Origin of the sequence: Aeromonas sp. s11 (assembly GCF_040907945.1) — a bacterium.
GTDB classification, from domain to species: Bacteria; Pseudomonadota; Gammaproteobacteria; order Enterobacterales; family Aeromonadaceae; genus Aeromonas; species Aeromonas veronii.
In genome coordinates, this window is sequence record NZ_JBFOCU010000062.1 from 281,758 (window position 1) to 486,756 (window position 204,999).

179 protein-coding genes, 4 tRNA genes and 2 riboswitches (1 of these 185 only partly in view) are annotated in these 204,999 nt (G+C 59.2%); of the genes, 94 read left to right on the forward strand and 89 right to left on the reverse strand.

What is annotated here, in order from left to right:
* A protein-coding gene (locus tag AB5Y84_RS19900) for a methyl-accepting chemotaxis protein (protein ID WP_368177604.1) crosses the window boundary here: on the forward strand, window positions 1–1,565 show its 3' portion. 523 nt of this gene lie to the left of the window's left edge; 1,565 of the gene's 2,088 nt are visible here — the last part of the coding sequence; the start codon falls outside the window, past its left edge; the stop codon is at window positions 1,563–1,565.
* A gap of 272 nt (window positions 1,566–1,837) precedes the next feature.
* Window positions 1,838–3,493, forward strand: coding sequence for a methyl-accepting chemotaxis protein (locus AB5Y84_RS19905; protein WP_342401463.1), 1,656 nt, complete (start codon window positions 1,838–1,840; stop codon window positions 3,491–3,493).
* 71 nt (window positions 3,494–3,564) lie between these two features.
* Here the strand turns inward: AB5Y84_RS19905 and AB5Y84_RS19910 are convergent, their stop codons facing one another.
* Window positions 3,565–5,295: a formate--tetrahydrofolate ligase gene (locus AB5Y84_RS19910; protein ID WP_368177605.1), complete on the reverse strand. Its 1,731-nt coding sequence runs from the start codon at window positions 5,293–5,295 to the stop codon at window positions 3,565–3,567.
* Between the two features lie 67 nt (window positions 5,296–5,362).
* Here AB5Y84_RS19910 and AB5Y84_RS19915 point away from each other — a divergent pair, with 67 nt between their 5' ends.
* Complete coding sequence (locus tag AB5Y84_RS19915) at window positions 5,363–5,791, forward strand: hypothetical protein (RefSeq protein WP_136501294.1); 429 nt, start codon at window positions 5,363–5,365, stop codon at window positions 5,789–5,791.
* 42 nt (window positions 5,792–5,833) lie between these two features.
* Here the strand turns inward: AB5Y84_RS19915 and AB5Y84_RS19920 are convergent, their stop codons facing one another.
* A complete protein-coding gene (locus tag AB5Y84_RS19920) occupies window positions 5,834–6,736 on the reverse strand; it encodes a LysR family transcriptional regulator (protein ID WP_136501293.1) in 903 nt (300 codons plus the stop codon).
* 109 nt (window positions 6,737–6,845) lie between these two features.
* On the opposite strand from AB5Y84_RS19920, the gene AB5Y84_RS19925 reads away from it, so the two are divergent.
* The 4 genes from AB5Y84_RS19925 (at window position 6,846) to AB5Y84_RS19940 (ending at window position 9,835) form a co-directional block, all read left to right on the forward strand.
* Window positions 6,846–7,406 carry a YceI family protein gene (locus tag AB5Y84_RS19925; RefSeq protein ID WP_005334411.1) on the forward strand — a complete coding sequence of 187 codons (561 nt, stop codon included), beginning with the start codon at window positions 6,846–6,848 and terminating at the stop codon, window positions 7,404–7,406.
* Window positions 7,406–8,143, forward strand: a complete 738-nt coding sequence (locus tag AB5Y84_RS19930; RefSeq protein WP_368177606.1) for a hypothetical protein — start codon at window positions 7,406–7,408, stop codon at window positions 8,141–8,143. Before AB5Y84_RS19925 ends, AB5Y84_RS19930 begins: the two co-directional genes overlap by 1 nt.
* Window positions 8,144–8,325: 182 nt before the next feature.
* The gene (locus tag AB5Y84_RS19935; protein ID WP_257725631.1) at window positions 8,326–9,450 is read left to right on the forward strand and encodes an adenosylhomocysteinase; all 1,125 of its coding nucleotides are present in this window, start codon (window positions 8,326–8,328) and stop codon (window positions 9,448–9,450) included.
* A gap of 76 nt (window positions 9,451–9,526) precedes the next feature.
* Window positions 9,527–9,835, forward strand: a complete 309-nt coding sequence (locus AB5Y84_RS19940; RefSeq protein WP_043821170.1) for a SelT/SelW/SelH family protein — start codon at window positions 9,527–9,529, stop codon at window positions 9,833–9,835.
* A gap of 114 nt (window positions 9,836–9,949) precedes the next feature.
* Here the strand turns inward: AB5Y84_RS19940 and AB5Y84_RS19945 are convergent, their stop codons facing one another.
* The gene (locus AB5Y84_RS19945; RefSeq protein ID WP_257725630.1) at window positions 9,950–11,659 is read right to left on the reverse strand and encodes a lysophospholipid acyltransferase family protein; all 1,710 of its coding nucleotides are present in this window, start codon (window positions 11,657–11,659) and stop codon (window positions 9,950–9,952) included.
* A gap of 212 nt (window positions 11,660–11,871) precedes the next feature.
* On the reverse strand, window positions 11,872–13,095 hold the full coding sequence (pepT, locus tag AB5Y84_RS19950) for a peptidase T (protein ID WP_257725629.1): 1,224 nt from the start codon (window positions 13,093–13,095) through the stop codon (window positions 11,872–11,874).
* A 1,008-nt stretch (window positions 13,096–14,103) separates the two neighbouring features.
* On the opposite strand from pepT, the gene speA reads away from it, so the two are divergent.
* Window positions 14,104–16,005 (forward strand): biosynthetic arginine decarboxylase, encoded by a 1,902-nt coding sequence (speA, locus tag AB5Y84_RS19955; protein ID WP_005344160.1) that lies wholly within the window; start codon window positions 14,104–14,106, stop codon window positions 16,003–16,005.
* A 284-nt stretch (window positions 16,006–16,289) separates the two neighbouring features.
* Window positions 16,290–16,478, forward strand: a complete 189-nt coding sequence (locus AB5Y84_RS19960) for a hypothetical protein (RefSeq protein ID WP_005334402.1) — start codon at window positions 16,290–16,292, stop codon at window positions 16,476–16,478.
* 74 nt (window positions 16,479–16,552) lie between these two features.
* Here AB5Y84_RS19960 and AB5Y84_RS19965 read toward each other — a convergent pair whose 3' ends face one another.
* From AB5Y84_RS19965 to AB5Y84_RS19975, 3 genes are all read right to left on the reverse strand, one after another.
* A complete protein-coding gene (locus AB5Y84_RS19965; protein ID WP_088869480.1) occupies window positions 16,553–16,846 on the reverse strand; it encodes a hypothetical protein in 294 nt (97 codons plus the stop codon).
* Window positions 16,847–17,114: 268 nt separating this feature from the next.
* Window positions 17,115–19,121, reverse strand: coding sequence for a methyl-accepting chemotaxis protein (locus AB5Y84_RS19970; protein ID WP_368177607.1), 2,007 nt, complete (start codon window positions 19,119–19,121; stop codon window positions 17,115–17,117).
* A gap of 193 nt (window positions 19,122–19,314) precedes the next feature.
* On the reverse strand, window positions 19,315–20,610 hold the full coding sequence (locus AB5Y84_RS19975) for a hypothetical protein (protein WP_368177608.1): 1,296 nt from the start codon (window positions 20,608–20,610) through the stop codon (window positions 19,315–19,317).
* A gap of 251 nt (window positions 20,611–20,861) precedes the next feature.
* Between AB5Y84_RS19975 and AB5Y84_RS19980 the strand changes: the two genes are divergently transcribed.
* From AB5Y84_RS19980 to AB5Y84_RS20005, 6 genes are all read left to right on the forward strand, one after another.
* Window positions 20,862–21,245: a Rid family detoxifying hydrolase gene (locus tag AB5Y84_RS19980; RefSeq protein WP_368177609.1), complete on the forward strand. Its 384-nt coding sequence runs from the start codon at window positions 20,862–20,864 to the stop codon at window positions 21,243–21,245.
* Between the two features lie 22 nt (window positions 21,246–21,267).
* Entirely contained in the window at window positions 21,268–22,557 is a 1,290-nt protein-coding gene (locus AB5Y84_RS19985) for a serine dehydratase subunit alpha family protein (protein ID WP_368177610.1), read from the forward strand.
* Window positions 22,558–22,621: 64 nt separating this feature from the next.
* Complete coding sequence (locus tag AB5Y84_RS19990) at window positions 22,622–23,275, forward strand: transcriptional regulator (RefSeq protein ID WP_005334376.1); 654 nt, start codon at window positions 22,622–22,624, stop codon at window positions 23,273–23,275.
* Window positions 23,276–23,429: 154 nt separating this feature from the next.
* The gene (locus tag AB5Y84_RS19995) at window positions 23,430–24,017 is read left to right on the forward strand and encodes a histidine phosphatase family protein (RefSeq protein ID WP_257725624.1); all 588 of its coding nucleotides are present in this window, start codon (window positions 23,430–23,432) and stop codon (window positions 24,015–24,017) included.
* A 150-nt stretch (window positions 24,018–24,167) separates the two neighbouring features.
* Window positions 24,168–25,361 carry an enoyl-ACP reductase FabV gene (gene fabV, locus AB5Y84_RS20000; RefSeq protein ID WP_368177611.1) on the forward strand — a complete coding sequence of 398 codons (1,194 nt, stop codon included), beginning with the start codon at window positions 24,168–24,170 and terminating at the stop codon, window positions 25,359–25,361.
* A gap of 162 nt (window positions 25,362–25,523) precedes the next feature.
* On the forward strand, window positions 25,524–26,999 hold the full coding sequence (locus tag AB5Y84_RS20005; protein ID WP_139410581.1) for a YfcC family protein: 1,476 nt from the start codon (window positions 25,524–25,526) through the stop codon (window positions 26,997–26,999).
* Window positions 27,000–27,062: 63 nt separating this feature from the next.
* Here the strand turns inward: AB5Y84_RS20005 and AB5Y84_RS20010 are convergent, their stop codons facing one another.
* A complete protein-coding gene (locus tag AB5Y84_RS20010) occupies window positions 27,063–28,277 on the reverse strand; it encodes a pyridoxal phosphate-dependent aminotransferase (protein WP_005334367.1) in 1,215 nt (404 codons plus the stop codon).
* A 381-nt stretch (window positions 28,278–28,658) separates the two neighbouring features.
* On the opposite strand from AB5Y84_RS20010, the gene AB5Y84_RS20015 reads away from it, so the two are divergent.
* Together AB5Y84_RS20015 and aqpZ are read left to right on the forward strand one after the other, a co-directional pair.
* The gene (locus AB5Y84_RS20015; protein WP_005334366.1) at window positions 28,659–28,871 is read left to right on the forward strand and encodes a DUF1653 domain-containing protein; all 213 of its coding nucleotides are present in this window, start codon (window positions 28,659–28,661) and stop codon (window positions 28,869–28,871) included.
* Between the two features lie 270 nt (window positions 28,872–29,141).
* A complete protein-coding gene (aqpZ, locus tag AB5Y84_RS20020) occupies window positions 29,142–29,831 on the forward strand; it encodes an aquaporin Z (RefSeq protein WP_019445956.1) in 690 nt (229 codons plus the stop codon).
* A gap of 92 nt (window positions 29,832–29,923) precedes the next feature.
* On the opposite strand, the gene AB5Y84_RS20025 is transcribed toward aqpZ, so the two are convergent.
* Window positions 29,924–30,661, reverse strand: a complete 738-nt coding sequence (locus AB5Y84_RS20025) for a lytic transglycosylase domain-containing protein (protein ID WP_058055841.1) — start codon at window positions 30,659–30,661, stop codon at window positions 29,924–29,926.
* A gap of 340 nt (window positions 30,662–31,001) precedes the next feature.
* Here AB5Y84_RS20025 and AB5Y84_RS20030 point away from each other — a divergent pair, with 340 nt between their 5' ends.
* Window positions 31,002–31,442 (forward strand): GNAT family N-acetyltransferase, encoded by a 441-nt coding sequence (locus AB5Y84_RS20030; RefSeq protein ID WP_041980377.1) that lies wholly within the window; start codon window positions 31,002–31,004, stop codon window positions 31,440–31,442.
* Window positions 31,443–31,447: 5 nt separating this feature from the next.
* On the opposite strand, the gene AB5Y84_RS20035 is transcribed toward AB5Y84_RS20030, so the two are convergent.
* Entirely contained in the window at window positions 31,448–31,990 is a 543-nt protein-coding gene (locus AB5Y84_RS20035; protein WP_257725621.1) for a DUF1439 domain-containing protein, read from the reverse strand.
* Between the two features lie 97 nt (window positions 31,991–32,087).
* On the opposite strand from AB5Y84_RS20035, the gene cls reads away from it, so the two are divergent.
* Entirely contained in the window at window positions 32,088–33,569 is a 1,482-nt protein-coding gene (gene cls, locus AB5Y84_RS20040) for a cardiolipin synthase (protein WP_005361740.1), read from the forward strand.
* Window positions 33,570–33,676: 107 nt separating this feature from the next.
* Window positions 33,677–34,939, forward strand: a complete 1,263-nt coding sequence (locus AB5Y84_RS20045) for a YdgA family protein (RefSeq protein WP_257725620.1) — start codon at window positions 33,677–33,679, stop codon at window positions 34,937–34,939.
* A gap of 79 nt (window positions 34,940–35,018) precedes the next feature.
* Here AB5Y84_RS20045 and purU read toward each other — a convergent pair whose 3' ends face one another.
* Complete coding sequence (gene purU, locus AB5Y84_RS20050) at window positions 35,019–35,855, reverse strand: formyltetrahydrofolate deformylase (protein WP_005344188.1); 837 nt, start codon at window positions 35,853–35,855, stop codon at window positions 35,019–35,021.
* Between the two features lie 259 nt (window positions 35,856–36,114).
* A riboswitch (FMN riboswitch) is annotated at window positions 36,115–36,271 on the forward strand.
* Between the two features lie 104 nt (window positions 36,272–36,375).
* Between purU and ribB the strand changes: the two genes are divergently transcribed.
* Both ribB and AB5Y84_RS20060 read left to right on the forward strand, forming a co-directional pair.
* Window positions 36,376–37,029: a 3,4-dihydroxy-2-butanone-4-phosphate synthase gene (gene ribB / locus AB5Y84_RS20055; RefSeq protein ID WP_005334344.1), complete on the forward strand. Its 654-nt coding sequence runs from the start codon at window positions 36,376–36,378 to the stop codon at window positions 37,027–37,029.
* A gap of 225 nt (window positions 37,030–37,254) precedes the next feature.
* On the forward strand, window positions 37,255–37,497 hold the full coding sequence (locus tag AB5Y84_RS20060; protein WP_005334342.1) for an Lpp/OprI family alanine-zipper lipoprotein: 243 nt from the start codon (window positions 37,255–37,257) through the stop codon (window positions 37,495–37,497).
* Between the two features lie 172 nt (window positions 37,498–37,669).
* On the opposite strand, the gene AB5Y84_RS20065 is transcribed toward AB5Y84_RS20060, so the two are convergent.
* Both AB5Y84_RS20065 and AB5Y84_RS20070 read right to left on the reverse strand, forming a co-directional pair.
* Window positions 37,670–38,518, reverse strand: a complete 849-nt coding sequence (locus AB5Y84_RS20065; RefSeq protein ID WP_257725618.1) for a tetratricopeptide repeat protein — start codon at window positions 38,516–38,518, stop codon at window positions 37,670–37,672.
* Entirely contained in the window at window positions 38,515–39,237 is a 723-nt protein-coding gene (locus tag AB5Y84_RS20070) for a 4'-phosphopantetheinyl transferase superfamily protein (RefSeq protein WP_368177612.1), read from the reverse strand. Before AB5Y84_RS20070 ends, AB5Y84_RS20065 begins: the two co-directional genes overlap by 4 nt.
* Window positions 39,238–39,512: 275 nt before the next feature.
* Here AB5Y84_RS20070 and AB5Y84_RS20075 point away from each other — a divergent pair, with 275 nt between their 5' ends.
* The 4 genes from AB5Y84_RS20075 (at window position 39,513) to AB5Y84_RS20090 (ending at window position 43,754) form a co-directional block, all read left to right on the forward strand.
* Window positions 39,513–40,001, forward strand: a complete 489-nt coding sequence (locus tag AB5Y84_RS20075) for a C40 family peptidase (RefSeq protein WP_005334331.1) — start codon at window positions 39,513–39,515, stop codon at window positions 39,999–40,001.
* Between the two features lie 148 nt (window positions 40,002–40,149).
* Window positions 40,150–41,121, forward strand: coding sequence for a 23S rRNA (adenine(1618)-N(6))-methyltransferase RlmF (gene rlmF / locus AB5Y84_RS20080; RefSeq protein ID WP_257725617.1), 972 nt, complete (start codon window positions 40,150–40,152; stop codon window positions 41,119–41,121).
* A gap of 246 nt (window positions 41,122–41,367) precedes the next feature.
* Window positions 41,368–42,093 (forward strand): MaoC family dehydratase, encoded by a 726-nt coding sequence (locus AB5Y84_RS20085; RefSeq protein ID WP_019445964.1) that lies wholly within the window; start codon window positions 41,368–41,370, stop codon window positions 42,091–42,093.
* Window positions 42,094–42,338: 245 nt separating this feature from the next.
* Window positions 42,339–43,754 (forward strand): DASS family sodium-coupled anion symporter, encoded by a 1,416-nt coding sequence (locus tag AB5Y84_RS20090; protein WP_076495096.1) that lies wholly within the window; start codon window positions 42,339–42,341, stop codon window positions 43,752–43,754.
* A 66-nt stretch (window positions 43,755–43,820) separates the two neighbouring features.
* Here the strand turns inward: AB5Y84_RS20090 and AB5Y84_RS20095 are convergent, their stop codons facing one another.
* Both AB5Y84_RS20095 and AB5Y84_RS20100 read right to left on the reverse strand, forming a co-directional pair.
* Window positions 43,821–44,810: a DUF481 domain-containing protein gene (locus AB5Y84_RS20095; protein WP_042055473.1), complete on the reverse strand. Its 990-nt coding sequence runs from the start codon at window positions 44,808–44,810 to the stop codon at window positions 43,821–43,823.
* 39 nt (window positions 44,811–44,849) lie between these two features.
* Window positions 44,850–45,758, reverse strand: a complete 909-nt coding sequence (locus tag AB5Y84_RS20100; protein WP_041202124.1) for a L,D-transpeptidase family protein — start codon at window positions 45,756–45,758, stop codon at window positions 44,850–44,852.
* A 438-nt stretch (window positions 45,759–46,196) separates the two neighbouring features.
* On the opposite strand from AB5Y84_RS20100, the gene AB5Y84_RS20105 reads away from it, so the two are divergent.
* Window positions 46,197–46,286 (forward strand) — tRNA-Ser (locus tag AB5Y84_RS20105).
* A gap of 182 nt (window positions 46,287–46,468) precedes the next feature.
* On the opposite strand, the gene AB5Y84_RS20110 is transcribed toward AB5Y84_RS20105, so the two are convergent.
* The 4 genes from AB5Y84_RS20110 to nagB form a co-directional block, all read right to left on the reverse strand.
* A complete protein-coding gene (locus AB5Y84_RS20110; RefSeq protein WP_201903736.1) occupies window positions 46,469–47,509 on the reverse strand; it encodes an IS481 family transposase in 1,041 nt (346 codons plus the stop codon).
* Between the two features lie 110 nt (window positions 47,510–47,619).
* Entirely contained in the window at window positions 47,620–48,834 is a 1,215-nt protein-coding gene (locus tag AB5Y84_RS20115) for an ROK family protein (RefSeq protein WP_005334312.1), read from the reverse strand.
* Between the two features lie 4 nt (window positions 48,835–48,838).
* The gene (gene nagA / locus AB5Y84_RS20120; RefSeq protein WP_236361103.1) at window positions 48,839–49,984 is read right to left on the reverse strand and encodes an N-acetylglucosamine-6-phosphate deacetylase; all 1,146 of its coding nucleotides are present in this window, start codon (window positions 49,982–49,984) and stop codon (window positions 48,839–48,841) included.
* Window positions 49,985–49,993: 9 nt separating this feature from the next.
* A complete protein-coding gene (gene nagB, locus AB5Y84_RS20125) occupies window positions 49,994–50,794 on the reverse strand; it encodes a glucosamine-6-phosphate deaminase (RefSeq protein ID WP_005334308.1) in 801 nt (266 codons plus the stop codon).
* A gap of 273 nt (window positions 50,795–51,067) precedes the next feature.
* Here nagB and nagE point away from each other — a divergent pair, with 273 nt between their 5' ends.
* The 3 genes from nagE to glnS all read left to right on the forward strand — a co-directional run bounded on the left by nagE (window position 51,068) and on the right by glnS (window position 57,348).
* Complete coding sequence (gene nagE, locus AB5Y84_RS20130; RefSeq protein WP_088869457.1) at window positions 51,068–52,546, forward strand: N-acetylglucosamine-specific PTS transporter subunit IIBC; 1,479 nt, start codon at window positions 51,068–51,070, stop codon at window positions 52,544–52,546.
* A 121-nt stretch (window positions 52,547–52,667) separates the two neighbouring features.
* Window positions 52,668–55,331, forward strand: a complete 2,664-nt coding sequence (locus tag AB5Y84_RS20135) for a beta-N-acetylhexosaminidase (RefSeq protein ID WP_021231105.1) — start codon at window positions 52,668–52,670, stop codon at window positions 55,329–55,331.
* A 355-nt stretch (window positions 55,332–55,686) separates the two neighbouring features.
* On the forward strand, window positions 55,687–57,348 hold the full coding sequence (gene glnS / locus AB5Y84_RS20140) for a glutamine--tRNA ligase (protein WP_257725616.1): 1,662 nt from the start codon (window positions 55,687–55,689) through the stop codon (window positions 57,346–57,348).
* Between the two features lie 116 nt (window positions 57,349–57,464).
* Here the strand turns inward: glnS and fur are convergent, their stop codons facing one another.
* Window positions 57,465–57,893 (reverse strand): ferric iron uptake transcriptional regulator, encoded by a 429-nt coding sequence (fur, locus tag AB5Y84_RS20145; protein WP_005334301.1) that lies wholly within the window; start codon window positions 57,891–57,893, stop codon window positions 57,465–57,467.
* 241 nt (window positions 57,894–58,134) lie between these two features.
* Here fur and AB5Y84_RS20150 point away from each other — a divergent pair, with 241 nt between their 5' ends.
* Entirely contained in the window at window positions 58,135–58,608 is a 474-nt protein-coding gene (locus AB5Y84_RS20150; protein ID WP_005334300.1) for a DUF4442 domain-containing protein, read from the forward strand.
* Between the two features lie 90 nt (window positions 58,609–58,698).
* Here AB5Y84_RS20150 and fldA read toward each other — a convergent pair whose 3' ends face one another.
* The 4 genes from fldA to AB5Y84_RS20170 are packed head-to-tail and all read right to left on the reverse strand — an operon-like array spanning window position 58,699 to window position 60,639.
* Window positions 58,699–59,223, reverse strand: a complete 525-nt coding sequence (gene fldA / locus AB5Y84_RS20155) for a flavodoxin FldA (protein WP_005334298.1) — start codon at window positions 59,221–59,223, stop codon at window positions 58,699–58,701.
* Between the two features lie 39 nt (window positions 59,224–59,262).
* On the reverse strand, window positions 59,263–59,559 hold the full coding sequence (ybfE, locus tag AB5Y84_RS20160; protein ID WP_005334297.1) for a LexA regulated protein: 297 nt from the start codon (window positions 59,557–59,559) through the stop codon (window positions 59,263–59,265).
* A gap of 20 nt (window positions 59,560–59,579) precedes the next feature.
* Window positions 59,580–59,801, reverse strand: coding sequence for a DUF2788 domain-containing protein (locus AB5Y84_RS20165; protein WP_005334296.1), 222 nt, complete (start codon window positions 59,799–59,801; stop codon window positions 59,580–59,582).
* Between the two features lie 55 nt (window positions 59,802–59,856).
* Entirely contained in the window at window positions 59,857–60,639 is a 783-nt protein-coding gene (locus AB5Y84_RS20170) for an alpha/beta fold hydrolase (protein ID WP_257725643.1), read from the reverse strand.
* A 274-nt stretch (window positions 60,640–60,913) separates the two neighbouring features.
* Between AB5Y84_RS20170 and seqA the strand changes: the two genes are divergently transcribed.
* Window positions 60,914–61,423, forward strand: a complete 510-nt coding sequence (gene seqA, locus AB5Y84_RS20175) for a replication initiation negative regulator SeqA (protein ID WP_058056013.1) — start codon at window positions 60,914–60,916, stop codon at window positions 61,421–61,423.
* A 58-nt stretch (window positions 61,424–61,481) separates the two neighbouring features.
* Window positions 61,482–63,146, forward strand: a complete 1,665-nt coding sequence (gene pgm / locus AB5Y84_RS20180) for a phosphoglucomutase (alpha-D-glucose-1,6-bisphosphate-dependent) (protein WP_005334291.1) — start codon at window positions 61,482–61,484, stop codon at window positions 63,144–63,146.
* A gap of 86 nt (window positions 63,147–63,232) precedes the next feature.
* Here the strand turns inward: pgm and AB5Y84_RS20185 are convergent, their stop codons facing one another.
* Complete coding sequence (locus AB5Y84_RS20185) at window positions 63,233–64,114, reverse strand: DMT family transporter (protein WP_257725644.1); 882 nt, start codon at window positions 64,112–64,114, stop codon at window positions 63,233–63,235.
* A gap of 95 nt (window positions 64,115–64,209) precedes the next feature.
* On the opposite strand from AB5Y84_RS20185, the gene AB5Y84_RS20190 reads away from it, so the two are divergent.
* Window positions 64,210–64,692, forward strand: a complete 483-nt coding sequence (locus tag AB5Y84_RS20190; RefSeq protein ID WP_005334289.1) for a MarR family winged helix-turn-helix transcriptional regulator — start codon at window positions 64,210–64,212, stop codon at window positions 64,690–64,692.
* 48 nt (window positions 64,693–64,740) lie between these two features.
* Here AB5Y84_RS20190 and mltB read toward each other — a convergent pair whose 3' ends face one another.
* The 10 genes from mltB to AB5Y84_RS20240 all read right to left on the reverse strand — a co-directional run bounded on the left by mltB (window position 64,741) and on the right by AB5Y84_RS20240 (window position 74,599).
* Window positions 64,741–65,832, reverse strand: a complete 1,092-nt coding sequence (gene mltB / locus AB5Y84_RS20195; protein ID WP_257725645.1) for a lytic murein transglycosylase B — start codon at window positions 65,830–65,832, stop codon at window positions 64,741–64,743.
* A gap of 105 nt (window positions 65,833–65,937) precedes the next feature.
* Window positions 65,938–66,579 carry a CDP-alcohol phosphatidyltransferase family protein gene (locus AB5Y84_RS20200; protein ID WP_257725646.1) on the reverse strand — a complete coding sequence of 214 codons (642 nt, stop codon included), beginning with the start codon at window positions 66,577–66,579 and terminating at the stop codon, window positions 65,938–65,940.
* Between the two features lie 16 nt (window positions 66,580–66,595).
* Window positions 66,596–67,246 (reverse strand): ATP-binding cassette domain-containing protein, encoded by a 651-nt coding sequence (locus tag AB5Y84_RS20205; RefSeq protein WP_257725647.1) that lies wholly within the window; start codon window positions 67,244–67,246, stop codon window positions 66,596–66,598.
* A gap of 23 nt (window positions 67,247–67,269) precedes the next feature.
* The gene (locus tag AB5Y84_RS20210) at window positions 67,270–68,904 is read right to left on the reverse strand and encodes an ABC transporter permease (protein WP_257725648.1); all 1,635 of its coding nucleotides are present in this window, start codon (window positions 68,902–68,904) and stop codon (window positions 67,270–67,272) included.
* Window positions 68,905–68,981: 77 nt separating this feature from the next.
* Complete coding sequence (locus AB5Y84_RS20215; protein ID WP_257725649.1) at window positions 68,982–70,181, reverse strand: ABC transporter substrate-binding protein; 1,200 nt, start codon at window positions 70,179–70,181, stop codon at window positions 68,982–68,984.
* A 17-nt stretch (window positions 70,182–70,198) separates the two neighbouring features.
* Window positions 70,199–72,352, reverse strand: coding sequence for an FAD-dependent oxidoreductase (locus AB5Y84_RS20220; RefSeq protein ID WP_257725650.1), 2,154 nt, complete (start codon window positions 72,350–72,352; stop codon window positions 70,199–70,201).
* The gene (locus tag AB5Y84_RS20225) at window positions 72,352–72,933 is read right to left on the reverse strand and encodes a carboxymuconolactone decarboxylase family protein (protein WP_257725651.1); all 582 of its coding nucleotides are present in this window, start codon (window positions 72,931–72,933) and stop codon (window positions 72,352–72,354) included. Before AB5Y84_RS20225 ends, AB5Y84_RS20220 begins: the two co-directional genes overlap by 1 nt.
* Before the next feature lie 25 nt (window positions 72,934–72,958).
* On the reverse strand, window positions 72,959–73,633 hold the full coding sequence (locus AB5Y84_RS20230; protein WP_257725652.1) for a DUF1499 domain-containing protein: 675 nt from the start codon (window positions 73,631–73,633) through the stop codon (window positions 72,959–72,961).
* A gap of 179 nt (window positions 73,634–73,812) precedes the next feature.
* A complete protein-coding gene (locus AB5Y84_RS20235; RefSeq protein ID WP_040066119.1) occupies window positions 73,813–74,091 on the reverse strand; it encodes a peptidylprolyl isomerase in 279 nt (92 codons plus the stop codon).
* Between the two features lie 133 nt (window positions 74,092–74,224).
* Window positions 74,225–74,599, reverse strand: a complete 375-nt coding sequence (locus AB5Y84_RS20240) for a hypothetical protein (RefSeq protein WP_005350568.1) — start codon at window positions 74,597–74,599, stop codon at window positions 74,225–74,227.
* A 514-nt stretch (window positions 74,600–75,113) separates the two neighbouring features.
* Between AB5Y84_RS20240 and AB5Y84_RS20245 the strand changes: the two genes are divergently transcribed.
* On the forward strand, window positions 75,114–76,889 hold the full coding sequence (locus tag AB5Y84_RS20245) for an autotransporter assembly complex family protein (protein WP_005334265.1): 1,776 nt from the start codon (window positions 75,114–75,116) through the stop codon (window positions 76,887–76,889).
* Window positions 76,890–76,950: 61 nt separating this feature from the next.
* The gene (locus AB5Y84_RS20250) at window positions 76,951–80,751 is read left to right on the forward strand and encodes a translocation/assembly module TamB domain-containing protein (RefSeq protein ID WP_368177613.1); all 3,801 of its coding nucleotides are present in this window, start codon (window positions 76,951–76,953) and stop codon (window positions 80,749–80,751) included.
* Between the two features lie 175 nt (window positions 80,752–80,926).
* Here AB5Y84_RS20250 and AB5Y84_RS20255 read toward each other — a convergent pair.
* Window positions 80,927–81,011, reverse strand: a tRNA-Tyr gene (locus AB5Y84_RS20255).
* 34 nt (window positions 81,012–81,045) lie between these two features.
* Window positions 81,046–81,130, reverse strand: a tRNA-Tyr gene (locus AB5Y84_RS20260).
* 124 nt (window positions 81,131–81,254) lie between these two features.
* Here AB5Y84_RS20260 and AB5Y84_RS20265 point away from each other — a divergent pair.
* A complete protein-coding gene (locus AB5Y84_RS20265) occupies window positions 81,255–81,764 on the forward strand; it encodes a VC2046/SO_2500 family protein (protein ID WP_201903705.1) in 510 nt (169 codons plus the stop codon).
* Window positions 81,765–81,875: 111 nt separating this feature from the next.
* Here AB5Y84_RS20265 and raiA read toward each other — a convergent pair whose 3' ends face one another.
* The gene (gene raiA, locus AB5Y84_RS20270; RefSeq protein WP_005334257.1) at window positions 81,876–82,214 is read right to left on the reverse strand and encodes a ribosome-associated translation inhibitor RaiA; all 339 of its coding nucleotides are present in this window, start codon (window positions 82,212–82,214) and stop codon (window positions 81,876–81,878) included.
* A gap of 368 nt (window positions 82,215–82,582) precedes the next feature.
* Between raiA and AB5Y84_RS20275 the strand changes: the two genes are divergently transcribed.
* The 3 genes from AB5Y84_RS20275 to AB5Y84_RS20285 all read left to right on the forward strand — a co-directional run bounded on the left by AB5Y84_RS20275 (window position 82,583) and on the right by AB5Y84_RS20285 (window position 88,264).
* Window positions 82,583–85,087 carry a putative bifunctional diguanylate cyclase/phosphodiesterase gene (locus AB5Y84_RS20275; protein WP_368177614.1) on the forward strand — a complete coding sequence of 835 codons (2,505 nt, stop codon included), beginning with the start codon at window positions 82,583–82,585 and terminating at the stop codon, window positions 85,085–85,087.
* 99 nt (window positions 85,088–85,186) lie between these two features.
* Window positions 85,187–87,088 (forward strand): transglycosylase SLT domain-containing protein, encoded by a 1,902-nt coding sequence (locus AB5Y84_RS20280; protein ID WP_368177615.1) that lies wholly within the window; start codon window positions 85,187–85,189, stop codon window positions 87,086–87,088.
* A 177-nt stretch (window positions 87,089–87,265) separates the two neighbouring features.
* A complete protein-coding gene (locus tag AB5Y84_RS20285) occupies window positions 87,266–88,264 on the forward strand; it encodes a LacI family DNA-binding transcriptional regulator (protein ID WP_040066127.1) in 999 nt (332 codons plus the stop codon).
* Window positions 88,265–88,341: 77 nt separating this feature from the next.
* Here the strand turns inward: AB5Y84_RS20285 and AB5Y84_RS20290 are convergent, their stop codons facing one another.
* Window positions 88,342–89,406, reverse strand: a complete 1,065-nt coding sequence (locus AB5Y84_RS20290) for a 3-deoxy-7-phosphoheptulonate synthase (RefSeq protein ID WP_368177616.1) — start codon at window positions 89,404–89,406, stop codon at window positions 88,342–88,344.
* 126 nt (window positions 89,407–89,532) lie between these two features.
* Window positions 89,533–91,485: a TonB-dependent receptor gene (locus AB5Y84_RS20295; RefSeq protein ID WP_150388806.1), complete on the reverse strand. Its 1,953-nt coding sequence runs from the start codon at window positions 91,483–91,485 to the stop codon at window positions 89,533–89,535.
* A gap of 283 nt (window positions 91,486–91,768) precedes the next feature.
* On the opposite strand from AB5Y84_RS20295, the gene AB5Y84_RS20300 reads away from it, so the two are divergent.
* From AB5Y84_RS20300 to AB5Y84_RS20350, 11 genes are all read left to right on the forward strand, one after another.
* Window positions 91,769–92,917, forward strand: coding sequence for an isochorismate synthase MenF (locus tag AB5Y84_RS20300; RefSeq protein WP_257725658.1), 1,149 nt, complete (start codon window positions 91,769–91,771; stop codon window positions 92,915–92,917).
* Window positions 92,914–94,560, forward strand: a complete 1,647-nt coding sequence (locus AB5Y84_RS20305; RefSeq protein WP_160881810.1) for a (2,3-dihydroxybenzoyl)adenylate synthase — start codon at window positions 92,914–92,916, stop codon at window positions 94,558–94,560. The genes AB5Y84_RS20300 and AB5Y84_RS20305 overlap by 4 nt, the downstream gene beginning before the upstream one ends.
* Window positions 94,557–95,489, forward strand: a complete 933-nt coding sequence (locus AB5Y84_RS20310; RefSeq protein ID WP_257725659.1) for an isochorismatase family protein — start codon at window positions 94,557–94,559, stop codon at window positions 95,487–95,489. The genes AB5Y84_RS20305 and AB5Y84_RS20310 overlap by 4 nt, the downstream gene beginning before the upstream one ends.
* The gene (gene dhbA, locus AB5Y84_RS20315; protein ID WP_257725660.1) at window positions 95,486–96,247 is read left to right on the forward strand and encodes a 2,3-dihydro-2,3-dihydroxybenzoate dehydrogenase; all 762 of its coding nucleotides are present in this window, start codon (window positions 95,486–95,488) and stop codon (window positions 96,245–96,247) included. Before AB5Y84_RS20310 ends, dhbA begins: the two co-directional genes overlap by 4 nt.
* A gap of 125 nt (window positions 96,248–96,372) precedes the next feature.
* Window positions 96,373–100,362, forward strand: a complete 3,990-nt coding sequence (locus AB5Y84_RS20320) for an amino acid adenylation domain-containing protein (RefSeq protein ID WP_368177617.1) — start codon at window positions 96,373–96,375, stop codon at window positions 100,360–100,362.
* Window positions 100,359–101,228 carry a hypothetical protein gene (locus tag AB5Y84_RS20325; RefSeq protein WP_368177618.1) on the forward strand — a complete coding sequence of 290 codons (870 nt, stop codon included), beginning with the start codon at window positions 100,359–100,361 and terminating at the stop codon, window positions 101,226–101,228. Before AB5Y84_RS20320 ends, AB5Y84_RS20325 begins: the two co-directional genes overlap by 4 nt.
* Before the next feature lie 286 nt (window positions 101,229–101,514).
* Complete coding sequence (pdhA, locus tag AB5Y84_RS20330; RefSeq protein ID WP_021231078.1) at window positions 101,515–102,603, forward strand: pyruvate dehydrogenase (acetyl-transferring) E1 component subunit alpha; 1,089 nt, start codon at window positions 101,515–101,517, stop codon at window positions 102,601–102,603.
* The gene (locus tag AB5Y84_RS20335) at window positions 102,596–103,582 is read left to right on the forward strand and encodes an alpha-ketoacid dehydrogenase subunit beta (RefSeq protein WP_257725664.1); all 987 of its coding nucleotides are present in this window, start codon (window positions 102,596–102,598) and stop codon (window positions 103,580–103,582) included. The genes pdhA and AB5Y84_RS20335 overlap by 8 nt, the downstream gene beginning before the upstream one ends.
* Window positions 103,579–104,679 carry a dihydrolipoamide acetyltransferase family protein gene (locus AB5Y84_RS20340; protein WP_257725665.1) on the forward strand — a complete coding sequence of 367 codons (1,101 nt, stop codon included), beginning with the start codon at window positions 103,579–103,581 and terminating at the stop codon, window positions 104,677–104,679. The genes AB5Y84_RS20335 and AB5Y84_RS20340 overlap by 4 nt, the downstream gene beginning before the upstream one ends.
* A gap of 208 nt (window positions 104,680–104,887) precedes the next feature.
* Entirely contained in the window at window positions 104,888–105,097 is a 210-nt protein-coding gene (locus AB5Y84_RS20345) for a cold-shock protein (protein WP_005302803.1), read from the forward strand.
* 90 nt (window positions 105,098–105,187) lie between these two features.
* The gene (locus AB5Y84_RS20350) at window positions 105,188–105,493 is read left to right on the forward strand and encodes a hypothetical protein (protein ID WP_108540234.1); all 306 of its coding nucleotides are present in this window, start codon (window positions 105,188–105,190) and stop codon (window positions 105,491–105,493) included.
* On the opposite strand, the gene AB5Y84_RS20355 is transcribed toward AB5Y84_RS20350, so the two are convergent.
* Window positions 105,480–105,728, reverse strand: a complete 249-nt coding sequence (locus tag AB5Y84_RS20355) for a TIGR02647 family protein (RefSeq protein ID WP_005334209.1) — start codon at window positions 105,726–105,728, stop codon at window positions 105,480–105,482. The two genes, AB5Y84_RS20350 and AB5Y84_RS20355, sit on opposite strands and share 14 nt — an antisense overlap.
* A 245-nt stretch (window positions 105,729–105,973) precedes the next feature.
* On the opposite strand from AB5Y84_RS20355, the gene AB5Y84_RS20360 reads away from it, so the two are divergent.
* On the forward strand, window positions 105,974–106,522 hold the full coding sequence (locus AB5Y84_RS20360; RefSeq protein WP_257725666.1) for a hypothetical protein: 549 nt from the start codon (window positions 105,974–105,976) through the stop codon (window positions 106,520–106,522).
* Between the two features lie 159 nt (window positions 106,523–106,681).
* Complete coding sequence (locus tag AB5Y84_RS20365) at window positions 106,682–107,074, forward strand: DUF2750 domain-containing protein (protein WP_005334204.1); 393 nt, start codon at window positions 106,682–106,684, stop codon at window positions 107,072–107,074.
* A 94-nt stretch (window positions 107,075–107,168) separates the two neighbouring features.
* Here AB5Y84_RS20365 and AB5Y84_RS20370 read toward each other — a convergent pair whose 3' ends face one another.
* From AB5Y84_RS20370 to AB5Y84_RS20390, 5 genes are all read right to left on the reverse strand, one after another.
* Window positions 107,169–109,019, reverse strand: a complete 1,851-nt coding sequence (locus AB5Y84_RS20370; protein ID WP_368177619.1) for an extracellular solute-binding protein — start codon at window positions 109,017–109,019, stop codon at window positions 107,169–107,171.
* A gap of 129 nt (window positions 109,020–109,148) precedes the next feature.
* Complete coding sequence (locus AB5Y84_RS20375) at window positions 109,149–110,042, reverse strand: EamA family transporter (RefSeq protein WP_257725668.1); 894 nt, start codon at window positions 110,040–110,042, stop codon at window positions 109,149–109,151.
* A 164-nt stretch (window positions 110,043–110,206) separates the two neighbouring features.
* On the reverse strand, window positions 110,207–110,953 hold the full coding sequence (locus tag AB5Y84_RS20380; protein WP_005350628.1) for a DNA-binding transcriptional regulator YciT: 747 nt from the start codon (window positions 110,951–110,953) through the stop codon (window positions 110,207–110,209).
* Window positions 110,954–111,047: 94 nt separating this feature from the next.
* The gene (locus AB5Y84_RS20385; RefSeq protein WP_257725669.1) at window positions 111,048–113,480 is read right to left on the reverse strand and encodes a formate C-acetyltransferase/glycerol dehydratase family glycyl radical enzyme; all 2,433 of its coding nucleotides are present in this window, start codon (window positions 113,478–113,480) and stop codon (window positions 111,048–111,050) included.
* A 4-nt stretch (window positions 113,481–113,484) separates the two neighbouring features.
* A complete protein-coding gene (locus AB5Y84_RS20390) occupies window positions 113,485–114,381 on the reverse strand; it encodes a glycyl-radical enzyme activating protein (protein ID WP_257725670.1) in 897 nt (298 codons plus the stop codon).
* A gap of 128 nt (window positions 114,382–114,509) precedes the next feature.
* Here AB5Y84_RS20390 and fsa point away from each other — a divergent pair, with 128 nt between their 5' ends.
* Window positions 114,510–115,163, forward strand: coding sequence for a fructose-6-phosphate aldolase (fsa, locus tag AB5Y84_RS20395; protein ID WP_040066153.1), 654 nt, complete (start codon window positions 114,510–114,512; stop codon window positions 115,161–115,163).
* A 132-nt stretch (window positions 115,164–115,295) separates the two neighbouring features.
* Window positions 115,296–115,475 (forward strand): hypothetical protein, encoded by a 180-nt coding sequence (locus AB5Y84_RS20400; protein WP_069555269.1) that lies wholly within the window; start codon window positions 115,296–115,298, stop codon window positions 115,473–115,475.
* An 18-nt stretch (window positions 115,476–115,493) separates the two neighbouring features.
* Here the strand turns inward: AB5Y84_RS20400 and AB5Y84_RS20405 are convergent, their stop codons facing one another.
* A complete protein-coding gene (locus tag AB5Y84_RS20405; protein WP_129504312.1) occupies window positions 115,494–116,693 on the reverse strand; it encodes an HD-GYP domain-containing protein in 1,200 nt (399 codons plus the stop codon).
* A gap of 168 nt (window positions 116,694–116,861) precedes the next feature.
* Between AB5Y84_RS20405 and rsuA the strand changes: the two genes are divergently transcribed.
* Window positions 116,862–117,554 (forward strand): 16S rRNA pseudouridine(516) synthase RsuA, encoded by a 693-nt coding sequence (gene rsuA / locus AB5Y84_RS20410; RefSeq protein WP_064336826.1) that lies wholly within the window; start codon window positions 116,862–116,864, stop codon window positions 117,552–117,554.
* 19 nt (window positions 117,555–117,573) lie between these two features.
* Here the strand turns inward: rsuA and AB5Y84_RS20415 are convergent, their stop codons facing one another.
* A complete protein-coding gene (locus AB5Y84_RS20415) occupies window positions 117,574–118,473 on the reverse strand; it encodes a DMT family transporter (RefSeq protein WP_257725671.1) in 900 nt (299 codons plus the stop codon).
* Between the two features lie 156 nt (window positions 118,474–118,629).
* Here AB5Y84_RS20415 and AB5Y84_RS20420 point away from each other — a divergent pair, with 156 nt between their 5' ends.
* Both AB5Y84_RS20420 and yfcE read left to right on the forward strand, forming a co-directional pair.
* The gene (locus AB5Y84_RS20420; protein WP_338711382.1) at window positions 118,630–120,267 is read left to right on the forward strand and encodes a peptide ABC transporter substrate-binding protein; all 1,638 of its coding nucleotides are present in this window, start codon (window positions 118,630–118,632) and stop codon (window positions 120,265–120,267) included.
* 10 nt (window positions 120,268–120,277) lie between these two features.
* A complete protein-coding gene (gene yfcE / locus AB5Y84_RS20425) occupies window positions 120,278–120,820 on the forward strand; it encodes a phosphodiesterase (RefSeq protein WP_088869427.1) in 543 nt (180 codons plus the stop codon).
* 36 nt (window positions 120,821–120,856) lie between these two features.
* On the opposite strand, the gene AB5Y84_RS20430 is transcribed toward yfcE, so the two are convergent.
* The 3 genes from AB5Y84_RS20430 to flgA all read right to left on the reverse strand — a co-directional run bounded on the left by AB5Y84_RS20430 (window position 120,857) and on the right by flgA (window position 122,365).
* Window positions 120,857–121,273 carry a flagella synthesis protein FlgN gene (locus tag AB5Y84_RS20430; protein ID WP_040066163.1) on the reverse strand — a complete coding sequence of 139 codons (417 nt, stop codon included), beginning with the start codon at window positions 121,271–121,273 and terminating at the stop codon, window positions 120,857–120,859.
* Window positions 121,270–121,590 carry a flagellar biosynthesis anti-sigma factor FlgM gene (gene flgM, locus AB5Y84_RS20435; protein ID WP_005334177.1) on the reverse strand — a complete coding sequence of 107 codons (321 nt, stop codon included), beginning with the start codon at window positions 121,588–121,590 and terminating at the stop codon, window positions 121,270–121,272. Before flgM ends, AB5Y84_RS20430 begins: the two co-directional genes overlap by 4 nt.
* Before the next feature lie 91 nt (window positions 121,591–121,681).
* Window positions 121,682–122,365 (reverse strand): flagellar basal body P-ring formation chaperone FlgA, encoded by a 684-nt coding sequence (flgA, locus tag AB5Y84_RS20440; protein WP_338711712.1) that lies wholly within the window; start codon window positions 122,363–122,365, stop codon window positions 121,682–121,684.
* Window positions 122,366–122,509: 144 nt separating this feature from the next.
* Between flgA and AB5Y84_RS20445 the strand changes: the two genes are divergently transcribed.
* From AB5Y84_RS20445 to mgtE, 14 genes are all read left to right on the forward strand, one after another.
* A complete protein-coding gene (locus AB5Y84_RS20445) occupies window positions 122,510–123,421 on the forward strand; it encodes a chemotaxis protein CheV (protein WP_005334174.1) in 912 nt (303 codons plus the stop codon).
* Between the two features lie 17 nt (window positions 123,422–123,438).
* Entirely contained in the window at window positions 123,439–124,263 is an 825-nt protein-coding gene (locus tag AB5Y84_RS20450) for a protein-glutamate O-methyltransferase CheR (RefSeq protein WP_005334171.1), read from the forward strand.
* A 295-nt stretch (window positions 124,264–124,558) separates the two neighbouring features.
* Window positions 124,559–124,957: a flagellar basal body rod protein FlgB gene (flgB, locus tag AB5Y84_RS20455; RefSeq protein ID WP_005334169.1), complete on the forward strand. Its 399-nt coding sequence runs from the start codon at window positions 124,559–124,561 to the stop codon at window positions 124,955–124,957.
* Entirely contained in the window at window positions 124,957–125,376 is a 420-nt protein-coding gene (flgC, locus tag AB5Y84_RS20460; protein ID WP_005334167.1) for a flagellar basal body rod protein FlgC, read from the forward strand. Before flgB ends, flgC begins: the two co-directional genes overlap by 1 nt.
* 16 nt (window positions 125,377–125,392) lie before the next feature.
* Window positions 125,393–126,172 carry a flagellar hook assembly protein FlgD gene (locus AB5Y84_RS20465; protein WP_005334165.1) on the forward strand — a complete coding sequence of 260 codons (780 nt, stop codon included), beginning with the start codon at window positions 125,393–125,395 and terminating at the stop codon, window positions 126,170–126,172.
* A gap of 10 nt (window positions 126,173–126,182) precedes the next feature.
* Window positions 126,183–127,568, forward strand: a complete 1,386-nt coding sequence (gene flgE, locus AB5Y84_RS20470) for a flagellar hook protein FlgE (RefSeq protein WP_257726100.1) — start codon at window positions 126,183–126,185, stop codon at window positions 127,566–127,568.
* Between the two features lie 147 nt (window positions 127,569–127,715).
* Entirely contained in the window at window positions 127,716–128,462 is a 747-nt protein-coding gene (gene flgF / locus AB5Y84_RS20475; protein WP_005334159.1) for a flagellar basal-body rod protein FlgF, read from the forward strand.
* A 14-nt stretch (window positions 128,463–128,476) separates the two neighbouring features.
* A complete protein-coding gene (gene flgG, locus AB5Y84_RS20480; protein WP_368177620.1) occupies window positions 128,477–129,265 on the forward strand; it encodes a flagellar basal-body rod protein FlgG in 789 nt (262 codons plus the stop codon).
* A gap of 14 nt (window positions 129,266–129,279) precedes the next feature.
* Window positions 129,280–129,951 carry a flagellar basal body L-ring protein FlgH gene (gene flgH / locus AB5Y84_RS20485; protein WP_257726102.1) on the forward strand — a complete coding sequence of 224 codons (672 nt, stop codon included), beginning with the start codon at window positions 129,280–129,282 and terminating at the stop codon, window positions 129,949–129,951.
* An 8-nt stretch (window positions 129,952–129,959) separates the two neighbouring features.
* Window positions 129,960–131,057 (forward strand): flagellar basal body P-ring protein FlgI, encoded by a 1,098-nt coding sequence (locus AB5Y84_RS20490; RefSeq protein ID WP_005350664.1) that lies wholly within the window; start codon window positions 129,960–129,962, stop codon window positions 131,055–131,057.
* Between the two features lie 43 nt (window positions 131,058–131,100).
* The gene (gene flgJ / locus AB5Y84_RS20495) at window positions 131,101–132,174 is read left to right on the forward strand and encodes a flagellar assembly peptidoglycan hydrolase FlgJ (protein WP_167572156.1); all 1,074 of its coding nucleotides are present in this window, start codon (window positions 131,101–131,103) and stop codon (window positions 132,172–132,174) included.
* Window positions 132,175–132,177: 3 nt separating this feature from the next.
* Window positions 132,178–134,181, forward strand: coding sequence for a flagellar basal body rod C-terminal domain-containing protein (locus AB5Y84_RS20500; protein WP_167572155.1), 2,004 nt, complete (start codon window positions 132,178–132,180; stop codon window positions 134,179–134,181).
* Between the two features lie 4 nt (window positions 134,182–134,185).
* Window positions 134,186–135,394: a flagellar hook-associated protein FlgL gene (gene flgL, locus AB5Y84_RS20505; protein ID WP_167572154.1), complete on the forward strand. Its 1,209-nt coding sequence runs from the start codon at window positions 134,186–134,188 to the stop codon at window positions 135,392–135,394.
* Between the two features lie 182 nt (window positions 135,395–135,576).
* Window positions 135,577–135,746: riboswitch (M-box (ykoK) riboswitch) on the forward strand.
* Window positions 135,747–135,868: 122 nt separating this feature from the next.
* Window positions 135,869–137,212 carry a magnesium transporter gene (gene mgtE, locus AB5Y84_RS20510; RefSeq protein ID WP_257724921.1) on the forward strand — a complete coding sequence of 448 codons (1,344 nt, stop codon included), beginning with the start codon at window positions 135,869–135,871 and terminating at the stop codon, window positions 137,210–137,212.
* Window positions 137,213–137,272: 60 nt separating this feature from the next.
* Here the strand turns inward: mgtE and ppx are convergent, their stop codons facing one another.
* From ppx to AB5Y84_RS20525, 3 genes are all read right to left on the reverse strand, one after another.
* Window positions 137,273–138,763 carry an exopolyphosphatase gene (ppx, locus tag AB5Y84_RS20515; RefSeq protein WP_160881800.1) on the reverse strand — a complete coding sequence of 497 codons (1,491 nt, stop codon included), beginning with the start codon at window positions 138,761–138,763 and terminating at the stop codon, window positions 137,273–137,275.
* Window positions 138,753–140,822, reverse strand: a complete 2,070-nt coding sequence (ppk1, locus tag AB5Y84_RS20520; RefSeq protein ID WP_005350671.1) for a polyphosphate kinase 1 — start codon at window positions 140,820–140,822, stop codon at window positions 138,753–138,755. Before ppk1 ends, ppx begins: the two co-directional genes overlap by 11 nt.
* A 74-nt stretch (window positions 140,823–140,896) precedes the next feature.
* On the reverse strand, window positions 140,897–141,412 hold the full coding sequence (locus AB5Y84_RS20525; protein WP_047437655.1) for a glycine cleavage system protein R: 516 nt from the start codon (window positions 141,410–141,412) through the stop codon (window positions 140,897–140,899).
* A 196-nt stretch (window positions 141,413–141,608) separates the two neighbouring features.
* On the opposite strand from AB5Y84_RS20525, the gene AB5Y84_RS20530 reads away from it, so the two are divergent.
* The 5 genes from AB5Y84_RS20530 (at window position 141,609) to AB5Y84_RS20550 (ending at window position 147,561) form a co-directional block, all read left to right on the forward strand.
* Window positions 141,609–142,487 carry a DUF2726 domain-containing protein gene (locus AB5Y84_RS20530; RefSeq protein WP_368177621.1) on the forward strand — a complete coding sequence of 293 codons (879 nt, stop codon included), beginning with the start codon at window positions 141,609–141,611 and terminating at the stop codon, window positions 142,485–142,487.
* A 268-nt stretch (window positions 142,488–142,755) separates the two neighbouring features.
* On the forward strand, window positions 142,756–144,177 hold the full coding sequence (locus AB5Y84_RS20535) for a sigma-54 dependent transcriptional regulator (RefSeq protein WP_162895325.1): 1,422 nt from the start codon (window positions 142,756–142,758) through the stop codon (window positions 144,175–144,177).
* A 106-nt stretch (window positions 144,178–144,283) separates the two neighbouring features.
* Window positions 144,284–145,318, forward strand: coding sequence for a PAS domain-containing sensor histidine kinase (locus AB5Y84_RS20540; RefSeq protein WP_257724917.1), 1,035 nt, complete (start codon window positions 144,284–144,286; stop codon window positions 145,316–145,318).
* Window positions 145,315–146,658 carry a sigma-54 dependent transcriptional regulator gene (locus tag AB5Y84_RS20545; RefSeq protein ID WP_257724916.1) on the forward strand — a complete coding sequence of 448 codons (1,344 nt, stop codon included), beginning with the start codon at window positions 145,315–145,317 and terminating at the stop codon, window positions 146,656–146,658. Before AB5Y84_RS20540 ends, AB5Y84_RS20545 begins: the two co-directional genes overlap by 4 nt.
* Before the next feature lie 141 nt (window positions 146,659–146,799).
* A complete protein-coding gene (locus AB5Y84_RS20550; RefSeq protein ID WP_106843152.1) occupies window positions 146,800–147,561 on the forward strand; it encodes a Nif3-like dinuclear metal center hexameric protein in 762 nt (253 codons plus the stop codon).
* 117 nt (window positions 147,562–147,678) lie between these two features.
* Here the strand turns inward: AB5Y84_RS20550 and purN are convergent, their stop codons facing one another.
* Window positions 147,679–148,317, reverse strand: a complete 639-nt coding sequence (gene purN, locus AB5Y84_RS20555; RefSeq protein ID WP_257724915.1) for a phosphoribosylglycinamide formyltransferase — start codon at window positions 148,315–148,317, stop codon at window positions 147,679–147,681.
* A complete protein-coding gene (purM, locus tag AB5Y84_RS20560) occupies window positions 148,314–149,351 on the reverse strand; it encodes a phosphoribosylformylglycinamidine cyclo-ligase (protein WP_042080181.1) in 1,038 nt (345 codons plus the stop codon). The genes purN and purM overlap by 4 nt, the downstream gene beginning before the upstream one ends.
* 176 nt (window positions 149,352–149,527) lie before the next feature.
* Between purM and upp the strand changes: the two genes are divergently transcribed.
* The 3 genes from upp to hda all read left to right on the forward strand — a co-directional run bounded on the left by upp (window position 149,528) and on the right by hda (window position 152,128).
* Window positions 149,528–150,154 (forward strand): uracil phosphoribosyltransferase, encoded by a 627-nt coding sequence (gene upp, locus AB5Y84_RS20565; protein ID WP_257724914.1) that lies wholly within the window; start codon window positions 149,528–149,530, stop codon window positions 150,152–150,154.
* A gap of 150 nt (window positions 150,155–150,304) precedes the next feature.
* Window positions 150,305–151,324, forward strand: a complete 1,020-nt coding sequence (locus tag AB5Y84_RS20570) for a DUF2066 domain-containing protein (protein WP_236340885.1) — start codon at window positions 150,305–150,307, stop codon at window positions 151,322–151,324.
* Window positions 151,325–151,426: 102 nt separating this feature from the next.
* Window positions 151,427–152,128, forward strand: coding sequence for a DnaA inactivator Hda (gene hda / locus AB5Y84_RS20575; RefSeq protein WP_013723920.1), 702 nt, complete (start codon window positions 151,427–151,429; stop codon window positions 152,126–152,128).
* A gap of 105 nt (window positions 152,129–152,233) precedes the next feature.
* On the opposite strand, the gene aceA is transcribed toward hda, so the two are convergent.
* The 4 genes from aceA to AB5Y84_RS20595 form a co-directional block, all read right to left on the reverse strand.
* Window positions 152,234–153,547: an isocitrate lyase gene (gene aceA / locus AB5Y84_RS20580; protein ID WP_005344572.1), complete on the reverse strand. Its 1,314-nt coding sequence runs from the start codon at window positions 153,545–153,547 to the stop codon at window positions 152,234–152,236.
* Window positions 153,548–153,620: 73 nt separating this feature from the next.
* Window positions 153,621–155,228 (reverse strand): malate synthase A, encoded by a 1,608-nt coding sequence (aceB, locus tag AB5Y84_RS20585; protein ID WP_257724913.1) that lies wholly within the window; start codon window positions 155,226–155,228, stop codon window positions 153,621–153,623.
* Between the two features lie 687 nt (window positions 155,229–155,915).
* Window positions 155,916–156,056, reverse strand: a complete 141-nt coding sequence (locus AB5Y84_RS20590; protein ID WP_257724912.1) for a hypothetical protein — start codon at window positions 156,054–156,056, stop codon at window positions 155,916–155,918.
* Window positions 156,057–156,279: 223 nt separating this feature from the next.
* Window positions 156,280–156,356 (reverse strand) — tRNA-Pro (locus tag AB5Y84_RS20595).
* A 311-nt stretch (window positions 156,357–156,667) separates the two neighbouring features.
* Here AB5Y84_RS20595 and tadA point away from each other — a divergent pair.
* The 9 genes from tadA (at window position 156,668) to AB5Y84_RS20640 (ending at window position 167,698) form a co-directional block, all read left to right on the forward strand.
* A complete protein-coding gene (gene tadA / locus AB5Y84_RS20600; protein ID WP_257724924.1) occupies window positions 156,668–157,150 on the forward strand; it encodes a tRNA adenosine(34) deaminase TadA in 483 nt (160 codons plus the stop codon).
* A 203-nt stretch (window positions 157,151–157,353) separates the two neighbouring features.
* Window positions 157,354–159,591, forward strand: a complete 2,238-nt coding sequence (locus AB5Y84_RS20605; protein ID WP_069555288.1) for an ABC transporter permease subunit — start codon at window positions 157,354–157,356, stop codon at window positions 159,589–159,591.
* Window positions 159,592–159,608: 17 nt separating this feature from the next.
* A complete protein-coding gene (pstA, locus tag AB5Y84_RS20610; protein ID WP_201908322.1) occupies window positions 159,609–161,258 on the forward strand; it encodes a phosphate ABC transporter permease PstA in 1,650 nt (549 codons plus the stop codon).
* A 133-nt stretch (window positions 161,259–161,391) separates the two neighbouring features.
* Window positions 161,392–162,210, forward strand: coding sequence for a phosphate ABC transporter ATP-binding protein PstB (gene pstB, locus AB5Y84_RS20615; protein ID WP_005334102.1), 819 nt, complete (start codon window positions 161,392–161,394; stop codon window positions 162,208–162,210).
* Window positions 162,211–162,295: 85 nt separating this feature from the next.
* Window positions 162,296–163,006 carry a phosphate signaling complex protein PhoU gene (phoU, locus tag AB5Y84_RS20620; protein ID WP_005334097.1) on the forward strand — a complete coding sequence of 237 codons (711 nt, stop codon included), beginning with the start codon at window positions 162,296–162,298 and terminating at the stop codon, window positions 163,004–163,006.
* Between the two features lie 189 nt (window positions 163,007–163,195).
* A complete protein-coding gene (locus tag AB5Y84_RS20625; RefSeq protein WP_005334094.1) occupies window positions 163,196–164,515 on the forward strand; it encodes a hemolysin family protein in 1,320 nt (439 codons plus the stop codon).
* Window positions 164,516–164,534: 19 nt separating this feature from the next.
* A complete protein-coding gene (locus AB5Y84_RS20630; protein WP_219594069.1) occupies window positions 164,535–165,077 on the forward strand; it encodes a hypothetical protein in 543 nt (180 codons plus the stop codon).
* Window positions 165,078–165,370: 293 nt separating this feature from the next.
* Window positions 165,371–166,273, forward strand: a complete 903-nt coding sequence (locus AB5Y84_RS20635; RefSeq protein ID WP_368177622.1) for a homocysteine S-methyltransferase family protein — start codon at window positions 165,371–165,373, stop codon at window positions 166,271–166,273.
* 9 nt (window positions 166,274–166,282) lie between these two features.
* On the forward strand, window positions 166,283–167,698 hold the full coding sequence (locus tag AB5Y84_RS20640; RefSeq protein WP_257724910.1) for a basic amino acid/polyamine antiporter: 1,416 nt from the start codon (window positions 166,283–166,285) through the stop codon (window positions 167,696–167,698).
* A 111-nt stretch (window positions 167,699–167,809) separates the two neighbouring features.
* Here AB5Y84_RS20640 and AB5Y84_RS20645 read toward each other — a convergent pair whose 3' ends face one another.
* Complete coding sequence (locus AB5Y84_RS20645) at window positions 167,810–168,649, reverse strand: sterol desaturase family protein (protein ID WP_257724908.1); 840 nt, start codon at window positions 168,647–168,649, stop codon at window positions 167,810–167,812.
* Window positions 168,650–168,817: 168 nt separating this feature from the next.
* On the opposite strand from AB5Y84_RS20645, the gene AB5Y84_RS20650 reads away from it, so the two are divergent.
* The gene (locus AB5Y84_RS20650; protein WP_368177623.1) at window positions 168,818–169,609 is read left to right on the forward strand and encodes a substrate-binding periplasmic protein; all 792 of its coding nucleotides are present in this window, start codon (window positions 168,818–168,820) and stop codon (window positions 169,607–169,609) included.
* Between the two features lie 107 nt (window positions 169,610–169,716).
* Here AB5Y84_RS20650 and AB5Y84_RS20655 read toward each other — a convergent pair whose 3' ends face one another.
* The 5 genes from AB5Y84_RS20655 to AB5Y84_RS20675 form a co-directional block, all read right to left on the reverse strand.
* A complete protein-coding gene (locus AB5Y84_RS20655) occupies window positions 169,717–170,460 on the reverse strand; it encodes an amino acid ABC transporter ATP-binding protein (RefSeq protein WP_120414562.1) in 744 nt (247 codons plus the stop codon).
* Window positions 170,444–170,566: a hypothetical protein gene (locus AB5Y84_RS20660; protein ID WP_368177624.1), complete on the reverse strand. Its 123-nt coding sequence runs from the start codon at window positions 170,564–170,566 to the stop codon at window positions 170,444–170,446. Before AB5Y84_RS20660 ends, AB5Y84_RS20655 begins: the two co-directional genes overlap by 17 nt.
* Entirely contained in the window at window positions 170,550–170,672 is a 123-nt protein-coding gene (locus tag AB5Y84_RS20665) for a hypothetical protein (RefSeq protein ID WP_005350727.1), read from the reverse strand. Before AB5Y84_RS20665 ends, AB5Y84_RS20660 begins: the two co-directional genes overlap by 17 nt.
* Complete coding sequence (locus tag AB5Y84_RS20670; RefSeq protein ID WP_368177625.1) at window positions 170,656–171,615, reverse strand: amino acid ABC transporter permease; 960 nt, start codon at window positions 171,613–171,615, stop codon at window positions 170,656–170,658. The genes AB5Y84_RS20665 and AB5Y84_RS20670 overlap by 17 nt, the downstream gene beginning before the upstream one ends.
* A gap of 97 nt (window positions 171,616–171,712) precedes the next feature.
* Entirely contained in the window at window positions 171,713–172,513 is an 801-nt protein-coding gene (locus AB5Y84_RS20675; protein ID WP_005344600.1) for a transporter substrate-binding domain-containing protein, read from the reverse strand.
* 520 nt (window positions 172,514–173,033) lie between these two features.
* On the opposite strand from AB5Y84_RS20675, the gene AB5Y84_RS20680 reads away from it, so the two are divergent.
* Window positions 173,034–174,167 (forward strand): GGDEF domain-containing protein, encoded by a 1,134-nt coding sequence (locus AB5Y84_RS20680; protein ID WP_368177626.1) that lies wholly within the window; start codon window positions 173,034–173,036, stop codon window positions 174,165–174,167.
* Window positions 174,168–174,259: 92 nt separating this feature from the next.
* Here AB5Y84_RS20680 and AB5Y84_RS20685 read toward each other — a convergent pair whose 3' ends face one another.
* The 8 genes from AB5Y84_RS20685 to AB5Y84_RS20720 all read right to left on the reverse strand — a co-directional run bounded on the left by AB5Y84_RS20685 (window position 174,260) and on the right by AB5Y84_RS20720 (window position 182,936).
* On the reverse strand, window positions 174,260–175,594 hold the full coding sequence (locus AB5Y84_RS20685; protein WP_368177627.1) for an MFS transporter: 1,335 nt from the start codon (window positions 175,592–175,594) through the stop codon (window positions 174,260–174,262).
* A 21-nt stretch (window positions 175,595–175,615) separates the two neighbouring features.
* Entirely contained in the window at window positions 175,616–177,136 is a 1,521-nt protein-coding gene (gene uhpB, locus AB5Y84_RS20690; RefSeq protein WP_019445271.1) for a signal transduction histidine-protein kinase/phosphatase UhpB, read from the reverse strand.
* Window positions 177,133–177,723 (reverse strand): transcriptional regulator UhpA, encoded by a 591-nt coding sequence (uhpA, locus tag AB5Y84_RS20695; protein ID WP_005334071.1) that lies wholly within the window; start codon window positions 177,721–177,723, stop codon window positions 177,133–177,135. The genes uhpB and uhpA overlap by 4 nt, the downstream gene beginning before the upstream one ends.
* A gap of 192 nt (window positions 177,724–177,915) precedes the next feature.
* Window positions 177,916–178,311, reverse strand: coding sequence for a nucleoside diphosphate kinase regulator (gene rnk / locus AB5Y84_RS20700; RefSeq protein ID WP_005334070.1), 396 nt, complete (start codon window positions 178,309–178,311; stop codon window positions 177,916–177,918).
* A 245-nt stretch (window positions 178,312–178,556) separates the two neighbouring features.
* Window positions 178,557–179,294, reverse strand: a complete 738-nt coding sequence (locus tag AB5Y84_RS20705; RefSeq protein ID WP_043823459.1) for an ABC transporter substrate-binding protein — start codon at window positions 179,292–179,294, stop codon at window positions 178,557–178,559.
* A gap of 82 nt (window positions 179,295–179,376) precedes the next feature.
* Entirely contained in the window at window positions 179,377–180,063 is a 687-nt protein-coding gene (locus tag AB5Y84_RS20710; protein ID WP_252412394.1) for a hypothetical protein, read from the reverse strand.
* A gap of 72 nt (window positions 180,064–180,135) precedes the next feature.
* A complete protein-coding gene (locus AB5Y84_RS20715) occupies window positions 180,136–181,527 on the reverse strand; it encodes an alkaline phosphatase (RefSeq protein WP_204478924.1) in 1,392 nt (463 codons plus the stop codon).
* An 11-nt stretch (window positions 181,528–181,538) separates the two neighbouring features.
* Window positions 181,539–182,936 carry an alkaline phosphatase gene (locus AB5Y84_RS20720; protein ID WP_005334065.1) on the reverse strand — a complete coding sequence of 466 codons (1,398 nt, stop codon included), beginning with the start codon at window positions 182,934–182,936 and terminating at the stop codon, window positions 181,539–181,541.
* 323 nt (window positions 182,937–183,259) lie between these two features.
* Between AB5Y84_RS20720 and ylqF the strand changes: the two genes are divergently transcribed.
* Window positions 183,260–184,210 carry a ribosome biogenesis GTPase YlqF gene (gene ylqF / locus AB5Y84_RS20725; RefSeq protein ID WP_304519978.1) on the forward strand — a complete coding sequence of 317 codons (951 nt, stop codon included), beginning with the start codon at window positions 183,260–183,262 and terminating at the stop codon, window positions 184,208–184,210.
* A gap of 157 nt (window positions 184,211–184,367) precedes the next feature.
* On the opposite strand, the gene AB5Y84_RS20730 is transcribed toward ylqF, so the two are convergent.
* The 3 genes from AB5Y84_RS20730 to dinG all read right to left on the reverse strand — a co-directional run bounded on the left by AB5Y84_RS20730 (window position 184,368) and on the right by dinG (window position 188,320).
* Window positions 184,368–185,264 (reverse strand): histone deacetylase, encoded by an 897-nt coding sequence (locus AB5Y84_RS20730; protein WP_368177628.1) that lies wholly within the window; start codon window positions 185,262–185,264, stop codon window positions 184,368–184,370.
* A gap of 181 nt (window positions 185,265–185,445) precedes the next feature.
* Window positions 185,446–186,105: a DUF2057 domain-containing protein gene (locus AB5Y84_RS20735; RefSeq protein WP_139742871.1), complete on the reverse strand. Its 660-nt coding sequence runs from the start codon at window positions 186,103–186,105 to the stop codon at window positions 185,446–185,448.
* 142 nt (window positions 186,106–186,247) lie between these two features.
* The gene (gene dinG, locus AB5Y84_RS20740; RefSeq protein ID WP_368177629.1) at window positions 186,248–188,320 is read right to left on the reverse strand and encodes an ATP-dependent DNA helicase DinG; all 2,073 of its coding nucleotides are present in this window, start codon (window positions 188,318–188,320) and stop codon (window positions 186,248–186,250) included.
* Between the two features lie 395 nt (window positions 188,321–188,715).
* On the opposite strand from dinG, the gene AB5Y84_RS20745 reads away from it, so the two are divergent.
* Complete coding sequence (locus AB5Y84_RS20745) at window positions 188,716–189,741, forward strand: porin (RefSeq protein WP_005334057.1); 1,026 nt, start codon at window positions 188,716–188,718, stop codon at window positions 189,739–189,741.
* A 508-nt stretch (window positions 189,742–190,249) separates the two neighbouring features.
* Here the strand turns inward: AB5Y84_RS20745 and tyrA are convergent.
* The 12 genes from tyrA to hinT all read right to left on the reverse strand — a co-directional run bounded on the left by tyrA (window position 190,250) and on the right by hinT (window position 202,695).
* Complete coding sequence (gene tyrA, locus AB5Y84_RS20750) at window positions 190,250–191,377, reverse strand: bifunctional chorismate mutase/prephenate dehydrogenase (RefSeq protein ID WP_368177630.1); 1,128 nt, start codon at window positions 191,375–191,377, stop codon at window positions 190,250–190,252.
* A 135-nt stretch (window positions 191,378–191,512) separates the two neighbouring features.
* On the reverse strand, window positions 191,513–192,586 hold the full coding sequence (locus tag AB5Y84_RS20755; protein WP_368177631.1) for a 3-deoxy-7-phosphoheptulonate synthase: 1,074 nt from the start codon (window positions 192,584–192,586) through the stop codon (window positions 191,513–191,515).
* A 406-nt stretch (window positions 192,587–192,992) separates the two neighbouring features.
* Window positions 192,993–194,294, reverse strand: coding sequence for a glucose-1-phosphate adenylyltransferase (gene glgC, locus AB5Y84_RS20760; protein ID WP_019445281.1), 1,302 nt, complete (start codon window positions 194,292–194,294; stop codon window positions 192,993–192,995).
* Window positions 194,295–194,574: 280 nt separating this feature from the next.
* A complete protein-coding gene (gene secF, locus AB5Y84_RS20765) occupies window positions 194,575–195,492 on the reverse strand; it encodes a protein translocase subunit SecF (RefSeq protein WP_005334046.1) in 918 nt (305 codons plus the stop codon).
* Between the two features lie 150 nt (window positions 195,493–195,642).
* Window positions 195,643–197,445: a protein translocase subunit SecD gene (gene secD, locus AB5Y84_RS20770; RefSeq protein WP_368177632.1), complete on the reverse strand. Its 1,803-nt coding sequence runs from the start codon at window positions 197,443–197,445 to the stop codon at window positions 195,643–195,645.
* Window positions 197,446–197,603: 158 nt separating this feature from the next.
* Window positions 197,604–198,038, reverse strand: coding sequence for a hypothetical protein (locus tag AB5Y84_RS20775; RefSeq protein WP_005334044.1), 435 nt, complete (start codon window positions 198,036–198,038; stop codon window positions 197,604–197,606).
* A gap of 96 nt (window positions 198,039–198,134) precedes the next feature.
* Entirely contained in the window at window positions 198,135–198,992 is an 858-nt protein-coding gene (locus AB5Y84_RS20780; RefSeq protein WP_005361577.1) for a DUF6279 family lipoprotein, read from the reverse strand.
* A gap of 3 nt (window positions 198,993–198,995) precedes the next feature.
* On the reverse strand, window positions 198,996–199,820 hold the full coding sequence (locus AB5Y84_RS20785) for a phosphotransferase (RefSeq protein ID WP_368177633.1): 825 nt from the start codon (window positions 199,818–199,820) through the stop codon (window positions 198,996–198,998).
* A 10-nt stretch (window positions 199,821–199,830) separates the two neighbouring features.
* A complete protein-coding gene (gene lpoB / locus AB5Y84_RS20790; protein WP_005334041.1) occupies window positions 199,831–200,427 on the reverse strand; it encodes a penicillin-binding protein activator LpoB in 597 nt (198 codons plus the stop codon).
* Window positions 200,427–200,825 carry a YcfL family protein gene (locus AB5Y84_RS20795; RefSeq protein WP_368177634.1) on the reverse strand — a complete coding sequence of 133 codons (399 nt, stop codon included), beginning with the start codon at window positions 200,823–200,825 and terminating at the stop codon, window positions 200,427–200,429. The genes lpoB and AB5Y84_RS20795 overlap by 1 nt, the downstream gene beginning before the upstream one ends.
* Before the next feature lie 83 nt (window positions 200,826–200,908).
* Window positions 200,909–202,345 (reverse strand): COG3014 family protein, encoded by a 1,437-nt coding sequence (locus AB5Y84_RS20800; protein WP_368177635.1) that lies wholly within the window; start codon window positions 202,343–202,345, stop codon window positions 200,909–200,911.
* On the reverse strand, window positions 202,345–202,695 hold the full coding sequence (gene hinT, locus AB5Y84_RS20805; protein ID WP_005334033.1) for a purine nucleoside phosphoramidase: 351 nt from the start codon (window positions 202,693–202,695) through the stop codon (window positions 202,345–202,347). Before hinT ends, AB5Y84_RS20800 begins: the two co-directional genes overlap by 1 nt.
* 252 nt (window positions 202,696–202,947) lie before the next feature.
* Here hinT and AB5Y84_RS20810 point away from each other — a divergent pair, with 252 nt between their 5' ends.
* A complete protein-coding gene (locus AB5Y84_RS20810) occupies window positions 202,948–204,960 on the forward strand; it encodes a methyl-accepting chemotaxis protein (RefSeq protein ID WP_100646263.1) in 2,013 nt (670 codons plus the stop codon).
* Window positions 204,961–204,999 lie beyond the last annotated feature (39 nt).

Below are 204,999 nucleotides of genomic sequence, written 5' to 3' on the forward strand. Positions count from 1 at the left end.
GGGCATCGGAATGGTATCTCTGTCCGATGGAAAGCAAGGCAGCCTGTGCTGTCGACCCTTCCGTTTATACCGTGAATGGCCAACCGACGCTCTTGACCTCTTTTGTTGTGCCCGTTCTGGATCAGGGCCGCTATCTGGGGATGGTCGGGGTCGACTATTCCCTCAACTACCTGCAACAGTTGGCCAAGCAGGTAAGTGGCCAGGTGTTCTCTGGCCAGAGCCGGGTCAGGATCATCAGTCCACACGGCATCATCGCCGCGGATTCGGCGCAACCTGATGTGATCGGGGGGCGGCTTGAAGAGTCTGGCTTGATGGATCTGCTCAACAAGGGAGAGGCCAGTAGTCAGCAAGTTTCGGGTCAGTTGCGCGTGCTGGTGCCAATCCATCTTAAAGGGGTCACTAAAGCCTGGGGGATCATCATTGAGGTGGCTGATACGGCGCTGTTTGCAGATGCTGATCAGGCTGAACAGGCGAGAGCCGCTGATTTCAGCGAGAGTTTGTGGATGCAACTGCTGGTTGGGATCGTGGTGGCATGCCTTGGTCTTGTCGGCTTGGCCTGGGCTGCCGGATCCATCTCGGGCCCGGTACAACAGACCGCCAGCATGGTCAGACGTCTTTCTGCCGCTGGAGGGGACTTGACCCAACGCCTCAATGTGATGCGTAAAGATGAGACTGGCGAGTTGGCTGAGGGGATCAACCGGTTTGTCAGCACTATTCATCATATTGTGAGTGATACGGCACAAAGTGGCCGCGACTTGCAGCTAGCTGCCCACCAATCTGCCGAGCTGGCTCAGCAAGGATTGTCCAATAGCCATCGGCAATTGGAAGAGATTGAACTGGTTGCAGCAGCCATCCACGAAATGGCCTCGACGGCGGACTCCGTCTCCAGCAGTGCACAGATTACCGCTGATGCTGTAGATGAGACCCGCAAAGCGGTGCATAGAGGTCAGCATGTGGTGAGTAATTCCGCTAGTGGTATCCGTGAGCTGAGTGTGCAAGTAGATGTGGTGGCACAGCGGATTGCCGAGTTGCAGCAACAGGGTCAACAGATCGGTTCGATTCTCGATGTGATCCGTACCATTTCGGAACAGACCAATTTGTTGGCTCTGAATGCAGCGATTGAGGCCGCTCGTGCCGGGGAACATGGTCGGGGGTTTGCGGTGGTTGCGGATGAGGTCAGGGGATTGGCGTCCAAAACCCAGGCTTCAACCAAAGAGATCCAGGGCATGATCGAGCGCCTTCGTCAGACCACGGCAGAAGCTGTGAGTACCATGGGAGAGGGAAAAAACTTGAGTGAGCTGGCATTGCAGGATGCAGAGCTTGCCGTGACCGAGCTTGCGACGATAGTTATGTCGGCAGACCGGATCCAGGATATGGCGACTCAGATCGCCAGTGCGGCAGAGGAGCAGTCCAAGGTCACCGATGATATCAGTCGAAATGTCAGCAACATTCATGACGCGGCAACCGCATCGACCCGTTTGGCTAACCAGCAGGATGAACAAAGTCAGCAGATGCATAAGTTAGCCAGCGATGTAATGGACAAGATTGGGCGCTTCCGCTATTAAGTTTTTACCCCCTTATAGTTGATCTTTCATCCAAATGACCCCTATTTTGAACGGGGTCATTTGAGTTGCTTTAATTTTAATCACAAGACTCTTTCCGAACCGCAATAATCCGGCTATTCTACCGCCCCTCTCGGCTCTCGCTGCCGCTCATGGAATTCAGAGATATTCATCAAGGTTGGATGGTGCGCCACTGAACAGGTGGCCAGATAGTTCATGCCAGGAGGGCGTGAACCGGACGAGTGCTACGAATTTAACGACCACCAGGATATCCCATGAATACCAGTTCCATGACCATAGGCAAAAAACTTACCGCCGGCTTTGCCGTGCTCGGTTTGATGGTCGCCTTTATCGGCGGTTTTTCCCTTGTCCAGTTTGGCAACATGAATGATGTTGCTATCCGGTTTACCGACAGCATCTTGCCAGCGGTCAATCGCACCAGCGCGATCGGGGATTCTCTCGGTGAGTTGCGTCGTTATGAGCTGGGTTATTTCGTGGTGGCTGCCGAGCCGCTGAAAAGGGCTGAATATCGGAATATTGCCAGTCAACAGCTTAACTCGATCGCGCAGCAGCTGATTGCCCATGACAAGACGATCTGGCCTGAGGATGTGGCGGAGCGCCGTACCTTCGATACGGTGAAATCTGACTGGGATCGTTACGTCGCCCTGCACCAGCGAGTCAAACAGCTGCAAGACAGCGATCAGCTTGCCGAAGCCCAACGCATCTTCCTTGAGGAGGGGGTTCCCCTTTATACCGCGCTGAGCAAGTCAGTGGCCTCCCTTATCCAGATTAACCATGGTTATGCGTCTGAATCCCGCAGTGACATTGTCGACTCTTATCAATCCGCCAATCTGAGTGTCACCATCGCGCTGGTGATCGGTTTGATCCTTGTGGTGGTGCTCTCCGTGGTACTGACCCGCCAGATCCGCGATCCGCTGATCATGCTGGCCCGTCAGGCCCAGCGTATTGCCAATGGCGATCTGGGTCAGGGCGAACTGCAGCAGTGGATCCGTGACAGCCGCTTCAACCGCGATGAACTGGGTCAGCTGGGCTCCGCCATCAACCGGATGCAGGGCTCCCTCTCCGATCTGGTGAGCGAGATCGCCGGCTCCGTGAGCCAACTCAGCAGCGCAGTGGAGGAGGTGAGCGCCATCTCCAGCCAGTCTGCCAGCGGCATGGCCATCCAGCAGAACGAAGTCTCCCAGGTGGCGACCGCCATGAACGAGATGCAGTCCACCGTCAACGAAGTGGCCCGCAACACCACGGATGCCATGAGCGCCGCCAAGGATGCCTCCCGCACCTCCGCTGCCGGCAGCGAAGTGGTACGCAGCTCGATTACCAGCATCGAAGAGGTGTCGGTCAAGATTGAACAGGCAGGCACAGTGGTGCAGCAGCTGGAGGCCGACAGCGCCAACATCAGCGTGGTGCTGGATGTGATCCGCGATATCGCCGGTCAGACCAACCTGCTGGCCCTTAACGCCGCCATCGAAGCAGCCCGTGCCGGTGAGCAGGGTCGTGGTTTTGCGGTCGTTGCGGATGAAGTGCGTTCATTGGCCCAGCGTACCCAGGACTCCACCGCCGAGATCAGCAAGATGATCGAGCTCTTGCAGAGCCGCGCCGCCGAGGCGGGCAACGCCATGCAGCTGAGTCGTCACCAGATGCAGGAGAGCGTCGGTCTGGCGCGGGATGCCGGTACCAGTATCGAGACCATCAACGGTGCCGTGGTGCGCATCACCGACATGAATACCCTGATCGCCACCGCTACCGAAGAGCAGAACGCGGTGACCGAAGAGCTCAACCGCAGCATCGTCAACATCCACAATGCCGCTGACGAGAATGCCCAGGGCGCTCATCAGATCGCCCAGGCTTGCGTCGAGCTGAGCAAGCTGGCTAACACCCTGCACCATATGACCCAGCGCTTCACCCTCTAAGGGTTGATGCATGGATAACAGAAGGCCCCGCAATTGGCGGGGCCTTGTTGTTTCTGGCGTTGTGGAAGGGCTCAGCTCAGGCCGACTATCTCGCCGTTCTCATCGATATCGATATGGCGATAGGCAGGCAAACTGCCCAGCCCCGGCATGGTCATGATGGGGCCCGCCAGCGCATAGACGAAGCCTGCACCGGCGCAGAGCTTCACCTCGTGGATGGGCACCTCGAAATCGGTCGGCACCCCTTTGAGGGCCGGGTCGTGGCTGATGGAGAGCGGCGTCTTGGCCACGCAGATGGGCAAGTGATCCCACCCTTCGGCGGAGAGCTGGGCCAGCTGCTGGCGCGCTCTGTCGGAGAGCTGCACTCCGCGGCCGCCGTAGCCGCACTCCACCAGGGTCGCCAGCTTGGCGTCGAGGCTCGCCTCGTCGGGGTAGAGCAGTTTCACCTTGCTAGGTTGCTCGCAGGCGGCGACCACGGCGCGGGCCAGCTCGCTGGCACCGGCACCACCCAGGGTGAAGGCGTTGGAGATGGCTGCGCCACAGGCACCGGCTTGCTGCGCTTCATGGGCCAGCAGCGCCAGTTCGGCCTCGCTGTCGGTGGGGAAGCGGTTGATGGCGACCACCACCGGCACCCCGTAGCGGCGGGCGTTCCGGATATGCCAGGCGAGGTTGTCGCAGCCCTGCTTGAGGGTCGGCAGATCTTCCCCCTGCAGGCTGGCTGGTAGCGGTTGGCCCGGGCGGATATCCAGCAGACCGCTGTTGGCCTTGAGGCCGCGCACCGTGGCCACCAGTACCACGCAGGCAGGGGTAATGCCGGATTGGCGGCTCTTGATGTTGAAGAACTTCTCCAGCCCCATGTCGGAGCCAAAACCTGCCTCGGTCACCACATAGTCGGTCAGACCAAGAGCGATGCGATCGGCGATCACCGAGGAGTTGCCGTGGGCGATATTGGCAAAGGGGCCGGCGTGCACCAGCACCGGCGTCTGCTCGGTGGTCTGCATCAGGGTCGGTTGCAGCGCATCTTTCAGCAGCACCGTCATAGCGCCTGCTACTTCCAACTGTTCGGCGGTAATGGGCTTGCCGTGAATATCGCGGGCCAGCTGGATGCGGCCGATGCGCTGGCGCAGGTCTTTCAGATCGCTTGCCAGCGCCAGAATGGCCATCAGCTCGGAGGCGGCGGTGATGACGAAGCGATCGCTGCGCTCCACACCATCGGCTGCGCCCCCCTGTCCAATCGTGAGGTGGCGCAGGGCGCGGTCATTCATGTCGAGGGTGCGTGGCCAGAGGATGTTGTCAGCATCGATATCGAGCCGCGGCAGGCCGGTTTTGGCGGTGAACTCTGCACCCAGTTTCTGTTCGTGGAACAGGCGGGCATCGAGGGCTGCAGCCGCCAGATTGTGGGCTGCAGTCAGGGCGTGAAAATCGCCGGTGAGGTGGAGGTTCATCTCCTCCATCGGCACCACCTGGGCGTGGCCGCCACCAGCGGCCCCTCCCTTGACCCCGAATACCGGCCCGAGGCTCGGCTGGCGGATAGTGGCGATGCTGGGCTGGCCGATATGGTTGAGCCCCATGGAGAGGCCAAGGGTGGTCACCGTTTTCCCTTCACCGAGCGGGGTCGGGGTGATAGCGCTCACCAGTACCAGCTTGCCGCTCTGTGTGGGCTGAGACGTGAGCAGGTCGAGGCTGAGCTTGCCTTTGTAGTGGCCATGGGGGCTGAGCAGGTGCTGGGGGATGGCGAGGCGTTCGGCCAGCGCGTGGATTGAGAGACGGGGGGACTGGCGGGAGATCTCGATATCGCTTAGCATCAGCACCTCGTTGGCATATCGGGGTAAAATATGCGGCGCAGTCTAGTGGAATATAGCGGGTAATCCAATGACGAAAACGATTTTATTTGGTGGTGGTGAGGTTCGTCAGAATCCTGTTCTGCTGGATCTCAACGCACTCTATCATCCCCCCAAGCAGCCGATGACGGCGCTGGGGATTGTCAGCGCGCTGGTGCCGTTGTTCGGTTTCGGCTGGCAGGCAATGACCCAGGACCCCGAAACCCAGCTGCGCCACGAGATCCGCAAACGGGTCAACAAGCACAAGACCGACGAGGCAAACCTCATTTTGATCCTGCAGCTGGCCGCCATGTTTGACTGCCCCGAGATTGAAGTGGCGCTCCCCTATGCCCTGAGTGAGCAGCAGTTGTCGGTTGTCCGCACCCGGCTGCCACGCTGGCAGTTAAGCCTCGAGCAGGAGCGTCTGCTAGCCAAACTCACCCCTGTTGCCGCATCCACCACCGCACCCGACCAGCATTAGGTTTCAAGCCGGACTAGCAGGCCGTACCCTCTGCTCTGGCAATCAGGTCGGCGCATCCCACTGTTGCGGGGCGAGATAGCGCTCCTGCACGAACTCGATAAAGCAGCGCACCTTGGCCGAGACGAAGCGGCGGTGCGGATAGACCGCATAAAGTCCCACCTCTCCCTTGCCCCACTCTGGCAGCAGGCTGACCAGCTGTCCTGACCGCAGGGCCTCCCCCACGATAAAGGTGGGCTGCAATATGATGCCCTGATCATCACAAGCGGCGCGGGTCAGCGCCACCCCGTTGTTGGCCCGCAGCGGCCCCTGTGGCCGGATGCTCTGCTGCTCGCTTCCCCGTTTGAAGTGCCACTCCTGCTGGGTCAGGGTGTAGATCAGACAGTCGTGCTGCTTGAGATCCTCGGGCTTTTCCGGTCTGCCCTTACGTGCCAGATAGGCGGGGCTGGCGCAGAGTTCGACCCGAATGGTGGCAAGTTGGCGCGCCACCAGCGAGGAGTCGCTGAGGTGGCCGATCCGCAGCGCCAGATCGAACCCCTCTTCCACCAGCGCTACCCGCCGGTCGCTGTACTCGATATCGAGCTTGAGATCGGGAAAGCGCTGGCGAAACAGCGGCAGGGCGGGGGAGAGGTGCAGATAGCCAAAATCCATCGGCACCGAGAGCTTGAGGGTGCCGTTCGGCTGCTGGTTGTGGTGGGTCAGCTGGCTGTGAGTCTCTTCCAGCTCAGCCAGCAGGGCGAGGGAGCGCTGATAGTAGAACTGCCCCGCTTCGGTGGGATTGACCTGGCGGGTGGTGCGCGAGAGCAGCCGGGTGGCGAGGGACTCCTCCAGCTGTTGCATTAGTTTGGAGGCCATGGCGACCGAGATGCCGAGCTGGTTGGCGGCCTTGGTAAAGCTCTGGCACTCCACCACCTTGATAAAGGTACGCATGGCGGCGATCTGGTCCATTTTCCATCCTCAGTAAATAATTAATTTAATAAATCACTGATTATTCATCTTCAGAACGAGGTTAGCATTTTAACCACTGATGTGAACCCCAAGATGAAGGAACGAACGGATGAAAATGACCAAGGCTCTGCTGGCCTCCTGCCTGTTTATGGCTACCCCTCTGATGGCGGCGGATTACGATGTGGATGCGGCGCATACCACAGTGCAGTTCAAGGTGGGTCACCTGGGCTTCTCCGAGCTGGTGGGTCGCTTCAACACCTTCAGCGGCACCTTCAGCATGGATGACGCCAACCCGGCGGCCGCCAAGGCGAGCTTCGAAGTGGATGCCGCCAGCGTCGACTCCAATCACGAAGCCCGCGACAAGCACCTGCGCAGCCCTGATTTCCTCGACGTGAAACAATATCCCAAGATGACCTTCGTCAGCTCCGCTTACGAGGGCACCAAGGATAAAGGCGTGCTGAAAGGGACCCTGACTCTGCACGGCGTCTCCAAGGAAGTGGCCTTCGATCTGGTCAAGATCGGTGAGGGCAAGGATCCCTGGGGCGGCTACCGCAGCGGCTTCAACGCCTCCACCACCATCAAGCGCAGTGACTTTGGCGTGAGCTACATGCTGCCCGGCATCCCGGACGAGATGAACATCAACCTGTTTGTCGAAGGCGTGCGCAAGTAATGGGCGCGGAACTTCTGCTGCAAACCCTGGCGGCTCCTCTGGGAGCCGCTTTGCTATCGTGGCGCTGGCAGCGACTGGGGTATCTGTGGGGCGCGCTGGCGCTCTGGTTGGTGGGATCCTGGCTCGGCGGCCTCTATGGCATGCCGGAAAAGGCGTGGCAGTGGTTGCCGCTGACCCTGCTGGTCCCCGCCATTGCGGCTCAGGTGAACGATCTGCGCGGCTCGCTGCTGCTCTTTGCTGTGTTCAGTGCGCTGGTGTGGTGGCAGGGATTGGCTTCGGTATTGGCGAGCGAATCCCGGATCTGGCTGGCGCTGCTGCCCGCCATCGGCTGGTTTGGCTGGAGCACCTTGCGCTGTGATAGCCGCGAGGGGCTCGGGTTTGCCCTCGGCTTTATCTGGCTGGCGCTGGTGATCGGCATCGATGGTAGCCTGCTGATTGCCCAGCTGGCCGGTGCGCTGGCCGCTTTCGCCGGCTTTCGTGCCCTGCTCGCCACCTTTATTGGCATCAATGTAGCCCCAGCCGGTCTGGCGCTGGCCCTCGCCTTTGTCCAGATGCTCGCCTGGCAATATGTGGAGGTGCCGCTGGTGGTGTTGCTGCCGGTCTGGTTGCTGCCGCTGCTGGAGTGGGCGTTGCGTGACAAACCCTGGCCAGTGCGTTGGGGGGGGCTGATCTTGCTCGCCGCGGCAGGAACCGGGCTTAGCCTGTGGTGGGTGTGGCCTGCTGCATCTTTGTACTGATTTTTGCATGTAAAACAGGCAATTACAGTCATTTTTGCATACCCGCTCATACTCTTGACAGATAATGATTGAGCCACCTATGTGTTTCAGATAAAAAGGTTTTTCATTTTATTTGGACACACACAGAACCCGGCCGCGCCGGGTTCTGTTTGCCTGCTTTGCGGCACATAAGGAGGCCACAGTTGCGCAGTCAAGGATCTGAGCATCTGTTTTTTCGCCATTTCACCGGACAGGGACGTATAGATGGTCTCTGCATTTTGCTGGTCACTCACCTGCTTCCCGATCGCCCCCGTTTTATCGAAGCGCTTTCCCGGATTGGGCGGATAGGCGCCATTTTACCCAAACCGAAATCGGTACACGGCCCGACCCTGGAGTGGGTATCCCAGCACTATCCGGTGCTGCACCTCAACCGGCGCTGGACCAATGATCCCGACAGCCTTATCCAGCAGATTGCACCGCTGGTGGCCCCCCACGAGCGGTTGCTGATCCTCGATATTGGCGGTTACTTTGCCAAAACCCAGGTGATCTTGAGTGAATACTTTGGCCCCCGTTTCCTCGGGGTGGTGGAGATGACCGAGAACGGCCACCAGCGCTATGAGCAGGAGGTGCTGGCGACCCCCGTGGTGTCGGTGGCACGCAGTCCCCTCAAGCAGGCCGAGGATATCCAGATTGGTTTGAGCGTGGTCTACTCCGCGGAGTCGTTGGCCCGCAACCTCAACCGTACCTTCAACGTCTGCGAAGCCGTGCTGTTTGGCTATGGCAAGGTGGGGCGCAGCATCGCCCGCGACCTGCGTTGTCGCAACCTCCATCTCGGGCTGGTGGAGACCGATGTGCTGCGACAGGTCGAAGCGCTCTCTCACGGTTTTCGCTTGATCACCAAGGCTGAAGCCTTGAGCCGCGCCGAGCTGGTGATCTGCTCTACCGGCAACGGCTCGCTGGATTTGGCGGATCTGCAGGCACTGCGCCCCGGCACCATGGTCGCTTCGGTCACCTCGGCCGACGACGAGTTTGCCTTCTCGCTGGCCCAGTTGCCGTGGCCAAGCGAAGAGGTGTGCCCCCATGTGCTGGCCCTCAACCGGCCGGATGGTACCCAGGTCTACCTGCTCAACCGGGGTGAGGCGGTCAACTTCGTCCATGGCGCCGTGATTGGTGAATATGTCTATCTGGTGCTGGCGGAGATCATGGAAGGGATCCGGATGCTGGCGGCAGGCCCTCTTGCTCCCGGCCTGTTCGAGCTGCCAGAATCGGCGATGCGTACCATTGCCCGCCATTGGCTGGCCGATTTTCATGGGGTTGATCAGCACTGATTTGACCAAACCGGGATCGGCCATTGGGCGGCGGTACGCCACTTCCCGCTATTGTCGCTTTTTTATGGAGTCACTCATGACCGAGTCTGAAACCCTGATCAGCAAACCCCGCATCGAAATCCGCTACTGCACCCTCTGTCGCTGGATGCTGCGCGCCGCCTGGCTGGCGCAGGAGCTGCTATCCACCTTCGACAGCGATCTGGGGGAGGTGGCGCTGGTGCCGGCCAGCAAGGGGGAGTTCCGCATTCTGGTGAGCGGGGTGCAGGTGTGGGATCGGGTGGTCGATGACGGCTTCCCCGAGGCCAAGGAGATCAAGCAGAGGGTGCGTGACGTCATCGCCCCTGAGCGGGATCTCGGCCACTCGGATCGCAAGGCGGCCGAGTAACGCCAGATGGGCCGAGCGCCTCGAAAAGGTGCTGAGCATGAGAGCGAAAGGAGAGGGAGGCGATGGCCTCTCTCTCCTTTTTTGCCTTTGGCTGTTTGCCTGGCGCCTGCAGGGTTATAAGCGCGGCTCGGCTAGATGACTGCCGATATAGCGGGCCCGCTTGTGGGACTTGATGCGGCTCACATCGACCCACACCAGCCCGTCGATGCAGTGGTTGAAGTCGGGGTCGATGCCAAAATCCATAAACTGCACCCCGCCCGGCTCGCACAGCTCGGAATACTGCTTGTAGAGGGTAGGGATGGCGCAGCCCAGATTGTCGAGACGGGCCTTGAGTGCTTTGAGATCGGCGCCGTAATCCAACCCCTCGAACAGAGGTTGCGTCTCGGGGTAGGGACGGCGGGAGGGGGCCAGCGCCAGCTCGGGGGCAAAGTGCTGGCGGTAGAAGCTCACCAGCAGATCCTTGGCCGCCGGCGGCAGGCTGCCGGAGAGCGACACCGGGCCAAACAGGTAGCGGTAGCGGGGATAGCGGGCCAGATAGGCACCGATGCCGAACCAGAGATAATCGAGCCCCCGCTTGCCCCAGTAGGCGGGCTGGATAAAGCTGCGGCCAAGCTCGATGGCCTGCTCCAGCCGGGGCAGCAGCTTATCCTCAAAGCCGAACAGGGTGTGGCTGTAGAGGCCATCCTTCCCCTTGCTGGCCAGCAGCTCGGCCACCGGGGCGAACCGGTAGGCACCGATAATATCGAGCCGGGCCGGATCCCAGAGGATCAGGTGGTGATAGTCGTTGTCAAAGCCATCGAGATCCCGCCGCTTGCCGGAGCCTTCCCCCACCGCGCGAAAGGCGATCTCCCGCAGTCGCCCCAGCTCGCGCAGGATCACCGAGTGGCTCAGTTCGTGGCGGCGGTAGAGGTAGATCCCCTGACCATCCGGGGTGGTGCCGAGCTGTTCGCAGCTTTCGATGGCCTGTTTGAGCTGGCGGCGATCCTCCGGCAGGGCGATGGGAGCCTCGGTCTGCAGGCGCCCTGCCTTGCCACGGCCAATCCGGTAGAGGTGGTTGCGCACCAGCCGCGCCGCCGTCTTGGCGGGCAGCTCCTGAAAACTGCCGAGCGGAATGCGCGCCCCTATGGTCACCGGCAGGGTTTGCCCCTGCTGGCGAAACAGCTGACGCACCAGCAACAGGGCGGAGGCGGGCTTGTTGAGCCAGGAGGCGAGATAGAACCAGAGGCTGTTGCGCCCCCCCAGATGGATGGGCACCAGCGGGGTGCGGGTGCGCTGGGCCAGTTTGATAAAGCCTGCCTGCCAGGGGCCATCTTTTACCCCCTTGAGGCCAAGCCGCGAGACTTCACCTGCGGGGAAGATCACCAGCGCACCTTCATGGGCGAGGTGTTCGTTCATGGCGAGGATGGCCTGTCGATCGGTCTTGCCCTCCATGTTGTCCACCGGCAATAGCAAAGGGCGCAGCGGCGCGAGTTGTGCCAGCAGCTGGTTGGCGACGATCTTCACATCGGGGCGGATGCGACCGAGCAGTTGCAGCAGCGCCAGTCCATCCAGCGAGCCGATGGGGTGGTTGGCAACAAGAATGACCCGGCCGCTGGCGGGAATATGCTCCAGCTGCGCCTCGCTGACCCGATAGTCGAAATCGAGCTGGGTCAGCGCCTGCTCGACAAAGTCGAGGCCGCGCAGGTGCGGGTAGCGGGCGGCAAAGTCGGCAAAGACACGTTCGTTGAGCAGCCAGCCCAACAGCCGCTTTAACAGCGGGGTGAGCAGGGGGTAGCCAAGCAGGCGGGGGAAGTGCTGGGTCAGCAGGGTATCGATAGTGAACATCTGGGGGGCTCCGACGATCCGTTGCTCCCAGCATGATGTGACACTGTTCCCGCGACATGTCAGCGGGATGACAGTTTGATGGCAGCGGCAGCCAGTTGCTCCTGAGTGACCCTCCCCGGTTTCCCTTTCCTGATGGGTGATGGCCAGATAGCAAGGGGGGGGCCGGTTGACCGGCTCCCCCCTTGGTTGTCGCGGTAAAGATAGCGACCCGATTAACCGCGCCAGGCTGTGGTGAGGCGCACCAGCTCCACCAGAGTGGCGACCGATTTCTCCATCGATTGCAGCGGGATGAACTCGTGCTTGCCGTGGAAGTTGTGGCCACCGGTGAAGAGGTTGGGGCAGGGCAGACCCATAAAGGAGAGGCGGGCGCCATCGGTACCGCCGCGAATGGGCTTGATTTTCGGCACCACGTCGGCGGCCTCCATGGCGGCCTTGGCCAGCTCGACGATATGCATGTGCGGCTCGATCTGGCTGCGCATGTTGCGATAGCTGTCGGTCAGGGTCAGCTCGATGCGGGCCTTGGGATACTCGGCCTGCAGGGCGGCCACCCGGCTTTGCATCTCGGCCTTGCGTGCGGCGAAGTGCTCGTCGTCGAAGTCACGGATGATGTAGTGCAGGGTGCTCTCCTCCACGGTGCCGCTCATCTGGGCCAGATGGAAGAAGCCCTCATACCCGTCGGTGCACTCCGGGGTCTGCTCGGCAGGCATGGCGGCGTGGAAGCGGGCGGCCAGGGTCTGGCTGTTGATCATGCTGCCCTTGGCGGTGCCGGGGTGGACGTTATTGCCGATAAAACGCACCGTGGCGCTGGCGGCGTTGAAGTTTTCATACTCCAGCTCGCCCAGTTCGCCGCCATCCACGGTATAGGCCCATTTGGCCGGGAATCTCTCCAGCGGGAACAGGTTGGCGCCACGGCCGATCTCTTCATCCGGGGTAAAGCCGACCCAGATATCGCCACGTGGGATCTCGGGGTGGGCCTGCAGGTGGTCGATGGTGGTGAGGATCTCGGCGATACCCGCCTTGTCGTCGGCGCCAAGCAAGGTGGTGCCGTCGGTGGTGATGAGGTCCTGACCCAGATAGTTTTTCAGGAAGCGGTAGTCACGGATGGCGAGCACCTCGTCACCCTTGCCAAGGCAGATGTCGCCGCCCTGATAGTTTTCGATGATTTGCGGTACTACGTGCTCCGCCTCGTAGTCGGCGGTATCCATGTGGGCAATCAGGCCGATGGCGGGGGCGTCCGGCTGGTTGCCCGGCAGGCAGCCGGTGAGGTAGCCGTGCTCATCCAGAGTGACCCGGGTCAGCCCCAGCGCCTTCATCTCTTCTTGCAGGGCGTGGGCAAAGATCAGTTGGCCTTCGCTGCTGGGGCAGGCTGGATTGGTCTCATCGGAGCGGGTATGAAAAGTTACGTAACGCAGAAAACGCTCAAGCAGGGTATCCATTAGTCAGCCTCTAACCGATTGTGAGCGGTCATTGTGGCCAATCCGTGCGGGGCACTCATTGCGTCAGCGCAGGTTTTTCCCATTTTTTGACGCAAGGGGAGAGCGGCGAATGTGCGGCACGCGGGGCAACTTCGGCGAGGGGAGGCGCATAAATTTTGCATTTATTGCGATATTTAGGCGCTGGCGGCCAAATTCCCCTCAGCGACCGCACAGCAAGGCGTCAGCCCAATCATGGCGTTTTCACACACTTTTCAAGGGGAAACCGGGCTGTCGCATAACCTGCGCCATCCCAGAGCCCGCCTGCCCGCCAGCAAGATTTGATCGACTTATTAAAAGGGGATTTTGAACACTATTTTTTATTGTCACTGCCCGCGGTAAGTGTGTACACTCCGCGCCGATCCAAGGGCAACCCTGAAGCAGGCAGAGCCGCCAGAAACCCGACCGATCATACGCCTATAGGGCGAGGCACGCAGAAACGACAGACACTGCTGGGGAATGGTTTCTTTAATACCGGTTAGGCTCCGGTATCAGGGAGAACAACAGACTCTCATCCTTCATTTGACCGAGTGGGCCACCGGCTCATCATCTTCCCTTGTCATGGGCGGTCACTGACGGTGAGGTGGGCTGTGGTTGTTGTCGTCTATCAACACGCATGCGTGCTGGCGCCTTCGCTTCTCTTCCTTGGAACCCTCTCCTTCTGTCGGGATCGCTGCCGAATGATGAACTGACGGCGTGGCTGATGTCGTCTGTCATCAAAGTACCGCGGCGCCACGGCATAGTGGCACCGCATACCGTTGAGCTTGATGTAAAGCCACCAGCCCCACATCAAGACTCGTTACTTCCCCAAGATCCACCAGGCAGCCTCTGGCTTGCCGCGATGTGCAAAGGGTTGGTTTGGGTGGCTGCGTCTCGTGATGGCAGCGCTCGCCGTACTCTGCACTAGATGGTCTGGATGTGATTGAGGGTAACGAAGGCGACTTTGGGTCGCTCATTTGCGAGGCATAGCCCATGACTAACTGGTCCAGCAAGGACTCCTTGAAGGTCTACAACGTTCCCTACTGGGGTGCGGGTTTTTTCAATATCAATGACGCCGGTCATGTGACCGTCGCCCCCGACAAATCACGCCCTGACGCGCATATCGTGCTCTCTGACGCCATCGAACAGTTGCGTCAGTCCGGACTGACCACCCCCGTGTTGCTGCGCTTCCCCGACATCCTCAAGAGTCGGGTCGATGCGCTGTTCAACGCCTTTGGTCAGGCCATCGAGAAGTCAGGCTATGAAGGGGACTACCTCTGCGTTTACCCGATCAAGGTAAACCAGCAGCGTCGTGTCATCGAGACCATCAGCCAGTCCTACAGCGACAAGCCCCGGCTTGGCCTGGAAGCTGGTTCCAAACCGGAACTGCTGGCCGTGCTGTCCCATCACCATGAGCAAGGCTCGGTGATCGTCTGCAACGGTTACAAAGACCGCGAATATATCCGCCACGCCCTCTTGGGCAATCTGATGGGCCACAAGGTCTACATCGTGGTGGAGAAGCCCTCCGAACTGGAAATGGTGCTGGACGAGTCAGCTCGTCTCAATATCAAGCCCAACATTGGGGTGCGTGCCAAGCTCGCTTCCACCGGCTCCGGCATGTGGGAATCGAGCGGCGGCTCCATGTCCAAATTTGGTCTCTCCGCCTCCCAGATCCTGGCGCTGATCGAACGTCTGCGCGGGCTGGGCAAGCTGGATTGCCTGCAGTTGCTGCACTTCCATCTGGGCTCCCAGATCGCCAATATCCGCGACATTCAGGGCGGCATCCGCGAGTGCGGCCGTTTCTATGCTGAACTGCGTCGCCTCGGTGCCAACATCGAAGTCGTTGACGTCGGTGGCGGCCTGGGCGTGGATTACGAGGGAACCCGTTCCCAGAGCCACTGCTCCGCCAACTACAGCCTCTCCGAGTACGCCAACAACGTGGTATGGGGCATCGGCGATGTCTGCCGCGAGTTCGATCTGCCGCACCCGACCATCATCAGCGAGTCTGGCCGTGCCCTGACCGCTCACCACGCCGTGCTGGTTACAAATATCATTGGTGCCGAAGGGGTGGAGATGAACGACATCAGCGCGCCGGACGAAGATGCACCTACCATTCTGCAGAACATGTGGAAAGGCTGGCTGGATCTGCGCAGCGAAGATCCCTCCCTGCTGGAGATCTTCCATGACTCGGTGGCAGATTTGGGTGACGTGAATACCCAGTACACCATGGGCCTCTTGAACCTTGAACAGCGTGCCTGGGCCGAGATGCTGCACCAGAACACCTGTCTGGCGCTCAAAGAGATGCTCAACCCGGTCAACCGCAACCACCGTGCGCTGGCTGACGAACTGAGTGAAAAGCTGGCGGACAAGTGCTTTGCCAACTTCTCCCTGTTCCAGTCTCTGCCGGATGCCTGGGGTATCGGTCAGGTATTCCCGGTGATGCCGCTGGCTGGTCTCGATCGTCCGCTTAGCCGTCGCGGTATCCTGATGGATATCACCTGTGACTCCGACGGTCAGGTCGAGCACTATGTCGACGGTCTGGGGGTCGAGAGCACCCTGCCAATGCCGGTCTACGGCGAGAACGAAGAGTGCCACGTCGGCTTCTTCCTGGTCGGTGCCTATCAGGAGATCCTCGGCGATCTGCACAACCTGTTCGGTGACACCCACTGCGCGGAAGTGTGGCTGGACGAAGAGGGCAAGATGGACATTCGCAACGTGGTGCGTGGCGACACCGTCGACCAGCTGCTGCGTTACGTCAACATCGACCCGTCCGTGATCCGCGAGAACTACCAGCGGATCGCCGCTCACCCGGCGCTGGACGATGCCACTCGCAAAGCCCTGCTCGACGAGCTGGAGCTGGGCCTGCAAGGCTACGCCTATCTGGAAGACGAATAAGCCTCTTGCTTGTTTACCCCGTCGGTGGAAATAACATGACGGGAATGAAAAAACGGCGCCTGCGGGCGCCGTTTTTGTTACCGGGGGCCATCCGGCGATATGACAGGGCACTCGGCCCGTCTTCATTCGGATAATCTATGGTGGCTCGGGGCATCCGCAGGCCACAGATCTGGCTGATATCTGTCCCTTTCAGCCGCTTCCCTTGATCTGCATCAAGCGTGAACCTCGGTGGTTATTTTACGGTCAGGAGTGATGTTGATGGGATGCAACAAAAGGATGTGCATATGGAACTGAAAAGGGACCCGAGATGCTATACCGACGTCTGTATCGACGGTAAGTGGTATCACTACGACCACTGCAGCACCAACGTCTACATGCTGATGGGGGGCGCTGCGCCGAGCCTTCAGCTAGCCTATGAGCCGAGCAGCGAAGAGGAGCTGATCGAGATGCTCCAGCAGCTGGGACGCTTCTGACTTACCGAATTGATGTCTTGCCATATGGCCATCGGGCGCGTTGCCACGATGGCCACCACTCTTTACCGCTGCACCTAATCTCGGCGGGTTTTATTGCCAAATAACCCCTTGCCAATCTCCAGCATGGCGACGGCCGCGGCGTAGCTGCTATCGGACTTGCCTATCTCATCCGCCACATAGAGAAAATTGGATTGGTACTTCTCGACGGCCTCTCGCGGGCTGGTTGCGTCAATAAAGTCCTCCTCCACCTCGAATCCTTGGGTCAGCAGTGCCGCCTTTTCACTCAGAAAAGTCGGAGATGCCATGTCGATAAAGGTGTATTGCTGCCGATTGGACGCCGGAATGGTAAAAAACTGGTATCTGGCCATGGGTAAATCCTCGCTTGAAGCGGGTGATAGATGACGTGACGCTGGTTTTAATCTGTGGCTCGCAGGTGGCTTGGTTTCCCTCGACATCATCGAGAGTGCGTGTCGGGAACGCCGCACTTTGTTTTCGTTCGAGACTACTTTGTTGGCATCTGCCCGGCAAGTGGGTCGCAGAGATTTTCTGGATGATCCGAGCAACCGAGATGTTGTGGGCAGGGGCGAGACCGGGATAATGCCGGGCTCACGTTGAGCCCGGCTTGTCAGCGCTCTGTTACAGCACGAAGCTCTGTACCATGGTGCGCAGCTGTTCGGTGAGCTGGTGGATCTGGCGGGCGGCATCGCGGGCGGCGTTGGCCACTTGCAGCGCCTCGTCACTGCCATCGGAGATGTGCACCACGTTGCGTTCGATCTCGTTGACCACTGCGCCCTGCTGCTCGATGGCGCTGGCGATGATGGCGTTGGTATCGACCATTCGATCCACCTTCTCGGTGATGGCGCCAAAAGCCTGCTTTGCCTCCTGCGCCAGCCCGACCCCCTCCTGCGCTTCATGGCTGGCCGCCGACATGGCGGTGACCGAGGCGCGGGCACCGGATTGCAGCTGTTCAATCATCTGCTGGATCTCGACGGTGGCCCCCTGGGTGCGGTTGGCAAGAGACCGCACCTCGTCGGCCACCACCGCAAAGCCGCGACCCTGCTCACCGGCCCGGGCCGCTTCGATGGCAGCGTTGAGGGCCAGCAGGTTGGTCTGTTCAGCGATGCCACGGATCACGCTGATGACGCCGCCAATCTGACTGCACTGCTGCTCCAGTTGGCCGATGGTGTCGGCGGTGCGCAGCACCTCGCGGTTGATATGGTCGATCGCCTTGATGGTGCGCTCCACCACATCCTCGCCCTGACCGACCACGTTCTGCGCCTCCTGGGTCATGCGGGCGGCTTGCAGGGCGTTGCCCGCCATGTCTTGTGAGGTGGCGGCCAGCTCCTTGATGGCGGTGGCGACCTGATGGGTCTCCCCTTGCTGATCGGCAATGACCTCCTGCGAGCGGCAGGTGCGCGCTTCGATCTCGGTGGCGCTCTCCACTACTGTGACGCCATTTTCCCGCACTCGCAGCATCAGGGTACGCAGGGTCTCCAGGGTCACGTTGTAATCCCGGCTGATGGCGGCCAGCTCGTCCTGACCGACGATCTCGATATGCTGGCTGAGATCCTGGGCGTTGACCCGGGCGGCAATATCACGCACCCGCCCTACGGTGTCGCGCAGGGAGAGATAGGCACCGATCATCAGGTAGAGGTAGAGCAGCAAGCTGACGGTCAGCGGCGCGGTGACCCACCAGAAGTGGCGTTGGTTGGCGGCCAGCCGCTGATGCAGGTCGGCCTCCAGCCGCTGGCGTACCTGGCCTGCCAGCGCGGTGATGGCCTCGTCCATTTTATCCCCCAGCGCTTGCACCTCCTTGGTGGAGAGTTGCACCAGCTGATCTTTCATCATCTTGTTTTCCATGGTCTCGACCCCCTGACGCACCAGCTGTATCAGAGCATCGGTCTGCTGACCTAGCTCGGCGCGGTAGGCGGGTTCGATCTGGTAGAGCAGGGTCAGATCGGCCTCCAACTCCTGCAGAGTGGCGCTGATCAGGTCAAGACGAAAACGCAGGCCGCTATAGCCCTCGGCCTGAAACAGGCCGAAATCGGCGATGGTGGCGGCGCGATCCCGCACCTGAGCCAGCAGGTCGCGCAGTTGCGGCAACCGCTCACTGGCGAGGATCACCATGTAGTAGGTACCGAGCGCCGGATCCTGGATCAGGCTGCTACTGGCGGTAATGTGCTTGTAGAGGTGGCGCACCTCGGTCAGCAGCTTGTCGTGGCGCAAGTTGCTCCGCTCCACTTCCAGCTTGCCCGCTTCACTCTGCAGGGCGGCCCAGCCCTGCTGGATCACCTCAAAGGAGGGGTTGTTCTGGCGGGTGTCGGCAAAGGCTTGCAGGCTCTGATCAACTGCTTGTGCGGCTGCCTTGACCTGATCATCACCGACCGGATCCACCTCATAGGCGTGACGGGTCACCAGATTGCGATGGGTGAGCAGGGCTTGCTCGATAGCGGGCACGGGGGCGAGATTGACCACTCCCGCCAGCTCGCGGTTGGCCTGCGCGTTGTCATCCTGCAGCCGCTCCAGCAGATTGGTCATGCTGTACGCCAGTGGCAGCAGCATCAGGCAGGACCAGAGCAGGAATTTGTATTTGAAGGAGAGCTGATTGCCCAGCCGGATGGCGGGGTTGAAAATCCATTTCATGTTAAGCCTCGATACCTGAGTGCGGGCGTGATTCGTGTTGCCTGAATAGTACTCCGAGCGGCCTCCCTTGGGTGATGGCCGGTTGCAAGTTGTGATCCCCTTGGCTTTTTACTTCCGGGCGGGGGCGCGGTCAGCCGAGCCAATAGAAAACGGGCCACCCGAAGGTGACCCGTGGTCGATAAGGGGAAACCGATCAGTTGAACGCCAGGAAGGGCGAGACGCAGAGCAGTAGGCCGGTGACGATGATGATGTAGAGGGAGGTGCCCTTGTACTTGTGCAGCGTCGGTACCTGATAGACCAGATAAGCCGGGATGAGGCAACCCACCATGCCGAAGATGGGGCTGCAGATGGAGGTGAAGCTCAGCACCGGGGCGTTGAGCACGATGGCACCCCAGGAGAGCATGACGGTGAACACCATGATCCCTTTGCCCACCAATCCTTTGTTGATGCGGTTTTCCGGCAGCACCCGGCGCAGCAGGTTCATTGCCAGCCCCTGACAGGCTTCACGGAAACCGAGGTAAACGCCGAAGTAGGCGGTCATTACCGCAAAGATGTTGAGGGTGAGGCTCAGGAGCTTGAGGGTCTGGCCGGGCATCCCCTGGGCTACCATGGCCAGTGCGGAGATGTTCTCTTCAGAGGCTTTGACCGCCTGATCGTGACCCATGGCCAGAGTGAAGGAGACCGCGTAGAAGAACACCACCACGAACAGGATGCCGAAGGCGATATTCATGGCGCGCATCGCCTTGAAGCGGGCCACTTCCAGCGACTTTTCCCGCGAGCGGTAGGAGATCACCATGGGGCTCAGGCTCTGGATAAAGAGGATGGAGGTGAGGGTAAAGGGCAGCATGATGATGGCATCCTTCATCCAGTCACCGGCGGCGGGCATGGCGGTGATGTTGGCCGCATCCCACTTGTCCACCATCATCAGGCCGAGCACCGCCACCACGCTGATCTTGGTCAGCACCATAAAGGTGGAGATCTTGAACAGCAGGTTCTCGCCGCGCGAGGCCAGTGCCACCAGACCGCAGATCAGCACCAGACCGTAGAGCGGGTTTTCGGAGAGCAGGCCGTCGGTGACGCCGAAGCTCTGCAGGAAGGAGGCGCTGTCATTGGTGATGGCGGTGGAGTAGACGAAGACCCAGATCACCAGCATCACGAAGTAGAGCGCGCCGAGCAGCACACCCCAGTTCTTGCCGAGGTAGCCGGTGATGACGCTGGGGTAATCCTTGCACTCCGGCGAAGTGGCCAGGGTGTTGATAAAGAGGCGTTGGAACATGTACATGGCGGGGTAGCCGATCACCGCCGAGAGTAGAAAGACCCACAAGCCCATCAGACCCACCTGTACCGGCAGGAAGACGATCCCCGCGCCGATGGCCATGCCGATGCTCATGATGATCCAGCCCCAGTCGGTGCTGTCGAAGCGAACCGCTTCTTTCCATTCCAGCGTGCCTATCACGGGGCTGGCGAGTGTAGTGCTATGCGCGTCCATTAAAACCTTCTTTTTTGTAGGGATGTGGGAAAGCGGCGCAAATATAGTTGAATGAAACTGTCATAAACAATGCCCATAAGAGTACTTTTGTTCAAATCAGGATGATGATCACGGTTTATATTGAGGCCGAAAGGTGCCTTTAAACGCCATTTTTGTATCTTTTTGTTGAATGGATAAAATAAAAAGCAAATAATGTTGAACGGAATGAGATTCATGATTGCAAAAAAAATTGCACAAACAGGAGTGGCTATATGAAACGCATCATCACAGCAGCAGCGGCACCTGACGCTATCGGTCCCTACAGCCACGGCACTGCCTATGGCGAACTCATCTTTACCTCCGGTCAGTTGCCGGTCTGCAAGCAGCAGGGTGGTGTGGTGGAAGGGGGCATTGCCGCCCAGACCCGCCAGTCACTGGAAAACCTGAAATCCGTGCTGGAAGCCGCTGGCGGCTCGCTGGATACCGTGCTCAAAACCACCTGCTACCTCGCCGAGATCAGCGATTTTGCCGCGTTCAACGAGGTCTATAAAGCCTATTTCCAGAAAGATTGTCCGGCGCGCAGCTGCTTCGCAGTGAAGGATCTGCCGATGGGCGTCAAGGTTGAAGTGGAAGCGATCGCCCATATCGCTCGTTAATGCTGATAAAAAGGTTCAAGTGATGAAACAAGCGTGGCAGCAGTATCTGCAGATTATTCAACAGGTTGTCAAACCAGCGCTGGGTTGTACCGAGCCAATCGCCGCCGCCTATGCCGCAGCGGTCGCCACCCGGCAACTGGGCTGTGAGCCCGGTCGCCTCGAGGTTGCAGTGTCGGACAATCTCTATAAAAACTCGATGGGTGTCTATGTGCCGGGCACCGGCAAGATCGGTCTGGCCATTGCGGCCGCGGCCGGTGCCATCGGCGGTAACGCCGACGCCGGGCTGGAGGTGCTGGCCGCGATCCAGCCAGAACAGGTGGATCGTGCCCAGCAGCTGATTGATGCTGGCAAGGTGCAGGTGAGCCGCACCGCCGCCCCCGAGTTTATCTTCTGCCGCGTGACCGTTTATGGCAATGATGACAAGGGTGAAGAGCACAGCGCCGAAGTGACCCTCTGCGGCGGTCATACCCGCATCGTCGAGCAGCGCCGCGATAGCGAGGTGACCTTCACCGCCGATCAGAGTCAGGGCGGTGCCACCGGTTCCATTTGCGATGGGGTGGATATCAGCATCGCCGCCATCTACGAGTTCGCCACCCAGGTGGAGTTCGAGCAGATCAGGTTCATCCTCAAAGCTTCCGAGCTCAACGGCAAGCTCTCCGCCGAGGGGATGAACAACCCCTATGGCCTGGAGATTGGCCGCACCATGCAGCAGAACATCGATGCCGGTCTTATCGGCGAGGATGTGATGAACCGCATCGTGATGATGACGGCGGCTGCCTCCGATGCCCGCATGGGGGGCGCGACCCTGCCAGCCATGAGCAACTTTGGCAGCGGCAACCAGGGCATTGCCGCCACCATTCCGGTGATGGTGATTGCCGAGCGTTTTGCGGCCAGCGAAGAGCAGCTGGCTCGCGCCCTCATCATGAGCCATCTGGGCGCCATCTATATCAAGTCCCACTATCCGCCGCTGTCGGCCTTCTGTGGCAATACCGTGACCAGCGCGGCCGCCTCCATGGCCATGGTTTATTTGGCGGGCGGCAGCTTCGAGCAATCCTGCTTCGCCATCCAGAACGTACTGAGCGACAGTGCCGGTATGGTATGTGACGGGGCGAAAGCCTCCTGCGCCATGAAGGTGAGTACCTCCTCCGGCGCGGCGGTGCGCGGCTTCCTGATGGCCCTCAACAGCCACTCGGTGTCGGGGCAGGGGATCGTCGCAGGTGACGTGGATCAGACCATCCGCAACGTCGGCCAGATGGTGAAGGAGGGCATGTCTGCCACAGACAGCACCATTATTGATATCATGTCCGCCTGATGTCCCTGTCGGTTGCTGCCCGGTGTCCATTGTCCGGCAGCAACCCTTGCAAGAAGGTCCCATTGTGAAGCTGCAAGAGTTGAGTCCGAGCGATTTTGAGATCCTCAAGTCGATGGAGAACATTGTGGACGGCATCGCCGCCATGTATGGTCAGCACACCGAAGTGCTGCTCCACAGTCTGGATGCGCGCAATCCCTCGATCGTCAAGATTGCCAACGGCCATATCACCGGCCGCAGTGTCGGCGCCCCCATCACCAACCTGGCGATGATGAAGCTCAAGAGCGGGCAGGATATCTCCAGCCCCTACATGACCAAGTGTGCCACCGGCAAGACCCTGCGCTCCATCACCACCGTGATCCGCAACGGGGAGCACAGGGCCATCGGGTTGCTCTGCATCAACAGCGACATGGATGCCCCGCTGCAATCCGTGCTACGGACCATGATGCCGGAGTGCATGCATCCCCACGAGAGCCATGCCACCCCGGAGGTGTTCGCCCGCAACATCGACGAAGCGCTCAACAGCACCATCGACACCGTCAGTGCCGAGGTGCGTGGCAACGAGGCGGTGCCTCCGTCCCAGAAGACTCGGGTTATCGTCAACCAGCTGCACGACATGGGGATCTTCGAGTTAAAAGACAGTGCCCAGATTGCGGCGCGCCAGCTCGGGATCTCGGTCCACTCCATCTACCGCTATCTGCGGGAGATCAAGAAGGGCTGAGCCGACACACTCTGGCCAAATTGGCAGCAAACGGGTCAACCCTGACCCGTTTTTTACGCCCGTTTTAGCCTCTCTGTTTGGGCCATCCTTCGGGCTCATCTGCTATCATCTTCCCCCTTTATTTTTCTATCTCTTTGAACGTGCTGGAGAAATCATGTCTCGACTCATCTATCTGCTGCGCCATGGCCAGACTCGCTTCAATGCCGAGCAGCGTCTGCAGGGGCGTTGTAACTCCGATCTGACCGACAAGGGCGAGGCGCAAGCCATCGCCATGGGGCGGCGCCTTGCCGCAAAACTGGCGGATCCCAACGACTGGATCGTCTATGCCAGCCCGCTCGGGCGTGCCCGTCAGACTGCACTGCTGGTGTGCGAGCAACTGGGGCTGACGGCAGATCGCATCGTCTGGGACGATCGGTTGATGGAGCTCGGTATGGGAGAGTGGGAGAGCTGCCAGATCCCGGCGCTGCGGCTCGCTCATCCCGAGCTCGATACCGGCAAGGGGGACTGGTATCTGCAGGCTCCGGGGGCCGAGAGCTTCGAGAGCATTCAGCGCCGGGCACACCAGTGGTTGCAGGATCCTGCCATCGCCGAGCGGGCCATTGTTATCTCCCACGGTCTGCTCGGTGCCATGTTGCGAGGCGTCTATGCCGATCTCGACTATAAGGCGACCTGGTCACAGGAGTTGCCCCAAGATGCCTTCTATAAGCTGCAGGATGGCCACATCACCCGCATTGCCTGCTAATTGCCGTGAGGTGGCACCATGGCATGGACCATGATTGCCACCTTCGGATGCCCATTTTTGCCGCAGTTCAACACATCAGAGCACCTTATCGCGGCAAGATGAGGTATCTTATGCCCCGATTTCATCCATTAAACGGATCCGAGACCCCATATGATCATCAAACCCAAGGTTCGCGGCTTTATCTGCACCACCACTCATCCGGTCGGTTGTGAAGCCAATGTTCGTCGCCAGATCGCTTATACCAAGGCCAAGGGCACCATCGAGAATGGTCCCAAGAAGGTGCTGGTGATCGGCGCTTCCACCGGTTATGGCCTGGCCTCCCGGATTGCGGCTGCCTTCGGTAGCGGCGCCGCCACCCTCGGCGTCTTCTTTGAAAAAGCGGGCACCGAGTCCAAGACCGGTACCGCTGGCTGGTACAACTCTGCCGCCTTCGACAAGGTTGCCAAAGAGGCGGGCCTCTACGCCAAGAGCGTCAACGGTGATGCCTTCTCCAACGAGTGCCGCGCCAAGGTGATTGAACTTATCAAGCAGGATCTGGGTCAGATTGATCTGGTGGTCTACTCCCTGGCCTCTCCGGTGCGCAAGATGCCGGAAACCGGCGAAGTGGTGCGCTCTGCCCTCAAACCGATCGGTGAGGTCTACACCACCACCGCCATCGATACCAACAAGGATCAGATCATCACAGCCACCGTCGAGCCGGCGAATGAGGAAGAGATCCAGAACACCATCACCGTCATGGGCGGTCAGGATTGGGAGCTGTGGATGGCAGCCCTGCGCGATGCCGGCGTGCTGGCTGACGGCGCCAAGTCCGTGGCCTACTCCTACATCGGTACCGATCTGACCTGGCCAATCTACTGGCATGGCACTCTGGGCCGCGCCAAGGAAGATCTGGATCGCGCCGCCGCCGCCATCCGTGGCGATCTGGCAGCCAAGGGCGGCACCGCTCACGTGGCTGTGCTCAAATCCGTGGTGACTCAAGCCTCCTCTGCCATTCCGGTGATGCCGCTCTATATCTCCATGGCCTTCAAGATCATGAAGGAGAAGGGCATTCACGAGGGCTGCATGGAGCAGGTGGATCGCATGATGCGCACCCGTCTCTACGCGTCCGACATGGCGCTGGACGATCAGGCTCGCATCCGCATGGATGACTGGGAACTGCGCGAAGATGTGCAGCAGACCTGCCGTGATCTGTGGCCATCCATCACCAGCGAAAACCTCTCCGAATTGACCGATTACACCGGCTACAAGCAGGAGTTCCTGCGCCTGTTCGGTTTCGGTCTGGATGAGGTCGATTACGATGCGGATGTGAATCCGGACGTGAAATTCGACGTGGTCGAGCTCTGAGTCTGACTCAAGTGAAAACGGGGCCCCGCGGGGCCCTGTTTTTTTGGCAAACATTCCGCTAATTTGCGGAATTTTATTATCAGCGATCACCTTTTTCCCATATCAAACCCGCTAGTCTTGCGCAGATCGGATCACAGACGGCATTGCCGAGGTACGGAAGCTATGACCACTCCAAACGAGGCGCCCAAGAAGCGCCAACTTCCCACTGTCTATACCCTGCTTTTTATCATCATCGCCCTGATGGCCGCCCTCACCTGGGTGCTGCCAGCGGGCAAATATGACTATGTCACCGCCAAGACCCAGCAGCCGGTGGCGGCAGCTGCCGTGGCCGATTACAGCGGCGACGAGCGGCTGTTGCCGGTGCCCGGCAGCTACACCGAGTTACCCGCCCACCCGCAAGGAGTGTTCGAGGTGCTCAAGGCCCCCATTCAGGGCTTTCACAAGGCGGCCGATGTGGCGCTGTTCGTGCTCATCATCGGTGGTTTTCTCGCGGTGACCATGCAAAGCGGGGCGCTGGATGCCGGGGTGGGGGCCATTGTGCGAGCCTTTGCTGGCCGTGAGCGGCTGCTGATCCCGGTGCTGATCGCCCTGTTTGCCCTCGGCGGCTCCACGTTCGGCATGGCAGAGGAGACGGTAGCCTTCTGGGCACTGATCGTGCCGGTGATGATGGCGGCGGGCTTCGATCGCATGGTGGCGGCGGGGATTATCCTGCTTGGCTCCGGGGTCGGGGTGCTTGCCTCCACCGTCAACCCGTTTGCTACCGGCATTGCCTCCGGTTTTGCCGGTATCCCCATCGGTGAGGGGATTGGCCTGCGGGTCATCCAGTGGTTGCTGCTGGTTATCTTCGCCTCCTGGTTCGTGATGCGCTATGCCAAGCAGGTGCAGCAGGACAAATCCCGCTCCGTGCTGGCCGACATCACCTATGACGACGAGTTCTCCCAGATGAAGAGCGGCAACCTTGCCTTCACCGGCAAGCAGAAGCTCACCATGCTGGTCTTCTTCGGCACCTTCCTGCTGATGATTTATGCGGTGGTGCCTTGGTCGGACTTGGGGATCGACGTGCTACCCACCTTTGGCTGGTGGTTTGACGAGCTATCCACCCTGTTCTTTAGCGCCTCCATCCTGATTGCGCTGATCAACCGGATGCCGGAGTCCAACTATGTGGCGACTTTCCTGAGCGGCGCTCGGGATCTCATCGGGGTAGCGCTGGTGGTGGCGGTGGCGCGCGGCATCTATGTGGTGATGGAGCAGGGCGTCATCATCGACACCATTTTGCACTGGGCTGAAGGGCTGGTGACCGGGCTCTCCTCGTCGGTCTTCATCCTGATGGCCTATCTGGTGCACATCATCCTGAGCTTCTTCATCCCCTCCACCTCGGGGCTGGCGACCGTCTCCATGCCGCTGATGGGGCCGCTGGCTGATTTCTCCGGCATCTCGCGGGATCTGGTGATCACGGCCTATCAGTCCGCCTCCGGCTGGATCAATCTGTTTGCCCCCACCGCCGCCCATCTGGTGGCTGGTCTGGCGCTCGCCAAGATCCCCTACGATCGCTTCGTGCGCTGGGTGCTGCCCTTTATCATCGGCGTAGCCCTCATCACCATGGCGGTGCTGGTAGCCGGTGCCCTGCTGCACGGCTGATGGCACGGATAAAACCACAGATAACAAAAAGGCTCCCGCGGGAGCCTTTTTCATGAGCTTTGCTTACTGCTTGTAGCCCTTGAGGAAGCGGGCGAGGCGGCCGATGGCATCTTCCAGCTCCTCTTCGCGGGGCAGGAACACCAGCCGGAAGTGATCCGGCGCCGGCCAGTTGAAGCCGGTGCCCTGTACCAGCAGCAGCTTCTCTTGCTGCAGCAGGTCGAACACCATCTTCTGATCGTCGCGGATGTCATACACCTTGGGGTCGAGGCGCGGGAACATGTAGAGCGCCCCCTTGGGTTTGACGCAGGAGACCCCGGGGATCTCGTTCAAGAGCTCCCACGCCTTGTCCCGCTGCTTGCGCAGGCGGCCGCCCGGCAGGATCAGCTCGTTGATGCTCTGGTAGCCGCCAAGCGCAGTCTGGATGGCGTGCTGCATCGGCACGTTGGCGCACAGCCGCATGGAGGCCAGCATCTCCAGCCCTTCAATGTAACCGCGGGCACGGCCTTTTGGACCGGTGATGACCATCCAGCCCTGACGGAAGCCGCAGGCGCGGTAGGCCTTGGAGAGGCCGTTGAAGGTCACCACCATCACATCGTCACACAGGGTGCAGACGCTGGTGTGGGAGATATCGTCGTAGAGGATCTTGTCGTAGATCTCGTCGGCGAAGATGATGAGGTTGTGCTGGCGGGCAATCTCGATCACCTCCAGCAGGAACTCGCTGCCGTAGACGGCTCCGGTCGGATTGTTGGGGTTGATCAGCACCAGGCCGCGAGTGCGCGGGGTGATGCGAGCGCGGATGTCGTCGAGATCCGGGTACCAGTCTGCCCCTTCGTCGCAGCGATAGTGCACCGCATGGCCACCGGAGAGAGTGACGGCGGCGGTCCAGAGCGGGTAGTCGGGGGAGGGTACCAGCATCTCGTCGCCATTGTTGAGCAGCGCCTGCATCGCCATCACGATCAGCTCGCTGGCGCCATTGCCAATGTAGATGTCGTCGATATCGACCTTGCGCATCCCTTTTTGCTGGTAGTACTGCATCACCGCTTTACGGGCAGAGAAGAGCCCCTTGGAGTCGCAGTAGCCCTGGCTCAGCGGCATGTTGAGGATGACATCCTTGATAATCTCTTCCGGCGCATCAAAGCCGAACGGGGCCGGGTTGCCGATGTTGAGCTTGAGAATGCGGTGGCCTTCGTCTTCGAGACGGCGAGCCTCTTTATGCACCGGGCCGCGGATGTCATAGCAGACATCGTCGAGCTTGTGCGACTTGTCGATTGTGAACATGGTGAGTGTGATTCCTTCCCCACAGGGACGCGTTGGCGAAAAAGGCGATTTTTAGTATCAAATTTCTTTTCCCCTATTCTTCACAGAATTGAATGCTAGAACAATCCTCTTTTTAGAAGAATTCCCTGATTTTTAGCCCTGAAACAGGGTTGCTAGAACGTTAAATTCAGCACGATCTTTGGTGCTAACCAAGGTTAACTAGTGAAACATGGGGAACGAATTAACAATGCTGCCTGACTGTGTTGCAATATCCGGATCCTGTGGCACGATTGGCTTGTGTAAAAAATCGTCTTCGTCCCCCTTTTCGATGAGTTGAATGGTACCCATGGTGTCATCTTTATGTGGTTCGCTCATCGGTGTTCACTTCTACGAGGTTTTCCCATGCAAGCACCCGTTCCAGGCCGCTATCGCCACTTCAAGGGGGGTTACTATCAAGTGCTTGCCTTGGCTCTGCATACCGAAACCCAGGAGCAGCTGGTCATTTATCAATCCGAGCAGGATGGTCAGGTTTATGCCCGACCCGTCGCCATGTTTATGGAATGGATTGAGCATCAGGGGCAGGTTGTCAGCCGTTTTGCCCCTGCAGGAGACTGACCACGCCTCCGTTTTTATCGTTCAAGGGATGAGCACTCGAGCTAAACGGTGTCACAAGTTGTCGTATGACACCCTTGGGTATGAGATGTGCAGCCAGCTGTCTTAATGATAAATCCCTTATCTAATCAACTGATTGTGACGAACATCACATTCAGTGAGCTCTGCCTGCAGGGTTCGCAATCTGGACTCACACTCCCATAATGCTGCGCTTGTTCAAGCATGGGCCCTTCTCGGGTCTTGTTCTGTGTTATCTCAAATGGGAGAAATAATGTGAAACCTGTTGCTGCTGAGTTTATGGGCACTTTCTGGCTGGTATTGGGCGGGTGCGGCAGTGCCGTGCTGGCTGCAGCTTTCCCTCACGTCGGGATTGGTCTGTTGGGGGTCTCGCTGGCTTTCGGTCTGACCGTGCTGACCATGGCGTTTGCCATCGGCCATATCTCCGGTTGCCACCTCAATCCGGCCGTGACTGTCGGCTTGTGGGCGGGTGGTCGTTTTCCGGCATCCGGTGTACTGCCTTATATCGTGGCGCAAGTGCTGGGTGGCATTGCCGCTGCTGCCGTGCTTTACGTGATTGCCAGCGGTCAGGCCGGGTTTGATCTCTCTGCCGGTTTTGCTTCCAACGGCTACGGTGAGCACTCTCCGGGTGGTTACAGTCTGACTGCCGCACTGGTGTGCGAAATGGTGATGACCGGTTTCTTCCTGTTTGTCATCATGGGGGCCACCGATAGCCGTGCGCCTGCCGGTTTCGCGCCGATCGCCATCGGTCTGTGCCTGACCCTGATCCACCTCATCAGCATTCCGGTGACCAATACCTCGGTCAACCCGGCTCGCAGTACCGGTGTTGCGCTGTTTGTCGGTGACTGGGCTATCAGCCAGCTGTGGCTGTTCTGGGTTGCCCCGATTGTCGGTGCCATTCTGGGTGCGCTGGCTTATCGCCTGGTGGCGACTGAGCAGAAGTAATCATTTGCGAAACAAAGTGTGGTATCGACACGCCTGCGGGCGTGTTTTTTGTTTCTGGAGGGGCGAGAAAAGAGCATTAACCGAGGCTAACCTCAGAGCCCTTTGGCCTGCAGCATCTCTTTGTAGCGCAGGTGGAGGAGCTGGACGCGCTCCACATAGGCACGGGTTTCCGCATAGGGCGGGATACCGCCATGTTTTTGTACGGCGCCCGCGCCGGCGTTGTAGGCCGCGGTCGCCAGCGCCACGTTGCCGTCATACTGCTTGAGCAGTCCCGCCAGGTATTTCACCCCGCCGAAGATATTCTGCTCCGCCAGCAAGGCATTGCCGACCCCCAACTCCCGCGCCGTGGCGGGCATCAGCTGGGTCAGCCCCATCGCCCCCTTGCGGGAGACCGCCAGCGGATTAAAAGCGGATTCAGCATGGATCAGCGCCCGGATCAGCGCAGGCTCAACCTGATAGGTTTTGGCGGCCGCCTTGATGGTGCTGGCATAGTCATAGAGAAACAGCCCTGTGGTCTGCCAGTTGACGCTGGATTTGGGGTCGCAGGCGAAGCAGTCGTTGAACAGCAGCAGCTCGTAATGGCCTTGTTCGGGCGCCATGTCGGAGTAGCGAACCACTCCGTTTTGTTGCACCGATTTATAGACCTGGATCTGCTTCTTGCCGTTGGTGGCGACTGCCGCTGTTTGAGCGGTGTCGGGTTGTGAGGCGGGAGTGGCATCTTTGCTCGGACGCAAGGGGGAGGGAGCTGCGGTCAGGAAGATCACCTCCGCGGGGGGGGGAGTCTGGCTCCATCCGCTCAGGGGGATCAACAACATATGGCCTGCCAGCATCCATGCTTTCAACCCTGATACTCCTTCTTGTGATGACCATGTTGAGTAAAGCATCATGACGAGGGCAGAACAAGCGGCCAACAGGGGGCAAATGATCCGATTCGGTGACCGGGATCAAAGTATCCGCCGCAATAAAGGATTGTCATCATAAAGCACGGTTTTAGCCGTCAGGCGGTGGGTCATGGCCTCTTCCACCGGGTAAGCAAGCTGCCCATGACGTCCGCTTTTTTGTTGACGAAAGGCATGCTATCGTGCTGGCGTCATGTGGTCGGATTAGCGCACCGTATCTGGCACTAATAACTGATTATCAAAGGATTTGTCTGTGACAAGCAAGCTGGTGATGGAACTCACTTTCGAAGAGTACTGCGACGCCGACCTCTCCCTTATCAGGGACTATTACGAGACGACGTTTTCCCACTATGTGCCGGATCTGGCCGAGCGGATCTTTGTCGTGCGTGATGCTCACTGGCTGGTGGGGGCGGTACGGTTGCGGGACGAGGAGGAGTTTTACCATCTGTGCGGCTTTCGCCTGTTGCCCCACTACCAGTCGCTGGGATTGGGATCTCGGCTGTTGCAGCACGCCTGTCACGGTCTGTTGGACAAACCTGTGGTCTGTCAGGCGCTACCCTTCGAGAAGCCTTTCTATCTCAAGGCCGGGTTTGCCGATATGCCCCTCAATCAATTGAGCGGGTCGCTCTTCTCCCTCTACGAGCGGCAGCAGCAGCAGGGTTATCAGGTGGAACTGCTGGTACGGGATACCACCCAGCCCCTCCTGAATTGAGCGGTTTAGCGGGGTTTGGTCAGCAGGTGGATCTTGCCCGGTGACAGCTCCAGCCCCAGCAGATTCTCCTTCAGCCAGGCCTGATCCGGATCCTTGTCATTGAGTTTGTAGACCGGTTTGGTCTCGAGCCGCTTCTCCATACTCTGCAGCAGCATGTTGAGCATCAGTCCGAACTTCTTCTCGGCCGCCTCCGGCTCCAGCTTGTACTCCACCAGCTTCATGTTATCGAGAAACAGCGCGCTCTGGCTCTTGTCATAGCGGGGTCTCGCCTCATAGGTCATCTGCAGGCGGGCGTCATATTGGGTATTGTCTGGCAGGGCGATTTTGAGCTTGCCCTTGCCATAGACCCGGGCGGTATCGGGGCGTTGGCGACCGATCTGGACATCGCTCTGCTCAAGCGTCACATGGGCCTTGATGATGCCCGGCAGCTCCAGCTGTTTGTCGACTTGCACCTGAGATTGCAGGTACTGGTTTATCTGTTGCTCATTGATGTCATATGAGCCTTGGCCTAGCATGGCCAGGCTGAGCAGCATAGATTGCAGGATCATGCGTGCGACCTGATAGAATGGATTTGCCTTACAGCATACCATCCCGGCCGGTTGGGGTCTGCCCACCGCGCTGTTTGTCGATTAGAAGGAGTCCCCGTTGTTTAACGGTCTGGAACACGATCTTCAACTGCTGTTTTCCCGTTTTCTGGGTTGGCTGCTACTGCTTTTTCATACCGTGATTGTCACCGGGGTGTCGTTTCGGGTGGTGATGAAACGCCGTCCCATCGGGGTGTCGCTGGCTTGGCTGGCGCTGATCTATGCCATTCCGTTTGCCGGGGTGGGTTTCTATGTGCTGTTTGGTGAAATAAAGCTGGGGCGCCGCCGTGCCGAGCGCGCCCAGGCCATGTATCGCCCTTATGCCATCTGGATCCGGCAACTGGCCCGTCTGTTCCCGCAGCACTGCTGCGAAGTGGGCGCCAAGGCACAGCCGCTGCACGATCTCATCCAGGGACGGCTCGCCATGCCGATGCTCTCCGGCAACCGCATGACCTTGCTCAACAAGCCGGACTGGATCTTGCGCGAGATTGCCCAGGATATCCGTCGCTCGACCCTCTCATGCTATCTGGAGTTCTACATCTGGCATCCGGGCGGCGATGCCGACGAGGTGTGCGAGGCGCTCATTGAAGTGGCGCAACGCGGCGTGGATTGTCGCTTGCTGCTCGATTCGGTGGGCAGCAAGCAGTTCTTCCGCTCCCACTGGCCCAAAAAGCTGCGCAAGGCGGGGGTCAAGCTGGTGGAGGTGCTGCCGGTCGGCGCCTGGCGCATTCTGTTCCAGCGTCAGGATCTGCGGATGCACCGCAAGCTGGTGGTGATCGATGACAGGGTGGGTTACACCGGCTCCATGAACATGGTGGATCCCCGTTTCTTCAAGCAGGATGCCGGGGTCGGCCAGTGGGTCGACATTATGATCCGGGTGCAGGGGCCCATGGTGCCGCTGATGTGGTCGATCTTCGTCTGGGATTGGGAGATGGAGACCGGCGAGCGGCTGCTCGACAGTCTGCAGCATGAGCCGGAAGCCTGGCCCCAGACCAACTACCGCGCCCAGCTGATCCCGTCCGGTCCCTTCGTCGGCGGCGACTGCATCCAGCAGAGCCTGCTGCTGGCCATCTATCAGGCGCGCAGCCATCTGGTGCTGACGACCCCTTACTTTGTACCCGACGATCCGCTGGCGGCCGCACTCAGTTCGGCAGCGGCGCGCGGAGTGCAGGTGCAGCTGGTGTTGCCGGCACGCAACGACTCCATCATGGCCAATTACGCCTGCAACGCCTTTATGGAGGAACTGCTGGCGGCCGGGGTGGAGATCTACCGCTACGATGCCGGTCTGCTCCATACCAAGAGCGTGCTGGTGGATGATGACTTCGCTCTGGTGGGGACGGTCAATCTGGATCGGCGCAGCCTCTGGCTCAACTTCGAGGTGACCCTGTTGGTGGATAACCCCTCGTTTGTGGCCCAGATGACCCGGCTGGTACAGGGCTATATGGCAGAAGCCACCCCGATGACCCTGGCCCAATGGCAGGCCCGCCCCTGGTATAAGAAGGCGATGGAGAACATCTTCTATCTCTTCAGCCCCTTGTTGTGATGTTGTGGCGAGCCGCAAGAAAGTGGACTCGCCATCTGATTGGACTTGCCTAGCCCCGAGTCCGCCCCGTAGAGTGCAGTGACAACTCCCTGGAGACACATGGATATATGAAAAAGATAGTGGCCCTCGCCGTGGGTGCGGCACTGGTAGGTGGTGGTCTGGCTGCGTGCTGGTACACTGGCAACAGCTTCGACAACATCATGGCGGAGCAGATTGCCAAGGTAGAGCAAGAGACCGGTATCGACATGCAGTGGCAGCCGGGTAGCAGCAACCTCTTCACCCGTGACGGGATCCTGAAGGTCGTGGTGACGCCGGAGGAGCTGGCTGCCATCGACAGCGAGCTGGAGGGCAGTCAGCCCATCGAGTTGCAGCTGGTGGTCAAGAGCCAGATCCTGCCGCTCTACATCAAGAGCCACTTCCTGCTCGATACCCATAATGGCACGCTAGCGCCGGTTTTCACCGCACTGGGCATGGAGCAGTGGGAACTCGGTCTGGAGTCGGTCACCAGTCTCTGGACCCAGGGTAACAGCAGCCGTTTCTGGGCCAATGAATTCAAGATCCAACAGGGGCTGGACGAGTTCAGCTTCCTGCCGCTGAGCGGCGAGTTCCACGGCAATCTGGAGGGGAATGGTCACCTCACCATGACCTGGCAGGGGATGACGGTTCACGAAGAGCAGAGCAAGATGGACTTGGTGCTGGCCGATCTGAAAGGGAGTGCCGACATTGCCGAGATCAGCGGTGTGCTCCTCTCGCCCCAGAGCGAGATGACCCTTTCGGCCCTCACGGTGCAACTGCCTGACAGCGTCAAGGTCGCCCTGCAGGGGATGACCACCGAGACTCAGCTGACCGGTGATGATGCCCAGACCCTCTCCAGCAGCTATCAGATGAAAATTGCCAAGCTGGATCTGGAGAACGAGACCGACACCCTGGCGGTGACCGACAGCAAGTTGGCGCTCAACCTCAACGGTCTGGATCTGGAAGGGTATCAGGGGCTGCAGGCCGCCGGTGGCAAGGGGGTTGAAGATGCCGCCATCCAGCAGGCGCTGGACAAGATGCTCAAACGTGGCGCGACCCTTGAACTGGCCGATCTCAGCGCCAAGCTCAACGGTGAGGCGGTGACCATGAAGGGGGACGTGAAGCTGGCCTCCACCTCGCTGGAGCAGCTGTTCAACAGCGACGCGGGGATGCAGGCCCTCTCCGGCGTGCTGCATGCCAGCCTCAGCGACAAGTTGGGCAAGGCGGTGCCGCAACTGGCCCCCATGCTCGATCAGCTGACCCTGATGGGTTATCTGAAGGCCGACAAGCAAGCGCTGACCTCCGAGCTGAAGCTGGAGAAGGGCGCGGTGATGGTAAACGATCTGCCGCTCTGATATTTTGCGCAAAAACAACAACGGCTCCCGCGGGAGCCGTTGTTGTTTCTGGCGTTTGCATACGAGCCATGTGGGCGGATTACTTGAAGACCACCGTCTTGTTGCCGTAGACGAACACCCGCTCGTTCAGTACCAGCTCCAGCGCGCGGCTCAGCACCGATTTCTCCACATCCCGACCCGCCTTGGCCATGTCGTCCGCACTGAAGGCGTGACCGACGTGGATCACGTCCTGTTCGACAATGGGGCCTTCATCCAGATCGTCGGTCACGAAGTGGGCGGTGGCACCGATCAGTTTGACGCCGCGATCAAACGCCTGCCGGTAGGGGCGGGCACCGATGAAGGCGGGCAGGAAGGAGTGGTGGATGTTGAGGATCTTGCGCGGATAGGCCTCGACGAAGCTCGGGGTCAGCACCCGCATGTACTTGGCCAGGATCACATAGTCAGGCTCATAGCTGTCGATGATGGCGCGAACCTGCTCCTCATGCTCTGTCCGGCTCAGACCCTCGTGACTGACGGTGTGGAACGGGATATCGAACTTGCCGGTGAGCTCGGCCAGGGTGTCGTAGTTGCCGATCACCGCGACGATATCCATATCCAGCGCGCCCGCGTAGTTCTTCATCAGAATATCGCCGAGGCAGTGGGTCTCCTTAGTAACCAGGATGACGATGCGCTTCTTGCCCGCCTTGACCAGACGGCGTTGGGCACCGGTGGGCAGGGCATCATCGAGGTCGGCCAGCAGGGTCTCGTCGTTGAAGCGCCCCTCCAGCTCGGTACGCATGAAGAAGCGGCCATTCTCGTGATCCACAAACTCATCGTTCTTGATGATGTTGAGCTGGTGCTTGTAGCAGATGTTGGTGATCTTGGCGATGAGCCCTTTGGCATCCGGGCAATCCGTGAGCAGTATTTTCTTTTCCATCTCTGTCATTTTCCGTTTGTGGTGTTGGCGCTGCTGTCTGCGCCGGCAGCGTTGTTCAGGCTCTCTTTTCGGGCCCTATTTTTTTGTTTCGGGAACTATGCCATAAACCGATCCGCGCCATAAAGAAATTCGCCAGTCATGGCCTCGCACGCTGGCGAGCAGGCCGCAGAGCGGGATCCCGGGCGCAATGTTGAAACGCTTTTCAGCCTGCGGGGGATTTTGGCTGGTATCTGCAACCGTTTTTCTTTAGGCTGTCTGCGCTTATTCTCAGGGCGGGGTGCAATTCCCCACCGGCGGTATCCCGATTGACTCGGGGAGCCCGCGAGCGCCCGACTTGGCTGATTGCCGGGTCGGGGTCAGCAGATCCGGTGAGATGCCGGAGCCGACGGTCATAGTCCGGATGAAAGAGGATAAGACAGACCTTGCCGTGTTGGCCCTTGTGGGCTGGCCGCTGCATGCCCGTCTCTGTCTGCCTTTCCATGCCCTGATTCTGGTCCTTGTTTTGTTTAGGAGTTTTACCATGAATCAGTCTCTACTCAGTGAATTCGGTGATCCCGTTGCCCGTGTCGAAGCGGCGCTGTCTGCCTTGCGTGCTGGAGGCGGCGTGCTGGTGGCCGACGATGAAGATCGGGAGAACGAGGGCGACCTCATTTTCGCCGCTGAATCCATGACCAATGAACAGATGGCGCTGATGATCCGCGAGTGCTCCGGCATCGTCTGCCTCTGCCTGCCCGACGAGCGGGTTCGCCAGCTCGAACTGCCAATGATGGTGGAGGCCAACTCCAGTCACTACCAGACCGCCTTTACCGTGACCATCGAAGCGGCGCAGGGGGTCACGACCGGTGTCTCGGCGGCTGATCGCATCACCACCATCCGTGCAGCCATCGCAGACGGCGCCAAACCGGGCGATCTGCACCGCCCGGGTCATGTTTTCCCGCTGCGGGCGCGAACCGGTGGGGTGCTTACCCGCCGGGGTCATACCGAAGCGACGGTCGATCTGATGCAGCTGGCTGGTCTCAAACCGTTTGGTGTGTTGTGTGAATTGACCAAAGAAGATGGCTCGATGGCGCGTCTGCCAGACCTGGTTGCGTTCGGTCGCAAGCACCAGATGCCGGTGCTGACCATCGAGGATCTGGTGCAATATCGTCAATTGTTGTCAGAACGTACAGCCTGAGCCTCATACGAAATTGTAATAAGGCAAAAATTTGGTTAACCTTTGTCCGTGCCCCCACCACACGGCACTCATTTTTTAGACGAATCTGGACAAAAACTGTTCATTCAAAAAAAAATGAGGGTTTTAATGCATTTATCTATGGTGGGGACTATGCAAAGTAGGATTTTTTTGTGCCATAATCACGCCGCTTGCTAAACGTCTGGCGAGTTCAAGGGAGCTTTAAAAATGAAAAAATTGTTGTTGGTAGGTGTTGTTGGTCTGTCCGCTCTGCTGGGCGGTTGTGCAAACACCAGCGAACTGGAAACTTCCGTTCAGAATCTGTCTAACAAAGTTGACCAACTGGCTCAAGATGTTAGCGCAGTTCGTGCTGATCAGTCCAAAATCGCTGCTGATGTTGCCGAAGCCAAGCAAGAAGCTATGCGTGCTAACCAGCGCATCGACAACATGGCTACTTCCTACAAGAAGTAATCCATGCGAAAAAAATGGCGCAGTTTTGCGCCATTTTTTTTTGCCTGAAATTCACCGTATCTCCACTATTCCCACAGCAACTTATTTCCACAATACCTTCTTCGTACTTGACCCATGAGGTCATGCCGGTCTCCTGGCACTCCCCCATCATTACCAGCCAGTTCGATTCCGATCAGTAGAGCAGACTATAGAGTTTGCGACGGTAGCTCTGTGCCGCCGGTGTGCTGCCCATGGTCGCCAGAATATCGAGATAGGTCTTTCTGGCATCGCCGAATGCCAAATCCCGTTTGAGGATCTCCAGCAGCAGTCCCAACGCCTCTTCCTGACGACCAGCCTGGTTGTATTGCACCGCCAGCTCCTGAGTCAGGGCAAAATCATCAGGCTGTTCTGCATGACGGGCTTCCAGCGCGCGCAGCTCCGGGCTGTCTGCCGCTTGCAGGGCCAGCGCCAGCCGTGAGCTCAGGGTATGGAAGTGGCCATCCTGCGCCGCCATCGGGATGGTGCCGAGGCGCTCCTGTGCTTCCTCCAGCAGGTTGAGGTTGAGCGCAGCCTGGATCAGCCACAGGCTGATGTCGTGACGTTCAGGGGCCAGCTGGTGTGCCTTGGTCAGATGTGCATAGGCGATGCTGGGCTGCTCGTCAGCCAGCGCCTGTTGTCCCTTGGCCAGCAACTCTTCCTCTTCTTTGGGGGCGAAGGCGGCGAAATACTGGCGCAGGGTGGCTTCATCCTGCGGCCCTTCGATGATCCCCTGTTCGTCAGGGCGACCCTGATGGAACAGCACCAGCGCCGGCAGGGCGCGCAGGCCGAGCTGGCTGGCCAGCGGTTGCAGCTGGGGATCGTTCATATCCACCTTGGCCAGGGTGACCTGCTCATTGGCGGGCCCAACCAGTGATTCGATCAGCGGTGTCATCCCCTGGCACTCCGGCATCTGCGGAGCATGGAAATAGATGACGACCGGCTTCTTCATGGACGCATCGATAAGTTCAGCGTGAAAATTCTGGGGAGTAATGTCGACGATCATGAGTTGGACTCTTCAGAAGGGGTGTTAAGTAACATGGGGTTAAGCGAGTGGCAATTCAAGCGCTCATCCAGCCGGTAAAAGGCCACGGGGGTTGCCGCCGCCGCGAGGCTGAGCCAGCCGCTGGCAAAGGGCCAATCCTGTACCTGATAAGGGGTGTCATCGAGCCGGTTGTCGAGTCGCCACCCTTCCTCCGGGAGAAACCGCACCTTCTCCAGTCCCGCCGCTATGCCGCCACCGTGGGCTTTCAGTACCGCCTCCTTGCGTGACCAGAGCCGGTAGAAGGCGCTCTCCTGCTCTTGAGCAGGCTGTGCGCAGAGCCACTCATATTCACTCTGTGCATAAAACCGGCGGGCCAGCGGGAGGGGATGATGCCGCCGTTTGCCCAGTTCGATATCCACCCCAAGCGGCCCCAGCGGGCAGAGCGCCAACACCAGCCAGCTGCCACTGTGGCTCAGATTGAACTGCCAAGCATCATCATGCAGTCGGGGCTTGCCGTGGGGGCCGTTGCAAAATTGCAGACTGGCGACAGGTTGTTGCAGCCGCTCGGCCAATAGCTGGCGCAGCAGGGCGCGGCTCACCAGATATTCCTGGCGCCGTTCAGGATGGGTCATGACTTGCCAGATATGTTGCTCATCGGTTGACAGCCATTCAGGCAATTGAGCAAGCAGTTCCTGGCATACCCTGGCCGGTTTTAACAAAAAAAGATCGGTTTCGATCATGATTTTTCACTTTAAAAAGGTGCTGAAGCAGGGATAAAAGCCAGTTATCTATGAGGCCCAAGGCTCTTTTTGCGATTGTATATTGTTTGGTCATGATCACATTAATTATGAAAAATCGTGCATTTCCTTGCAAAAATGTGAGCTTGATAGGGATTTTCACTTGCCTCGATAGAATTCTTGGATATAGTCGGGTGCTGTTGCCTTATAAATTGCCCTTTGGGGCCGTATTTTAACAAGATTTACTATTTAGCGGGGATAAAGGATTGCGCCACCTGATGCTACTGCTGGTCGCGCTCGGAATGGTGGGTTGTGCCTCGGCACCCCAACCCGAGGTCGCGAGCAAGATCGAAGTTTCCATGGTTGAACCTGTCATCGAACCGGAAGCTTCCCAGACACCCGATGTGAATGAAATCCTGACTGTATATAAAGAGTGGCGTGGTGTTCCGTACCGGATGGGTGGCAGCAGCCAGCGCGGTATCGACTGTTCCGCCTTTGCCCGTGAAGTGTTCCGCAATGCCGTCGGTATCGAATTACCCCGCGATACCCGCTCCCAAGTCCATGAAGGGACGCGCGTTTCCAAGCAGGATCTGGTCGAGGGTGACCTGGTCTTCTTCAAAATCAATCGTCGTCTCAACCACGTTGGCATCTATGTCGGCAATGGCGAATTCATCCATGCCTCGACCCGAGCCGGTGTGACGCGCTCCAAGCTGGATAGCCAATATTGGCGCAACAAGTTCTGGCAAGCTCGCCGGATCGATATCTGAGTCAGGCTGGACAAACGGCTCGCAGTACGGACTGTTTTTCCAACCTCACTTGAACCGGGCTCGATAGCCCGGTTTTTTATTGCCCTCGTTTAGACTTTCCCGAGTCAAATCACTATAGTGTGGGCCCGTTTTCTTCGGCAGGCTCAGCATGAAACCCCGCATCCTATCAGCCGGTGGCCCCAAGTCGGGCGACCGCAAATCCGGACTTCACTCCCGTAATCGCCATCAGGCGGGTTACAACTTTGAGGCGCTCTGCCTGCGAACTCCCGAATTGGCCGCTCATGTCTTTATCAATGACTACGGCACCCGCACCATCGATTTTGCCAATCCCGATGCAGTGAAGACCCTCAATCGCGCCCTGCTGGCCCATCACTACGGGATTGCCCACTGGGACTTGCCTGCCGGTTACCTCTGCCCGCCTATCCCGGGACGGGTGGACTACCTGCACTGGGCGGCCGACCTGCTGGCCGAGAGCGCAGGCCAGCTCCCTACCGGCAAGGGGGTGAGAGTGCTGGATATCGGGGTGGGGGCAAACTGCATCTATCCGCTGCTCGGCTGCCGCGAATATGGCTGGCGTTTTGTGGGATCGGATATCGATCCGGTCTCGGTCAAGGCGGCCACCCTGCTGGCCAAGAGCAACGGACTCGGCAACCAGATTGAGTGTCGTTTGCAGGGTAACCCCAACCATGTGTTTCGCGGCATTATAGGGCCGAAGGAGCGCTTCGCTCTGACGCTGTGCAATCCGCCGTTCCATGCGTCGCTGGAAGAGGCGAGTAAGGGGACGGAGCGCAAGCTGCGCAATCTGGGCAAGGAGGTGACAGGCGCCCCTGTGCTCAACTTCGGCGGCCAGAAGGCCGAGCTCTGGTGCGAAGGCGGCGAGGCGGCGTTTCTGGCCAACATGATTGCCCAGAGCAAGGAGTTTGCCACTCAGTGCCTCTGGTTCAGCTCGCTGGTGTCGAAAAAGGAGAACCTGCCGGGGGCGAAAAAGGCGTTGAGCCGGGTGGGGGCGCGTCAGGTACGGGTGATCGACATGGCACAGGGCAACAAGGTGAGCCGGATCCTCGCCTGGTCCTTTCTGGATGAGGAGGGATTGCGTCGCGGCTGGCCGAGCGCGCGCTGAGTCCCCACCACAAGGCCCGATGAGGGCCTTTTTTCATGATGAATCCCGCGAGTTTCCCCTGCCGGCGGCATCTTTGGCAATCGATTTCCTAATTGGCAGATCGTGCTGGTTTACATGGTATAAGTAGTTACTTCCGCCTTGGTACAGGTGTACGCCGAGATTTTTTTTGCACTTACAGCTGAAACTTTAATAAAATAGGACTGGTTAGACCTCTTTACAGGCATTGAATCAAATAGGGATCGGTAGATGAAAGTTGTCGATTTTCTGAAGCGCAAGCGCGAAATTCTGGCGCAGCACCCCTTTGAGCTCAAGGATTGGCTCTCTCCGGCGATCCGCGACTACTGGCGTGAGTTTCAGCAAAAGGCACATCTTCACCCTTTGCTGGGGCGTGTGCTGGACTTGCAAGCCGAGTCCCAGAGCGAGCAGCAACAGGATGCAGCAACCGTGGCACAAGTGGCCAACGGTCAGCCTGCCGTGGCTCAGGAACCCGCAGTTGAGCTGGGGGCCGAGGCGGCCGAGCTCTATGCCGCCCTGCAGGCCCGCATCGGTGAAGAGACCCATGTCGGCGAGTGGCTGCACGTCAGCCAGCAGATGATCGATCAGTTTGCTGCCGTGACCGGGGATCACCAGTGGATCCACACCGATCCGGAGCGTGCGGCCGCCGAGTCGCCTTTCAAGACCACCATCGCCCACGGATTCCTGACCCTGGCGCTGCTGCCGCAGTTGACCGGCTCGGTCGATGAGGCCACCCCCGAGTTCCCGACCGCCCGCATGGTGGTGAACTTCGGGCTGGATCAGGTACGTTTCCCGTACCCCATCAAGGTGGACAGCAACATCCGTGCCCGCACCAAGCTGGCCCGGGTCACCCCCATCAAGGGTGGGCTGGAGCTGCTCAAAGAGATCAAGGTGGAGATCGAAGGGATCCGCCGCCCGGGTTGCGTCATCGAGTCGGTGACCCGCATCTACTTCTGAGCCCCCTCATCGGCATGAATGGTGAAACGGGCCCGCTGTCGTGTGCAACGAACAGCGGGCCCGTTTTTTTGCCTGTTTGTTGCAAGGGTTGAGGCGTCAGCCATCGCGCGCCGACCCCAGCTTGATATGACTCACAAAACGGTGCGCCGTGCAGTTAGCCAGCTCTCATTTTGGCGAGATAGCCGCGTGAGGCGATAGCATGTTATGCCACTATTGGCTTCTTACTCCCGATCCTGGAGACAATAGTGCCCATCAATAACAAGATTATTCTGCCACTGCTGCTGAGCCTCGCCATCCTGCTGATCCCGACCCACTGGATCCCGCTGGAGGGGATCACCGTCATCGAGCAGCGGGTCGTGGCTATTTTCGTGCTGGCCGCCCTCTGCTGGATCCTGGAGCCCATCCCTATCTTCGCCACCTCGGTGCTGATCATCGTGCTGGAGCTGCTGCTGCTCTCCGACAAGGGGCTCTGGTTCATGACTGCCGACAAGGCCGAGCCGGGGTTTGGTGAGCTGCTCAAGTCCACCGAGGTGATGGCGACCTTTGCCTCGCCGGTTATCATGCTGTTTCTCGGTGGTTTTTTCCTCGCCATTGCGGCGACCAAGTACCATCTGGACGTCAATCTGGCGCGGGTGCTGCTGCGCCCGTTCGGTCAGGACCCCCGGATCGTCATGCTGGGGCTGATGTTGATCACCGCCACCTTCTCCATGTTTATGAGCAATACCGCCACCACCGCCATGATGCTGGCCATCCTTACCCCTGTGCTGGCGGCGTTTCCCGACAAGGACCCGGCCAAAATCGGCTTTGTGCTGGCCATTCCGCTGGCGGCCAACCTCGGCGGGATCGGCACTCCCATCGGCACTCCGCCCAACGCAGTGGCCCTCAAATACCTGACCGGCGAGCATGCCATCTCGTTCGGTCAGTGGATGGGATTTGCGGTGCCCTTTGTGGTATTGCTGTTGCTGCTTGGCTGGTTTCTGCTGGGGCGCTTCTTCCCGAGCACCCTCAAGCGGATGGATCTCAAGATTGAGGGGCGCTTTATGCAGACCCCTCGCGCCTGGGTGGTCTACCTCACCTTTATCACCACCATAGTGCTCTGGCTGCTGGGGGATCTGCACGGCATGAGCTCCTACGTGGTCGCCATGATCCCGGTGGCAGTGTTCCTGACCACCGGCATCATCACCAAGGACGATTTGCACAAGATCTCCCTCGATGTGCTCTGGCTGGTGTCGGGCGGTATCGCGCTGGGGCTGGCGCTGGAGGACTCCGGGTTGGCCGAGCGGCTCATCACCCATATTCCGTTCCACGAATACTCCACGCTGGCGGTGCTGGTCGGCGCCTGTCTGCTGGCGGTGGTGATGGCCAACTTTATGTCCAACACCGCAACCGCCAACCTGCTGCTGCCACTGGTGGCGGCACTGGCGGTCAGCATGCCGGAGCTGGCCGAGTGGGGCGGCAGCCACACCCTGATCCTGGCGGTTACCATTTCGGTCTCGCTCGGGATGTCGCTGCCCATCAGTACCCCACCCAATGCGCTGGCCCATGCCACCGGTCTGGTGGAGAGTCACCAGATGGTGCGCATCGGCGTCATCATGGGGTTGGTCGGTACCCTGTTGGCGATGGTATGGATCTACCAGATTGCCGCTTGGGGACTGATCTAGCGAGCCTGTCTGCCTGAAGCAAAGAGGAGCCGATATGGCTCCTCTTTGCGTGTTGGGGATCCGAGGCTAGAAACTGGCACCAAGGCTGAGCAGGTGTCTTAGTTCGCTCTCTCGGGGTTCCGGGCTGCCTGTGTCGACAAGGATGTCAGCATCTTCCCAATCCAGCTCACTCGACCAGGAGAGGCGCAGATGGTCGTTGAAGTAGTAGCGTAACCCTATGCTGCCTTTCAGATCCTGATTACGGGTGAAATAGGGGGAAGCTTGTGCCAGATATTTCAGATAGCGCCCCTGGCTGAACAGCTCCATTTTCTCCTGCCAGAGGGAGAAAGGTTGGCGATAATCCCAGTTAAAACCGGCGAAGGGGTAGTCAATGACCCGTTCACCCAGAAAAATCTTGGGAACCTCGCTATCTTCACGGAAGTAGAGTCGGCTTAATCCCCCTTGGGCCATCAGCTCCAGTCGGCGGCGTTTGTCGTTCCAGAAGCGGTAGCCAGGCCCCGAGCCATAGTCCATGTAGAGATAGCGATCTTTATCCAGCATGTCATATTCGGCATCGAGTGAGGTGCGCAAGAACCACTGCTGGTTGAAGAAGTAGTCCAGCGTAGGGTTGAGCTGATAATCATGGCTGTCGGTGACGTTGTCAGCGGTCTCATAGGTATATTCACCGGAGAAGCTGTAACGCCAGTCCAGATTGGCCAGCTCGCTTTTCCACTTGAGGTTGACGTTGTTGGTCTGCTTGTCATTCTGTTTGAGTTTGACATTGAGATCGCCGCTGCCGGTCCAGAGCCAGGCGTTGCGTTCATCCTGGTCATCCTCGAACAGCTTGAGCCCACCCTTTGCCGTTGCCTTGGGTTTGTCCTCTTTATCGATGCGCCAGCGTTTGATGGCCTCCCGCTGGACGGTGACTGCGCCGCTGTAGGGCAGGGCGATGCGCACCGACTGTTCGGTCACCTCCTCGATGTTGCCGGTCAGACGGTCGCCATTGCTCATCCAGAGGATGTCCTTGGCCCACAAGGAGTGACAGGCCAACAGGAGTAGGAGGGGCAGGAATTTCATGAGGTAAGGTGACTCCGGTGCGACTCGGGCGCTGGTGACTTAGCCACTGACAAGTTGGCTGCTGATGGGGCGGGGCAGGCCGTTTTTGCTCTCCAGCGCCGCCGTCACCTCATCTTGCATCACGTCAGGTGCACTGATAAAGCTCTCTATGGCCGGAGATAGCACCAGCGGGGCGCCATTTTCAAGCTCCTCTTCGGTGCGGGAGAGCGGGGAGTGTACCTCCAGCCAGCGGCGACCATCCGGTTCGATGGCCACCTTGACCGGTTGGTTGATGACCCGCACCGGCGTGCCAATCGGCACAATCTTGAACAGGGCCTCGATATCGTCAGGTCGCAGCCGGATGCAGCCAGCGCTCACCCGCAGGCCAACGCCAAAATCCTTGTTGGTGCCGTGGATCAGGTAGTCGCGCTTGCCATAGCCAAGGCGCATGGCGAACTTGCCGAGGGGATTCTCCGGGCCGGGGGGCACTACGGCGGGCAGGGTGATCCCTTTTTGCTCCAGCCAGGATTTGCGCACCATGGGGCCGGGTACCCAGGTCGGGTCGGGATTCTTCTCGATGACGGTGGTGGTCATCTCGGGTGTTTCGCGGCCGATATCGCCAATCCCGATGGGCAGCACGATGACCTCGCTCTTCCCTTTGGGGAAGTAGTAGAGGCGCAGTTCTGGCAGATTGATGACGATCCCCTCGCGCGGCACATCGGGCAGCAGCATCTGGGTGGGCAGTGTCAAACGGGTGCCAGGCTTGGGTAAATAGGGATCTACACCCGGATTTGCCTCAAGCAGCGCCAAAAATCCAATTTGCGTATTTTTGCCAACCAGCTCCAGATGTTCATTCTGCTGGATGATGTAATCCTCCAGCTCACCGATGAGGCGACTCCCGGCAGGTGGCAGCGGGTAGCGTTTGGCCTCTGCCGGCGCCGCACAGAGCAGGATCGCAGCCAGCAGCATGGAAAGGGCGGGCGTTAAGGGTAGGGGCTTGAGTTTCGGCAATCGCATAAGAAGATCCATCAGTTCAATCGGGGCGGGACATCATCAACATAGCCGCCAGGATGGCGCGATTGTTCCTCAATCAGCCCATGATTACCAGCTTGCCGCGCACTCGCAATGATGTGGGGATACATAGGAAACCTGCGAAAATCGGCATCACCCATAAATTTGAGCGCCAAGCAGGAAAAAGAGACGTCTCATGGCAATGGGTGAATATCACGATATGGATAATGGCCGGGTGTGCGAGCGGGTGGATACAGGGCTATACAGGGTGGCCTCGCAACGCGAACATCACGCGCCGCATTGTGAGCCTGCTCCCAGATATCTGATTCAGCCATTTGATATCTAAGAAATTTTTATTGCATCCTCGGCCCAGCTTGGGTAAAACTCTCTCCCCACGGAGAGATGCCGGAGTGGCCGAACGGGATTGACTCGAAATCAATTGTGGCAGCAATGCCACCCAGGGTTCGAATCCCTGTCTCTCCGCCATATAAAAAGCTCAACCTTTTGATTGGGTTGGGCTTTTTCATTTTTTTCTTTTTCTAGTATGCCATTTGGTGTCGGCTGACATACTACCAGGGTGGATTGCATTGGACATCGATCCAGTCATGTGTCCACGTATTTTTACAGATCTAGTTATCGCTTGACTCCGCCTCAAACCGGTGTTTTGTTTACGCTACTTTAATGCGCACTTCCTTCGGCATCAATTTCAGACCCTTCCTGAACATGCAGTAGGGGGTTTGCCCCTCCATCATCCTGCCCTGATGTGGTCGTTGGGTGTTGTAGTGCTCCAGGTAGCTATCCAGGTCTGTCTGCATCTGCTCTACCGACTCATACCAGGTCGTTCTCCCCTTGATACGGAAGTGTTCATCCAGCAAGGTTCGATGCAGTCGCTCGATAAAGCCGTTGCTCTGCGGCCTGCGCACCTTGGTGGTTCGGTGCTCAATCCCCTCCAGTTGCAGGAACAGCTCGTAGGGATGGTGGTCAGGTCGTCCACAGAACTCGCGCCCGTTGTCCGACAGGATGGTATAGACCCGTGCCTCGTGGGCCTCGAAAAACGGCAGCACCGTTTCATTGAGTACATGAACCGAGGTCACCGGCAGCTTGCTGGTGTAGAGCCGTCCCCAGGCGTGGCGGCTATAGCAGTCCAGCACGGTTTGTAGATACACCTTGCCAACCCCCTTGGGCGCGCCAACGAAAAAGGTGTCGACCGCCACCAGTTCTCCGGTGTAGTGAACCTCAATCTGGCGTTCGCGAAACTCGGGGCTGAAGCGTTCTAACAGGCGAATTTGCTCGTCATTAAGCTCAATGGTCTGCTCCCGGTGGGTTTTCTCAAGGCGCAACAAGCGGTCGTGTTTGGAGAGCAAGTAGTGCCGTTGCCACACGCCACGCACACCGCCCGCACTGACATTGATGCCTTGCAGAGCCAGTTCTTGGGCGACCCGCAGCGGGCCATGAGTTGGTCTGGTGAGGGAGTAATCAAGGATGGCCTGTTCAATCTCGGGAGCGACCCGATTGGGATGAGCACCTTTACAGCCGGGCAGTTTATCGAGTAATCCCTCGGCGCCATAGGTCTGGTAATTACGGCGAATTTCGTAGAACTGCTGGCGGCTATAGCCAATGAGCTTGCAGGCTTTGCTGACGTTATTAAGCTCTTTGGCGAGCTCTAGCAGGCTGAGTTTTCGACGTGCTACTTTCTCGTTGGTGGTCATACGGTGACTCCGGATAACACGGTAGGGGTACCGTTTTGTTATCCGGTTTGAAGCCGTATGACCACTCCCTTTTGTGGGCAACTGTTAGGCGAATACCATCTCCATACACATTATTTCTGCTCCATGATGATCTGCAACAGATCCCCCTCCAGCAGGGCGCGCTTGACCAGCGCAAAGCCGCCATAGGTCGGCTGGTTCTGGAAGCGGGCTTTCACGATGGGCAGGCCACGGTGGAAGCTCGGCAGGGATTGATGCTCGACGCAGCGACGGATAGCCGGGAAGAGGATCTCTTCGGCGGCGGTGATTTCGCCGGCGATCAGCACCTTCTGCGGGTTGAACAGGTTGACCGTGATGGCCACGGCTCGTCCCAGATGCTCACCCACGTTCTCGATCACGCTGCGGGCCAGTTCATCGCCTGCCAGCGCCGCCTTGCACACCTCCTGAATGGTGATGTGCTTCTCCTGCAGCGCGCTCTGGTGGCCGCGGCTGATGAGCTCCTTCACCTTGTCGATGATCGCTTCGTTGGAGGCGATGGTTTCGAGGCAGCCGAAGTTGCCACAGTGGCAGCGCTTGCCGAGCGGCTCGACCTGAATATGGCCGATCTCGCCGACGTTGCGGTTCTGACCGAGGAACACCTGACCCTTGGTGATGATCCCGGAGCCCGTCCCCTGGTGAACACTCACCAGAATGGAGTCCATGCAGTCGCGGGACTCGCCGAAGAAGTGTTCGGCCAGTGCCAGCGAGCGGGTGTCGTTGCCCACGTAGCAGGGGAGGTTGAAGTGGTTCTCAAGCAGCTTCGCCAGTCCCAGATTGCGGATCTGGTACTTGGGGGTGTAGATGACCATGCCGGATTCCGGGTTGACCAGACCCGGCATGGTCAGCGCGATGCTGATGAGGTTGCGACAGCGTTCGCGGTTGGCATCGATAAAGGCGCCAATCTCCCGCAGCAGCATGTCGACCACGGGTTGCTGGTCGATCTCGGTCACCTGAATGACGTGCTGGTCGAGCTCCTTGCCATCGAGGTCATAGAGACTCAGTTGCAGGTAGCCGCGGCCCAGCTTGGCAGAGACAAACTGAAAGCGATGTTTGATGGTGGTCAGGGAGATGGCACGCCGTCCGCCGGTTGAGGCTTGCGGAGAGGTCTCCTTGATCAGGCCATGCTCGATCAGTTGCCGGGTTATTTTGGTCACGCTGGCCGGGGCCAGCTGACTCAACTCGGCAATCTTGACCCGGGAGATGGGGCCTTGCAGGTCGATGAGCCGATACACGGCTGCACTGTTGACCTGCTTGATAAGATCTACGTTTGCTATTTGTCCGCCAGTCATGATGTCACTGTTGTGTGTAGTGTCCGTTAACCACGGTCCCACGGACCGTGAAGTCCTGATCGAAGACAGTGAGGTTGGCTACTTTACCGACCTGGATACTACCGAGACGTGAGTCCCATCCAATGGCGCGAGCGGGGTAGAGGCTGGCCATTCTCAGTGCTTCATCGAGCGGTAATCCGACCTGCTTGACCAGATTTTCCACCCCCTCAATCATGGTGAGGGAGGAGCCGCCGAGTGTACCATTCTCGTCGACACACTGACCATCGCGTAAAAAGACGGTGGTGCCACAAAAATCAAATTTCTCAAAGCCTTCCGGCGCTCCGGCTGCTGCGGTGGCATCGGTGACCAGCACCAGTCGCTCCCCCAGCGCCTTGTGAGCCAGACGCACGTTGGCCCAGTGCACATGGTGGCCATCGACGATGATGCCCGCGTAGACATCTTTGCGATCGTAGATGGCGCCCACGACGCCCGGCTCGCGACCGTTGAGGGTCGGAGTCATGGCGTTGTAGAGGTGGGTCGCAAAGCGAATACCGTTATCAAACCCGGCCATGGCCTGATCGTAACTGGCGGCAGTGTGACCGGCCGAGACCAGAATGCCCGCTTCCACCAGACGGCGGATATGGGCCGGATCGTTGCGTTCCGGTGCCAGGGTGATTTTGGTGATGGCATCCGCGTTGGCGCAGAAGAAGTCGATCATCTCGTCCGCTGGTTGGCGGATTTGCGCGGCAGGGTGGATCCCCTTGCGCTTGAGGTTGGTGTAAGGCCCTTCCAGATGGACGCCCAGCACCTCGTTGGGGTGTGCCGCCATGTAGTCACGGGTCACCGCAACGGCCTGCTTCATATCCGCATCCGGACTGGTGATCAGGGTCGGCAGGAAGCTGGTGGTACCGGATTTGAGGTTGGCCGCCTGCATGGTTGCCAGGGTCTCGACCGTGATGTCGGTGTTGAACATCACCCCGCCACAGCCGTTGAGCTGCACGTCGATAAAACCGGCGGTCAGGTTGGCGCCTTTGAGGTCAATCTGCTCGATGCCCGCAGGCAGTTCAGCCAGGTGAGAGATGGCGACAATCTTGTCGCCCTCGATAAGCACCCCGTAGCCGGTCAGCACGCAGCTGCCGGTGTAGAGGGTGCAGTTGGTCAATGCGTACATGACGACTCCTTACAGACGGCCGATGTTGGCGGCTTCCAGTTGCTGGAAGTAGCGAACGGTCTTGACCTTGAGCTCCATGGTCGAGGGCTCGTCGCACACCATCATTCCCTTCGGATGCAGTTGCAGGGTGGAGATGGTCCACATGTGGTTGACGCTGCCTTCCACGGCGGCCTGCAGAGCCAGTGCTTTGCCGTGACCGGTGACCAGGATCATGATCTCTTCCGCATCCATCAGGGTGCCGACACCCACGGTCAGGGCCAGTTTGGGCACCTGCTCCATGTCGCCACCGAAGAAGCGGGAGTTGGCGATGCGGGTGTCTTCGGTCAGGGTCTTGACCCGGGTGCGGGAGGAGAGGGAAGAAGCCGGCTCGTTGAATGCGATGTGGCCGTCATTACCCACGCCACCCATGAACAGGTGGATCTTGCCGTAGGACTTGATCTTGTCTTCGTAGCGCTTGCATTCGGCCACCAGATCCTCGGCATTGCCGTTGAGGATGTTGATGTTTTCGGGACGAATGTCGATGTGGCTGAAGAAGTTGTTGTGCATGAAGCTGTGGTAGCTCTCCGGGTGATCTTCCGGCAGGCCGACGTACTCGTCCATGTTGAAGGTGACCACGTTCTGGAAGCTCACTTCACCGGCTTTGTGCAACTCGATCAGGCGCTTGTAGGTGTTGAGCGGGGTGCCACCGGTGGGCAGGCCCAGTACGAAAGGGCGATCGCTGGTCGGCTTGAACGCGTTGATGCGGTCAACGATGTAACGAGCAGACCACAGGCCTACTTGGCTGGCAGATTTCAACGGGATCAGGCGCATATGGGATACCTCTGTGTCGGGTTGCGACCGGTTTGGCGGTGGCAATTGGCTAAGACGGATTCAAGTTGTTTTATAGCGTAAATAAAGATTGCGAACTAAGCCACATCTATCCACCACCTTTATCTTGTTTGGGTGATAACGATCACGATTATCGGTTTATTAATTTGCGCAGCGAAATAAAAGCCCTAGACTGCCAATCAAGCCTTGATGGCTTATGCGTCAAACGTGATAAGCACTTAATTTCTAGAAAAACATTAACTAAGGAGAGGAACCGTGAACATTCTCGGTTATTTGCAAAAGATCGGCCGTGCCCTGATGGTGCCGGTAGCGGTATTGCCTGCCGCAGCGATCCTGATGGGGGTTGGCTACTGGATTGACCCGAATGGTTGGGGTGGTGACAGTGCGCTGGCTGCATTCCTGATCAAAGCGGGCGCAGCCATTATCGATAACATGTCCGTACTGTTCGCAGTCGGTGTCGCTTACGGTATGTCCAAGGATAAAGACGGTTCTGCTGCGCTGGCAGGTCTGGTCGGCTTCCTGGTCGTTACCACCCTGCTGAGCCCGGGCGCTGTGGCCCAGATCAAGAGCATCCCGGTGGAGCAGGTTCCTGCCGCGTTTGCCAAGATCAGCAACCAGTTCGTGGGTATCCTGTGTGGTGTTATCGCCGCTGAGCTGTACAACCGCTTCAGCAGCGTCGAGCTGCACAAGGCACTCTCCTTCTTCTCCGGTCGTCGTCTGGTACCGATCGTAACCTCCGTGGTGATGATCGTCGTATCCTTCATCCTGATGGCCGTATGGCCGGCAATCTACGGTGGTCTGGTCTCCTTCGGTGAGTCCATCGTGAGCCTGGGCTCTACCGGTGCCGGTATCTACGCCTTCTTCAACCGTCTGCTGATCCCGATCGGTCTGCACCACGCCCTGAACTCCGTGTTCTGGTTCAACGTGGCCGGTATCAACGACATTCCGAACTTCCTGGGTGGTCAGGCTACCATCGATGCCGCTCTGGCCGCTGGCAAGAGCCTGGAGCAGGTGAAAGGCGTGGTCGGTATGTACCAGGCTGGCTTCTTCCCCATCATGATGTTCGGTCTGCCGGGTGCCGCTCTGGCCATCTACCACTCCGCCAAGAAAGAGAACAAAGAGAAAGTTGCTTCCATCATGATCGCAGCTGCCTTTGCCTCCTTCTTCACCGGTGTAACCGAGCCGCTCGAGTTCTCCTTCATGTTCGTGGCGCCGGTACTGTATGTCATCCACGCCGTACTGACCGGTATCTCCGTGTTCATCGCTGCCTCCATGCAGTGGATGGCCGGTTTCGGCTTCAGTGCCGGTCTGGTGGATATGGTGCTTTCCAGCCGTAACCCGCTGGCGACCAACTGGTACATGCTGATCCCTCAGGGTCTGGTCTTCTTCGGCCTCTACTACACCGTGTTCCGCGTAGTGATTGCCAAGCTGAACCTGAAAACCCCGGGTCGTGAAGATGACGAAGAGACTGCTCCGGCTGCCGCTCAATCTACCAACCGTACCGAGCTGGCCAAGCAATACCTGGAAGTGCTGGGTGGTCAAGAGAACCTGGTTTCCATCGATGCCTGCATCACCCGTCTGCGTCTGACTCTGAAAGACCGCAGCATCGTCGATGAGCGCAAGCTGAAAGCCCTGGGTGCGGCCGGTGTGGTCAAGCTCGGTGAGCAGAACCTGCAGGTGATTCTGGGCCCATTGGCCGAAATCATCGCCGGTGAGATGAAAGCCCTGCGTTAATCGAGCGACTCGCTCACCTCAAGTCTAAGTCCATTGTTGACATAACTAAGGGCCCCGCTCAGGGGCCCCATATAAAAAAGCCAAGAAAATCCAACCTTTACTTCAAATGAGAGCAGCAGTTATGAACTTGAAACATTCTCTGTTAGCCATTGCCATGTCTACCGTTTTTGTCAGCCAGGTCCAGGCAGCCGATGCCGCCAAGCAGGCCGTGGTCGACTCCCTCGCCAACAACCTGGTGGTCAAGTATGAAGTGGTCACCAATGACGGAGCCGGTGCCGGCCTCGATTGCCAGGCGCTGGGTTCCGAGTGGGCGAGCTGTGGCGTTGCCAAGCTGCACCTGACCAATACCGGTGCGGACGTCACCTCCAAAGACTGGAGCATCTACGTCTCCTCCATCCGTCGTATCCAGCGTGTGGATAACGACCAGTTCACCATCACTCACCTGACCGGCGATCTCTATCGTTTGACGCCAACCGAGAAGTTCCAGGGCTTTGCCAAGGATGCCACGGTCGAAGTGCCGCTGGTGGTGGAATACTGGGTACTGTTCGAATCTGACATCATGCCGAACTGGTATGTCGCCAGCGAAGGTGCCGAGCCGAAAGTACTGGCCAGCATGAGCAACATCAATGATGCCAGCACCTACGAGAAGCCGATGCCGGCCGATGGCTGGAAGCGCACCAAGGATGACAAGAACATCCTGATGAACAGCGAAACCCGTTTCGCGGCCAACCAGACCAGCACCCTGCTGCCGGCTGGCAAGATTGACAACCAGATCCTGCCGACCCCGATGAAGCAGGTAGTCAAGGCTGGTCCGCAAATCGACTTCTCTACCATCAAGCTCAATGCCCTGGACTTGCCGAGCGATCGCGCCGAGGCCCTGAAGGCTCAACTGACCAAGCTGGGTGTTACCCTCTCCGACACCGGCTACCCGGTGACCATCAAGCTCGGCAGCAAGCTCAAGCAGGCTGAAGGTTATGACATGACCATCGGTCAGAAGGGCACAGTGATCCAGGGTCGCGACATCGACGGGGCATTCTGGGGTGCACAATCCCTGATCTCCCTGCTGGGTGTTGATGACAAGCTGGTGAGCCCGATGACCGTCGAGGATGCGCCGCGCTTTGAATACCGTGGCATGCAGACCGATGTGGCCCGTCACTTCCGCAGTCTGGATACCATGAAGAAGCTGGTTGACCAGATGTCTGCCATGAAGCTCAACGTGCTGCACCTTGGCCTGACCAACGATGAAGGCTGGCGTCTGGAGATCCCGGGTCTGCCGGAGCTGACTCAGGTCGGTAGCCAGCGTTGCCACGACGAGTCCGAAACCAAGTGCCTGATGCCGCAACTGGGTTCCGGCCCGACCAGCGACAACCAGGGTTCCGGTTTCTACAGCAAGTCTGACTACGTGGATCTGGTGCGTTATGCCAAGGCCCGCGGTGTGACCGTGATCCCCGAGATCAACATGCCGGCCCACGCCCGTGCTGCCGTGGTCTCCATGGAAGCGCGTTACAAGCGTCTGATGGCGGAAGGCAAAGAAGCGGAAGCTAACCAGTTCCGTCTGACTGACCCGGCTGACACCTCCAACGTCACCTCCGTCCAGTTCTACGACAAGATGTCCTTCATCAACCCTTGCCAGCCGGGTGCTGCCACCTTCGTGGCCAAGGTAATGGATGAAGTTGCCCAGATGCACCAGGCCGCCGGTCAGCCGCTGACCGCATGGCACTACGGTGGTGATGAGGCGAAGAACATCATGCAGGGCGGTGGCTATCAGGATCCGGCCGTCACCAAGAAAGAAGAGCTGGTCGCCTGGAAAGGCAACGTCGACTCCAGCAAGCAGGACAAGCCGTTTGGCAAGTCCCCGATGTGCCAGAAGATGATCGACGAAGGCAAGATCAAGGAAGTGGGCGAGCTGCCGGTTTACTTCGCCAAGGAAGTGGGCCAGATGGTCAAAGACCGCGGTTTCTCTACCCTGCAGGCGTGGGAAGACGGTCTGAAGTATGCCAGCGGTGCCAAGGACTTCGCCACCGACAACACCCGTGTCAACTTCTGGGAAACCCTCTACTGGGGTGGCTTCAACGAAGCGATGAAGTGGGCCCACAAGGGTTACCAAGTGGTGCTGTCCAACCCGGATTACCTCTACTTCGACTTCCCGAACGAAGTACACCCGGCTGAGCGTGGCTACTACTGGGCAACTCGTTTCAACGACACTCGCAAGGTGTTTGCCTTCGCCCCGGAAAACCTGCCGCAGAACGCCGAGACCTCGGTTGACCGCGATGGCAACGCCTTCGTGGCCAAGGGTGACCAGGATCCGGTCAAGTTCAAGGGGATCTCCGGTCAGCAGTGGAGTGAAACCGTGCGTACCGATGCTCAGTACGAGTACATGGTCTACCCGCGTATCTTCTCCGTGGCCGAGCGTGCCTGGCACAAAGGTGGCTTCGAGCTGGATTACGTGAAGAACCGCGAGTTCTCCGGCGAGACCAAGTTCGTCAACAAGGCCACCCTCAACAAAGAGTGGAACCAGTTTGCCAACGTACTGGGTCAGCGCGTGCTGCCGAAACTGGATCAGGCCGGTGTTGAATACCGCCTCTCCGTACCGGGCGCCAAGGTAGTGAATGGTGTGCTGGAAGCGAACGTGGATCTGCCGGGTCTGCCCATCCAGTACAGCCTGGACGGTACCAACTGGAGTGCCTATGACGCCGCGGCCAAGCCGAGCGTGAATGGCAAGGTCTACCTGCGTACCACCAGCTTCGATGGCAAGCGCACCAGCCGCGTCACCGAACTGAACTGATAGCAGTCAACCGTTAACATGAGGTGGGTCGCAAGACCCGCCTTTCCCAAGGGCGATGGCGTATCGGGTTTGGGAAAGGTTGACTGTGCGTGTGAGCCTTTGTTGTGTGTAATTGTCTGTTTTGTGTTTTTCATCACTTTCAGCCCCGCCCAGTGCGGGGCTTTTTTATGCATTTGGTGTGCAATGTGGCAAGCCACGCCGTTTTTAGCGGCGCAATGGCCGGGAAATGGCCCGGAAGTGCCAAATTCAGGTTGAGACAGCGCCCGTAATAAGGGATCATACCCGGCTTGACGGCGGGGGGATGAGGGTGCCAGCCGGCACAACTTCCGCCAGTGACGCTTTTTTGAGGTGAGCCATGAGTCAGGCGAACAGCCCAACTAACTTTATTCGTCAGATCATTGATGAAGATCTGGCCAGCGGTAAGCACAGCAGCGTGCATACCCGTTTTCCGCCCGAGCCGAACGGTTATCTCCATATCGGCCACGCCAAGTCCATCTGCCTGAACTTCGGCATCGCCCGCGACTATCAGGGCCAGTGCAACCTGCGTTTCGATGACACCAACCCGGTGAAGGAAGATATCGAGTACGTAGAGTCCATCAAGCAGGATGTACAGTGGCTCGGCTTCCAGTGGAATGGCGAGATCTGCTACTCCTCCGACTATTTCGACAAGCTGCACGGCTACGCCATCGAGCTGATTGAAAAGGGTCTGGCCTATGTGGACGAGCTGACGCCCGAGCAGATGCGCGAGTACCGTGGCACCCTGACTGAAGCTGGCAAGAACAGCCCGTTCCGCGATCGCAGCGTGGAAGAAAACCTGGCGCTGTTTGCCAAGATGAAGAATGGCGAGTTCGCCGAAGGCACCGCCTGCCTGCGCGCCAAGATCGACATGGCATCTCCCTTCATGGTGATGCGTGATCCGGTTATCTACCGCATCAAGTTTGCCCACCACCACCAGACCGGTGACAAGTGGTGCATCTACCCGATGTATGACTTCACCCACTGCATCTCGGACGCGCTGGAAGGGATCACCCATTCTATCTGTACCCTGGAGTTCCAGGACAACCGTCGTCTGTACGACTGGGTGCTGGACAACATCACCATCGACTGCCATCCGCGTCAGTACGAGTTCTCTCGTCTGAACCTCGAATACACCGTCATGTCCAAGCGCAAGCTGAACCTGCTGGTGACCGAGAAGCATGTCGATGGTTGGGACGACCCGCGCATGCTGACCGTCTCCGGTCTGCGTCGTCGTGGTTACACCCCGGCTTCCATCCGCGAGTTCTGCAAGCGCATCGGCGTCACCAAGCAGGACAACATCGTCGAGATGAGCATGCTGGAAGCCTGCATCCGCGAAGACCTCAACGAGCATGCACCGCGCGCCATGGCCGTGCTGCATCCGGTGAAAGTGTTCATCGAGAACCTGGCCGCCGACGAAGTGTTGACTGCCCCGGCCCACCCGAGCAATGCCGAGATGGGTACCCGCGAGCTGAACTTCACCCGCGAGATCTTCATCGACGAAGCGGACTTCAAAGAAGAGGCGAACAAGCAGTTCAAGCGTCTGGTGCTGGGCAAGGAAGTGCGTCTGCGCAATGCCTATGTGATCAAGGCCGAGCGCATCGAGAAAGATGCCGATGGCAAAGTCACCTGCATCTACTGCTCCTACGATCCCGAGACCCTGGGCAAGGATCCGGCCGATGGCCGCAAGGTGAAAGGGGTGATCCACTGGGTCAGCGCCACTCACTCCCTGCCAGCCGAAGTGCGTCTCTACGACCGTCTGTTCAAGGTACCGAACCCGGGCGCCGAGGATGACTTCGAAGCTGCCCTGAATCCGGAATCCCTGGTGATCATCGAGGGGGCTCGTGTCGAGGCTTCCCTGAAGGACGCCAAGCCGGAGCAGGCTTACCAGTTCGAGCGTGAAGGTTACTTCTGCGCCGACAACAAGCTCTCCAGCCCGGAGCATCTGGTGTTCAACCGCACCGTTGCCCTGCGCGACTCCTGGGGCAAGGTAGAAGGCTAAGCCGATGGGGCAGGGGAGACCCTGCCCTGTGTGCTGCCAACGGCCTGCGCCGGACAATAAAAAAGCCAGCTAATGCTGGCTTTTTTATTGTCCGTTATCTGCAAGTCGCGGGCGACTTATTCGTCGTGCTTGCACTCACCGGTAGCACAATGACCGTAGAGGTAGAGGCTGTGGTTGGTGAGACGGATATTGAATTTCTTGGCGATCTCGCGCTGACGCTGTTCGATCACTTCGTCGGAGAACTCGATCACCTTGCCGCAGTCGAGGCAAACCAGGTGGTCGTGGTGCTCCTGAGTGGCCAGCTCGAATACCGACTTGCCACCTTCGAAGTGGTGACGGGTAACGATACCGGCATCATCAAACTGGTTGAGAACGCGATAGACGGTAGCGAGACCAATCTCTTCACCCAGGTCGATCAGTCGTTTATAGAGATCTTCGGCGCTGGTGTGCTGGCAGTCCGGCTGTTGCAGGATTTCCAGGATTTTGACCCGGGGCAAGGTGATCTTGAGCCCGGCCTTTTTTAACGCTTGGTTGTTGTCTGCCATATTCTACTTATTCGCATTCTCGAAGGTGGGGTTATTCTGATGGACTGCCGCAGGAATGGCAACCTTGAACTCGCTTGGCCTGTCATTATAGGTCGTAGCCTCCCTAAAAATAAACCCAGCAATTCAAGGGGTTTAGCCATAAATGGCCGGTTGGATTGAAATAATCAATCGTGTCGTCCGACTTGCTGGCATGGCAGATGTTGATAAGATGTAACTTTCATATTCTGGTCGGATGAGATCCATGGATTGGCTTTTTGACAATGCGGCCTGGGTGCGCCGCGCACTCAACGCCTGGCCCCCTTTCTGGGGCGCCGGTATCAAGATAGAGACCCTGAGCGATGACTTTCGCTACTGCCGGGTGACCCTCAAATCCCGCTGGTGGAACAAGAACGCCAACCGCACCCAGTTTGGCGGCAGCATGTTTGCCATGACGGACCCCATCTATCCACTGATGCTGATGGGCTACTTCAAGAATCGCTACTACGTCTGGGACAAGGCGGGCAGCATCAACTACATCAAGCCCGGCAAGGGCAAGCTGGTGGCCGAGTTCAACCTGACCGAGGGCAAGTTGGCCGAAATCGTGGCGGCGACCGAAGGTGGCAACAAACACTTCCCCGAATTCGAGGTCACGGTACAGGACAAGAGCGGCGAGCTGGTGGCGCAGGTCAAGCGCACCCTCTATGTGCGAGCCAAACCGGAGCACAGAGGTGAATAACAGGGGAGAATGAAGGCAGGCATCGCCACTTGCAGATACAACAAGGGCCCCGTCGGGGCCCTTGTTGTCAGAGGTATGAGGGGAGGCGGATTACTCCAGCTCGCCCAGGCACATCTCTTCGTGCAGCTGCTTGCACCAGCCCTTGACGCGCTCGGCAGTCAGCTCCGGCTGGCGATCTTCATCGATACCCAGACCGACAAAGTGCTTGTCATCGACCAGTGCCTTGGAGGCTTCAAACTCGTAGCCGGCAGTCGGCCAGTGACCGATGATGATGGCGCCTTTGGCTTCGACGATGTCACGCAGGGTGCCCATGGCGTCGAGGAAGTACTCGGAATAGTCTTCCTGATCACCGCAACCGAAGATGGCGACCAGCTTGTTGGTGAAGTCGATTTCGCCCAGATCGGGGAAGAAGTCGTCCCAGTCGGCCTGGGCTTCGCCATAGTACCAAGTCGGGATGCCGAACATCAGCAGATCAAAGCTCTCGATGTCTGCCTTGCTGCTCTTGGCGATGTCACGGACTTCAATCAGGTTTTTGCCCAGCTCTTTCTGGATCATCTTGGCGACAGCTTCGGTGTTACCGGTATCGCTGCCAAAAAACAGACCTACACTTGCCATAGTGTTTAGTTACCCGTATTTGGTGTTAATGCTCAACGCTCAGACTGCAATGTCCACCGCAAAGGCGGACTCAATCTGTTGTTTCAGGATAGATTGGATCAGCTCGGCTCGGCTGATGTTCTGTTGTAACGCAAGTTGGTTCAGGCGCTCCAGCAACTCGGCCTCCACCTTTAACTCTACCCGCTTCAGCCCATTTTCCCGATCGCGCTTAAGCTGGTTACGCTTGTTGATCTTGAGCTGGGTCTCGCGGGGGAGTGGATTGGTCTTTGGCCTGCCGGGGCGCTTCTCATTTGCGAACAGATCCAGTGTTGTTCGATCAGTTTGCTGTTTGGCCATACATCACAGATGAAAATAAGTTAGCCGAGTCCTGAGCCTTCCCAGCCCAGTTCGATCAGCCCCTTGGCGACAAAACCCGCACAACCCAGAAACAGTACCAACCAGACGATAAAACGACCGAAACGGGGCACGTTGCCGCGTTTGAGCACGTCCTGAATGGCCAGGCCAATCAATATGAAAATGGCCACAAAGAATAACTTGAGGCCCAAACTTTCGATCAGGTCGATATGTTCACTTAGCATGGATTGCGCACACTCCTTATGACCGGCGCACTATATCACAAAGGATCTGAAACTGTTAACCGCCTGTCGACAGGAAATCCACAACCAATTTGTTGAACAGAGCCGGTTTTTCCGCATGCAGCCAGTGGCCGGTACCCGCGATGACACGCACCTTTGCCGCTGGGAATTGAGCCAGTGCCGTCTCGCTGTATTGGGGCTGCATATAGTCAGAATCCCCCCCTTTGATAAAGAGCACCGGCCCCTCGAAGCGGTGTTCATCCTCTGGCCAGCCCATGATGTTGGCGTAGTTTTGCTCAAGGGCGGGCACATTGAAGCGCCAACCCCAGCCATGCTCGCCTCTGGCGAAGGATTTGAGCAGGAACTGGCGCACCCCGGCGATCTCGATGTGCTGTGCTAGCATGGCTTCCGCTTCACTGCGGCTTTGCGGCAGCGTGCGAAGTGTGGCGTTGAGTCCGGCGAACACATTCTGGTGGCGGGAGTGGGGATAGGCGACCGGCGCCATGTCGGCCACCACCAGCTTGGTCACCCGCTCTGGCGCCAGCTTGGCAAGCTGCATCGCCACCTTGCCACCCATCGAGTGGCCAATCAGGGTCGCTTCGGCAATCTCCAGCCGATCCATCAGGGTCAGGATGTCGGCCGCTTGCGCCGGATAGCTCATCTCGCTGCTATGAAAGGAGGCTCCGTGGTTGCGCAGATCGACGCTGACCACCCGATAGTGTTCGCAGAGGGCACGGGCCAGCAGGCCGAGGTTGTCGAGGCTGCCAAACAGGCCGTGGATCAGAATGACCGCCGGGCCCTGACCCTGCTCCTTGAAGTTCAATATGCTGTTTTGTTGCAAAATGACACCTTGTCGGTCGTGGGTGCGTATCGCTGTTTTATTTAACGCACTGGAAAGAAAAGGATTTCGTCCAATGGATTGGAATTTTATGTGGTTTTTTTTCTAAAAAATCCCGTCCGGATCGGCTATCAGTGCGGCTGATCACACACTTGGCCCGCTATTATGCCGTATTCTCGATGAGATTCATGTACATCTGCCAGCCCCTTGCTTGGGCTGTCGGGTTTGCCTATGTATAATCGCCGCATCCGAATTTCGACGAGTCCAGCGCATCCCTATGAAAACCATCGAGCTTGATGACGATCTCTACTTCTATATCGCCAGCCAGACCCGGCACATTGGTGAGAGTGCCTCCGATATCCTGCGCCGTCTGCTGGAACAGCCTGCTCACCAAGGTGTGCCGGTTGCCGAGCCCGTTGCCGTCGCGCAGCCCAGTGCGGTAGCCACCCAACAAGGGCTGCAAGCCCTGCTCGATTCCGGTGAGCTGCAAAAGGAAGAGAAGTCCATCAACCGCTTCATGCAGGTGCTCAGTACCCTCTACCGTGACGATCCGGTCGGGTTTACCCAAGCCACCGAAATCAAGGGGCGCAAGCGCGTCTATTTCTCGCAGGATCCCGAGGCTCTGCGCGCCAGTGGCAGCACCACCAAGCCCAAGCCGGTACCGGAGACCCCGTTCTGGGTGATCACCAACACCAACACCAGCCGCAAGCAGAACATGGTGGCCCAGCTGATGGCCAGCATGGGCTATGGCGAAGAGGTGATCGCGCAAGTGTGTGGCGCAATTTAACGATTCTTCAAGACTCAGGCCTTGCCCGGCAAGGCCGCCATTACGCAAGGAAAACGCCATGGCTCAGCATTCCCACGCCGGTCAACCGGCCCGTTTAAGCGATCTGACCAACATTCCCCGTTTGGTCAGCGCCTACTACCTCAACAAGCCGGACATGAGCCGCCCCGAGCAGCGGGTTGCCTTCGGTACCTCCGGCCACCGTGGCAGCGCCCTGCACAGCGCCTTTACCGAATCCCATATTCTGGCGGTGACCCAGGCCCTGGTGGAGTATCGCCAGCAGGCTGGCATCACTGGCCCGCTGTTTGTCGGTATGGATACCCACGCCCTGTCCGAATCCGCCTTTGCCAGCGCCGTCGAAGTGCTGGCGGCCAACGGTGTTGAAACCCGCATTCAGGCTGGCCTCGGCTTTACCCCGACCCCGGTCATCTCTCACGCCATCCTGCGCTACAACTCTGGCAAAGAAGGGGCCAGCAAGCCTGCAGCGCGCGCCGACGGCGTGGTGATCACTCCGTCCCACAACCCGCCGGAAGATGGTGGCTTCAAGTACAACCCGCCCCACGGTGGCCCCGCCGAAGGGGAGATCACCAAGTGGGTGGAGGACCGTGCCAACGCGATCCTGGAAGCGGGTCTGGCCGGCGTGAAGCGCATGCCGTTCGCTGAGGCGCTCAAGAGCCCGTTCGTGGTTGAGCACGACTATGTCACCCCCTATGTGGATGATCTGAAGAACGTGCTGGACATGGACGCCATCAAGAATGCGGGCATCAAGATCGGTGTCGATCCGCTGGGCGGCTCCGGCGTCGCCTACTGGGACGTTATCGCCAAGACCTACGGCCTGAACATCGAGGTGGTGAACTACAAGGTCGACCCGACCTTCTCCTTCATGACTCTGGATAAAGACGGCAAGATCCGGATGGACTGCTCCAGCCCGTTCGCCATGGCGAGCCTGATCGCCCTTAAAGACAAGTTCGACATCGCCCTTGGCAACGACCCTGACTACGATCGTCACGGCATCGTCACCAAGTCCGGTCTGATGAACCCGAACCACTATCTGGCGGTGGCGATCCAGTATCTGTTTACCCATCGCACCGGCTGGTCTGCCGATGCGGCCGTTGGCAAGACGCTGGTCTCCTCGTCCATGATCGACCGGGTTGCCGGCGAGATTGGCCGTACCCTGAAAGAGGTGCCGGTTGGCTTCAAGTGGTTCGTGGATGGCCTCTACAGCGGCGAGTTCGGTTTTGGTGGCGAGGAGAGCGCTGGCGCCTCCTTCCTGCGCAAAGATGGCACCGTCTGGACCACCGACAAGGATGGCTTCATTCTGGCGCTGCTGGCGGCGGAAATTCTGGCGGTCACCGGCAAGGATCCGCAGGCCCACTACGACGCACTGGAAGCCAAATTTGGCCGCTCCAGCTATCGCCGTATCGACGCTCCGGCCAACAGTGCCCAGAAAGCGGTGCTCTCCAAGCTGGATCCGGCGCTGGTGGAAGCCTCCACTCTGGCCGGTGAGCCCATCATCGCCAAGCTGACCAAGGCGCCGGGCAACGATGCCGCCATCGGCGGCCTCAAGGTAGTGACCGAGAACGGCTGGTTCGCGGCGCGCCCCTCCGGTACCGAGTCCATCTACAAGATCTACATGGAGAGCTTCAAGGGCGACGCGCACCTCGACCTCATCCAGCAGGAAGCCCAGCAGATCGTCTCTGCGGCGCTGGCCAAGGCCGGCGTATAAGCCACCTTCCAGTCGCTGACCGCTGACTAAAAAGAGGAGCCGCAATGGCTCCTCTTGTTTATGCATGGGTTGAGGTGGTCTGGTGTTTACACCTCGTTACAGATCCCTGTACTCGCTCGGCGGGCTTGCCAACGTTTGAAGAAGGAGCGTGCTGGCAGTTTCATCAGGAAGAGGGAGAGCAGGATCACCCCGATGCCGATCCACTGGCTGACATCCAGAGTTTCACCCACCATCAATACCCCAAGCGACACAGCCATCATGGGATTGGTGAGGGCCAGCATGCCCATCACCTCCGGGCCGTGGTGCTTTAATCCCCACAACCAGGCCCAGTAGCCCAGTGCGGTGTTGAGCAGGATCAACCAGAGCAATCCCGGCGCACTGGCCGGATCCGGTAACGGCATTGGGCCAGCTAGCCACCAGGCGAGCGGGATCAGCATCAAGCCCCCAAGCAGCAATTGCCAGGCGGTCAGCGCCAGCAGATCGTTTACCGGCCAGTGGCGCATCCAGCGGCTGGATTGGCCGATCAGCACGGTGGCCAGCATGGCGCATGCAACTCCGACAGGATCCAGATTGGCAGAGGGGTTGAGCAACAGTAATACCCCAGCCAACCCCATCAATCCCAGCAGTAGCCATTTCAGGCTCGGTCGTGTGCCATCTTGCAACCAGGCCAGTAGCATCAGCACCAGCGGCAGGGTGGCACCAAGTGTACCTGCTACTGCCCCCGGCAGCCGGAAGGCCGCCAGAAACAGCAAAGCGAAGAAGGCGGCAATGTTGCAAAACGCCAACAGGAACTGCTTGCCCCAGGGCAGAGGCGGCATGCGCGGATGCAACAGTAACAAGAGCAGCCCGGCAGGCAGTGCCCGCCATACGGCAACCCAGTAGGGTGAGTAGTCAGTCAGGTAGAGGCTGACGACAGCATAGGTGCTGCCCCACAGCAGTGGAGCCAGCAAGGCGATCAGCATTGGCATTATTTATCTCTTCATAAAGTATCTTCAAGTGAAGATAAATTAGTGCCGAATTGATTTATCATCAAGTATCTCGATATAAAGATAAGTAGTTGGCGATGGAATCAGATCATGTAGACCTGCTGCTGGCTCAGTGGGCTCGGCAGCGACCGGATCTCGACTGTTCTCCTATGGGGGTGCTGGGTCGGGTAGCCCGGATGGCGGCAATTGCCGGTCGTGAGGTGAGTGAAGAGCTCAAAGAGTGCGGCTTGCTTGGCACGGACTTCGACATTTTGGCGACCCTGCGTCGGTCGGGTGAGCCACTGACGCCGACAGTGCTCTACCAATCGGCCATGTTGAGTTCGGGTGCCATGACGGCCCGGCTCGACAAGCTGGCCGAGCGGGGACTGATAGAGCGGCAAGCGGCGCCCAGCGATCGGCGCAGCCTGCTGGTCTGTCTCACCGAATCGGGCAAAGCGCTTATCGACCGAGCGGTTGAGCTGCACGTGGCCAACGAGCGTCGCCTGCTGGCGCCACTGACCGAGGCGGAGCAGGCTCAGTTAGCGGCACTGCTCAAACGCTGGTTGCTGGAAAACGAATAACAAAAACGGGCCAGCAGGCCCGTTTTTGTTGGCAAATCAGTACCTGACTCAGTAACCGCCTTTGGCCTCTTTAACCGCCAGCCCCAGCTGCCATACCGCCATGGCATAGTGGGTACTGTGGTTGTAACGGGTGATGGTGTAGAAGTTGGGCAGACCGTACCAGTATTGGTAGCCGGTGCCGACATCGAGGCGCAGCAGGCTCGACTCGCTGTGGTTGCCCAGGCTACTGGTTGGCGTCAGCCCCGCACGGCGCAGGGTGGCGACCGGGTAGCGGGTCTGAAAGCCATGCTCATAGCCGGGCAGTTGGCCCTGACCGCGCACCGCAACCGGTTGGCCTTTCTCCCAGCCGTGGGCCTTGAAGTAGTTGGCGACGCTGCCGATGGCATCCACCGGATCCCACAGGTTGGTGTGGCCGTTGCCGTCAAAGTCCACCGCATAGCGCTGGAAGCTGGAGGGCATAAACTGGCCGTAGCCCATGGCGCCTGCATAGGAGCCCTTGGGTTCGGTGGGATCCATCCCCTCGTCGCGGGTCATCACCAGAAAGGCTTCCAGCTCGCTGGTGAAGAACTCGGCACGACGCGGATAATCAAACGCCAGGGTGGCCAGCGCATCCAGAATGCGGGTCTTGCCCATCACTCGGCCCCAGCGGGTCTCGACCCCGATAATGCCGACGATGATCTCAGGCGGCACCCCGTAGACCTGCTCCGCCCGGTTCAGCTCGCTTGCGTATTCACGCCAGAAGTTGACGCCGTTCTGTACGTTGTCGGGGGTGATGAACTTGGCGCGATAGCGGTTCCAGGCACCGGTCGGGCCGGTGGGCTTGGCGGTGGTCGGCGCCTGGGCATCCATCAGGCGGATGATCCAGTCGTAACGCTCTGCCTGTGCCAGCACCTGATGCAGCTGGGCGTTGTCAAAACCGTGCTTCTCGACCATCTTCTGGACGAATCTGTCCACGTTTGGGCGATTGGCGAAGTCCCCCTTGCTAACCCCTTGTGTATAAACGGGTTTGCTCGATGGCGTCTGATTGATAAAGGCGCTCTTGGGCTGGGGGACGACTACGGGCTTTGGCGCTGGGGCGCTGCTGCAGCCACCGAGCAGGGGGAATAACGACAGAGTGAGAAGAGAGGCAAGGCGACGCATAGGGTTCTCAAAGAGACTGATAAAAGTGCCGTCATGGTAAAACATTGTCATCCCCGTGCAAGTGTTCCGTGTGCCTTGTTTGCCGCCAATTCATCGTGCGATGGATTAGCCCTTCTGTGAGGGCTGTGCTGTTTCGCGCTGGGGGTGACGCAGGGTGTGGTAACCGCTCCAGAGCCGGGTCAGGGTGGTGATGGCGCAGAGCATTGCAAAGCCGTAGGCGAACGGGGCGAAGGCGGTGGGCCACAGGCACATCAGCACAAAGAGGGCGATGGTTTCGCTCCCCTCGGTGAGGCCGCCCAGATAGTAGAGGGATTTGTGGTGGTAGACCGGATTGTCGATCCCCCGCTTGCCCGCCATGATGGCAAACGCCAGAAAGCTCGACCCTGTGCCCATAAAGGCAAACAGCAGGGTGGCGGCGGGTAGCGCATTGGCGGGGGCGGCGAGGGCAAAGCCCAGCACCACGGCGGCGTAGAAAATAAAGTCGAGCGTGATGTCGAGAAAGCCGCCGCAATCGGTGATGCCGGTTTCCCGCGCCACGGCGCCATCGAGTCCGTCCAGCAGCCGGTTGAGCAGGATGGCCGCGAGCGCCCACTGATAGTAGCCAAAGGCCAGCAGCGGCAGCGCCAGCATGCCGATGGCAAATCCGGTGAGGCTCACCTGATTGGCACTGATCCCGGCGCGGCAGAGCGGTTTGGCAAGCTGGGTGAGGGGGCTGCGGATCACGGGGATCAGATGGCGATCAAACAAGGTGAACACTCCTCGGTTAACAGTGGCATTCGGTGAGGTTGAGTATGGTGCCCGGCGCGTCTTCCGCATCGTGGGTCACCAGGATGGCGGGGATAGCCAGCGCCTTGATCTGCGCGAACACCAGCTCGCGAAAGGCGGCCCGCAGCGGCTTGTCGAGGCGGGAGAAGGGCTCGTCCAGCAGCAGGGCGTCGGGTTCCGCCAACAGTGCCCGCAGCAGACTGACCCGCGCCCGCTGACCCCCTGATAGCAACTGCGGCAGCTTGTCAGCCTGATCCGCCAGCGCGACCTGTGCCAATGCGGCCAACGCCTTTTCTCGCCGCGCCCGTTTTCCCTTGATGATCGCAGGCATGCCGAACATTAGGTTCTCCGTCACCGTCAGATGGTCGAACAGCAGGTCATCCTGAAACAGCATGCCGATGCGCCGCGCCTGCGCAGGCAAGGTGTTGAGTGGCCGCTCGCCGAGCCTTACCTCCCCCTCCAGCCGGATCGGGCCGCTATCTGTCTGCGCGCCGGGCAGTACCCCGGCCAGCCCCGCCAGCAGGGAGCTTTTACCGCAGCCGCTTGGGCCCATCAGGGTCAATACCTCGCCGGGGGCCACCTGCAGGGGGGGCAGCGAAAGCAGCAGATTTTCATCAAGGTAAAGCCGAAGAGGCGTGGTGCTCAGCATATGGCTATTTCCATCATGAGAGTTCATCGTGAGCCGCCCCCCTTGAGCGCCGGATTGATCCGCGCCGGCAGCCAGAGCGCCAGCAGATAGATAACGAGCGGCAGCAGCAGTTGCAGCAGACCGTAGAGCCCCGCCAGTCGCCGGTTGAGGCCGCTGCCGATGGCCACCGCTTCCGTGGTGATGGTGACCACTCTGCCTGCCCCAAACAGCAGGGTCGGCAGGTATTGGGCCAAACTCACCGCCGCCCCGACGCCGAAGGCAAACAGCAGTGGGCGCGCCAGCAGCGGCGCTTTGACCTGCCACCAGGCTCGCCACGGCGTGGCCCCCAGCAGCAGGGCGCTCTGGGTGATCCGCGGATCGAACTGGCGATAGGGGCCGTGCAGGCACAAATAGACATAGGGAAAGACAAACAGCAGCTGGCTCCAGAGCACCCAGCCCCAGCCAATGCCGCTGCTTATCGAGTCATGCGCAAGCCAGTCCAACCCGAGCCGGATGCCAAACAGCAGGCTTGCCTGCGGCAGCAACAGCGGCAGGCAGATAAGCCAGAGCGGCCAGGGGCGGCGGCTGGCTTGTGCCTCCAGACTGCACACCGCCATCATCAGTGCCAACAAGCCGCTCACCAGCGCCAGCAGTGCGCTGGTTACCAGCAGTGGCAGCAGGGTTGGCAGCAGATCCAGCCAGTAATGACTGCTCCACTGGCTGGGCCAGAGGGCGGGAAAGGGCCAGCGGCGCGCCAGCGACCAGAGCAGCAGCGCCGCCAGCACCGCCAGATTGAGGGTGATCAGGGTGAAGGCAAAGCCCGCTGCGAGCCGGTTGGCAAAGAAGTGGGGCGCCGCCCGTTTGCCATCGAGCCAGCAGCCTTTGCCCATCTCTTTATGAAGCCACTCCAGTAATCTGAGCAGAGCGATGAGCAACGCCGTGATGGCGAGCAAAAGCAGGGCGCCGCTGGCGGTGGCTCCGCGCCAGAGCAGATCCGGGTCCTGATACCAGAGCCACAACCGCACCGCCAGCGGGGCGGGGGCATCGGGCCCGAGCAGCTGGGCGAGATCCACCACCGCCACTCCGTAGGCCGCCACCGCATAGATGGGCAGGCGCAGGGCAGGCCACAGCGCTGGCAGCAGCAGGCGCCACCAGATCTGGGGGGCGCTGAAACCGAGGCTCGCCCCCAGCCACTGCTGGCGTGCCAGCAGGATGGGTTGCTGCGCGGCCATCGCCATCAGCAGCAGAAAGGGGGTCTCCTTGAAAACGAGCAGTGCAATCAGCCCGAGCCCCCAAGGGTCGCGAATGGTCTGCCAATCGGGGGGAAGATCAAGCCCGGTCAGCGCTGGCGAGACGAGCCGCAGCAGCCAGCCGGAGGGGGCGAGCAGAAAGGCAAAACCGATGGCAAAGGCGACGTGGGGCATGGCCAGCATGGGCGAGAGCAGACGACGGAGCAGCCCGAAAGCCCGGCTGTCGCTGTGGGCCAGCAGCAAGGCGGTCATCAGCAGGCTGCCGAGGGTGGAGGCGGCGCCAATCCACAGGCTCAGCGCAGCGGAGTGCCACAGGCCTGGCTGGGCCAGCAGCAAGGCGAGATGAGAGGCGGTCATCCCTTCCGCCAGCAGTTGCCACAGCCCCGCCAGCAATGGGATGACGAAGAGCGCCAGATAAATGACCGCCATCCCCGTACTCATACTGGGGGGGCGTGTCAACCGGCGCCACGGTCGGGAGCGGGAAAGCGGGTGACCAGCGGCACTCATCAGTGACCGTAACGCTCGGCCCAGGCCGCTTCCAGCTTGAGCTGCCAGCTGGGGTGAGGCTCGGCCACCGCTTTGAAGCGCAGTGCCGGTTGCTCTTTGGCGGAGTCAGGCAGGGCATCGGCCCGCAGCACGCTGGGATCACCCCAGAAGGCCGGATTGGCTTTTCGTGCCTGCGCCGTCGGGCTTAACAGAAAGTTGGCCACCACTTTAGCTCCCGCACGGGCGCTGGCATTGAAGGGAATGGCGAGAAAATGGCTGTTGGTGAGCGCCCCTTTCTCCATGGCAATCGCTTCGACGCTGGGGGGCAGGGCGCCAATCTGGGTGGCGCTCTGCGCCTCCTGCGGGTTGAAGCTGATGGCCATCGCCAGCTCGCCATCATCGAGCAGCTGGCGGGTTTCGGCGGCGCTGCTGGGGAACAGTTTGCCCTTGCGCCAGAGTGCCGGATGCAGCTCATCGAGCCAGGCCCAGAGCGGGGCGGTCACGTTGGCAAAGTCGCTCTCGGTCGCCTCCCGATAGAGGGGGGCGGGGTTTGGCGTCAATTCCAGCAGGATCTGCTTGAGAAAACTGGAGCCATGGAACTGGGGCGGCTTGGGATAGGTGAAGCGACCGGGATGGGCCTTGGCCCACGCCAGCAGGGCTGCAGCCGAGGTGGGCGCTCTGGCGACCTCTTCGGTATCGACCATCAGATTGAGCTGGCCGATGCCCCAGGGGGCTTCCAGCCCTTCCACCGGCAGGGTGAAGTCCTCACTCACCGGCAGGGTGCTGTCTACCAGCGCCATGTTGGGTAGCTCGGTGGTAAAGGGAGCGCCGAGCAGCCCCTGCTCCTTGAGCGCCTTGAAGTTCTCGCCGTTGACCCAGAGCAGGTCGATGGGCCCGCCAGCTTGCTTGCCCGCCTGCTTGTTGGCCAGCAACTGGTTGACGCTCTGGGCGATGTCATCCACCTTCACCTGCACCAGCTTGACCTGATAGTCGCGTGCCAGCTCCTGCCCGGCCCACACCAGATAGGCGTTGATCTCCGGGCTGCCGCCCCAGGCGTTGAAGTAGACGGTCTGTCCCTTCGCCTCCTCAAGGGTCCGTTGCCAGTTATCGTCTGGGTTGGCCGCCAACAGCGGGCCGCTGGCCAGCAGTGGCAGGGCGCACAGCAGGGCGTTTAGCCGCTGTTTGAGCTGTGAGTTGAGTTGTGAGAATGGCTTGCGCATAAACGTTTCCCTGATTGTCAGGCGCCACGGCGCCAGTGGTGATAACGGGCCAGCAACGCCAGCACCCGGGTGGGCTGGTGGGCCCGTTTCCATTCACCCGCCACATATTTGTTCCCCTCCATCAGGGTGGGATAGGCGTGAATGGTGCCGAGGATCTTGCCTAGGCCGAGGCGGTGACGCATGGCGAGCACGAACTCGGCAATCCGCTCACCGGCGTGAGTGCCCACTATGGTGGCGCCAAGGATAGTATCCTTGCCCGGGACGGTGAGCACCTCGACAAAGCCGTGGCGCTCGCCATCGGCAATGGCACGATCCAGCTCGGCCAGCTCGAAGCGGGTCGCCTCGAAGGAAATCCCCTGCGCCTCGGCCTCCTTGCGATTGAGGCCGACCCGGGCAATCTCCGGCGTGGTGTAGGTGGCTGCCGGAATGACCCGATAGTCGGCCCGAAAGCGCTTGAACTGGCCAAACAGGGCATTGACCGCCGCATACCAGGCCTGATGGGCGGCGAAGTGGGTGAACTGGTAAGGGCCCGCTACGTCTCCCACCGCCAGTATGCTGGGGAAGTTGGTGGCAAGGAAGCCATCGACCGCTAGGGTGCCGCGGGGGGCAAGCTCGACCCCCAACGCTTCGAGCCCGAAGCCGCTGACGTTGGCGATCCGACCCAGTGCCAGCAGCAGTTGATCCCCTTCCACCACCTGTGTCTCATCGCCACGGCGCAGTTGCAGCCGGATGGGGAGATCCCCATCGGCTGCGGGCAGATAGTCGGCTCGTTCGGCGCGCCAGCCGGTGAGCACCCGCACGCCGTCGTGGGCCAGCTGTTCCGCCAGCAGCTCGGCCACCTCCCGCTCTTCGCGGGGCAGCAGTTGCTCCGAGAGTTCCACCAAGGTCACGGGAATGCCGAGCAGGGCGAAGCTCTGGGCCAGCTCGCAGCCGATAGGGCCACCGCCCAGCACCAGCAGGCGGCGCGGTGGGGTGCGTAGCTGCCAGAGGCTATCCGAGGTGAGGTAAGGCACCTGATCCAGCCCCGGCAGCTTGGGCACCAGCGGCCGAGCGCCGGTGGCGATAACGATATGGCGGCTGGCAAGGCGCTTGCCGTTAACCTCCACCTCCCAAGGGGAGACCAGCCGCGCCTCTCCTTCGATGCACTCCACTCCAAGCCCCTGATAGCGCTCGATGGAGTCGTGGGGCTCGACCTCCTTGATAACCTCAGCCACCCGCGCCATCACCGCCGCAAAATCGGCGCGGGAGTGGCTTGGGCTAAAGCCCAGCTCGTCGGCTTTACGCTGCTCTGCGGCAAAGCGGGCGCTTCGGATCAGCGCCTTGGAGGGGACGCAACCGCTGTTGAGGCAATCGCCCCCCATCTTGTGCTTCTCGATGAGCGCCACCTTGGCCTTCACCGCTGCCGCGATATAGCTGGTAACCAGCCCACCGGCGCCCGCACCGATCACCAGCAGGTTGTAGTCATAGCGAGCGGGTTTGCGATAGGGGGCGAGCAGGCGCCGCTGGGCGAGCTTGGCGGTCAACTTCTTGACCAGCCAGGGCATCAGCCCCAGCAGGGTCAGCGCCACCATCAGGCCGGGGGAGAGGATATTGCCGGTGCTGGTTAACTGGCCAAGCTCGCTGCCCGCCAGTACATAGACGAAGGTGCCGGGCAGCATGCCAAGCTGGCTGACCCAGTAGTAGGTGCTGACTCTGATGGGGGTGAGCCCCATCAGCAGATTGACCAGAAAGAAGGGGAAGATGGGGATGAGGCGCAGGCTCAGCAGATAGAAGGCCCCCTCCTTCGCCATGCCGGACTGAAAGGTGGCCAGCTTGTCACCAAAGCGGGCGGTGACCCAGTCGCGCAGCAGAAAACGGGCGCTGAGAAAGGCCAGGGTTGCGCCTAGGGTGCTGGCGAAGGAGACCAGCAGCAGCCCCCAGGCGACGCCGAACACCGCGCTGCCACCCAGGGTGAGCAGGCTGGCGCCGGGCAGGGAGAGAGCGGTGCTCAGCACATAGATAAGCACGAACAGCAGGCTGGCCGAGACAAAGTGGCTGTCGACCCATTGCGCCACTGCCGCCTGCTGGGCCTGCAAGGCGTCCAGAGTGAGGTAACGACCGAGATCGAGGGCAAAAAAGGCGCCGATAAGGCCCCCCATTACCAGTGCAAGCAGCAGGCGGGTCCGGTTCATCAGGCGTCCTTGCTGTCGGGCTTGGCGGAGCGTTCCGGTTGCACCGGCAGCTGGCAGAAGCCCTGCGGCGCGATATCGAGGGCGGCGTTGAACTTGGCTGACATGTTCTGGAATGCGATAAGGCCGGTCAGCTCCACCATGGCATCGTCATCGAACCAGGGTTTGAGGCGGGCCGTCTGCTCATCGCTCACCCCATCGAGGCCAGTCATCGCTTCTGTGTAGTCGAGCACCGCTTTTTCCCGCTCGTCAAACAAGGGGCTTTCGCGCCAGTTGGCCAGTGCCTCCACCTTCTCGCTGGAGCCGGCTCTCTTTATCAGGGTCATGGCGTTGATGTCGACGCAAAAACGACACCAGTTGAGCTGGGAGACCCGCACCGTCACCAGCGAGCGCAACACGGGGTCGATGGGGGAGTGCTTGCGGTTGATGACCCCGTAGAGGGTGGCGACGGCGGCAAAGAGACGCGGCGAGCGGCCCCAGCACTTGCCCGGAATAAGTACCTGACCATAGTTGCGCTTTTGCAGCCAGAAAAAGGGGCGGATAAACCAGGCATATTCCCGGTCGGGTTTGACCTCAACGCGCATCAGTTACCTTCTTGTTGTTTCACACTTATGGTTTCAAATTGGGTTTGTAGGCTTGGCCCAACCGCTCATTCAGGCGGGTCAGGAAATCCTCGATCCGCGCCCGGTTGGTGCCCAGATCGCTTTGCCCCTGACGGGAGGCCGATCGCATATCGATGCGGGTCTCTTTGGGGCCAGCAAAGACCCGCAGCGCCACATCATCCTGAAAGCCGAACCAGCCGGTGGTAACCACTGCATCCAGGCCATCCGGGCTCGGTCGTACCTGCCAGCCCAGCTCCTGCATCAGCTCCTCAGCCTCAATAACCACCTCTTCGGGGGCGGTATGGGTAAAGAGAGGACCGGGATTTCTTTCAAATGCTTTCAGCGGGGCGCTATTTATTGGCAGATCCTGCGCGGTTCTGAGCTCTGCTGCCCAGCGTAGCTGGGGGGGATTGTAGGGATCTGTGCTCACATCGTTGATCAGCGGCATGCGCAGCGCCTGTGCCACAAATGTCAGGGGCAGCAGTAGCGGCAAGGCGCCAAGGCCGCTGGCGTAGCGGTTGCGGCTCCAGGGCAGGCGTACCAGCAAGATCAGGGAGAGAAGGGCTCCGATGAGACAGATCGCAAAACCGATCCACCAGGGCCAGAGATGAAAGCGGCTGCCGAGGGCGCCAGCGAGCGGGAGTAACCAGGCCAGCAGGGGCCACAAGCAAGAGCGGGGCATAGCACGGGATCCATCGTCGAATGTGGACAATGCAGAGAAGGATAAACTTAATTGCCTGATAACGTTAGTAAATTGATGAGAGTTTGGCGTGGTTTTGGTCAGTTTTACGAGGGGAATGCAGAGGGAGGTGAAGCCCGCCTGACGGGAGCTTCACCGAGAAGATGGTCAGTTGTGATGACTTAGTTGCGATAGAGCACTTTGATCAGATGGAAGCCGAACTTGGTGCGCACCGGCCCCAACACCTTGAGCAGTTCGCCCTTGAAGACCGCATCGTCAAATGCTTTCACCATATCTCCCTTTGAAAATTCTCCCAAATCGCCAAAACGCTTGCCTGAGGGACAGGTAGAGAAACGCTTGGCCATCTGGCCGAAGTCGGCTCCCTTCTCGATCTTCTCCTTGATCTCCAGACACTGTTTTTCGGTCTTGACCAGAATGTGCTGGGCACAGGCTTTTTTCATCGGGGCGCTCCTGGGAGTGATGGCGAAGGTTGTTAACGCCAAGAGTGGTGGCAAATCGGGGCGCAAGAGTACCCCAATTTGCCACTGGCGTCAGCCATCACAGCCCGCCATTTACCGGCGTTCGTCAGCCCTGTTACTGGCGAGCACGGGTGGCCAGCACGGCGCGGGGGCGCGCTTGCCAGATGATCTCCAGCCCGAGCAGGGCGTAGAGGCTCCAGATGGCCAGCGGATTGAGCCACTCACCCCCCAGTTGCAGGGTCATCAGGGCGCAACCTGCCAGCAGCAAGGTGATCCCCGGCAGCCGCCAGTGGACGGGCAGGGGGGCCAGCATCGCCATCGCCAGCAGAATGCCGAGGCCAAACGGCAGGTTAAGGGCGGTAAAGGCCAGTGCCTGTTGGCCACTCATGCCAGTCAGCAGGGCCAGCAGGGCGCTGCAACAGGCGAGAAAGGTGATGAACTCGAGACGATCGGCAATATAGTCAGCCATCTGTTCGCTACGTGCATGCATGATGTGTCTCCTTCAGTTGATGGTTCAAGTGTGAGGGAGGGACGCTTGCAAAGGCAGCGGGATAATTCGATTGCGCTGAACGAGCAATTCTTAATCACCCGCTACGGCGGGCTTTGGCGTGTGCCGGGCCTGTTAAACGGTGAGGGTGGGGCGATGCCGACAAACTCTGTCGTGGTGGGTTTCTGGTGTTAATGAGAGGGGGAGAGGTGACAAAGGCGGCCTGACGACGAAGTGAACCTTGTTCAGAGCGGGTAAGCTCGCCCCCATCGGGAAAGCGGGCGGCGTCATTGTCAGCAAAATGTGTGATTTGTGGTCAACCTCTTAAAAGATATGGCGAATTTGCCAATGGCGCCGCGCTGTCGCTGGCCGATGCCTATGTTAGGATAAGGTTCGCCATTTTTCTGGCGCGCATTTTTGTTTCACGGCCATGCACGGCATGGCGTGCTGCGCCGCATTCGGGGTTGGCCCGAAAGGGCGCTGGTTTCCTTCACCACAGATTCAGGAATATTGACCTTTGACAGGATGCATTTCATCCCTGCTGGCAGGGCGTTCACTGTCCGGCCCTGCGTTTCGCCGCGGCCTGCGGGTACTGGGGGTTGGCCTGTTGCTGTCGCTGCTGGCTTCGCCCGCGTTTGCCGCCAAGCTCACTTATCAGGTCAAGGGGTTGAAAGGCGAGAACAAGGATAACGTTGAAGCCTATCTCAATGCCCTGCCGGTCTATCAGGAGCGGCAATACCGCCCGGCCCGCGCCAAAATCACCGAGAGCGTGCAAAAGGCGCTGCAGGTTTATGGCTATTACCAGCCGAAGATCACCCTGAGTCGCGACAAGAAGACTCCGTCCAAAGTGGTGATTGAGGTAGACAAAGGGGAGCCGGTCATCGTCTCCCGCCTCGATATTCTGCTGGAGGGGGATGCGGGCAGCGACGAGCTTTACAGCGCCCTGCTGGACAAGTTGCCCCTCAAAGAGGGCGAGCCCCTCAATCACGCCAAATATGAATCCATCAAGGCCGACCTCGGCAGCCTCGGGCTGGCCCGCGGTTACTTTGATGCCAAGCTGAGCAAGAGTCAGGTCAAGGTGTTCCCGGACAAGGGGACGGCGGAGATCTTTATTCTGTTCGAATCGGGCCATCGCTACCGTTTTGGCGAGATCCGCTACGATGCCACTCCCGAAGCGCTTCACCTTATTCGCCCGCTTATCAACATCAAGAGTGGCGACCCCTATCTCGCCATCCGTCTGGCCGAGATGTCGCAGGATGTCTCCTCAACCAAGCTGTTCCGTCAGGTCGATATCAAGCCGGTATTGAGCGAGGCGAGCAACTATCGGGTGCCCATCGCGGTGACGCTGGATAACCGGGTCGATCACGAAATCGAGACCGGTATCGGTTATGCCACCGACGTAGGGCCGCGGATGAGTGCCACCTGGGAGAAGCCCTGGGTCAACCGCTACGGCCACCGTCTCTTTGCCACCGCCAAGGTGTCGGCGCCGGAGGCCGAGCTCAGCTTCGACTACCAGATCCCGGTGGGTAACCCGCTGCGGGACTACTACTCCATCCAGACCGGCTACCAGTACAAGGACAACAACGATACCCGCTCCGATCTCACTACCATCGGTGTACACCGCTGGACGCGACGGCCGGAGAGCTGGGATCGGGACGTCTTTATCCGGCTGGAGAACGAGATCTATACCCAGGGCGCCGACGAGGGGAACAGCTTGCTGCTGATCCCCGGGGTCTCCTGGTCCCGACTGCGGGTGCGCGGCACTCTGGTGCCCGATTGGGGGGATCGCCAGCAGCTGACGCTGGAGTTCTCCGACCCCAGATGGGGTTCCGACATCAGCTTTATGCGGGTGTGGGGGCGCAGCAAGTGGCTGCGAACTCTTGGCGATAACCACAGATTCCTGATGCGGGCCGAGCAGGGGGCCATCATAGGTGACAGCTTCTCGTTGGTGCCGCCGTCTTTGCGCTTCTTTACCGGTGGCGATCAGACGGTGCGCGGCTTTGGTTACGAGAGCATCTCCCCCACCGGGCCGGATGGCAAGCTGACCGGTGGTCGTTACACCAGCGTGGCCAGTCTGGAATACAACTACCGCTTCAGCGAGAAGTGGCTGGGGGCCATGTTTGTGGATGGCGGCACCTCCACCACCGATTACAGCGAGCCTTGGAAAATAGGTACCGGCGTCGGTGTGCGCTGGGTCACCCCCATCGGTCAGGTCAGACTGGATCTGGCGGTCGGGGTATCGGAAGAGGACAAGCCCTTGCGGCTGCATTTCGCATTGGGGCCTGAATTATGATGTTGTCTAAACGCTTTTTTCTTTGGCCGCTGCGGCTGTATCTTGCGCGGGGGTCTGCATTGTGATCTGGCTAAAACGCATCTTTCTCTGGCTGATGGGGCTGGTGTTCCTGCTGCTCATCGGCGTCAGCCTGTTGGGATTCACCCATCAGGGCAACAAGTGGCTGTGGCAACAGGCTAGGGCGGCGTTGCCCTCCCTCAAGGGGGAGCTGGTGGCGGGCCAGCTTGGCTATGGCTGGACCCTGGAAGAGGTCGGCTGGCAGGATGAGCTGGTGGATGTCACTGTGGATCGCGCCGTGCTCGACTGGGATCTCGGCAAGTTGCTGCAGGGCAAGCTCTGGATAAAATCCCTGGCGGTGACCCATCCGGTGGTCAAGGTAGCCGACTCGGAGCCTGCACCGGAAGAACCGTCGGAGCCTTTTGTCTGGCGCCCGCTGCCACTCAAAATTCAGGTCGACAGCCTCAAGGTCGCGGATCTCGATCTGGCGGTGCCCGGCGTGGCCGTGACCCTGGGGTCCCTCGATATCGGCGCCACCCTCAACCGCAAGGGGCTGATTGTACGCGGCCCGGTGCTCGATAACCTGACGGTGACGCTGGATGATGCGGCACCCGCCAGCGCAGCCAAATCCGCCAAGCAGCCGGCCGCTAACGAGAAGCAAGCCGGTGCTGCGGTGGCGCGTAACGACAAGGCCAGCGCCAAGACCGTCAAACAGGGCAAAGGGACGCCAGCTGCGAACACGGCAAAGGCAGCCCCCATTCTCCTGCCCGCCATTCATCTTCCTTTCCCCATCCAGCTGGAAGGGGTCAGCGCGACCCGGGTGCAATATAAGCAGGGCGAGCTGATTGAAGGGCTCGACAAGTTGCTGCTGTCGGCCACTGCTGCCGACGATCGCATCGAGGTGCGCGAGTTCTCGCTGCGCCACGCCATGGCCGATCTGGCGCTCAAGGGCCATATCCAGCTCAGTGACGACTACCCGCTGGCAGTGACGCTGGATGCCAAGGCCCGCAAGGGGCTGCTGGATGGCGAGCTGCAGGGTGAGCAGGCCACGCTGGCGCTGAGTGGTTCGGTCGGCAAGCTGGGGTTGGCGTTGTCGGCCAAGGGGCCGGTCGCCGCCAATCTTAAGGGCTCGCTGGCAGCCCTCGACCCGGATCTCCCTTTTGATTTGACCCTCGACTGGAAGAGCCTCGGTTGGCCTCTTCACAAGCCTGCCAAAGATGAGCCGAGCTATCTGCTGGATAAAGGGAGCCTGACTGCCAAGGGCAAGCTCTCCGGCTATCAGTTTGCCCTCAATACCTCCGGCAAGGGGACCGATGTCCCACCCTTCAAGCTTACGCTGGACGGCAAGGGGGATCTGGAGCGGCTCAGCAAGATCGCCTTGCAGCTCAATGCCCTCAAGGGGGAGCTGAAGCTCGATGGCAAGCTCGCCTGGAACAAGGGGATCGAGTGGCAGGGAACCACCCTGTTCAAGGGGATCAATCCGGCCGAGCTGCTGCCCGAGCTGAAAGGGACGCTGGCCGGTGAGCTGGAGAGCCGTTTCGTGATGAACGAAGCGGGCCACTGGGAGCTGAAACTGCCCAAGCTCAAGGTGGATGGCAAACTCAACCAGTACCCGCTGGCCCTCAAGGGGGAGCTTAGCGGCAACGACAAGATGGAGTGGCAGATCCCGGCGCTCTCGTTGCAAAGTGGCCCCAACCAGTTGCAGGCCAAGGGCAGTATCAGCAGCGCCCAGTGGAGGCTTGATGCCAACCTGCAGGCTCCCCAGCTGGGGGGCATCTATCCCGGCCTGAAAGGGGATATCAAGGGACAGGTGAAGGTCAGTGGCAATCAGCAGACGCCAAAAATCGATGCGGATCTCGCCTCCGACCGGCTCTACTATGCCGGCACCGACCTGAAGGGCATTAGTCTCAAGGGCAATGCGGTGATTGGCGCCAAACCGGCCGGTGAGCTCGCGTTGTTGGTGGCGCAGCTGAAACAGGGCGAAACCAAGCTCAGCCAGCTGGCCCTGAACCTCAGCGGCGATATCAGTCAGCATCTGTTGACCCTGACCATGAAGGGTGACCCTGTTGCGGCCAACCTCAAGCTCGGTGGCGGCGTGCGGGGGGATCACTGGCGCGGGGCGCTCTCCGAGTTGCAGTTGAAAACCCCGCTGCGCCGTTGGGACTTGAGCTCCCCGTGGGCACTGGATCTCGATCTGCCGCGTCAGCGGCTGGCGATGGGGGATCTCTGCCTCGGCTCCCAAGGGGCCAGCCTCTGCGTCAAGGGGAGTCAGGTCTCCGCTGCCCAGGGTACCCTGGAGTTTGCCCTGAGCGAGTTTGAGCTCAAACGGCTACGCCCCTGGTTGCCGGACAACTTCCGCTGGCAGGCGATGCTCTCCGCCGATGGCCGCGCCAGCTGGCGTGGCAATCAGCCGACCCTGCATGCGGTGGTGCGCACCACGCCGGGCACTTTTGTGGCTGATGGTCTCAAGACTGATTATCAGCAGTTGGCCCTGGCCCTGGATTTCGAGCGGCAGCAGGCGGCCATTCGCCTCGATTTTGCCTCCAAACAGATCGGCAATATCGATACCGATCTGCTGATCAGGGAGCCCGCCGGTCGCGGTCTGCTCGGCGGTCAGCTCAAGTTTGACGATCTCAAGCTCAATACCTTTGCGCCACTGATCCCTGAGGTGCGCTCCCTGCAAGGGATCATCTCCGCCGAAGCCCGTTTCGACGGCACCCTGGCGGCGCCCCTGCTGTTTGGTCAGCTCAACCTGCGTGACGGTGAAGTGCAGACCCACTCTGACATGGTGACCCTGACCAAGCTGGTGACCCGCCTCAAGATCGAAGGCAACCGCGCCGAGCTCGATGGCTCCATGCTGGTGGGCAAGGGGCCGCTGGCGTTGGGCGGCTGGCTCAGCTGGGCCAAGATGCCGGTCAGCGGCAGCCTCACCATTCAGGGTAAGGATCTGGAGGCACAATATCCGGGCATGGGCCGGGTCAGAGTCTCGCCCGATATCGCGGTGTCGCTGGGGGAGGAGACCCGCATTACCGGTCAGGTGGATATTCCCTGGGCGCGCATTCTGGTCAAGAGTCTGCCGGATTCGGCAGTGGCGGTCTCCGACGATGTGACTGTGGTCTATGACGATCTGCCCCCTGCTCCCAAGCAGGCAAGTCTGCCGCTGGCGATGAAGGTAGCGATCCGCCTTGGCAACGATGTGAAACTTGATGCCATGGGACTGAAGACCGATGTCTCCGGCGGTCTCAATATCCGTCAGGATCCCGAGAAGCCGCTGGCAGGCAACGGTCAGCTGGTGCTGACCAACGGCCGCTTCAAGGCCTATGGTCAGAACCTCATCATCAAGGAGGGGCGGATCCTCTTCTCCGGTCCGCTGGATCGGCCGTTCCTCAACATCGAGGCCAACCGGGATCCCGATACCATCGAAGGTCAGGTGACGGTCGGGGTGCGGGTGACTGGCCCTGCCAGCAAGCCGGAGATAACTGTCTACTCCGAGCCGCAGATGGCGCAGTCGGAACAGCTCTCCTATCTGCTGCGCGGCAAAGGGCTGCAAACCAACGGAGAAGATGGCGGTTTCAACGGTCTGCTGGTGGCCGGTGCGGTCAATCAGGCCAATGGCGTGGTGTCGAGCATCGGCGAGTCGCTCGGGATGAGCGATGTCTCCCTCGATACCGCGGGCAGTGGTGACAACACCCAGGTGACGCTGTCTGCATATCTGCTGCCGGGCTTGCAGTTCCAGTACGGGGTCGGGGTCTTCAGCCCCATCGCCGAATTCAAGCTGCGCTACGAGGTATTGCCACGACTCTATCTGCAGGCGATGAGCGGGGTGGCTCAGGCGGTCGATATCTTCTATCGCTTTACTCTGTAACGCATCATCCCGTAACAGGGCTGATATGAACGTAAACGGGAGGCACAGACCTCCCGTTTTTTATTGCACGATCGGCTGCAGGCAAACAGCGATAAGGGGCTGGAGGGTAGAGGAATAACGGATTGGGCAGACCAGAAATGCGAAAACCCGGCGCTAGGCCGGGTTTTCTGAATGATGGTGGAGGGAGAAGGATTCGAACCTTCGAAGGCAGAGCCGTCAGATTTACAGTCTGATCCCTTTGGCCGCTCGGGAACCCCTCCACGGGGTATTGCTTTCAAATTGTCGCACTTGAAATGGTGGAGGGAGAAGGATTCGAACCTTCGAAGGCAGAGCCGTCAGATTTACAGTCTGATCCCTTTGGCCGCTCGGGAACCCCTCCACAAGTGCGAGGCGCATACTAACAGATCTTCCGGTTTTGTGAACCCCCAAGCAGGATTTTTCCATTAAAAGAATTGGATTTGTGGCCGATAACCAGTGAAATCGCCATTTTCGAGAGTTATCTCATGCTGCCCAGTTCAATCCGTAATCACCTGCTCGTTGATGAGGGCCAGTTGGGGCAGCGCCTCAACCGTGACCTGCAGCATGGCGATCGCGCTGATTTCCGGTTGCATCTGGCCCTGCTGACCGATGCGGTGGAGGAGCAGCCCTGGTTTGATGCCAAACCGGCGGCCACTCCCCAGAGCCGTGACTGGCGTCTGCACTTTGCGCTGAGACCGGCAGAGGTGCTGGTGGCTGAAGGGGCGGGGAGTGACTGTAGTGCCATCAATGAGCGGTTGCAGCAAGGGGGAAGCATGGTGGATGTGCGGCTCTGGCTGGCGCTGCAAACACCGCCGCTGGCGGTCAAACAGCCGCTGCTGGATGAGGCTGTCTACGACAACCTGTCGCCGCTGGCGCGGGAGCGGTTGCAAGGAAAGCTGGCCGATATGCCACGCCAGGAGGATCCGCTGGTATTGCTGCCGATCCTCGACCGTTTGCAACAGGGGGTGGATACCCGGTTGCACTGGCTCAGTTGATGGCGCCTGTTCACTGGTGTAACGCGATGCTTGTCGGCAAATCACAGGCAACAAAAAGGCGGGTGACCCCGCCTTTATGCTCTTTGGAATTTTTAGCCGTGCGGCATGCTATCAAGCGTCAGCTTCATCCGGTTGCGGCTGCTCTTTGAGCGCGGCATTGGCGCGACGGGCAATCGGCTTTTCGGTGTGACGGTTGAGTTGGCGCTCCAGTTTTTGCCCCAGTTCGTTGATGGCGGCGTAGAGATCCTCATGCTCTGCCTGGGCAAACAGTTTGCCGTTGGGGATGCCAGCACTGGCTTCGACAGTGAACATCAGACGCTCTTTGGAAACAATCACATGGGGTGTGATGAGAGGCACCTGAAGACGTTCGAGCTTTTCAAAACGGGATTCGATGCGCTCGCGGATAGCCGGGGTGATGTCGATGATTTTGCTGGTAATTTCGATTTTCATATTGGCCCCCTTCGGGTCGTCTTGCTTGTGTCTTCACCTTCAGATTACTCATTGGTAAAGATTGAAATGTGATCTATGTCACATAACCTTCCCTTGGCTATTCAGCAACTTATAAATTGTGATCTTTTCCGGTTTCGTGCCAAAAACAGCTTGAGCTCCATGAAACTGGCAGGCAGTATGACGGGAATAGGATCGTTTCTGTCCCTTCTTGGCAGCACTTCGTGTCGACCTCATGTCCGGTTTCCACTGCTTGATATCGCATGTTTGTACTCTTCCCTCGCAACCTCTGATCTGATGAGTGGATGCAGGGGGCGTTGCTATGCCTGATTGGACATCAAACGTGGTTGGTTGTTGTGTTGGAGTGGTAAATGAAGCAGCAGGCCACGCAAGTCATGTGGTTTTTCGATCGGCAACATGATCAGTGGAGTCTCTCTGATCAGGGGGCCTACCAGCAGTGGCAAGGGGAGGGCAATCATCCTTGGGCCGCTCGCCTGTTACCGGAAGATGAGGCAGGCTTTGCCGACTTTCTCGTCCGGCTTCATGAATCACATCTGCCTGAACAGTTCATCGGTCATCTGAAAGATGATCAGGGGCAGCTCAACCATGTGCTCTGGAGCGGCCAGTTTGTGCCCACCCAGCAGATCTGCTGTGGCTGGCTGGCCCCTCTTGATACCGCCAACAGTGCGGTCTCCTCTCTCAATCTCTCTTTGCCGTTGCTGCAAACCACCCTGCTCACCCAGTTGGCGCAGGCGCTCTCTGCCCGCACCGGGCTCGATTTTTTCAATACCCTGGTCAGCCAGCTGGCCCATATCCTCAAGGTGGATGCGGTCTGGGTGGGTGAGTTGTGCGGTGCCGACCGGGTCAAAGTGCTGGCCGCCGACGGGCTGGCGCAGAAGGACTATCCGCTGGCGGGCTCCCCCTGTCAGGAGCTCTACAAGCAAGGTGCCATCTGTTTCGAGGTGATCGACGAGTCGCAGGAGTATCAACCCTGGCTGGCGGCCGGGCAGACTTATTATGGTCAGCCGCTGTTTGATGCCAGAGGCCAACTTCTGGGCCATCTGGCGCTGCTCTATTCGGCCCCTGCAGATACCAGCAATCTCACCTCGGTGCTCAATACTTTCTCGGTACGGATGGTGGCCGAGCTGGAGCGCCTGCAATCCGATGCCCAGATGCGCCTCTCTGCCGTTGCATTCGAGACCCACGAAGGGATCATCATCACGGATCCGGGGTTCAAGATCTTGCGGGTCAACAACGCCTTCAGCCAGATCACCGGCTTTGACAGCCAATCGGTGCTGGGCCTGCATCTGGAAGAGGATCTCTGGCCCAATCTGGGTGGGCTGGGTTACGAGCTCAACCCTCTCAACCGCTGGCAGGGGGAGACCCAGCGTCGCCATGTTGATGGTCACACCTATCCCCAGTGGGAGATAGTGACGCCGGTGCAGGATGAGAAAGGGGTGATCAGCCACTTTGTCATCTGTTTTGAGGATATCTCCGAGCGCAAGGCGGCCGAGCGGCGCATCCAGGATCTCGCCTATTACGACGAGCTGACCGGATTGCCCAATCGCCGTCAACTCCACGAGACCCTGGTGCAGACCTTCAACGAGGCGACCCGCGACGGTCTGATTGGCGCCCTGCTCTTTATCGATCTCGATCACTTCAAGACCATCAACGACTCCCTCGGCCACGCCACCGGTGACTGGCTGCTCGAGGAGGTCGCCGCCCGTCTCAAACGGTTGGTGCGGCAAGGAGATTGCCTGGCCCGCCTCGGCGGTGACGAGTTTGTGTTGCTGCTGCCATCGCTCTCGGCCAGCCCGCCCCAGGCGGAGATGCAGGCAGATATCATTGCCGAGCGGCTCATCACCGAGATTGCCGCTCCTTATACCTATGTGGGGCAAGTGCTGCACATCGGCGCCAGTGTCGGCATTACCCTGTTTCCGGATCGGGAGCAGGGGGTCGATGATCTGCTCAAGCAGGCGGATACCGCCATGTATCAGGCCAAGTCCGCTGGCCGCAAGACCCGTCGCTTCTTCGATGCCTCGATGCAGCAGCAGGCGGATCGCCGTCTGCTCATTCACAACGAATTGCGCAACGCCCTCAGCCAGCAAGAGCTGACCCTCTACTATCAGCCCCAGCATATGGTCGATGGCGGCGATATCATTGGTGTCGAGGCGCTCATTCGCTGGCAGCCGGCCGGTCGCTCGCTGGTCTCGCCGGCAGAATTTATTCCCATTGCCGAGGAGACCGATCTGATTGTCGATATCGGCAACTGGGTGCTGCACGAGGCGTGCGCCCAGTATGTGCTGTGGGAGGAGAACGGCATCCATATTCCGCAGATCTCGGTCAACGTCAGTGCCAAACAGTTCCATGCCACCGATTTTGTCGAGCGGATCCACGATGTGTTGGCACAAACCGGCATGGATCCGGCATGCCTCAATCTGGAGATCACCGAATCCGTGGTGCTGGGCCATGCCGAGGACACCATCAGCAAGATGACCGAGCTCAAGGAGCTCGGCATCAGCTTTGCCATCGACGATTTTGGCGCCGGTTACTCCTCCCTGAGCTACCTCAAGCGGCTGCCTGCCGATGAGCTCAAGATCGACCGCTCCTTCATTCAGGACATCCCGAAAGATGGCGACAACATGGCCATCGTCGAGGCGGTGATCGCCATGGCGCGACATATGGGCTTTAACGTCACGGCGGAAGGGGTGGAATCCCGTCAGCAACTGGAGTTTCTCAAGGCGCAGGGGTGCAGTTTCTATCAGGGCTATCTCGCCTCCAAGCCGCTGCCGGTGCCCTATCTGGAGAAATATGTACAGCGGCTGACCAGACCGGAGCAACTGCGTGAAATGCAGCTGAGCGAGTCAGAAAAATAGTCCCTGCTCCCCGCTGTAGCGCTGCTCGGCAACGGGTAGAATGAGAGGCAGTAGACCCACCGCCACCGGGCGGTGTATTGCCTTCAATGGAGATGTTCAGTGAAAGCTGTATGGGGAATTGTTTTGTCGGCGCTGTTTGTGCCGACCCTGATGGCGCAGACTGCCGACCAGACGCTCTACCGTCAGGCGTATGACGCCGTACGGGCCAATGATCAGGCCCGTTTCCAGCAAATTCGTGCCCGTTTGACCCATTACCCCCTGCTCCCTTACCTCGATTACTATCAGCTCGCCTTTCGTCCGGGGGCAGCCGATTACAACGATGTGACCCGCTTTATCCGCCAGCATGGAGATACCCCCCAGTCCAACAGGCTGGAGCGCAGCTATCTGACCTATCTGGCCCAGAGCCAGCAGTGGTCGCAGTTCCTGCGCTTCTATCCAGCCAAGCCGAGCTCCACCGACCTGCTCTGCATGCACTATCAGGCGCTCTATTACACCGGCAACCCGAAAGAGGCGTTGCAGGGGGCGGGCAAGATCTGGATGAGCGGTCAATCGCGTCCCGATGCCTGCTCCCCGCTGTTCCAGCTGTGGCAGGCATCCGGTCAGCGAACCCAGGAGAAGATCTGGCAGCGGATGACGCTGGCGTTCGAGGCGGAAAACCCCAATCTGATCCGCCACCTTGGCGCGACCCTGGGTAGCGGCTTGCAGAGCTATGGCGATCAGATGGTGACCCTGTTCGAGCAGCCCGCCAAGGCGATGAACCCGGCCTATTTCAGCAGCAATCCCTATTCCCGCAAGCTGCTCTCCCTCGGCTTGACCCGCTATGCCAATCAGGAGCCGGAGTCGGTGCTGCGCCAGCTTGCGCTGTTGCGCAGCCGTTTCGGCCTGACCCAGGCCGAGGTGAAACCGGTTGAGCGTGCCATTGCCCGCCGCCTGCTGCTGGATCGCTCCATAGCCCAGCGCAGCTGGGTCGACAGCACGGTGAAAAAGCTGGCGGATCCCGATATCACCGAGCTGCGGGCGCGACTGGCCATCTGGGAGCAGGATTGGCGTGGCCTCTCCGGCTGGGTGAAGATGATGCCTATGGCCCGTCAGAAAGAGGATCGCTGGCGCTACTGGATGGCGCGCTCCCTTGAAGTGCAGGGGCAGCAAAAACCGGCGCGGGATCTCTATCTGGAGACCGCCAACCTGCGCGGTTTCTACGGCTTTATGGCCGCCCAGCGCACCGGCGTGCCCTATCGCATCAAGAACCAGAGCGTCAAGCATGTACCGGACTGGCGCACGGCCAGCCAGCGCTGGCCCTTCTTGTTGCGGGTGCGCGAATTGCTCTCGATGAACGAGATTGCGGCGGCCCGCTCGGAGTGGATCCACAACATGGATCGCAATCCGGTGGCCCAGCGTATCGAGTTTGGTCATATCGCCCTCAATCAGGGGTGGCACGAGCTGGCCATTCTCGCCAGCATTCGCGCCGAAGCGTGGGATGCCCTCGACCTGCGCTTCCCGCTGCCGCTCAAGCGCACCTTCTCCCAGATGGCGCAAGAGCGCACCATGAACACCAGTTTGCTCTATGCCATCTCCCGTCAGGAGAGTGCCCTCTATCCGCTGGCCCAGTCGCCGGTGGGGGCGCGCGGTCTGATGCAACTGATGCCTGCTACTGCCAAAGAGACTGCCGGCAAGCTGGGGGTGCCCTATCGCAACGAGCAGCAGCTGTTTGATCCGACGATGAATATTCGTCTGGGGAGCGCCTATCTCAAGCGCTTGCTGGATGTCTATGACGGCAACCGGATCCTGGCTGCTGCTGCCTACAACGCCGGGCCGGGACGGGTAAAACGCTGGCGAGAGCAGAGTGACAACAAGCCGATGGACGTGTGGGTCGAGAGTATCCCCTACAAGGAGACCCGCAACTACGTACAAAACGTCTTGTCGTTCGATCTCATTTATCAGCACAAGCTGCAGCAGCCGCTGCGCTTCATGTCGGAGCGGGAGCTCAATCACGCCTATTGAGTCGGGGGCCGCCAGCCGGCCCCTGTTTTCAAATTTCCCTGCTGCCGGGTATCATCGGGTAAGGTTTTGTTACCAAAGGAAACATGCCTGGTGACCTGGCTCCGGGAATTGCATCAGGCCGCAGGGTATACTCAGGCGTCGGCACCGACAGGTTCCCCCACAATAAAGGAATGGATAGTGGCAACGATTAAAGACGTTTCTCAGCTGGCAAATGTGTCTATCTCCACCGTGTCGCGGGTTATCAACAACACGGCACAGGTAGCACCGGAAAAGCGTGAGGCCGTACTGGCGGCCATGAAGGAACTGAATTTTCGACCCAACAGTTTTGCCCAGGCACTGGTCAGCAAGCGTTCCAACTGCATTGGCGTGCTGGTTGGCGACCTCTGCGGCGGCCCCTTCTTTGCCCAGATGATGCGTGGCATCGAAACCATGGTCGATCAGGCCAACAAGTTCACCATCGTCATGTCTGGCAACCACGATATCGCGCGCGAGCGTCATGCCATTCAGGCGCTGCTGCAGCGCCAGTGCGATGCGCTGATCCTCCACAGCAAGGCGCTCCCGGATGAGGAGCTGAGCGAGCTGGCGGCAGGCTCTACCCCCATCGTGTTTATCAACCGTCAGGTGCCGGGCTTTGAGGATCGCTGCGTCTGGCTCGATAACCAGGCGGGGATCACCACCGCGTGCCAGCACTTGTTGGATGCCGGTCATCGCAACATCGCCTTTATCACCTCCGATGATGAAGAGTTTGTAGATGGTCAGCAGCGGATGGCCGGTTACACCCAGACCCTGGCCAGAGCCGGGATCGCCTTTGATCCTGCACTCGTCAGCCGCGCCTTTGCCGACGAAAATGGCGGCTATGTGGCGATGAGTGAACTGCTGGCCCGTGGTGTCGAGTTCACGGCCGTGCTCGGTTTCAACGACGGCATGGTGGCGGGGGCGATCTCTTGCCTGCTGGAGCGGGGTTACAAGATCCCGCAGCAGGTGTCGGTGGTGGGGTTCGACGATATCCCCTACGCCCGCTACATCTATCCCAAGCTCACCACAGTGCGCTACCCCATCGAGGAGATGGGCAGCCGCGCTGCTGAACTGGCGCTGCGCCTGCTCGATCACAAGCCGGTGGACGGCCTGGCGCTCAAGTTTGAAGCCCAGCTGGTGGAGCGTGAGTCAGTCGCCTGACGTGCGTCAGACAGTGAACAACAAGGTGGCCCCATCGGGGCCACACTCTTTTCTGCGTTATCTCTCTAATCCGCCATTTATCCCGCCAGAGCGACCCGCTGCTGGCGGCGCACCTCCACCCCTTCTGCCACCATATCGAGCAGTTGCCTTGTCTGTTCCCAGCCGATGCAGCTATCGGTGATCGACTGGCCGTAGCACAGCGGTTTGCTGCCAATCTCCTGACGCCCTTCGCAGATAAAACTTTCCACCATGATGGCGGCGATGGCATGGCTACCTGCCCCCAGCTGGTTGGCAATGTCACGGGCAACCAGCAGCTGGCGGGCATGCTGCTTCTGGCTGTTGCCGTGGCTGCAATCGATCATCAGCCGGGGTGACAGATGATGCTGGCGCAGCAGCTCGCCAGCCTCTGCCACATGAAAGCTCTGATAGTTGGGCAGGCGGCCACCGCGCAGGATCAGGTGGCAGTCGGGGTTGCCATGGCTGCGCACCAGTGCCAGCTGGCCATCACCGGAAGGTTGGGTATAGAGGTGGGCCGCTCGGCTGGCGAGGATCGCCTCTACCGCGATCCGGATATTGCCGTCGGTACCGTTTTTAAAACCGATGGGGCAGGGAAGGGCCGAGGCCAGCTGGCGGTGGAGCTGGGATTCGGTGGTGCGAGCGCCAATGGCACCCCAGCTGATGAGATCCCCCAGATAGAGCATGCTGGTGAGATCGAGAAATTCGGTGGCACAGGCGAGCCCTTCCTGTCCAAGTGCCAACAGTAACTCCCGAGCCTGGGTTAGTCCCTTTTCCAGTCGATCGCTGCCATCGAGGTCGGGATCGAAGATAAATCCTTTCCAGCCGAGCGTCGTGCGCGGCTTTTCGAAATAGGTGCGCATTACCAGTTGCAGTTGCTCCCCGTATTGGCCCTGCAGTTCAGCGAGCCGGCCACCATAGTCGCGGGCGGCTGCCGGATCGTGAATGGAGCAGGGGCCGATCACCAGTAGCAGGCGATCATCCTCTCCCTGCAGAATATGGCGGGCTTGCTGGCGGCTGCGTGCGATCTGGCGAGCGAGCCGTGCCGGACAGGGTCTGGCCTTTAACATCTCGTCAGGGGTGGGCAGGGTGGCAAGGGGTGAAGCATTCAGAAGTGAGGTGAACATGAGCGATCCTGATGACAAATGGAAATCTGCATGCTCTTTGCTGTCCAGTGGGGATCTTCCCCTTATTCTCTTGGTTAACAGAGCGCGGGCATGGGCCCGCGCTCTGTTATATCGGCCTTGGCTACCTTAGAAGCGGGCTGAGCCGCTGACGTAGTAGCTGCGACCCGGTTCGACGTTCTGGAAGACGGTGTCTTTCTCTTGCAGGCGCACGTCGGTCAGGTTGTTGATCCCCAGTCGCAGGTCAAAGTTCTCGGTGACCTTGAAGCCGGTGCCGAGATCGAAGGTCTGATAGCTGGGCAGCTTGTGCAGTACGACAACCTTGTTGACGGTCTGCTCGGCAAACTGGGTGCCGGTGTAGGTGGTGCCGACAAAGGCATTAACCCGCTCGGTGGCCTGCCAGGTGATCTTGGCGTTGGCCTTGTGCTCAGGCCGCTCGGGCAGAGCCTGGCCCTGATCGCCTTCAGCCTTGAGGTAGGTGTAGTTGGCACCAAGGTTGATATTGTCAGTGAGATCGAGCTTGCCGGTCAGCTCGAGCCCCTTGGTGGTGGCTTTCTCCAGGTTGTACCAGGTGCGGTCAGTGGAGTTCGGCAACTGCTTGAAGGTGAGCATGTCGTCGATGTCGGAGTAGAAGAGGGTGGCGCTGGTTTCCCAGATCCCTTCTCCTGCGATGACACCCAGCTCGTAGTTGGTGCTGGTTTCTGGCTTGACCTTGTCGCTGCCATAGATGCGGCAGCTGCCGCCGCAGCTCTCGATGCTGTAACCGTTGGAGTACTGGTGTGGTGCCGGTGCCTTGAAGGCCTGGCTGACCCCGCCCTTGACGGTCACCACATCGTTCATTTCATAGACCAGATAGCCGCGCGGGGTGAAGTGGCTGCCGTAGATCTCGTGGTGATCGTAACGGCCGCCCAGCGTGAAGGTTAGGCTGTCGGTCAGGCCAATTTCATCCTGGGCGAACAGCGCCTCCTGAGAGTGACTCTCCTTGCCGCCGATATCCTTGTAGCTCACCGCATCCACCAGCTCCCGGTCCAGATATTCACCACCCAGGGTCAGGTAGTGGTTGGCCAGCGCTAGGTTGGTATAGCCCTTGAGGGTCAAGGTGTTCTCTTCCAGCTCCCGCTGCTGTGGGGCAGAGTAGCTGGTGTTGAAGTCGTCGATCTGGGAGCTCTCGTAGTTGGCCATGACGGTGGTGTCACCCCAGCTCCAGTTCCCCTTGTGAGTCAGACCAAACAGGTTGCGATCGTTTTGCTGCTGGCGGCTGTGCACCTTGTTGCCGGTTTTGCGGAAGATATCGAGAGGCCGCTCATCCTGGTTGTAGAGGTAATCCAGCTCGAAGCGCTGCTGCTCATCCACCAGCCAGCTGAGGGTGGAGGCGAAGTTGCGGGTCTGTTTGGCTTCGATAAGGGGGATGCCGTCAGCAGCTTCGGTGGGGGTCCAGGCTTGACGGTCATACACCTCGCCGTTCATCCGGATCAGCAGGTTGTCGGTCAGCGGGCCGGTAAAGCCCAGGTTGGTTCTGTGCTGATCGCCGCCATCCTTGCCCTCGATGGCTTTGAAGTCGGCATCGGCCGCCCCTTGCCAGGTTTTGCCCGGCTGCTTGGTGATGATGTTGATGACACCACCGATGGCATCGGAGCCGTAAAGTGCCGACATGGGGCCACGGATCACCTCGACCCGCTGGATCATGCCAAGGGGAACCGGAGTGTTGTCGAAGTTGCCGCCGCGCCACAGAGCATTGGAGGAGGAGAGGCGTTTGCCATCCACCAGCACCAGGGTGTATTTGCCGGACATGCCGCGAATGCCGATATCGCTGCGGCCATTAGTGTCAGCTTCAGCCTGAATGCCCACTTCGTGGCGCAGCAGGTCGGCAAGGTCATTGACCGGTGCGGCGGCGATCTGTTCTGCCGTGATGACAGAGATAGAGGCCGGTGCCGAGCGGGTATTGTGCGCCGTGGTGGTGACGGTGATCACCTCGTCGGCTTGAGGGGCGTTGCTGGCAGCGATCGCTTGCTGGGTCAGCAGAGTGACGATGGTGGTGGCCAGCAGACTGGGAGCAATAAAACGGGAGGTTGAGGATTTCATTATTTACATCTTCCATAATATACAAATGATAAGCGTTATCATTATCAAGTTGAATTTGCTCCGATCGCAACTCTTTTTTATCGGCGAAGTTCAGTTTCGTTCGTCACCTGCTTTTGACTAAAAAGAAGTTAATGAAATTGATTCTCATTTGTATTGATCGTTTTTTCGCTCCTTGTTAGGATGCCGTTCACCCTGATATCTGGTGAGTCAAATGACTCACTTTGTCAAATGACTCACTTTAAGTCGTGTCAGGCAGTGATTCATTCCAAGGAGTAGCACCGTCATGTGTGACCATGCACTGGAAGGAGAGTGGCCCGCCACAGCGGTCGGGCTGGATAAAGTGTGCTGTTTTGCAAGCGGTGACAGGGTACTGGTCGCCTCCGGTATCCACGACAGTTTTACCGGCATCCCGCCGGAGAAGCTGCTCGCCCATCTGCGTCAGTTGCGCCAGCAGGGGATGGTCAATCCCATCGCCATCGGCGCCATTCCGTTTGACACCCAATCCCCCTGGCATCTGGTGATCCCGGCGCAATCGCAGTGGGTCGCAAGGGATGCGATGTTGCCCGCCAGCTGTTGCCAGCTCCATGGCGAGGTGAGCGAAGTGACCGGCTCAGCCCACTATCAGGGGGCGGTGCGGGCAGCGTTGCAGCAGTTTAGCGAGGGGCAACTCGAGAAGGTGGTGTTGTCGCGCGCCATCGATGTGCAGAGCGCAGAGCAGACCTCCCCCGCACACGCCTATGGCTCTCTGCTGGCCCAGAATCCGGGGGCCTATGTGTTCCAGATCCCGCTGCCGGAGGGGGAGACCCTGCTTGGTGCCAGCCCCGAGCTGCTGGTGTCACGCAGTGAGATGGAAGTGGTGAGCAATCCGCTGGCGGGCTCCCGTCCGCGCCACGCGTTTTCCGATCAACAGGCGGCCAGTGCCGAACTGCTGGGGGCCCAGAAGGATCGCTATGAACATGCGCTGGTGGCCGATGCAGTCGCTGCGGCCCTCGCTCCCTTCTGCCGCGAGCTGGACGTCCCCCTGGAGCCGCAGGTGATCGCCACTCCTACCATGTGGCACCTCTCGACCCGCATCGCCGGACGGCTCCATGAGCCCTCTCCCGTGCTGGCTCTGGCGCTGGCGCTGCACCCGACGCCAGCGGTATGCGGCACGCCGCTCTCGGCAGCACGTCAGGCCATCGCCCGGCTCGAGGGGTACGATCGCCGCTTCTACTGCGGCGCCGTCGGCTGGATGGATGCCGATGGTAATGGCGAGTGGGTAGTCACCATTCGCTGTGGCGTGCTGGCTGGCAGGCAACTGCGGCTTTATGCTGGCGCCGGGGTCGTGGTGGGCTCCTCGCCGGAAGCGGAGTGGCAGGAGACCGCCGCCAAGCTTGGCACCATGCTGCGGGCGTTTGGCCTCGAGAGCCGGGAGCCGGAGGTAACTGCATGAAGCCGCTGGTACCCTTTACCCCCTGGCCCGCCGAGCTGGCTGCCCACTACCGGGCACAAGGTTGGTGGCGCGGACAACCGCTCACCGCCCTGCTCGATGACTCCGCCGAACGTTATCCCGAGCGCACGGCCCTGATCTGCGGCGAGCGCACCCTCAGTTATGGCCAGTTAAAGCGTGAGGTCGATGCGCTGGCGGCGGGGCTGGCAGCGCGCGGGCTGGGCCATGGCGATACCGCTCTGGTGCAGTTGCCCAACTGCGCCGAGTTCTATATCTGCTGGTTTGCCCTGATCCGCTGCGGCGTAGTGGCTGTGCACGCCCTCTACAGCCATCAGCGGCGCGAGCTGGTAGCCTTTGCCCGCCAGATTGAGCCTGCCTTGCTGGTACTCAGCCCCTCTCACCCCGGCTATGCCGGTGAAACGGGAAGCCTTGTGGCCCTTGACGAACTGGTGGCGCCTTCTTGTCAGATACTGCTGTTCGAGCAGGCAGAAGGCTCCGATCTTCAGTCAGGATTTGCATGGTGTCAGCCTGACCCCATAGCCCGTGCTGATGGTTCGCCGCTGACGGCCATCGCGCCAACTCCTACCCCAGCCGATCAGGTCGCCTTTTTCCAGCTCTCCGGCGGCAGCACCGGCACTCCCAAACTGATCCCCCGTACCCACGATGACTATGGCTACAGCGTGCGCCAGAGCGTGGCGGTGTGTGGTTGGGATGAGCGGGTGATCTATCTCTGCGCCCTGCCGGCGCCCCACAACTTTCCCCTGAGCTCCCCCGGGGCACTCGGAGTGTTTTATGGCGGTGGCTGCGTGGTGCTGGCAAAGGATCCTTCCGCAGCAACCTGTCTGCCGCTGGTGCAGCGCCATCAGGTCAACTGGGCGGCACTGGTGCCACCGGCTCTGGCGCTTTGGCTGGAGGCGGCCAGCCACTATCCGCAGACCTCTCTGGAGTGTGTGCAGGTGGGCGGTGCGCGCCTCAGCCCGGCTCATGCCGAGGCGGTGGCGAGCCGCCTTGGTTGCCGTTTGCAGCAGGTGTTTGGCATGGCAGAGGGGCTGGTCAACTACACCCGCATCGAGGATGACCAGTGGCACATCGTCAATACCCAGGGCCGTCCGATGAGCCCGGGCGACGAGGTGGAGGTGCGAGACAGCGACGGGCACCCCTTGCCTGATGGCGAGTGCGGCGAGCTCTGGACGCGTGGCCCCTACACCTTTCGCGGTTACTTCAAGGCCGATGCCCACAATCAGCGTGCCTTCGACCGGGACGGTTTCTACTGCACCGGCGATCTGGTCTGCCGCTTGCCCGGCGGTCATCTGATAGTGGTGGGGCGCAACAAGGATCAGATCAACCGGGGTGGGGAGAAGATCGACGCCCTCGAGATTGAAGAGCTGTTGCTGACCCACCCGGAGGTGCGGCAGGCGGCGCTGGTCGCCATGCCGGATCCCATGCTCGGGGAGCGCAGCTGCGCCTTTTTGATGTGCCGCGAGCCCCTCAATCTGCCCCGCTTGCGCCGTTTCCTGCGCGAGCAGGGGGTGGCCGATTACAAACTGCCCGATCGCCTGGTGCTGGTGGAGCAACTGCCCCACACCCCGGTCGGCAAGATAGACAAACAGACGCTGCGCGAGCAGCTCGCCAAGGAGTGTGCATGACCATTCAATCCCTCGCCGCCTACCCGCTGCCTACCGCTGAGGAGCTGCCAACCGGGCGGGTGAACTGGCCCTTCGAACCGGGCCGCGCCGCCTTGCTGGTCCACGATATGCAGCACTATTTCGTCGACTTCTACGGGGCGGACAATCCGCTGATCAATCAGGTCATCGACCATATCGCCACCCTGATCCGTCAGGCGCGTATTCTTGGCATGCCGGTGGTCTATACCGCCCAGCCCGCCGAGCAGAGTCAGGCCGATCGGGCGCTGCTCAATGACATGTGGGGGCCGGGGTTGACCCGAGCGCCGGAGCGCCAACCAATCGTTCCGGCGCTGGCACCCGGGCCGCAGGATACGGTGCTGACCAAGTGGCGCTACAGCGCTTTTTGCCGTTCACCGCTGGCCGAGCTGATGGCCGGATGGGGGCGGGATCAGCTGGTGATCTGCGGCATCTACGGCCATATCGGGGTGATGCAGACGGCGGTCGATGCCTTTATGCGCGATATCCGCCCCTTCCTGGTGGCAGATGCCATCGCCGACTTCTCCCGCGAGGATCATCTGCTGGCGCTCTCCTACGTCAGCCGCAATGCAGGTCGGGTGATTACCGTGGCCGAGGTGATGGCGGCCAGCAAACGCCCCCTGACTCGCGAGTCGCTGCGTGCTCAGGTGTTGGCACGGCTGCCCGCCGAGATGCAGCATGAGCAGCCCACCGAGGATGACAACCTGCTCGACTACGGTCTCGACTCGCTGGCGGTGATGGGGCTGGTGGAAGAGTGGCGTCAGCAGGAGCTGGTGGTGGAGCTGGCCGAGCTGGCCCGCACGCCGACCCTGGCCCATTGGTGGGCGCTCCTCTCCCGTCAGCTTCACGTCAGTCAGGCCACGGCTTATCAGGTCAACGAAGAGCACGTCAGCGAACCGGAGTGCACCCCATGAGCGAGTGGCAAGGCAGAACCGTCTGGGTAACCGGTGCAGCGCAGGGAATTGGCCATGCGGTTGCGCGTACCTTTGCCGAGGCGGGGGCCAGCGTGGTGGCGTTCGATCTGCAACTGGCCGAGGCACTGCCCGGCAACGTGAAGGGAGTGGTAATCGATGTGAGCAACAGTGAGGCCGTGACCCGCTGCTGCGAACAGCTGCTGGACGAGGGGCTGGGGCCCGATGTGCTGGTCAATGTCGCTGGCGTACTGGCGACCGGCAGGATCGATGAGGTGGATGACGCCCTCTTGCAGCGCACCTTCGCCATCAACACTTTCGCCCCCTTCTATCTGATGCGGGCCCTGACCCCCTGGTTTCAGGGACGGCGCAGGGGCGCCATCGTCAATGTCTCCTCCAATGCCGGTCGGGTGCCACGAGTGGGGATGGGCATCTATGGCGCCTCCAAGGCGGCGCTGAGCAGTCTCACCCAAACGGCAGGGCTGGAACTTGCTCCCTACGGCGTGCGCTGCAATCTGGTGTCACCGGGCTCGACCCGTACCCCGATGCTGTACGGCATGTGGCAGGAGGGGGAACAGCGCGAAGGGGAACTGCGAACCATCGCGGGCCTGCCCGGGCAGTTCAAGCTGGGGATCCCCCTTGGCAAATTGGGAACACCCGACGAGGTGGCTGCCTGCGTGCTGTTTCTCGCCTCCGATGCGGCCAGCCATATCACCCTGCAGGATCTGGTGGTCGATGGCGGTGCCACCCTAGGGGTCTAGCCCACGTGCTGCCGATCTGGCAGGCGTGACACTCTCTTTATGGAGGAGGCCTTGTCTCCTCGCTTTTCAGCCATGCGGGCAGGGGCAAGCCGCTGCCCGCTCGATGTTTGCGCAAGGACATTCCCATGGAACAGACAATGGCGATGCGCGCCACCCACCAGCGCGGTGAGCACCCGCGCTGGCCGCTAACCACAGCTCAGGCTGGCATCTGGTTTGCCCAGCAAAAATACCCGCAGAGCCCCGCCTGCAATACCGGCGAGTACTGGCTGCTGGAGGGGGCGCTGGCACCCCATCACTTCACCCGCGCGGTGCGCCAGACCATCGACGAGATCCCCGGTCTGCACTGCGCCTTTGTGGCTACTGCCGATGGCCCGCAGATGGTGGCCAACCCCGCCTGCTGGCAGCTGGCAGAGCGGGATCTGCGCAGCGAAGCCGACCCGCTCGCCGCTGCGCAGGCCGAGATGCGTGCGCAGTTGGCCGTCCCCTTCAATCTGGCCGGGGGGCCGCTGTTTGCCACCACCCTCTATCGCCTTGGCGAGGGGCGGTGGGCTTGGTTTATCGCCGTGCACCATATCGCCATTGACGGCTTTGGCCTGAGCCTGCTCTGCCAGAGGGTGGTGAGCTGGTATGAGGGGCTTTGCGCCGGCGAGCTGCCAGCCCCCTGCCGCTATGCATCCCAGCTGGAGGTACTGGCAGAGGAGGCGGCCTATCAGGATTCGCCACGCGCCGCGCGGGATCGCGATTTCTTCGTGCAGCAGCTGGCCGGGGTGGAGAACCCGGCGTCGCTCTCCCGCCGTCCGGCGCAAGGGCCGGGCCCCACCTATCGTCTTGAGCAGCGGCTTGCTGGCCGCCAGTGGCAGGCATTGGTGGCGCGGGCGAGTCGCTCGGCCTGCCACCCCTACAGCCTGCTGCTGGCGGCGGTGGCCAGCTATGTGCAGCGAATGAGTGGCGCTGGCGAGGTGGTGCTGGGTATTCCGCTGATGGGGAGGCTGGGCTCAGCGGCGGCCGATACCCCCTGCATGAAGGTCAATGTGGTGCCCCTGCGTATCGAGCTGAGCGGCACCTGCCGGGTAGGGGCGTTGCTGGCACAGGTCGAGCGGCAATTTGTCGCCCTGCGCCGTCATCAGGGCTGCCGTCAGGAGTGGTTGCAACAGCGTCAGCCGGGCCAGCCGTTGTTTGGCCCTCAGGTCAATCTGATGCCCTTTGCCCGAACCCTCAGCTTTGGTGAAGGGCTCAACCAGGTTCGTGGCGAGGTGCAGGTGCTGGCGGCGGGGCCGGTGGAGGAGTGTGCCTTCTATTTTGCCGAGGAGGCAGGCGCGATGACCCTGACCCTCGAAGCACATCAGGGGCGCTTCAGCCAACAGGAGAGTGAACGTCATCTGGCCCGGCTGGTAGCTTATCTCGCCGCCTGGAGTGAGGCGGATGACGAGGCCCTGGCAGTGCGCTTGCCGCTGCTGCTGCCCTGTGAGCAAGCTGAGCTGGCGCGCTGGAACCAAACCGACCATCCGCTGCCGACCACTACCCTGAGCGCACTGCTGGCCGAAGGGCTGGCGGCGGCGGATCAGAGCGCCATCGCGCTGGAGTGTGGCGCCGAGCGCTGGCGTGTGGCCGAGCTGCGCCAGCGTACCCGCCAGCTGGCCAGCTATCTGGCGGGGAGGGGCGTGGGCCCCAGTTGCCGAGTGGCGGTGGTGATCCCGCGCTCTCCCGAGCTTATTCTCGCCCAGCAGGCCATCATGGCGGTGGGGGCCGTCTATGTACCCGTTGATCCGGACTATCCGGCGGAGCGGATCGGCTACATTCTCGCCAGCAGCGCCCCTGCGCTGGTGCTGACCAGTCGCACCTTGAGGATGCCGCTCGATGTGGCCGCGCCACTTGTCTGCCTCGATGCCCCCGGTGTGGCAGAGCAGCTGGCGGCGGTAGAGTTGGCAACGACAGCACCTTGTGAGCTGCCAGCCCCCAAGCCGGAAGATGCGGCTTACATCATCTACACCTCCGGTTCGACCGGTCGGCCCAAAGGGGTGGTGGTGAGCCACGGCGCCATCGTCAACCGGCTGCTCTGGATGCAGCACATGTATCCCATCGGGCCGGCGGATCGGGTGCTGCAAAAGACCCCGGCCGGTTTCGATGTCTCCATCTGGGAGTTTTTCTGGCCCTTTATGACCGGGGCGCGGCTGGTGCTCGCCAAACCGGGCGGCCACAAGGATCCCGCCTACCTTGCCGAGCTGATTGAGCAGGCCGGGATCTCCACCTTGCACTTTGTCCCCTCCATGCTGCAGGTCTTCGTCGCACAAGCCGAGCCTGCGCGTTGCCGCGCCCTGCGGCAGGTCTTCTGCTCCGGCGAGGCGCTGCCCGCGGATCTGGTGCAGCGCTGGTATGGGGCATTTTCAGCCCCCCTGCACAACCTCTATGGCCCGACCGAGGCGGCGGTGGATGTCACCTGGTATCCCTGCCGGGCAGACGAGGCGGTGACCAGCGTGCCCATCGGCTATCCGGTCTGGAATACCTGTATCCACATTCTCGACCCCTGGTTGCAGCCGGTGCCCCCCGGTGTAGCGGGGGAGCTCTGGATCGGCGGCGTGCAGGTGGCGGAGGGCTACTTTGGCCAGCCCGAGCTCACCGCCGAGCGCTTTATTGCCAACCCCTTCGGCGCGGGACGGCTCTATCGCAGCGGCGATCTGGCCGCCTGGCGCGAGGATGGCGCCATCGAGTATCTGGGGCGCCTCGATTTTCAGGTGAAGATCCGTGGCCAGCGTATCGAACTGGAGGAGATCGAGCAGGTGCTGCTGCGCCATCCCCGAGTGGCGCAGGCGGTAGTGTTGGCCCCCGAATTTGCTCCCGGCGATCGCCGTCTGGTGGCCTACGTGGTGGCCGCAGATAGCAGCGAGTTGACGCTGGCCGAGTTGGTACCCACCCTTGGCGCAGCCTTGCCTGACTACATGGTGCCGGGGCTCCTGGTAAACCTGGCCGAACTGCCGCTTACCCCCAATGGCAAGCTGGATCGCAAGGGGCTGCCGCTGCCCGATATGGCGTCGGCGGTGGGTCAGTCACTGCCGAAAAACCTGCTGGAGGAGCGGCTCTGTCGCCTCTTCGCCGAGATACTGGGGCTGGTGCGAGTCGGCGCCGACGATAACTTCTTTGCCCTCGGCGGCCACTCCCTGCTGGCGGCGCAACTGGTGGTGCGCATTGAAGAGTCGCTCGGACAGGCTCTCACTCTGGCCAGTCTGTTCGAAGCACCGAGCCCCGCCCAGCTGGCGCGCCGTCTTGGCGGCGAACGGGAGGCAATGCCCATGCTGTTGCCCCTGCGAGCGTCCGGTGCGCAGTCGGGCGCATCAGGCCCCACTCTCTTTTGTGTCCACCCCGCAGGGGGGCTCGGCTGGTGTTATGCGCCGCTGGTGCCCCATCTGCCGGTCGATATGGCGGTCTATGCCCTGCAGGCAAGGGCGCTCTGCCAGCCGGATGCCCCGCTGCCCGCCAGCTTCGACGAGCTGGCACTCGACTATGTGACCGAGCTGCGTCGTCAGCAGAGCGAGGGGCCCTACTGGCTGCTCGGCTGGTCCCTCGGGGGCATGCTGGTGCACCGGATGGCCGCCATGCTGCAAGAGCAGGGACAGGAGGTTGCCATGGTGCTGCTGCTCGATGCCTACCCCTGTCAGCAGTGGCAGACCCAGCCGTTGCCCGACGAGCAGCGGATGCTCGATGCGTTGCTGCGGATGGGAGGCATTGCGGTTGCGGACGATGCGCTCGATTCCCTTACTCGGGGCGACGTGGTGGCCCGACTGGGGGCAGAGGGGAGTGCGCTGGCCATGCTCGACGAGCAGGTGGTGAGCGCCATGATTGAGCTGGTGGGCCACAACAACCGGCTGATCCGTCAGCCGGTCGACTACTGCTACCACGGGGAGGTGATCTTTATCGAGGCTTCAGCTTCCCGCCAGCCCTGGCTGGATGGACGCGGTTGGGAGTTGCTGACAAAAGGGGAAATCCGCTATGAGCGCTTCCCCTGCCTGCATCAGGAGATGGTGCATCCCGACTGGCTGGCAAATATCGGCGCCCTTATTTGTGAGCGGGTCGATGGGGTCGGACAACAACCGCACATCCGGCAGGAGGGGGGCGCATGACCCCGGTTGCCGCTATCCGGGAAGCCTTGCTGGCGGGCAAGCTGGTAGGGCTGGGGGAGCCGCATTGGCACCCGGATTTTATCCGGCGTCAGCACGCCTGGCTCTGCGATCCGGCGCTTTGGGGAATCATGAACGATCTGGTGCTGGAGTGCGGCAACCGCCGCCATCAAGGCTTGCTCGATGCCTGGTTGGCGGGGCAGGATAGCTGGCAGGGTGCGCCGCTGACGCTGGCACGGCTTTATCCGGTCTGGCTCGACTCCTGTGCCTTTCCCGCCTGGATGGCCCCCGAGTTTCCGGCTCTCTTTTCCGCTCTGCGCCAGAGCAATCTGGCGCGCCCTGAACATATGCGGCTGCGGGTGCATCTCTGCGAGCCCTTATTCGAGTGGCAGGAGATAAGCCCGGAGCGGTGGCAGCTACACAACAGGGGGCGGGATCAGGCGCTGGCCGACTATCTTCTTGCACTTCCCCCCCACGGAGTGGTGGTGCTGGCGGGGGCGCGTCATCTGCTCAAAGCCGCAGGGGATCCCCACTTTGCTCAGCCGACGCTGGGCCAGTTGCTGGAGGCGGCAAGACCGGGCTGGCTACAGGTGCTTCACCCCTGGCCAATGGTTGCTGGGAAGGGAGATGAGGAAGAGGAGCGGGTGTGCGAGCTGGCCGGGATCGCGACTGCCGACCTCTATCCTCACTGGCCGGTGCATCCGCCGCTGGAGACCCTCATCGATCGGTTGGTGCGCGTGGCTGACCGGGGACGGGAGATGCGAATTTGCCCCACCTTGCTGGCCGAGCCCTGGCGCAGCCACTTGCTAAGCCGCGCTCACTTGCTGCCAGTTGGCATGGCCCGCCAGCTGCAACACTGGTTGGCGTAACTGCTGGTTGGAGTAACGGCTGAACGAAGTAACAGCTAACTGAAACAACTCAATGGGGGAGCCAGGCTCCCCCTTTTTCACATTTTGCATCCTGCATTCAGCGCTGCAAAGTTGCACCATTTACGGCATACCTTGCCACTCATCGCCGAAAATTCAGCTCCTTCGCTACTTTAAAGAAGTTTCTACTGGTCTTACCTGAGTAAATCCCTTTGCTTTTTATTTAACAAGGTATTTACATCTAGGTGTCACCAGCATCGGTGACGCTTACAACGGCAAGGAGCCAGTTATGACCCATGTCGACATCCCTTTCCTTCGTTACCTCGATGCGGAAGGGTGCCCGGTCGCCACCTTACCGACCTGGCTGGACAAGGCGATACTGCACACCTTCTACCGCAATATGGTGATGGTGCGCAGCTATGACAAAAAAGCGATTGCGCTGCAACGAACCGGCAAGCTCGGTACTTTTCCCTCCCATCTCGGCGCAGAAGCCGTGGGGATTGGCATTGGTCTCGCCATGCAGCCGCAGGATGTCTACGTTCCCTACTATCGGGACATGCCCACCCTCTATGTGCGGGGCGTACCGATGGAGAAGAACCTGCAATATTGGGGCGGTGACGAGCGGGGGAGTTATTTTCTCAAACCCGATGGGACTCCCTCTGAAGATCTCCCCATCTGCGTCCCCATCGCCACCCAGATCACCCACGCCTGCGGTATTGCCTCGGCCTTCAAACTGCGTAATCAACCGCGGGTTGCCGTAGTCACTATCGGCGACGGCGGCACCTCCAAGGGGGATTTTCTGGAGGGGCTGAACTGCGCCGGTGTCTGGCACCTGCCGATGGTCATCATCGTCAACAACAACCAGTGGGCCATCTCGGTGCCGCGCAAGCTGCAATCGAGCGCTCCTACGCTGGCCCAGAAGGGGATTGGTGCCGGGGTGCGCAGCCTGCAGGTGGATGGCAACGATGTGGTGGCGGTCTACGATGCCGCGCGCAGTGCCGTAGAGCGGGCCCGCAGCGGCAAGGGGCCGACCCTGATAGAAGCGGTCAGTTATCGCCTCGGCGATCACACCACGGCCGACGATGCCACGCGCTATCGAGATGGGGCCGAGGTCGAGGCCGCCTGGGCGAAAGAGCCGGTCAAGCGGCTGCGCCAGTTTATGCACAGCCAGGGCTGGTGGGATGAAGAGCAGGAGCAGAGCCTGCTGGCGGAGGCCACCCGAGAGGTCGAACAGGCGGTCGCCCGCTATGAGGCGATGGCGCCCCAGCCACCGGAGGCGATGCTCGATTATCACTACGCCAGCCTGCCTGCCGAACTCTTGCCCCAGCGCGAGCGAGTGATTGCCAAGGGGATGAAGCAGGAGGTTGGCCATGAGTGAGATCAGTTTGTTGGAAGCGGTCAACATGGCCCTTCACTACGAGATGGAGCACGACCCGGATGTGGTGGTACTCGGCGAGGATGTGGGGGTCAACGGCGGGGTGTTTCGCGCCACTGTGGGCCTGCGCGACAAGTTCGGTTTCAAGCGGGTGATCGACACGCCGCTGGCCGAGGGATTGATCGCCGGGGTGGCGGTTGGCATGGCGACCCAGGGGCTCAAGCCGGTGGCTGAGTTCCAGTTTCAGGGCTTCATCTTCCCTGGAATGGAGCAGATCATCTGTCAGGCGGCTCGGATGCGAAACCGTACCCGTGGCCGTATCTCCTGCCCCCTTGTCTATCGCTCTCCCTATGGCGCAGGCATTCACTCGCCGGAACACCACAGCGAGAGCGTCGAGGCGCTGTTTGCCCATATTCCGGGGCTACGGGTGGTGATCCCCTCCAGCCCGAGACGCGCCTATGGCCTGCTGCTCTCGGCCATCCGCGATCCGGATCCCGTGATGTTTTTCGAACCGGACCGCATCTATCGCTCGATGAAATCCGAGGTGGTGGATGACGGTGTCGGCCTGCCGCTGGATGTCTGCTTCACCCTGCGCCCGGGCCGGGATATCACGGTAGTGGCCTGGGGGGCCTGCATTCAGGAGGTGATGCGGGCGGCGAACCTGTTGGCCGAGCAGGATATCCAGTGCGAGGTGCTGGATCTGGCCACCATCAAGCCGCTGGATATGGAGACCATCCTCGCCTCGGTACGCAAGACCGGCCGGTTGCTGGTGGTGCACGAGGCATGTGGCAGCTTCGGAGTCGGGGCCGAAATTGTGGCGCGGGTGACCGAGCAGGCACTCCCCAGCCTCAAGGCGCCGCCCAAACGGCTGACCGGCGTGGATGCCGCCGTTCCCTACTATCGCAACGAAGCGTATTACCTCATCACCGAGCAGGATATCGCCGATGCCGCTCACCAGCTGATGGAGAACCAGTGGCTATGAAATTTTTCAAATTACCGGATCTGGGTGAAGGGTTGGCCGAAGCCGAGATCGTCGAGTGGAAGGTGAGTGCCGGGGATACCGTCGAGGTCGATCAGGTGCTCTTGTCGGTGGAAACGGCCAAGGCGCTGGTGGATGTACCCTCTCCGGTAGCCGGGGTGATTGCCCGTCTCTGCGGCGCCGAGGGGGATATCCTCCATATCGGTGCGCCGCTGGTGGAGTTCGAGGGGGGCGAAGATGATGGCACCGTGGTGGGCAAGGTGAGCGCCCATCAGCAACATATCGAGGATCACTTCGTGGTGGGGGCCATTGCCCCGGGGGGAGCGCTGGTGCAAGCCATGCCAGCCGTACGGTTATTGGCACAAAAACTGGGTCTGGATATCGACCGGCTCAAGGGAAGTGGCAGCGGCGGCATGGTGACCGAGCTGGATGTGCAGCAGGCATTCGAGTCACAGCAGAGCAGTGGCAACGAATTCCTCAAAGGGTCGCGCAGGGCCATGGCCAAGGCGATGGAGCTCTCTCATCAGACTGTGGTGCCGGTCAGCATCACCGACGAGGTGGATTTGCGTCACTGGCGGCCTGATGAGGATGTGACGGTGCGCCTTATCAAGGCCATTGGCGTGGCGTGCCGCGCCGAGCCCTCGATGAATGCCTGGTTTGATGGTGACACCCTGTCACGGCGGCTGTTCAAAGAGGTTAATGTAGCCATCGCGGTGGATTCAAAGCATGGCCTCTATGTGCCGGTGATGGAGAACGTGGCCGAGCGGGAGGGGGCGGATATCCGGCAGGGGCTGGATCGGATGATCGCCGATGTGAAGGCGCGCGCCGTGCCGCGCGAGATGTTGCAGGGGGCGACCATCACGCTCACCAACTTCGGCGCTATCGCAGGCCGCTATGCGAGCCCCATCGTGACGCCGCCGCAGGTGGCCATCATAGGGGCAGGCAAACTGTTCGAAAAAGTGGTGTTCATCCATGGTGAAGCGCGTCCCGTCAGGGCATTGCCGCTGTCGATGACATTTGACCACAGAGCCTGTACTGGCGGGGAGGCGGCTCGTTTTCTCAGAGCGCTGGTCGAAGCGTTGGAAGCAGCCACCTTATAACGGTTTGTGCCCTGTCATTGGCAGGGCACAAATTTGTTTGCGTAATCTACAAAGCCACGTATAATCCAAACCAGCTTGAAAGGGCGATAGTTATGTCAATGAATACGATGTTTCACATCTTGTCCTGTTGTTCATAAGTTAATCCCGTTTTTTGAGCTTTACCCGCTGAAAAGCATAAGTAATTATTTTGAATACAGGTTTAAAAGATATGTCTAACATGATCACCGGTACCGTTAAGTTTTTCAACGAAACCAAAGGTTTTGGCTTCATCCAGCAAGAAAACGGCCCGGACGTTTTCGTTCACTTCAGCGCCATTCAAGGTAACGGTTTCCGTACCCTGGCTGAAGGTCAGCGCGTACAGTTCTCTGTGACCCAAGGTCAGAAAGGCCCGCAGGCTGAGAACGTAACCGCTCTGTAATTCTTACAGAATTTAAGAAAGCCGTGGTACCTCTGGTGCCACGGCTTTTTGTTTATCTGGCTTCTGCTACTGACTCCCATGTGCTGAATCATGCTGCTATCGCTCCTGCTTGCTGCCACCTTGACTCCGACGTCCGATGCGCCGGTACCGGTTCAATCCGCGATGGAAGCGCAGGTGATCTGCCAGCAATTTGTCCAGGTCCGGATGGGCACTGCACAGCAACCCGATGAGGTGAATGCGCGACTGGTGCCTGAAAGGGAGGGGGAGTGGCTGGTGGATGGCAAAGTAAAAGGACCCGAAGGTCCTTTGCTGTTTGCCTGTCATCTTCACCAAGGGGAGCGCTGGGAGCTACTCAACTTTTCACTCTGGGCACCACAGCCGGTCAAAGCGGTTTGAGTGCGACCAGCAGATGTTGCAGGTGTTCAACCATGGTCATGCCAAACGGGGTGAGATAGCCGCCATCTTCTGCGCTGATGAGCCCCTGTTGATGCAGACGGGCTGCCGCCTGGCACAACTCTTCAGACATATCGCTGCGTAATTTAATCCCCAGGCTCATGTTGGCCGGATCAAAGCATGCCAGTATTTTCAAATCGTTCACGAATTCGTTAGAAACCTGGTCGATCCCAATCATGGATTTACTCCTTACGCTAAAGATGTATGCAAACTAGCATCCCCGGATCCACTTTAGTGGGCGCTGGCTCAAATTATTGATCTTTGGCTGGATGCTGCGTTTCAAATGCTGTTTTTTTCGGCGTAATCAGATGGTTGGCTGACAGCTTCGCCAAGGGCCGAGCCGGACCAAACGTGGTAGGATAGGGCACTTCTTTATATCGGACGGTCTATTGGTGGCTGTCCGCCCTGTTCAAGGTATCGCTCATGGTCAAGATCACTCTGGTATCCCTGCTGCATTCACTTTGTACCCGCTTTCCGGTTTACCCCGCTGCTTCGTTGACGTCCCTGCTGGATGCCTATCAGGGCGAGGTGTGGTTACCTGCACGCAAGGGGGCCGACATTGCGCTGTTACGCAAGCATGCCAAGGGGGCTCATGAGCTGGCGTCACTTGATGCGGGCTGGTGTGATTTTGCCGCCAGCGACAGCGGTGATACTCCCGAGCTGGATGCACTGGCCAACTACGACAGCGAGATGATGGATAACCTGCTGATGTACTGGCACACCGCCGCCAAGATCAACAGCCCGATCACCGATAACCTGTTCGAGTTGCGCCGCGAAGTGGTGGATGAGGCCCACGGTGCTAAACTTGCTGCCGCCTGGGAGCGACAGCAACAGCAGCGTTTTGAGCAGCTGATGGCGATGGCGGCCAATGGCCGGGAGCTGCTCTGCTTTGTCGAAGTGGAGTCCGCCTACTGGCTGCGGCAAAAGCTGAGCGAGCAGCCTGATGTGGAGCTGATCACGCCTGCGCTGTAAAAGGGGCAATATGATGGCTGGCAGTCTCGCTATCGAGGAGGCTGCTCTATCCTTATTGGCGTCATTGTCCTCCCCATCCGGTGCCAAGGGGCTGCAAGCTGGACAAGCTGACGACAAGATGTGAACATGGCGCCCTTTATCGAGAGAGAGACTTGGCCAATGAGCTATGAACTGAGCGACACCGAGCGCAATGCCGCGCTGCAACTGAACGCTGATTACCGTTACGATCACTTCATCAGCAAGCTGGTCGAGCATGAAGAGCTGTTCGTCCTGACTGACGAGCATGGCGTCATGATGCTGACCACCGACGATGAAGATTGCATCCCGGTATGGCCGCACCCGGAGTACGCCAAGGCGTGGGCCGAAGGCGAATGGGCCGATTGCAAGCCACAGTCCATCACCCTGAAGGTGTGGCTGGAGCGCTGGGTTGACGGTATGGAGCAGGACGAGCTGTGTGTTGCCGTGTTCCCGACCCCGGATCAGGAAGGCATCGTACTGGAGCCGGCTGACGTGGCTGACGCCATTGCCGAGAAGCAGGCCAAACGCGGCTGATCACCGAGCTATTCGCAACACCGGTTGCCAACAAAGACCCCGCTATCTGGCGGGGTCTTTGTTTTAGGTCTGTTTGCCAAACGAGTTGTGGCTATCAGGGCTGGCGATAGGTGGTGTCGATGATGGGCTCGGCCGGGAAGGTTTTGCCGCTCTTGATAGCTGCCCTGGTCTCGGTTTTTAGCTCTTCATCAATCCACAGCAGACCGCCATAGCTGTAACCGCTGTTGTCGCCCCCAAGAGGCCAGTAAAGCTGCTCGCTCTTGGGTGTTGCAGGTACTTTTGGTAGTTTTATCCAGCGCCAGGCGCCTTCCCGGGTGTAGGGCACCTGATAGGCGGGGACGAAGCTTGCCAGCTCATAGAGCCGCTGCTGGATCTGCCGTGACAGGGCCGCCTTTTTGGCAAAGTCGAACTCCTTGTCATACTGCTCCACCAGAGCCGTGATGGCATCGTCATCGATGTTCATGATGTTGTTGGTCTGGGGCTTGTTGGCGTTGACCTTGTGGAAGAACTCCCAATAGGCGGGATAGCGGCTGCCCGCCCAGGCCATCCAGGCGCTCTGGTGCTTTTTCTCCAGCATCGATTTGAAACCGGCCGATGCATCCATCAGGTTGAGCTCCAGATTAAGCCCCGCCTTCTTGGCCTCTTCCCGCAACAGCGTGAGCCGCTGGGCGTGCTCCGCGGTGGTATAGGTGATAGCGAGCGTCAGTGACTGCCCCTTGTCGTTTTGCAAAATCCCCTGTGGCCCCACTTTGTTAAAGCCTGCCTTGGCAAAGTATTCCCGTGCCAGTTTGGGATCGAATGGACGGGCCTTGATCTCGCTGTTGGTAAACTCACCCTGACCTGAGCCATAACTGTTGAGTCGCTGGTAATCCCCCCGCAGCAGGGTGGTGAGCATCTTGTCGAGGTTGAGGGCATGCTGGACCCCGAGCCGCACATCGAGATTATTCAACTGCGGATCGGCGGTGTTGAGATAGAGCCCCATCGGCGATTGCGGGGTCTGATTGTAGAACCAGGTACGCCCGATATACCCCTTCTCGAACTCGGCGGTGTTGGTCTTGTCGTGCCACCAGTTGGGCATCACCAGCGGGAAGCTGTCGAGATCGCCGTGCAGGAAGTGCTGCCAGGCGATGTTCAGATCCCTGAGCACCTTGATCTCGATCTGCGCGGGATTGAAGCGATACTGGAAGTAGCGCTCGTCATCTCCCCACCAGTTTTCAATCCGTTTGAAGGTGACCGATTTACCCTTTTTCACCTGATCGATCTGATAGGGGCCGGTGACCGGCAACACCTTCCAGTTGTACTCCTTGACCCAATTGCTGGTGAGCTTGATGGCATGGCTCGGCTCTGGGCTGATGGGCAGCGACTCGAGCAGATCCTGGCGGCTCTTTTCGGTGCCGCTGGTGATGGCCAGGGTGTGATCATCAAACTTGGTAATGTCTGCTATCTGGGTGCTGTAGTAGTTGTTGTACCAGGGGTCGTTGATCTCCTTGCTGAGCATCATCTTGAGGGTAAAGAGCCAGTCATTGGCGGTGACCGGTTGGCCGTCTGACCAGTGCGCTTTGGGATTGATGCGAAAATAAAGGGTCTTGTTGTCGGCGCCGAAGGCCCACTCGTTTGCCAACATCGGCATGGGGTTGCCGGTGACGGGATGAGTGCTCAGCAGTGGCAGGTTGGTTTCCCGCACGTAACCGGCAAAGCCGCCGTTGGAGTCGGGGCCATATTTGCGCAGGGTCAGGGGGAAGCTGGTCATAAAGGTGCGAAAGGTGCCGCCGCGCTTGGCGGCCGGATCGGCATACAGAGGATCCTGGTTGTTGCTCTCCCACTTCAAGTCGGCAGGCAGCGTGGCACTCCAGCCAAACGGGCTCCAGCACAGGGTCAGGGTGATGGCGGTGGCGCGAATGATAGGGGAGAGTCGGCGCTCCCCGGCGGTGATGGTCGATGGCATGTCCTTGCTCTCCTGAAGTCTGCTTCCTGCAGATCACGCACTGGTGATGTCAGTCCCGATGGGGACTGGCTCATCATGAAAATTTTATCCTGTCAGGTCAATGAAATAGCGTAAATGGGCAGGCGCTCATCATGTCGCTCTCTGTGGTTTGAACCAGCGCAGTCGGCTACCCAGCAGATGGACCACAAAGCCGAGCAGCACCAGAGCTGAGCCCAGCCACTGCAAGGGTGTTGGATGTTCATCGAGCAGCAGCGCTGCCGTGACCATGCCGACACAGGGGATCAGCAGGGAGAGCGGTGCCACCTGCGCCACCGGATAGCGCATCAGCAGTCGTCCCCACAGGCCGTAACCCAGCCAGGTCGCGACATACGAGAGATAGAGCACGCACAGCAATCCCTGCCAGCTGAAGTCGCGCAGGCTGCTGGCCATCAGCTCCGGCCCTTCGAACAGCCAGGAGAGGGCGAAAAATGGCAGGATGGGCACCAGACCGCCCCAGGCGATCAGGCTCGGCAGCGTGGTCTGGTAGCGCAGACCAATCTGGCGATTGATGACGTTGCCAAGGCCCCAACAGGCTGCGGCGCACAGCGTCAGGATAAACCCTAACAGGGTCAAGTTGCCTTCACCGTGGGTGGCAATGAGATAGAGGCCGAAACCCGCCAAGGGCAGCGCCACCCAGTGGTGGGGTTGCCAGCGCTCCCCGAGCCAGATCATCGCAAACAGCAGGGTGAACACCACCTGCGACTGCAGCACCAGCGAGGCCATACCTGCGGGCATGCCGAATTTCATGGCGCTGAACAAAAATGCGAACTGGCCGAGGCTGATGGCGCCGCCATAGGCCAGCAGCCAGCGCCAGGGCATGGCGGGCTTGGGCACCAGCAAGATGGCGGGAAAGACCACACCGATAAAGCGCAGCGCACCCAGCAGCAGGGGGGGAATCCCCTCCAGCCCCCACTTGATGGCGACGAAGTTGAGCCCCCAGCAGAGGATGACCAGAGCGGCCAGACACTTGTCCTTGGTTTGCATGGTTGAAATCCTTGTCAGCAGCACTGCGGCGAGTGAGTGGGTTTACACAGCTCGGCGCGATCGGCAAGGGTGGGAGCATACCCTTGTGCAGATGGTGAGTGTCAAGGAGAAAGACCCGTTTGGATTTTTCTGGTGGCAGGTCCTGATGGCAAGATCAGGGCAGATCAGGCCGCAACGCAGTGCAGGGTGATCCCCTTGGCCGCAATGGCTGCCCGCATGGGGGCGGGCAGGGCATCATCGGTAACCAGCACGTTGATCTGGCCCGGCGCGCCAAGCTGGCTCGGGTGGATGGCGCCAAATTTGCTGCTGTCGGTGATCACCACATTGGTCATCCCCTTGGCCAGCACGCTGTTGACCACATCGGCCCTCATCATATCGCGGCCGGTGAAACCCATCTCGGGATGAAAGCCATCCACCCCGATAAAGGCCTTGGAGAAGTGCACCTGCTCGATGCAGAGGCGAGTGAGCGGCCCCACCACGCTCTCGCTCTGATGCTGGAACAGCCCGCCGAGCAGCACCACCTGAGCCGGGGTGTCTTTGAGCAGATGGGCGATATAGCTGCTGATGGTGATGATGGTGACCCGTTTGTGCAGGGCCAGATGGCGCGCCAGCATGGCGTTGGCGCTGCCCCCCTCGATAAAGACCGTCTCGCCATCTTCCACCAGCTGGGCGGCCCGCTCGGCGAGGCGCTCCTTGAGCAGGTAATTGATGTTCATCCGGGCATCCGGGTCATCGGTCTCTAGCGCCATGGCCGAGCCGTGTACCCGTCTGAGCAGTCCCTGCTTCTCCAGCGCGGTGAGGTCGTTGCGCACCGTCACCTCAGACACGCCGGTATGTCGGGAGAGTTCACTCACGCTCATCTTGCGAGCCTGATGGACCAGAGTGAGGATCAGTTGGTGGCGTGGATTCATGGTGCGCTCACATAGAAGGTGTTGGATAGCGGCAAGCCACCCGTGGGGTGGCTTGCCAATCATATGACGTCACTGGCGCCATGGGTGCGCCCCGTCAGAGACTGTGCTCGGTGCGGGCGATGATATCATCTTGCGCATCCGGGGATAAGGCGGTGAAGAAGGCTGAATAGCCCGCCACCCGTACCACCAGATCCCGGTACTGATCGGGATGGGCCTTGGCTGCCAGCAGGGTCTCCCGCGAGACGATGTTGTACTGCACATGCCACCCCTTGTGCACTTCGAAGAAGGTGCGTAGCAGGCTCATCAGCTTGGCTTTGTCCCTCTCGTTCTCAAGGCTCGCCGGGCTCAGCTTCTGGTTGAGCAGCACCCCGCCGAGAATGGCCGCCGTGGGCAGCTTGCCGATGGAGTTAAATACTGCCGTCGGGCCGAGACGATCCGACCCCGAGGAGGGGCTGGCCCCTTCCGCCAGCGGCGTGCGGGCATGGCGACCATCCGGGGTAGCCATGGTGGCGGCACCGAAGGGCACGTTGGCGGAGATGGAGGAGGTGCCGGCATAGTAGGTGCCGCCGATGGGGCCACGGCCGAAGCGGGTGTTGTGCAGCCCCTTGATCTCGTCGATGTAGCTCTGGTAAGCCTGCACCAGCAGCAGGTCAACCTCGTCCAGATCGTTGCCATATTTGGGGGCGGCGTTGGTGAGGCGCATGCGCAGCTGCTCCCCTGCCAGCCCGGCAAAATCTTGTTCGAGTGCTTCGGCCAGCTCTTGCTGATCCACAATCCCCTGCTCGAACACCAGTTTCTTCAGGGCTGCCAGGCTGTTGCCGAGGTTGGCTATCCCCACCTGCAGACCGGAGACCCAGTCATAGACGGCGCCCCCCTCCTTGATGGTCTTGCCGCGCTCGATGCAGTCATCTACCAGGGTGCTGCAGAGGATGTCATGGGCTTGGGCTTCCAGCACGCTGTCGACCACGCAGTCGATCTCGATGGATTTGCGGGTGAAGTAGCGCACCTGCTCATCCCAGCGGGCCATCACCTCGTCAAAGTTGCCAAAGTTACCGTCTCGCAGCGATTGGGTTTGGGGCAGGAAGACCTTGCCGGTGGTGGCATCGCGGCCGCCATCGAGGGAGGCCAGCAAGATGCGGGCGAAGTTGATAAAGCTCATGCCGGTGCAGCGGTAGCCCCATTTGCCTGGCACGGCGGTCTCGATGCAGCCGATGGCGGCGTAGTGGTGGGCATCCTCCACGCTCACCCCGAGCTTGATGAACTCGGGGATCACCACCTCGTCGTTGTTGAAGGCGGGCATGCCGAAGCCGCAGCGGATCACCTGAATGCAGGCGTCGAGGAAATCCTCGCTCATCCCGGCATGATAGCGCACAGAGAGGTTGGGCTGGGTGGATCGGAGCTGGCCGCAGGACTCCAGAATCGCGTAGGAGAGGCCGTTGACCGCGTCATGGGCTGCACCATCCCGCCAGTTCTGGCCGCCGATGGTGACGTTCTGATAGAGCGGGCTGCCGGCGGAGGCCTTGGAGTGGGTGCCGGAGCGGATCTTGTTCACCTCCAGCAACTTGAGCCAGCACCCTTGCAGCAGTTCGATGGCGCGGGGGCGTGACAGGGATTCCGACAGTTCCACTTCACGGCGATACCAGGGGTAGAGGTACTGATCCATCCGGCCAAACGACACCGAGTGGCCGTTGGATTCGATCTGCAGGATGAGCTGGATAAAGTAGCAGAGCTGCAGCGCCTGCCAGAAGGTCTCGGGTGGCTGGTGGGCGATGTGGGCGCAGTTGAGCGCTATGGTCTCAAGCTCGCTTCGGCGCTCGGGGCGAGATTCTTGTGCTGCCATATCATGGGCAAGTGCGGCGTAGCGCGAGATGTGAGCGCTGACCGCATCCAGAGTGATGGCGACGGCGTGCAGGAACTGCTCGCGCTGCAGATCGGCCCAATCCGCCAAATCCAGCCGACTGCGCCGCTCGGCCACCTTGGCCTTGAAGCCATCGAGCCCCAGCGTGAGCAGCTCCTCATAGTTGACCGCGAGGTGGGCATCTCCCGAGGTCATGTTGCCCTCGGCCTTGATGATGCCGCTCTCCAGCAGCGCTTTTTGCTCGTCGGTAAAGAGGCCGAAGCAGCGATCCTGCACCGTCTGGCCGCGCCAGAAGGGGGTGAGGGCGTGGATGGCCAGCTTGTCTGCCTCGCTCACCGCAAAGCTGGCGCCGGGTCTGTCCGCCAGCTCGTCGATCTCCTTCTCAATCCAGCTCACCGTGTACTCAGGAAACAGTGGCGCCGCCCGTACCTGACTGGCCTGATTGCCGACGATAAGCTCGTCGTGCTTGATCCAGATGGTGCGCGCCTTGAGGTGATGAGCCAGCGCAAGAGCGCGGCGTACCGGCAGCGGCCGGGCGAGATGAGCCTGATAGGCCTCGGTGTAGTGGCGGGCACGCTCGGTGCAGACCGGTGGCTGAACGATGTGGATCAGGCTCTCTTTGTGGGCGCGGATCCGCGGGCTGAGGGCATTGAGGTCGAGCTGGGTCATGATCTTATCCTCTGGTCACAGGGGTCAGCCCCTGACGTTGGGCGTATGCATGGGCAAAGTGGAGTAAATCGGGGTCGTCGAGCGGTGTCTCCGGCGCCTGATAGGGCAGATCCAGCAGGGCATATTTGCCCATCCCCAGCGTGTGGTAGGGAAGGAAGTGGATCTCCTGCACCGTGCCGAGGCTGGCGGCGGTGTCGGTGATGGCGCAGATCGATGCGCGGTCGGCATTGAAGCCGGGAATGAGTGGCACCCGGATCTGCATGGGCACACCGTGCTCGGCGAGGCGCTTGAGGTTTGCGATGGGCAGCTCAACCTTGCCGCGGGTCCAGTGGAAGAAACGTTCTTTATCCACGTGTTTGAGATCCGCCAGCACCAGATCCAATGAGGGGAGGCTTGGCTCAATCTGGTGCCAAGGCACATGGAGGCAGCTCTCGACCGCGGTGTGCAGCCCTTCGGCCTTGCAGCGGGCCAGCAGGGACGCGGCAAAGTCGGGCTGCATAAACGGCTCGCCACCGGAGAGGGTGACGCCACCGCCGCTGCGCTCGAAGAAGGGACGATCCCGCAAGATGGTGTCCATCAGGGTGTCCAGGCTCTCCTCCCGACCACACACCTGCAGCGCTTCGCTGGGGCAGAGGCCGCGCAGCCGTTCCATATCGTCGGCCTTGAGGGCAGAACGGCTGAGCTGGATGCCCTCGCTGTCACGCAAGATTGCCGGACAAGCCTGGCTGCAGAGCTGGCATCCCTCGATGCACTGGCGCCGGTCGAGTAGTATGTCCGGCTTGGGAGAGCGGCTCTCCGGGTTTTGACACCACAGACAGGCCAGCGAGCACCCCTTGAGAAACACCAGGGTGCGAATGCCGGGGCCATCGTGAGTTGAATATCGTTGCAGGTCGAAAATCATACCGCCTCCTTTTGTATTTGCATTCTATTTGCTTTCATTCGAAAGTTGATTTGATTTCGATCAAGCTATTTGCAGATGTTTTATCGCTAGAATGGCGACATATTGAACATCCCGTTAAGGAGTTAGAGATGGAGCTGTATCTCGATACCGCCGATGTGGCGGCAGTGCGTCGCTGGTCACGGATCCTGCCGTTGGCCGGTGTCACCACCAATCCTTCCATTACCGCCGCCGGGGGATTGCCGCTGAGCGAGCTGCTGCCCGCCCTGCGCGACGTGCTGGGGCCCAAGGCGCGCCTGTTTGCCCAGGTGATGGCCAAAACCGAAACCGAGATGGTGCGCGAGGCATTTGCCTTGCGTGAACTGGACCCGGATCTGGTGATCAAGATCCCGGTATGCGCAGAGGGGCTGGCGGCCATCAAGAGCCTGACAGCCAACGGCGTGCCGACCCTGGGCACCGCGGTCTATACCCCGCTGCAGGGCTGGCTGGCGGCGGTGGCGGGGGCGGAATATGTCGCGCCCTACGTTAACCGGCTGGATGCCCAGGGGGGCGATGGCATTGCCACCGTGCAGGAGTTGCAACAGCTGCTTGCGCTGCACGCACCGAACAGCAAGGTGCTGGCGGCGTCATTCCGCACTCCCCGTCAAGCGCTCGACTGTCTGCTGGCCGGTTGCCAATCGATCACATTGCCGCTCGATGTGGCGGAGCAGTTGCTGAACGTGCCGGCGGTGGATGCGGCATTGGCGAAGTTTGATCAGGATTGGCAGCGCGCTTTCGGTCGCTGATCCCGGTGACAAGCTGATTGCCGTGATTGAGAGGGGGAGGGTGAAGAAGCGCGGGTGATGGGGATTGACCGACTAGACTTGAAACAGGTGGCCAGGTTCGCGGGCCGCCCTGCAGTCTACCGGAGGTATCCCATGAGCGACCATCTGCTGCTCCCCCATGGTGAAGATTTGCGTCGTGCGGTGCTTTGGCTTAGCGAGCATCACCAGCACGATCTCGCCGCCATTGAAGAGGCCAGCCTGCGTTTTGATCTCTCGCCGCTGGATGAGGAGTTTCTGATCCGGCACTGGCTCGACAGCCAGCGCCAATCATGAATATCCGAGGTGAGAGATTTAGAAGAAGTTGGCGAGGTTGATGCCAAACTCTTTGGGGTCGACCGTGTTTTCGATGCTCTCCTGCACCCCTGACTTGGCCAAATCCAGCCACTGTACGTCGAGGTAGTGACGCTGGGTGGCGTGATAGATCACCTTGACTACTGGCTTGAGCGGCTGCTGCTCGTTGCGCTGCATCACGATAGCCAGGCGCTGGTTTGAGAGCTGTACCAGGGTTCCCACCGGATAGACTCCCATGCACTTGATGAACTTGGTAACCAGTTCGGCATCGAAGTGCTGATTGATCCCCTTGAGCAGAATGCGGAAGGCCTGGGTCGGCTGCATACCTGCTTTGTAGACCCGATCCGCGGTGATGGCATCATAGACATCGACGATGCCGCTCATCCGGGTATAGAGAGAGAGCTGCTCCCCCTTGAGTCGCTGCGGGTAGCCGGAGCCATCGAGCCGCTCGTGGTGGTTGGCGGCCACCTCCAGCATGGTGGGGGTAATGCCAGGGGTATTGCTGAGGATCTCGTAACTGTGCACCACATGCTGACGCATGATGGCGAACTCCTCATCGGTCAGCTTGCCCGGTTTGTGGAGCACCTCGTCCGGGGTCATGATCTTGCCCACGTCGTGCAGCAGGCCACCCAGGGTCAGCTCCTTGAGCACGCTGCGTTCCAGTCCCAGATAGCGGCCGAAGTTGGCCAGCAGAATGGCCACGTTCATGGAGTGCTCCATCAGGTAGGCATCCTTGGCGCGAATACGGGCCAGACAGAGCATGGCATCGCCGTGGGTGAACATGGTGTCCACCATCTCTTCGGCGACTTCGGCCAGCGGAGTTATGTCGATGGGCTCACCCGCTTTGAGGTGGCGAATGAACTTGCCTTGCAGCTCGCGCGCTTCCTGATAGAGGCGGCGGATTTTAAGCTCCCGTCCTTCGCCGTTGGCACTGGCCCGGCGCCCTACCTGGGCGCTGTTGGCATTGAGGTCGGGGGAGGTAACGGCGTCACTCTCGGCACTGCCCAGCTTGCTGCGGGCCAGATCGATGCGTACCGTGAGCACTCCCTGACGCACCAGATTGGCAATTTGCGCCACGTTGGTCACCAAGCCCATCTGGGCGATCTCCATCCCACCTGTCTGGCTGGCGATAGCAATGACATACATGCCGGGTTTCAGTTGGTTGACGGGAATGACGGGATAGGATGCTTGAGACTTCATGGAGGCTTCCTGACTCTTATTATTATGAGTATCGTTCGGATGGGTCACACCGGAGAAGTGTAACATCGGATGACCAGTTCGTCATAATTGGCAACCCCTTAACAGTGGCGTTGTCGCCCCCGCCCGATATAATGACGCCCCTTTACTTGTTGGACTCCGAGGTTGTGAATGCGGCTTGATAAATTTCTGTGCGATTGTTCCGATTTGACCCGCTCGCTGGCAGGCAAACTGATCCGTCAGGGCGAGGTCATGGTGGATGGCATTGTGGTCAAGCAGCCCGCCTTTCATATCAATGAGCAGAGCCAGATCGAGTTTGACGGCGTGCTGCTGACGCTGGAGCAGCGCAACCGCTATTTCATGCTGCACAAGCCGGAAGGGTATGTCTGCTCCAACGAGGATCCGGATCACCCGACCGTCTTCTTCCTGATGGATGAACCGGCGATGGGCAAGCTGCACGTAGTGGGTCGCCTCGACCTCGATACCACGGGTCTGGTGCTGGTGACCGACGATGGTCAATGGTCCCACCGCATCACCTCACCGCGTCACGAGTGTGCCAAGACCTATCACGTCTGGCTGGCCGATCCGGTAAGCCCGGATGCGATCGCGCTGTTCGCCGAAGGGGTCTACCTGCGTAACGAGACCGATAAAACTCGTCCTGCCCAGCTGGAAATTCTCGGCGAGTGCGAGGCACGCCTGACCATCCACGAAGGCAAGTACCACCAGGTCAAGCGGATGTTTGCCTCCATCGGTAACAAGGTCGTTGGCTTGCATCGCGAGCGTGTGGGCGGCCTGACGCTGGACGAAGATCTGGCCCCCGGTGAATACCGCGAGCTGACCGCTGAGGAGATTGCCCTGTTCTGATCTGGGATGGTGCCGGGTGTCAGTGAGTGCTGAAGCCCAGCACCAGCGCGGTGCCCAGGGTGGCAATTAGTGCCCCCGCCCAGGCGGCAATGGATGGCCGCTCCCCCGAGTGCCACCACAACAGCGGCAGCAGCAGTACCGGCGTGGTGGAGGAGAGAATGGCCACCATGCCCACCTCGCCCTGCCGCAACGCCATCAGGATCAGCGTCATCCCCAGCCCCATCGCCAGAAAACCGTTGGTGGCAATCATGGCGAGGATCTGGCGATTGACCGGTTTTAGCGGCATGGCCAGCGGCAAGCGCCCCAGCCGCAGGACGCAGTGGGCCAGCAGGGCACTGCCCATCCGGATACCCGATGCACTCACCGCATCCACCTCACCACTCATCATCACCGGTTTAGCAATGATGGCTCCCACGCTTTGACACAGTGCCGCCGTCAGGCCAAGGCCTATTCCCAGCGCCAGATTGCCACGGATCTGCTCCCACTCGTTGCTGCTACTGCGTCTGCCAAACAGGATCGCCAGCATCACGCCGGCAAAGACCAGCACGGCCCCCAGCAGTCGCCAGCCGGTCAGCTGTTCATTAAAGAGCCAGAGCCCAAGCAGGGCGGAAAACAGCGCATGGCAGGAGAAGAGCAGGGCACTGCGTCTTGGCCCCAACCGGTTCATGCAGGCAAACAGCGCGGTATCGCCCACGAAGATGCCGACCAGCCCCGAGATGGCGAGCAGGGGCAGGGCGCTTGCGGTGAGGGTTTGCCAGCCGCCAGTGAGCAGACTCATGGTGCAGAGCATCAGGCTGACCAGAAACATGCGCCAGCGGCTGTAAGCAAATGCGCCGAGATGACGGGCCGGTTTGACCGAAATTAGCGCTGCAACTGCCCATAAACTGGCCGATGCGAGGGCCAGCCACTCATAACCCATAAAAACTCCTGAAAAAATTAACCCGAAAGACTCCATCTCCCGGGCAAGCCCGATACAATACGGGGCGTTTTCGGGGATAACAAGAGCGGCATCAGGCATTCATCAGGCGCGCCGTCGGCCTTCCCCTCCTGCAGTGGTGTTATTCGAGGTTTTGTCATGAGGTATGGTTTCTTCCCCAAGCTGGCGCAACGCTGGCTCTCCCCGCTATTGCTTGCCGTGCTGGCAGGGCCCCTGGCCCATGCCACCACCGTTGAGCAGCAGCCTCTGCTTGCCGATCGGCAAACCCTGGTCAAGGGCAACGGTGCCGAGCCGGAGTCACTGGATCCAGCGCTGGTGCGATCCGGTTTTCCGGGGGAGGCCGTGCTGGTCGACCTGTTTGAAGGGCTGGTCAGCGAAGATGGTCAGGGGCATATCGTCCCTGCTCAGGCACAGCGCTGGGAGGTGAGTGAAGATGGGCTGGAGTGGCGATTCTTCCTGCGCCCTCAACTGAAATGGTCCAATGGCGAGCCGCTGGTGGCCGCTGATTTCGTCTATGCATGGCGCCGTCTGCTCGATCCGGCCATCAACTCCCCTTCTGCCGGATTGCTGCTGGCCACGGGGATCAACAATGCGCAATCCATCTATGCTGGTGCGCTGGAGCTCGGCAATCTGGGCATTGAAGCGCAAAGCGATCAGATCCTGAAAATCACTCTGGAGCGGCCGGCTCCCTATTTCCTGCAGCTCATCAGTCAGCGCCCCTTTGTGCCAGTCAACCAGAAGGCGATAGCCAAATTTGGCAAGCAGTGGACCGAGCCCGGCAAGCTGGTGAGCAATGGTGCTTATCGGCTGGCAAGCTGGACGCCGAACGAGCAGATCGAAGCCGAGCACAATATCCACTACTGGGATGACCTTCACACTCGTATCGGACGGGTCACCTATCTGCCTATCACTTCGCAACATGCCGAACGGCTGCGCTATGAGGCTGGTGAAATCCAGCTCACCAACAAGGTCTCCCTCGGTTATTACCAGAAGATGAAGCGCGAGTCTCCGGAGCGGCTCTGGGGCTTGCCGCTGTTTGGCACCTATCTCTATGCGTTCAATTTGAAGCGACCCGAACTGCAGGATGTGCGGGTGCGTCAGGCGCTCTCCATGGCGGTTGATCGACAGCAGCTCATTGGATCGGTGAGCGGGCAGGATGAACAGGCAGCATGGTCGCTGTTGCCGGAGATGCCGGGTTACCCCCGGGTGATATTGCCTGTGGCGCTTGAAGATATGCCAACCCGCCAGGCCAAAGCGGCAGCGTTGTTGTCAGCGGCCGGGTATAACAGTGCCAATCCACTCAAGCTGAGCATTACCTACAACAGCGCAGAAACCCACAAGCAGATGGCGATGGCCATTGCCGCCATGTGGCAGAAGCTGGGGGTACAGGTCACTCTCAACAGTCTGGAGTGGGGTGCCTATCAGGTGGCCAAGGATAGCGGTGATTTCCTGGTGGCCAGAAGCTTCCTGTTTGGCGATTACGTGGAGCCGTCTGCCATGCTGGGCAGCTTCCGTTGTCAGGATCTGCGCAACGAGAGCAGCTACTGCAATCCCGACTTTGATCTGTTGCTGGAGCAGGCTGCCAATACGCTGGACAGCGCGAGCCGGGTTGAACTCTACCGGCATGCCGAACAGTTGCTACTTGAGGAGGCGCCGATCCTCCCCGTGTATCATTACAATCAGATGAGACTGGTCGATCCCACCCTGCGTGGACTGCCCAGCCAGAATTTGAAAGGGACGATTGCCACCAAGGATCTCTATTTCAGCCCGCAGTGAGGAGCATTTCATGAAACTTGCCATCATTTCCGACATCCACGGCAGCATCATTGCGCTGGAACGAGTACTGACCCAACTTGAGCCCTGGCAGCCTGATCACTATCTGCTGCTCGGCGATCTGCTTAACCATGGCCCGCGCAATCCTCTGCCGGAAGGGTATAACCCGGCCGCGGTGGCCGATCGGCTCAACGAGCTGGCGCCACAGATCATCGCGGTGCGGGGCAATTGCGATTCCGAAGTGGATCAGATGCTGTTGCGCTTTCCCATCACCGCCCCCTACAACCAGTTGCTGGTCGATGAGCGGCGCTGGTTTGTCAGCCACGGTCATCTTTATCGCCCGGACGAGGTACAACTGCCGGAGGGTAGTCTGTTCCTGAGCGGTCACACCCATGTGCCGGTGCTGGAGTGGCAGGAAGAACGGATCTTGATGAACCCGGGGTCGATCTGTTTCCCGCGCGGCGAGTTGCCTGCCAGTTACGGGAGCTATGAGGACGGGGTACTGCGCGTCAATGCGTGTGAGGATGGGCGAGAGTTGTTGCGACTGGTGCTTTAAAACGGACAGCAAAAATGCAAGGCCTGATAAGAGATGTCAGGCCTTGATACCGTAGGAGCGGGTGCCAGAGCGAGTGTTGCCCTTGGCGTCATAGGTCAGGCTGTTGCGATCGCGCAGCTGACTCAGAAAGGTTGCCAGACGACGGTTTGATACGATGCTCAATTCAAGCAAGCGACCGTTGATATCATTTTGTGCCTGGCAGGCATCCAGTTTTGCACGAAGCTGTGCCATCTCGTCGGGATAGGCTGCCAGCTGCAGTGCCAGTTCCGGCATCTCTGCCAGTGTCTTGTCCAGAGTTTCTATCGCAGCAAGCAACTGCTGTTTGCGCTCGGTCAGTGCGGGCAGGGCCAGTGCCTGATGCTGTTCGAGCAAGCTGAACTCCTCTTCCAGAATGCCTTGCATCTGGCTGAGGTAATCATCTTGGGTGTGCAGTAACGAAGGTAAATCCATCATCCCAGAACTTTGTCCAGATTGGCCTCGAAACTGAACATCTTCTTGGCCACAGCGTCGCTGTTAACCTGATATTCACCACTCGCGACGGCTTTTTTCAGCCGTTCGACCTTGCTCTCATTGCCGGTCGAGGCGGTATTGAGGTTTTGTTGCATCTTTTGCAATTGTTGCGCCTCACTGGTCAAGGAGACGGAGTCCAGCTTGACAGTAGCCGCTTTGTTTTCGGGCGATGAGGTGACTGACTTGCTGCCTGTCCCCTGGCTATTAGCGGTATTTTGCAACCGATTATTCGCCAAGTTGTTGATATTGTTGATGGCCATTTTAGTTACCTTCGTCTGCTTTAAGGTTTGCTTACCTGTTTATCGGTGCGGCAGATCAAAACTTTAGAAAAAAGTTGTCAAGGATCCGGATTTAAAAAGTGATCGATACGGCACCTACCGCACTGACTTTACCCTCAACGGTTTTGCCGGAGCGAATATTGACGAGTTTGATGATCTCTCCGAAGCTGCCATCTTGCAAGGCTCGGGCCATGGTTTTGATCTGGAAGTTGCTGTTTTCTGCCGTCAGGGTGACCTGATCCCCTTTGCACACTACACAAACCTGGCTCAAACGGATGGGTTGCCCCGGTTTTAGCTCCCGCTTGCTGCGTACTCCGATAAGAGGGGCGGTGTCAGTCAGGTAGTCGCCGCGGATGAGGGTCTGATCTTGATAGGCCAACACCAGTTGGCTTTCACTCAGCAGGTCCCCCTTGGCGATGGGGTTGGTCACAGTGACATAAGGCTTTTGAATACTGACCCGTACCGGGAGATAGACGTCCCAGGGTTTGTCTTCCTCACATTTAAGGTAAACTGTTGTATTACGGCGAATTTCCATTTTTGCTGGTAAGCTGATAGTGAGCAGATCTTCGCAGCGGGTCAGTGGGAGCCGTTCATCCAGCGTGGCAGAGGTGACCTCGGCTCTGGCATCCAACGGAATATCCAGCTGGCTGTAAACGAACTCTTGTGCCTTTTCTTGCAGATAAGTAGTGACGTCCGAGGCATAGCTGGAAGATATGCTGCCAAAAAAGAGGCTGATGAGTAAAAGTCGGTTAATCATTTTCGCTCGTTGGTCGATAAGTTGTTCACGCATATCACCATATTTAACTATGATTGCTTCAGAATCTGTTCGTTGTCACATCGATAGTCTGACGCAATCCATCACGCATGCATGATTAATGCCAAGCGTTTTTAGGGAGTGTTTATGGCCAGTATCCTGGACTCGGTCAACCAACGTACCCAGCTAGTGGGGCAAAACCGGCTGGAGTTGTTGTTGTTTCGTCTCAATGGACGTCAAAGATTTGGCATCAACGTATTCAAAGTGCGTGAAGTGTTGCAGTGTCCCCCCTTGACCGTGATGCCCAAACTGAACTCCTGCATCCGCGGGGTAGCACATATTCGTGGCCAGACGATCTCGGTTATCGACCTCAGCATGGCGGTTGGCAAACGCCCGATTGATGATCTGAGCAAATGCTTCATTATCATCTCCGAGTACAACCGCTCTATTCAGGGCTTTTTGGTGCATTCGGTCGAGCGCATCATCAATATGAACTGGGAATCCATCCTGCCTCCGCCCAAAGGTGCAGGTCGCATCAACTACATGACAGCCGTGACAGAAGTCGATGGCGAGTTGGTCGAAATCCTTGATGTTGAGCGGATATTGAACGAAATTTCGCCGGTTGCAACGGATGTTAGTGAGGAGTTGGTTCAGGCCAGTGTCGACCACCCGACTCTGGGGCGTCCTGTTCTTGTTGCGGATGACTCCTCAGTGGCACGCAAACAGGTACAACGTGCGCTTGAGGCTATCGGTGTCGAGTGCGTGTTGGCAAAAGATGGCCGCGAAGCATTGAACATGCTGCTGGAAATGACCAAAAATGGTCCTATCAAGGATCAGGTTGCGCTGGTTATTTCGGATATCGAAATGCCGGAAATGGATGGCTATACCTTCACTGCCGAGATCCGGAATAATCCCAATCTCAAGGATTTGCATGTTATTCTGCATACCTCGCTCAGTGGAGTATTCAACCAGGCAATGGTGCAGAAAGTTGGTGCGAACAATTTTATCGCCAAGTTCCAGCCTGATGAATTGGCCAAGGCCGTACAAAACGCACTCTAATAAAGAAGAACAGCTGCATGAAGACACTTTCGGACGACTTATACAAACAGTTCAGCAACTTTCTGGCGGTACAGAGCGGAATTGTGCTGGGGGATAACAAACAGTATCTGGTGAAGAGCCGTCTTTCACCTTTGATGGCTCAGTTTGGCATCGAGAGTTTGTCTGATCTGGTTACCCGTGCAATGAGTGTGCGAGAGCGTGACCTGAAAATGGCCGTGGTGGATGCTATGACGACCAACGAGACCCTCTGGTTTCGTGATACCTATCCGTTTCAGCTTCTTACCGACAAGATTTTCCCCGAGTTGGGGAAAAGTGGCCGCCCCATCAAGGTCTGGTCGGCTGCATCCTCGTCAGGTCAGGAACCCTATTCCATTGCCATGACTGCACTGGAGCAGCAGATGAAAAAGCCGGGTACCTTGCCTGGTGGCGTGCAGATTGTCGGGACGGATATTTCGACGACCATGCTCAATCAGTGTAAGGAAGGCGTTTACGATAGCCTTGCTCTGGCGCGCGGTTTGTCACCGGAGCGCAAGAAGATGTTTTTTGAGCCTTACGGTGACAACAAGATGCGGGTTGCCGAGCGAGTCAGAAAATTGACCACCTTCCGGCCACTCAACTTGCTGGAGAGTTATAGTCTGCTCGGCAAGTTTGACATTATCTTTTGCCGTAACGTGCTCATCTATTTTGCGCCGGAAGTGAAGTCGAAGATCCTCAACCAGTTTGCTGCCAGTCTCAACCCCGGTGGATATCTGATGTTGGGCGCGTCGGAGTCACTGGCCGGGTTGACCGACCGGTTCGAGATGATCCGCTGTAATCCGGGGATTGTCTACAAGGTCAAATAGGCCTGATGGCCTTGATATTCGGGGTCTGCCGAATATTGCCAGTTCATGCAAAGAGGGAAGCTACGAGCTTCCCTCTTTCTTAATCTACAGCTCAGTCTTTCTATTTACCTACCATATCTCGCCACTGCAAAAGTGGTTGCAACCTTAAGGTGGCCAAATGATGCCGTCTGACTCAAGGCACGAGATGCTCCTGTCGTTTTCGGTTTGCAATGTGCTCATACCCAAACCATCGATCTGAGTGATTTGCTTATGGCACACCTCTTGCAAACAAAATAAACCAAGCAGGAGGTGTGCTATGGCTCTTTCATTTGACAAGGCATTCGGTGTGCATCAACACACCATAAGCGTTCGCGCCAAGCGTGCAGAGGTGCTTTCCAGCAATATTGCCAACGCAGATACCCCGGGCTTCAAAGCCAGGGATATCAATTTTGCTCAGGCATTGCAGGAGGCTCAGTCGCATCAGGGTTTTGGTTTGGCAACGACCAGCGAAAAGCACTTTGCCTTGAATATGGACGCTCCGGGTACCGTGCAATATCGCAACCCGCTGCAACCGGATACCGGTGACGGCAATACAGTCGATGTGCAGCAGGAGCGCAGCGAATTTCTGCGCAATAGCCTTGAGTATCAAACCTCCCTTGAATTTATGAATAGCAAGATCAGTGGCCTGCTCAAGGCCCTGAAAGGAGAGCAGTGATGAGTTTGTTCAAGGTCTTTGACATAGCAGGCTCGGCTATGAGCGCACAGTCAGTGCGCCTCAACACGGTTGCCAGCAACATGGCCAACGCGGACAGCGTCAGCTCCAGTGTGGAAAATACTTACCACGCCAGGCGGCCAGTCTTTGCCGCCCAGCTCGATCAGGCGATGTCTGACAAGCAGGGCTCGGTCGGGGTGGAGGTGAAGGGCATTGTCGAGAGCAAGGCGCCACTGCTTAAAGAGTACAACCCCAACCACCCGATGGCGGACAAAGACGGTTTTATCTTCAAGCCAAACGTCAACATGGTTGAAGAGATGGCCGACATGATCAACGCCTCGCGCAGCTACCAGACCAACGTACAGGTTGCTGATTCGGCCAAGAAGATGCTGCAGCAGACGCTCCAGCTTGGCAAAGGGTAAATAGAGGGCCTTTATTATGTCTGACATAAATAATCTTTATTGGAATCCCTCTCGTAATGCAGGCGGCTCAACCTCTAGTACCAATAATGCTTCAGCGCCCATCGGGAGTAATTCAAAAGCAACAGCGCCAAAGAAAGAGCTGGATCAGGCTTCATTTATGAAGCTGTTGACCATGCAGTTGTCATATCAGGATCCCTTCAAGCCGGTCGACAATGCCCAGATGCTTTCCCAGATGGCCTCAATGTCTACGTCGGAGGGGATCAGTAGTCTGTCTACCCAGATGGGCAAGCTTAATGACCAGATGATATCCAGCCAGGCTCTCCAAGCGTCTTCTCTGGTGGGTCAAAATGTATTGCTACAGGGCAATACAGGATTTTTAGACAAGGATGGTTCGTTATCTGCGGTCGTTGCTGTAGGCACAACGAATAAATATGCGGGCGTCAAAATTACCGTTGAGGATGAAAAGGGACAGGTTATCAAGGAGTTTCCCCTCGAAGGCGACCAAAAAGGTAATGTGGAAATTGCTTGGGATGGTAAAGACAAGGCCGGTAACCGAGTTGCCGCAGGCAAGTATGTCATCAAAGCCAGCGGCACTCTCGATGGCAAGTCGGAAAGTATTGCCACATTTGCTTATGCCAAAGTGGACAGTGTTGCCTTGGGCAATGCCACCAACCCGACTCGCCTCAATTTGAGAGGGCTGGGGAGCGAATATCTGAACAATATTCTGCAAATATCAGGAACCAATTCAAATCCGACGGTTACACCGTCAAAAACCACGTCGACAGCATCGATCTAAGGAGCTGGATATGTCATTTAACAATGCCTTGAGCGGTGTCAACGCGGCACAAAAAGACTTGAACGTCACCGCTAACAACATTGCCAACGTTAACACCATGGGCTTTAAAGAGTCCCGTGCCGAGTTTGCGGATGTCTACGCCAACTCCATCTTTGTCAATGCCAAGACCCAGGTCGGTAACGGTGTGGCAACCGGTGCGGTTGCCCAGCAGTTCCATCAGGGGGCGCTGCAATTTACCAATAACGCGCTGGACCTGGCGATTCAGGGGAATGGATTCTTTGTGACCTCCGATGGCCTGACCAACCTGGATCGCACCTATACCCGTGCCGGCGCCTTCAAGCTCAATGAAAACAGCTATATGGTCAACAATCAGGGCCATTATCTGCAAGGTTACGAAATCAACGCCGATGGCACCCCGAAGGCGGTCAGTATTAACTCTACCAAGCCGATCCAGATCCCTGATAAGGCGGGTGAGCCTGTGAAAACGACCAAGATCGAGGCAAGTTACAACTTGCCAGCTAATACAAAGCCGCTTCCGGCCGGTGCTACGGCACCAACGGTTCCTGTTCCTAACCCGCCTGATGCATCTACATTTAATCGAAAAGACTCAAATACCTATTCTGCATCCACGTCAATTACGGTTTACGATTCGCTTGGTGAGCCACATACCATTACCCAATATTTTGTTAAAGAAGCAGATCCTGCCAATCTTGCTAACCCAGCAAATCCTACAGCATGGCGCATGTATCTTTACCAGGGAGATAAGCCTATTGATATCGATGGTGTTGGTGCGGTTACTCCGACGATGGCACCTGGTTTGGATCAGGCTCCTGCTGGTGCGAGAATCACATTTGATGCTGATGGAAAAATGATTTCACCGACTACACCGGCGGTTATCAAGACCGAAGCATTAGGAGCTGGCGCAGGGATAATCAATAATGGTGCAGACCCTACCCAAGTCATTGAAATTTCTTTAGGTAATCTTACCTCTTACGCTTCTCCTTTCGAGGCCTATAAGTTGACGCAAGACGGCTCGACAGTCGGTCGTTTGACCAAAGTTGAAATTACCCCTGACGGTATTGTGTCTGCAACTTATAGCAATGCGACTACTGTCAAAGTTGCCATGGTGGCAATGGCCAAGTTTGCTAATGCGCAAGGACTAACTCAGGTCGGAGATACTTCCTGGAGACAATCGTTGCTTTCCGGAGACGCGTTACCGGGTATGGCAAACTCGGGCACTTTCGGGACCATCAAATCATCGGCGCTGGAGCAGTCCAACGTGGATTTGACCTCGGAGCTGGTGGACCTGATCACGGCCCAGCGTAACTTCCAGGCCAACTCCCGTTCTCTGGAGGTCAACAGTTCGCTGCAGCAAACCATCCTGCAGATCCGTTAATCTCGCAATAAATCATAATGAGAGGGGGGCTTGGCCCCCCTCTCTGTTTCTGTCGGATTCCTATACTCCTTATCCCCCCCATATTTCTGCTGTTGGCACTCTAATTGCATTTCTCCTGTCAGAGTCATCTGTTTGACGGAGAATTCCATGGATCACCTGCTTTATATCGCCATGTCCGGGGCCAAAGAGACCATGAACAGCTTGGCTGTTCGCGGCAACAACCTCGCCAATGCCAATACAACCGGCTTCAAGTCCGATTTTGAGCAGGCCAGAAGCATGCAGGCATTCGGAGAGGGCTTGCCAAGCCGGGTGTTTGCCATGGCTGAGCGCCCGGGTCAGAACCTGCAGCATGGCATGCTGATGACCACCGGACGGGATCTGGACGTGGCGGTAGATGGGCCTGGCTGGATTGCCGTGCAGGATCCCAAGGGGGGTGAGGCCTATACCCGCATGGGGAATTTGCAGGTCAATGCGACCGGCAACTTGCAGACCTCGACCGGTCTGAATGTGGTGGATGACGGTGGTCAGCCAATCGTGTTGCCTATGCCGATGGAGAAACTCGAGATCAATCGGGATGGCACCATCAGCGGCCGTCCGGAAGGGGCTGCTGCCAATTTGCCGGAGGATTTCCAGCGGATCAAGCTGGTCAACCCTGCCGCTGATGCGGTGGAGAAGGGCCAAGATGGTCTGTTTCGCCGCAAAGATGGCCAGAATGAACCCGCCTCTGCCAACGTTGGCCTGATTGCCGGCTCCCTTGAGGGGAGCAACGTCAATGTGGTGGATGAGATGACCAACCTGATCCGGCTGCAACGCCAGTTCGAAACCCAGGTCAAAATCATGAAGACGGCCGAAGAGAATGATGAAGCTCAAACCCAACTGCTGCGAATCAGCTAATCAAGGAGTTACCTATGAATCCCGCACTCTGGATCAGCAAGACCGGGTTAGATGCACAGCAGACCAATATTTCGGTCACCTCGAACAACTTGGCGAACGCCAGCACCTTGGGCTTTAAAAAGTCACGGGCCATCTTTGAAGATCTGCTGTATCAAAATATCAACCAGCCCGGTGGCCGCTCCTCTGCCGATACCGAGCTCCCCTCCGGCTTGATGCTGGGGGCGGGTGCCAAGGTGGTGGCGACCCAGAAAAACCACAGCCAGGGCAACGTACAAACCACTGACAACTCGCTCGATTTGATGATCAGTGGTCGTGGTTACTTTGAAATTCAGCTGCCGGATGGCAGTGCAGCCTATACCCGCAACGGTCAGTTCACCCTTAACGATGAAGGGACCATAGTGACGCCGGGTAATGGTTACCCGCTGCAACCGGAAATCCAGATCCCGGAAAACGCCCAGAGCGTTACGGTGGGTGAAGATGGCCAGGTCTCGGTGCAGCTCAAGGGCGATGGCGCTTCTCAGGTCGTCGGTCAGATCAACATCTCCGACTTCGTCAACGCCAGCGGCTTGCAGCCGATGGGGGAGAACATGTTCGTCGAGACCCAATCCAGTGGTGCTGCCGCCCAGGGGACTGCCGGTGCCGATGGCTTGGGGGTGATCAAGCAGGGGATGCTGGAGACTTCCAACGTCAACGTGACCGAAGAACTGGTGAATCTCATTCAGGCTCAGCGGGTCTACGAGATGAACTCCAAGGTGCTCTCCGCCGTGGACGGCATGATGTCCTTCCTGATCCAGCGTACCTAATTAGGAGGCGCATGATGAAAGCTGTATGGATGCTGGGATTGTTGGTGCTGGGAGGGTGTAGCAGCACTCCCAATACGCCCAAGCCTGATGATCCCGAGTTTTCCCCCGTCTACGGGGAGTCGGAGCCGGTGTCGGTGCGGCCGACAGGGGCTATTTTCCAGCCGGATCAGGTCAATGGCATCTATTCGGATATCAAGGCGCACAAAGTCGGCGACATCATTACCATCGAGTTGTCGGAGTCGACCTCCGCCTCGAAAAAGGCCAATACCCAGAGTGGCAAGGACAATAAATTCAATCTGGACCCGGTCAAGCTGGGTGGCATGCCCGTGACCGCCAGTCCCTATGATCTTTCGGCTTCCATTGGTCAGAACAGTGCGTTCAAGGGGCAGGCCAAAGCGGACCAGAGCAACAGCCTGCAGGGCAATATTTCGGTCAGCGTGGCCAAGGTGCTGCCCAATGGCAATCTGGTGGTGCGCGGCGAGAAGTGGATCATGCTCAACAATGGCAATGAATATATCCGGATCACCGGCCTTATTCGCCCGGAGGATGTGACGTCTGATAACAGCGTTTCGTCCCAGAAAGTGGCCAATGCCCGCATTTACTACGGTGGTACCGGCGATCTGGCCAATAGCCAGGAGCAAGGGTGGCTTACCAGCTTTTTCAATGGTCCCTGGTGGCCGCTCTAGGAGATGTTATGAAGTCACTCCGTCTTGTCACACTGCTCTGCTGTCTGCTGCCCTTGGGCGTGGCCAATGCGGCCCGGATCAAGGACATCAGCTCGGTTGAAGGGGTGCGTAACAACCAGCTGATTGGTTACGGTCTGGTGGTGGGGTTGCCCGGTACTGGCGAGAAGAACAACGCCTTCACCGAGCAGACCTTCCGTACCATGCTCAACAATTTTGGCATCAAGGTGCCGGATAACATCAAGCCCAAGATCAAGGATGTGGCGCCGGTGGCGATCCATGCCGACCTGCCCCCCTTCTCCAAGCCGGGTCAAACCATCGACGTGACGGTCTCTGCCATTGGCGAGGCCAAGAGCCTGCGGGGCGGCACCCTGTTGCAAAGCTTCCTGAAAGGGCTCGATGGGCGGGTCTATGCGGTCGCGCAGGGCAGTCTGGTGGTTGGTGGTCTGGGGGCCGAGGGGGCTGATGGCTCCAAGGTAGTGATCAATACCCCGACCGTCGGGCGGATTGCCAACGGTGCGACCGTGGAGCGGGAGGTGCCCAACTCCTTCAGTCAGGGGGACACCATCACCTTCAACCTTAACCGACCCGACTTTACTACAGCGCGCCGTCTGGCTGATGTGGTCAACGATCTGGTGGGGCCCAATACCGCTCAGGCGCTCGATGCCACCTCAGTCAAGGTCTATGCCCCGCGGGATCCGGGTCAGCGCGTCTCCTATCTCGCCACCATCGAGAATCTGGAGGTGGATCCGGCCAATGAGGCGGCCAAGATCATTGTCAACTCCCGCACCGGCACCATAGTGATCGGCAGTCAAGTCAAGCTCAAACCGGCGGCCATCAGCCATGGCGGGTTGACGGTGACCATCGCCGAAAACCAGCAGGTCTCCCAGCCCAACCCGTTGGCGGGAGGAGAGACGACGGTGACCAACAACTCGACCATCAATGTCCAGCAGGAGCCGGGGCGGATGTTCAAGTTTGATACCGGTGCGACCCTGGACGATCTGGTCCGGGCGGTCAATCAGGTCGGGGTCGCCCCCGGTGATTTGATGGCCATCCTTGAGGCGCTGCAGCAGGCAGGCGCTATCGAGGGGCAACTGGTCATATTGTAACAAGCGGCAAGTGGTTGCCATGGGTGGCAATGAGGTAAGCAAAATGGCGGAGTTTGACAGCAACAGCGGCATGAATCTCGGGATGGTACAGGACATCAAGAACCTGGATCGTCTGCGCCAGATGAGCCAAAGCAAAGAGGGACAGGCCGAAGCGCTCAAGAGTGCGTCACGCCAGTTCGAGTCAATCTTTACCCAGATGCTGTTTCAGAGCATGCGTCAGGCCAACGGGGTGTTAACTCAGGACAACCCGATGAATAGCAGCTATACCCAGTTCTATGAAGGGATGCTGGATGAGCAGCGGGTTGCCGACATGTCCAGCAAGGGGGGGCTGGGATTGGCTGACATGGTGGCCAAACAGCTCTCTCCCGAGACCTTTACCCATCAGGATGGGCGAGTGCTCAAGATGCCGCAGCGCACCGAACGGACCTACAAACCCTATCAGCCACCCACGGCCGCAGCAGATGATTTGATCGCGGCATCAAAAGTTGGCAAAGATTTTGCTGAAAGAGAGATGACCGAGGGGGTCAAGGAGAGCCACGCACTCACTATGCCCCGTCGACCGCACCGCAGCATTCCACCCATGGGACGCATGGCCAGCGAAGAGAGCAGTGCCACCGGTAGTGGGGGCAAAGAGTTCGATACGCCCGAAGAGTTCGTTAATCGCCTGATGCCGCTGGCCAAGAAAGCGGCCGACAAGCTGGGGTTAAGCCCGGCGGTACTGGTCGCCCAGGCGGCACTGGAGAGCGGTTGGGGCAAGCGGGTGATCAAGGATGGCGAGGGGCAGGTGACCCATAACCTGTTTGGCATCAAGGCCGATCCGCGCTGGGAAGGGCCAAAGGCTGTGGTCAGCACGCTCGAGTATGAGCAAGGCGTCGCCTCCCGCCAGAAAGCGGCATTTCGCTCCTATGAGTCGTTTGAAGAGAGCTTCAACGACTATGTGGATTTCCTCACTTCCGGCTCTCGCTACAAGGGAGCCCTGGCGAAGGTGGATAGTCCTGATCGCTACTTCGAGGCGCTGCAACAGGCGGGTTATGCCACCGACCCGCACTACGCCAGAAAATTGAAACAGGTATTGCGCAGTGATGCCATTGCCCAATACAACGAGATGGAGCTGTAACGTATGGCAAGCGACCTGCTTGGGATTGGTTCATCGGGTGTGCTGGCACAGCAACGCCTGCTGCAGACCACCAGTAACAACATAGTGAACGTCAATAGCCAGGGCTATGTGCGTGAGCGTACGCTGGTGTATACCAATACCATCGGTCTGGGGACCGGTGACATCAAGACCCAACGGGTAATCAACGACTATATGCAGGGGGAGGTGCGCCGTGATACCTCCGCCTATCATGCCTCCCTGACCCATTATGAACAGCTGGCTGGCGTTGACAGCTTGCTTGGGGATACCAGCAACAGCGTGGGGGCGGCCATCACCTCCTACTTCAAGTCATTTCACTCAGCCAATGAATCGCCTGCCGAGATCGGTGGGCGCAAGGTGGTGATGACGGAGTTGAGTGGCATGGTCAACCGTTTTCATACCCTCTCGGCGCAGCTCGACAAGCAGAGCGATACCCTCAACACCCGTCTCGAAGATGAAACCAAGCAGGTCAACAGCCTGCTCACCAGTATCAATGATCTTAATCAGGCCATCATCCGCACCCAGGGGTCACCCGAAGAGAACCTGATGCTGTTTGATCAGCGGGATGAGGCGATCCGCCAGCTGTCGGAGAAGATGGATATTCGCACCGTAGCCCAACCCAACGGCAGCATGCTGGTCAATATGAGCACTGGCCATTCGTTGGTACTAAACGGCGGCGTGGCTCAGTTTAAAGTGATGCCCAGTGATCCTGATTCGAGAGATTTAGAGCTGCAATTAACTTTGGGTGATAATGAGGCGCTTATTGACAACGAGACCTTTGGTGGCGCCGTGGGAGGCCTTTTCAAAGCACGTAACGACCTTGAACCGACCAAGCGCGAACTGGGGCAGCTGGCCGTGGCGATGGCGGATGCGATGAACCAGCAGAACCGCCTCGGGATGGATCTGGATAACGAGATTGGCGGCGATATCTTCACCCTGCCTACCAGCAAGGGCTTACCCTACGGCAATAACACCGGGACGGTCGGGGCGAATGTCAGCTTTGTGTCGGGCAAGGGGACATCAGTGACCCCGTTTGATTACGAAGTGCGCTTTAGCAGCGCCACCGGTTATGAGGTGTTCTCGCTGGACAAGTCTGGTAATCGAACCTCTGTGGCGACTGGCACGACCCCTCCTGCAACGTTTGAACTCACGGGTCACGGCATTTCAATCGATATCACCGGTGCGCCGGCTGCGGGTGACAGACTGTTGCTGCAACCGACCAAAAGTGCGGCCGCCGGTCTGGGTCAGCTGATCACCCGACCGGAAGATTTGGCCCTGGCCTCTCCGCTTAAAGCGGAAAAGACCACCAATAATGGCGGCGGGGCAGATATCAAACTGGGTGGCGTATTCAATACAGGTGCAGGGTCAGGTTTTGGTACCAATAGTCTGAGCCCGACAGCGCCTCAGGTGGTCAAAATCGATGCCAGTGGTAACTATCAGGTGTTTCAAGCTGATGGTACTACCCTGATAGGTACGGCCCCCGCGAGCAGCAAGGGGCAGAATTTAATGGCAGCCTTGCAACTGCCACCACCCACTGGTGGACCAGCTTATCCAAATCCGAAACAGGCCCCCGGTTACGAGTTCAGCATCACCGGAACGGTGGATGCCGGTGACAGCTTCAAGCTCAGTTACAACAGCAATGGCTTTGCCGATAACAGCAATGGCCTGGTTCTGGCCGAGCTGCAAAACAAGGATCTGGTGCGCAAGAGCACCAATGGTGGGACGACCAACGACAAGATGACCTTCAATCAGGCCTATTCCGGGTTGGTGATGGAAGTGGGTAACAATACCAGTCAGGCAAAAACGCTGCTCAAGGCGAATGAGTCCAAGCTTATCCAGAGCACCGGCATCTTTGAAAGCGTGTCTGGGGTCAATCTGGAGGAGGAGGCGGCCAATCTGATCCGCTTCCAGCAATCCTATGCGGCATCGGCGCAAATCGTCAGCACGGCCAAAACTATTTTCGATACACTGCTCTCTTCCGTGAGGTAACGTCATGCGTATCACCACCAACATGATCTACGACCGGAATATCTATTCCCTCAATAGTGCCAACGAGCGGTTGAATACTGCCTACCAACAGCGGCAAACCGGTAATAAATTTCAGACAGCCGGAGAAGATCCCGCAGGAATGAGCCAGAAGATGGCACTGACCAAGGAGATTGACCTGTTCAAGCAGTACAGTGTCAATGGCAGCTTGCTGGAAAACAGTTTGGGGCATGAGGAGACGGTATTAACGTCGATTAACAATGCGATGCTTAGTGCCCAGACCCTGATCCAGAAGTCAAATAATGGTTCTATCAGCATGGATGATCGCAAGGCCATAGCCAGCGAGCTTGAAGGGTTGCAGCAGCAGATGTTCGACCTGATGAATAGCAAAAACTCCTCGGGTGAATTTATATTTGGTGGCAATCAGAGCAAGACCCAGCCATATATAAAAGACGTCAACGGAAAATATATTTATCAGGGTGATCCAGGTCAGCGAAATATTCAGGTCTCACCCACAGTACAAATCGCTGCCAATGATTCCGGGCAGGATCTGTTTGAAATCGTGGCGACCAGAAGAACCGCCAGTGCAACCACAGCAAATATCAAGGTTGGGATAGGCGATCAGGGTAACTTTGATACTTTCTACAAGTCCAATTATAACTCGGCACTGCCTAGCAACACCTATACCGTATCAACCACCATAGGTCCGCCTGATACCTATGATATCAAGGATGCCGGTGGCAATACGTTGCAAACGGGTAACTACACTGCTGGCACCAAGATCCCCTTTAATGGTCTGGAGTTGACCCTTGATTTGCCTGCAGGTGGTGCGGCTCAGCAGTTTGATCTTAATCCACCGAAGAATGACAACATATTGAATGGTATGTCGGACTTTATTACGGCTCTGCGAGATCCGGCTATTTCTGCCGAGACCTTCGAGCAGAAAATAGCCGATGCTACCGTTCATATGAAAAATGCCCGCCTGAATATCGATCATGGGTTGGGTGAGTTGGGCGGCCGGATGAACAGTCTGGAACAGGCTATGGGCTCCAATGAGGGATTGAGTACCCTCAACGCCGAGGCGAGAGCCAAGGTGTCGGAAGCGGATCTCTATGAAGTGATTTCCGCGCTGTCAAAAGAGGATGCGGCATTGAGTGCCTCGCAACTCTCTTTCAGCAAAATAAGCCGTCTGACGCTATTTGACTATATTCGCTAATTAGAGAGGGGCCCTTTGGGGCCTTTTCTTTTGTCCAGACTATGAAAATTGGTTCCGTGTCATCTCCTGCCAATTGTAACAAGCTGTTGCCGTTGCCAATTTAATGGTGGTTGCGGGGTTGACCTCCCAGCGGGATTGGATAATCATGCCGCCCGCACAACAGAGGGTTGTGCGAATTATTTGCAGCATCTCGTTAGGCGAGGCTCCTGTATAAACACAGGCCACTGATCTCACGACGTCCAGAGACGCCCAAGATCAGGACAGTTTTCATCGGATTAAGGTGTAAACCCAAGTGGCTTCCGGCATGCCGGATACGTTATACAGTGCTAAAGCTGGTACGTGGGGATGATGACACGCCGAACGGCGTCATTTCCTGCCTATTACTCGTCAATCAAATTGCTGTTTTCTTGTCGTTGCCTCCGGCTATTTCCGGAGGCATTCAGGTTCGCCTGAAATCACATGAGGATATCTGTGATGAAGAAAACACATACCATTCTTAACCGTCACCAATTGCTCGATCTGGCCGCCCTGCAGGGTTGGCTGGAACATAATCTGGATCCGGTTCAGCGCGCCGAGCAACTGCTGACCCTGCGTCCGGAAGAGCTCAACTGCATCTTTGATACCCTGCCAATTCCGCAAGGGGCCGAACTGCTCGGCTCACTCTCGGCCGAGAGTGCCGGGCGCCTGTTGCAGCGGTTGCATGGCAGCATCGTCAGCGTGTTGCAGGAGGCCATTCCCCGCCGTGATATGGTCGCTATCCTGCGCAAACTGAGTCGTCAGGATCGCACCATGTTGCTGGCTCGCTTCCCGACCCAGGCGCAGGCCATGTATTACTCCCTGCTGGATTGGCCCACCGAGTCGGTGGGGGCCAACATGCGCCACGAATATCTGGCGGTGCGGGAGGAGGACACGGTCGGTCACGCCAAACAGCTGATCCACGATGCCTGGGACAATGCCCAGCTGTTTCGCCATATCTATGTGGTCAACGGGGATGGTCGTCTGCAAGGAAGCCTCTCCCTCAAGACCTTGCTGATCGCCGACCCGCTGGCCAACGTCACGACCCTGATGGATCGGGAGACGGTGCGGATCAACGCCCGAGCCGATCAGGAGTTGGCAGCGCGCCTGTTGATCGACCGCGACCTGTCTGTATTGCCGGTCGAGGATCAGGGGCGACTGGTCGGTATTTTCCACGTCGATGATGCAGCGGATATTCTGGAGCTCGAATCCACCGAGGATGCCGAGATGCAGGGGGGGTCATCACCGCTCGATACCCCTTACTTGCAGGCAACGCCCTGGCAGCTGTGGCGCAAACGGGTGGGCTGGCTACTGATCCTGTTTGTGGCGGAAGCCTACACCGGCACTGTGCTGCGGGCATTTGAGGAGCAGCTGGAAGCGGCCATCGCGCTGGCTTTCTTTATCCCCTTGCTGATCGGTACTGGTGGTAACAGCGGCACCCAGATCACAACCACCATAGTACGAGCCATGGCGGTCGGGGAGGTGAGTCTGCGCAATCTCGGCACAGTGCTGAAAAAGGAGCTCTCCACCGGTCTGCTCATCTCGGGTGCCATTGCCATGGCGGCTTGGGTACGGGCATGGAGTCTCGGCGTCGGTCCCCAGATTGGCATGGTAGTGACCTTTACCATCATCGCCATCGTGCTCTGGAGTGCTACGGTCGCGTCCATTATTCCCATGGTGCTGCGCCGTTTCCGCATCGATCCGGCGGTGGTCTCTGCGCCATTCATCGCGACATTGGTGGATGGTACCGGCCTTATCATCTACTTCGAGATGGCCAAGTGGTTGTTGCCCGAGTTGCAGTAACCGGGAGATTGAGATGAAAAAGGCAGCCATTGGGCTGCCTTTTGCATTTATCTTTCCGGTTTAGCCGAGCTGGAACAACAGTGGCCAGCCCTGCTCCTGGCAATAACGATGCTCCTTCTCCAGATTCTGCATCAGGAGACGGTTCTCCTCGCACCAGTCGATCGGCAGGGTCACGACCAGCTGCTCCCCTTGTACCGCGACTTTCCACTCAGGCAGCAGGTTGTCCTGCCGCTTGTGGTGAGCGGCGACTGCGAGGCGCAGGATGCGGATGCAGCGCAGCACCGTCTGCATGTCGTGGTTGGGCAGGGGCGGCAGCTCGGAGAGCTTGAGCCCCTTGCGCTGAAAGCGTACCAGCGCGGCCAGCAGTGCCTGATCGTCCTGGTTGAAGCCGGGCAGGTCGGTGTGTTGCAGGATATAGGCGGAGTGGCGATGGATGCCGCTGTAGTTGATGGCAAGGCCAATTTCGTGCAGCCGCGCCGCCCAGCCGAGGATAGCGCGATAGGGCTCTATCTCCATCTGCCAGGGCTCTTGCAAGGCATCAAACAGGGTCAGCACGCTCTGCTCCACCCGGGCGGCTTGTTTGCGGTCCATCCGGTAGTGGGTGCCGAGCGCCTGTGCCGTCCGTTCGCGAATATCGTGGTGCTGCAAGCGCTCCTCGAATTCATAAAGCAACCCTTCGCGCAGCGCACCATCGGAGTAGTCTAGCCGCTCGATGGGCAATGAGGTAAACAGGCCAAGCAGGATGGCGACCGCAGCGGCAAACACCTCCTGGCGCTCCTCGGTGAGCCCGACCAGTTTGAGGTTATCGACTCGCTTGCGCTCAATCATCAGCGCTTTGAGCCGCTCCAGCCCCTCCAGCGTAATACTGCCATCGGTCAGCCCCTCACCCTGCAGTACGTCGCGCACGGTGCGGATCGAACCTGAGCTGCCAAGACAGCTCTGCCAGCCCAGCTTGCGGTACTGGTTGACGATGGGGGCGAGCTGGTGCTGCGCCTCCAGCACGGCATTGGTGAAGTGCTTGTCGCTCAGCTTGCCGCTGGCAAAGAAGCTCTGGGTAAAGCTGACGCAGCCCATCTTGCGGCTGGTGAGGGCCTTGTGTTCAAACCCTTCACCGATGATGAGCTCGGTGCTGCCGCCGCCGATATCGATGACCAGTACCTGGCCCTCGATATGCTGGGTATGGGCGACCCCCTGATAGATGAGCCGTGCTTCTTCCTGCCCGCTGATGATCTCGATGGGGTGGTTGAGCACCTTGGCCGCTTCGCTGACGAACTCGCGCGCGTTGCTGGCCCGTCGCAATGTGTAGGTGCCAGCGATGCGGATCTGATCCGGTTTGATGTTGGTTAGCCGCTCGGCAAAGAGTGACAGACAGGCGAGGCCGCGTTCCATCGCCTCCGGGCTCATCCGTTTCTGCTCATCCATCCCTTCCGCCAGCCGCACTCGCTCCTTGATGCGATCGACGATGCGAAAACGCCCTTCGCTCAAATGGGCGATCACCATATGAAAACTGTTGGAGCCGAGATCCACGGCGGCATAGAGACTATTGTCCATTGTTTGACTCGATACGTTTGAGATAGTCGTAAATCGCCACCTGAGAGCGGATCTTGCGGCGGTTGCCCCGCTTCACATATTCGTTCTGCTGGTCGGCATCAATGACCCGCGCCTTGCAGGTATCACTCAGTTGTAGTTCGAGAATGTCCATGATGCGCTGCTTGAGGCGCTCATCATAAATGGGGGTGCCCACCTCAATACGGCCGTCGATATTGCGGCTCATCCAGTCGGCGCTGGAGATATAGAGCTGGGGGTTGCCCTTGTTGTGGAACACCATCACCCGCGGGTGCTCGAGGAAGCGGTCGATGATGCTGATCACCTTGATGTTGTCACTGAGGCCCGGTACGCCCGGACGCAGGGCGCACATGCCACGGATGATCATCTGGATCGGTACTCCCGCCTGCCCGGCGGCATAGAGGCGGTTGATGAGATCCTTGTCCACCAGATTGTTGATCTTGAGGATGATACCGCTCGGCTGGCCCGCCTTGGCGTTGGAGAGCTCGTTGTCGATGAGGCGATAGAGCTGACGGCGGCTGTTGATGGGGGAGACCAGCAGGTGGTTGAATTTGTAACGCTTATAGGGGTACTCGATGTATTCAAATACCCCTTCCACTTCGGCGGTGATATCCGGATTGCGGGTCAGCAGCGAGAAGTCGGTGTAGATCTTGGCGGTCTTCTCGTTGAAGTTCCCGGTGCCGATATGGGCGTAGCGCACCGCCTCGCCATTTTCGTGGCGGGTGATGAGGCAGAGCTTGGAGTGGATCTTGAGGCTCGGCACCCCGAACACCACCTTGACCCCGGCATCGGTAAGGATGTTGGCCCAGTCGATGTTGGCCGCCTCGTCGAAACGGGCGCGCAGCTCGACCACCACGGTCACCTTCTTGCCGTTGTTGGCGGCATCGATGAGGGAGTGGATGATCCGCGACTTCTTGGCCACCCGATAAATATTGATGCGAATGGCGCTGACCGCCGGATCGAACGCCGCCTGGCGCACCAGTTCGGTGAAATGGTGGAACTTGTGGTACGGGTAGTAGAGCAGGATATCCTGCTTGGTAATCGCATCGAAGGCGTTGACGAAACCGTCAAAATCGCGGCAATCGAGGGCCGGCAGCTTGGGGTTTTCCAGATAGTCACGGCCCACGTTGGGGAAGCCGATGAAATCCTTGAAGTTGTGGTAACGCCCGCCCGGCATGATGGCATCGTAGGAGCTGATCTGCAGCTTGAGCTTGAGGAAGCTTATCATGGCAGCGGGCATCTCCCGCTCGTAGACGAAGCGCACCGGCATGGCGGTGAGGCGCTGCTTCAAGCCGTCACTCATCTTGTCCACCAGGCTCAAGTCCAGCTGGTCGGAGAGATCGTATTCTGCATCCCGGGTCAGCTTCACCGCATAGGCGGCAATCTCGTCGTAGTCGAAGAAGCCCTTGAAGATCTCGTCGAGGCAGAAGCGGATGACGTTATCCAGAATGATGATCTGCTTCTTGCGGCGGGTCCCTTCCGGTGGCAACTGGAAGAAGCGGGGCAGGTCGTCGGTCGGCACTTCCACCAGGGCGTACTGGATCACCTGACCGTTCTTCTTCATCTCGATGGCCAGATAGGTGTACTCATCCTTGAGGAATTTGACCGGATTGACCTCTTTGTTGAGCAGGATCGGGATGATGTGACGCAGCACCTTCTCCTTGAAGAAGACCCGCAGCCACTTCTGAATGGCATCGGAGAGCTGGTTCTCGTTGACCAGAAAGATGTTGTGGCGAGCGAGCGCAATCAACAGCTCTTTATAGGTGTTGTCGAACGCTTCACCGAGCGCCATCACTTTTTGCTGGATGGCGCGCAGCAGCACTTTCGCTTCATCGTCGCCACCATGTACTTCATTGATGAGGATGCGACGCTTGACGTCCGATACCCGTACCTTGAAGAACTCATCCTGGTTGGAGGAGAAAATCCCCAGAAAACGAACCCGCTCGATGAGGGGCACCGTCTTGTCCATTGCCTCTTGCAACACCCGTTCATTGAATGAGAGCCAGCTCAGCTCTTTCTCTTCATACTGCTTGTCGGTGCTCATCTTGTGCCTCTGTTTCAGGTCGCGTCTGCGCGGCAGTTATGGCGTTAATATATGACAAATAAATGACAGTATTGTTACTGTTCGCTGAACGCTTCGTCGATGTCGACCACCAGATCGTCGGAGAGGGATTCCAGCGCGGTGATAAGCGTATCCATCGCGAGCCCGTCGGGCAGGGCAACCAGCGCATGGGCATAGAAGAGCGGGGCGCCGGAGTGGGGAGCCGGTTCACAGCCAGTGGTGAGATCGGCCACGTTGATCTCGAGCTGGCGCAGGATGCTGGCTACTTCATGGACGATGCCGGGGCGGTCGTTGCCGGTCACTGTCATCATGACTTGATGGGCTGGCTCGGCGGTAGGTGTCCCTTCGGCAAAGCTGATGGTCAGACCCGGTAGCAGGGCCAGTGCTTCGCACAGGCTGCGATAGTGCTCATCGGGGACAGAGACATGGAGGATACCGGCAAACTGGCCCGCCAGTTCGCTCATGGCGCTGCCCAGCCAGTTGCCCTGCTCGCGGCTGATGACAGCTGCCAGACTCTCGACGATCCCGGGTTTGTCTGCACCGATCACGGTGACCACCAATTGCTTTTGCATCCTGCTCTCCTTGAAATGGGATTTCTTGCTCTATCCCTATTGTGCCTGCAGGGGCTGGTCATATGAACCCCCGCCTGCTGACAAATAGATAAAAAGACGGGACTTTTCACTTTCTATACACGGGTCTGCTGCCTTGCTCCGTAGCGGCTGTGGTAAAGTAATTCCCCTTTCGTGTCGTGAACTGGATCGTGCTCTCATGAATACCCTTGTCCTTTCGGGATTGTTGTTGCTGGCGCTGCTTGTGCTGGCGATCTTCTGGAGCAGAGGCAGACAGCAAAAGCGCCTGCCCTATGATGTGCAGGAGACCCTGTTCAGTCCCGCCGAACGATCGTTCCTCGGGGTGCTGGATCTGGCGGTGGGTGACAAGGCCCGGGTCTTTGCCAAGGTGCGGGTGGCCGATGTGCTGACGCCGCAGGCCGGGATCGGCAAGAGCAAATGGCAGCAGCACTTCAACAAGATCAGTGCTAAGCATTTCGACTATCTGCTTTGCCACCCCGCGGATCTCTCCTTTATCTGTGCCATCGAACTCGATGACAGCTCCCATCGTCACCAGAAGCGCAAGGCGCGGGATCTCTTTCTGAAAACCGCCTGCGACAGCGCCGGTCTGCCGTTGCTGCAGATCCCGGCAAGTGCCAGCTATCTTGTGGAAGAGCTGCGCGAACAGATCCTGCCGCTGCTGGTCAAAACCAGCGAACCATTGATCGACGATTTGCCGCACGGGGCGCGCCGCGAGCCGACGTTCAACCCTCTGCTGCTGGACGGCGTGGATATCGGTGCCGGGATGCGTGGCCGTACTGCCCATGCCGAGGCGATCTCGCCTGCGTCGCTCCACGAGCCCGCCATTCAGGCCAAGGGGATGGTGGAGGCGCCACAGAGTGAGGGGGAGCTGGTCGATAGCCTGTTCGCCGATGTAGAGGATGACGAGGAGCGTGAAGTACACCACTGCCCTCGTTGTGATGCGCCGCTGGTGGAGCGGGAGGCGAAAAAAGGCCCCCACGCCGGTCGACTCTTTCTGGCTTGCAGCCGTTTTCCAGAGTGTCGTTACGCGGCGCCGCACCACCATAATCGCCACTGAGTGCGCTTCACCGTGTTGCATGCTGCCCTCTGACGAGGGCAGTTTTCTTTCCGCCATTGGCGGCGTTTGTTAACGGCGCCAATGCAGAAAATTCCTCGGCAAAATTTATCTAATCTCCCGTTTCTGTCGATACACTTAGCCTGAATACGACAATTTTTGACAATGTGTCGGAATTTTGGCACTTTGTGTGCCAGCAAAAAGACAGTCGGTAGCTGTTTTATCATCAAATAAAACAATAAGTTAGTTCAGGACATCGCGAGGAATGGATATGGTGGAGATGGGCGTGTTGATTGTTGATGCCGATGCGCAGCGGCGCCAACAGTTGGGAACCGTGCTCTCGTTTATGGGGATCCCGTGGCAGGAGGTGGCACAAAGTGATCTGGATGTGGCCATCGAATCCTCCGGTCCGCTGCAAGGGGTGCTGGTGGGTGAGCTGACCGACCGTCCCTTGTCAGATCTGCTGGCCGCCTTCCCCCGTACCCCCTTCCTCTCGCTGGTTGAGGCCGATCTGCCCAACAGCAACTTTATCGGGGTCGCGATCTCGCCCTTTACCTATGAATCCCTTACTCGTCATCTGCACTTCTGTCAGGCCTTTGTATCCTTGCATCCCCGTCAGCAGACCCATGACAAGGGGCAGGCCCTGCTGCGTTTGCTGGTGGGCAAAGGGAAGGGGATCCAGGAGGTACGCCGCCTCATCAGCCAGGTGGCCGAGACCGATGCCAACGTGCTGATCCTCGGGGAGTCTGGCACTGGTAAAGAGGTGGTGGCGCGCGCTATCCATGAACTCTCTTCCCGCAGCAGTGGCCCCTTCGTGCCCATCAACTGCGGCGCTATTCCGGCCGAATTGCTGGAGAGCGAACTGTTTGGCCACGAGAAGGGGGCGTTTACCGGTGCCATCGCGGCTCGTCGCGGTCGCTTCGAGCTGGCGCAGGGGGGCACCCTGTTCCTCGACGAGATCGGCGACATGCCGATGCCGATGCAGGTCAAACTGCTGCGGGTGCTGCAGGAGCGGTTGTTCGACCGGGTCGGTGGCGGCAAGCCCATTCAGGCCGATGTGCGCATCATAGCGGCGACCCACCGGGATCTGGAGGCGATGATCCGCACTCAGGGTTTTCGTGAAGATCTCTACTACCGCCTCAACGTCTTCCCCATTGAGACGCCGCCGCTGCGGGATCGCATCGATGACATCCCGCTGCTGCTGCAGGAGCTGCTCAACCGCCATGCCGAGCAGCACCATGGCTTTATCCGGTTGACCCAGCGGGCGCTGGAGTCACTGATGCAGTACCCCTGGCCCGGCAACGTGCGCGAGCTCTCTAACCTGCTGGAGCGGCTGTTGATCCTCTATCCACACCAGATCGTCGATGTGGCGGATCTGCCGAGCCGTTATCGCCTGCTGCCGAGCGAGCCGCGTGATGAGCGGCTGACCGAGATGGATGAACGGGATGCGCTGGCGGCGGTGTTTCAGGATCCGCCCGAGCTGGATCACTCCCTCGCTTCGGCCCGCACCATGCAGCTGCCGGAGGAGGGGGTCAACCTCAAAGAGATGCTGGCCGACCTTGAAGTGGAGCTGATCCGTCAGGCGCTGGAGTCTCAGGACGGGGTGGTGGCCCGCGCTGCCGATCTGCTCGGCATGCGCCGTACCACTCTGGTTGAGAAGATGAAAAAGTACGGGATGAGCAAGGACGTCTGAGGGTCAAAGCCTTGACGCTAATGCGCAATTCATTGTTTTAATTCATATATTTTAGTGGCATGGAAATTGAATAACCTGACCCAATAGCCAGTTTGAGGTCAGGTTTATGACAATCCAGCAGCAGGACATGCCACTCCAGTCCCACGAAGTGAGCCAGCTCTATGCCATCTTCAAGGCGCTCCCCACCGGGGTGTTGCTGCTTGACGGGGCAGGGGTGGTCACCCGCGCGAATCCGGCGGCCATCTCCCTGCTGGGGGAGCCGCTGGAAGGGGAGCTCTGGCGTCACATCATTGCCCGCTGCTTCGAACCGCGCGAGGATGATGGCCACGAGATCTCCTTGCGCGACGGGCGCCGGGTGCAGCTCTCGACCCAACCGCTGCCGGATCAGCCCGGCCAGCTGGTCTTTATCAATGACCTGACCGAAACCCGTAAACTGCAAGACCGCATCAACCACATGAAGCGGCTGTCGGCGCTCGGCAATATGGCGGCCTCGCTCGCCCACCAGATCCGCACGCCGCTCTCCGCCGCCATGCTCTATGCCGCCAATCTGGCCAACCGCACCCTCAAGCCGGAATCCCGCACTCAGTTTCAGCAAAAGCTGATGGCCCGTTTGCAGGATCTGGAGAAGCAGATCAACGACATCCTGCTGTTTGCCCGCAACGGTGACAATCAGGTGGTCACCCCCATCTCGGTACAAGGGCTGCTGGCCGAAGTGCAGGCCGGTGCCGAGGCCTTCTGCCAGCAACAGGGCTGCGAGCTGCACATGGAGGCGCCGGAGCCCGATCTCTGTCTGCTGGCGAACAGCAGTGCGTTGGCTGGAGCCATCAACAACCTGATTGCCAATGCCCAGCAGGCAGGGGCCACCTCGCTCTTGGTCAGCGCGGTGCGCAGCGGTGCCCGGGTGGAGATGCGGGTCATCGATAATGGCAAGGGGATCCCTCCCCATCAGCTTGGTCAGGTATTCGAACCCTTCTTTACCACTCGCTCCCAGGGCACAGGCCTCGGGCTGGCGGTGGTGCAATCTGTAGTGCGTGCCCATCAGGGGGAGGTCAGTGTGGCCTCGGTTCCCGGTGAAGGCACCTGCTTTACTCTGTCGTTCCCCCTGCACCAGCAACCGGTGCAGCTTGGAGGTGTAGCATGACACAGGCCAGGATCCTGGTAGTTGAAGATGACAATGGCCTGCGCGAAGCGCTGGTGGATACCCTTTTGCTCGGCGGTTATGAGTGCCGTGAAGCGGACAGCGGCGAGCGGGCTCTGCTGGCCCTCTCCCGTCAGCCGTTTGACATGGTGATCTCCGATATCCAGATGGGGGGAATGGACGGCCTCACCCTGCTGGCAACCATTCGCCAGCAATATCCGCAGATACCTGTGCTGCTGATGACCGCCTACGCCAACATCGATGGCGCGGTGCGCGCCATGCGCGAAGGGGCCATCGACTATCTGGCCAAGCCGTTCTCCCCGGAGGTGCTGCTTAATCAGGTCAGCCGCTATGTGCCCGCCCAGAAGGTGGAGAAGCGCGCCGTGGTCTACGGGGATCCCAAAACTGCCGAGCTGTTCCAGCTGGCGACCCGGGTGGCCAGAAGCGAAGCGACCGTGATGGTGACCGGCCCGAGCGGGACGGGGAAAGAGGTGCTGGCCCGTTACATTCACGATAACTCCAACCGCGCCGAGCAGCCCTTCGTCGCCATCAACTGCGCCGCCATTCCGGAAAACATGCTGGAGGCGACCCTGTTTGGCTACGAGAAGGGCGCCTTCACCGGTGCGGTACAGGGGTGCCCGGGCAAGTTCGAACAAGCGCAGGGAGGCACCCTGCTGCTCGACGAGATCACCGAGATGGATCAGGGGCTGCAAGCCAAATTGCTGCGGGTACTGCAGGAGAAAGAGGTGGAGCGGCTCGGCAGTCGCAAGATGATCCCGCTGGATGTGCGGGTCATCGCTACCAGCAACCGGGATTTGAAAAAAGCGGTGCAGGATGGCCTGTTCCGCGAAGATCTCTACTATCGCCTCAACGTCTTTCCGCTGCGCTGGTCTGCCCTCTGCGAGCGGTCCGGCGACATTCTGCCGCTGGCGGAGCACCTGCTGGCGCTTCATGCCAGTCAGCAGGGGTTACCGACACCACAGTTGACGGACGCCTCGCGGGATCGGCTGCTGGCTCATCCCTGGCCCGGCAACGTGCGGGAGCTGGACAACGTGGTACAGCGCGCCCTGATCCTCAGCCCCGACGGGGTCATTGATTGTGACCACCTCATTCTGGAGGAGCTGGACGAGCAGGAGATGGAGTTTGTCAGCGTCGAGCGCAGCTATGGTGGCGACCGCCTCGGCAGCGAGCTCAAGCAGCAGGAGCACCAGATCATTCTCGACACCCTGCAAGATTGTAACGGCAGCCGCAAGGCGGTGGCCGACCGGCTCGGCATCAGCCCGCGCACCCTGCGCTACAAGCTGGCCCAGATGCGGGAGGCGGGGATCGACCTGCCAGCCTGAGGCCGAGAGGGAAACCGCACTGTGTGGGGGCTGTCATGGTCTTGACGGCCCGGCTCGATTATCATGGGGCCCTTGGCGCTTTGAGCCTGGGCCCTGTTTTTATTGGTAAAGCAGGGGACCGAGCCTTAATAAGGGACCCCTATGATCTCTCATCGAAAACTCGAAACCGTACTGAACCATCTGCTCGAACCGCACGCCATCAAGGATTACTGCCCCAACGGCTTGCAAGTGGAGGGGCGCGAACGTATTCGCAAGGTGGTGACCGGTGTCACCGCCAGTCAGGCGCTTATCGACGCGGCGGTGGCTGCCGAGGCCGATGCCATTCTGGTCCATCACGGCTACTTCTGGAGCGGTGAACCGGCCCAGATCACCGGCATGAAGCAGCGTCGTCTCAAGACCCTGCTGACCCACGATATCAATCTGTTTGCCTACCATTTGCCGCTGGACGTGCACCCCGAGGTGGGTAACAACGCCCAGCTCGCCAAGCTGCTCGACATCAAGGTACGCCGCGGTCTGGAGCCGTGGAACAGCAAGAGCGTCGCCATGGTGGGCAAGCTGGAAGAGCCGATGAGCGGCCGCGATTTTGCCAAGCTGATTGCCGAGCGCCTTGGCCGTGAACCCCTCTATTGTGGCGACAGCGGTCCCGAGCTTATCCGTTCCGTGGCCTGGTGTACCGGCGGCGGTCAGAGCTACATCAATCTGGCGGCGGAGCAGGGCATCGATGCCTTTATCTCCGGCGAAGCCTCCGAGCAGACCATTCACACCGCTCGCGAGATGGGGATGCACTTCTACGCTGCGGGCCATCACGCTACCGAGCGTTACGGCGTCAAGGCGCTGGGGGAGTGGCTGGCGACCGTGCATGGGCTGGATGTGACCTTTATCGATATCGACAATCCGGTCTAGGGTCGCTTGGCCGCGTAGCGGCGTAATCGGACCTGACCTCAGCCAGCGTGTGGTAGTTAGAAATGACAAGGGAGGCCTAAGCCTCCCTTGTTGTATCTGACATGCAGTTGTTGGCGGTTACTCGCAGGCGTAACCAGCGGGGCCCAGCAGGGCGCCATCCAGTTGCACTGCACCATCTACCATCTGCAGCCTGCCTTCGCAGAACCAGCGAACCACCAGCGGGTAGATGCTGTGCTCCTGCGCCTGTACCCGTGCTGCTACCTCGTCCGCAGTGTCCCCTTCAAAGATGGGCACGCGGGCCTGCAGGATCACCGGGCCACCGTCCAGCTCTTCGGTGACGAAGTGGACGCTGGCGCCATGCTCACTATCACCGGCATCTATGGCGCGCTGGTGGGTGTGCAGGCCCTGATACTTGGGCAGCAGGGAGGGGTGGATATTGATCATCCGCCCGGCGAAATGGCGCACCAGATCGCCGCTCAATATCCGCATAAACCCCGCCAGTACCACCAGATCCGGCTGATAGTCTGCCATCAGCGCCAGCAGGGCGGCGTCATACTCCTCCCGGCTGGCAAACTGTTGCTGGGCCAGAATGGAGGTCGCCACCCCCGCTTCTTTGGCGCGAACCAGACCATAGGCATCGGCCTTGTTGCTGATAACGCCGACCACTTCACCGGCAATCTTGCCGCTGGCGCAGTGGTCGAGGATCGCCTGCTGGTTGCTGCCGCTGCCAGAGATTAGGACGAGGATCCGCATCATTTGATGACGACCTGCTCCTCACCGTCTGCTGCCTTGGCGATATGACCGATGTGCCATGCGTTCTCCCCTTCTGCCTTGAGCAGGGTCAGCGCCTTCTCCAGCTGGTTGGCGGGCAGGGCGATGATCATGCCGACGCCGCAGTTGAAGGTGCGATACATCTCGTGACGGGTGACGTTGCCAGCCTGCTGCAGCCAGCTGAACACTGCCGGCCACTGCCAGCTCTGCTCGTCGATCACCGCTTGAGTGTTGGCAGGCAATACGCGCGGGATGTTCTCCCAGAAGCCACCACCTGTGATGTGGGAGAGGGCGTGGATCTCGCACTCCTTGATCAGCTTGAGCACCGGTTTCACATAGATGCGAGTCGGCTCCAGCAAGGCATCTGCGAGGGTGCGGTCACCCAGCGGCTGATGCACGTCGGCTTTGGAGACTTCCAGAATTTTACGGATCAGGGAGAAGCCGTTGGAGTGAGGGCCGCTGGCGGCCAGGGCGATCAGGGCATCCCCTTCACCGACCTTGCTGCCGTCGATGATTTCGCTTTTCTCCACCACACCGACGCAGAAACCGGCGATGTCGTAGTCTTCCCCTTCATACATACCCGGCATCTCGGCGGTCTCGCCGCCCACCAGGGCACAGCCTGATTGCTCGCAACCGGCACCGATCCCGGTGACTACCGCGGCCGCGGTGTCCACGTCCAGCTTGCCGGTCGCATAGTAGTCGAGGAAGAACAGCGGCTCGGCGCCCTGTACGATCAGGTCATTGACGCACATGGCCACCAAATCGATGCCCACGGTGTCGTGTTTCTTCAGGTCGATGGCCAGCCGCAGCTTGGTGCCCACACCATCGGTACCGGAGACCAGTACCGGCTCCTTGTAGCCCGCAGGGATTTGACACAAGGCCCCAAAGCCGCCAAGACCACCAAGGACTTCAGGACGACGAGTGCGCTTTGACACGCCCTTGATACGTTCAACCAGTGCATTGCCAGCATCGATATCTACGCCAGCATCCTTGTAGCTCAGTGAGGTTTTGTCAGTCACGAGTATTCCCCGTCATGTAAAGAAGTGGAGGGTAAAATTCGGGGCGTATTCTAACAGTGGCGGTGAAAAACCAGAAAGGAAATCGTTTGCGCGTTTTTGCGCGGAAATGCTCTACAAGCGGTGGCTTTTGTTGTATGATTCCGCGATTTTTTTGCGGCAGGTTAGAGGAGATAATAATGAAAGTCGTTGAAGTCAAACACCCCCTGGTCAAACACAAGATCGGTCTGATGCGTGAAGGCGATATCAGCACCAAGCGTTTCCGTGAACTGGCCAAAGAAGTGGGCAGTTTGTTGACCTATGAAGCGACCTCTGACTTCGAAACCGAGAAGGTTATCATCGATGGCTGGAATGGGCCAGTAGAAGTTGACCAGATCAAGGGCAAGAAGGTAACCGTCGTACCTATCCTGCGTGCCGGCCTTGGCATGATGGATGGCGTGCTGGAGCACATGCCGAGTGCCCGCGTCAGCGTGGTCGGTATCTACCGCGATGAAGAGACCCTGCAACCGGTTCCCTATTTCGAGAAGATCGTCAGCAACATCGAAGAACGTCTGGCGCTGGTCATCGATCCGATGCTGGCCACCGGCGGCTCCATGATCGCCACTATCGATCTGCTGAAGAATAAAGGCTGCCAATCCATCAAGGTGCTGGTACTGGTTGCCGCGCCGGAAGGGATCAAGGCACTGGAAGCCGCTCACCCAGACGTAGAGCTCTACTGTGCTTCTGTCGACCAGGGGCTGAACGAGAAAGGCTACATCGTGCCGGGTCTGGGCGATGCAGGCGACAAGATCTTCGGTACCAAATAAGTTTATGCCTTGACCTGCTTCCCATGTGGAAGGGGTGATCGGAGCCGGCGCATCGCCGGCTCTGCTGTTTGTGGCCGCTTGTGCCAGCCTTGCCGCAGGACGCGCCTTGCCGCTACCATAAGCACACTCTCCCATTTCGAGACTCTGTTCATGTTCAAACGTGTTGTGACCGCCCTCTGCTGCGGCTTGTCATTCATGGCCTCGGCCGCTCAGGTGACCGACCTCTATCAGGGCAAGGCCCCGACCAGTGGCGACATGGTGGCCGCTCAAGGGCAGGCACTGGGCCAGGTGCTGATCAAGGTCACCGGCAAGCGTGACATCCTCACCCAGCCGGTGGTGGTCAAGGCGCTGGCGGCTCCGGGCGACTATGTCAAAAGCTATGGCTATCAGGATCAGGACTCCGTCAAGTATCTGAAAGCCGAGTTCAAGAGTGACAAGGTCAACAGCCTGGTCTCCGAGAGCCAGTTTGCCCTGCTTGGCCCGGCTCGTCCCCAAATGGCCATCTGGCTGGTGGTGGATCAGGGTGAGCGCCGCCTGCTGGCGGATCAATCCAGCGATGGTTGGGCGCAAGCCTTGCGCGAGCAGGCCCAGATGCTGGGGCTGCCCATCAGCATTCCGCTGATGGATCTCGATGACAACATGGCGGTCAGTGCCACCGACGTCTGGGGACGCTTTGCCGACCCGATTTTGCAGGCAAGCCAGCGCTATGGCGCCGAGATGGTGGTGTTGGGCAAGCTGACACCGGAAGGTGACAAGTGGAGCATCGATTGGGGGCTCTACGGCCCCAAAGCGGCCGGTGAAGTGACCGAGCTGACCCGTGGCAATAGCACCGGCACTCAGGCCGAAGTGGCGCAAGGGTTTGCCGATACCCTGGCGGCCTGGCTGGTGAAAAACTACGGTGCCCGTATCTCGGGTCCGGCAACCAGCCAGACCCTGGTGGTGGATGGCCTCTCCGAAGTGGACAGCATGATCGCCGTGCAGAAGATGCTGCAGGGGATGGCCAACGTCAGCAAGGTGGCGATCGGCAAGCTGGAGGGGGACCAGGTCACCTTCAACTTTACCCTGCAAGGGGAGCAGGCCGAGCTGGTGCGGGCGCTGCAGCTTGAGAGTCGTTTGCGCAAGGTTGACGATAATGGCAGCGGTTTGCGTTACCAATGGTCGCAGCCCTGATTTTATAAGGCTTTTGTAGACCGCCCGGCTTGCCCGGGCGGTTCTCTATCTGCCTTTGCGATGATACACTTAGCCACAAATGTCACAGTCAAAGCCCAACGAGTGAAGCAACCGGCCCAACTGTCTTTAGCCGTACAACTACCGGATGATGAAACCTTCGTCAGTTTTTATCCCGGCAACAATGCTCATCTGATCACCGCCCTCAAAAACGCGGCCATCGGTCAGGGATCGCCTTTCCTCTATTTCTGGGGAGCCAAGGGATCCGGACGCTCTCATCTGCTCCACGCCACCTGTGCCGAGGTCAACGCCCGCGATGCGGCGGCGGCCTATCTCTCCCTCGATCAATTTGAACAGCTCGATCCCAGCATGCTCGATGCCCTCGAAAGCCTGCCGCTGGTCTGTCTCGACAGCCTTGAGGCGATCGCCGGCAATGCCGTGTGGGAGCGGGCGCTGTTCGATTTCTACAACCGCTGGCAGGAGAAGGGCGAGGGGACGCTGGTGGTCACCGGCTGCAGCGCACCGCGCAAACTGGGGCTGCAACTGCCGGATCTCGCTTCGCGCCTCGACTGGGGTGTCAGTTTCCATCTCGAAGAGCTGGATGATGAAGGCAAGCTCAGTGCCCTGCAGCTGCGTGCCGAGCTGCGGGGCTTCAAATTGCCCATCGATGTGGGCCGCTTCCTGCTCAACCGACTCTCCCGCGATATGCGCACCCTGCTCACCACTCTCAATCAGCTCGACAACGCCTCATTTCGCGCCAAGCGCAAGCTCACCATTCCCTTTGTCAAAGAGATCCTCGAGCTCTGATCCTCTCTGCGGTGTGCGGTTGTGGCCTGACTTTCGTTTGAATGGCAGATAAAAAGAAACCCCGGCTGCAGGCCGGGGTTTTGCTATTTCAAGGCAGCTCTCTTATTAGTGGAACTGATCTTCTTCGGTGGAGCCGGTCAGCGCGGTGACCGAGGATTGGCCACCCTGAATGACGGTGGTCACCTTGTCGAAGTAACCGGTACCGACCTCCTGCTGGTGGGCCACAAAGGTGTAGCCGCGGCTGGCGGCGGCAAATTCCGGCTCCTGCACCATCTCAACGTAGTGCTTCATCCCTTCGCCACGGGCGTACTGGTAGGCCAGTTCGTACATGTGGAACCACATGTTGTGGATACCCGCGAGGGTGATGAACTGGTACTTGTAGCCCATGTCGGAGAGCTCCTGCTGGAAGCGGGCGATGGTGGCATCGTCCAGATTCTTCTTCCAGTTGAAGCTAGGGGAGCAGTTGTAGGCCAGGATGCGATCCGGGAACTTGGCCTTGATTGCTTCGGCAAATTTACGTGCTTCGTCCAGGTCTGGCTTGGCGGTTTCACACCACACCATGTCGGCGTAGGGGGCGTAAGCCAGACCGCGAGCGATGGCCTGATCGATACCGGCACGCACCTTGTAGAACCCTTCGGCAGTGCGCTCGCCAGTCAGGAAGTCTGCATCGTACGGGTCGGCGTCGGTGGTCAACAGGTCAGCGGCGTTGGCGTCGGTACGGGCGATCACCAGGGTGGTGGTGCCGCACACATCGGCTGCCAGACGGGCAGCAACCAGCTTCTGCACCGCTTCCTGAGTCGGTACCAGCACCTTGCCACCCATGTGGCCGCACTTCTTGACCGAAGCGAGTTGATCTTCGAAGTGCACGCCAGCGGCGCCCGCTTCAATCATCCCCTTCATCAGTTCGAAGGCATTAAGCACACCGCCGAAACCGGCTTCCGCATCCGCCACGATCGGCAGGAAGTAGTCGATAAAGCCCTCATCCTGCGGTCCTACCTTGTTGGCCCACTGGATCTGGTCGGCACGGGCGAAGGAGTTGTTGATGCGCTCCACCACGGACGGTACAGAGTTGGCCGGGTAGAGGGACTGATCCGGATACATGGTGGAGGACAAGTTGTTGTCCGCCGCCACCTGCCAGCCGGAGAGGTAGATCGCCTCGATCCCCGCCTTGGCCTGCTGCACCGCCTGACCGCCGGTCAGGGCGCCGAGGCAGTTGACGTAGCCTTTCTTGGCGTCGCCGTGGATCAGGCCCCACAGCTTGTCGGCACCGCGCTGAGCCAGGGTGTGCACCGGCTGCAAGCTGCCGCGCAGGTTCACCACATCTTCGGCGCTGTAGCCGCGCTTGATCCCTTTCCAGCGGGGGTTTTCCGCCCAGTCTTTCTCGATAGCCTGGATCTGTTGCTCACGGGTCAGTGCCATATCAGTTCCCTCTTTCATTGATTTCACGTTTCCATTGACTTGTTATTGGCGAGCCCCGCCCGGGGCCCGTGATTCAGAGCCGCTCGTAACCGGGCAGCGTCAGAAAATCGATCAGGGTATCGGCGCAGGTGATCTCTTCCATCAGTTCGCTTGCCTCGGCAAAGCGTCCTGCCTGCCAGCGCGCGGCGCCCACCTCGGCTTTGACCACCTCCAGCTCCTCGGCCAGCATCTGGCGGAACAGCTCCTTGGTCACCACCTTGCCGTTCGACAGGCTCTTGCCGTGGCGGATCCACTGCCAGATGGAGGTGCGGGAGATCTCGGCGGTGGCGGCATCTTCCATCAGACCGTAGATGGGCACGCAGCCGTTGCCGTTGATCCAGGCCTCCAGATATTGCAGGGCAACCCGGATATTTGTACGCATGCCAGCTTCGGTCCGCTCGCCCTCACAGGGTGCCAGCAGGTCGGCGGCAGTGATGGGGGCATCCTGCTCGCGCAGTACGCCGATCTGGTTCTTGGCGCCAGCCTTAATGGTGGCGTTGAACACCGCCATGGCGGTATCAGCGAGGCCAGGGTGGGCGACCCAGGTACCGTCGTGGCCGTTGTTGGCTTCGCGCTCTTTGTCGGCCTTGACCTTGGCGAAGACCTGCTCGTTGACGGCCGCATCCTTGGCCGGAATAAAGGCGGCCATACCGCCCATCGCCAGCGCACCACGCTTGTGACAGGTCTTGATCAGCAGCCGCGAGTAGGCGGAGAGGAACGGCTTGTCCATGGTCACCACCTGACGATCAGGCAGTACCCGATCCGGATGGTTCTTCAAGGTTTTGATATAGCTGAAAATGTAGTCCCAGCGGCCACAGTTGAGGGCAACGATGTGATCCTTCATCTGATAGAGCAGCTCATCCATCTCGAATACGGCTGGCAGGGTTTCAATCAGCACGGTGGCCTTGATGGTGCCACGGGGCAGACCAAACTTGTCCTCGGTCCAGGCGAACACTTCGCTCCACCAACGCCCTTCCAGATGGCTCTGCAACTTGGGCACGTAGAAGTAGGGGCCCGAGCCTTTGGCCAGCAGCGCTTGGTAGTTGTGCAGGAAATAGAGGGCAAAATCGAACAGACCGCCGGGGATCGGCTCGCCATCAAAGGTGACATGTTTTTCCGGCAAGTGCAGACCGCGTACCCGGCAGATGAGTACCGCCGGATTGGGGGTCAGGGTGTAGGCCTTTCCTTCCGGACTGGTGTAAGAGATGGTCTCGTTGACTGCATCGCGCAGGTTGATTTGACCCTCGATCACCTTATTCCAGGCGGGGGCCAGTGAATCCTCGAAATCCGCCATGAACACCTTGACGTTGGCGTTGAGGGCGTTGATCACCATCTTGCGCTCGACCGGGCCGGTGATCTCCACACGGCGGTCTTGCAGGTCGGCGGGAATGCCGCGAATGGTCCAGTCACCTTCACGGATGTGGGCGGTTTCCGGCAGGAAGTCCGGCAGCTCGCCGCCATCGATACGGGCCTGGCGTGCCACACGTTGTTTCAGCAATTCCCCTCTTTGGGGAGCAAAACGTTCCACCAGTTCGGAGACCAGAGCCACCGCGTCCGGCGTCAGAATTTGCGCGTATTCGGGCAGCATCTCGCCCTGGATGCGAAGGCGGGCGCTGCAGTGGGTCTGAGCCGGTGCCGACATAAGTTTCACTCCTTTGAGAATTACATTTTGAACTTACTAACTACGACTAAAGTCGAATCCCTGTTCCTGAAACGTTCCCGCAACAACGGGGTAACACGATTGATAAGGTGCGAAATATTGTTGAGTACGTCAACAGTTTTTTTTAAACACTTGTTTTTTGGATATGGTTAAGTTGATGTTTTTTATTACTTTATTGGGTTGGTGTAAAAGCTCTACGCAGATGGTTATGCTCCTGCTTTTTCCCATCGGACAACGGCTAATTGGGGCCGTTACCCTGCCCCTCATTTTGTAACTTATTACGTAATAAAATTACAGATGCAAAAACAAATCCCGACCTAACTCCAGGCTTTGCCAAAACAGCCGTATAAAGTGCGTTTGAATGTGGCAATGAATGCTTTGCTATTGCTAGACCTATTTGGTAAACGTGCGTTTTAAACTTGATGTGGTGATGCAGGCTCTGTTGGCACCAGCGGTTGCAACGATGGAAAGTGAAGCGCAATAACGTAGGTTTGTATCAGTTGTCGGGGGGAATGCTGGAGAGGGAAGGGGGAGATGTATCAGTCAATAATACTGCCATCCTTGATAGAATTAGCAGTTTGTCGTTTTTTGCAGATTTCTCGCCAAGGGCCTGAAACGGAGAGCGTTGAACAGGCGATGTGCTGGTCATGAGCGGCCATCTGGCCGGGCTCAATAGTCATCATCCGGTTCGGCCAGATCGATCACATCCAGCTGGATGACCTGTTCATTTTCGCTTTCGGTGTGGCAAGGGGTGTCGTGAGGAACGGAATAAAGCTTAATGGCGGGTGCGAAATCGGTGTTCTGGTTCATGCCTGGTCCTGTGTTGCACGCAAGCCGGACAGTGATCCCTTCACTCGTGTTTCCACCTCCCTGTGTTGTCTACCGGCGGAAAGTTGCGCATCTTAATGAGTTCGGCAAAAAGATTCAAGTGGTTCTGGGTGTTTTTTGTGCTTGATAGGTAGGCATCGTCAGGAGGATAAATCGGAGGCAAAAAAAAAGCCCAGTCGTTTGACTGGGCTATTCTCGGGGAAAATGGTCGGTGTGAGAGGATTCGAACCTCCGACCCTCTACACCCCATGCAGATGCGCTACCTGGCTGCGCTACACACCGACGGAGTCAGACTCGGCTGACGGGGAGGAAGTCTAATAGCATGGCCAAACGGGTGCAACTCCTTTTTTATCATAGAGATGCCGATTGCTTCTTTATTGCTCAGTCGGGATGCGGCTTGGGTCTGACGTGCAGATTTGGCATAATCGCCGCCCTGTCACCGCGAGCTATCATGCCTGCTATCTATGGAATCATCTGACAGGTATGGATAGCTGGAATGCAAACTTGAACAATATAAAGATAAAGAGGGGATGGGCGTGAAACCATCAGAGGTCTCAGAGACACCGAGTCAGACCGAGCAGGACGAACAGTGGATGCGCCATGCCATGGCATTGGCCGCCCGGGCCGAAGGGATTGGCGAGATCCCGGTCGGTGCCGTACTGGTGCTGGATGGTCAGGTGGTGGGCGAGGGGTGGAATCGCTCCATCAGCGAACACGATGCCTGTGCCCATGCCGAGGTGATGGCGATCCGGGCGGCGGGCAGGCAGCTGGCGAACTACCGGCTGCTCGACACCACTCTTTATGTGACGCTGGAGCCCTGCTGTATGTGTGCCGGTGCGCTGATCCATAGCCGGGTCAAGCGGGTGGTTTACGGCGCCCGAGATCTCAAGACCGGTGCCGCGGGGTCGGTGTTCGAGATCTTGCAGGACTCGCGCCACAATCATAGAGTCGAGCTGACCGGCGGCGTGCTGGCCGATGCCTGCTCGGCCCAGTTGTCGGCCTTCTTCAAGCGCCGCCGTGCCGAGAAAAAGGCAGCCAAACTGGCGCTGCAACAATCAAACGATACCCTTTCCTGAATCATTCGGGGGCAGCACAGGCTGCCCTTGCTAATTGCCTTCATAAATAGCACTTTATAAACAGTGTGTTGTGATCGCCTTCCTTCGACATAATCCCCGCATTTTTTCCGCTAACAACCGCTGTTAAAGCGGTTCCGATGTAACAAAACTGTCATGCAACCGCCATATAATGCCGCGAAGCCTAGCTTACATTGAGGTCTTGCATGTCATCGGAATCGTTAAACCTGGTCATGGCGGGCAGTAGAAAACGCCGGATCAAGGATAAATTGGCCAAATATGGCGTCACCACAGGCGGAGCCCTGGTACTGGTGGCGCTGTTGCTTATCTTCTTTTATCTGCTCTATGTGGTGAAACCCATCTTCAATGGCGCCTCCATGGAGCCTGCCACCTCGTTTACCCTGCCCGTCGCAGGGAAGACAGCCTGGCTCGGCATGGAAGAGCAGAACGAGATCGGCTATCGCTTCAACGATAAAGGTCAGGTCAACTTCTTCGCGCTACAAGGAGATGACAAGATCAAGGTGGGCCAGTCACTGGGCCAAGCCCAGGTTGCTGGCGACATCAGCACGGCCACAACGCCTGCGCCGGGCCAAAAGCTGATTGCCTACGGCTTTGCCGATGGCAAGGCACTGGTTGTCCAGCCTGCGTTTAAGGTCTCCTACCCCAACGATGTGCGGGTGATTGAACCCAGCCTGAAATATCCCTTCGGCGAAGAGCCTGTGGTGATCGACCCGCAAGGGAAGGCGCTGCAACGGATGGTGTTCGAAGCCACCAAGGACAAGATGGCGACCGCTGCCGTGACCGAAGATGGTCGTGGCGTGATGACTGTGATGAGCGGCGAGGAGAACTTCATCTCCGGGGAGATTGAGTGGAGCAGTGAAAACTACACGATCCCCTCTTTGCCGCGTCATGTGGATCAGATGTTGCTGACCCCCAATCTGCGGATCCTCTTTGTACGTCAGGGAAATCGTCTCTCCGTCTATGACATTCATAACCTGAGCGAAATCTCCCTGCGCAACGTGCTGGAGATCAATGCCACCAACGCCAACGTGACCCGGGTCGAGCTGCTGGCTGGCGCTTCTTCGCTGCTGGTAGGTAATGACAACGGCGTCATCTCCCAGTGGTTTGAAGTGGCAAAGGATGGCAAACGTCAGTTCACCCAGATCCGTGATTTCAAGGGTGATGGCGCGGTAGATCTGTTGACTCCCGAGCACTTTCGCAAAGGCTTCATCAGTGCCGACAAGGACGGCATCATCAGCTTCTTCCACGCCACCGGCGAGACCAAGCTGCTGACCGAGACAGTAGAAGGGGGGGAGCTTTCTGCCCTGGCCATCTCTCCACGCCACAATGCACTGTTGATGCAACAAGGCGACACCTTCAAGTTGTTTACGGTTGAGAATGATCACCCCGAAGTGACCTGGTCTGCCCTCTGGCAAAAGGTATGGTACGAAGGGTATCCGGAACCCCAGTATGTGTGGCAATCCACCTCCGCCAGCAACGACTTTGAAGCCAAGCTGAGTCTGGTACCCCTTTCGTTTGGTACTCTCAAAGCCGCTTTTTATGCACTGTTGTTTGCTGTACCACTCGGGATTGCCGGTGCCATCTATACCGCCTACTTCATGTCTCCGGGGATGCGCAAGTTTGTTAAACCGACCATCGAGATCATGGAGGCATTGCCAACCGTTATCCTCGGTTTCCTGGCAGGTTTGTGGCTTGCTCCCATCGTGGAAGATTACCTGCCGGGCATTTTTATGATGCTGGTGATGCTGCCGATGGGGATGCTGCTTGCAGCTCTGCTATGGCATCTGTTGCCTGATGCTCTCAAGCAAAGTGTGCCTGAGGGCAGTCAAGCCGTCTTGCTGATCCCTGTCGTTATTCTGATTGGCTGGATGGCTCTTACTCTCAGTCCTGTCGTCGAAAATGCGTTTTTCGGTGGTGATACCCGTAGCTGGCTCACCAATGTAATGGGGATCAAATTTGACCAGCGCAACTCGCTGGTGGTCGGTATCGCCATGGGCTTTGCGGTCATCCCCACTATCTTCTCTATTGCTGAAGATGCGGTCTTCTCGGTGCCCAAGCATCTGACTCAGGGCTCGCTGGCGCTGGGGGCCACCCCGTGGCAGACCCTGAGCCGGGTGGTGATCCTCACCGCGAGCCCGGGCATCTTCTCTGCGGTGATGATGGGCCTTGGCCGCGCCGTGGGCGAGACCATGATCGTACTGATGGCCACTGGTAACACCCCCATCATGGACTTCTCCATGTTCCAGGGGTTGCGTACCCTTGCCGCCAACATTGCGGTGGAGATGCCGGAGTCGGAAGTGGGCAGCTCCCACTATCGAGTGCTGTTCCTCGCGGCCTTCGTACTGTTTGTGTTCACCTTTTTCTTCAACACCCTGGCCGAGTTTGTCCGCCAGCGGTTGCGTGAAAAATACAGCTCCATGTAACGGGCAAGGAATCGACAATGGGTAAGTGGTTTAAATCAGGGGCCCCCTGGATCTGGATGACCGGCGGTGCCGTCAGCCTGAGCCTGGTTGCGGTACTGGGTCTGTTGTTGCTGATCGGCTGGCGTGGTCTGGTCTACTTCTGGCCCCACCCTATCTATGAGTGGCAACTGGAAGACGCCAGCGGTAACAAGAGTGTGTTGGTTGGTGAAATCAATGACAGTGAGCTGGTGCCGGTTGAACGCCTGCGAGCCGCAGGATTGCCATTGGCAGGTGAAGAACGTGAGGTGTTGACCCGTTATCTGGTCAAGACCGGCAACCGCGAGTTCGTTGACCTCGATTTTCGCTGGGTTCTGGAGACTGATATCAAGTCTCAGGCTCTTCCTGTCGAGATGGCAATGATAGAGCGTACTACCAACGGCAACTTCTATGGCTATGTGGTAGAGGCCAAGGAAGATGGCGTAGTGCATGAGCAAGATTTACACAAAGTGCTCAAGCGGATGCTGGCTCGAAGCAACGGTTTGTCTGAACAAGCCAACGAGTTGCAAAAAGGCCCCATTGGCGCCATCAACTACCAATTAGAGAAGCTGCGCCTCAAGGAACGTAAAGCAGAGCTCGAAAATGAGCTGACCGATCAGCTCAAAGCGGAGCTGGCCAGTGAGCGTCAGGCCCTCAACGATCGTTATCAGGTGCTGGAAAAAGAGCTCTTCTCCCTGCGTAGCCAAGCCGATCGCGACGCCATCACCGTCAAGGATATGCGTGGCGAGCTGGTGACCATGCCGATGTCCAAGGTACTGGACGTGGTATGGCCCAACGACATGAGCCTGCTGGCCAAGGTGGGTCACTGGTTCCATCAGATTGGCAAGTTTGTTTCCGGTGAGCCTCGCGAAGCCAACACCGAGGGCGGGGTGTTCCCGGCCATCTTCGGTACCGTCTTCATGGTTATCCTGATGGCGATCATCGTGACCCCGCTGGGGGTGGTAGCAGCGGTTTATCTGCACGAATACGCGGGCAAGAACAGTCTGACCAAGCTTATCCGCATTGCGGTGATCAACCTGGCGGGCGTGCCCTCCATCGTTTACGGCGTGTTTGGTCTTGGCTTCTTCGTCTACACACTCGGTGGCTCGCTGGATCAGTTGTTCTACCCGGAAGCGCTGCCGAGCCCGACCTTTGGCTCACCCGGCGTGATCTGGTCGGCGCTGACCCTGGCCATCCTGACCCTGCCGGTGGTGATCGTCTCCACCGAAGAGGGTCTGGCGCGGATCCCGAGCACCATCCGTCAGGGCTCGTTGGCACTGGGCGCCACCCAGGCCGAGACCCTGTGGCGCATCGTGCTGCCGATGGCGAGCCCGGCCATCATGACCGGCCTTATTCTGGCGATTGCCCGTGCAGCCGGTGAAGTGGCGCCGCTGATGCTGGTGGGGGTGGTAAAACTGGCACCGACCCTGCCGATGGATGGCAACTTCCCGTATCTGCATGTGGAGCGCAAGTTCATGCACCTAGGCTTCCACATCTATGACGTCGGCTTCCAGAGCCCCAACGTCGAGGCGGCCCGCCCGCTGGTCTACGCCACCTCCTTCCTGCTGGTGACGGTGATCGTGGGCCTTAACCTGACCGCAATCGGCATTCGTAACCACTTGCGCGAGAAATTCCGGTCGCTGGAGCATTAATCCGGCGCCGCATGAGTGATACAAGAGTGAGATAACAGAGGGGCGGCCGAGCGCGAGCCGCCATCTCTCTGCACCAATACGTGAGGGGCGCCGGCAGCTGTCCGGCCACTCCAGATAGATTTTGAGGTAACAGATGATCAACGTAACGACCACGTCTACCCAGCACACCGCGCTGGACCTGCTCAACCTGACCCCGGAGCAGACCGCGCTGGAGGTGAAGGATCTCAACCTGTACTACGGCAGCAAGCAGGCGTTGTTCAACGTCAACATGAAGATCCCCAAAGGGCAGGTGACCGCCTTTATCGGCCCGTCAGGCTGTGGTAAATCGACCCTGCTGCGCTGCATCAACCGGATGAACGATCTGGTGGAGATCTGCCGCATCGAGGGGGAAATTCAGCTGCACGGCCACAACATCTATGACAAGAGCGTTGATGTTTCCGCCCTGCGCCGTCAGGTGGGCATGGTGTTCCAGCGCCCGAACCCCTTCCCCAAGTCCATCTACGAGAACGTGGTCTATGGTCTGCGCCTGCAGGGGATCAACGATCGTCGCACTCTGGATGAGGCCGCCGAGCGCTCCCTGCGTGGTGCGGCCCTGTGGGACGAGGTGAAGGATCGTCTGCATGACAACGCCTTCGGTCTCTCCGGTGGTCAGCAGCAGCGTCTGGTGATTGCCCGCGCCATCGCCATTGAGCCGGAAGTGTTGCTGCTTGATGAGCCGACCTCGGCGCTCGACCCCATCTCCACCCTGACCATCGAGGAGCTGATCAACGAGCTCAAGAGCCAGTTCACCGTGGTGATCGTGACCCACAACATGCAACAGGCTGCGCGCGTGTCGGATCAGACCGCCTTCATGTATATGGGCGAGCTTATCGAGTACTCGGATACCAACACCATTTTCACCACCCCGGCCAAGAAAAAGACCGAAGATTACATTACCGGTCGTTACGGCTAAGGAGAGGAGAGGATGAATCTCAGCAAACAGATTGGCAGTCGGTTCAACGGCTAAGGCATAATCGGAGCAATCAAGGATTATTTGTATGGACAATATGAACCTCAATAAACACATCTCCGGTCAGTTCAATGCCGAGCTAGAGAGCGTGCGCAACCAGGTGCTGGTGATGGGCGGTCTGGTGGAGCAGCAGCTCACCGACGCCATCGCGGCGATCCACGATCAGGATCTCGATGCGGCGCGTAAAATCGTGGCCAACGACCACAAGGTCAACGCGATGGAAGTGGCGATCGACGAGGAGTGCACCCGCATCATCGCCAAGCGTCAGCCGACTGCCTCCGACCTGCGACTGGTGATGGCCATCATCAAGACCATCACCGATCTGGAGCGCATTGGCGACGTGGCCGACAAGATCGCCCGCATGCTGACCGACAACGCCAACAAGCCGCAGCCGCCGTTGGTGTCGCTGGAGAACATGGGCCGTCGTACCATCAAGATGCTGCACGATGTGCTCGACGCTTTCGCCCGCATGGATCTGGATGCGGCGCTGGCGGTCTACAAGGAAGATGACAAGGTAGACCGCGAGTACGAGTCCATTATCCGCGAGCTGATGACCTATATGATGGAAGATCCCCGCACCATCCCCCAGGTGCTCAACGTCCTGTGGGCGGCGCGTGCCATCGAGCGGGTCGGCGATCGCTGCCAGCACATCTGCGAGTACATCGTCTACTACGTGAAAGGCAAGGATGTGCGCCATACCAAGGCGGACGATCTGGGCACCTTGCTGGGCAAGGGCTAACCGGAAGTGAATAAAAAGGCGCGTGAAGCGCCTTTTTTGTTGCATAACTGGTCGGAGTAAGATAAAGCCCCCAACTGGCTGTTTTCTGATAGAATACTCCCCTGTGTGAGTCCCGGATGGGCTCACGGTCCGGTCTCCCGGGCCCAGTTTGCCGTCTTGTGCTAAGGCGGGTGTAGCAATAGGTTAATCATGAGTTTTGCCGATAGTTTGTTCTTTTTAATGCTGCTGGTTGGCGGCAGTGTGTTCTTCTCCCTCTCCGAGATCTCTCTCGCCGCGTCTCGCAAAATCAAATTGCAGGTGATGGCGGATGAAGGTAATCGCCAGGCCGAAAAGGTGCTGGCCCTGCAGGCCCAACCGGGCAACTTTTTCACCGTGGTGCAGATTGGCCTCAATACCGTCGCCATTCTGGGCGGTATCCTGGGTGAGTCTGCCCTCAACCCCGCCATCAAGGGGATTGTCTCCCAGTTCTACCAGGGCCCCTGGCTTGGCGAGATCAGCTCCGGTGCCTCCTTCGTGTTCGTCACCGGCATGTTTATCCTGATCGCCGACCTGATGCCCAAGCGTCTGGCCATGACCATGCCCGAGCAGATTGCCGTGGTTGTGGTGCGCCCCATGCTCTTCTTCGTCACCGTGTTGATGCCGCTGGTGTGGGTCTTCAACGGATTGGCGAACTCCCTGTTCCGTCTGATGCGCGTCTCCACGGTGCGTAACGACGAGATCACCTCCGACGATATCTATGCGGTGATGGATGCCGGTGCCGAGGCGGGGGTTATCCAGCGTGAGGAGCATCAGCTCATCGAGAACGTGTTCGAGTTGCAGTCCCTTGGTGTCACCTCCGCCATGACGGCCCGCGAGAGCCTCATCTACTTCACCCTGCAAGAGAGTGAAGAGAGCATCAAGGCGAAGATCGCCGAACATCCCCACAACAAGTTTCTGGTCTGTGACCACAACCTCGACAGTATCAAGGGCTTTGTCGATGCCAAAGAGCTGCTGATCCGCGTTATCGGTGGCCAGAGCATCGACCTGATCGGTGGCAACCTGGTGCAGAACGTCATCATCATCCCCGATACCCTGAACCTCTATGAGGCGATGGAGTACTTCAAGAATCATCGTGGCGACTTTGCCGTGGTGATGAACGAGTACGCGCTGGTGGTGGGGATTGTCACCATGAATGACCTGATGAGTACCGTCATGGGCGAGTGGGCCACCCACGTGGTGGAAGAGCAGATCGTCCAGCGCGACGAGAACTCCTGGCTGGTGGACGGGGTCACCCCCATCTCCGACGTGATGCGCGCCTTCGATATCGAAGAGTTCCCCGAGAACCAGAATTACGAGACCATCGCCGGCTTTATCATGTATATGCTGCGCAAGATCCCCAAGCGCACTGACTCGGTCAAATACGCCGGTTACAAGTTCGAAGTGGTCGATATCGACAGTTACAAGATTGATCAGCTGCTGGTTACCCGGGTCGAACCGGCGGTGGCCGAGAAGCCAGCTCAGGAATCGTAAAAGGAGCGACATAAGAGTCATGAAGATGCAGTCTCATTTCCGTGCGCTGGCCTGTGTCGCGCTCGCCCTGGCACTGGGTGCCTGTAGTCAGAGTGCGCCGCGCAAAGCCACAGTGGCAGCCAAGCCGGTTGCCCCCAAGCCTGCCGTGGTCGTGCCGCAGCCGGATCCCGATGCGGTGGTACAAAGCGGCATGGCCGAGCCGAGCCCGGTCTTTGACGAGCAGTATCACGGCCCGGATCAGGGGTCGCTGGAGTCGGTGACCGCCCTGTTTGCCCGTGGGTATATCGAGTCCGCCATGCGCGAGACCATGCTGGCGGCGGTGCACAACGACTATCCGCTGCTCGGCATGCGGGATGTACGGTTGACCGATCCGGTCTCCAAATTCCTCACCTCCGAGCATGCGGCCACCACGGCCCATGACTACCTCTATGCGGGTGTGCAGCGTCGCCTCGGTCGTCCTCTCAGCCCTGCCCAGTGGGAGCAGATCTGGCGTGGCCTGCCGCAGCAGGGTCGGGTCTCCGACTGGGTCAAACAGATCAAGCGAGTGCTGGCCGGGCGTTAAGTTACCAGCTGATCAAGATTGTGAAGAGGCCACCTTCGGGTGGCCTTTTGCATTTCTGCGTTTGCCTCGCCGTTTGCACGCTGATTTCTGCTGATACTGATTGCCGCCCGTGGCACTTTGTTTTATCTTTATTTGGCCATCTAAACATCTATATGTTTTTATGGCTGCATAATAAAAGGGCTTCCCAAGATGAAGCTGGACGATCTGCTGCGATTCGATGCGAAACCGCAGATCAACAAAACAAACAGATAAATACGCAAATAAACAACGCATATAACAAAGAGACACGACAGATGGAAACCAGGGAATTGTGGGTGCTGGATGGGGGCATGGGGCGCGAGTTGGCACGGCGGGGGGCACCGTTTCGTCAACCCGAGTGGTCGGCGCTGGCCTTGATGGAGGCGCCAGAGACGGTGCGTGACGTGCATCAGGCCTATGTGGCTAGCGGTGCCCGGGTCATTACCACCAACAGCTATGCGCTGGTGCCGTTTCATATCGGCGATGAGCGTTTCTTTGCCGATGGGGAGGGGTTGGCAGCGCTGGCCGGTCAGCTGGCCCGTGAGGTGGCTGACGAGCAGTATGGCGCCGTGCAGGTGGCGGGTTCCCTACCACCGCTGTTTGGCTCCTACCGTGCTGACCTGTTCAAGGCGGACAGGGTGAGCGAGTTGGCGATGCCGCTTATCCGGGCGCTATCTCCCCATGTGGATATCTGGCTGGCCGAGACCATGAGCCTGATTGCCGAGCCACTGGCCCTGAAAGCGCTGCTGCCTGATGACGGCAAGCCGTTCTGGGTCTCCTTCACGCTGGAAGATGAGGCGCCGGGCAACAAGCCGCGACTGCGTTCCGGCGAGCAGGTGGCTGATGCGGTGACCGCGCTGGTGGCGGCCGGGGTCGATGCCATCCTGTTCAACTGCTGTCAGCCCGAGGTGATCGAGGGGGCCCTCGAGGTTGCTCGCGCCCGATTGCAGGCGCTGGGCCGCGCAGACATTCGCCTCGGTGCTTACGCCAACGCCTTCCCGCCGCAGCCCAAAGAGGCCACCGCCAATGACGGGCTGGACGAGATACGCGCCGATCTGGGGCCGCTGGATTATCTCGGCTGGGCCGAGCGCTGGCGCGCGGCCGGCGCGAACCTCATCGGCGGTTGCTGCGGCATCGGCCCCGAGCATATTCAGGCGCTGAGCAGCCGGTTGCGCTAAGGAGCTTCCATGAAAGAGAGCAAGATTGGGCTCTGGTCCCTCACCGCGCTGGTGTTCAGTTCCATGGTGGGGGCGGGGATTTTTAGCCTGCCCCAGAACATGGCCGAGGTGGCAGGCGCCCGCGCCGTGCTGATCGGCTGGGGCGTGACTGGAGTGGGTATAGTGGCGCTCGCCATGAGTTTTCTCTATCTGTCGCGACTCAGGCCGGATCTCGACGGCGGCATCTACAGCTACGCCCGCGCCGGTTTTGGCGATCTGGTGGGCTTCTTCTCCGCCTGGGGTTATTGGCTCTGCGCCACCATCGGCGTGGTGGGCTATCTGGTGATCGCTTTTGCGGCGCTGGGCAGTTTTATCGATACCCCTGAGCAGATCTGGTTTGGTGACGGCAATACTCTGGCGGCGTTTGTCGGCGAGTCCTGCATCCTCTGGGCGGTGCACCTGCTGGTGGCCCGCGGCGTGCAGCAGGCGGCGCTGTTCAATCTGGTGGCGACTCTGGCCAAGAGCCTGCCGCTGCTGCTGTTTATCCTGTTCGCCTGCTACTGGTTCGACCCGGTCACCTTCGCGGCGGATCAGCAGGGCAGTAGCCTGGCGGTGCCGGTTTCCGAGCAGGTGCGCAACACCATGCTGATCACCCTCTGGGTCTTCACCGGTATCGAGGGGGCGGCGGTGCTGTCGGCCAGGGCGAGAAACAAGCGGGATGTGGGCACGGCCACTGTGCTCGGCGTGGTGCTGGCGCTGCTGCTCTATGTGCTCATCTCGGTGCTGGCGCTCGGAATATTGAGCCGACCCGAGCTGGCGGCGCTGCCCAACCCCTCCATGGCAGGGCTGATGGCCCAGATGACCGGCTCCTGGGGCAAGCTGCTCATCAGCGTCGGCCTGATCGTCTCGGTGCTTGCCTCCTACGTGAGCTGGACCCTCTTCTCGGCGGAGGTACCGTTCAGCGCAGCCCGCCACGGTGCGTTTCCTGCTATCTTCCGGCGCCAGAACCGCAACGGGACGCCTATCGCATCGCTCTGGCTCACCAGCCTGACGGTGCAAACATGCCTGCTGCTGGTGTGGCTGCTCGGCAAGGGCTACACCAGCCTGCTGCTTATCTCTACCTCGATGATTTTGGTGCCCTACCTGCTGATCGGCCTGTTCTTGCTCAAGCTCTCGTTCAGCAAGAAGGGTGATGGCGGGCAGTGCCGCGGTCTGATGCGGGCGGTGGCACTGGTGTCGAGCGGTTACGGCTTCTGGCTGCTCTATGCCGCCGGGGTGGAGTATCTGCTGCTGTCGTTGTTGCTCTACGGGCCGGGTCTGCTGCTGTTTCTCTACAGCCGTCGTCAGCTGGGCGCAGATCTTTGCCTGAGTGGTCGCGAGCGGCTGTTGGCCGGAGTGACCTTGCTGAGCCTGATCCCCGCCGTCTGGTCGTTCGCCCATCTTTGACACCGAAGATATGGCTGACCATAAAAGAGAGCGCCACCGTGGCGCTCTCTTGTTATCAGGGACTGGTTATCAGGGGCTTGCTATCCGGGTGTTGCGATTCGGGGCGAAGGCCTAGCGGCTGGCAGGCCCAGCCGGTTTGCCAAACAGCACCGCGAGTTTTTGTCGCCAGGGTAGGCCACGGGCGTCGCGCAGCATGTCGCGCCACTCGTGGAAGGTGAGGGTGAGGGGATTGAAGCTGTGGATCGGCTTGGTGATGCCGAAGCGGCACGGCTCGGCCGGGTCTTCCTCGACAAAGGTGCCAAACAGCCGATCCCAGATGATCAACACCCCGGCGAAGTTGCGGTCTATGTACTTGGCGTTGCTGGCGTGGTGCACCCTGTGGTGGGAGGGGGTGTTGAAGATCCACTCCAGCCAGCCGAGCTTGCCCACCACCTGAGTGTGGACGAAAAACTGAAAACCCAGGCTCAGCAGCACGGTGGCGACCACCGCCTCGGGCGGGAAGCCGATGACAATCATCGGGATCCAGAACAGCCACATGCCGGAGATGGGATACATCAGGCTCTGGCGAAAGGCGGTGGAGAGATTGAGTCGCTCCGAGCTGTGGTGCACCACGTGGGAGGCCCACAGCCAGCGCACATGGTGGCTGGTGAAGTGGAACAGCCAATAGCAGAGATCCTGCAACAGGAAGAGCAGCAATACGCTCCAGAAGGTGAGGTCGATGTCGAACAGTCGCCAGCCCCAGAGGGTGTCATACAGATAAGCAATGGCGATGGCCGCCAGCGCATCGCCCCCCTGATGCATCAGGGCCAGCGCGGCGTTGGCGAACAGATCCCGCCACTGGTAGGTGGCGGTGGGAAAGGCCGCGCCATGTTTGCGCAGGTAGAGCATCTCCCAGCCGATAAAGGCCAGAAAAACCGGGGAGAGGTAGAGCAAAAGCAGTTGCACATCCATATGCGGCCATCCATTCAGAGCAATTGCTCTCCAGCATAAAGGATGGCTTTAATAATTCATTAACATTTTTCTGCCAACGAAGAGATGGCATGAAATATGGCGCGGCAGCAGAGGAAGGTGCGCTGGATGGCTATGCTTGATGCAGGCTTTTTCAGGAGGTGCTGGCTTATGCGCGTCTGGTGTTGCTTGTTGCTGGGGTTGTGCATGATGGCGCACGCCAAGACCCGGGTCGAGATCCTGGCGGATGCCGCCTATCCCCCCTACTCCTGGCAGGAAGGGGAGGAGGTCAGGGGGATCTATGCCGACATCATCCGCGAGGTAACCTCTGCCATGCCTGACTATGAGGTAGTGCTCAAGCCCATGCCGTGGCGGCGGGGGCTCAGCATGATAGAGCAGGGATCTGCCTTTGCCATTTTCCCTCCCTATTACCAGCCTGACAATCGTCCCTGGATGTGGCCCTACTCCCAGCCGTTGCTCGATGAGGAGCTGGTGGTGATGTGTGGTGCCACAGTGGCTGCCAATACCCCGGAAGCCCAATTCCCTGCCGACTATCACGGCTTGCGATTTGGTATCAACGCCGGTTTTGCTATCGGCGGAGATGCCTTCTGGCAGGCAGTGAAGGATAAAAAAATCGATATAGAGGAGGTAAAAAGCAACCGGGAAAATTTGCTCAAGATTGTCCGCGGCCGGGTCGATTGCACCATCAATGATCGCCTCTCCCTGCTCTATGAGTTGCTCAACATGATAAAGGCCGATCAGCTGGCGGTGGCCGATATGTCCCTGCTCAAACAGGGGCCGGTGCTCAGCAAGGAGCAGGGGTTTCTCGGCTACAGCCGCAAGGGGGAGTACCCCTACAAACAGGCCTTTATCGACCAGTTTGACAAGGAGCTCTATCAGCTCAAAAAACGTGACGGGGTGAAAGTGATCGTGGAGCGCTATCTGGGAAAGTCCCCGCGCTGAGCCGATGAGAGGGGCACTCGGGTTCAGCTGGGTTAAGCCTGCTCAGCGTGACACACAAGAAGAGGGACCTTGCGGTCCCTCTTCGTTTAGCCAGCAGAGCATGTTGGCTACAGCACCTGACTCAGGAACTGGCGCAGGCGTGGGGAGGGAGGATTGTCGAAGAAATCGGCCGGTTTTTCATCCACCAGCAGTTCGCCACTCTCCATAAAGAGCACCCGATCCGCTACCTCGCGGGCAAAGCCCATCTCGTGGGTCACCACCACCATGGTCATCCCTTCGCGGGCCAGCCCCTTCATCACATCCAGCACTTCCCCCACCATTTCGGGGTCCAGCGCACTGGTGGGCTCGTCAAACAGCATGATGCGTGGCTGCATGGCGAGAGCCCGGGCGATGGCCACCCGCTGTTGCTGACCGCCGGAGAGTTGGGAGGGATAGCTGGCCGCTTTCACCGACAGCCCCACTTTCAGCAGCAGCGCCTTGGCTCTGTCTTCGGCCTCACGGCGCGACAGGCCACGCACCTTCTGCGGAGCGAGGCAGATATTATCCAGCACCGTCAGGTGGGGGAAGAGGTTGAAGGACTGGAACACCATGCCCACCTCTTCCCGCAGCTTGTTGACATCGCCCGGCTCGGTCAGGCTGATGCCATCGACCACGATATTGCCGTCGTTGATGGTCTCCAGCTGGTTGAGGGTGCGCAGGAAGGTCGATTTGCCCGAGCCGCTGGGGCCGACAATCACCACCACTTCCCCTTCGGCCACCTGGGTGCTGACATTTTTCAGGGCGTGCACTTCGCTACCGTAGAACTTCTCTACGCCGGTCGCCTTGATGATGGGATCAGTTGCTGCGCGCATATTTCGCCTCCAGAAAACGAACCGGGAAGGCGAAGGGGGTGCCGGTGATGGCTGCACTTCTCGACGCCTGTGGCACCTTGATGATGGGATCAGTTGCTGCGTGCATATTTCACCTCCAGAAAACGAACCGGGAAGGCGAAGAGGGTGTCGGTGATGGCTGCACTTCTCGACGCCTGTTGCACCTTGATGATGGGGTCAGTTGCTGCGTGCATATTTCACCTCGAGACGGCGTACCAGGAAGGAGAGGGTGCCGGTCAGCACCAGATAGAGCAGGGCCACGGTGAACCACACCTCGAACGGGCTGAAGGTAGAGCTGACCACCTCGCGTCCCGCCTTGGTCAGGTCGGTGATGGAGATGACCGAGACCAGCGAGGAGTCCTTGATGAGGTTGATGAATTGGCCCGCCAGCGGTGGCAGCACCCGCTTGAACGCCTGCGGCAGGATGACGTAGCGCATGGTCTGGGCGGAGGTCATACCCAGGCTGCGGCCCGCCTCCATCTGCCCCTTGTGGATGGAGCTGATACCGGCGCGGACGATCTCCGCCACATAGGCGCCGGTAAAGACCGCCAGCGCGGCGACCCCGGCGGTGAAGCGATCGAGGTTCAGCACGGTGCCGATAAAGAAGTAGACGATGAAGATCTGCACCAGCAGCGGCGTGCCGCGGATGAGCTCAACGTAGGTGACCGCCAGATTGCGCAGGGCGGGATTGGGGGAGAGGCGCGCCAGCCCGGCCAGGGTGCCGAGCAGGATGGCGAAGATGCCTGCTACCAGCGAGAGCTTGACGGTGACCCAGACGCCCCAGGCGATGGGGCCTGCGGTCCAGCTCAGTTGGGTGTCGAGGGTATCGCCACGAAAAATGGTATCCCCTTCGGCGACTTGTACGCCGGTGCTGGCAATGGCTTGCCGCACATTGGGGTCGAGATCGTCTTGCAGGAACAGCTTGCCCTTCTCGGCCTCGCTGGTACCTGCAATCACGGTGCCGTCAAATTCGGCCAGATTCTTCTGCTCCGCCTGATAAGCGATGTACTGGGGAATGCGTTCCCAGCGCCAGGTGTAATCCACAGACTGGACAGCCTTGTAGATGCCGAATACGGCAACCAGCAGCATCAGCAGGAAAACCCCATGCCAGAGCAGCTGATTGGGCTGCTTTTCCATCTGTCTTGTCGGTTTGGGTGTGTGCACAGTCACAACCTCTTCTCGTTATTGTGTGGGGTGTTGCGAGAGGGGGCGGCAAGGCGCCCCCTTTTTGAGGTTATTTGAGCTGACTCAGCCAGGCGTTGGATTCGAACCACTTCTTGTAGAGGCGGTCGTAGCTGCCATCGCCCTTGATTTGGCGCAAGTAGTTGTTGAACCAGTTGAGGGTGTCCTGATCTCCTTTGCGGATGGCCCAGGCCAGCGGCTCGAAGGTGAACGGCTTGTCGAGGTGTACCACGGCGCCCTTGTTCTGGGAGGCGAAGATGGCGTTGTAGGGCAGGTCGTAGACGAAGGCATCGACCTTGCCGTTGATCACTTCCAGCTTGGCGTCATCCTGGGTTTCAAACTGCAGCAGGGTGGCTTTCGGGATGAGGCGCTTGACCGCCTGCTCGCCGGTGGTGCCGAGCTTGACCGCGATCTTGTATTTCGGGTCGTTGAGGTCGGTGAATGATTTGATTTCGCCCGCCTTCTCTTTGCGCAGGACTATGGTCTGGCCGACCACGATGTAAGGATCGGCAAAGTTGACCCGCAGGTTGCGCTGGGGGGTGACGGTCATGCCGCCCATGATGACGTCGAACTTGTTGGTCAGCAGCGCCGGAATGATGCCGTCCCACGCGGTGTTGACGAACTCGACCTTCACGCCCATCTCTTTGGCGACCATCTTGGCGAGATCCACGTCAAAGCCGATGTATTGGCCCTGCTTGTTAGTCATCTCGAAGGGTTGATAGCCTGCATCGAAGCCGACTCGCAGTACGCCGCGTTCGAGCACGGCATCCAGGGTGGAGGTGGGGGCAGGGGTCGGGGCCGCCGTGGCGATCCCGCAAAACAGCAGGGTAGAAAGAATCAGTTTTTTGATCATAAGTGACGTCTCTGTCGGTGGTGTGTTCGGCCTTGAACCTGATCCCGTGCGACTCCGTGGCACAAGAGACTGCTGCATCCGGCAACAGGCAAGACAGGATGAATGTCTTGAGCGGGACAAAAGCCCCATATGAGATGCTATGAATAGTGGTTGAGTGAAAAATGTACCAAAAACAGATTGTGTCAGAAGACTCAACAGGTTAGAGACATTTATTGCTCATGGCTTCATTCATAAAATCACACGAAAACAACATATCTATCTAATTGAGTGGGTTCAAGCCCAAATTATCCCCAAGACATTTTGTTACAAAGTCAGGGCGCCGCTTGCGGCTCTTATTGAGTTGATGGGCTCCGTAAGAGGCTTTTTATGGGGTTGATACGAATACGCATTGGTGGGATATCACACGCATTGCTCTGTTTGTCAGCAAACGAACGGGCTTTATTGTGAAAACCATCAAGTCGTACTGGGTCTTGGCAAACGCTTCTCATATACTCAGTTACCCTCTCTGCATGGCTTTGGTATGGACGCCTCACTACTGCTTAAGCTGGATATTTTTACCTTGATGATCATGGCCTTGTGTGGCTATTGTCTCGGTTTCCTCACTCTTACCATCATTCGTGTTACCCACAACGATATTCCCGGCGTCGGGGTCTGGTGGTGGTCCAGTCTGTTTGCCATGCTGGGTCAGGCGGGATTTGCCAGTCTGCTGTTGACACCCACCCCCTATGGCTCCTGGGTGGGTAATGTCTTCCTGATTTTTCATGTGTCGTTATTGCTGGTCGCCCAACGCTGTTTCTTCCGGCAATCGCCGGGCTGGCCTGTCTGCTGGGGATTCATCCTGCTGTTTGCCTCCATCATGACCTGGTCGGTCGCCATCGATGGCCGGATTGCGGTAAGGGTGATGATAAGCAGCGCCACCTTCATCGTGCTCAGTACGCTCATCATCTGGCAGCTCTGGCGGCACGGTCGACCCGATTATCAGGTGGCGGTATGGGTGCTGATTGGCCTCAATCTGGTGCTGATCGCCATGACCCTGATGCGGATGTTTACCGTGTGGGGCGAGGTGATCGAAAGCCCGTTCCAGCGTCAGCTGTTCAACGTGTTGCCCTATGTCTCCATGCTGGTGGGTAGCTCCATGCTCACCTTCGGGGTGCTGCTGCTCTGCAACCAGCACCGGGCGCTGGAGCTGCGCTATCAGGCCAGTCATGACCCGCTGACCGGGTTACTCAATCGCCGTGGTTTTATGGAACGTCTGGCCCGTGGACGCCCTGCACAGCAGGGGGCGCTGGTGGTGCTCGATCTGGATGACTTCAAGCAGATCAACGATCGGCATGGTCATGAGGTAGGGGATCGGGTGTTGGAGCGGGTCGGGTTGGCACTGCGCGAGCTGGAAGGAGTATTGGCCAGTCGCTTTGGAGGCGAGGAGTTTGTGCTGCTGTTTCGTCATGCCACCGCAGAGGAGGCGATCGCCCGTTGTCAGTCACTGCGGGTTCAGCTTGCGGCCAGCGAGGTAGAGGGAATCCATATCACCGTCAGCATGGGTATTGCTCACTGGCAGGGGGAGTGGCACTTTGACAGCCTGTTCAGCCGTGCGGATGACGCTCTCTATCGGGCCAAGCGGGAAGGGAAGAACCGGGTCTGTCAGGCGGCCTGATGCAGGAATAGGTTTAGGAATAACAGCAGGGCGCGTTGATCCGCGCCCTGTCTGTTTCTGTTTGCCGGATATAGCTTGTCAGCTGCCACCTGCTACTCTGCATTCGTTTGAGCGGCTCTCGGTGCCTGCGCCTTGAGGAAGGGGAGCAGCAGCAGGGCCGAAACGCCCGCTGCCACCGAGATCACCACGAAGAAGCCGTTCCAGTGCCAGATCTCCATCACCTTGGCCAGCGGATAGCCTGACAGCGCCGCCCCCATATAGGCAAACAGGCCGACAAAGCCTGTGGCCGCTCCAGCCGAGTTTTTGTGGGAGCACTCCGCCGCCGCCATGCCGATCAGCATCTGGGGGCCAAACACGAAGAAACCGATGGTAAAGAAGCAGGCCGCCTGCATCACATAGCTGAAAAAGGGCATCAGCCAGAGCGACCCCACCGCCAGCAGGATCCCCACCGCAAAGATGAGGTTCATCGGGCCACGGTTGCCGTTGAACAGCTTGTCCGATCCCCAGCCCGCCACCAGCGCACCGATAAAGCCTCCCACCTCGAACATGGAGATGGCCGAGTTGGCGCTCATCAGATTGAAGCCGCGCTGCTCGGTCATGTAGAGGTTGCCCCAGTCATTGATGGCGGTACGCACCACATAGACCAGCACGTAGCAGCAGGCGAGCAGCCAGATATAGGGGTTGCCCAGCACATATTTGCGTAGGATCTGGCGGTGGGAGAGCCCCGCATCCTGAGTCTGCTGGGCCAGCTCCATGGCATCCTTGCGCCACTCGCCCACCGACGGCAACCCCATGGCACTCGGGGTATCGCGCAGTCGCCAGCAGAGGAACAACCCCGCGATGATGGCGATAAGGCCGGGCACTATCATGCCGTAGCGCCAGCCATGTTGCAGAGCAATGGTGCTGACGATAAGGGGAATGAGCGCCCCGCCGACGTTGTGGGCAGTGTTCCAGGCCGACCACCAGACGCCGCGCTCGGTGCGCGAATACCAGCTGGTGAGCAGCTTGGAGCAGGGGGGCCAGCCCCAGCCCTGGAAGAAGGCGTTGGCGACCCAGAGGGCGGCAAACATCCAGAGTGCCGACGAGAGGCCGAACAGGATATTGATAACGCCGGTGGCCATCAGTCCGACACCCATAAAGTAGCGCGGGTTGGCGCGGTCACTGATGATGCCGGAGAAGAACTTGGAGCAGCCGTAGGTGATATAGAACAGAGTCCAAAGCATGCCGATATCGGACTTGTCCAGCATGCCGCTTGCCAGCATGTCCGGCATGGCGAAGTTGAAGCTCTTGCGGGTGAAGTAGAAGACCGCGTAGCCCAGATACATGGTCAGCAGCAGGTGCAGCCGCCAGTGGCGATAGGTGGCATCGATCTCGGCCTGATCCCGGATAAGGGGCCGGGGCGGCGCGCTTCTCATAAAACTCAGCACAGGCAGGCCCTCTGGTGGTGATTAGCCATGACTCTCCTCCCGTCTGCGACTGGGCAGGTTGACCGTCAGCTGGGTGCCGTGGATGCAGGAGAGTTGCAGACTGCCCCCGAGCGCCTGTACCCGTTCGCGAATGCCGAGCAGGCCATAGCCCTGCTGCGGGCGGCTTTCCGGCAGACCGCGGCCATCATCTTCCAGCACCAGTTGCAACTGCTCGCCGCTGGCACGGGCGCGAATGGTGACCGAGTGGGCGTTGGCATGTTTGACCACGTTGTTGAGCCCCTCCTGACAGACCCGAAACAGGGTGACCCGCTGGGCATCCGAGAGATCCCCATCCGCCAGCTGCCACTCCAGCCGGGTGACGATGCCGTGACGCTCCAACTCCAGTTCTCTGAGTAGCGCCCGTACCGCCTGTTCCAGCGTCATGTCGTCGAGCTGGCGCGGGCGCAGCCGCCCGAGCAGGCCGCGCACCGCGTCATAGATCCCGAGCGACAGTGTGTCGATCAGGGCGCTGCTCTGGCCCACACCGGCATTGTCGGGAGCGAGGCGGCGCACGATCCCGGCCTGGGTACGAATGGCGGTGATGGTCTGGCCGATGTCGTCGTGCAGCTCGCGCGCCACCTCCTTGCGGATGCTCTCCTCGGTCTCCAGCAGCCGCTCGGTGAGCTGGCGATTGTGGGCGAGCTGGCGGGTCAGCGCCTGATTGAGTTCGCGCTGGCGCTGGATCCCGGCACCCAGCAGCAGGCCGGTGAGGCTCTGGGCCAGCAGGGAGAGCAGCAGATCCAGCGGGTGATCATGCCAGGCCTGACTGGCCAGCAGGGCGATGGTGTTCATCAGGGTGGCGAGCAGCGCCCCTTGCCAGCCGTAGCGCCACGCCATGGCGATGATGGGGATGGCGAGACAAAACGGGGTGAAGCGTACCAGCGAGTTGGGCAATCCCAGTTGCAGCCAGAGGCTCAATACGAACAGCAACAGATACCAGACCAGATGGCGAAAGCGCCACTCCACCGGTTGATCCACCAGCGCAGGCCCCAGCGGCACCCAGGTGGCGCGGGTGAGGTAGTGCCAGATCAGCATGCAGGTGGAGGTCAGCGTCAGCCCGCCGGTCAGGCTGAGCAGCAGGGCCGAGAGGCCATCTTCCCCCGCCAGATGCCAGAGCAGGGCTTGCAGCAGCGCCGCCGCCGTGACGGTGGCGAGCAGCAGCAACAGTTGCTGCCAGTCGTTGCGCACCTGTTGGCGACGGGCAATCAGCAGCGGTAGCAGGGTCAGCAGACTGCCCGCGACCAGCCAAGGCCAGTGGGGCAGCCCCACCTCCAGATTGAGCCAGTAGAGCAGCAGTCCTTCGCACAGCAACAGCGGCGGCCAGTAGTGGCCGGGACTTTGCAGCAGCAACCCGAGGCGCAGGCCGAAGGGGAACAGCAGCACCGCCAGCGCAGGGCCGCCCGCCAGATGCAGGCTGATGCTCCAGAGGCAAAACCAGCCGGCGGCAAAGATGAAACAGGCCGCCAGGGCGATGGCGACATAGCTGGCAAAACGGGAGATCACCAGCTATCCAGCATGCGGTGGGCCAGCTCGACGTTGTTGCTGACCTTGAGCTTGTCCATCAGGTTGGCGCGATGGACGTGGACCGTCTTGGGGGAGAGGCCAAGCTGCTCGGCGATGGCTTTCACCTCCAGCCCCTGTGCCAGCAACTGGGCAATCTCCCGCTCCCGATTGGTGAGGGGATCCCGGCTGCTGCTGGCCAGCTTCTGGGCGATGTCCGGCGTCAGATAACACCCCCCCTGGGCGGCGGTGCGTACGGCGGCGATCAGCTCGTCCGGACTGCAGCGCTTGGAGAGAAATCCCTTGGCGCCGGTCTGCAGCGCCTGCTCGATGAGGGCCGGGCTGTCATGCACCGAGAGCATCACCACCGCAAGGCCGGAGGGGAGCTGCTTGAGCAGATCCAGCCCCGATTGGTCGGGCATCGAGATGTCGCAGACGCAGACCCGCGCCCCGCTGCCGGGCAGGCCGGCAAGGGCGTCGCTGGCGGAGCCGAATTCGGCGACCACCTGCAGGTCTGGCTCCAGATTGAGCAGTTGGGCAAAACCGGATCGGACGATCTGGTGATCGTCGATGAGGGCAATTTTTATCATGATGTCAGCCTGAAATTCGGTGCGTCATGACCATGACGCGGCCAACAAGATACCTGCCCCCCGAGTCAGGCTCAAGCAGCAGCAGGAAAAGGGGCTAAAAACCGGGGGGCAAGGTGCGCAAAGCTTGATCGGGATCAGCTGGCAAGGGCGAGCAAGCGGGCTGATCAACAGGGGATGACCAGCCCGGGGGACTCAGCGGTGCAGCTCGCCGGCGCGCTCCGGCTGATAAACCACTTCCAGAATTTCGACCTCGATGGTGCGACCGGCCGGGCCCGGCCAGGCGATGCTGTCGCCCACTTTCAGGCCGAGCAGGGCGCTACCCACCGGCGCCAGTACCGAGATGTTGCTCTCGTCGCCCTTGGCATCGCGCGGGTAGACCAGGGTGAGGCAGAACTCGTTGCCGCTGCTCTGCATCTTGAAGCGCACCTTGCTGTTCATGGTGACCACGTCCGGCGGCATGTCGGCCGGTTCGCGGATCTCGGCGCGGTCCAGCTCCTCTTGCAGGGCCAGATGCTGCGGGTGGTTGCCGAGCAGTTGTTCGATACGGTCCAGATCAAGGCTGGAGATAACCAGATGAGGTTGTTTCATAAGATATTCCTTATCAATAGCGGATAGGCCCATACCGGCTGGAGCAGGTTGGCCATCACGCAAAGTGTTACAAAAATGGATTCAACAGGTTCAATCGATTGAAAATGCCATGCCCCCAAGCGACTCGCGGCCGAAGGAGCGAGGCGGGGGCTCAGCAGGGTGTGAGCAAATGCGAGGAAATAGCGAGTATTTTCATGGGGCTACCATAACCATTCTGGCCGGCCTTGGCAACCGCGATTGAGTGACTACTCAGGAGCCTGATAGTTGTACTGACGGATGATCCGCGCCAGTGTGCCATCATGGCGCATCTCGTCGATTACGGCTTGCCAGCGACGTCCCTCGGTGAAGGGGAACTCCTTGCTGGCGGCGACATAAAATTGGGTACGCATCAGAGTCTCCCCACGTACCAGCCGGTCGGTTGGCAAATCACCAAGGCGCTGGTTGTAGAGGATGGCGTTCCAGGCGGCCACCCAGGCATCGATACGGCCCCGATGCAATTTCTGTGCATTGAGCTTCTCGGTGGCCACGGTATCACTTTCAAGCTTAAGTCGTTGTCTGAGCAGATGCTGACCGAAGGAGTAGCGCAAGGTGCCGATCTGCAGCGGTGGGAGATCTGTCACTTTGAGGGGAGAAGGATGAAAGCGGCGATCGCTGACGATGACAAAATCGTCATCGAGTATCGGTGTTACCCAGTAGTAGAGGTGTTCCCGTTGAGTGCTGCGTACCGGCGGGATCAGCAGCACATCCTTGCGGTGGATAGCCTGAGTCAGGGCTCTGGCCAGTGGCATCAGCTCGATGGTGAGCGGTTCTTTGAGGCGTCGCGCGGCCTCTTCCATGATCTCGATGGCGACACCGCTTGGTTTGCCGTGAGAGGAGCGAATGACATAGGGGGGTAGCTCGGCTGCCACCAGCACAATAGCCTGGGCACCGGTGTTCACCAGCAATAACAGCAGGGCAAAAAAGGGCAGGCAGAGAGCGCGCATCAAGGTCGTGAGTCAGAGTCGAATGAGCAGAGTGTAACATTCCTGCCTGCGTTGTCGTTGGGCTCGCTGAGGGTTTGGGATCTCAGTCGAAGAAATCCCGCAGATCGCGCACTTCGTAATCAGCGAGTTGCTGCCAGGGGAGCTGAGCAGGCAGCTTGCGCAGGGTCACCTCCATCCGGTAGCTGCGATAGCCATCGAGGCTGGCGGATTCCACCACCAGCGGGATCTGCCACTGACTCGACCAGAGAATGCGGGTTCGTTGCTGCCCTTCGCGCTTTTCATACCAGCGGGCCTGCTCGGGGGCGGCCTCATCCAGTGGAGTCATCCCCTCGATTAGCACCGGGTTGACGAGATGGCGGATCCGCAGCCAGTCGGGCTTGAAGGCCACCTGGCCATACTCTTCCACCGGCACTTCAACCAGCTGGTTGTGCCAGCTGTCGGCATAGCGCAGCTGAAGTTCACCCTCATCACTGCGGCTGACCCAGCGGGCCGCCATCTGGTGGGTAAAGTGCTTGTGGCCGGGCGCGGCGTCGTGAGTGGCGTGATAGGCACGGGCAAGGGGGAGGGGAATGAGCCGCTGGCTCCACACCTGATTGCCCACCCGCAGCCACTTCTCTTGCCAGACACTCTCTCTGGCGATGCCATCGCTGCCGGTATTCCGGTCGTGATAGCTGATCCGGGCGGCGAGATCCGGGGGCGTGTCGTCAGCATGCAGAGGGAAGGCGAGGGTGCTGCCAAGCAGCCATAACGAAAGCAAAAGTCGCATCATCATCTGTCGCTCGAAAGAGCTGGGGCCCGGGCCGCTGAGTCGATTGCTCAGATGCACCCGGGCCCCTGCTGCTTACAGGCCGAGCGCCTCCCGCAGTTTGCCAAACACCTTGGTGTTATCCAGCGTGCCTTTGAAGCGGTTGCTGCCGGCGCCATCGGCAAACAGCATGACATCGCCGCCGCCGTGGGTTTCCGATGTCAGCTTGACGCCGGTCTCCTGCAGATAGTCATTAGCCATCACCTGATCGCTGGTGAGGACGGAACGCACATCGGGGCGGTTGGGGCCGTTACCGAACACCAGGGTGGTGAAGGGCTTGCCATCCACGTCGTTCTGGGTCGAGCCATCGCCATTTTTCACCAGATCCAGCACCGGATTGCCCTTGGCGGAGTAGCCGTTAATGGTCATGGTGTGGTCATGGTCGGCGGTGACCACGATCAGGGTATTGTTGAGATCCACTTTACCCAGCGCCGTCTTGACCGCCTCATCCAGTGCCACCGCGTCGGTGAGCGAGCGCTTGGCGTTGGTGCCGTGCAGGGCATGATCGATCCGGCCGCCTTCTACCATCAGGAAATAACCCTGACTGTTCTTGCTCAGCAGGTCGATCGCCTTGGCGGTCATCTCGGAGAGGGACGGCTGGGTATTGGCAGCCCCTTTGGCGACCCGATCCAGTTCGTAGTCGAGGTGGGATTTGCTGCTGAACAAACCGAGCACCTTGCCACTGGTGACCTTGGCCAGTTCACTTTGGGTGGTGACATAGCTGTATCCCTGTGCCTTCATCTCGGCGGTCAGGTCGCGGTTGTCATTGCGACCGCCCTTGTTGCTGGCGCTGTAGGGGGTCCAGTGGTTGGCACCACCGCCCATCAGTACATCGACCCCATCCCCCAGCGCCTGGTTGAAACCAGTTCCTCCCGGAACAGCTTGTGCGGCGATGTCATAGGCGGCATCCCGATGGCAGATGTGGGCGTAGGTAGCCGCCGGGGTAGCGTGGGTCAGCTCGGTGGTGGTGACGGCCCCGACCGATTTGCCTGCTGCCTTGGCCAGCTCCAGGATGGTGGGCACCGGCTTGCCGTTATCGCTGCTGCAATTGTTGACGGTTTTGTTGCCATTGACGTCTTTGCCGGGGGCGACGGCTTTGGTGTCGCTGCTCATGGCGATCACCTCGTTGTTCATCTTGACCCCGGTGGTGTAGGCCGCCATGGAGGGGGCCGAGTCGGTGGTCTGGGCATCGTTGGAGAAGGTCTTGATGCGGGCACTGCGCGGCAGTTTCATCATCTCCAGATTGCCCTCTTCTCCCACCTTGAACAGGCGGGTGGCGGTGAGCACGGTAGGCCCCATGCCATCACCGATAAAGAGAATGACGTTTTTGGCATCACCGGCCTGTGCCTGGGAGGTTGCGCCCAGCGCACTGAACAGGGCGGCGCAGACCAGCGTGTGCTTGATGGATGTGTTCATCTGTTTGCTCATGAAAGTGCTCCTTACAGCTTGGCCGCAGCCTTGATCTTGCCGAACACGGCGGTGTTATCGAGTGAGCCATGGAAGCTGTCAGCCCCCTTGCCGATGGCGCCGAGGAAGACATCTGTGCCGCCGTGGGTCTCGTTGCCGATCTCGCCCACCTTGACCACCACTTCCTGGTGGTAGTCATTGGCGGAGACGGTGGCATCGTCGAGCGGGGCGACGCTGCTGCGCGGGCCATCTACCCGGTTGTAGCCGTTGCCAAAACCTATGATGGTGTAGGGCATGCCCTCGCTATCCTTGCTTGGCTCGCCAGTCTCGTAGTTCTTCACCAGCCCGAGTACGCCGGGGTTGTCGGCGGTGGTCTTGCCGGTGCGCTTGGCATAGCCGTTGAGCACGAGCGTGTGGTCGTGGTCGGCGGTGACCACGATCAGGGTGTTTTTCAGCTCGGGGTCGCTCTTTTTTACCTCGTCGATGGCGGCCTTGATGGCGTTGTCGAAGGCGATGGTGTCCTGCAGCGCCCGCTTGGCGTTGGTGTCGTGCAGGGCGTGGTCGATGCGACCCCCTTCCACCATCAGGAAGTAACCCTTCTCTTTGCCCTTGAGCTGCTTGATGGCGGCCAGGGTCATCTGGGCCAGTGACGGCTCGCTGGCGGGACGGTCCAGGTCATATTTCATGTGGCTGGAACCAAACAGACCCAGCAGCGGTTTGCCCGCATCGGCCTTGTTCAGCTCATCCAGATTGCTGGCAAACTGGTAGCCCTTGGCCTGCATTTCGCTGATGAGGTTACGGCCATCCTCCCGCTTGCCCTTGTCGGCTTTGGGCAGGAAGAAACTGCTGCCGCCACCGAGCACCACATCCAGCCCCTCCTTGAGGGCGCTGTTGTAGCCTTTGCCGCCCGGTACCAGCTGGACGGCGATATCCGCTTCCAGGTCCCGGTTGCAGATATGGGCATAGGTAGCCGCCGGGGTGGCGTGGGTTACCCGGGTGCTGGTTACCACACCGGTACCGCGGCCATCGGCTTTGGCCAGCTCCAGCAGGGTGGTCACCGGCTTGCCGGCGCTCTTGCTGCAGTCGCTCTCATAGGTGGCGTCGCCGTCCATGCTGATGACGCCGTTGTTGCTCTTGACCCCGGTCATGTAGGCCGCCATGGAGGGGGCCGAGTCAGTGACCTGGGCATCGTGGGAGAAGGTCTTGATAAAGGCCGTCTCTGGCAGGGTATCGATGGTGAGATCACCCTCTTCGCCGACACCGTAGATGCGGGCGGCCGTCAGGGTGTTGAGGCCCATGCCGTCACCGAGGAAGAAGATGACGTTGGTGGGTTGGGCTGCGGGCTTGGTCGCCACCGTGTCATTGTCTGATTTGCAGCCGGCAGCCAGGGCGGCGCCGATCATCACTGCAAGTCCTGCCATTTTTCTCATTGGGGTTCGCTCCTTGTAAAACCTGAGCGCAGCCTAGAGGGGGCAGATGACACTTTTACTGACTATCGGTGACGGTTGTGTGAAAAAGTGATAAAAATGTTACACCATATCAATGTGTTATCTGTCAATTGGGCGAGTTGGCCCGGTCGTTTCCGGCAAGGTCGCTCCACCTCGGCGGTTTGCTGATTTGATGAAGTGATGGCTAGAATGACCTGTCAAAATGTGCCCGCAGCAGGTAAAATGCGCCCCCTTCGTTCGATGCCCGCGGCAGAGCGCCTGTTGTTCCATGCGCCCGCCCGCAGCCCCCACAGAGAGTAACGGATATGTCCATCAACTGGTTCCCCGGTCACATGCACAAGGCCCGCAAAGAGATTGCCGAGGTCATGCCCCAGGTCGATGTGATCATCGAGATGCTCGATGCCCGCATCCCCTTCTCCAGCGAAAACCCGCTGGTGCCCGAGCTGCGTGGTGATACCCCGGTGATCAAGGTGCTGAACAAGGCGGACCTGGCCGATCCGGCGATCACCGATCTGTGGGTGGCGCACATGGAAAAAGAGAAGGGGATCAAGGCGCTGCCGCTGACGCAACAAGAGCCGGAGAAGATCAAGCAACTGCTGACTCTCTGTCACGAGATGCTGCCGGAGCGCAATTTTGAGCTGCGCGGCGTGCGGGCGATGATCATGGGGATCCCCAACGTGGGCAAGTCCACTCTGATCAATACCCTGGCGGGGCGCATCATCGCCCGTACCGGCAACGAGGCCGGGGTGACCAAGTCCCAGCAGCGGATCAAGCTGGATAACAACGTTATCCTGACCGATACCCCGGGTTTTCTCTGGCCCAAGCTCAACCCGCCCTCCTGCGGTTATCGTCTGGCCATCACAGCGGCCATCAAGGACACGGTGTTCGACTATGCCGATATCGCCATGTTCGCCGCTGACTACTTCATCAAGTCCTATCCGGAGCGGATCAAGGCGCGCTACCAGATTGACGAGCTGCCCGAGACCGAGATCGAGCTGCTGGAGATGATCGCCCGCCAGCGGGCGTTTATGCGCAAAGGGGGGCTGGCCGACCTGCACAAGGCGTCCGAGATCCTGATCAACGAGTTCCGCTCCGGTTTGCTTGGCCGCATCTCGCTGGAGACGCCGGAGATGGTGAGTGTCGAGATTGTCGAAGCCGCCGCAGAAGCCGAGCAAAAAGCCAAAGAGAAGGCCGAGCGGGAAGAGGAGCGTCAGGCCCGCGCCCGTCGCAAGTACGCCCGCAAGCGTCAGAAATAATTATCCTCAGGTGTCCCGAGCTTGCCTGACTGCGAGCGAGCTTGTGTGACCCAGATGACGAAACACGAAGAGGCGACCCCAGGGGGCGCCTCTTCTGTTTTATCTGGTGAAGTGCCCGCCCACTTCTGATGGGGGGCCGCGCTATAAAGCCATGCCATCAACCAAAACGGTGGCGCGCCGCCTCAAACAGCGACATATGAAGCGGGATCAGCTGCTGCCAGTCGCGGCGATAGCCGCCACCGGGCACCGCCGCGATGGGCAACCCATGCTTGATTGCACAGTCAAATACCATGGCATCGCGCAGGCGAACCCCTTCATCGCTCAGGGAGAGATAACCAAGTTCGTCGGCATGATGCACATCGACGCCCGCCTGATAGAGGATGAGATCCGGCGAATAGAGCCGCAGTGCCAGTGAGAGCGCCTGTTGCAGTGTGGTGAGGTAGGCATCGTCCGTCATGCCGCTTGGCAATGGAAAGTCGAGGTGAGAGGCGGCTTTGTGATGGGGAAAGTTGTGCTCCCCATGGAGGGAGAGGGTGATGATATCGCGCCGTCCGGCGCACAGGGTCGCACTGCCATCTCCCTGATGCACATCGAGATCGACGATCAGCACCTGTTCACAGCGCTCCTCGTCGAGGCAAGCCTGGGCGGCAATCACCAGATCGTTGAACAGACAAAAACCGCTGCCGTGATCCCGATGGGCGTGGTGGTAGCCACCGGAGATCTGCAAGCCGCAGCCCTGCTCAAGTGCATGGCGGCTGGCGGCAACGGTGACACCCACCGAGCGCAAGGTGCGCTCTATCAGCATGGGTGACCAGGGAAAACCGATCTTGCGGATGGCGCGATCTTCCAGCTGGCCGCTTAGGGCGGCCGCGACATAATCGGCATCGTGAATACGACAGATTTGCTCCCGGGTAGCGGCGGGCGCTTCGCCCAGGGGGTAACCCTGCACCAGCAGGCGTTCAAACAGCCCTTGATACTTGGCCAGCGGGAAGCGATGGCGCTCGGGTAGCGTCAGGGAGGAGTAGAGGGGGTGATAGAAAATGCGCAACGACATGGTGCCATTCTCCCTGGCAAGGTGGCGCTCTCTATATATGAAATCAGCAGATGAATCCATATATGTACTCCCTATATAAAGGGGAAGTGGCAGCGCATGAATCAAGACGCGTCGTGAGTAAGATCGCAAGATATGGAAAAGGGGAGCTTGGCTCCCCTTTCAGTCAATATCTCAGCTCGGTTTATTGCTGCTGGATAACCCAGATCTGGAAGGCTTTGCGGGTTTCCGCATCTGCCTTGTTGTACCAGTTTTGCAACTGGGTCAGCGCTTCCGGATTGCTTTGAGCCTTGCTGGGGGCAACCTGAACCGGTGCGCTGGCGGCAGCCATCACGGCAGCAGTAGAGACGGCAACGGTTTTGGGCTGGTTGAAGGCTTTGCCCATGTTGATCAGCTCTTGCTGATAGTCACGGGTTAGCTGGAAGCCCTCTACTTTCGGCATCACGAACTGTTCGCTACTCACTTGCTGGCCTGTGACCTTGTCTTTCAGCACCACTTTTTGATCTTTGACAAACTGCTTGGCTTCGGCTTCGTTGCGGGGCTTTTTGTAGTCCAGCACCAGTTGCTGATTGTCGGCGGCGGTGAAGTTCAGCACCAGCGGCTCTGCGGTCACCAGCTTGATTTCGTTACGGCTGGAGTAGTTGCCTTCAAAGGCGACGACCAACTGGTGTTTGCCGGCAGAGAGGGGGAAGGTGCTGGTTTTGTCGAGCAGCTTGGGGTTGATGGATTGACCATCGATCAGCTGGACGACATACGGGGTGGTCACTTCCAATTGGGCATCAGCAAGGGCGCTACCGGCCCACAACAGACCAGCCAGCGCCGGTACCAGAACAGTCAGTTTCATTTCATCTCCTTGAACAGTCAGGCGATTGCCCACTGAAAACAGGGGCTCATTTTTACAGGTTTGGCCTACTGCGGCAATGGCTCTTTCTGGTGGTCGATGTTCGCGCGGCTGTCAGTTTGTTTATCAATAGCGGCCGGCTTATTTACTCGATCCGCCGTGTAAACGGTGGGAGGGCGTCGAGCAGCCCCTTGCCATAACGTTTGGTCAGCAGGCGGCGGTCCAGAATGGTGACCCGTCCCCGATCAGCCTCTTTGCGGATGAGGCGGCCACAGGCCTGGATAAGCTTGCGCGATGCCTCCGGCACTGTCAGTTGCAGGAAAGGGTTGCCGCCTCGCTGCTCCACCCACTCGGCGGTGGCCTCCTCGACCGGCGAGTTGGGCACGGCAAAGGGGAGTTTGGTGATCACCAGATTGGTAAGGTAGTGACCCGGCAGATCCAGCCCTTCCGAGAAGCTGCCGGTACCAAACAGAATGCTGGCCTGACCGCCATCGCATTTCTGTTTGTGCAGGGTGAGCAGGGCATTGCGGGAGGCTTCCCCCTGCACCAGCAGTGACAGCCCCTTGGCTCGCAAGCCAACGGCCACCTCATTCATCTGGCGGTAGGAGGAGAAGAGCACCAGACTCGCCTCCTTGCCCGCCAGAATACGTGGCAGCACGCTGATGAGTTCGTTGGTAAAGGCCGGCGAGTTGGGTTCGTGCTCCATCTTGGGCAGATAGAGCTCGGCTTTCTGATAGTCAAAGGGGGAGCGCAGGCGCAGATAGCGGGTACCGTCGTGCTCCTTGAGCCCCACCTGATGGCGAAAATAACTAAAGGAAGAGAGTGCTGTGAGGGTCGCGGAGACCAGCACGGCCCCCAAACATTTCGACCAGAGCCACTCCTCCAGCAGATAGCCCACTTCAATCGGTGAGGCGTGCAGCCAGATATCGCCGTCATCGCTCTTGGCCATCCAGCGGGCGAGCGGGGTTTTGCCGGTCGGCACATGGCGCCCCAGCATCTCCCAGAGGGCGCAGAAACTCTCCAGCCGCTGCAGATGAAAACCGCTCTCGGCCAGCAGGGGTTCGGCCTCCTTGCGGCGGATCTCGCCATCTTTCAGCGCTTCACCTATGGCCCCCTGCATCCGATCCAGCGCCCGCAGCGCCTTCTTGCTCGACTCCTTGAGATTCTCTGCCAGCATGGGCAGGGGATCCGGCAATACCCCTTCGGCGAAGCGGTAGTGGGGTTCCGTGCCAAACAGCCGATCGTTGGCGCTGAGCCACTGCTCGACAGCCTTCAGATCAGGCTGGATGGAGGCCAGTGCATCCTGCAGTTTGAGTTGGGGGTCGAGCAGGCTCTCCTTATTAAGAGTCCGCGCCAGCTTGCCTGCACTTTGTACCAGCTTCTCCAGCCAGCGACGTGAGCCTTTGACGCTGGCCGACGCCGCGCCGTGATCCCGGGCGATGGTGGGCAGGTGATGGGCCTCATCCAGCACATAGATGCACTCATCAGGGGGCGGCAGAATGATGCCTCCGCCCATGGTGAGATCGGAGAGCAGCAGCGCATGGTTGACGACCAGCACATCGGCGCTCTCCATGTCGTTGCGGGCGCGATGAAAGGGGCAGTGCTGGTGATGGTTCAGCGCCTTGTTGCAGGTGTGGCGGTCGGCGGCGATGCGATCCCAGCAAGTGTCGGGAATGGGCTCCGGCCAGTTGTCCCGATCCCCGTCCCACTTGCCATTGGTGTAGGCCTGCCACAGAGCCTGGTAGCGATCTTTGTCGCTGTCAGATGGTTTGGATTTGCTCAGACTGCCAAAGTCGAGCTCGAAGTTGGCCATCTCGGCGCCACTGGCTGCCTGCTCCAGCAGATGCTCGCAGCAGTAGCGCTGACGCCCCTTGACCAGCATAAAGCGAAACGGCAGCTCGCTATGGCGGTGGTAAAAAGGAAGGTCTTTGTGGATCAGCTGCTCTTGCAGGGCCACGGTGGCGGTGGAGATCACCAGCTTCTTCTGGGTGAGTCGCGCCACCGGGATGGCACCCTGAGCATAAGAAAGAGATTTGCCGATACCGGTTCCTGCTTCGGCAACCAGAATACGGCGCTGTTTGTCGTACTCGCCGGTCAGGGTTTTGGCTATCTCTGCCACCAGAAAGTTCTGCTCTTTACGCGGCACAAAACCGGGTAATCCATCCGAAATCTGGCGATAGGTTTGACGAATGGTGGCTTTAAGGCGAGTAGAGAGCATGAAGAGAGGGCCAGTTAGGTGTTAATCGAAGGACAAGGATACCCGCAACCCCTTGGTGAGGTCGAGGCAACAGCCATTATCACGGCAGTTTTACGCTGATCAGACCACTTTGGTTGTTTATCAGGTAGTTAGCGTCATTTGCATGCAAAACAGACTATTCGAGTCCAAATAATCAGCAGGATTCATTGTAAACGTTTTCCTTTTGCCTTGCCGTCAGGTGAGACTTGGCTCACATTTTTGCCTCCATGACTATGGTTTGCGTAAAAAGTTCCAAGTTTTTTCATTGCGGTTCAAAAAATCCGGTGCTAGTCTCGGCGGCATAGTGATGCAAAGAACATCGCTAACACAGGGAATAACAACAACTTAGTGTTTAATTACAGTAGGCATTGGAAACTATGAAAAAGACAATTCTGGCTATTGCTATTCCGGCTCTGTTTGCATCCGCCGCTAACGCCGCAGTGATCTATGACAAAGACGGTACCACTTTCGACGTATACGGTCGTGTACAGGCTAACTACTACGGCGAGCACGATGACGTCGATGGTGAATTGCAAGGTCAAACCCGTCTGGGTTGGTCTGGCAAAGTTGCCCTGAACAACACTTGGTCTGCTTTTGCTAAAACCGAGTGGCAAGTTACTGCTGAAAACTCCGGTTACAAAACTAGTGATATCGACCCACGTCATATCTACGTCGGTTTCGATGGTTCCCAGTATGGTAAAGTGCTGTTTGGTCAGACCGATACTGCTTACTACACGGGCTTGATTGAAAAAACCGATATCTTCAACGAGTGGGGTTCTGAAGCGAACGCTTACGGTAGTCGTCAAGAAGGTCAGATCATTTACATGGGTAAGTGGGGTGGCTTCTTTGCTAATGCTTCCTATCAGACCAACGATGACAAGGCTGAGCTGACCTTCGGTTCTGACAATAACGGTAATACTGTTAACTTGGCATCAAAGCTGGATAAAGGTTATGCCACCAGCATCGGTTATGACTTCGACTTTGGTCTAGGTCTGGCTGCCGGTTACGCCAAGAATGATTACAAGTCCAACACTACTACTGGACTTGATAGTGACAAAGCAGACTGGGCTCTGGCCGCTTCTTACTCTATCAACGGATTCTACTTCGCTGGTCTGTACAACGAAAGCAAGGTCACTCGTGGTAACGAAGAAGTGAATTTCAACGGTTATGAGTTGGCTGCTAGCTATAACGTTGATGCTTGGACTTTCCTGACTGGTTATAACTTCTCTGAAATTGACAGCGTTGCTAACTCTACTGTCAAGCCTGCAGATGTTGCTGATTACACCTATTTGGGTGTTCAATATGCCTTTACTCCGAAGCTGAAAGCTTACACCGAGTACAAAATCGTTGGTCTGGATGACAAAGACGACGAGTGGACTGTTGCTCTGCAGTACAACTTCTAATAAGTTGCACATGAGTAATATCCAGGCTTGAGTCTTTGACCAAGCTACGAATGGCCGAGATGATATCTCGGCCATTTTCTTTTTTGGGCACCAGCGTATTGGCGCCATGATGAACCGCCGGATTGCTGTGTTAAGTGATGTTTGGCAAACCATCTGTCTTAGTTAATCTCTCCTGCTTCCTGCTTCCTGCTTCCTGCTTATCTCTTTGATGGGGAGGGCACTGCTCTCTTTTACGCCATACAGTCATTGCTCGCAACAGCTTGGCTTGACCGTGAGAATCTGGCAGCCCGGTGCTATTTGCGCGGATTGTGCGGATATGGAAGGGGCATGCTTGGTGGATGTGATGCAGCGCAGGGGGAGGGTATTGTGAGGTGAGGCAAATCAGCGGTAGGTACTTGATGTGTCGCCGCTCGCGACTGAGTTAGCGTTAAATGAGTAACAAACAAAAAGGGAAGATGCCTGAGTATCTCCCCTTTTTGGTGATATGAGCGTTACTGCTTTTGCAGGATCAGCCGTGTTGGCGGCGGTCGTTGGCCTGGGCCAGCAGCATGCGGCTTTCACGCAGAAACTGGTCGGCATGCTCGCCGAAGAAACCGGAGACTTGCGAGAAGGCCTCAATGAAACCGTCCCTGTCCCCCCGCTCCAGCAGCCCCAGCGCTTCGCCGAAGTTTTGGTAGTAGCGACGGATCATCGCCAGATTCTGCGGTGACGACAAAATGATGTCGGCATAGAGGTGGGGATCCTGAGCGAACAGCCGCCCCACCATGGCCAGCTCCAGCCGGTAGATGGGGGAGCTCAAACTCAGCAGGCGATCCAGATTGGCCTGCTCCCGAGAGAGGTGCCAGCCATAGGCAAAGGTGGCGAAGTGACGCAGTGCCTGAATGAGGGTCATCGCCTCATCGTGGGCCTTGGCTTCCACCTGTTGCAAGCGGGCGCCCCAGATGGTCATCTGATCCAGCAGCCATTGGCTGGCGGCGGGGTCACGCCCCTGACAGCAGACGATCACCTGCTTGGCGAGACTCGCCACATCCGGCCCGAACATGGGGTGCAGTCCCAGTACCGGCCCTTGATGCACCGCCAGCATATGTTCGAGTGGCGCCGCTTTCACGCTGGTGACATCGACCAGCAGGCAGTGGGCGGGCAGGTTGCCGAGGCGGTCGATGATCTGGCAGGTGATATCGATGGGCACCGCCACCATCACCAGACCGGCGCCGGCGAGGATCTCGTCAGCGCGCGGCCAGTCGGCTTGTTCCAGCGTCTCGACCCGATAGCCTGAGAGGCTGAACATATGGCCGAACAAGCGGCCAAGCTGGCCCTGACCACCGATGATGGCCACTTTGCCAAGGTCCGGCTTTATGCATTTGAAGCCGGTATCTTTCTCGCTGGCGTAAGATTCGCGCATCACCCGGCGCAGTACGTCTTCGATGAGATCGCCGGGCACTCCCAACTGCTCGGCCTCGGCGCGGCGGCGGGCCAGCATGCTCGCTTCCCGATCCGGTGCATAGATGGGCAGGCCGTGGCGGCTCTTTACCTCACCCACTTCTCCCACCAGGGCCAGACGGGCGGCCAGCAGATCGATCAGCTGCTTGTCCACCGCATCTATCTTGTCCCTGAGTACATTCAACTCTTCAGCCATATCCAGTCCCTGCTGGCGCCGCGAGCGGCGGCGCCCTGAAAATCAAGATGCAACAAGGTATCACGGCATGAGCGGTTTGATGCCACCAGCGGTGATACCCAGATTGTTCAATAGGTTACGACAAGATACCACGGCTTACCGTGCAGTTCTGCCCTTGAGGGGGTCAGCCAGCTGGTTGTGGCAGCGAGCCAGCAGGGTGGCGGTGGTGTCCCAGTCGATGCAGGCATCTGTGATGGAGACCCCGTAGCGCATCTGCTCCTTGGGCTGCTCGCTGGACTGGTTTCCCTCGAACAGGTTGGATTCGAGCATCACCCCGATGATGGAGCGGTTGCCCTCTTGGATCTGGTGGATGACGTTGTCGGCCACCTTGGGCTGCAAACGGTGATCCTTGCTGGAGTTGCCGTGGCTGCAATCTACCACCAGACCGGGCAGCAGGCCCGCCTTTTCCAGTGCCTCTTCCGCCAGCGACACATTGACCGAGTCGTAGTTCGGGTGCTTGCCGCCGCGCAGGATCACGTGGCCATCCGGGTTGCCCTGGGTCTGCAGCAGCGCAACCTGACCCTGCTGGTTGATCCCCATAAAGGCGTGAGGGGAGGAGGCCGCCTGCAGCGCATTGATGGCGGTCCCCAGGTTGCCGTCGGTGCCGTTCTTGAAGCCGACCGGCATGGAGAGGCCGGACGCCATCTCCCTGTGGGTCTGGGATTCGGTTGTGCGGGCGCCGATGGCTGACCAGGAGAAGAGCTCGGCCAGGTATTGCGGGCTGATGGGGTCGAGCGCTTCGGTGGCCAGCGGCAACTCCAGCTCCGCCAGCCAGCAGAGCAGCTCGCGGGCACGGTGCAGCCCCAGCTCCACATCGAAGGTGCCATCCAGATTGGGGTCGTTGATAAAGCCTTTCCAGCCGACCGTGGTGCGCGGCTTCTCAAAGTAGACCCGCATGACAATGTAGAGAGAGTCCTGATAGGCATCATGCAGCGCTTTGAGTCTGGTTGCGTACTCTTTGGCGGCGTCCATGTCGTGGATGGAGCAGGGACCACAGATCACCAGCAGCCGGTGATCGCGGCGGTGAATGATATCGGCGATGGTATTACGGGCCCCTTGCACGAATGCCAGCGCCTTGTCGGAGATGGGTAACTTCTCCTTGAGCTGGGTAGGCGTGATCATCACTTGTTCGGACTGGATATGGATGTTGTTCAGGGGGTCTCTTTGCATGATTTCATTCTCTCTACTGTATTAAGCCAAAAGCGGTTGTACCTATATATTTACACTGGTACCTGCTTTGTTACGCAACCGCCATCACCTTACCAAGGAAAAACAAACAATCAAGTGAAACTAGTGGGTTTACCGCTAAAAAGTCAGATAAAGGAGCTGCTATATAGCGCGAACAGGAATAATACAGAGGATTTTTCGGAGGGTTAATGGTTTTTGTGTAATTTAATGTTTACGACTTGAGGGCGTGAAGGCTGCGTTGCCCAGCTGTTTACCCACAGTAAATGGTATCTCTGGGAGACTGCAACGCGATGGCAATGATGGTGTGAGGTGGCTAGGTCAGCCATAGAAAGAGGGAGCCATTATGGCTCCCTTTGCGGTAGGAAGGGGGATCCCGTCTGGCTGCGGATCAGCACTTCTGTTTTCCCTGCAGCTCTTTGTTCAGGCGAGTGAGCATCCCCTGAGTGACCAGCACTATGCCCTGCTCGGAGCGGTGGAAGCGACGTGCATCTTCATCGGCGTTTTCACCGATCACCGTGCCTTCCGGCAGTTTGCACCCCTTGTCGATCACCACCCGGCGCAGTCGGCAACCGGCACCTATCTCCACTCCCGGGAAGATAACGGCCTGATCCAGGGTGCAGAAGGAGTCGACCCGCACATTGGTAAAGAGCACCGAACTCAGGATGAAAGAGCCACTGACGATGGTGCCCCCGGCAAACATGGAGTTGATGGTCATGCCGTGCTGGCCGTTTCGGTCCTGCACGAACTTGGCGGGAGGAGTCATGTTCTGACTGGTCCAGATGGGCCAGTCCTGATCGTAGATATCCAGCTCAGGCGTGACGGAAGCGAGATCCATATTGGCCTCCCAGAAGGAGTCCACGGTGCCCACATCGCGCCAGTAGGGGCGGCGATCCGGACAGCAGCCGACACAGGACATGCCAAACGGGTGAGCGAATGCGGTGCCCTCTTTCACCACGCGGGGGATCACGTCCATGCCGAAATCGTGATGGGACTGCTCGTTGGCAATGTCCTCTTCCAGCAGCTGATAGAGATACTCCGCATCGAAGATATAGACGCCCATGGAGGCCAGCGCGGTGTCGGCCTTGCCCGGCATGGCGGGCGGGTTGGCGGGCTTTTCGACGAAGGCATTGATCTTGCGATCATCATCCACCGCCATTACCCCGAAGGCGCTTGCTTCACTGCGTGGCACTTCGATGCAGGCAACGGTCACCTTGGCGCCCATATTGACGTGATCGAGCAGCATGGCGGCGTAATCCATCTTGTAGATGTGGTCGCCTGCCAGCACCACCACATATTTGGGGGCGTGATCGCGGATGATATCCAGATTCTGGTAGACCGCATCGGCGGTACCCCGATACCAGTTCACCTCATCCACCCGCTGCTGGGCAGGGAGCAGATCGATAAACTCGTTCATCTGGTAGCGCAGGAAAGACCAGCCCGATTGGAGATGGCGCAACAGGCTGTGGGATTTGTACTGGGTCACGACACCGACCCGACGGATGCCGGAGTTGATGCAGTTGGAGAGCACGAAATCGATGATGCGGAATTTGCCGCCGAAATGAACGGCAGGTTTTGCACGGTTGTCGGTTAACTGTTTGAGGCGACTACCCCGCCCTCCTGCGAGTACCAAAGCCATGGTCTCGTTCAGCAACTGTCTGGATTTTGCTGTATTGGCAGGTTGTAACAACATCTCATATCCCTTTGTAGATAAATCACTACAATGTTGCCTCCTTTGAGCCCTCAAGAAAGTGCTTTCAGTCACATTTTATGGTTTCTGACGTAATAAAATGACCTTTTTGTTATTAAAAATGACGGGTTGATCCGTCATTGCTTTCAATATGGTCAGTTGTCAATTGAGGCGAGCCGAACGACAAAATGGGCGGCGAGAGAGGAGGGATGAAAAAGCCCCTGCCAATGGTTGGCAGGGGCCCGGTTTGTTGAGACCCTGAGCCGGGTCTGATTAACAAGGTTCAGGCTGCGTTGGCCAGTGGCTCCTCGCTCTTCTTCTGGTAGGCCTGCGGGGTGAGCCCAAGCAGCTCCTGCACGGTCGAGGCGACGGTAATGGAGGAGACGGTGCCCACCAGGATCCCGGCAAACAGGGTGAAGGAGAAGCCGTAGAGAGCGTCACCGCCAAACAACAACAGAGCGCCCACGGTAAACAGGGTGGTGCCCGAGGTGATCATGGTGCGACTGAAGGTCGCCTTGATGGCCACATCGGAGCACTCGTGGATGCCCATCTGGGTACGCGAGCTCAGCAGATCCCGCAGCCTGTCCGAGATGACGATGCTGTCGTTGAGGGAGTAGCCGATCACCGCCATCAAACCGGCGATGATGTTCAGATCGAATTCAATCTGAAAGAGTGACAGCAGCCCCAGCGCCACGATGGCGTCATGGACCACCGAGAGCAGGATGCCGATGGCCTGACGCCACTCGAAACGAAACGCCAGATAGGCCGACATCGCCAGCGAAGCGACCAGTACCGCCAGCATCCCCTGCTGGAACAGTTCTGCACCCACCTGAGGGCCGACGATGGTGGTGCGCAGCAACTCGACCGGCATCCCCAGCTGTTGGGTCAGCATGGTGGCGAGATCTGCCGCGGGCCAGGGAAGTTCGTGGGGGGGCAGCTTGATCAGCCACTCGCCGGGAATACCGGCCGAGCTCAGCTCAACGGCTCCCGCCAGCGGGGAGACCAGCATGGCATTGAGCTCATGGGCCTCTTTCAGGGTCTGGATATGAAACTCCAGCAGGATCCCGCCGGTAAAATCGAGCCCCAGTGTCAGGCCGTTCACCAGCAAGATGGCAACGCTGGCCACGGTCAGCAGGATGGAAGCCCACAGGCCAATATAACGCCAACGGGTCAGCCCCATGGCAACGATCATTCTCAACATAATTCTCTCCTTGGCCAGCCAGCACTAGGCTGTTGGCCCATCACGACGTGTCGCGACACGCCGGGAAATAGTGTTCTGCTTTGGCCGCTCCGGCCATATCCATGGCCGATGGCGCAGCCAAAGCCGCTCATCAGAAGGACTGCTGTCTCGTTACACCTTCAGCGTGCGCTCGCTGCTGCGTCCCCAGAGGGGGTTGATGATGGCGCGCGTCCCCCAGATCCCGGTGATCATGCTGGAGAGCAGACCCAGAATGAGGGTGATGGAGAAGCCCTGCAGCGGCCCGGAGCCGATGGAGTAGAGCACCACAGCGCAGATGAGCGTAGTGATGTTGGCATCGAAAATGGTGTGGAAGGCCGAGCGATAGCCAAAGTCGATGGCGTTGGCCAGTGAGCCCCCTTCTCGCAGCCGGTCCCTGATCCGCTCGAAGATCAGCACATGGGTATCCACAGCCATGCCCACCGTCAGCACCAGACCGGCGATCCCCGGCAGGGTCAGCACGGCGCCCGGCAGCACTGCCAGCATGCCGACCTGCATCAACAGGTTGGCGACCAGCGCCGTGATGGCAACCCAGCCGAATTTGCGGTACCAGGCCATCATGAACAGCATCATGCCTGCCATGCCGAAGGCCAGCGCGGTGAAGCCCGCCTCGATATTCTGCATCCCCAGCGTCGGGCCAATACTGCGTTCTTCCAGGATCTTGAGAGGGGCGGTGAGGGCGCCGGCACGCAACAGCATGGCCAGCTCTTGCGCCTCCGGCAGACTGCCAATACCGGTGATGCGGAACTGGTTGCCAAGGGCGGTCTGGATGGTGGCGACGTTGATCACCTCGCTCTGGGCGCGCAGTTTGCCCTGAGCGTTGGTCTTGTACTCGGTGAAGACGGTCGCCATCGGCTTGCCCACATGCTGGCGGCTGAACTGGTTCATCTTGCTGCCACCCAGGGTGTCGAGCACGATATTGACCTGGGGTTGACCCATCTCGCCCATATTGGCGCGGGCATCGACGATGTGCTCGCCGGTCAGTACCGGCTTGCGTGCCATGCCGACGGCCTGACCGTTGCGATCGGCGATATAGAAGTGGCTGTCGGCTTTGGCCTCGTAGAAGGCCAGCGAGGCGGTGGCCCCGATCACCTCTTTCGCCTGCTTGGGGTTGTGTACCCCGGGCAGTTCGATACGGATGCCATCCTGCCCCTGACGCACCACCGAGGCTTCGACGATGCCGAGCTCGTTGATCCGTTTTTTCAGGATCGACAGGTTCTGGGTCACGGCGTTGTTGACCAGCAGGGTACGCTCCGCCTCGCTCAGCACCAGTTTCAGATCATTGCCGGAGCGGGTCAGCTTCCACTGATCCTGACGGGTACCGGCACTCTCCTTGATGATAGAGAGCCAGCTCTCCTGTTCGGCGACCTCCGGCAGGGTGACGGCTACGGCGCCCTGTGCCGTGCGCACGACGCTGGCGCCGCGCAGGTTGGCTTCACGGAAACGGGTGCGCAGGGTATCCACCAGATTCTTGGTCTGATTGTCGATGACAAAGTCCACGTCCACCCCGATCAGCAGTTGGGAGCCGCCACGCAGATCGAGCCCCAGCTTGATGGGGTCGGCGCCGAGGCGGGTGATCCAGGCCGGCGCATTGGAGTGAAACTCCAGGGTCAGGGCGGCACTGTCGACCCCTTGCTGCTCCAGCAACTGCTTGGCGCGCTGCTGTTCGCCCTGGCTGGCAAAGACCAGCTCGACCCGCTCAGGTTGCTCGATCACCTTGACTGGGGTCAGGTGCTTGTCGCTCAGCAGCATCTGTTGCTGGGTGGTCAGGCGCTGCTGTCCGTGCAGGCCGAGGGAGGGCTGCTCACCGAAAAAGGTGGGCAGGGAGTAAAAGGTAAAGGTCAACAGCATCAACAACAGCAGTGCGTACTGCCACTTGCTCATGCGGTTGAGAACGGTGCGATTGCTCTTTCTCATGGCAAACAAGCCTCTGTCAGGAGAATGGTGCCCGGGCCGATAGCAACAAGGCTCGGCAAGGCGCAAAAAATGGGATGCATCAGATGCGGATCAGGCAGCCGCCGGATCCGTCAGGAAGAGGAGATGAGCAAACAGTGGATGTGCCATCCCCTCCGGGGTCAGGCGCTCAGATAGCTCTGGGTGAAGCGATATTGCAGATGTTGGCGCTGTAGATGGCGCCGGTGGATCGCACCGAAGCGATCGCGAAAACTCTGTTTGTGATAGAGCTCGGGGGCCAGCATCAGCCAGCCGAGCAGCAACAGCAGGATGGCCTGGGCCGACCAGCTCTGGATCAGCTCGTAGACCACACTCTTGGGCTGGTTGTCACTGCGCAGGGATTGTTCGAGACGCAGCAGGTGATTTTGATGGCTGCCGACAAACTTGATGATGCCATCATCGCTGTCGCTAAGCTGATTGAACACCTGAGTCTGCTGCTGTTCACTCTGGGGTGATGCGGGCAGCAGCGGGCCTTCCATTCGGGCGATGGAACAAAGCAGGGTGAGGGCGATAACCAGAGTTACCAGCACCAGTTTTACTTTGTCGATAAGGCGCAAAAAGTTAATTCCCGATAAATAGAAAGGGCAAACTACCATAAGCGCCCGGTTTGAACAAGGTAGCCCCGGGCGCATGGCACCATTCGGTGCCGCTCGTCAGCTGCCGCTCATCTGCTTGAAGTCGCGTGCATAACCCTTGAGCAGGGAGTAGAGATGGGCCCGCTGAGAGATATCCAGCGACTGGCTCATAGCGCTCAGCCAGTTGACGGTACGCTGGCGCGACTGTTCGGTATAGCCGGTAAAGCGGCCATCCATCAGCCCATCCCCCTCGGCCAGCAGGTCAGTCAGCTCGCGGGTAAAGTCGGGACTCTGGCGCTGCTTCATCAGCCTGTCCAGCTCCTGGGTCCAGGACTCCTGAAACTCGAGCCAGGGGGGCATCAGCTCGTATTGCCATTCGGCCCACTGGGCCACCAGTGGCGCCTGTGCCGGTTTCACCTCACCAATCCAGAACTCGAGCCGCTTGTTCATCTTGTCGCGAAACTCCGCCAGCATCTGCTCTTTGGGCTCAGTGGCAAAGTCCTTTTGCCGCTCCTGTTGCCGCTTGACCCGATCGGTCATAAAGCGGGCCACCTGCTCGTCGGTCAGGGTGCGCGCCAGCCTGACCGCACGGGGGATAGTGTTTTCCAGCGTGCGGGTCAGGCTCTGCTGCACCGCATCTAGGTTGGTCGAGATCTGCTCCGGCGTCATGGGGCTGGCCACCGCCTTGGCCAGTGCATCGAGATCCCTGGCGTAGCGCGGCAGCTCGTGCTGGCGGTGCCAGGCCATCAGCCCCTTCACTTCGCGGCTGAGCAGATCCTTCTGCGAATAGGAGAGGGCAAAGTAGTCATCCAGCTGCCAGATGATGGCGGTATCGAGCCAGTAGTAGATCACCCGGGTGGAGCAGCCGGTCAGCAGCAGGCCGATCAGCAGCAGACCCCAGGTTTTCGGCTTGTGCCAGCGCACCTTGTTTATCATCTGTTACTCCAGTCGTTGCCGGTTGATGGCGATCAGGGTGTCATAGTCGAGTGAGGGCTGTTGCTCTGCCATCAGCAGGGCCCAGAGCAGGCCGATATAGTCGACCCAGGGTAAAAAAGCCTCGCTCTGAAAATCGGGCCACTGGTGGCGCGGCACGGCCTGCAGATAGTGCGTTTCCAGCTCGTCGCGCCGCTCGGCGGGCCACTCATGGGTGCGCTGGATGCTGGCGAGCTCAAAGCCGGGGTGACCTGCCGCGCCATACTCCCAGTCGATGACCCAGGGTTTGCTTCCCAACAAGTTAGCCGGATTGAGATCATGGTGGCAAGGGCGCCAGCAATCATTTGGCTCACTGCTGGCGAGCAAGCTCCGCTCCAGTGCGGGCAGCCAGGAGGGAATGTGGGCCAGTCGGGCGCGATAGCCCGCGGCGTGGGCCCGCACCGCCATCACTACCGCAGGCAGCGGCAGGCGATGGAGCTTGCGCAGCACCTCTGCCAGCAGACGGGGCTGATCGGCTTCCGGTGGCGCCGCGTGCACCCAGTTTGGCTCATCACACCATTCGAGCAGCATCAGACCGCTGGCGGGATCGCCATAGTGGCAAGACAGTGCCAACCCTTCGGCCATCGCCCCCTGATAAAGCTGCCACTCGGTGGGACGGTCGATACCAAGGCGCAACGGGTCGGAGTGGCCCTGACGCAAAAAGTAACTGCGCCCCGAGGGGAGGCGCAGTCGATAGTTGCAGTTGGTCAGGCCTAACCCTAGTGGTTCCAGCTGCCCCTCCCGCCAGGGGGCGGGCAGGCTGGCCAGCAGCGGATCACAGTTGCCTGTCACCAGGAGCCTGTTACCAGCCAAAGGTGGATTTCTTCGCCTGTTTGCGGATCTCTTTCTGATCGGCCCACAGCAGTTCGCCGTTTTGCAGATCCATCAGGTTCATGGTCATCTGGTAGTAGACATCCTTCACCTTGCCATTGTCCTTGACGATGCTGGCGAGGTTGCCATAGACCATGTAGCGGGCACCGGTCTGCTTGCCCAGTCGCACCATGGAGGCAGGATCCACCATGCCGCTGCTCTGCTGGTATTCGAGCTGCTGCTTGACGGCGGCCACCTTGCTCATATCGACGAAGCGGAACTTGCCGGCCCGCAGCAACTTGGTGCGGATGGTATCGGTGATGGCTTCGGTATCGATGTGCTCGGAGGTCTTGTTGCGGATAGAGTCCATAAACATCACCGGACGACCGCCTGCGGTGATCTCGCTGGTGGCAGGGGAGGCGAGCATGGAGTCCGCCATCTTGTCGGCGATGGCCTGCAGATCGCTTGAGCCGTAATCGACGGTGACGGTTTCGGTTTCAGTCGGATCACCGTAGCTGACCGTGGTGCTGGAGCAGCCGCCCAAGAGCAATGCAGAGGTCAATATCAGCAGGGCATGATTCATTTTCATCAGTAGGATTCCTCAATCACTTCGCGTACGTAAATCCGGTAACCCTGCGCCGCCGGGCTGGGCGCCAGGGCCGAGAGGGTGCGGGTCTGATAGCCATGCAGCTTGATGGGAGTCCAGCCGCGGCCATCGCTGGCGACCTCCTGACCGGCCTCATCATACCAATAGAAGATATATTGCAGCTTGTTATCGCCGCGCTGGGTGCTGGCGGCGGCCACATTGACCTGCAGCAGGCCATTTTGCTGGCGGCGGCTCAGCTCGGTCAGGGTGACGTTGACGTTTTGATGCTGCTCCAACGTGGGAGCACCGCCCGCCAGGCCATAGAGCGCCACGCCGGAGGTGTTGGTGGCGCAGCCGGTCAGCAGCAGCGCGAGCCCGAGGGCCAACCCGTATGCTTTCATCTTGCTCTCCTTAATCGGGGTGAGTGGGGCCGCGTGTGTGCCTGCCCGGTTAATTGTCTTGATCATCTCTCTTCGCCATCTGCTCAGAGCGGCATCACCCGGGTGGTCAGACCGGCGCCGAGGCGCTGTACCCAGACCAGGGTGGTGCGTCCCTTGTGGATGGTGAGCGGCAATTGCCGCTGCGCCGCCCCCGCGCTCAGGGTGAGGTTGATGTCACCTGCCGGCACCATCCCCTGCCAGCTCGATGCCTGAGCTGGCAGCGTCAGCCAGCTGCGGGTATCGGCCCGCTCCGAGAGGGTGTTGAAGATCCCCACCAGAATATTGCCCACATCCCCTCCCTCTTTGGCGGCGGTACGGCGCATCTGCTCCTTGGCCACCAGTCGCAGCGCCTGGCGGGTCAGCATGCCGGGCAGCCGCTCCTGCAGATCTTTGGCGGCCAGCGCTTCCAGCCTGACCAGCTCGCTGGTCTGCTCGACCCGCTTGCCGACTTCCACCGTCAGCGGGCCGGTGTCGCTGGCCCGATTATCGTAATAGGGGATGGCGACGGTAAAGGTGCGAAAATCGCCGCGGGAGGTGGAGATGGGGAGCGGCAGGAACAGTTCTCGCCGTGCCGGGATCAAACCATCTTCAAACAGCACCACCAGTTGGCCTTGATCTTTTGCAAGTGGCGGCGCTTTGCGGCCTATCTTTTTCTCGGTCTCGCGGATCTCGTCCGGTGAGCCACGCAGCCGCGCCAAACGCAGCAAGGCATCTTGCAGGCTGCGGTTGTCCGGCGCTATCTGGTAGCCGCGCTGATAGTCGACCCAGGCATCGTTGAGATCCCCGGCCGCCTCATAGAGCACGGCAGAAAAATAGAAGGTGTAGGCGTTCTGAAAACCGTTTTTGACCTTGCCGATCAACCGGTCGAGATCCGGTGCGCCGCGCGACATCAGCTGGCGCATCTCGCCTTCTGCTTCGGCCTCTTCGCTCTCATCCTTCGCCTTGCGCACCTCGTCGGCTCGCCGTTTCAGGGCTTGCTCCTGCACCTGATTGGCCCGGCGAACCTCCACCAGGGCGCCATCGGCATCCCCCCGTTGCAGGTAGTTGAGGGCCAGATAGTGGTGCAGCATGGTGCGTTCGTAATCGGGAGTACGATAGGCCATCGACTGGTCGTTGGTGAGCAGACTGCCCACCTGATCCAGACCGTGGCTCAGCCGGTATTCGGCCTGATTGTCTTCCCACTGAAGGCGGCTGTCGGCGGCGGTGAACGCCAGCTTGCTGCCCGCATCCTGACCGGCGAGCCAGGCAATGCGCCCCTGTTCGAGCCGATCCAGCACAAAGGTGTCATCCCCAAGGGTGGAGTCACGCACCTCGGGCAGCGCCTCGGCGGCATGGCCCAGCAGCAGCTGGTTGCGCAGGGGCACCATCTGATCGGAGTAGGAGACGAACATATCCTGCCAGCGGGAGGCGCAGCCTCCCAGCAACAGCAGGGCGCCGCAGAGCAACAGGGCGCTGCGGCAGGTTGAGGCGTGGCGATTCATTACAGGCTGAGCAGCGGCCCCAGCGGCTGGCCACCGACCAGATGCATGTGGATGTGGTAGACCTCCTGCCCGCCGTGGCGGTTGCAGTTCATGATGAGGCGGTAGCCATCTTCGGCGATGCCAGCCTCAGCGGCCAGTTTGCGGGCCACGGTGAACATCCGGCCAAGGGCCAGTTCATGTTCGGCTTCCACGTCATTGACGGTGGGGATCAGCACATTGGGGATGATCAGAATATGGGTCTTGGCCTTGGGCTGGATATCCCGGAATGCGGTGACCAGATCGTCTTGATAAAGGATGTCGGCGGGGATCTCTTTACGGATGATTTTGCTGAAAATGGTTTCTTGCGCCATGGCTAACTCCCTTATATGAAACAGAAAATTGAACTAGAACCCCAAGCGGCTCCCGAAAGGGGGGCGAGCAGCACGCCAAGTGTGACACAAGCCGACATTTGACACAGCTGATGTCCCATTCCCTTCAGTTATTGTTAAAAATACCGATAGCCAGAGGGACGTCATCTGCAGCGCCTGTTCAGGGTGGTCTGCAGGGTATCAAAAGGACGGGGTACTCAGGCAAGGGACTTTTGCATATACAGCGGGACAATAATGAAACAAACAATGTCGGATCTCTCCATCTTGCAGCGAGTCTACCTTGGCTTCGCGATCCTGGTGGCCGTGATGGTGGCCAGTTCACTGCTCACATTTCGTAGTCAGGAGACCCTGGGGAACGCACTGGAGCAGGTTACCCAGCAGTCTATGCCGCTGGTGATTGCCAGCAGTCAGACCCAGATCACCCTGCTCAGTGCCAACAAGTGGCTGGGGGATGTGCTCACCGAGCAGGATCCCAAACAGCTGCCGGCCGAAGTGGCCGAACTGAAACAGGCCAAGGCCGCGGTGGGCAAGAGCCTCGACGTCTTGCGCCAGCAGGTGGCCCACCACCCCGAACTGCAAGGGGAGATGAGCAGCCTCAGCCAGCAGGTCGACAGCTACCTGCAACTGACCGATACCCTGCCCGGCGAACACGAGGCGCTGCTCACCCGACTGCACAAGGTCAATCTGGCCAAGGGGCAGTTTCAGGTCAGTCTGCCCCAGTTCAAGAAGAGTCTGGGTGACATGATGGTCACCATCGACGACAGCTTTATCAAGATGCTCTCCGAGACCCTGACCACCAAGCTCTCCGCCATCGAACTCTCCACCATGGACGCCCTCAACCAGACCATTCCAGCTCCCATCGAAGGGGCGCTCAAGCGCAACAAGATGCAGATCGAGGGGTTCAACAGCACCATCAAGGATCTGCAGGGGGAGCTCAAGAACTTCGAGAACGACATGGGCCACTATGTTCACGGCTTCGTGCGCGACACCACCGCAAGCGAAGGCGTGCTCTCCCAGTATCTGGCGCTGATGAAGCAGCAGGAGCAGATGCGGGAGAAGAGCAAGCAGGCTAGCGCTCTCATCGTCGAGATCCAGAACCGGCTTGAGCGGATCACCGGCCAGAGTCAGCAGCTGATGAGTCAAAGCATTCAGCACGCCAAAGCCACACAGAGCCAGAGCACCTTGACCCAGGGAACCAGCATCGTCGTCGCCATTCTGATCGCCATGCTGGTGGCTTATACCCTCGGCAAGGCCATTCGCCGTCCGCTCAGGGAGTTGCTGCGGGTGCTGACCGAAGTGACCCAGGGCGATATGACCCAGCGCATCGGTTTTCAGAGCAAGAACGAATTCGGCCAGCTGGGCAGCCAGATTAACCTGCTGATTGCCCAGATGGGGGAGGTGCTGGCACAGCTTTCACAAGCGTCTGCCCAGCTTAACGATGCCGCCCACGGCAATCGCCACACCACCGAATCAGTGCGGGCTGATCTGGAGAAACAGCGGCAGGAGACCGCCTCGGTCGCCGCCGCCATGACCCAGATGGAGGCCTCGGTGCGGGAAGTGGCGCAGGCAGCCAACCAGACCCTGGAGCGGGTGCAGGATGTGGAGAAGGCCTCCGAGATGGGACGCAAGGTGATGGCAGGCAATATCACCACCACTCATCAACTGGCGGGCAAGCTGCAACAGACCGGCAAGGTGATTGGTGATGTGAGCGCCATGAGCAGCCAGATCGGCAATATCCTCGATGTCATTCGCGGCATTGCCGAGCAGACCAACCTGCTGGCCCTCAACGCTGCCATCGAAGCGGCGCGGGCCGGCGAGCAGGGTCGTGGCTTTGCGGTGGTGGCCGATGAGGTGCGCAGTCTGGCGGGTCGTACCGCTCAGTCCACCAGCGAGATCCAGACCATGATCGAGAACCTGCAGCAGGGGGTTGCCAAGGCAGTGACCGTAATGCAGGAGTGCTCTCGCGAGATGGACAGCTGCGTGGATCAGAGCTCTCACGCCAACAACGCCATGGAGGAGGTGCAGGGGATTGTGGTGCTGATCAGCGACATGTCGAGCCAGATCGCCTCTGCCGCCGAGCAGCAACAGGCCACCAGCGCCGATATCGCCACCAACCTCAACCGCATCTCCGATATCTCGGATCTCAACTATCAGGGGATCGAGCGGGTAGCCGAGACCAGCCAGCAGCTGGACTCCCTTGCAGAGCAGCAGGAGAGCCTGGTCAAGCGCTTCCGCCTCAGCGCCTGATGGTTGCATGTTGAAATAGAGAAGGCCCCGCAGATGCGG

What these genes read in the sequence shown, in the direction of transcription:
- AB5Y84_RS20545 (WP_257724916.1), top strand. Translation starts at nt 145,315, where the DNA reads ATGACACAGGCCAGGATCCTGGTAGTTGAAGATGACAATGGCCTGCGC.
- AB5Y84_RS19915 (WP_136501294.1), top strand. Translation starts at nt 5,363, where the DNA reads ATGACGAAAACGATTTTATTTGGTGGTGGTGAGGTTCGTCAGAATCCT.
- AB5Y84_RS20380 (WP_005350628.1), bottom strand. Translation starts at nt 110,953, where the DNA reads ATGAATCCACGCCACCAACTGATCCTCACTCTGGTCCATCAGGCTCGC.
- AB5Y84_RS20350 (WP_108540234.1), top strand. Translation starts at nt 105,188, where the DNA reads ATGCTGCTATCGCTCCTGCTTGCTGCCACCTTGACTCCGACGTCCGAT.
- glnS (WP_257725616.1), top strand. Translation starts at nt 55,687, where the DNA reads ATGAGTCAGGCGAACAGCCCAACTAACTTTATTCGTCAGATCATTGAT.
- seqA (WP_058056013.1), top strand. Translation starts at nt 60,914, where the DNA reads ATGAAAACCATCGAGCTTGATGACGATCTCTACTTCTATATCGCCAGC.
- AB5Y84_RS20735 (WP_139742871.1), bottom strand. Translation starts at nt 186,105, where the DNA reads ATGAAACTGACTGTTCTGGTACCGGCGCTGGCTGGTCTGTTGTGGGCC.
- AB5Y84_RS20720 (WP_005334065.1), bottom strand. Translation starts at nt 182,936, where the DNA reads ATGAGAAAAATGGCAGGACTTGCAGTGATGATCGGCGCCGCCCTGGCT.
- AB5Y84_RS20010 (WP_005334367.1), bottom strand. Translation starts at nt 28,277, where the DNA reads ATGTTCACAATCGACAAGTCGCACAAGCTCGACGATGTCTGCTATGAC.
- glgC (WP_019445281.1), bottom strand. Translation starts at nt 194,294, where the DNA reads ATGTTGTTACAACCTGCCAATACAGCAAAATCCAGACAGTTGCTGAAC.
- flgL (WP_167572154.1), top strand. Translation starts at nt 134,186, where the DNA reads ATGCGTATCACCACCAACATGATCTACGACCGGAATATCTATTCCCTC.
- secD (WP_368177632.1), bottom strand. Translation starts at nt 197,445, where the DNA reads ATGAGAAAGAGCAATCGCACCGTTCTCAACCGCATGAGCAAGTGGCAG.
- AB5Y84_RS20390 (WP_257725670.1), bottom strand. Translation starts at nt 114,381, where the DNA reads ATGATTTTCGACCTGCAACGATATTCAACTCACGATGGCCCCGGCATT.
- AB5Y84_RS20070 (WP_368177612.1), bottom strand. Translation starts at nt 39,237, where the DNA reads ATGATCGAAACCGATCTTTTTTTGTTAAAACCGGCCAGGGTATGCCAG.
- purN (WP_257724915.1), bottom strand. Translation starts at nt 148,317, where the DNA reads ATGATGCGGATCCTCGTCCTAATCTCTGGCAGCGGCAGCAACCAGCAG.
- rlmF (WP_257725617.1), top strand. Translation starts at nt 40,150, where the DNA reads ATGAAACCCCGCATCCTATCAGCCGGTGGCCCCAAGTCGGGCGACCGC.
- AB5Y84_RS20500 (WP_167572155.1), top strand. Translation starts at nt 132,178, where the DNA reads ATGGCAAGCGACCTGCTTGGGATTGGTTCATCGGGTGTGCTGGCACAG.
- rnk (WP_005334070.1), bottom strand. Translation starts at nt 178,311, where the DNA reads ATGAAACAACCTCATCTGGTTATCTCCAGCCTTGATCTGGACCGTATC.
- AB5Y84_RS20220 (WP_257725650.1), bottom strand. Translation starts at nt 72,352, where the DNA reads ATGAACCGGACCCGCCTGCTGCTTGCACTGGTAATGGGGGGCCTTATC.
- AB5Y84_RS20135 (WP_021231105.1), top strand. Translation starts at nt 52,668, where the DNA reads ATGAACTTGAAACATTCTCTGTTAGCCATTGCCATGTCTACCGTTTTT.
- AB5Y84_RS20385 (WP_257725669.1), bottom strand. Translation starts at nt 113,480, where the DNA reads ATGACCCAGCTCGACCTCAATGCCCTCAGCCCGCGGATCCGCGCCCAC.
- ppk1 (WP_005350671.1), bottom strand. Translation starts at nt 140,822, where the DNA reads ATGAGCACCGACAAGCAGTATGAAGAGAAAGAGCTGAGCTGGCTCTCA.
- aceB (WP_257724913.1), bottom strand. Translation starts at nt 155,228, where the DNA reads ATGTCGGCACCGGCTCAGACCCACTGCAGCGCCCGCCTTCGCATCCAG.
- raiA (WP_005334257.1), bottom strand. Translation starts at nt 82,214, where the DNA reads ATGAAAATCGAAATTACCAGCAAAATCATCGACATCACCCCGGCTATC.
- AB5Y84_RS20400 (WP_069555269.1), top strand. Translation starts at nt 115,296, where the DNA reads ATGAGCGACCATCTGCTGCTCCCCCATGGTGAAGATTTGCGTCGTGCG.
- AB5Y84_RS20265 (WP_201903705.1), top strand. Translation starts at nt 81,255, where the DNA reads ATGCTGCCCAGTTCAATCCGTAATCACCTGCTCGTTGATGAGGGCCAG.
- fur (WP_005334301.1), bottom strand. Translation starts at nt 57,893, where the DNA reads ATGGCAGACAACAACCAAGCGTTAAAAAAGGCCGGGCTCAAGATCACC.
- AB5Y84_RS20275 (WP_368177614.1), top strand. Translation starts at nt 82,583, where the DNA reads ATGAAGCAGCAGGCCACGCAAGTCATGTGGTTTTTCGATCGGCAACAT.
- AB5Y84_RS20525 (WP_047437655.1), bottom strand. Translation starts at nt 141,412, where the DNA reads ATGCAAAAGCAATTGGTGGTCACCGTGATCGGTGCAGACAAACCCGGG.
- tyrA (WP_368177630.1), bottom strand. Translation starts at nt 191,377, where the DNA reads ATGGCTGAAGAGTTGAATGTACTCAGGGACAAGATAGATGCGGTGGAC.
- AB5Y84_RS20230 (WP_257725652.1), bottom strand. Translation starts at nt 73,633, where the DNA reads ATGCCCCGCTCTTGCTTGTGGCCCCTGCTGGCCTGGTTACTCCCGCTC.
- fabV (WP_368177611.1), top strand. Translation starts at nt 24,168, where the DNA reads ATGATCATCAAACCCAAGGTTCGCGGCTTTATCTGCACCACCACTCAT.
- pstA (WP_201908322.1), top strand. Translation starts at nt 159,609, where the DNA reads ATGGGTAAGTGGTTTAAATCAGGGGCCCCCTGGATCTGGATGACCGGC.
- AB5Y84_RS20635 (WP_368177622.1), top strand. Translation starts at nt 165,371, where the DNA reads ATGGAAACCAGGGAATTGTGGGTGCTGGATGGGGGCATGGGGCGCGAG.
- AB5Y84_RS19995 (WP_257725624.1), top strand. Translation starts at nt 23,430, where the DNA reads ATGTCTCGACTCATCTATCTGCTGCGCCATGGCCAGACTCGCTTCAAT.
- hinT (WP_005334033.1), bottom strand. Translation starts at nt 202,695, where the DNA reads ATGGCGCAAGAAACCATTTTCAGCAAAATCATCCGTAAAGAGATCCCC.
- AB5Y84_RS20730 (WP_368177628.1), bottom strand. Translation starts at nt 185,264, where the DNA reads ATGTCGTTGCGCATTTTCTATCACCCCCTCTACTCCTCCCTGACGCTA.
- AB5Y84_RS20215 (WP_257725649.1), bottom strand. Translation starts at nt 70,181, where the DNA reads ATGCGCAAGCCATTCTCACAACTCAACTCACAGCTCAAACAGCGGCTA.
- AB5Y84_RS20295 (WP_150388806.1), bottom strand. Translation starts at nt 91,485, where the DNA reads ATGAAATCCTCAACCTCCCGTTTTATTGCTCCCAGTCTGCTGGCCACC.
- AB5Y84_RS20310 (WP_257725659.1), top strand. Translation starts at nt 94,557, where the DNA reads ATGACCATTCAATCCCTCGCCGCCTACCCGCTGCCTACCGCTGAGGAG.
- AB5Y84_RS20640 (WP_257724910.1), top strand. Translation starts at nt 166,283, where the DNA reads ATGAAAGAGAGCAAGATTGGGCTCTGGTCCCTCACCGCGCTGGTGTTC.
- AB5Y84_RS20205 (WP_257725647.1), bottom strand. Translation starts at nt 67,246, where the DNA reads ATGCTGAGCACCACGCCTCTTCGGCTTTACCTTGATGAAAATCTGCTG.
- dinG (WP_368177629.1), bottom strand. Translation starts at nt 188,320, where the DNA reads ATGCTCTCTACTCGCCTTAAAGCCACCATTCGTCAAACCTATCGCCAG.
- AB5Y84_RS20570 (WP_236340885.1), top strand. Translation starts at nt 150,305, where the DNA reads ATGTTCAAACGTGTTGTGACCGCCCTCTGCTGCGGCTTGTCATTCATG.
- AB5Y84_RS20535 (WP_162895325.1), top strand. Translation starts at nt 142,756, where the DNA reads ATGGTGGAGATGGGCGTGTTGATTGTTGATGCCGATGCGCAGCGGCGC.
- AB5Y84_RS19940 (WP_043821170.1), top strand. Translation starts at nt 9,527, where the DNA reads ATGACCGAGTCTGAAACCCTGATCAGCAAACCCCGCATCGAAATCCGC.
- pgm (WP_005334291.1), top strand. Translation starts at nt 61,482, where the DNA reads ATGGCTCAGCATTCCCACGCCGGTCAACCGGCCCGTTTAAGCGATCTG.
- AB5Y84_RS19905 (WP_342401463.1), top strand. Translation starts at nt 1,838, where the DNA reads ATGAATACCAGTTCCATGACCATAGGCAAAAAACTTACCGCCGGCTTT.
- AB5Y84_RS20345 (WP_005302803.1), top strand. Translation starts at nt 104,888, where the DNA reads ATGTCTAACATGATCACCGGTACCGTTAAGTTTTTCAACGAAACCAAA.
- AB5Y84_RS20305 (WP_160881810.1), top strand. Translation starts at nt 92,914, where the DNA reads ATGAAGCCGCTGGTACCCTTTACCCCCTGGCCCGCCGAGCTGGCTGCC.
- flgH (WP_257726102.1), top strand. Translation starts at nt 129,280, where the DNA reads ATGAAAGCTGTATGGATGCTGGGATTGTTGGTGCTGGGAGGGTGTAGC.
- AB5Y84_RS19930 (WP_368177606.1), top strand. Translation starts at nt 7,406, where the DNA reads ATGGGCGCGGAACTTCTGCTGCAAACCCTGGCGGCTCCTCTGGGAGCC.
- AB5Y84_RS20530 (WP_368177621.1), top strand. Translation starts at nt 141,609, where the DNA reads ATGAATACCCTTGTCCTTTCGGGATTGTTGTTGCTGGCGCTGCTTGTG.
- mltB (WP_257725645.1), bottom strand. Translation starts at nt 65,832, where the DNA reads ATGCGTCGCCTTGCCTCTCTTCTCACTCTGTCGTTATTCCCCCTGCTC.
- AB5Y84_RS20780 (WP_005361577.1), bottom strand. Translation starts at nt 198,992, where the DNA reads ATGATAAACAAGGTGCGCTGGCACAAGCCGAAAACCTGGGGTCTGCTG.
- AB5Y84_RS20015 (WP_005334366.1), top strand. Translation starts at nt 28,659, where the DNA reads ATGCAAGCACCCGTTCCAGGCCGCTATCGCCACTTCAAGGGGGGTTAC.
- AB5Y84_RS19970 (WP_368177607.1), bottom strand. Translation starts at nt 19,121, where the DNA reads ATGAAATGGATTTTCAACCCCGCCATCCGGCTGGGCAATCAGCTCTCC.
- pdhA (WP_021231078.1), top strand. Translation starts at nt 101,515, where the DNA reads ATGACCCATGTCGACATCCCTTTCCTTCGTTACCTCGATGCGGAAGGG.
- AB5Y84_RS20335 (WP_257725664.1), top strand. Translation starts at nt 102,596, where the DNA reads ATGAGTGAGATCAGTTTGTTGGAAGCGGTCAACATGGCCCTTCACTAC.
- AB5Y84_RS20605 (WP_069555288.1), top strand. Translation starts at nt 157,354, where the DNA reads ATGTCATCGGAATCGTTAAACCTGGTCATGGCGGGCAGTAGAAAACGC.
- AB5Y84_RS20060 (WP_005334342.1), top strand. Translation starts at nt 37,255, where the DNA reads ATGAAAAAATTGTTGTTGGTAGGTGTTGTTGGTCTGTCCGCTCTGCTG.
- AB5Y84_RS20625 (WP_005334094.1), top strand. Translation starts at nt 163,196, where the DNA reads ATGAGTTTTGCCGATAGTTTGTTCTTTTTAATGCTGCTGGTTGGCGGC.
- flgA (WP_338711712.1), bottom strand. Translation starts at nt 122,365, where the DNA reads ATGATTAACCGACTTTTACTCATCAGCCTCTTTTTTGGCAGCATATCT.
- ylqF (WP_304519978.1), top strand. Translation starts at nt 183,260, where the DNA reads ATGTCCATCAACTGGTTCCCCGGTCACATGCACAAGGCCCGCAAAGAG.
- AB5Y84_RS20185 (WP_257725644.1), bottom strand. Translation starts at nt 64,114, where the DNA reads ATGCCAATGCTGATCGCCTTGCTGGCTCCACTGCTGTGGGGCAGCACC.
- AB5Y84_RS20370 (WP_368177619.1), bottom strand. Translation starts at nt 109,019, where the DNA reads ATGCCATCGACCATCACCGCCGGGGAGCGCCGACTCTCCCCTATCATT.
- AB5Y84_RS19920 (WP_136501293.1), bottom strand. Translation starts at nt 6,736, where the DNA reads ATGGACCAGATCGCCGCCATGCGTACCTTTATCAAGGTGGTGGAGTGC.
- AB5Y84_RS20375 (WP_257725668.1), bottom strand. Translation starts at nt 110,042, where the DNA reads ATGCAAACCAAGGACAAGTGTCTGGCCGCTCTGGTCATCCTCTGCTGG.
- flgC (WP_005334167.1), top strand. Translation starts at nt 124,957, where the DNA reads ATGAGTTTGTTCAAGGTCTTTGACATAGCAGGCTCGGCTATGAGCGCA.
- AB5Y84_RS20325 (WP_368177618.1), top strand. Translation starts at nt 100,359, where the DNA reads ATGACCCCGGTTGCCGCTATCCGGGAAGCCTTGCTGGCGGGCAAGCTG.
- dhbA (WP_257725660.1), top strand. Translation starts at nt 95,486, where the DNA reads ATGAGCGAGTGGCAAGGCAGAACCGTCTGGGTAACCGGTGCAGCGCAG.
- AB5Y84_RS20650 (WP_368177623.1), top strand. Translation starts at nt 168,818, where the DNA reads ATGCGCGTCTGGTGTTGCTTGTTGCTGGGGTTGTGCATGATGGCGCAC.
- AB5Y84_RS20490 (WP_005350664.1), top strand. Translation starts at nt 129,960, where the DNA reads ATGAAGTCACTCCGTCTTGTCACACTGCTCTGCTGTCTGCTGCCCTTG.
- AB5Y84_RS20420 (WP_338711382.1), top strand. Translation starts at nt 118,630, where the DNA reads ATGAGGTATGGTTTCTTCCCCAAGCTGGCGCAACGCTGGCTCTCCCCG.
- ybfE (WP_005334297.1), bottom strand. Translation starts at nt 59,559, where the DNA reads ATGGCCAAACAGCAAACTGATCGAACAACACTGGATCTGTTCGCAAAT.
- AB5Y84_RS20715 (WP_204478924.1), bottom strand. Translation starts at nt 181,527, where the DNA reads ATGAGCAAACAGATGAACACATCCATCAAGCACACGCTGGTCTGCGCC.
- AB5Y84_RS20235 (WP_040066119.1), bottom strand. Translation starts at nt 74,091, where the DNA reads ATGAAAAAAGCCTGTGCCCAGCACATTCTGGTCAAGACCGAAAAACAG.
- phoU (WP_005334097.1), top strand. Translation starts at nt 162,296, where the DNA reads ATGGACAATATGAACCTCAATAAACACATCTCCGGTCAGTTCAATGCC.
- flgE (WP_257726100.1), top strand. Translation starts at nt 126,183, where the DNA reads ATGTCATTTAACAATGCCTTGAGCGGTGTCAACGCGGCACAAAAAGAC.
- AB5Y84_RS20800 (WP_368177635.1), bottom strand. Translation starts at nt 202,345, where the DNA reads ATGAATCGCCACGCCTCAACCTGCCGCAGCGCCCTGTTGCTCTGCGGC.
- AB5Y84_RS19985 (WP_368177610.1), top strand. Translation starts at nt 21,268, where the DNA reads ATGAAACAAGCGTGGCAGCAGTATCTGCAGATTATTCAACAGGTTGTC.
- AB5Y84_RS20150 (WP_005334300.1), top strand. Translation starts at nt 58,135, where the DNA reads ATGGATTGGCTTTTTGACAATGCGGCCTGGGTGCGCCGCGCACTCAAC.
- purU (WP_005344188.1), bottom strand. Translation starts at nt 35,855, where the DNA reads ATGGAAAAGAAAATACTGCTCACGGATTGCCCGGATGCCAAAGGGCTC.
- AB5Y84_RS20630 (WP_219594069.1), top strand. Translation starts at nt 164,535, where the DNA reads ATGAAGATGCAGTCTCATTTCCGTGCGCTGGCCTGTGTCGCGCTCGCC.
- AB5Y84_RS20645 (WP_257724908.1), bottom strand. Translation starts at nt 168,649, where the DNA reads ATGGATGTGCAACTGCTTTTGCTCTACCTCTCCCCGGTTTTTCTGGCC.
- AB5Y84_RS20085 (WP_019445964.1), top strand. Translation starts at nt 41,368, where the DNA reads ATGAAAGTTGTCGATTTTCTGAAGCGCAAGCGCGAAATTCTGGCGCAG.
- AB5Y84_RS20320 (WP_368177617.1), top strand. Translation starts at nt 96,373, where the DNA reads ATGGAACAGACAATGGCGATGCGCGCCACCCACCAGCGCGGTGAGCAC.
- AB5Y84_RS20075 (WP_005334331.1), top strand. Translation starts at nt 39,513, where the DNA reads ATGCTACTGCTGGTCGCGCTCGGAATGGTGGGTTGTGCCTCGGCACCC.
- AB5Y84_RS20680 (WP_368177626.1), top strand. Translation starts at nt 173,034, where the DNA reads ATGGACGCCTCACTACTGCTTAAGCTGGATATTTTTACCTTGATGATC.
- AB5Y84_RS19965 (WP_088869480.1), bottom strand. Translation starts at nt 16,846, where the DNA reads ATGGCCAGATACCAGTTTTTTACCATTCCGGCGTCCAATCGGCAGCAA.
- ribB (WP_005334344.1), top strand. Translation starts at nt 36,376, where the DNA reads ATGAATCAGTCTCTACTCAGTGAATTCGGTGATCCCGTTGCCCGTGTC.
- AB5Y84_RS20025 (WP_058055841.1), bottom strand. Translation starts at nt 30,661, where the DNA reads ATGCTGGCAGGCCATATGTTGTTGATCCCCCTGAGCGGATGGAGCCAG.
- AB5Y84_RS20360 (WP_257725666.1), top strand. Translation starts at nt 105,974, where the DNA reads ATGGTCAAGATCACTCTGGTATCCCTGCTGCATTCACTTTGTACCCGC.
- AB5Y84_RS20795 (WP_368177634.1), bottom strand. Translation starts at nt 200,825, where the DNA reads ATGAAAGCATACGGGTTGGCCCTCGGGCTCGCGCTGCTGCTGACCGGC.
- flgJ (WP_167572156.1), top strand. Translation starts at nt 131,101, where the DNA reads ATGGCGGAGTTTGACAGCAACAGCGGCATGAATCTCGGGATGGTACAG.
- uhpA (WP_005334071.1), bottom strand. Translation starts at nt 177,723, where the DNA reads ATGATAAAAATTGCCCTCATCGACGATCACCAGATCGTCCGATCCGGT.
- mgtE (WP_257724921.1), top strand. Translation starts at nt 135,869, where the DNA reads ATGAAGAAAACACATACCATTCTTAACCGTCACCAATTGCTCGATCTG.
- AB5Y84_RS20110 (WP_201903736.1), bottom strand. Translation starts at nt 47,509, where the DNA reads ATGACCACCAACGAGAAAGTAGCACGTCGAAAACTCAGCCTGCTAGAG.
- AB5Y84_RS20705 (WP_043823459.1), bottom strand. Translation starts at nt 179,294, where the DNA reads ATGCGCGCTCTCTGCCTGCCCTTTTTTGCCCTGCTGTTATTGCTGGTG.
- AB5Y84_RS20665 (WP_005350727.1), bottom strand. Translation starts at nt 170,672, where the DNA reads ATGCACGCAGCAACTGACCCCATCATCAAGGTGCAACAGGCGTCGAGA.
- AB5Y84_RS20095 (WP_042055473.1), bottom strand. Translation starts at nt 44,810, where the DNA reads ATGAAATTCCTGCCCCTCCTACTCCTGTTGGCCTGTCACTCCTTGTGG.
- lpoB (WP_005334041.1), bottom strand. Translation starts at nt 200,427, where the DNA reads ATGAAAATGAATCATGCCCTGCTGATATTGACCTCTGCATTGCTCTTG.
- AB5Y84_RS20670 (WP_368177625.1), bottom strand. Translation starts at nt 171,615, where the DNA reads ATGGAAAAGCAGCCCAATCAGCTGCTCTGGCATGGGGTTTTCCTGCTG.
- aceA (WP_005344572.1), bottom strand. Translation starts at nt 153,547, where the DNA reads ATGGCACTGACCCGTGAGCAACAGATCCAGGCTATCGAGAAAGACTGG.
- AB5Y84_RS20550 (WP_106843152.1), top strand. Translation starts at nt 146,800, where the DNA reads ATGATCTCTCATCGAAAACTCGAAACCGTACTGAACCATCTGCTCGAA.
- AB5Y84_RS19910 (WP_368177605.1), bottom strand. Translation starts at nt 5,295, where the DNA reads ATGCTAAGCGATATCGAGATCTCCCGCCAGTCCCCCCGTCTCTCAATC.
- AB5Y84_RS20190 (WP_005334289.1), top strand. Translation starts at nt 64,210, where the DNA reads ATGGAATCAGATCATGTAGACCTGCTGCTGGCTCAGTGGGCTCGGCAG.
- AB5Y84_RS20540 (WP_257724917.1), top strand. Translation starts at nt 144,284, where the DNA reads ATGACAATCCAGCAGCAGGACATGCCACTCCAGTCCCACGAAGTGAGC.
- AB5Y84_RS20355 (WP_005334209.1), bottom strand. Translation starts at nt 105,728, where the DNA reads ATGATTGGGATCGACCAGGTTTCTAACGAATTCGTGAACGATTTGAAA.
- AB5Y84_RS20115 (WP_005334312.1), bottom strand. Translation starts at nt 48,834, where the DNA reads ATGACTGGCGGACAAATAGCAAACGTAGATCTTATCAAGCAGGTCAAC.
- AB5Y84_RS20240 (WP_005350568.1), bottom strand. Translation starts at nt 74,599, where the DNA reads ATGCATGCACGTAGCGAACAGATGGCTGACTATATTGCCGATCGTCTC.
- AB5Y84_RS19945 (WP_257725630.1), bottom strand. Translation starts at nt 11,659, where the DNA reads ATGTTCACTATCGATACCCTGCTGACCCAGCACTTCCCCCGCCTGCTT.
- flgF (WP_005334159.1), top strand. Translation starts at nt 127,716, where the DNA reads ATGGATCACCTGCTTTATATCGCCATGTCCGGGGCCAAAGAGACCATG.
- AB5Y84_RS20225 (WP_257725651.1), bottom strand. Translation starts at nt 72,933, where the DNA reads ATGCGCGTTGAGGTCAAACCCGACCGGGAATATGCCTGGTTTATCCGC.
- AB5Y84_RS20415 (WP_257725671.1), bottom strand. Translation starts at nt 118,473, where the DNA reads ATGGGTTATGAGTGGCTGGCCCTCGCATCGGCCAGTTTATGGGCAGTT.
- flgM (WP_005334177.1), bottom strand. Translation starts at nt 121,590, where the DNA reads ATGGCCATCAACAATATCAACAACTTGGCGAATAATCGGTTGCAAAAT.
- AB5Y84_RS20365 (WP_005334204.1), top strand. Translation starts at nt 106,682, where the DNA reads ATGAGCTATGAACTGAGCGACACCGAGCGCAATGCCGCGCTGCAACTG.
- ppx (WP_160881800.1), bottom strand. Translation starts at nt 138,763, where the DNA reads ATGGACAATAGTCTCTATGCCGCCGTGGATCTCGGCTCCAACAGTTTT.
- rsuA (WP_064336826.1), top strand. Translation starts at nt 116,862, where the DNA reads ATGCGGCTTGATAAATTTCTGTGCGATTGTTCCGATTTGACCCGCTCG.
- AB5Y84_RS20005 (WP_139410581.1), top strand. Translation starts at nt 25,524, where the DNA reads ATGACCACTCCAAACGAGGCGCCCAAGAAGCGCCAACTTCCCACTGTC.
- AB5Y84_RS20100 (WP_041202124.1), bottom strand. Translation starts at nt 45,758, where the DNA reads ATGCTGCTGGCTGCGATCCTGCTCTGTGCGGCGCCGGCAGAGGCCAAA.
- AB5Y84_RS19975 (WP_368177608.1), bottom strand. Translation starts at nt 20,610, where the DNA reads ATGGACGCGCATAGCACTACACTCGCCAGCCCCGTGATAGGCACGCTG.
- AB5Y84_RS20465 (WP_005334165.1), top strand. Translation starts at nt 125,393, where the DNA reads ATGTCTGACATAAATAATCTTTATTGGAATCCCTCTCGTAATGCAGGC.
- AB5Y84_RS20590 (WP_257724912.1), bottom strand. Translation starts at nt 156,056, where the DNA reads ATGAACCAGAACACCGATTTCGCACCCGCCATTAAGCTTTATTCCGTT.
- nagA (WP_236361103.1), bottom strand. Translation starts at nt 49,984, where the DNA reads ATGTACGCATTGACCAACTGCACCCTCTACACCGGCAGCTGCGTGCTG.
- pepT (WP_257725629.1), bottom strand. Translation starts at nt 13,095, where the DNA reads ATGGATACCCTGCTTGAGCGTTTTCTGCGTTACGTAACTTTTCATACC.
- tadA (WP_257724924.1), top strand. Translation starts at nt 156,668, where the DNA reads ATGCGCCATGCCATGGCATTGGCCGCCCGGGCCGAAGGGATTGGCGAG.
- fldA (WP_005334298.1), bottom strand. Translation starts at nt 59,223, where the DNA reads ATGGCAAGTGTAGGTCTGTTTTTTGGCAGCGATACCGGTAACACCGAA.
- AB5Y84_RS20655 (WP_120414562.1), bottom strand. Translation starts at nt 170,460, where the DNA reads ATGCGCGCAGCAACTGATCCCATCATCAAGGCGACCGGCGTAGAGAAG.
- upp (WP_257724914.1), top strand. Translation starts at nt 149,528, where the DNA reads ATGAAAGTCGTTGAAGTCAAACACCCCCTGGTCAAACACAAGATCGGT.
- AB5Y84_RS20030 (WP_041980377.1), top strand. Translation starts at nt 31,002, where the DNA reads ATGGAACTCACTTTCGAAGAGTACTGCGACGCCGACCTCTCCCTTATC.
- AB5Y84_RS20755 (WP_368177631.1), bottom strand. Translation starts at nt 192,586, where the DNA reads ATGCAAAGAGACCCCCTGAACAACATCCATATCCAGTCCGAACAAGTG.
- AB5Y84_RS20405 (WP_129504312.1), bottom strand. Translation starts at nt 116,693, where the DNA reads ATGAAGTCTCAAGCATCCTATCCCGTCATTCCCGTCAACCAACTGAAA.
- AB5Y84_RS19980 (WP_368177609.1), top strand. Translation starts at nt 20,862, where the DNA reads ATGAAACGCATCATCACAGCAGCAGCGGCACCTGACGCTATCGGTCCC.
- flgG (WP_368177620.1), top strand. Translation starts at nt 128,477, where the DNA reads ATGAATCCCGCACTCTGGATCAGCAAGACCGGGTTAGATGCACAGCAG.
- pstB (WP_005334102.1), top strand. Translation starts at nt 161,392, where the DNA reads ATGATCAACGTAACGACCACGTCTACCCAGCACACCGCGCTGGACCTG.
- AB5Y84_RS20430 (WP_040066163.1), bottom strand. Translation starts at nt 121,273, where the DNA reads ATGATGGATTTACCTTCGTTACTGCACACCCAAGATGATTACCTCAGC.
- AB5Y84_RS20745 (WP_005334057.1), top strand. Translation starts at nt 188,716, where the DNA reads ATGAAAAAGACAATTCTGGCTATTGCTATTCCGGCTCTGTTTGCATCC.
- AB5Y84_RS20675 (WP_005344600.1), bottom strand. Translation starts at nt 172,513, where the DNA reads ATGATCAAAAAACTGATTCTTTCTACCCTGCTGTTTTGCGGGATCGCC.
- nagB (WP_005334308.1), bottom strand. Translation starts at nt 50,794, where the DNA reads ATGCGCCTGATCCCGTTGAAATCTGCCAGCCAAGTAGGCCTGTGGTCT.
- AB5Y84_RS20035 (WP_257725621.1), bottom strand. Translation starts at nt 31,990, where the DNA reads ATGATCCTGCAATCTATGCTGCTCAGCCTGGCCATGCTAGGCCAAGGC.
- AB5Y84_RS19960 (WP_005334402.1), top strand. Translation starts at nt 16,290, where the DNA reads ATGGAACTGAAAAGGGACCCGAGATGCTATACCGACGTCTGTATCGAC.
- AB5Y84_RS19925 (WP_005334411.1), top strand. Translation starts at nt 6,846, where the DNA reads ATGAAAATGACCAAGGCTCTGCTGGCCTCCTGCCTGTTTATGGCTACC.
- AB5Y84_RS20165 (WP_005334296.1), bottom strand. Translation starts at nt 59,801, where the DNA reads ATGCTAAGTGAACATATCGACCTGATCGAAAGTTTGGGCCTCAAGTTA.
- AB5Y84_RS20810 (WP_100646263.1), top strand. Translation starts at nt 202,948, where the DNA reads ATGAAACAAACAATGTCGGATCTCTCCATCTTGCAGCGAGTCTACCTT.
- fsa (WP_040066153.1), top strand. Translation starts at nt 114,510, where the DNA reads ATGGAGCTGTATCTCGATACCGCCGATGTGGCGGCAGTGCGTCGCTGG.
- speA (WP_005344160.1), top strand. Translation starts at nt 14,104, where the DNA reads ATGACTAACTGGTCCAGCAAGGACTCCTTGAAGGTCTACAACGTTCCC.
- AB5Y84_RS20450 (WP_005334171.1), top strand. Translation starts at nt 123,439, where the DNA reads ATGAAGACACTTTCGGACGACTTATACAAACAGTTCAGCAACTTTCTG.
- AB5Y84_RS20210 (WP_257725648.1), bottom strand. Translation starts at nt 68,904, where the DNA reads ATGGCGGTCATTTATCTGGCGCTCTTCGTCATCCCATTGCTGGCGGGG.
- AB5Y84_RS20290 (WP_368177616.1), bottom strand. Translation starts at nt 89,406, where the DNA reads ATGTTCACCTCACTTCTGAATGCTTCACCCCTTGCCACCCTGCCCACC.
- AB5Y84_RS20340 (WP_257725665.1), top strand. Translation starts at nt 103,579, where the DNA reads ATGAAATTTTTCAAATTACCGGATCTGGGTGAAGGGTTGGCCGAAGCC.
- AB5Y84_RS20660 (WP_368177624.1), bottom strand. Translation starts at nt 170,566, where the DNA reads ATGCACGCAGCAACTGATCCCATCATCAAGGTGCCACAGGCGTCGAGA.
- secF (WP_005334046.1), bottom strand. Translation starts at nt 195,492, where the DNA reads ATGTTGAGAATGATCGTTGCCATGGGGCTGACCCGTTGGCGTTATATT.
- AB5Y84_RS20710 (WP_252412394.1), bottom strand. Translation starts at nt 180,063, where the DNA reads ATGATGCGACTTTTGCTTTCGTTATGGCTGCTTGGCAGCACCCTCGCC.
- yfcE (WP_088869427.1), top strand. Translation starts at nt 120,278, where the DNA reads ATGAAACTTGCCATCATTTCCGACATCCACGGCAGCATCATTGCGCTG.
- AB5Y84_RS20065 (WP_257725618.1), bottom strand. Translation starts at nt 38,518, where the DNA reads ATGATCGTCGACATTACTCCCCAGAATTTTCACGCTGAACTTATCGAT.
- flgB (WP_005334169.1), top strand. Translation starts at nt 124,559, where the DNA reads ATGGCTCTTTCATTTGACAAGGCATTCGGTGTGCATCAACACACCATA.
- AB5Y84_RS20445 (WP_005334174.1), top strand. Translation starts at nt 122,510, where the DNA reads ATGGCCAGTATCCTGGACTCGGTCAACCAACGTACCCAGCTAGTGGGG.
- AB5Y84_RS20300 (WP_257725658.1), top strand. Translation starts at nt 91,769, where the DNA reads ATGTGTGACCATGCACTGGAAGGAGAGTGGCCCGCCACAGCGGTCGGG.
- AB5Y84_RS20045 (WP_257725620.1), top strand. Translation starts at nt 33,677, where the DNA reads ATGAAAAAGATAGTGGCCCTCGCCGTGGGTGCGGCACTGGTAGGTGGT.